The sequence below is a fragment of the Streptomyces sp. NPDC093089 genome (assembly GCF_044754405.1).
GTDB lineage: Bacteria > Actinomycetota > Actinomycetes > Streptomycetales > Streptomycetaceae > Streptomyces.
Genome location: NZ_JBIVPA010000003.1, coordinates 1 through 228,551 on the forward strand (window position 1 = coordinate 1; position 228,551 = coordinate 228,551).

Annotated in this window: 196 protein-coding genes and 7 pseudogenes (1 of these 203 running past the window's edge); 100 read left to right on the forward strand and 103 right to left on the reverse strand. The window is 72.6% G+C overall.

Annotation, left to right across the window (positions count from 1 at the left end; all coding sequences use genetic code 11):
- Positions 1-501 precede the first annotated feature (501 nt).
- The 4 genes from ACIQFX_RS06970 (at position 502) to ACIQFX_RS06985 (ending at position 5,045) form a co-directional block, all read left to right on the forward strand.
- Positions 502-1,548: a substrate-binding domain-containing protein gene (locus tag ACIQFX_RS06970; RefSeq protein WP_402459604.1), complete on the forward strand. Its 1,047-nt coding sequence runs from the start codon at positions 502-504 to the stop codon at positions 1,546-1,548.
- 311 nt (positions 1,549-1,859) lie between these two features.
- Positions 1,860-3,452, forward strand: a complete 1,593-nt coding sequence (locus ACIQFX_RS06975) for a sugar ABC transporter ATP-binding protein (RefSeq protein ID WP_402459606.1) — start codon at positions 1,860-1,862, stop codon at positions 3,450-3,452.
- On the forward strand, positions 3,449-4,486 hold the full coding sequence (locus ACIQFX_RS06980) for an ABC transporter permease (protein ID WP_402459608.1): 1,038 nt from the start codon (positions 3,449-3,451) through the stop codon (positions 4,484-4,486). Before ACIQFX_RS06975 ends, ACIQFX_RS06980 begins: the two co-directional genes overlap by 4 nt.
- 190 nt (positions 4,487-4,676) lie before the next feature.
- Complete coding sequence (locus tag ACIQFX_RS06985; RefSeq protein WP_402459610.1) at positions 4,677-5,045, forward strand: DoxX family protein; 369 nt, start codon at positions 4,677-4,679, stop codon at positions 5,043-5,045.
- Positions 5,046-5,136: 91 nt separating this feature from the next.
- Here ACIQFX_RS06985 and ACIQFX_RS06990 read toward each other — a convergent pair whose 3' ends face one another.
- The 3 genes from ACIQFX_RS06990 to ACIQFX_RS07000 form a co-directional block, all read right to left on the reverse strand.
- Positions 5,137-5,577 carry an SRPBCC domain-containing protein gene (locus ACIQFX_RS06990; RefSeq protein WP_402459611.1) on the reverse strand — a complete coding sequence of 147 codons (441 nt, stop codon included), beginning with the start codon at positions 5,575-5,577 and terminating at the stop codon, positions 5,137-5,139.
- An 88-nt stretch (positions 5,578-5,665) separates the two neighbouring features.
- A complete protein-coding gene (locus tag ACIQFX_RS06995; RefSeq protein WP_402459613.1) occupies positions 5,666-6,001 on the reverse strand; it encodes an ArsR/SmtB family transcription factor in 336 nt (111 codons plus the stop codon).
- Positions 5,998-6,462: an SRPBCC family protein gene (locus ACIQFX_RS07000; protein ID WP_402459615.1), complete on the reverse strand. Its 465-nt coding sequence runs from the start codon at positions 6,460-6,462 to the stop codon at positions 5,998-6,000. Before ACIQFX_RS07000 ends, ACIQFX_RS06995 begins: the two co-directional genes overlap by 4 nt.
- A gap of 1,119 nt (positions 6,463-7,581) precedes the next feature.
- Here ACIQFX_RS07000 and ACIQFX_RS07005 point away from each other — a divergent pair.
- Complete coding sequence (locus ACIQFX_RS07005; protein ID WP_402459617.1) at positions 7,582-8,103, forward strand: hypothetical protein; 522 nt, start codon at positions 7,582-7,584, stop codon at positions 8,101-8,103.
- Positions 8,104-8,210: 107 nt separating this feature from the next.
- On the opposite strand, the gene ACIQFX_RS07010 is transcribed toward ACIQFX_RS07005, so the two are convergent.
- The 4 genes from ACIQFX_RS07010 to ACIQFX_RS07025 all read right to left on the reverse strand — a co-directional run bounded on the left by ACIQFX_RS07010 (position 8,211) and on the right by ACIQFX_RS07025 (position 11,192).
- Positions 8,211-9,008 carry a thioesterase family protein gene (locus tag ACIQFX_RS07010; RefSeq protein WP_402459619.1) on the reverse strand — a complete coding sequence of 266 codons (798 nt, stop codon included), beginning with the start codon at positions 9,006-9,008 and terminating at the stop codon, positions 8,211-8,213.
- Between the two features lie 125 nt (positions 9,009-9,133).
- Positions 9,134-9,706 (reverse strand): antibiotic biosynthesis monooxygenase, encoded by a 573-nt coding sequence (locus ACIQFX_RS07015; RefSeq protein WP_402459621.1) that lies wholly within the window; start codon positions 9,704-9,706, stop codon positions 9,134-9,136.
- A 142-nt stretch (positions 9,707-9,848) separates the two neighbouring features.
- Positions 9,849-10,193, reverse strand: coding sequence for a GNAT family N-acetyltransferase (locus ACIQFX_RS07020; protein WP_402459623.1), 345 nt, complete (start codon positions 10,191-10,193; stop codon positions 9,849-9,851).
- A gap of 75 nt (positions 10,194-10,268) precedes the next feature.
- Positions 10,269-11,192, reverse strand: a complete 924-nt coding sequence (locus tag ACIQFX_RS07025; protein WP_402459625.1) for a pirin family protein — start codon at positions 11,190-11,192, stop codon at positions 10,269-10,271.
- An 87-nt stretch (positions 11,193-11,279) separates the two neighbouring features.
- Here ACIQFX_RS07025 and ACIQFX_RS07030 point away from each other — a divergent pair, with 87 nt between their 5' ends.
- Positions 11,280-11,777, forward strand: a complete 498-nt coding sequence (locus tag ACIQFX_RS07030) for a carboxymuconolactone decarboxylase family protein (RefSeq protein ID WP_402459627.1) — start codon at positions 11,280-11,282, stop codon at positions 11,775-11,777.
- 33 nt (positions 11,778-11,810) lie between these two features.
- Here the strand turns inward: ACIQFX_RS07030 and ACIQFX_RS07035 are convergent, their stop codons facing one another.
- Both ACIQFX_RS07035 and ACIQFX_RS07040 read right to left on the reverse strand, forming a co-directional pair.
- Positions 11,811-13,214, reverse strand: a complete 1,404-nt coding sequence (locus ACIQFX_RS07035) for a DNRLRE domain-containing protein (RefSeq protein WP_402459628.1) — start codon at positions 13,212-13,214, stop codon at positions 11,811-11,813.
- 231 nt (positions 13,215-13,445) lie between these two features.
- Positions 13,446-13,940: an Lrp/AsnC family transcriptional regulator gene (locus ACIQFX_RS07040; protein WP_402459630.1), complete on the reverse strand. Its 495-nt coding sequence runs from the start codon at positions 13,938-13,940 to the stop codon at positions 13,446-13,448.
- 159 nt (positions 13,941-14,099) lie between these two features.
- Here ACIQFX_RS07040 and ACIQFX_RS07045 point away from each other — a divergent pair, with 159 nt between their 5' ends.
- On the forward strand, positions 14,100-15,110 hold the full coding sequence (locus tag ACIQFX_RS07045; protein WP_402459631.1) for a DMT family transporter: 1,011 nt from the start codon (positions 14,100-14,102) through the stop codon (positions 15,108-15,110).
- Positions 15,103-16,332 (forward strand): aromatic amino acid transaminase, encoded by a 1,230-nt coding sequence (locus ACIQFX_RS07050; protein WP_402459632.1) that lies wholly within the window; start codon positions 15,103-15,105, stop codon positions 16,330-16,332. The genes ACIQFX_RS07045 and ACIQFX_RS07050 overlap by 8 nt, the downstream gene beginning before the upstream one ends.
- Here ACIQFX_RS07050 and ACIQFX_RS07055 read toward each other — a convergent pair.
- From ACIQFX_RS07055 to ACIQFX_RS07070, 4 genes are all read right to left on the reverse strand, one after another.
- A complete protein-coding gene (locus tag ACIQFX_RS07055; RefSeq protein ID WP_402459634.1) occupies positions 16,305-17,171 on the reverse strand; it encodes a hypothetical protein in 867 nt (288 codons plus the stop codon). The genes ACIQFX_RS07050 and ACIQFX_RS07055 overlap by 28 nt on opposite strands.
- Positions 17,168-19,009 carry a GMC oxidoreductase gene (locus ACIQFX_RS07060; RefSeq protein WP_402459636.1) on the reverse strand — a complete coding sequence of 614 codons (1,842 nt, stop codon included), beginning with the start codon at positions 19,007-19,009 and terminating at the stop codon, positions 17,168-17,170. The genes ACIQFX_RS07055 and ACIQFX_RS07060 overlap by 4 nt, the downstream gene beginning before the upstream one ends.
- Complete coding sequence (locus ACIQFX_RS07065) at positions 19,006-19,380, reverse strand: hypothetical protein (protein WP_402459638.1); 375 nt, start codon at positions 19,378-19,380, stop codon at positions 19,006-19,008. Before ACIQFX_RS07065 ends, ACIQFX_RS07060 begins: the two co-directional genes overlap by 4 nt.
- A gap of 194 nt (positions 19,381-19,574) precedes the next feature.
- The gene (locus ACIQFX_RS07070) at positions 19,575-20,255 is read right to left on the reverse strand and encodes an NAD(P)H oxidoreductase (RefSeq protein WP_402459640.1); all 681 of its coding nucleotides are present in this window, start codon (positions 20,253-20,255) and stop codon (positions 19,575-19,577) included.
- A gap of 110 nt (positions 20,256-20,365) precedes the next feature.
- Here ACIQFX_RS07070 and ACIQFX_RS07075 point away from each other — a divergent pair, with 110 nt between their 5' ends.
- From ACIQFX_RS07075 to ACIQFX_RS07085, 3 genes and pseudogenes are all read left to right on the forward strand, one after another.
- Positions 20,366-21,295: an AraC family transcriptional regulator gene (locus ACIQFX_RS07075; protein ID WP_402459641.1), complete on the forward strand. Its 930-nt coding sequence runs from the start codon at positions 20,366-20,368 to the stop codon at positions 21,293-21,295.
- Positions 21,296-21,553: 258 nt separating this feature from the next.
- Positions 21,554-22,015: a hypothetical protein gene (locus ACIQFX_RS07080; protein ID WP_402459642.1), complete on the forward strand. Its 462-nt coding sequence runs from the start codon at positions 21,554-21,556 to the stop codon at positions 22,013-22,015.
- Between the two features lie 55 nt (positions 22,016-22,070).
- A pseudogene (locus ACIQFX_RS07085) lies at positions 22,071-22,601 on the forward strand (multicopper oxidase domain-containing protein); the annotation flags it as partial.
- 40 nt (positions 22,602-22,641) lie between these two features.
- Here ACIQFX_RS07085 and ACIQFX_RS07090 read toward each other — a convergent pair.
- The 3 genes from ACIQFX_RS07090 to ACIQFX_RS07100 all read right to left on the reverse strand — a co-directional run bounded on the left by ACIQFX_RS07090 (position 22,642) and on the right by ACIQFX_RS07100 (position 25,037).
- Positions 22,642-23,550 carry a M56 family metallopeptidase gene (locus ACIQFX_RS07090; protein WP_402459644.1) on the reverse strand — a complete coding sequence of 303 codons (909 nt, stop codon included), beginning with the start codon at positions 23,548-23,550 and terminating at the stop codon, positions 22,642-22,644.
- The gene (locus ACIQFX_RS07095; protein WP_402459645.1) at positions 23,547-23,915 is read right to left on the reverse strand and encodes a BlaI/MecI/CopY family transcriptional regulator; all 369 of its coding nucleotides are present in this window, start codon (positions 23,913-23,915) and stop codon (positions 23,547-23,549) included. Before ACIQFX_RS07095 ends, ACIQFX_RS07090 begins: the two co-directional genes overlap by 4 nt.
- Positions 23,916-23,996: 81 nt before the next feature.
- The gene (locus tag ACIQFX_RS07100) at positions 23,997-25,037 is read right to left on the reverse strand and encodes an NlpC/P60 family protein (RefSeq protein ID WP_402459647.1); all 1,041 of its coding nucleotides are present in this window, start codon (positions 25,035-25,037) and stop codon (positions 23,997-23,999) included.
- A 193-nt stretch (positions 25,038-25,230) separates the two neighbouring features.
- Here ACIQFX_RS07100 and ACIQFX_RS07105 point away from each other — a divergent pair, with 193 nt between their 5' ends.
- Positions 25,231-26,229, forward strand: a complete 999-nt coding sequence (locus tag ACIQFX_RS07105) for a DUF5937 family protein (RefSeq protein ID WP_402459649.1) — start codon at positions 25,231-25,233, stop codon at positions 26,227-26,229.
- A 61-nt stretch (positions 26,230-26,290) separates the two neighbouring features.
- On the opposite strand, the gene ACIQFX_RS07110 is transcribed toward ACIQFX_RS07105, so the two are convergent.
- Both ACIQFX_RS07110 and ACIQFX_RS07115 read right to left on the reverse strand, forming a co-directional pair.
- Entirely contained in the window at positions 26,291-27,262 is a 972-nt protein-coding gene (locus ACIQFX_RS07110) for an FG-GAP repeat domain-containing protein (RefSeq protein WP_402459652.1), read from the reverse strand.
- 156 nt (positions 27,263-27,418) lie between these two features.
- On the reverse strand, positions 27,419-30,793 hold the full coding sequence (locus ACIQFX_RS07115) for a pyruvate carboxylase (RefSeq protein ID WP_402459654.1): 3,375 nt from the start codon (positions 30,791-30,793) through the stop codon (positions 27,419-27,421).
- Positions 30,794-31,160: 367 nt separating this feature from the next.
- Here ACIQFX_RS07115 and ACIQFX_RS07120 point away from each other — a divergent pair, with 367 nt between their 5' ends.
- On the forward strand, positions 31,161-32,357 hold the full coding sequence (locus ACIQFX_RS07120) for a serine hydrolase domain-containing protein (RefSeq protein ID WP_402459656.1): 1,197 nt from the start codon (positions 31,161-31,163) through the stop codon (positions 32,355-32,357).
- 195 nt (positions 32,358-32,552) lie between these two features.
- Here the strand turns inward: ACIQFX_RS07120 and ACIQFX_RS07125 are convergent, their stop codons facing one another.
- A complete protein-coding gene (locus tag ACIQFX_RS07125; protein WP_402459658.1) occupies positions 32,553-33,392 on the reverse strand; it encodes a LysR family transcriptional regulator in 840 nt (279 codons plus the stop codon).
- Positions 33,393-33,497: 105 nt separating this feature from the next.
- On the opposite strand from ACIQFX_RS07125, the gene ACIQFX_RS07130 reads away from it, so the two are divergent.
- From ACIQFX_RS07130 to ACIQFX_RS07165, 8 genes and pseudogenes are all read left to right on the forward strand, one after another.
- A complete protein-coding gene (locus tag ACIQFX_RS07130; protein ID WP_402459660.1) occupies positions 33,498-34,223 on the forward strand; it encodes an SDR family NAD(P)-dependent oxidoreductase in 726 nt (241 codons plus the stop codon).
- Between the two features lie 154 nt (positions 34,224-34,377).
- Positions 34,378-34,431, forward strand: a pseudogene (locus ACIQFX_RS07135) (hypothetical protein); the annotation flags it as partial.
- A 222-nt stretch (positions 34,432-34,653) separates the two neighbouring features.
- A complete protein-coding gene (locus ACIQFX_RS07140) occupies positions 34,654-35,844 on the forward strand; it encodes a 4-hydroxybenzoate 3-monooxygenase (protein WP_402459661.1) in 1,191 nt (396 codons plus the stop codon).
- A 260-nt stretch (positions 35,845-36,104) separates the two neighbouring features.
- The gene (locus ACIQFX_RS07145; RefSeq protein ID WP_402459662.1) at positions 36,105-37,937 is read left to right on the forward strand and encodes a methyltransferase; all 1,833 of its coding nucleotides are present in this window, start codon (positions 36,105-36,107) and stop codon (positions 37,935-37,937) included.
- A 317-nt stretch (positions 37,938-38,254) separates the two neighbouring features.
- Complete coding sequence (locus tag ACIQFX_RS07150) at positions 38,255-41,236, forward strand: ATP-binding protein (protein ID WP_402459664.1); 2,982 nt, start codon at positions 38,255-38,257, stop codon at positions 41,234-41,236.
- Positions 41,237-41,437: 201 nt separating this feature from the next.
- Positions 41,438-41,920 (forward strand): ATP-binding protein, encoded by a 483-nt coding sequence (locus ACIQFX_RS07155; RefSeq protein WP_402459665.1) that lies wholly within the window; start codon positions 41,438-41,440, stop codon positions 41,918-41,920.
- Positions 41,921-42,038: 118 nt separating this feature from the next.
- The gene (locus tag ACIQFX_RS07160; protein ID WP_402459667.1) at positions 42,039-42,716 is read left to right on the forward strand and encodes a class I SAM-dependent methyltransferase; all 678 of its coding nucleotides are present in this window, start codon (positions 42,039-42,041) and stop codon (positions 42,714-42,716) included.
- A 233-nt stretch (positions 42,717-42,949) separates the two neighbouring features.
- A complete protein-coding gene (locus ACIQFX_RS07165) occupies positions 42,950-43,891 on the forward strand; it encodes a nucleoside hydrolase (RefSeq protein WP_402459669.1) in 942 nt (313 codons plus the stop codon).
- A gap of 179 nt (positions 43,892-44,070) precedes the next feature.
- Here ACIQFX_RS07165 and ACIQFX_RS07170 read toward each other — a convergent pair whose 3' ends face one another.
- Positions 44,071-45,666, reverse strand: coding sequence for a hypothetical protein (locus tag ACIQFX_RS07170; RefSeq protein WP_402459671.1), 1,596 nt, complete (start codon positions 45,664-45,666; stop codon positions 44,071-44,073).
- A gap of 327 nt (positions 45,667-45,993) precedes the next feature.
- On the opposite strand from ACIQFX_RS07170, the gene ACIQFX_RS07175 reads away from it, so the two are divergent.
- The 3 genes from ACIQFX_RS07175 (at position 45,994) to ACIQFX_RS07185 (ending at position 53,315) form a co-directional block, all read left to right on the forward strand.
- Positions 45,994-47,172 (forward strand): aminotransferase class V-fold PLP-dependent enzyme, encoded by a 1,179-nt coding sequence (locus ACIQFX_RS07175; RefSeq protein WP_402459672.1) that lies wholly within the window; start codon positions 45,994-45,996, stop codon positions 47,170-47,172.
- A gap of 243 nt (positions 47,173-47,415) precedes the next feature.
- Positions 47,416-52,200, forward strand: a complete 4,785-nt coding sequence (locus ACIQFX_RS07180) for a DUF6531 domain-containing protein (protein WP_402459674.1) — start codon at positions 47,416-47,418, stop codon at positions 52,198-52,200.
- Between the two features lie 35 nt (positions 52,201-52,235).
- Positions 52,236-53,315: a hypothetical protein gene (locus tag ACIQFX_RS07185; protein ID WP_402459676.1), complete on the forward strand. Its 1,080-nt coding sequence runs from the start codon at positions 52,236-52,238 to the stop codon at positions 53,313-53,315.
- A 29-nt stretch (positions 53,316-53,344) separates the two neighbouring features.
- Here the strand turns inward: ACIQFX_RS07185 and ACIQFX_RS07190 are convergent, their stop codons facing one another.
- Positions 53,345-54,085 carry a GntR family transcriptional regulator gene (locus tag ACIQFX_RS07190; RefSeq protein ID WP_402459678.1) on the reverse strand — a complete coding sequence of 247 codons (741 nt, stop codon included), beginning with the start codon at positions 54,083-54,085 and terminating at the stop codon, positions 53,345-53,347.
- Positions 54,086-54,294: 209 nt separating this feature from the next.
- Between ACIQFX_RS07190 and ACIQFX_RS07195 the strand changes: the two genes are divergently transcribed.
- The 6 genes from ACIQFX_RS07195 (at position 54,295) to ACIQFX_RS07220 (ending at position 61,314) form a co-directional block, all read left to right on the forward strand.
- Positions 54,295-55,452 (forward strand): ABC transporter substrate-binding protein, encoded by a 1,158-nt coding sequence (locus tag ACIQFX_RS07195; protein WP_402459680.1) that lies wholly within the window; start codon positions 54,295-54,297, stop codon positions 55,450-55,452.
- Positions 55,453-55,481: 29 nt separating this feature from the next.
- Complete coding sequence (locus ACIQFX_RS07200) at positions 55,482-56,384, forward strand: ABC transporter permease (protein ID WP_402459682.1); 903 nt, start codon at positions 55,482-55,484, stop codon at positions 56,382-56,384.
- Entirely contained in the window at positions 56,372-57,199 is an 828-nt protein-coding gene (locus tag ACIQFX_RS07205; protein WP_402459683.1) for an ABC transporter permease, read from the forward strand. The genes ACIQFX_RS07200 and ACIQFX_RS07205 overlap by 13 nt, the downstream gene beginning before the upstream one ends.
- Positions 57,200-57,228: 29 nt before the next feature.
- Positions 57,229-58,353 (forward strand): ABC transporter ATP-binding protein, encoded by a 1,125-nt coding sequence (locus tag ACIQFX_RS07210; protein ID WP_402459685.1) that lies wholly within the window; start codon positions 57,229-57,231, stop codon positions 58,351-58,353.
- 82 nt (positions 58,354-58,435) lie between these two features.
- Positions 58,436-59,905: an HAD-IA family hydrolase gene (locus ACIQFX_RS07215; protein WP_402459687.1), complete on the forward strand. Its 1,470-nt coding sequence runs from the start codon at positions 58,436-58,438 to the stop codon at positions 59,903-59,905.
- A 269-nt stretch (positions 59,906-60,174) separates the two neighbouring features.
- Complete coding sequence (locus ACIQFX_RS07220) at positions 60,175-61,314, forward strand: PP2C family protein-serine/threonine phosphatase (protein WP_402459688.1); 1,140 nt, start codon at positions 60,175-60,177, stop codon at positions 61,312-61,314.
- Positions 61,315-61,415: 101 nt separating this feature from the next.
- Here the strand turns inward: ACIQFX_RS07220 and ACIQFX_RS07225 are convergent, their stop codons facing one another.
- Entirely contained in the window at positions 61,416-62,345 is a 930-nt protein-coding gene (locus ACIQFX_RS07225; protein ID WP_402459690.1) for a hypothetical protein, read from the reverse strand.
- Positions 62,346-62,516: 171 nt separating this feature from the next.
- Between ACIQFX_RS07225 and ACIQFX_RS07230 the strand changes: the two genes are divergently transcribed.
- Positions 62,517-62,810, forward strand: a complete 294-nt coding sequence (locus ACIQFX_RS07230; RefSeq protein ID WP_402459692.1) for a Rid family hydrolase — start codon at positions 62,517-62,519, stop codon at positions 62,808-62,810.
- A 120-nt stretch (positions 62,811-62,930) separates the two neighbouring features.
- On the forward strand, positions 62,931-63,104 hold the full coding sequence (locus ACIQFX_RS07235; RefSeq protein WP_402459694.1) for a CsbD family protein: 174 nt from the start codon (positions 62,931-62,933) through the stop codon (positions 63,102-63,104).
- A 212-nt stretch (positions 63,105-63,316) separates the two neighbouring features.
- Here ACIQFX_RS07235 and ACIQFX_RS07240 read toward each other — a convergent pair whose 3' ends face one another.
- A complete protein-coding gene (locus ACIQFX_RS07240; protein WP_402459696.1) occupies positions 63,317-64,375 on the reverse strand; it encodes an SRPBCC family protein in 1,059 nt (352 codons plus the stop codon).
- 3 nt (positions 64,376-64,378) lie between these two features.
- Positions 64,379-65,419 carry a histone protein gene (locus ACIQFX_RS07245; protein WP_402459698.1) on the reverse strand — a complete coding sequence of 347 codons (1,041 nt, stop codon included), beginning with the start codon at positions 65,417-65,419 and terminating at the stop codon, positions 64,379-64,381.
- A 159-nt stretch (positions 65,420-65,578) separates the two neighbouring features.
- On the opposite strand from ACIQFX_RS07245, the gene ACIQFX_RS07250 reads away from it, so the two are divergent.
- Genes ACIQFX_RS07250 through ACIQFX_RS07285 form a run of 8 tightly spaced genes read left to right on the forward strand, consistent with a single transcriptional unit; the run spans position 65,579 to position 69,402 of the window.
- Positions 65,579-65,962, forward strand: a complete 384-nt coding sequence (locus tag ACIQFX_RS07250; RefSeq protein WP_402459700.1) for a gas vesicle protein — start codon at positions 65,579-65,581, stop codon at positions 65,960-65,962.
- Between the two features lie 28 nt (positions 65,963-65,990).
- On the forward strand, positions 65,991-66,491 hold the full coding sequence (locus tag ACIQFX_RS07255) for a gas vesicle structural protein GvpA (protein WP_402459702.1): 501 nt from the start codon (positions 65,991-65,993) through the stop codon (positions 66,489-66,491).
- A gap of 3 nt (positions 66,492-66,494) precedes the next feature.
- Positions 66,495-67,205 (forward strand): GvpL/GvpF family gas vesicle protein, encoded by a 711-nt coding sequence (locus ACIQFX_RS07260; RefSeq protein ID WP_402459704.1) that lies wholly within the window; start codon positions 66,495-66,497, stop codon positions 67,203-67,205.
- A 47-nt stretch (positions 67,206-67,252) separates the two neighbouring features.
- Positions 67,253-67,501: a gas vesicle protein GvpG gene (locus tag ACIQFX_RS07265; protein ID WP_402459705.1), complete on the forward strand. Its 249-nt coding sequence runs from the start codon at positions 67,253-67,255 to the stop codon at positions 67,499-67,501.
- A 17-nt stretch (positions 67,502-67,518) separates the two neighbouring features.
- Positions 67,519-67,950 carry a gas vesicle protein gene (locus ACIQFX_RS07270; RefSeq protein WP_402459707.1) on the forward strand — a complete coding sequence of 144 codons (432 nt, stop codon included), beginning with the start codon at positions 67,519-67,521 and terminating at the stop codon, positions 67,948-67,950.
- Positions 67,947-68,804: a GvpL/GvpF family gas vesicle protein gene (locus tag ACIQFX_RS07275; RefSeq protein WP_402459709.1), complete on the forward strand. Its 858-nt coding sequence runs from the start codon at positions 67,947-67,949 to the stop codon at positions 68,802-68,804. The genes ACIQFX_RS07270 and ACIQFX_RS07275 overlap by 4 nt, the downstream gene beginning before the upstream one ends.
- Positions 68,801-69,007 carry a gas vesicle protein gene (locus tag ACIQFX_RS07280; protein WP_402459711.1) on the forward strand — a complete coding sequence of 69 codons (207 nt, stop codon included), beginning with the start codon at positions 68,801-68,803 and terminating at the stop codon, positions 69,005-69,007. Before ACIQFX_RS07275 ends, ACIQFX_RS07280 begins: the two co-directional genes overlap by 4 nt.
- Positions 69,004-69,402 (forward strand): gas vesicle protein K, encoded by a 399-nt coding sequence (locus ACIQFX_RS07285; protein ID WP_402459713.1) that lies wholly within the window; start codon positions 69,004-69,006, stop codon positions 69,400-69,402. The genes ACIQFX_RS07280 and ACIQFX_RS07285 overlap by 4 nt, the downstream gene beginning before the upstream one ends.
- 118 nt (positions 69,403-69,520) lie before the next feature.
- On the opposite strand, the gene ACIQFX_RS07290 is transcribed toward ACIQFX_RS07285, so the two are convergent.
- From ACIQFX_RS07290 to ACIQFX_RS07315, 6 genes are all read right to left on the reverse strand, one after another.
- Positions 69,521-69,781, reverse strand: a complete 261-nt coding sequence (locus ACIQFX_RS07290) for a GlsB/YeaQ/YmgE family stress response membrane protein (protein ID WP_402459714.1) — start codon at positions 69,779-69,781, stop codon at positions 69,521-69,523.
- Positions 69,782-69,830: 49 nt separating this feature from the next.
- On the reverse strand, positions 69,831-70,001 hold the full coding sequence (locus ACIQFX_RS07295; RefSeq protein ID WP_402459716.1) for a hypothetical protein: 171 nt from the start codon (positions 69,999-70,001) through the stop codon (positions 69,831-69,833).
- A 21-nt stretch (positions 70,002-70,022) separates the two neighbouring features.
- Positions 70,023-70,223, reverse strand: a complete 201-nt coding sequence (locus ACIQFX_RS07300) for a hypothetical protein (RefSeq protein ID WP_402459718.1) — start codon at positions 70,221-70,223, stop codon at positions 70,023-70,025.
- A 207-nt stretch (positions 70,224-70,430) separates the two neighbouring features.
- Positions 70,431-72,701, reverse strand: coding sequence for a collagenase (locus ACIQFX_RS07305; protein WP_402459720.1), 2,271 nt, complete (start codon positions 72,699-72,701; stop codon positions 70,431-70,433).
- Between the two features lie 202 nt (positions 72,702-72,903).
- On the reverse strand, positions 72,904-75,264 hold the full coding sequence (locus tag ACIQFX_RS07310) for an FtsX-like permease family protein (RefSeq protein WP_402459722.1): 2,361 nt from the start codon (positions 75,262-75,264) through the stop codon (positions 72,904-72,906).
- Positions 75,261-75,998 (reverse strand): ABC transporter ATP-binding protein, encoded by a 738-nt coding sequence (locus tag ACIQFX_RS07315; protein WP_402459723.1) that lies wholly within the window; start codon positions 75,996-75,998, stop codon positions 75,261-75,263. Before ACIQFX_RS07315 ends, ACIQFX_RS07310 begins: the two co-directional genes overlap by 4 nt.
- Before the next feature lie 202 nt (positions 75,999-76,200).
- On the opposite strand from ACIQFX_RS07315, the gene ACIQFX_RS07320 reads away from it, so the two are divergent.
- Entirely contained in the window at positions 76,201-77,484 is a 1,284-nt protein-coding gene (locus ACIQFX_RS07320; RefSeq protein ID WP_402459725.1) for a sensor histidine kinase, read from the forward strand.
- 10 nt (positions 77,485-77,494) lie between these two features.
- Positions 77,495-78,187, forward strand: coding sequence for a response regulator (locus ACIQFX_RS07325; RefSeq protein ID WP_402459727.1), 693 nt, complete (start codon positions 77,495-77,497; stop codon positions 78,185-78,187).
- Positions 78,188-78,198: 11 nt separating this feature from the next.
- Here ACIQFX_RS07325 and ACIQFX_RS07330 read toward each other — a convergent pair whose 3' ends face one another.
- The 4 genes from ACIQFX_RS07330 to ACIQFX_RS07345 are packed head-to-tail and all read right to left on the reverse strand — an operon-like array spanning position 78,199 to position 82,359.
- On the reverse strand, positions 78,199-79,275 hold the full coding sequence (locus tag ACIQFX_RS07330) for an acyl-CoA dehydrogenase family protein (protein WP_402459729.1): 1,077 nt from the start codon (positions 79,273-79,275) through the stop codon (positions 78,199-78,201).
- Positions 79,272-80,303, reverse strand: coding sequence for an acyl-CoA dehydrogenase family protein (locus ACIQFX_RS07335; protein ID WP_402460664.1), 1,032 nt, complete (start codon positions 80,301-80,303; stop codon positions 79,272-79,274). The genes ACIQFX_RS07330 and ACIQFX_RS07335 overlap by 4 nt, the downstream gene beginning before the upstream one ends.
- Positions 80,303-81,472 carry an acyl-CoA dehydrogenase family protein gene (locus ACIQFX_RS07340; protein WP_402459731.1) on the reverse strand — a complete coding sequence of 390 codons (1,170 nt, stop codon included), beginning with the start codon at positions 81,470-81,472 and terminating at the stop codon, positions 80,303-80,305. The genes ACIQFX_RS07335 and ACIQFX_RS07340 overlap by 1 nt, the downstream gene beginning before the upstream one ends.
- On the reverse strand, positions 81,472-82,359 hold the full coding sequence (locus ACIQFX_RS07345; RefSeq protein WP_402459733.1) for an enoyl-CoA hydratase: 888 nt from the start codon (positions 82,357-82,359) through the stop codon (positions 81,472-81,474). The genes ACIQFX_RS07340 and ACIQFX_RS07345 overlap by 1 nt, the downstream gene beginning before the upstream one ends.
- Before the next feature lie 45 nt (positions 82,360-82,404).
- Here ACIQFX_RS07345 and ACIQFX_RS07350 point away from each other — a divergent pair, with 45 nt between their 5' ends.
- The 5 genes from ACIQFX_RS07350 to ACIQFX_RS07370 all read left to right on the forward strand — a co-directional run bounded on the left by ACIQFX_RS07350 (position 82,405) and on the right by ACIQFX_RS07370 (position 87,683).
- The gene (locus ACIQFX_RS07350) at positions 82,405-83,571 is read left to right on the forward strand and encodes an acyl-CoA dehydrogenase family protein (protein ID WP_402459735.1); all 1,167 of its coding nucleotides are present in this window, start codon (positions 82,405-82,407) and stop codon (positions 83,569-83,571) included.
- The gene (locus ACIQFX_RS07355; RefSeq protein WP_402459736.1) at positions 83,568-84,362 is read left to right on the forward strand and encodes an SDR family oxidoreductase; all 795 of its coding nucleotides are present in this window, start codon (positions 83,568-83,570) and stop codon (positions 84,360-84,362) included. Before ACIQFX_RS07350 ends, ACIQFX_RS07355 begins: the two co-directional genes overlap by 4 nt.
- Positions 84,359-84,982, forward strand: a complete 624-nt coding sequence (locus ACIQFX_RS07360) for a TetR/AcrR family transcriptional regulator (protein ID WP_402459738.1) — start codon at positions 84,359-84,361, stop codon at positions 84,980-84,982. Before ACIQFX_RS07355 ends, ACIQFX_RS07360 begins: the two co-directional genes overlap by 4 nt.
- Positions 84,983-84,985: 3 nt before the next feature.
- On the forward strand, positions 84,986-86,143 hold the full coding sequence (locus tag ACIQFX_RS07365; protein WP_402459739.1) for an acetyl-CoA C-acetyltransferase: 1,158 nt from the start codon (positions 84,986-84,988) through the stop codon (positions 86,141-86,143).
- Between the two features lie 139 nt (positions 86,144-86,282).
- Positions 86,283-87,683 (forward strand): IS4 family transposase, encoded by a 1,401-nt coding sequence (locus ACIQFX_RS07370; protein ID WP_402459741.1) that lies wholly within the window; start codon positions 86,283-86,285, stop codon positions 87,681-87,683.
- On the opposite strand, the gene ACIQFX_RS07375 is transcribed toward ACIQFX_RS07370, so the two are convergent.
- From ACIQFX_RS07375 to ACIQFX_RS07395, 5 genes are all read right to left on the reverse strand, one after another.
- Complete coding sequence (locus tag ACIQFX_RS07375; RefSeq protein WP_402459742.1) at positions 87,680-88,105, reverse strand: hypothetical protein; 426 nt, start codon at positions 88,103-88,105, stop codon at positions 87,680-87,682. The genes ACIQFX_RS07370 and ACIQFX_RS07375 overlap by 4 nt on opposite strands.
- A gap of 445 nt (positions 88,106-88,550) precedes the next feature.
- Positions 88,551-89,615 carry an NAD(P)H-dependent flavin oxidoreductase gene (locus ACIQFX_RS07380; RefSeq protein WP_402459744.1) on the reverse strand — a complete coding sequence of 355 codons (1,065 nt, stop codon included), beginning with the start codon at positions 89,613-89,615 and terminating at the stop codon, positions 88,551-88,553.
- Positions 89,612-90,409 (reverse strand): CoA-transferase subunit beta, encoded by a 798-nt coding sequence (locus ACIQFX_RS07385; RefSeq protein ID WP_402459746.1) that lies wholly within the window; start codon positions 90,407-90,409, stop codon positions 89,612-89,614. The genes ACIQFX_RS07380 and ACIQFX_RS07385 overlap by 4 nt, the downstream gene beginning before the upstream one ends.
- Positions 90,406-91,254, reverse strand: a complete 849-nt coding sequence (locus ACIQFX_RS07390; protein ID WP_402460666.1) for a CoA transferase subunit A — start codon at positions 91,252-91,254, stop codon at positions 90,406-90,408. Before ACIQFX_RS07390 ends, ACIQFX_RS07385 begins: the two co-directional genes overlap by 4 nt.
- Positions 91,255-91,268: 14 nt before the next feature.
- Positions 91,269-92,195, reverse strand: coding sequence for an enoyl-CoA hydratase family protein (locus ACIQFX_RS07395; protein ID WP_402459748.1), 927 nt, complete (start codon positions 92,193-92,195; stop codon positions 91,269-91,271).
- A gap of 78 nt (positions 92,196-92,273) precedes the next feature.
- Here ACIQFX_RS07395 and ACIQFX_RS07400 point away from each other — a divergent pair, with 78 nt between their 5' ends.
- Positions 92,274-93,050 (forward strand): SDR family oxidoreductase, encoded by a 777-nt coding sequence (locus ACIQFX_RS07400; RefSeq protein WP_402459749.1) that lies wholly within the window; start codon positions 92,274-92,276, stop codon positions 93,048-93,050.
- A gap of 49 nt (positions 93,051-93,099) precedes the next feature.
- Positions 93,100-94,011 carry an SDR family oxidoreductase gene (locus ACIQFX_RS07405; protein WP_402460668.1) on the forward strand — a complete coding sequence of 304 codons (912 nt, stop codon included), beginning with the start codon at positions 93,100-93,102 and terminating at the stop codon, positions 94,009-94,011.
- A gap of 90 nt (positions 94,012-94,101) precedes the next feature.
- Here the strand turns inward: ACIQFX_RS07405 and ACIQFX_RS07410 are convergent, their stop codons facing one another.
- The 3 genes from ACIQFX_RS07410 to ACIQFX_RS07420 are packed head-to-tail and all read right to left on the reverse strand — an operon-like array spanning position 94,102 to position 97,761.
- Complete coding sequence (locus ACIQFX_RS07410; protein WP_402459750.1) at positions 94,102-95,154, reverse strand: ABC transporter ATP-binding protein; 1,053 nt, start codon at positions 95,152-95,154, stop codon at positions 94,102-94,104.
- Positions 95,151-96,740, reverse strand: a complete 1,590-nt coding sequence (locus tag ACIQFX_RS07415; protein WP_402459752.1) for an ABC transporter permease — start codon at positions 96,738-96,740, stop codon at positions 95,151-95,153. Before ACIQFX_RS07415 ends, ACIQFX_RS07410 begins: the two co-directional genes overlap by 4 nt.
- A 1-nt stretch (position 96,741) precedes the next feature.
- Positions 96,742-97,761 (reverse strand): iron ABC transporter substrate-binding protein, encoded by a 1,020-nt coding sequence (locus ACIQFX_RS07420; RefSeq protein WP_402459754.1) that lies wholly within the window; start codon positions 97,759-97,761, stop codon positions 96,742-96,744.
- A gap of 174 nt (positions 97,762-97,935) precedes the next feature.
- On the opposite strand from ACIQFX_RS07420, the gene ACIQFX_RS07425 reads away from it, so the two are divergent.
- From ACIQFX_RS07425 to ACIQFX_RS07435, 3 genes are read left to right on the forward strand one after another with little or no spacing between them, the layout of a single operon-like run.
- Positions 97,936-100,557 carry an AMP-binding protein gene (locus tag ACIQFX_RS07425; RefSeq protein ID WP_402459755.1) on the forward strand — a complete coding sequence of 874 codons (2,622 nt, stop codon included), beginning with the start codon at positions 97,936-97,938 and terminating at the stop codon, positions 100,555-100,557.
- The gene (locus ACIQFX_RS07430) at positions 100,554-101,117 is read left to right on the forward strand and encodes an FAD-binding protein (protein WP_402460670.1); all 564 of its coding nucleotides are present in this window, start codon (positions 100,554-100,556) and stop codon (positions 101,115-101,117) included. The genes ACIQFX_RS07425 and ACIQFX_RS07430 overlap by 4 nt, the downstream gene beginning before the upstream one ends.
- Entirely contained in the window at positions 101,114-101,902 is a 789-nt protein-coding gene (locus ACIQFX_RS07435) for a glucose 1-dehydrogenase (RefSeq protein WP_402459757.1), read from the forward strand. The genes ACIQFX_RS07430 and ACIQFX_RS07435 overlap by 4 nt, the downstream gene beginning before the upstream one ends.
- 510 nt (positions 101,903-102,412) lie before the next feature.
- On the opposite strand, the gene ACIQFX_RS07440 is transcribed toward ACIQFX_RS07435, so the two are convergent.
- The 3 genes from ACIQFX_RS07440 to ACIQFX_RS07450 form a co-directional block, all read right to left on the reverse strand.
- On the reverse strand, positions 102,413-103,213 hold the full coding sequence (locus ACIQFX_RS07440) for a VOC family protein (RefSeq protein WP_402459759.1): 801 nt from the start codon (positions 103,211-103,213) through the stop codon (positions 102,413-102,415).
- 124 nt (positions 103,214-103,337) lie between these two features.
- Positions 103,338-104,333 (reverse strand): hypothetical protein, encoded by a 996-nt coding sequence (locus ACIQFX_RS07445; protein WP_402459761.1) that lies wholly within the window; start codon positions 104,331-104,333, stop codon positions 103,338-103,340.
- 227 nt (positions 104,334-104,560) lie between these two features.
- Positions 104,561-105,148 carry a TetR family transcriptional regulator gene (locus ACIQFX_RS07450; protein WP_402459763.1) on the reverse strand — a complete coding sequence of 196 codons (588 nt, stop codon included), beginning with the start codon at positions 105,146-105,148 and terminating at the stop codon, positions 104,561-104,563.
- Between the two features lie 106 nt (positions 105,149-105,254).
- Here ACIQFX_RS07450 and ACIQFX_RS07455 point away from each other — a divergent pair, with 106 nt between their 5' ends.
- Entirely contained in the window at positions 105,255-106,100 is an 846-nt protein-coding gene (locus tag ACIQFX_RS07455; RefSeq protein WP_402459764.1) for a class I SAM-dependent methyltransferase, read from the forward strand.
- A 37-nt stretch (positions 106,101-106,137) separates the two neighbouring features.
- Here the strand turns inward: ACIQFX_RS07455 and ACIQFX_RS07460 are convergent, their stop codons facing one another.
- Both ACIQFX_RS07460 and ACIQFX_RS07465 read right to left on the reverse strand, forming a co-directional pair.
- Entirely contained in the window at positions 106,138-108,039 is a 1,902-nt protein-coding gene (locus ACIQFX_RS07460) for an FHA domain-containing protein (protein WP_402459766.1), read from the reverse strand.
- Between the two features lie 411 nt (positions 108,040-108,450).
- Positions 108,451-108,861: a hypothetical protein gene (locus ACIQFX_RS07465; protein WP_402459767.1), complete on the reverse strand. Its 411-nt coding sequence runs from the start codon at positions 108,859-108,861 to the stop codon at positions 108,451-108,453.
- Positions 108,862-108,986: 125 nt separating this feature from the next.
- Here ACIQFX_RS07465 and ACIQFX_RS07470 point away from each other — a divergent pair, with 125 nt between their 5' ends.
- Positions 108,987-109,124, forward strand: a complete 138-nt coding sequence (locus ACIQFX_RS07470) for a hypothetical protein (protein WP_402459769.1) — start codon at positions 108,987-108,989, stop codon at positions 109,122-109,124.
- Positions 109,125-109,544 carry a hypothetical protein gene (locus ACIQFX_RS07475; protein ID WP_402459771.1) on the forward strand — a complete coding sequence of 140 codons (420 nt, stop codon included), beginning with the start codon at positions 109,125-109,127 and terminating at the stop codon, positions 109,542-109,544.
- On the opposite strand, the gene ACIQFX_RS07480 is transcribed toward ACIQFX_RS07475, so the two are convergent.
- Positions 109,504-110,304, reverse strand: a complete 801-nt coding sequence (locus ACIQFX_RS07480; protein ID WP_402459772.1) for a hypothetical protein — start codon at positions 110,302-110,304, stop codon at positions 109,504-109,506. The two genes, ACIQFX_RS07475 and ACIQFX_RS07480, sit on opposite strands and share 41 nt — an antisense overlap.
- Before the next feature lie 104 nt (positions 110,305-110,408).
- On the opposite strand from ACIQFX_RS07480, the gene ACIQFX_RS07485 reads away from it, so the two are divergent.
- Positions 110,409-110,675 (forward strand): helix-turn-helix domain-containing protein, encoded by a 267-nt coding sequence (locus ACIQFX_RS07485; RefSeq protein ID WP_402459774.1) that lies wholly within the window; start codon positions 110,409-110,411, stop codon positions 110,673-110,675.
- Positions 110,676-110,731: 56 nt separating this feature from the next.
- Here the strand turns inward: ACIQFX_RS07485 and ACIQFX_RS07490 are convergent, their stop codons facing one another.
- From ACIQFX_RS07490 to ACIQFX_RS07505, 4 genes are all read right to left on the reverse strand, one after another.
- The gene (locus ACIQFX_RS07490) at positions 110,732-112,240 is read right to left on the reverse strand and encodes a DUF4246 domain-containing protein (RefSeq protein ID WP_402459775.1); all 1,509 of its coding nucleotides are present in this window, start codon (positions 112,238-112,240) and stop codon (positions 110,732-110,734) included.
- A gap of 440 nt (positions 112,241-112,680) precedes the next feature.
- Positions 112,681-113,103, reverse strand: coding sequence for an alpha/beta fold hydrolase (locus tag ACIQFX_RS07495; RefSeq protein WP_402459776.1), 423 nt, complete (start codon positions 113,101-113,103; stop codon positions 112,681-112,683).
- A 42-nt stretch (positions 113,104-113,145) separates the two neighbouring features.
- The gene (locus ACIQFX_RS07500; protein ID WP_402459777.1) at positions 113,146-113,697 is read right to left on the reverse strand and encodes an alpha/beta fold hydrolase; all 552 of its coding nucleotides are present in this window, start codon (positions 113,695-113,697) and stop codon (positions 113,146-113,148) included.
- Positions 113,694-115,196, reverse strand: coding sequence for a flavin-containing monooxygenase (locus tag ACIQFX_RS07505; RefSeq protein WP_402459779.1), 1,503 nt, complete (start codon positions 115,194-115,196; stop codon positions 113,694-113,696). Before ACIQFX_RS07505 ends, ACIQFX_RS07500 begins: the two co-directional genes overlap by 4 nt.
- A 126-nt stretch (positions 115,197-115,322) precedes the next feature.
- Between ACIQFX_RS07505 and ACIQFX_RS07510 the strand changes: the two genes are divergently transcribed.
- The 6 genes and pseudogenes from ACIQFX_RS07510 (at position 115,323) to ACIQFX_RS07535 (ending at position 122,948) form a co-directional block, all read left to right on the forward strand.
- Positions 115,323-116,540, forward strand: a complete 1,218-nt coding sequence (locus tag ACIQFX_RS07510; RefSeq protein WP_402459781.1) for a PucR family transcriptional regulator — start codon at positions 115,323-115,325, stop codon at positions 116,538-116,540.
- A 247-nt stretch (positions 116,541-116,787) separates the two neighbouring features.
- Positions 116,788-118,170: a DUF5685 family protein gene (locus ACIQFX_RS07515; RefSeq protein ID WP_402459782.1), complete on the forward strand. Its 1,383-nt coding sequence runs from the start codon at positions 116,788-116,790 to the stop codon at positions 118,168-118,170.
- Between the two features lie 146 nt (positions 118,171-118,316).
- Positions 118,317-118,469, forward strand: a complete 153-nt coding sequence (locus ACIQFX_RS07520) for a hypothetical protein (protein ID WP_402459784.1) — start codon at positions 118,317-118,319, stop codon at positions 118,467-118,469.
- Positions 118,470-118,632: 163 nt separating this feature from the next.
- Positions 118,633-119,333 (forward strand): annotated as a pseudogene (locus ACIQFX_RS07525) (MASE1 domain-containing protein).
- A gap of 447 nt (positions 119,334-119,780) precedes the next feature.
- Positions 119,781-121,445 carry an alpha/beta hydrolase gene (locus ACIQFX_RS07530; RefSeq protein ID WP_402459785.1) on the forward strand — a complete coding sequence of 555 codons (1,665 nt, stop codon included), beginning with the start codon at positions 119,781-119,783 and terminating at the stop codon, positions 121,443-121,445.
- Positions 121,446-121,736: 291 nt separating this feature from the next.
- Positions 121,737-122,948 carry a glycosyltransferase gene (locus ACIQFX_RS07535; protein WP_402460672.1) on the forward strand — a complete coding sequence of 404 codons (1,212 nt, stop codon included), beginning with the start codon at positions 121,737-121,739 and terminating at the stop codon, positions 122,946-122,948.
- A gap of 296 nt (positions 122,949-123,244) precedes the next feature.
- Here the strand turns inward: ACIQFX_RS07535 and ACIQFX_RS07540 are convergent, their stop codons facing one another.
- Positions 123,245-124,747 carry a SulP family inorganic anion transporter gene (locus ACIQFX_RS07540; protein ID WP_402459787.1) on the reverse strand — a complete coding sequence of 501 codons (1,503 nt, stop codon included), beginning with the start codon at positions 124,745-124,747 and terminating at the stop codon, positions 123,245-123,247.
- 263 nt (positions 124,748-125,010) lie between these two features.
- Here ACIQFX_RS07540 and ACIQFX_RS07545 point away from each other — a divergent pair, with 263 nt between their 5' ends.
- The 7 genes from ACIQFX_RS07545 to ACIQFX_RS07575 all read left to right on the forward strand — a co-directional run bounded on the left by ACIQFX_RS07545 (position 125,011) and on the right by ACIQFX_RS07575 (position 131,128).
- Positions 125,011-125,955: a hypothetical protein gene (locus ACIQFX_RS07545; RefSeq protein ID WP_402459789.1), complete on the forward strand. Its 945-nt coding sequence runs from the start codon at positions 125,011-125,013 to the stop codon at positions 125,953-125,955.
- Between the two features lie 249 nt (positions 125,956-126,204).
- Complete coding sequence (locus ACIQFX_RS07550) at positions 126,205-126,348, forward strand: hypothetical protein (RefSeq protein WP_402459791.1); 144 nt, start codon at positions 126,205-126,207, stop codon at positions 126,346-126,348.
- A gap of 365 nt (positions 126,349-126,713) precedes the next feature.
- A complete protein-coding gene (locus ACIQFX_RS07555) occupies positions 126,714-127,367 on the forward strand; it encodes a hypothetical protein (protein ID WP_402459793.1) in 654 nt (217 codons plus the stop codon).
- Positions 127,368-127,475: 108 nt separating this feature from the next.
- On the forward strand, positions 127,476-127,700 hold the full coding sequence (locus tag ACIQFX_RS07560; protein WP_402460674.1) for a ferredoxin: 225 nt from the start codon (positions 127,476-127,478) through the stop codon (positions 127,698-127,700).
- Positions 127,657-129,081 carry an NAD(P)/FAD-dependent oxidoreductase gene (locus tag ACIQFX_RS07565; protein WP_402459795.1) on the forward strand — a complete coding sequence of 475 codons (1,425 nt, stop codon included), beginning with the start codon at positions 127,657-127,659 and terminating at the stop codon, positions 129,079-129,081. Before ACIQFX_RS07560 ends, ACIQFX_RS07565 begins: the two co-directional genes overlap by 44 nt.
- A gap of 24 nt (positions 129,082-129,105) precedes the next feature.
- Positions 129,106-130,350: a cytochrome P450 gene (locus ACIQFX_RS07570; RefSeq protein ID WP_402459797.1), complete on the forward strand. Its 1,245-nt coding sequence runs from the start codon at positions 129,106-129,108 to the stop codon at positions 130,348-130,350.
- A gap of 205 nt (positions 130,351-130,555) precedes the next feature.
- Positions 130,556-131,128 carry a DM13 domain-containing protein gene (locus ACIQFX_RS07575; RefSeq protein ID WP_402459799.1) on the forward strand — a complete coding sequence of 191 codons (573 nt, stop codon included), beginning with the start codon at positions 130,556-130,558 and terminating at the stop codon, positions 131,126-131,128.
- 78 nt (positions 131,129-131,206) lie between these two features.
- On the opposite strand, the gene ACIQFX_RS07580 is transcribed toward ACIQFX_RS07575, so the two are convergent.
- The 5 genes from ACIQFX_RS07580 to sigK form a co-directional block, all read right to left on the reverse strand.
- The gene (locus ACIQFX_RS07580) at positions 131,207-132,058 is read right to left on the reverse strand and encodes a hypothetical protein (protein WP_402459800.1); all 852 of its coding nucleotides are present in this window, start codon (positions 132,056-132,058) and stop codon (positions 131,207-131,209) included.
- Between the two features lie 64 nt (positions 132,059-132,122).
- The gene (locus ACIQFX_RS07585) at positions 132,123-139,487 is read right to left on the reverse strand and encodes a DNRLRE domain-containing protein (RefSeq protein ID WP_402459802.1); all 7,365 of its coding nucleotides are present in this window, start codon (positions 139,485-139,487) and stop codon (positions 132,123-132,125) included.
- Between the two features lie 388 nt (positions 139,488-139,875).
- The gene (locus ACIQFX_RS07590) at positions 139,876-140,091 is read right to left on the reverse strand and encodes a DUF6243 family protein (RefSeq protein WP_402459804.1); all 216 of its coding nucleotides are present in this window, start codon (positions 140,089-140,091) and stop codon (positions 139,876-139,878) included.
- 232 nt (positions 140,092-140,323) lie between these two features.
- A complete protein-coding gene (locus ACIQFX_RS07595) occupies positions 140,324-141,073 on the reverse strand; it encodes an anti-sigma factor domain-containing protein (RefSeq protein ID WP_402459806.1) in 750 nt (249 codons plus the stop codon).
- Entirely contained in the window at positions 141,070-141,663 is a 594-nt protein-coding gene (gene sigK / locus ACIQFX_RS07600) for an ECF RNA polymerase sigma factor SigK (RefSeq protein ID WP_402459807.1), read from the reverse strand. Before sigK ends, ACIQFX_RS07595 begins: the two co-directional genes overlap by 4 nt.
- A 377-nt stretch (positions 141,664-142,040) precedes the next feature.
- Between sigK and ACIQFX_RS07605 the strand changes: the two genes are divergently transcribed.
- The gene (locus ACIQFX_RS07605; protein ID WP_402460676.1) at positions 142,041-142,676 is read left to right on the forward strand and encodes a fasciclin domain-containing protein; all 636 of its coding nucleotides are present in this window, start codon (positions 142,041-142,043) and stop codon (positions 142,674-142,676) included.
- 43 nt (positions 142,677-142,719) lie between these two features.
- On the opposite strand, the gene ACIQFX_RS07610 is transcribed toward ACIQFX_RS07605, so the two are convergent.
- On the reverse strand, positions 142,720-143,352 hold the full coding sequence (locus ACIQFX_RS07610; protein WP_402459809.1) for a LacI family DNA-binding transcriptional regulator: 633 nt from the start codon (positions 143,350-143,352) through the stop codon (positions 142,720-142,722).
- Between the two features lie 92 nt (positions 143,353-143,444).
- Positions 143,445-143,630, reverse strand: a complete 186-nt coding sequence (locus ACIQFX_RS07615) for a hypothetical protein (protein WP_402459811.1) — start codon at positions 143,628-143,630, stop codon at positions 143,445-143,447.
- On the opposite strand from ACIQFX_RS07615, the gene ACIQFX_RS07620 reads away from it, so the two are divergent.
- Positions 143,577-144,131 (forward strand): hypothetical protein, encoded by a 555-nt coding sequence (locus ACIQFX_RS07620; RefSeq protein WP_402459813.1) that lies wholly within the window; start codon positions 143,577-143,579, stop codon positions 144,129-144,131. The two genes, ACIQFX_RS07615 and ACIQFX_RS07620, sit on opposite strands and share 54 nt — an antisense overlap.
- A gap of 205 nt (positions 144,132-144,336) precedes the next feature.
- Positions 144,337-145,440, forward strand: coding sequence for a PP2C family protein-serine/threonine phosphatase (locus tag ACIQFX_RS07625; protein WP_402459815.1), 1,104 nt, complete (start codon positions 144,337-144,339; stop codon positions 145,438-145,440).
- A gap of 152 nt (positions 145,441-145,592) precedes the next feature.
- On the opposite strand, the gene ACIQFX_RS07630 is transcribed toward ACIQFX_RS07625, so the two are convergent.
- Positions 145,593-146,135, reverse strand: a complete 543-nt coding sequence (locus tag ACIQFX_RS07630; RefSeq protein ID WP_402459817.1) for a hypothetical protein — start codon at positions 146,133-146,135, stop codon at positions 145,593-145,595.
- 42 nt (positions 146,136-146,177) lie between these two features.
- Positions 146,178-154,757, reverse strand: a complete 8,580-nt coding sequence (locus tag ACIQFX_RS07635) for a DNRLRE domain-containing protein (RefSeq protein WP_402459819.1) — start codon at positions 154,755-154,757, stop codon at positions 146,178-146,180.
- A gap of 345 nt (positions 154,758-155,102) precedes the next feature.
- On the opposite strand from ACIQFX_RS07635, the gene ACIQFX_RS07640 reads away from it, so the two are divergent.
- Positions 155,103-155,558 carry a hypothetical protein gene (locus ACIQFX_RS07640; protein ID WP_402459820.1) on the forward strand — a complete coding sequence of 152 codons (456 nt, stop codon included), beginning with the start codon at positions 155,103-155,105 and terminating at the stop codon, positions 155,556-155,558.
- Between the two features lie 15 nt (positions 155,559-155,573).
- Here ACIQFX_RS07640 and ACIQFX_RS07645 read toward each other — a convergent pair whose 3' ends face one another.
- The gene (locus ACIQFX_RS07645; RefSeq protein WP_402459822.1) at positions 155,574-156,908 is read right to left on the reverse strand and encodes a GH1 family beta-glucosidase; all 1,335 of its coding nucleotides are present in this window, start codon (positions 156,906-156,908) and stop codon (positions 155,574-155,576) included.
- Positions 156,909-156,969: 61 nt separating this feature from the next.
- On the opposite strand from ACIQFX_RS07645, the gene ACIQFX_RS07650 reads away from it, so the two are divergent.
- Positions 156,970-157,593, forward strand: coding sequence for a TetR family transcriptional regulator (locus ACIQFX_RS07650; RefSeq protein ID WP_402459824.1), 624 nt, complete (start codon positions 156,970-156,972; stop codon positions 157,591-157,593).
- Positions 157,594-157,609: 16 nt separating this feature from the next.
- Here the strand turns inward: ACIQFX_RS07650 and ACIQFX_RS07655 are convergent, their stop codons facing one another.
- The 5 genes and pseudogenes from ACIQFX_RS07655 to ACIQFX_RS07675 form a co-directional block, all read right to left on the reverse strand.
- Positions 157,610-158,872, reverse strand: coding sequence for an MFS transporter (locus ACIQFX_RS07655; RefSeq protein ID WP_402459826.1), 1,263 nt, complete (start codon positions 158,870-158,872; stop codon positions 157,610-157,612).
- Positions 158,869-160,929: an alpha-galactosidase gene (locus ACIQFX_RS07660; RefSeq protein ID WP_402459828.1), complete on the reverse strand. Its 2,061-nt coding sequence runs from the start codon at positions 160,927-160,929 to the stop codon at positions 158,869-158,871. The genes ACIQFX_RS07655 and ACIQFX_RS07660 overlap by 4 nt, the downstream gene beginning before the upstream one ends.
- Positions 160,930-161,187: 258 nt before the next feature.
- Complete coding sequence (locus ACIQFX_RS07665) at positions 161,188-161,805, reverse strand: hypothetical protein (RefSeq protein WP_402460723.1); 618 nt, start codon at positions 161,803-161,805, stop codon at positions 161,188-161,190.
- A gap of 74 nt (positions 161,806-161,879) precedes the next feature.
- Complete coding sequence (locus ACIQFX_RS07670) at positions 161,880-162,857, reverse strand: hypothetical protein (RefSeq protein ID WP_402459829.1); 978 nt, start codon at positions 162,855-162,857, stop codon at positions 161,880-161,882.
- A pseudogene (locus tag ACIQFX_RS07675) lies at positions 162,856-162,918 on the reverse strand (hypothetical protein); the annotation flags it as partial. The gene ACIQFX_RS07670 and the pseudogene ACIQFX_RS07675, both read right to left, overlap by 2 nt.
- A 35-nt stretch (positions 162,919-162,953) precedes the next feature.
- Between ACIQFX_RS07675 and ACIQFX_RS07680 the strand changes: the two are divergent.
- A pseudogene (locus ACIQFX_RS07680) lies at positions 162,954-163,220 on the forward strand (DsbA family protein); the annotation flags it as partial.
- Between the two features lie 96 nt (positions 163,221-163,316).
- On the opposite strand, the gene ACIQFX_RS07685 reads toward ACIQFX_RS07680, so the two are convergent.
- Positions 163,317-164,861, reverse strand: a complete 1,545-nt coding sequence (locus tag ACIQFX_RS07685) for an MFS transporter (protein WP_402459830.1) — start codon at positions 164,859-164,861, stop codon at positions 163,317-163,319.
- Between the two features lie 186 nt (positions 164,862-165,047).
- Between ACIQFX_RS07685 and ACIQFX_RS07690 the strand changes: the two genes are divergently transcribed.
- Positions 165,048-166,112 carry a nitrous oxide reductase family maturation protein NosD gene (locus tag ACIQFX_RS07690; protein ID WP_402459832.1) on the forward strand — a complete coding sequence of 355 codons (1,065 nt, stop codon included), beginning with the start codon at positions 165,048-165,050 and terminating at the stop codon, positions 166,110-166,112.
- 53 nt (positions 166,113-166,165) lie between these two features.
- A complete protein-coding gene (locus ACIQFX_RS07695; protein ID WP_402459834.1) occupies positions 166,166-167,197 on the forward strand; it encodes a methyltransferase in 1,032 nt (343 codons plus the stop codon).
- Between the two features lie 93 nt (positions 167,198-167,290).
- On the opposite strand, the gene ACIQFX_RS07700 is transcribed toward ACIQFX_RS07695, so the two are convergent.
- From ACIQFX_RS07700 to ACIQFX_RS07730, 7 genes are all read right to left on the reverse strand, one after another.
- Positions 167,291-167,623, reverse strand: coding sequence for a TcmI family type II polyketide cyclase (locus tag ACIQFX_RS07700; RefSeq protein WP_402459836.1), 333 nt, complete (start codon positions 167,621-167,623; stop codon positions 167,291-167,293).
- Between the two features lie 69 nt (positions 167,624-167,692).
- Complete coding sequence (locus ACIQFX_RS07705) at positions 167,693-168,172, reverse strand: SRPBCC family protein (protein ID WP_402459837.1); 480 nt, start codon at positions 168,170-168,172, stop codon at positions 167,693-167,695.
- Between the two features lies 1 nt (position 168,173).
- A complete protein-coding gene (locus ACIQFX_RS07710; protein ID WP_402459839.1) occupies positions 168,174-168,434 on the reverse strand; it encodes a phosphopantetheine-binding protein in 261 nt (86 codons plus the stop codon).
- Positions 168,435-168,458: 24 nt separating this feature from the next.
- Complete coding sequence (locus ACIQFX_RS07715; protein ID WP_402459841.1) at positions 168,459-169,706, reverse strand: ketosynthase chain-length factor; 1,248 nt, start codon at positions 169,704-169,706, stop codon at positions 168,459-168,461.
- Entirely contained in the window at positions 169,703-170,971 is a 1,269-nt protein-coding gene (locus ACIQFX_RS07720) for a beta-ketoacyl-[acyl-carrier-protein] synthase family protein (RefSeq protein WP_402459843.1), read from the reverse strand. Before ACIQFX_RS07720 ends, ACIQFX_RS07715 begins: the two co-directional genes overlap by 4 nt.
- Complete coding sequence (locus ACIQFX_RS07725; RefSeq protein ID WP_402459845.1) at positions 170,968-171,438, reverse strand: cupin domain-containing protein; 471 nt, start codon at positions 171,436-171,438, stop codon at positions 170,968-170,970. Before ACIQFX_RS07725 ends, ACIQFX_RS07720 begins: the two co-directional genes overlap by 4 nt.
- A gap of 67 nt (positions 171,439-171,505) precedes the next feature.
- Complete coding sequence (locus ACIQFX_RS07730; protein ID WP_402459847.1) at positions 171,506-172,627, reverse strand: SchA/CurD-like domain-containing protein; 1,122 nt, start codon at positions 172,625-172,627, stop codon at positions 171,506-171,508.
- 233 nt (positions 172,628-172,860) lie between these two features.
- Here ACIQFX_RS07730 and ACIQFX_RS07735 point away from each other — a divergent pair, with 233 nt between their 5' ends.
- Positions 172,861-174,522 (forward strand): FAD-dependent oxidoreductase, encoded by a 1,662-nt coding sequence (locus ACIQFX_RS07735; protein ID WP_402459849.1) that lies wholly within the window; start codon positions 172,861-172,863, stop codon positions 174,520-174,522.
- A gap of 317 nt (positions 174,523-174,839) precedes the next feature.
- On the forward strand, positions 174,840-175,352 hold the full coding sequence (locus ACIQFX_RS07740) for a sortase (RefSeq protein WP_402459851.1): 513 nt from the start codon (positions 174,840-174,842) through the stop codon (positions 175,350-175,352).
- Between the two features lie 111 nt (positions 175,353-175,463).
- Here the strand turns inward: ACIQFX_RS07740 and ACIQFX_RS07745 are convergent, their stop codons facing one another.
- From ACIQFX_RS07745 to ACIQFX_RS07755, 3 genes are all read right to left on the reverse strand, one after another.
- On the reverse strand, positions 175,464-176,657 hold the full coding sequence (locus ACIQFX_RS07745; protein WP_402459853.1) for a hypothetical protein: 1,194 nt from the start codon (positions 176,655-176,657) through the stop codon (positions 175,464-175,466).
- 167 nt (positions 176,658-176,824) lie between these two features.
- Complete coding sequence (locus tag ACIQFX_RS07750; protein WP_402459855.1) at positions 176,825-178,045, reverse strand: metallophosphoesterase; 1,221 nt, start codon at positions 178,043-178,045, stop codon at positions 176,825-176,827.
- A gap of 151 nt (positions 178,046-178,196) precedes the next feature.
- A complete protein-coding gene (locus tag ACIQFX_RS07755) occupies positions 178,197-178,832 on the reverse strand; it encodes a TetR/AcrR family transcriptional regulator (protein ID WP_402459857.1) in 636 nt (211 codons plus the stop codon).
- 71 nt (positions 178,833-178,903) lie between these two features.
- Between ACIQFX_RS07755 and ACIQFX_RS07760 the strand changes: the two genes are divergently transcribed.
- On the forward strand, positions 178,904-180,508 hold the full coding sequence (locus ACIQFX_RS07760) for an FAD-binding oxidoreductase (protein WP_402459859.1): 1,605 nt from the start codon (positions 178,904-178,906) through the stop codon (positions 180,506-180,508).
- Positions 180,509-180,805: 297 nt separating this feature from the next.
- Positions 180,806-181,360, forward strand: coding sequence for a hypothetical protein (locus ACIQFX_RS07765; protein WP_402459861.1), 555 nt, complete (start codon positions 180,806-180,808; stop codon positions 181,358-181,360).
- Positions 181,361-181,493: 133 nt separating this feature from the next.
- Here ACIQFX_RS07765 and ACIQFX_RS07770 read toward each other — a convergent pair whose 3' ends face one another.
- Positions 181,494-182,507: a PI-PLC domain-containing protein gene (locus tag ACIQFX_RS07770; protein WP_402459862.1), complete on the reverse strand. Its 1,014-nt coding sequence runs from the start codon at positions 182,505-182,507 to the stop codon at positions 181,494-181,496.
- Positions 182,508-182,967: 460 nt separating this feature from the next.
- Here ACIQFX_RS07770 and ACIQFX_RS07775 point away from each other — a divergent pair, with 460 nt between their 5' ends.
- A complete protein-coding gene (locus ACIQFX_RS07775) occupies positions 182,968-183,441 on the forward strand; it encodes an SRPBCC family protein (RefSeq protein ID WP_402459864.1) in 474 nt (157 codons plus the stop codon).
- 131 nt (positions 183,442-183,572) lie between these two features.
- Here ACIQFX_RS07775 and ACIQFX_RS07780 read toward each other — a convergent pair whose 3' ends face one another.
- The 6 genes from ACIQFX_RS07780 to ACIQFX_RS07805 form a co-directional block, all read right to left on the reverse strand.
- Positions 183,573-185,411 (reverse strand): hypothetical protein, encoded by a 1,839-nt coding sequence (locus tag ACIQFX_RS07780; protein ID WP_402459866.1) that lies wholly within the window; start codon positions 185,409-185,411, stop codon positions 183,573-183,575.
- 16 nt (positions 185,412-185,427) lie between these two features.
- Positions 185,428-186,975, reverse strand: a complete 1,548-nt coding sequence (locus ACIQFX_RS07785) for a patatin-like phospholipase family protein (RefSeq protein ID WP_402459868.1) — start codon at positions 186,973-186,975, stop codon at positions 185,428-185,430.
- A complete protein-coding gene (locus ACIQFX_RS07790) occupies positions 186,972-188,660 on the reverse strand; it encodes a GMC oxidoreductase (protein ID WP_402459870.1) in 1,689 nt (562 codons plus the stop codon). The genes ACIQFX_RS07785 and ACIQFX_RS07790 overlap by 4 nt, the downstream gene beginning before the upstream one ends.
- A gap of 227 nt (positions 188,661-188,887) precedes the next feature.
- Positions 188,888-189,838, reverse strand: coding sequence for a DUF2254 family protein (locus ACIQFX_RS07795; protein WP_402460677.1), 951 nt, complete (start codon positions 189,836-189,838; stop codon positions 188,888-188,890).
- Positions 189,839-189,979, reverse strand: coding sequence for a hypothetical protein (locus ACIQFX_RS07800; protein WP_402459872.1), 141 nt, complete (start codon positions 189,977-189,979; stop codon positions 189,839-189,841).
- 75 nt (positions 189,980-190,054) lie between these two features.
- Entirely contained in the window at positions 190,055-190,669 is a 615-nt protein-coding gene (locus ACIQFX_RS07805) for a hypothetical protein (protein WP_402459873.1), read from the reverse strand.
- Between the two features lie 285 nt (positions 190,670-190,954).
- On the opposite strand from ACIQFX_RS07805, the gene ACIQFX_RS07810 reads away from it, so the two are divergent.
- The 7 genes from ACIQFX_RS07810 to ruvB all read left to right on the forward strand — a co-directional run bounded on the left by ACIQFX_RS07810 (position 190,955) and on the right by ruvB (position 197,477).
- Entirely contained in the window at positions 190,955-191,872 is a 918-nt protein-coding gene (locus tag ACIQFX_RS07810) for a RecB family exonuclease (protein ID WP_402459875.1), read from the forward strand.
- 261 nt (positions 191,873-192,133) lie between these two features.
- A complete protein-coding gene (locus ACIQFX_RS07815) occupies positions 192,134-193,132 on the forward strand; it encodes an ATP-binding protein (protein WP_402459876.1) in 999 nt (332 codons plus the stop codon).
- Positions 193,129-193,644, forward strand: a complete 516-nt coding sequence (locus ACIQFX_RS07820) for a hypothetical protein (protein WP_402459878.1) — start codon at positions 193,129-193,131, stop codon at positions 193,642-193,644. The genes ACIQFX_RS07815 and ACIQFX_RS07820 overlap by 4 nt, the downstream gene beginning before the upstream one ends.
- On the forward strand, positions 193,641-194,483 hold the full coding sequence (locus ACIQFX_RS07825; RefSeq protein WP_402459880.1) for a hypothetical protein: 843 nt from the start codon (positions 193,641-193,643) through the stop codon (positions 194,481-194,483). The genes ACIQFX_RS07820 and ACIQFX_RS07825 overlap by 4 nt, the downstream gene beginning before the upstream one ends.
- Positions 194,473-194,976, forward strand: a complete 504-nt coding sequence (locus ACIQFX_RS07830) for a single-stranded DNA-binding protein (protein ID WP_402459882.1) — start codon at positions 194,473-194,475, stop codon at positions 194,974-194,976. The genes ACIQFX_RS07825 and ACIQFX_RS07830 overlap by 11 nt, the downstream gene beginning before the upstream one ends.
- A 60-nt stretch (positions 194,977-195,036) precedes the next feature.
- Positions 195,037-196,206: a recombinase RecA gene (gene recA, locus ACIQFX_RS07835; protein ID WP_402459883.1), complete on the forward strand. Its 1,170-nt coding sequence runs from the start codon at positions 195,037-195,039 to the stop codon at positions 196,204-196,206.
- A 62-nt stretch (positions 196,207-196,268) separates the two neighbouring features.
- Positions 196,269-197,477: a Holliday junction branch migration DNA helicase RuvB gene (gene ruvB / locus ACIQFX_RS07840; protein WP_402459886.1), complete on the forward strand. Its 1,209-nt coding sequence runs from the start codon at positions 196,269-196,271 to the stop codon at positions 197,475-197,477.
- 118 nt (positions 197,478-197,595) lie between these two features.
- Here ruvB and ACIQFX_RS07845 read toward each other — a convergent pair whose 3' ends face one another.
- The 6 genes from ACIQFX_RS07845 to ACIQFX_RS07870 form a co-directional block, all read right to left on the reverse strand.
- Positions 197,596-199,008 carry an ATP-binding protein gene (locus ACIQFX_RS07845; protein ID WP_402459888.1) on the reverse strand — a complete coding sequence of 471 codons (1,413 nt, stop codon included), beginning with the start codon at positions 199,006-199,008 and terminating at the stop codon, positions 197,596-197,598.
- 206 nt (positions 199,009-199,214) lie between these two features.
- Positions 199,215-199,793: a hypothetical protein gene (locus ACIQFX_RS07850; protein ID WP_402459890.1), complete on the reverse strand. Its 579-nt coding sequence runs from the start codon at positions 199,791-199,793 to the stop codon at positions 199,215-199,217.
- 202 nt (positions 199,794-199,995) lie between these two features.
- Positions 199,996-200,778: a cytochrome c biogenesis CcdA family protein gene (locus ACIQFX_RS07855; protein WP_402459893.1), complete on the reverse strand. Its 783-nt coding sequence runs from the start codon at positions 200,776-200,778 to the stop codon at positions 199,996-199,998.
- A complete protein-coding gene (locus tag ACIQFX_RS07860) occupies positions 200,775-201,374 on the reverse strand; it encodes a TlpA family protein disulfide reductase (RefSeq protein WP_402459894.1) in 600 nt (199 codons plus the stop codon). Before ACIQFX_RS07860 ends, ACIQFX_RS07855 begins: the two co-directional genes overlap by 4 nt.
- Positions 201,374-202,168, reverse strand: coding sequence for a thioredoxin family protein (locus ACIQFX_RS07865; protein WP_402459896.1), 795 nt, complete (start codon positions 202,166-202,168; stop codon positions 201,374-201,376). The genes ACIQFX_RS07860 and ACIQFX_RS07865 overlap by 1 nt, the downstream gene beginning before the upstream one ends.
- A gap of 259 nt (positions 202,169-202,427) precedes the next feature.
- Positions 202,428-202,982, reverse strand: coding sequence for a hypothetical protein (locus tag ACIQFX_RS07870; protein WP_402459898.1), 555 nt, complete (start codon positions 202,980-202,982; stop codon positions 202,428-202,430).
- A 721-nt stretch (positions 202,983-203,703) separates the two neighbouring features.
- Between ACIQFX_RS07870 and ACIQFX_RS07875 the strand changes: the two genes are divergently transcribed.
- On the forward strand, positions 203,704-204,090 hold the full coding sequence (locus ACIQFX_RS07875) for a CAP domain-containing protein (RefSeq protein WP_402459899.1): 387 nt from the start codon (positions 203,704-203,706) through the stop codon (positions 204,088-204,090).
- A gap of 8 nt (positions 204,091-204,098) precedes the next feature.
- On the opposite strand, the gene ACIQFX_RS07880 is transcribed toward ACIQFX_RS07875, so the two are convergent.
- The 6 genes and pseudogenes from ACIQFX_RS07880 to ACIQFX_RS07905 form a co-directional block, all read right to left on the reverse strand.
- A complete protein-coding gene (locus tag ACIQFX_RS07880) occupies positions 204,099-204,806 on the reverse strand; it encodes a response regulator transcription factor (RefSeq protein ID WP_402459901.1) in 708 nt (235 codons plus the stop codon).
- A 234-nt stretch (positions 204,807-205,040) separates the two neighbouring features.
- Complete coding sequence (locus tag ACIQFX_RS07885; RefSeq protein ID WP_402459902.1) at positions 205,041-206,444, reverse strand: hypothetical protein; 1,404 nt, start codon at positions 206,442-206,444, stop codon at positions 205,041-205,043.
- 361 nt (positions 206,445-206,805) lie between these two features.
- Complete coding sequence (locus ACIQFX_RS07890) at positions 206,806-207,906, reverse strand: DUF4157 domain-containing protein (RefSeq protein WP_402460679.1); 1,101 nt, start codon at positions 207,904-207,906, stop codon at positions 206,806-206,808.
- A gap of 609 nt (positions 207,907-208,515) precedes the next feature.
- The gene (locus ACIQFX_RS07895) at positions 208,516-209,064 is read right to left on the reverse strand and encodes an SMI1/KNR4 family protein (protein WP_402459903.1); all 549 of its coding nucleotides are present in this window, start codon (positions 209,062-209,064) and stop codon (positions 208,516-208,518) included.
- Positions 209,065-209,263: 199 nt separating this feature from the next.
- A pseudogene (locus tag ACIQFX_RS07900) lies at positions 209,264-209,390 on the reverse strand (glycine/betaine ABC transporter substrate-binding protein); the annotation flags it as partial.
- A gap of 37 nt (positions 209,391-209,427) precedes the next feature.
- A pseudogene (locus ACIQFX_RS07905) lies at positions 209,428-209,818 on the reverse strand (glycine/betaine ABC transporter permease); the annotation flags it as partial.
- A 235-nt stretch (positions 209,819-210,053) separates the two neighbouring features.
- On the opposite strand from ACIQFX_RS07905, the gene ACIQFX_RS07910 reads away from it, so the two are divergent.
- On the forward strand, positions 210,054-210,308 hold the full coding sequence (locus ACIQFX_RS07910) for a hypothetical protein (protein WP_402459905.1): 255 nt from the start codon (positions 210,054-210,056) through the stop codon (positions 210,306-210,308).
- Between the two features lie 572 nt (positions 210,309-210,880).
- A complete protein-coding gene (locus ACIQFX_RS07915) occupies positions 210,881-213,277 on the forward strand; it encodes a SpoIIE family protein phosphatase (protein WP_402459907.1) in 2,397 nt (798 codons plus the stop codon).
- An 80-nt stretch (positions 213,278-213,357) separates the two neighbouring features.
- On the opposite strand, the gene ACIQFX_RS07920 is transcribed toward ACIQFX_RS07915, so the two are convergent.
- From ACIQFX_RS07920 to ACIQFX_RS07935, 4 genes are all read right to left on the reverse strand, one after another.
- Complete coding sequence (locus tag ACIQFX_RS07920; RefSeq protein ID WP_402459909.1) at positions 213,358-214,449, reverse strand: PP2C family protein-serine/threonine phosphatase; 1,092 nt, start codon at positions 214,447-214,449, stop codon at positions 213,358-213,360.
- A 521-nt stretch (positions 214,450-214,970) separates the two neighbouring features.
- The gene (locus tag ACIQFX_RS07925; RefSeq protein WP_402459911.1) at positions 214,971-215,327 is read right to left on the reverse strand and encodes a PRC-barrel domain-containing protein; all 357 of its coding nucleotides are present in this window, start codon (positions 215,325-215,327) and stop codon (positions 214,971-214,973) included.
- Positions 215,328-215,583: 256 nt separating this feature from the next.
- Positions 215,584-216,810, reverse strand: a complete 1,227-nt coding sequence (locus ACIQFX_RS07930) for a cation:proton antiporter (RefSeq protein ID WP_402459914.1) — start codon at positions 216,808-216,810, stop codon at positions 215,584-215,586.
- Positions 216,811-216,964: 154 nt separating this feature from the next.
- The gene (locus ACIQFX_RS07935; protein WP_402459916.1) at positions 216,965-218,023 is read right to left on the reverse strand and encodes a GlxA family transcriptional regulator; all 1,059 of its coding nucleotides are present in this window, start codon (positions 218,021-218,023) and stop codon (positions 216,965-216,967) included.
- 127 nt (positions 218,024-218,150) lie between these two features.
- Between ACIQFX_RS07935 and ACIQFX_RS07940 the strand changes: the two genes are divergently transcribed.
- Positions 218,151-219,074 carry an NADP-dependent oxidoreductase gene (locus ACIQFX_RS07940; protein ID WP_402459919.1) on the forward strand — a complete coding sequence of 308 codons (924 nt, stop codon included), beginning with the start codon at positions 218,151-218,153 and terminating at the stop codon, positions 219,072-219,074.
- A 294-nt stretch (positions 219,075-219,368) separates the two neighbouring features.
- Positions 219,369-220,115, forward strand: a complete 747-nt coding sequence (locus ACIQFX_RS07945) for a transposase family protein (RefSeq protein ID WP_402459921.1) — start codon at positions 219,369-219,371, stop codon at positions 220,113-220,115.
- Positions 220,116-220,982: 867 nt separating this feature from the next.
- Here the strand turns inward: ACIQFX_RS07945 and ACIQFX_RS07950 are convergent.
- Positions 220,983-221,411 carry a Fur family transcriptional regulator gene (locus ACIQFX_RS07950; protein ID WP_402459923.1) on the reverse strand — a complete coding sequence of 143 codons (429 nt, stop codon included), beginning with the start codon at positions 221,409-221,411 and terminating at the stop codon, positions 220,983-220,985.
- Positions 221,412-221,717: 306 nt separating this feature from the next.
- Between ACIQFX_RS07950 and katG the strand changes: the two genes are divergently transcribed.
- From katG to ACIQFX_RS07980, 6 genes are all read left to right on the forward strand, one after another.
- Complete coding sequence (gene katG / locus ACIQFX_RS07955) at positions 221,718-223,913, forward strand: catalase/peroxidase HPI (RefSeq protein ID WP_402459924.1); 2,196 nt, start codon at positions 221,718-221,720, stop codon at positions 223,911-223,913.
- A gap of 129 nt (positions 223,914-224,042) precedes the next feature.
- On the forward strand, positions 224,043-224,297 hold the full coding sequence (locus ACIQFX_RS07960; RefSeq protein ID WP_402459926.1) for a hypothetical protein: 255 nt from the start codon (positions 224,043-224,045) through the stop codon (positions 224,295-224,297).
- A gap of 642 nt (positions 224,298-224,939) precedes the next feature.
- Entirely contained in the window at positions 224,940-225,695 is a 756-nt protein-coding gene (locus ACIQFX_RS07965) for a (5-formylfuran-3-yl)methyl phosphate synthase (protein WP_033211724.1), read from the forward strand.
- Between the two features lie 8 nt (positions 225,696-225,703).
- Entirely contained in the window at positions 225,704-227,113 is a 1,410-nt protein-coding gene (locus ACIQFX_RS07970; protein WP_402459929.1) for an aldehyde dehydrogenase family protein, read from the forward strand.
- Positions 227,110-228,222 carry an NAD(P)-dependent alcohol dehydrogenase gene (locus ACIQFX_RS07975; protein WP_402459931.1) on the forward strand — a complete coding sequence of 371 codons (1,113 nt, stop codon included), beginning with the start codon at positions 227,110-227,112 and terminating at the stop codon, positions 228,220-228,222. The genes ACIQFX_RS07970 and ACIQFX_RS07975 overlap by 4 nt, the downstream gene beginning before the upstream one ends.
- Positions 228,219-228,551, forward strand: partial view of an SAM-dependent methyltransferase gene (locus ACIQFX_RS07980; RefSeq protein WP_402459932.1) — the start only. 627 nt of this gene lie beyond the right edge of the window; only the first 333 of its 960 coding nucleotides appear in the window; the start codon lies at positions 228,219-228,221; its stop codon lies beyond the right edge, outside the window. Before ACIQFX_RS07975 ends, ACIQFX_RS07980 begins: the two co-directional genes overlap by 4 nt.

The following is a 228,551-nucleotide window of genomic DNA, read 5'->3' on the forward strand; positions in this document are numbered from 1 at the left end:
TACGCCAACTCCATCTTCAACGACACCGTCGGCAAGGCCTACGTCACCCCCACCAAGCTCGACGCCGGCCTCAAGGCCTGGCAGGACGCCAGCGTGAAGTACGGCAACAGCCAGGGCTTCACCGTCAACAAGTAGCGACTCCGTGGCTTCGGCTGCCTCTCCTCGCGAGGGGCGGCCGAAGCCATCGTGCGTTCTTTTCTGTGTGATTTCCCCTGTAGATGTGACATGCCCACGACACTTTTCAAGTGTCTTCTGTCGTACGTCAGTTACGGCTCTGAGCAGCTCTGATTACGGACGTATCTCAACTTGTCGCGGGACTTGACGGTGTGGACGACGAGGCGGTGTCATGGTGTTGCGCGTTTGAATCTGTTTGATTTCGAGGGATTGTGATGCCCGGGCGAGGTGCCCAGCACCCCGCGGCCCGCCCCTCCTCCGCCCCGCTCGACCCGCACGACCCGCACGCCGGACGCGGCGGTCGTCGCCCGCACTAAGGAGCCCCCGATGTTCCGTTCCGCACCCCGTCGTGTGGCCGCCGCCACCGCACTCGTCGTCTCCCTCGGCCTGACCTCGGCCGCCTGTTCGTCCGGGAAGGCCGCGACCGGCGGCGACGACCAGGTCGCCAAGGTCGACGGGAAGATCTCGATCACGTACCTCCAGAAGCAGGGCGACCAGGAGTACTTCATCGGCGAGGCCGCCGGCGCGAAGGCGAAGGCCGAAGAGCTCGGCATCGACCTCAAGGTCGTGAACCTGGGCAACGACGCCAACAAGACCGTCAGCGAAGTGCAGTCGGCGATCGCCCAGAAGACGAACGGCGTCATCATCGTCGTTCCCGACCCGGCCGTCGGCCCGCAGGTCGTCCAGACCGCGAAGGACGGCAAGGTCGCCCTCCTGACCTCCGACGACCAGATCTGCACCACCGGCCCGGACCCGGCCGCCTGCGGCAAGGCCGACCTGGTGCCGCGGATCGGGTTCAGCGGAGCCCAGATGGGCGAGGAGGTCGGCAAGCGCGCCGCCGCCGAGTTCGCCAAGGCGGGCTGGACCGCCGCCGACACCCGGGTCGTCTCGGCCTGGAAGCAGGACGTGACCGTCTGCGGCGACCGCGTGGCGGCCGCCAAGAAGGCCTTCGACGCGGCCGTCCCCGGTGTGAAGACCATCGACGTCCCCACCGACAACACGCCCACCGGCGCGCAGGACAAGATCGCCGCCACGGTCACCGCCAACGCCGGTGTCAAGAACTGGGTGATCTGGGGCTGCAACGACGAGAACGTGATGGGCGGCGTCACGGCGCTCGCCAACGCCGGCGTCAAGCCCGAGAACGTCGTCGGTGTCGGCCTCGGTGCCTACCTGGCCTGCAAGGAATGGCAGTCGGACAAGGCGAGCGGCATGAAGGCCGCGCTGTTCATCAACGGCAAGGACGTCGGCGCCCTGGCCGTCCAGACCATGTACGACAAGCTCAAGAACGGCAAGGACTTCCCCGCCGAGGCCTTCGCCCCCACCACCATGGTCGACCACACCTCCTGGAAGACCGCCGGAGTCACCTGCGGCTGAGTACTCCCGGCCGGCGGCCGCCATCGGAATCGCCGCCGGCCGGTGACCCACTGCCCCGGCGCGTCGGACTCCCTTCCCCCCACCCCCGGACCCGACGCGCCGGCCCAGGCCCCTCCTCCCACGTACCCCCCGCCTTCTCCCCGGTGCGCGGGCCAGGCCCCCGAACCCTCCGCCCCCCGAGGCGCGAGGTTCCCCCCACACCCACTCCCGGCGCGCCCGACCATCCCCCCGCTGTCCGGCGCGTCGGGTCCCCACCCCCGACCGGCCCCGCACTTCGCGCTCCGCACCCTGCCTTCGAGGTGAACCGAGACATGACCCGATCCCCTCACCCGGACTCCGCTCCGGGATCCCCCGACGGCCCGCCTTCCGCGGGCTCCCGCCCCCCGTCCGTCGGGGTGTCGGGCATCATCAAGCGCTTCGGCGAGGTACGGGCGATCGGCGGCGTCACGCTCGACTTCCCGGCCGGGCAGGTCACCGCCCTCATGGGGGAGAACGGTGCGGGGAAGTCCACCCTGCTCAAGATCCTCACCGGCGACCACCAGCCCACCGAGGGGCACGTGGTCGTGGACGGGGCACCCGTCACGCTCGACTCCCCGGCCCGCGCCCGGGCCGCCGGCATCCGGATCATCCCGCAGGAACCCGAGATCGTCCCGCACATCTCCGTCGCGGAGAACGTCTACGCGGGAGCCCTGCCCCGCAAGCGCGGGCGGCTGCTCGACCGGGCCGAGCTCGACCGGCGCATCAGGGCCGACCTGGAGCGCCTCGGCTTCTCCCACGTCCTCGACCCGGACCTGCTCGGCTCCCAGCTCACGCCTGCCCAGCGGCAGTTGGTGGAGATCATGCGGGCGCTGACCGGCGGCACCACCGCCCGTCTGATCGCGTTCGACGAGCCCACCTCCTCCCTGTCCGAGCACGAGGTCGACGCGCTGTTCGCGCTGATCCGGCGGCTGCGCGACGAGGGCATCGCGATCGTCTACGTCTCGCACCGCATGCAGGAGATCTTCCAGCTCGCCGACCGCATCGCGGTGCTGCGCGACGGCACCCTCGTCGGCGTGCAGGACGCCCGCACCACCGACGAGGGCGAGCTCGTCCGGCTGATGGTGGGCCGCGACCTCTCCGCCATGTTCGTACGGCAGCGGGTCGCCACGGACCGGCTGGTCCTCGACGTCCGGAACCTCACCACCGACGACGTCACCGACATCTCCCTGCGGGTGCACGCCGGCGAGGTCGTCGGCCTGGCGGGCCTGATCGGTGCCGGACGCTCGGAGCTCGCCCTCGCCCTCGCGGGCGACCTGCCGATCCGCGCCGGTACGGCCACGCTGGACGGCGTACGGCTGCGCGGCGGGCGGCCCGGCGACGTGATCCGCGCCGGGCTCGGGCTCGCGCCCGAGGAGCGCAAGGCGCAGGCGCTGTTCCTCCAGCAGAGCATCAAGGAGAACGCCTCGCTGGTCGTCCTGGACCGGCTGCGGCGCTTCCGTTTCGTGCGGCGCGCGGCGGAGCGCCGGCTCGCCCAGGAGTTCTCCGACCGGCTCCGGGTGCGCACCCCGTCGATCGACCACGAGGTGCGCAAGCTGTCCGGCGGCAACCAGCAGAAGGTCGTGCTCGCCCGGTGGCTCGCCCGCAAGCCGAAGGTGCTGATCCTCGACGAGCCGACGCGGGGCATCGACGTCGGCGCGAAGGCGGAGATCTACCAGATCATCGCCGACCTGGCCGCCGAGGGGGTCGCCGTGCTCGTCATCTCCTCCGAACTCCCCGAACTCCTCGGCCTCGCCGACCGGGTGGTCGTCATGCAGGGCGGCCGGATCACCGGCGAACTCGACCGCAGCGAAGCCACCGAAGAAGCCATCCTCGAACTCGCCATGGCCGACGACATCGTCGGCGCCGCCCCTGGAGCCTCGTCATGACCCTCACCAGCACCCCCGCACCGACCGTCAAGGGCTCCGGCGACGACGGCCGCGCCTCGCGGCGCCCCGCGTTCCTGGCCGGCATCGGCGGCCAGAACATCAGCCTCGTCGGAGCGCTCCTCGTCGTCCTCGTCCTGTTCGGCGTCCTCAACGACAACTACCTGAGCCTGTCCAACATGCAGGTGATCGCCGAGGCGGCGACCATCACGGGCCTGCTCGCCATCGTCCAGACCGTCGTCATCATCTGCGGCGGCCTCGACATCTCCGTAGGGTCCCAGGTCGGCGTGGCGTCCGTGGTCAGCGCCATGGTGTTCACCACCACCGGCTCGGGCGCCGTCCTCGGCATGGCCGCCGCCGTAGGCGTCGGCCTCCTCGTCGGTGCGCTGAACGGCGTCGTCATCGTCTACGGGCGGGTCAACCCCACCATCGCCACGCTCGCCGGCCTCGCCGCCTACAAGGGCCTCGCCCAGCTCCTCTCCGACGGGCGCGCCCAGGGCTACGTCCTCAACGACGACCTGTTCGTCTTCCTCGGCCGCGGCAAGATCGCCGGCCTGCCCGTGATGGTCTGGATCCTCGTCGTCGTCGCCGTCACCGTGCACCTGCTCCTCAAGTACACGGACATCGGCCGCAACCTCTACGCGATCGGCGGCAACGACACGGCCGCCCGCCTCGCGGGCATCAGCATCAACAAGTACCTGATCTGCGTCTACACCCTCATCGGCGCCGTCGCCGCCGTCGCCGGCATCCTCCTCACCGCCCGCACCGGCTCCGGCCAGCCCGTCTCCGGCAGCGAGGGCCTCGAACTCAAGGCCATCACCGCCGCCGCCCTCGGCGGCGCCGCCCTCAAGGGCGGCAAGGGCGGTATCGGCGGCACCCTCCTCGCGGTGGCCCTCCTCGGCTGCCTGGAGAACGGCCTGACGGTCCAGGGCATCAACACCTTCTGGCAGAACGTCGCCCAGGGCGCCCTCCTCGTCATCGCCGTCGTCATCCAGCAGCGCCGCAGCGGCGAACGCGCCGTCGGCCTCCCACACTGACGGACCTCTCGGACGGCCGGCGACGCCCCAGCGGCACCGCCGGCCGTCCCGGCCGTCCGGGGAAACGGGGAACAGGCATCCGCGGTGGGCTCCGATACGCCATACTTACCGTTCGGTAATACCGTCGGTCCGCCCTTCGGGACATCCGACACCCGCACGCCCCCGCACGCCCCGCCCTAGGAGTGCCGCCATGGCCCGTTCCGCCCGTTCCGCACTGCTGCTGGCCGGCCTGCTCGCGTCGGCGGGCGTCGCCCACTTCGCGGCCCCGAAGCAGTTCGACGCGATCGTGCCCGAGTCCCTGCCGGGCAGCCCCCGCACCTGGACCGCCGTCAGCGGCGCGATGGAACTCGCGCTCGCCGCCGGACTCGCCGTCCCCGCGACCCGGCGCCGCAGCGCCCAGGCCGCAGCCCTCTTCTTCGCCGGGGTGTTCCCCGCCAACGTGAAGATGGCCCACGACTGGCGGAACCGCCCCGCGCCCGCCAAGGCCGTCGCGTACGCGCGGCTGCCGCTCCAGGTCCCGCTGATCCTCTGGGCGCGCTCCGTCGGCCGCGGCGCGTGACGGACCCCGGCACAGGCCCGGTCGCCCTGAGCCGCAGGCCGGTCGCCTTGACGCCGGCCTGCGGCTCGGTAGGGGAAGTGGCGGAGCGTCACTAGTGCCAGTTGCTGATCCTCACGTCGCCCGGTGCGGGCTCGCCCTTGCCGGTTTCGATGAGGTTCTTGAGGCTCATGAGGAAGGTGGCCCACTTGGTGCTGCAGTGGTACATGAACTCCACGGGCTGCTGCCAGCCGGCGTGGCGGAAGAGCACGATCGTGTAGCCGTCCTCCTGCTTGAGGTCGAAGTGGACCTGGGTGCCGATCCACTCCTCGGGGCCGTCGACGACCTCCCAGAGCACGCGTTCGTCGGGGCGGGCTTCGAGGACCTTCATGTCGAATCCGCCGGGCTCGAAGCGGAAGCGGATGACTCCGCCGACCTCGGGGTCGCCGTCCGTGTCCTCCGTCCACCAGCGCGCGAGGCCGTCGACCGTGGTCAGCGCCTCGTAGACGGCGCCGGGGGACGACTCGACTCCGATCCTGTGCAGGATGTCCGACATCTCGCTACCTCTTTCTCGGGTGGGCGCCCGCGGAGGGGCGTCGTTCCTCGCCGCCTGAGGGGAGGCGGTGGGGCGGGGTGGTGGGGGTTCAGTCCTCCTGGCCGCGCTGGATCGCCTCGGCGAGGCGCTTGATGCGCTGCAGGCGGGCGTCCCATGCGGTGCCCACGGAGGTCAGCTGGGCGACCGCGCGTGCGAGTTGGGCTTCGTCGACCTCGTAGCGGCGCTCGCGTCCGGACGGGGTGACCTGGACCAGTCCGACCCGGTGGAGCACGCCGAGGTGCTTGGCGACCGCCTGCCGCGTGATGGGGAGGTGCTCGCTCAGCGTGGTGGCCGTGCCGCCGCCGGTGAGCAGCAGGTCGAGCATCCGCCGCCGGGTCGGGTCGCCGACCGCGGTCCAGAGCTCGTCGTCGATGACGGTGTTCACGGCGTCGACACCATCCGGGCGGCGTAGGTGACGAGGCGGGGCAGGAAGTGGTCCCATCCGGAGACGTGCTCGCGGTACTGCTGTTCGAGCACGGCGGCCTCCCAGCCCTTCTCCCGGAAGCCCGTCTCGGTGAAGCGCAGCAGCGTGCCCGTGCCCGACGGGATCAGCTCGAAGACCACGAGGAGCGAGTTCGTCGCCGCCGCGGCCTCGGTCTCGTCGTACACCCACCGGAAGGAGAACCGGCGGGGCGGGTCCGCCTCGACGACGGTGAGGGGTACGGCCTTCGCGTCCGGCGAGGCCGGATCGCCGAAGGTGATGACCCCGGTGCCGCCGGACACGGGGTCGAGGTCCGCCTCGTCCGGCCACCACTCCCGCAGGTGCTCGGGCCTGCTGACCACCTCGTAGACCACCTCGGGCCTCGCGTCGATGTGGATCTCGCGTTCGATGCTGCCGTGCTCCATGCCGCTCTCCCAGCCTCTCGCAACCTTTGGTTGCATCACAACTGTAGAACCGCGGCGCGCCATGCGCAACACTTGGTTGCGCAAAGCGGGTGGTGGAACCGAAACCGCAACCGAAACCGCAACCGGACCCGGACCCGGACCCGTTTCCGGACCCGCGCTTCCGCCTCGAACCGCTCGTCGGGAAACGACCTGGCCGGAGCGCTGGCCCAGTCGCTGGTGGGCGACGCACCGGTCGAGCTCCTCGGGGCACAAGCGGACCGTGTTCCGGTCGACGACGTCGAGCGTCACGTCGTACGCCAGGTAGCGGCACGTGCCGCCCGTCCCCGGGTTCGGCTGGATGAAGGTTCCCTCGTGGTCGGACCCGTCGCTGGTTCCGTCGCCCCGGACGACGGCTTCGGGGGGAGGAGGGTGCCGAGGGTGACGGCGGCGGCGAGGACGGCTGCGGTACAGGCCGCGGCGACGGCCCATCGCCGCTTGCGGTTGCGGTGGGGTGGTGCGGGGCGTGCGGTGCGGGAGGGGCGAGGGTGGCGGGAGTGAAGCCGAAGTGGAGGGTGGGGGTGGGGTCTTCGCCGAGCGAGGGGGTGGTGGCGGTGGCGCGAGCGCGACGGGGGCGAGCGGTGTGAAGCGGGGATCCGGCGCGGCGGGCACCCGGGTGATCCGGCCGCCGGCGGTGGGGCGCCCCGGCACCTCGATGTCGAGTCCTCCGTAGCGCAGGTGCCGCGTGATGTTCATGAGGCCTCCCGGCTCGGGTCGGCCAGGTGGATCGCCGAGACCTCGTCCCTCCCTTCGCCCCTCGGTCTCCGGGCACCGCGTGTCAAACGCTCGGTGGGCGCAGGTGCCCACGGGGGCGGACGGCCCGACCGGGCCGGCGTCGGGGGTGCTCCAGGCGACCTGCGGGCTCCCCGGGCCCCTTTCCTCACGCCCCCTCCGCGCGCCCGCACGGGTCCGACGGCGGGTCGCTCTCCCGGTCGCGGAGGCGGTGCCGCCACGCAGGTGCCAATAATGGCTCGCCATGGTGCCATTAATGCGCCATGATGGCGCCATTGGTGGCGCGCCCTCGGTTCCACGGGCCGGACGGCGCGTCTTCTCGGGGTGGGCATCGCGTACAGGGGGCCGGTCATGGAGTCAGCGAGGAGTCGACGCGAGTCGGCCGCACCCGGCACCTTCGTCGCCTTCGCGCGCTTCGCCCTCTGCGGCGGCGGGGTGGGAGTCGCGGCCGGCTTCGCGGTCGGCGCCCTCGCCGCCTGGATTCCCTGGATGCTCGCCAACGCGCTCGTCGCGGTGGTCTCCACGCTCCTCTCCACCGAGCTGCACGCCCGGTTCACCTTCGGTGCGGGCGGCAGGGCGACCTTGCGCCAGCACGCGCAGTCCGCCGGATCGGCGGTGGCCGCGTACGTGGTGACGTGCGCGGCGATGCTCGTCCTCCAGATGCTGGTGACCGCACCCGGCGTCCTGCTCCAGCAGGCCGTCTACCTGTCCGCCTCCGCCCTCGCCGGAGTCGCCCGCTTCGCCGTGCTGCGACTCGTCGTCTTCGCGCGCACCCGCGCGCGGGCCTCGACCGCCGCCCCCCGTCCCCTGTACGCGCCCGCGGGGCCCGTCGGGGCCCCGACGGGCCCCGAGGAGCTGTGCCGCGCGGCCTGACCGCCCGTGGGCGACGTGTCCGGGGCGGCGGGGGCGCCCTCATGGGGCCGGGCGGCCACCGCGGTGGAGGGCCCGCCCGTGAGGGCGGCCCGAAGGGTGCCGGAAGTTCATCCCTGGGGTCGGACGGTGAGGATCTGCTCGGCCTGGCCGACGGGGCCGTGGACGTCGTGGAGGACGCTGCTGGTGAGGCCCTGGCCCGTGGGGCCGAAGGTGACGGTGGTGTCGAGGCCGGTCCACGGCCCCTCGGGCTGACGGTGCAGGTGGATCGTGAGGTCGAGGTTGGGGAACATCCAGGCCGTGGGGTCCTGTTGGACGGCGATGCCGTTCGCGGTGTCCACGAGCGCGAGGTACGAGGCGAGGGGGCTGACCGCCTCGCCGGCGACCAGGTCCAGCGGCGAGGAGATCCACGCGGTGCCGCGGCCCCTGCGGGTCGGGGGAGTGCGGCGCACGTCGATCGAGGAGACGTACCCGCCGTTCCACGCCGCGCCCATCTCCCACCGGGGGAGCGTGTCGGGGGCGGGGAGCGGGGCCGACGGGCTGTCGGCCACGGACGAGGAGTCCAGGGACGCGAGCAGCCAGGCCCGGGCGCGGACCGCCGCCCGCCCGCCGATGACGACGGTCGCCTCGAGGAGTTCGATGGTGCGGCCGGGGCGGACGGTCTCCACGGTGATCTCGCACTCGTCGAGGGCGATGCGGCCGAGGATGTCGTAACTGATCCGCCCGAGGAGCAGTCCGCCGGGCCGGGCCGCCACGTGCCGGTCGACGGCGTGCGCGACGAGCCCGGCGAGCGGGCTGAAGTGCTGCTCGTCGGTGCTCCAGGCGCCGCCCGCGTGCGCCGTGGGCTTGTAGCGGTGCTCGCCCGTCCGCTCGTAGTAGCTCTCGCGGGCGGCTGCGCCTGTGCTCACGGTGTGCGTCTCCTCGGGCGTGCCCGCACGCGTGCAGGCGAAGAAAGGTGTACTGATCACGCATCGTAGGGGTGATCGGTGTCCGCGCACCGTGACCCACCGCACACGCCGGGGGTGGTGGAGGGCTACGGGGTGAGCCAGCCGCGCAGCAGTCTGCTGACGGCGGGCATGGCGGCGTACGTCATGAGGACGTTGAGGACGCAGGCCGTGATCGCGCTGCTGACCAGGAGGGGGAGCGCGGTGAGGTGCGGGACGAGGAAGAGGCCGCCGAGGACGGAGAGGGGGTAGATCGCCAGGGTCGCGCTGATCGCCATCTTCCACCGGGGCGGCGCGGGGCGCGTCGAGCCCGGCTCGGCGAACCAGGTCTCCATGCCGGTCAGGGTGCGCCGGGCGATCTCGGTGTGGTGGTGCCCGTCGCAGTCGGCGAACCAGGCCGCGCGCTCCGGCGACTCCTGCCACGTCCGGCACGCCTCCGTGTCGCGGAAGCGGTGGACGAGGAACCAGGGGGCGTCGCCGCCGGAGGAGCGGAAGAGCCCGTACCCGAGGTGGCCCGGGAAGGCCGCCGCGGTCTCCAGGATGCCCTTCGCCCACCGTTCGAAGGCGGCTTCGTGGCCGGGCTGCACCCGACGGGCTATCAGGAGGGTCACCTCGCCGGTGTCGGCGGGGACGGTGGCGTGTTCCAGGCTGACCGCGGTCACAGGGACTCCTCGTGATCTCGCCGCGCCCGTCCGCACTTTACGCGCCGGGCGCCGCCGGAGGCCAGCGCGATCGGGTGGGTCCCTGTGGAGCCGCGGTGTCGTCGGACTCCGCGGCCGAGGGGGTGCGGCGGAGCCGGGGGCGTCAGCGTCCCAGCTGCGCGTCGAGCCAGGTCAGGACCTCGGGGGTCACCGGGTCGGTGAGGTCGGCGAACTCGTCGTGCTTCTTGAGGAACTTGGCCACGTACGGGCAGACCGGGACGATCCGCATGCCGGAGGCGCGGACGTCGGTGAGGGCCTGCTCGACGAGGACCGAGGCGAGCCCCTGGCCGGCGTAGGCGTCGTCGATCTCGGTGTGGAAGAAGACCCGCCGGTCGTCGCGGTCCCGGTACGCGGTCAGGCCGGCGCGCTTCTCGTCGACGAGGATCTCGTAGCGGTGGCGGGCGTCGACGCGGCGTACGACGGGGGCGGGGGTGGTCTGCTCGCTCATGGCGGTCCTTTCGGAAGGGCTTCGAGTGGGTGCGGGGTGAAGGACGGTGCGCGGGGGCGGTTCGGTCCGCGGCCCTCAGGGGCGGGGCGGGTTCCTGCGCGGGGTGAGGAGGGCGTTGGGCAGGGCCGGGGCGGGCAGGCGGTCGCCGGGGTGGCCCTCGACGGTGCCGAAGCGGTCGGAGGACCGCTCCCAGGCCTCGCGCGCCTCGGCGATGTCCTGGTGGTCGCGGCCGATGAAGTTCCACCACATCACGATCTCCTCCTCGAACGGCGGGCCGCCGAGCAGGACCGTCCGGGCCGGGCGGTCGGAGGCGTTGGCGAGGGTGAGGGTGGTGCGGCCGGGGGTGGCGTAGCCGAGGTCGGCGGGGCGGAGGGGGACGCCGTCGAGGCGGACGTCGCCGTCGTCGACGAGGAGGCCGTGCTCGAAGTCGGGGTCGACGTCGAGGGTGACGGTGGCTCCGGCGTCGAGCAGGACCTCGGCGCCGAGGAGCGGGGTGAAGGTGCGGACCGGGGAGGTCCGGCCGGCCAGCGTGCCCAGGAAGACCCGGAGTTCGGCCCCGTCGAGGCGGAGGGGCTCGGGGGCGTGGTGCTGGAAGTCGCGCGGGGCGTGGCGGTGCGCGTCGGGGAGGGCGACCCAGAGCTGCACGCCGTGGAGCACGGTGGTGCCGGGGGTGGAGACCTCGGTGTGGCTGATGCCGTGCCCGCCGGTCATGAGGTTGATCTCGCCGGGGCGTACGAAGGCGTGGGTGCCCAGGCTGTCGCGGTGCTCGATCTCCCCGGCGAAGAGCCAACTGACGGTCTGCAGGCCGGTGTGCGGGTGCGGGGCGACGTCCATGCCGCCGGACTCGGCGACCCGGTCGGGGCCGTAGTGGTCGGCGAAGCACCAGGCGCCGATGAGGGTGCGGGCCCGCTGCGGCAGGGTGCGGCGTACGGTCATGGCACGTGGTCCGCCCAGCGGAACGTCCCGGGAGGTGAGGATCTCGATCTCCGCGTCGCCCATGGTCAAGCCCCTCGGTGCTAAGGTAGTTTCGTTTTCAACAAGTATGGTTGATCATCGTCCGGATGGCAACCGGCGAAGGGGTGCAGGGTGAGCGAGACGGCAGAGGCCAAGGCGTCCGGGACCACCGGTCGGGTCTACCTCGACAAGCGGAGTCCCGACGCGTACCGGGCACTGGTGAGGACCGCCGACGCCGTGCGCACCACGGCGGCCGAGGCCGGCCTCGACCGTATCCTGGTCGAACTGGTCAACCTCCGGGTGTCCCAGCTCAACGGCTGCGCGTACTGCCTCGACGTGCACACCCGCGCCGCGCTGCGGGCCGGCGAGACCACCCGGCGCCTGGGCGTGCTGGCCGCCTGGCGCGACACCGAGCTCTTCACCGCCCGCGAGCGCGCGGCCCTCGCCCTCGCCGAGGCCACCACCCACCCCGCCGACGCACTCGCCCAGGAGCGGGCGTACGACGGCGCGCGCGAGGTCCTGGACGACGGCGAGATCTCGGCCGTGATCTGGGTGGCCATCGCCATCAACGCCTTCAACCGGGTGTCGATCCTGAGCAAGCACCCGGTGCGGGAGACCACGGCGTCCTGACGGCCGCCGCCCCGGCCGGCCGCGGGGACGGCGTCAGTGGCAGGTGCCCGAGCCGTGGTCGTCGTACGTCTTGCCCGCCTGCGGCACGAACTGCCAGTCGTAGCCGTCGGCGCGCAGGGTCAGCTTCAGGACGCCGAAGGTGTCGTCGTTGCGGGCCTCGCTGTTCGGCTGCACGGTGCCGAACGGGTAGAGCCCCGCGCCGCCCATGCCGGCGACGAACTGCCGCAGGCCGCGGGCGTCGTCGGCCCGGCCGTTCGGGTCCTGCGGGGCGAAGCGCTCGTACTGGTGGTTGTGGCCGGTGAGGATGACCTCGGCGCCGTGGTCGTACAGCGCCCGGACCAGGGGTCCGGTCACGGGGTCGGGACCGTGTTCCGCGCCGGAGGTCCAGCGCGGCCGGTGCCAGTACGCCACCGTGCACGGCTTGCCGCTGGCGGCGAGGTCGGCGCGCAGCCACTTCTCCTGGGGGGACCCGACGGCCGTGTCGATCTCGGAGTTCAGCGAGACCACGTGCCAGTTCCCGAGGTCGTACGAGTAGTAACCGCGGTTCGCCGGACCCGCGTTGGCCCCGAAGTAGCGGAAGTACGCGGACGCGCCGGGGGTCAGGTAGTCGTGGTTGCCCGGGGTCGGCCTGGTCCGCTCCTTGTGGCGGCCCCAGGTGGGCTCGTAGTACGCGGAGAAGTTCGCCGCGGACCCGTCGGGGTAGGCGTTGTCGCCGAGGGCGACGACCGTGCCGGAGACGTGGTCCAGCAGGTCGGCGGTCTCGGAGTCCGTGGAACTCGGAGTGGCGATGTCCCCCGCGCCGACCAGCACCGGCACCGGGTCGGGGGACGGCGGGAAGGCGTCGGGGGGCCTCGGCGGCGCGGTGCCCGTCTCGACCACCAGCCGCGGTCCGGTCGCGCCGGTCTCGCGCGAGTCGTAGTGGGCCCCGTCGGCGTTCGGCGACGTGACGCCGAAGTCGAAGGTGCCGTTCCCCTTCACGTACGAGGTCACGTCGACCTCGTACCAGGAGCCGGGGGCGACCGCGCCGAGGCTTCCGAGGACGGCGCCGGTGAGCGCCGGCCTGTCGTCGTAGGTCACCGACGTCTCGGACCAGGCGGCGCCGGGCGCGGCGTGGAACGTGCCGCCGTTGGCGCTCCCCGAACCGGCGGCGCCGTCGACGTGGAGCCGGAGCGTCGCCCGCGTCACCGTCCCGGTGGCACCGGTGACGTCGAACCGCAGCAGCGTCTGCTCGACCGGACTGCCGTCCACGTCCAGCTGCCGGGAGGTGCCGTGGTTCGTGCCGGGGGCCGCGCTGTCGACGTACGTGTCCGCGGTCGCGGTGAAGGAGGAACTCGCGGCCGAGGCGGTCGGTGCGGTGCCGGTGAGGGCCGTGGCCGCCAGGGTGGCCGTGGCGAGAGTGCCGACGAGGGCCGCCTTCGTGCCCTTGCGCATGGGCATGCCGAACCTTTCGGTCGCAGGACGAGGGCGACCACGGAAGGGTGGGCGAAGCCGGCCCCATGGGGAGGGGTGCCACCGCGGGCGACGAGTCACGGCCCGCCCCCGCTCGGTCCAGCTTACGTCGGGGGTGGCGGGCCCTCATCTTGCGGAAGCCCATCGACGGGCGCCCGCTGACGGGCGCCCACCGGGCGGTGTCGACCGGGCGGGCCGCCGCAGGCGGCCGATCCGGGTTCAGCCGCCCGTGCCGCCGGTGCGCGGGCGGGACGGGACGCCCGGCCTGGGGTAGACCCTGGACTGCTTGACGCTGCCGAAGGCGAAGCTGGACTCGATCGACGCGATGCCCGGGATGGCGTGGATGCGGGTGCGGACGAGGGCCTCGTAGGCCTCCAGGCTCTCGATGACGACCCTGAGCAGGTAGTCGCTGCTGCCGGCCATCAGATAGCAGTCCTGGATGTGGTCGATGAGGCCGACGTGCTGCTCGAACACGTTGACCGCCTCGGCCGTGTGGCGCTCCAGGCGGATCCGCACGAAGACGGTGATCGGGAGGCCGAAGGCGACCTGGTCGACGGTGGCCGTGTAGCCGCCGATCAGTCCCGAGTCCTCCAGGCGGCGCACCCGGCGCAGGCAGGGGGAGGGGGACAGCCGGATCCGGTCGGCGAGGTCCTGGTTCGACAGGCGCCCGTCCGCCTGAAGCTCGTGGATGATCTGGAAGTCCACGGCGTCCATGGGCTCTCCTTGGCTGGACTTGGCAGATTCTGCCCCCACGCTATGCCTGGAGGGCATAACTGGCAATCGCCTGCCCCGCCCGAAGCCCTAGCGTTGCTGCCCGGGGGTGAAGCCGGACGTCGGTTCCGCCCGAGAGGCTACGAGCGGGAGGAATGGCCGGTGGCCGTAACGCAATCGGCGGAGGCGAGCACGGCGGAGGCGCCGGACGGGCGCGCTCCGTCCGGCGGACAGGACGCGGAACCCCGCGCCGGACGGTTCCCGGGGATCTCGCCGCACGCCGTCGGCATGCTCGCGCTGCTGCTCACCGTGACCATCTGGGCCGCGTTCGCGCTCAGCGCCCGCGCCCTGAGCAGCTCGACGCTGCTGCCCGCGGACGCCGCGCTGCTGCGCTTCGGCGTGCCCCTCGTGGTCCTCGCCCCGGCCCTGTGGCGCCGCAGGCGCCGGCTGGCCGCCGTGCGCCCCGGCCCCGCCGCCAAGATCATCTGTGGTGCGGGGGTCCCGTTCTTCCTCGCCGCCATGTACGGCGGCTCCCTGACGTCGGCCGCCTTCGTCGGGGCGATCGTGCCCGGCATGGTCCCGCTGTTCGTCTCGGCCCTGATGGTCGCGGGCGGCAAGAGCGCCCCGCGCGGCACCCAGGCGGCCGGCCTCGCCCTCATCGTGGCCGGCGTCGTGGCCCTGGTGTGGCGCTACACCGCGTCCCTCGACGCGGACGTCCTCCTCGGTACGGGAACGCTGCTCGTGGCCAGCGGACTGTGGGCGCTCTACACCGTGGGCCTGCGCGAGGTCGACCTCGACCCCGTCGGCTCCATCGGCCTGCTCTGCCTGCCCTCCTTCGCCGTCATCGCGCTGCTGAGCCTGACCGGCGTCCTGCCCACCGGCCTCGCCCGCGCGGAAGGCGCCGACATCGCGCTCTTCCTCGTCGTCCAGGGCCTCGGCGTCGGCCTGTGCGCGGGACTGCTCTACGCCTTCGCGATCCGCCGGCTCGGCCCGGAGCGCAGCTCCGTCGTCGGCAGCCTCAGCCCCGTCGCCGTCGTCCTGCTCGCCGTTCCCCTGCTCCACGAGTCGCCGACCCTGCCCGTCGTGGTCGGCGTCCCCCTGATCACCCTCGGTGTCGCGCTCGCCAACGGACGCCGACGCTCCTCCCGAACCAAGGTGTCCGCCGATGCTTGAGCTGCTCCCCGCCCCGCCCGTGGACCCGCTGTGGGACCTGACCGCCGAGTACGCCGCCGACCCGCGCCCCGACCGCCTCAACCTCGTCCTCGGCGTCTACCGCGACCACACCGGGGTCACACCCGTCATGGCCGCGGTCAAGGAGGCCGAGATACGGCTGGCGCAGCGCTCCGGCTCCAAGGAGTACCTGGGCCTGTCGGGCAACACCGCCTTCAACGACGCCATGCTCGCCACCGTCCTCGGCACCGAGGCCCTCACCTCGCGGGCGACGGCCGTCCAGACCGTCGCGGGCACCGGCGCCCTGCGCCTCCTCGCCGACCTCGTACGGCAGACCCGCCCCGGCACCACGGTGTGGATCAGCGACCCGGCGTACGTCAACCACCGCCCCATCCTCGAAGGCGCGGGCCTCACCGTCCGCACGTACCGCTGGCTCGGCCCCGCCGGGCGGCCGGACGACGAGGACCTCCTGGACGACCTCCGCGAGGCGGGGCCCGGCGACGTCGTCCTGCTGCAGGGCTGCTGCCACAACCCCACCGGGGCCGACCCCTCCTTCGGCACGTGGGAACGGCTCGCCGGGCTCGCCGAGGCCAACGGCTGGGTCCCCTTCGTCGACCTCGCCTACCACGGCCTCGGTGACGGCCTCGAAGCCGACCTGAGCCCGACCCGGATGCTGGCCGAACGCCTCCCCGAAGTGCTGATCGCCGTCAGCTGCTCCAAGAACTTCGGCCTCTACAGCGACCGCACGGGCTGCGCCGTCGTCCTCGGCTCCTCCGCGCGGGCGCTCCGGCACGTCGAGACCGCCCTGCAGAACGCCGCCCGCACCCTCTACTCGATGCCGCCGGACCACGGCGCCGCCGTCGTCGCCACCGTCCTGGGCGACGAGCGCCTGAAGGCCGTGTGGCTCGCCGAACTCGACGCCATGCGCCACCGCGTCACGGCCAACCGGACGGACCTCGTCGCCCACCTGGCCGCCCTCGGCCACGAGGAGCCGGCGCGGGCCCTCGCACGGCAGAAGGGCATGTTCTCGATGCTGCCCCTCACCCCCGAGCAGATGCGCCGGATGCGGCACCGCTCCGGCATCTACGGCACCACGTCCGGCCGCATCAACATCGCGGGCGTCCCCGCGCACCGGATCCCGTTCCTGGCCCGGGGCATCGCCGACGCCCTGCGCACCGACCGATCGGTGGGACACCCCTACGGCCGGGGGCCCGCCGACAGGTAGTACGGGCGGTTGTGGGCGGCCACCGGCGGCGACTGGTACGTCCAGGCGCCCGCCGCCGGTGTGCCGTCCGGGAGGACGGTGCGGAGGTCGCGGCCCAGGTCGCCGTCCGGAGCGTGGACGGCGAGGCGGGTGCGCCCGGAGTGCTCGGCGGCGGAGAGGTCGTACCAGGAGTAGGGCCGGTAGACGTTCATCGGGCCGGCGAGCAGGCGTCCCTCGCGGTCGGTGCCGTAGCCGGTGACGGGGGCGGAGTTGGCCGCGACGGCGGTCAGGCCGTCCAGCCTGGCCGCGAGGTCGAGCAGCGGCGCCGACCCCCGCTCCAGGGTGTCGTCCGGGCCGACCCCGGCGGCCTTGCAGCGCACGGTCCAGGTCGCCCCCGCGGGACCGTTGAGGGACGGCAGGCCGACCTCGAACCAGCCGGGGTACTTCGGCTCGGCGTACAGCTCGCTCCCGGCCCTGATCGCGAACGGGTTGTCGCAGACGACGTGCAGGCGGGCGATGCCGAGCAGCTTCGTCTGGTCCCAGCCCTGCGCGTACTCGTCGTAGGTCAATCGCGGCAGCCGGTCCGCCTCGGCGGTCGGGAAGGCGACGACGTTGAACTCGATCTCCTGGGTGACGCCGCCGCCGAACGCGTACTGGGCGAAGTACAGCTGGTAGTTGAGCGAGACCAGCGCGCGTCCGTCGTCGAACGCGGCGGCGGTCAGGTCCGGATGGTGCTTGGCGAGCAGGGCGTGGACCGGATCCGGGTCCACCAGCCAGTCGACGCCGATCTGGTGCAGCGCCCCGTAGTGGAACGGCAGCTGGAAGGGTTCGGGCACGGGCGGCAGGGGCAGCGGGCTCACGCGGGGGCTCCCGGGGTGGTAGGGCCGGTGGTCAGGGCTCGGTCGCGGGCCGTCAGGTCCGCCTCCACGCGCTCTGCGCTGCGCAGGGCCAGCGCGGCCATGGTCAGGGTCGGGTTGGAGGTGGCCACCGACGGCATGCTGCCGCAGCCCACCGCGTACAGGCCGGGGTGGTCCCAGCAGTGCTGCCAGGAATCCACCACCGAGGTGGCGGGGGAGTCGCCCATGATGTGGGTCCCGGCCGCGTGGCCGGCCCCGCGGTAGCCGTACGTACGGCCGCGGTGCTCGAAGCGCCCCGGCCAGGCCGCCGACGGCGTGTAGTCCGTGTGGTCCTCGGCGCCGAGCAGCGCGAAGAGCTGGTCCGACACGGCACGGGCGGCGGCCATGCCCTCCTTGACGTGCTCGTCGAGGTCGTAGGTGACCAGGGGCCGGGGCAGGCCCAGCGCGTCGCGCTCGGACGGGTGGAGGGTGACCCGGTTCGCCGGGTCGGCGCCCTGCTCCATCTCGAACTGGAAGGCGAACTGCCGACGCAGCCTGTCCCCGAGCGCAGCCCTCAACTCCCCTCCGAACAGGCCGCGTTCGTTCAGGAAGTGGTCCACGTCGGTCTCGACCGGCCCCTTCGCCCAGATCCAGCCCCACGTCCCGAACTCCACGCGGAACGGCGCCCGCAGCCGACGCGCCGGGCCCGCGCGGAAGCCCTCGAAGCCGGAGACGGACCCGGGCCCCCGGTAGGACCCCCCGTGCTCGCCCTCGGGCAGCAGCCCCCAGGTCAGCAGGACCGGATGGTCCATCAGGTTCCGCCCCACCTGGCCGCTGCGCCCGGCGAGCCCGGACAGGAGCAGCAGTCGCGCGTTCTCCACCGCGTGGGCGGCGAGCACGACGACATCGGCGTGCGCCACGGACACCTCGCCGTCGTACGAGCGGTACTCCACGCCCGTGGCGCGCCCCCGCCCGTCGACCAGGACACGGCTCACCACGGACCGGTCCCGGAGCATGACGGACGTGCTCCACCGCCCCTGGGTCTTGAGCGGGGTGTACTTCGCGTACGAGGGGCAGTGTGGAATGCAACTCGCGTTTCCCACACACCGGTTGCCCGGATCGGGCAGCCCGTCCCGGCCGCGCGGAACGTAGCCCCGGCCGCCGTCGTACCGGGGATCCGGGACGCCGTTGCGGGCGTGCGGCGTGCCGACCACCTTCAGTTCGACCTCGCTCAGCGCGACGGGGTCCTTGACGCGCCGCCCGTCGAGCCGGCCCGAGAGAACGCGGTCCAGGCGCGCGGCGGGCAGCGGTCGCATGGGGAACACGTAACCGTCGGGGAAGCGCAGACCGAGGTGCGCGCGCTGCTCGTCGGCGTCCGCGGCAACCCCCAGGTGCTCCTCCGCCGCCCGGTAATGGGGCTCCAGGTCGTCGTAGCCGAGCGGCCACCGCCGCCCGTACCCGAACGACTCCGTGTCGAAGTCCTCAGGCAGCATGCGGGGCGCGAGCCCCGTCCACACGGTGCCGGTACCGCCGTTCACCCGGACGTATCCGCTGGCGTACGGCAGCGGGCCGTCCTGCCGCAGGTGCCCCGCCGCCCGGAAGCCGGGAGTCCCGTCCGCGCCGGCGAGGTCCGCCACCTCGGGCCAGGGCGCGGCCGGATGCGGCCGGTGCCCGGTGCCGGGCAGTCGACCGGCGGCCGCCAGGTACGCGGTCAGCGGGTCGGCGTCGGCCCCGTGGACACGGGGGTCCGCCGCGCCCGCCTCCAGGACCAGGACCCGCCGCCGCCCGCCCCGACCGAGCCGGTGGGCGACGAGGGACCCCGCGACACCGGCGCCGACGACGATCACGTCGTACCGCGTCACCGACCCGCCCCCTCGGCCCAACTCCCGTACCCTCCGGGAGCCGCGGCGGGCGCGGTGAGACCGGCCGCCTTCCACACCAGGCCCTCGGCATAGCCGCGCGGGGACACCAGGCGCGGCGGCGAACCCGGCCAACTCCCCGTGTACCAGAGGTACGTCACCGCGCGGGCCGACACCGCCCGCTCGCCGTCCGGCGCGCCGACCGGATCCTCCGTCCCGTTCAGCAGGCGTCGGTACGCCTCCGCGCCGAGCCGCTCCGCGGCGACCGCCCGGTACGTCTCGACGAGCCCGGTGGCCGTCAGTTCCCCGTCGTCGAAGCCTGTCAGCCGTGCCGACAAGGCGGTGAATCGCTGTGTCTCGTCTGTCTGGGGCACGCGACCATCGGTGCCCCACCACCCATCGGCCCATGCCCCGCGCCCCGTGTTCGGCTTGATCGCGACGTCGGGCGCTCCCTCACACGGATGGCGCGGGCCGACCTGACATTCGACATGCGGTCACGTGCGCGAAGAGCCGGGAGCCAGGTCCCGCACGCACTGCCGCAGTGCCGGTCCACGAGATCCGGAGGCTGTCAGACCGCGACGAGTTCGTCCGCGAGGAACTCCTCCACGAACTTCCGCGCACGACGGTCGAAATCGGTGTACTGCGCCTCCCGCTCGACGCCGGCGACCGCTTCGCCGACCAGCAGATTGCCCTCGGCGTCGATGCGCTGCGGTCGCTCCTCCGCGTCCAGGAGCAGGCCCACGGTGGAACGGGAGAAGCCGCAGTAATAGGCGATGCCGTCGCTCAGGTTGGCCTCGAGGACGGAGTGCATCGACTCCGCTACGGGGTCGTCGGAGGTGGCGCCGGCCAGGGCCAGCCACAGCATGCGCTTGCCCGCCAGACGGGGCTTGCTGCGGCCGTAGGCGAACCCGTAGTTCCATACGCGGTCGATCCACCCCTTGAGGACCGCGGGCACGCTCTGCCAGTACACCGGGAAGACGGCGACGACGACATCGGCGTCGAGGATCCGCCGCATGTGGGCGTGCGTCTCCTCCGAGTACGGCTTCTCCCGGTTGCCCCAGTCCGGCTGGTCCTCCACGTTCATCCGCGGGTCGAACCCCTCGGCGTGCAGGTCGAGCAGGTCGATGCGGTATCCGGCGGCCTCGAGCTGGGCGGCCGCGCGGCGGGCGGTGTGGGCGGTGAGGGAATCGCTGCGGTGGTGCGCGACGACCACGAGGGCTGTCCTGGTGTCACTGCTGTGCTGCGGCACGGTGTCTCCTGAAGGCTCGATCTGTGCAGTGAGTCCAGTACAACCGCGGCGCCGTGGATGATCCATGGGAGAAACTCTCCCGGGCATAGGAGATCGTCTACGATTGCGCTGTGGATCCTCTGAGTTCACTGCTGAGCGGCATCCGGGCCGAGGGCTCGGTCGTCACCAACGCCGTCCTGAAGGCGCCCTGGAGCATCACCTTCGCCGACGCCGCTCCGCTCACCATGGTCAGCGTCCTGCGCGGGGGCGGCACGCTGCTGCTGCCCGACGGCACCGAACGTGCGATCGGCGCGGGCGACACGGCCATCGTCCGGGGCCCCGCACGGTTCCGTCTCGCGGACGAGCCCGACACCGTCCACCGCCCCCACACCGCGTACGAGATCAACTGCTTCACCGCGGACGCCGCGTGCACCGGCCGGGAACTCGACGGCATCCACTGGGGCACCGGCCCGGAGGAAGCGACCGCGCTCATCATGGGCGCCTACCGTGCCTCGGGACACCGCCACGAACGACTCCTGCGCGCCCTGCCGCCCGTCCTGGTCATCTCCGAGGACGCCGAGGTCTGCGCCTGGCTGGAGAACTCCGCCGCCGACGCCGCCCGGCTCTCCGCCGGTTCGCAGGCGCTGATGGACCGGCTCCTCGACTGGGCCCTGGTCTGCACGCTGCGCACCTGGTTCGACCGGGCCGGCGCCGACGCGCCCGACTGGTACCGCGGCCTCGCCGACCCTGTCCTCGCCCCCGCCCTGCACGCCTTCCACGGACGGCCCGCCGAGAGCTGGACGGTCGCGTCACTGGCCGCTCAAGCCGGCGTCTCCCGGGCCCTGTTCGCCCGGCGCTTCACCGAGCTGATGGGCCGTCCGCCCCTCACCTACCTCACCGAGTGCCGCATGGACGACGCCGAGGCCCTCCTCGCCGACACCGACCTCAGCATCGCCCAGATCGCCAAGACCATCGGCTACGCCGACGCCTTCGGCTTCAGCGCCGCCTTCAAACGCCACAAGGGCCTCAGCCCCAGCACGTTCCGCACCACGGCGGCGTGACTCACGACCCACGGCCGCAAAGAAACGAGCCCCATGCCCCGGACGGCAGCACGACACCCAGACGTCGTTCCGGAGCTCCGGCGTCGACGAGCCGGCGCGGCAGAGCGGTAGAGCGGCCGACGGTCAAGGACGAAGACCCATTGCTGATGGTGGGCATCGGCGAAGCGGACCTCGACCAAGCGGGCTGGGGTTCGTCATCGACCCGTCGGACCGCTTCGCAACGAAGGGGAGCCATGGGCAGAGCCTGCCATCAGGCCGGTGGTCGGCAGCTGGGTTTCCGGACTGCCGACCCATCGGGCGTCCGCGGCTACGGGACCCGCTCTCGGGCCGGCATCGAAGCGCCGCGTGGAGGCGGGCCGGATCCGTGGCCTGCAACGATTCGCGCACGGCATCTACGACGCCGGCTTCATGCTGGATGCGGCCGAGATCGCGCGACTCACGGAGAAGATCACGCCCGAGTCGAGAGACACAGAGGCGGTCGAGGCGACGGTGGCCATGGTGGAGCTGGAAGGTCCCAAGGGCGTGGCCGATCAGGCAAGGCTGATCGGCGAGCGAGCGGACCGACTCTCCCACACCTTGGGGGAGGCGGGCTTGGGCGAAGCGGACGAAGAGGGTTTGTCGGCCCCGAACCCCAAGAGGTCGAGGGAGGCGTACTCCGCCTTGGAGGAGGCACTCGGAGAGTTCGTGGACTCGGCGACGACGCTCCTGAACGCGAAGTGACCCCTCCCCGAGCAGCAGTGGGTCCCACCACCAGGGAGGCCCGCTGCTGCTCGGGGAGGGCCAGGCGCCTTCCACCCCGGACGCCGTCCTCGCCGAACTCACCCGCGGCATGGGCGGCATGGACCACGGCGGTACGGACCCGGGCGAGGCCTCCGGCGCCCGGGACCACGACATGTCCGGCACGCCGACGGCGGCCGGCGAGTCCGCTCCTCCCGCACCGATCGGACCCTCCCGCATGCTGATGGGCGCGACCAGCGACCTCCTCGGCGGTGACGCGGGCGACGTCGGCTACCCGCACCACCTGGTCGACGGCCGTACGTCGGACGACCCGAGGACCTTCACGGCCAAGCCGGGCGACCGGATCGGGCTCCGGATCGTCGACGCCCCCGTCACCGCCGGAAGCGGGGCCTTTCCGCTGACCGCGCTCGCCGGCGGCGGTGCCCGCAAGGACACCTCGATCGTGCTGCCGGGGCAGCGCCTCGAAGTCGACTTCGAGGCCGACGACCCGGGCCTGTGGATGGTCCACTGCCACCACGTCCACCACGCCGAGTCCGGGATGATGACGGTCCTCGGGTACCTGAAGTAGCGCGGTAGCCCTCGCGGCGCGACGCCCGGCCTCGGACGGATCAGAGGCCGGGCGGGCAGGCGACCAGCAGGGGAAGCAGCGGGACGGCGAGGGCGACCGAGGCCATGGAACCGCGGAAGGCCGGGTGCGGGGCCCGGTGGGGGGCCAGGACGCGGCTCATGCGGAGCAGTGCCGTCGACCCGCCCACGGCGAAGGCGCCTTCGGGGGCGCGGCTCGCGGCCATCTCGTACATCGCGGTCGCGAGGACCTCGCGGGAGTGCTGCCGCAGCGCGCGGTCGTCGGCCGTCATCTCCAGGAGGACGGCCAGCTGCTCGCGGGCCAGGCGCGCCAGCGGAAGGCGGGGGAAGACGGCGGCGAAGCCGTGCGCGGCGGCGAGGAGTACGTGGTGGCGGCCGGCGACGTGCGCCCGCTCGTGGGCGAGGACGGCGCCCATCTGCTCCTCCGTCAGGAGCTCCACGGCGGCGTCGCTGACGACGATCCGCGACCGGAACCCCGGCAGGCAGTACGCCCCCGGCGTGGCGTGGGGGAGGACCGTGACGCGGAGGCGGTCGCAGCGCACCCCCACCTTGTCGAGCCGGTCGCGGTGCCGGGCGCGCGCGCGTCCCGTGCGGGCGAGCTGGAGGAGGGAGGCCGCGACGACGGCGGTGACGACGACGAGGGGCATGGCCAGGGCCAGCCGTTGCGCGGTGGAGGGGCTCGGCACCGGCGCCGAGGTGCCGAGGCCGCAGGCGTGCAGCAGGCCGAGGAGCCCCGCGTGGAGGTGCTCGGTCGGCGTCGCGAGCTGGGAGGCGGCGAGCGCCACCGCGAGCGTGAACGACACCGTCAGGGCGAGCCACACGGCCACGGCCGGCGCGGGAGCCCGGTACGGCCAGGCGCTGCGCGTCATCAGGCGCGGCACGGCGAAGCCCACGACGGCCGCGTACCCCAGCAGGGCCGGGGCCGCGTTCACTCCTCGTCCCGCCGTCCGACGTCGCGGAGGGCCTTGCGGAGGGCGGCGATCTCGTCGGCGTCGAGGTTCTCCACGAACCGGGCGAGGGCCGCCGGCCGGTCCTCGCTGGCCCCCAGGCCGTCCTCCATGAGCGCCGCCGCGTACGCCTCGCGCGACGCGACGGCCTCGTAGTGCCAGACCCGCCCCTCGCGGGTGCGCGTCAGGTGGCCCTTGTGGAAGAGGATGCTCGTGACCGTGGTCACGGTGGTGTAGGCGACGTCCCGGTCCCGGTTGATGTCGTCGACGACCTCGCGGACGGTCGCGGGGCGTTCCCATCTCCAGAAGCGGTCCATGATCTCCGCCTCGAGCTCCCCCAGCCGACGCATGCGCCGTGTCCTCTCCGCCGTTCCCGCACTCGGTTTCATAGTAGACGGGCAGGTCGGGGAGGCCGTCGACGGTGCGGGACGTCAGCCGACGCGCACACCCCACATGAAGGGCATGCCGCTGCGGGCGATGGACTCGTAGCGCACCTGCGCGCCCGGCTTGGGGGAGTGGAGGATCTGCCCGTTGCCCGCGTAGAAGCCGACGTGGCTCAGGTCGGTGCGCATGAGGACGAGGTCGCCGGGCCTGAGGGCACCGAGGGAGTCGATGCGGGTGCCGATGTTCGCCTGGGCCTGCGACGTGCGCGGTATGGACACGTCGGCCTGACGGAACGCCCACGAGGTGAGGCCCGAGCAGTCGAAGGACGCCGGTCCGCTCGCACCCCAGACGTACGGCAGGCCGACGCGGCTCTTGGCGGCGGCGAAGGCGGCGGCCGCCCGCGACGACGCGCTCGTCTCGTCGCCCAGGTCGACCCGGGAGCTCGCGCGGTTGGCGCGGTCCTCCGCCTCCGCGATCCGCGCGCGCTCCTCCGCCGTCAGGGTGTTGAGGAGCCGCTGCGCCTCGCGCAGCTTGCCCTGGATCTCGCCCTTCCGCCGGCCGAGCTCCGTCTGCACCTCGTCCAGGTCGCGCAGCTTCTCGGACGCCTCCGTGCGCTGCTGCCGGAGCGCCCGCTGCTGGGAGAGGAACTGCCGCAGGACGGCCGACTGCCGGTCGCCGGCCCGGTCGAGGGCGGACGCGCTCTCCAGGTAGGTGTCCGGGTCGCCGGAGAGGAAGAGCTGCAGGGCGGGGTCGAGACCTCCCGCGCGGTACTGGCCGGCCGCCACCGTGCCGATCCGGTCGCGGAGTTCGTTGAGCTCGCCCTGCTTGCGCGCGGCGGCGTCCTGGAGGGCCGCCACCTGCTTCTTCAGCGTCTCGGCCTTCTCGCCGGCTCCGTTGTACTTCTCCGTCGCCTGCGTCGCCTGCTCGTAGAGCCGGTCGATCTGCGCCTGCACGCCCTTCTTGTTCGGGTCGGGCAGCGGGTCCGCGGAGGCCGTCTGGGTGGAGAGGGCGACAGCCGCCGCGGCCGTCACGGTGAGAACCCCGTTACAGCGCGGACCGGTCTGCTTCGGGCGGCGGTGGGAAGCCACGGAGGAGCCCCTTCTCGTCTTGCTCGACCCGCCGTTCGGGACTGCGCCCCGCGGACACGGCGGAGCCCCCGCCGTCGCCCCGGGTGGGCGACCGGTCGTGCGAAGGCTCCGCGAATTCTAAGCTTCTTAGTTGCTAAGTCTCAACGAGGCGGCCCGGAGGTGCCCGGCGACCGCCGGCGGTACGCTCCCTGGCGTGATCGAGATCATCTTCGGGCCCGACGATCTGACGCGGATACGGTTCGCACGCTCCCCGCTGGAGGAGCTCGTGCACAGCGTCCCCGTGCTCGCCGGCACGCGCCACGCCGTGGTGCACCGGCCCTGGCTGGAGTTCGCGACCGGGCGGGTGCGCGGCCTCGACCTGCGGGTGCTGTGCGCGCTCGCACAGGGCCCTCGGATCGTCCCGGACTTCCTCGCGCCGCCCCCGGAGGCGCTCACCGGAGACTTCCGCGACGAGCTGGACGCCATCGCCGCGACACCCGCCCACGTCGTACGGACGGCACTGGACGAACTGGGCGCGGGGGACGGCCTGCCCGCCCTCCTGCGACCGCTGCGCGAGGACCCGGAGCGCGAACTGTCCAAAGTCGTGGACGCGATGGCCGCCTACTGGCTGGCGGCCGTCGAGCCGGTGTGGCCCCGGCTGAGGGCCCTCCACGACGCCGACATCGCGCACCGGGCGGGCCAGCTCACCACGGGCGGCCTCGCCAAGGTCTTCGACGACCTCCACCCCGAGGCGCGCTACGAGGTGGACCGGCTCCTCATCGACAAACCCCTCCACTCGGCTCGGCGTTCACCGGACGGCGCGGGACTCCTGCTCGTCCCGTGCGTCTTCGCGTGGCCGCGGCTCCTCGTGCTGCACAACGAGCCGTACCAGCCGACCCTCACGTACTCGCCCCGCGGGATCGGCCGGCTGTGGACGGACGAGACGTCCGGCGGGACGGCGCAGCCGCTCGCCGAGCTGATCGGGCGGAGCAGGGCCGCGCTGCTCGCGCACCTCGATCTGCCCCTGTCGACCAGCCAGTTGGCGTCCTATCTCGACCTCACCTCGGCCGCGGTCTCCCAGCACCTGTCGGTGCTGCGGCGCTGCAGCCTCGTCACCTCGCGCCGCTCGGGGCGCTGGATGCTGCACCAGCGGACACCGCTCGCGGGGGAGCTGCTGGGGGCTCCGGCGCAGCACGCGGCCCCGAAGCCGTGACCCGGCTCCGGGGCCGCTCCTGGGCGCCGCCGTATCCCTGTGGACCCCCGTACCTCAGGGATCAGGCGAAGTAGATGCCCTTCGGGTCCACGGAGGACCAGCCGTTGCCGGCGCCGACGCCCGCGGCCCAGTTCGTGTGGCCGCTGCCGGAGCCGTTGTTCGGGTAGTACCGCAGTGTGTCACCGGACTTCTGGACGAGGTCGGCCCGGTTGTCGCCGGTGATGTCGGCGAACCAGATGGCGGCCGGATCGTGCCCGGACCAGCCGGAACCGGTGAAGTACACCGTCCCGTAGGGCCAACCGCCCCCGGCGCCCGTGGTGTTGGGAGCGACCATGAACTGGTCGCCGAACCGCTCGATGCGCTCGGCGCGCTGGTCGCCGTTGAGGTCGGCGAACCAGATCGCCCGGGGGTTGTGGCCGCCGTAGCCGTAGCCGATGGTCACCGGAGCGGCCCAGCTCTTGCCGCCGCCGAGGTTGCGGAAGTACCGGAGCACGTCACCGCTCCGCTGGATGAGATCGGCCTCCCCGTCGCCGTTGATGTCCGCGAACCAGATGGCCGACGGGTCGTGGCCGGACCAGCCGCCGCCGGTCCGGAACGGAGGGACGGTCCACGGGTTGGCGCCGAACGTCGGGGTCCCGTTGTGGGTCCAGACGCGGAAGCTGTCGCCGTCGAGCAGTACGAGGTCCTTGAACCCGTCGTCGTCGAGGTTCGTGAAGTACACCTTGCTCGGGTCGACACCGCTCCAGCCGCTGCCGTGCACCTTGCCCGTGCTGCCCCAGGGCCAGACCCGGTCGTCGCCGTCGGTGTTCTGCCAGACGCGGAAGGAGTCGCCCTCCTTCTTCACCAGGTCGGCGAGCTGGTCGCCGGTGAAGGAGGAACCGGTGATGATCAGCGGCCCGGCGGTGGCCGGCGCCGTGGTCCCGGCGATCCCGAGCGCGAGCGCGGTCAGGCCGAGGGCGAGCGCCTTCAGGCCCCGGAACGTCCGGTCGGGGCTGGCGGCCGGGGTCGTCCCGGCGGTGGTCTTGCGGGTCATGGCCGTCCTCACGGTGGAAGGTGGTGTGGGTCCCGGCACCCGCAACCGGGTGCCGGGAAGAACCTTCCGCCGTGGGCGCCCGCCCCGACCACCATTTCGTCACCGCTTAAACGGAGCCGGGGCGAAGGCGCCGAACCGGGGACACGCCCTACCGCCTCACCCGATCTCGACGAGGAGGTCGCCGCCCTCCACCTGCTGGATCCTGGTGATGGCCAGGCGGGACACCCGTCCGCCGCGCGGGGCGGTGATCGAGGCCTCCATCTTCATCGCCTCGATCGTCGCCACCGTCGCGCCGGCCTCGACCTCGTCGCCCTCGGCGACGGCCAGCGTGACCACGCCCGCGAACGGCGCGGCGACATGGCCGGGGTCGGACCGGTCGGCCTTCTCGGTCACCGGGAGGTCGGCGGCCGCCGCCTCGTCCCGCACCTGGATCGGCCGGAGCTGGCCGTTCAGGGTGGACAGCACGGTGCGCATGCCGCGCTCGTCGGCCTCGCCGACGGCCTCCAGCTCGATGAGCAGCCGCACGCCGGGCCCGAAGTCGACGGCGTACTCCTTCCCCGGGCGGAGCCCGTAGAAGAAGTCCTTGCTGTCCAGCACGCTCGTGTCGCCGTAGGCCTGGCGGTGCGCCTCGAACGCCTGCGTCGGGCCGGGGAAGAGGAGGCGGTTCAGCGTGGCGCGCCGGTCCTTGACGAGGCCGGTGCGGTCCTCCGCGGTGAGGTCCCGCGGGGGCTTGGGGGCGGGGCGGCCCTCCAGGGCCTTGGTGCGGAAGGGCTCCGGCCAGCCGCCGGGCGGCGTGCCCAGCTCGCCGTGCAGGAAGCCGACGACGGAGTCCGGGATGTCGAACCGGTTCGGCGCGGCCTCGAAGTCCTCGGGCGCGACCCCGGCGCCCACCAGGTGCAGGGCGAGGTCGCCCACCACCTTCGACGACGGCGTGACCTTCACCAGCCGGCCCAGCATCCGGTCCGCGGCGGCGTACGTCGACTCGACGTCCTCGAAGCGGTCGCCGAGACCGAGCGCGACGGCCTGCGTGCGCAGGTTGGACAACTGCCCGCCCGGGATCTCGTGGTGGTACACGCGCCCGGTCGGCGAGTCCAGACCCGCCTCGAAGGGCGCGTAGATCTTCCGGACGCTCTCCCAGTACGGCTCCAGGTCGCCGACCGCCTGGAGGTCGAGGCCGGTGGGCCGCTCGGAGTGGTCGGTCGCGGCCACGATCGCCGACAGCGACGGCTGCGAGGTGGTGCCCGCCATGGAGGCGACCGCGCCGTCCACCGCGTCCGCCCCCGCCTGGATCGCCGCGAGGTACGTGGCCAGCTGACCGCCCGCCGTGTCGTGGGTGTGCAGGTGCACCGGCAGGTCGAACTCCCTGCGCAGCGCCGTGACCAGCCTGGCCGCGGCGGGGGCGCGCAGCAGGCCGGCCATGTCCTTGACCGCGAGGACGTGCGCCCCGGCGGCCACGATCTTCTCGGCGAGCCGCAGGTAGTAGTCGAGGGTGTACAGCCGCTCCGCCGGGTCGGACAGGTCGGACGTGTAGCAGAGGGCCACCTCCGCCACCGCCGTGCCGGTCTCCCGTACGGCGTCGATGGCGGGCCGCATCTGGTCGACGTCGTTGAGCGCGTCGAAGATCCGGAAGACGTCGATGCCGGTGGCGGCGGCCTCCTGCACGAACGCGTCCGTCACCTCCGTCGGATACGGGGTGTACCCCACGGTGTTGCGGCCCCGCAGCAGCATCTGCAGGCAGATGTTCGGCACGGCCTCGCGCAGCGCGGCCAGCCGCTCCCACGGGTCCTCGGCGAGGAAGCGCAGCGCCACGTCGTACGTCGCGCCGCCCCAGCACTCCAGGGACAGCAGCTGCGGCATCGTGTGCGCCACCGCCGGGGCGACGGCCAGCAGGTCCTTCGTCCGGACCCGGGTCGCGAGGAGCGACTGGTGGGCGTCGCGGAAGGTGGTGTCCGTGACCCCCAGGGTCGGCGACTCGCGCAGGCTCCGCGCGAAGCCCTCGGGGCCGAGCGCGGCCAGCCGCTGCCGCGAGCCGTCCCGCGGCTCCCCCGCGGGCAGCCGGGGCAGCTTCGTGGCCGGGGCGACCAGCTCGGGCCGCGGGCCGTGCGGCCTGTTCACGGTCACGTCGGCGAGGTACGTGAGCAGCTTCGTGCCCCGGTCGGCCGAGTGACGTGCGGTCAGCAGGTGCGGCCGCTCCTCGATGAACGCCGTCGTGACGCGGCCGGCCCGGAAGTCCGGGTCGTCGAGCACGGCCTGCAGAAACGGGATGTTCGTGGACACGCCACGGATGCGGAACTCGGCCACCGCGCGCCGCGCCCGGTCGACGGCGGTCGCGAAGTCGCGGCCCCGGCAGGTCAGCTTGACCAGCATCGAGTCGAAGTGGGCGCTGACCTCCGTACCGGCGTGGGTGGTGCCGCCGTCGAGCCGGATGCCGGAGCCCCCCGGCGAGCGGTACGCGCTGATCATGCCGGTGTCCGGGCGGAAGCCGTTGGCCGGGTCCTCGGTGGTGATCCGGCACTGCAGGGCGGCGCCGCGCAGGACGACGGACTCCTGCGTCAGACCGAGGTCCGCGAGGGTCTCCCCGGCGGCGATGCGCAGCTGCGACTGCACCAGGTCGATGTCGGTGACCTCCTCGGTCACGGTGTGCTCGACCTGGATGCGCGGGTTCATCTCGATGAAGACGTGGTTGCCGTCGGGGTCGAGGAGGAACTCCACGGTGCCCGCGTTGCGGTAGCCGATCCGGCGGGCGAACCGCACCGCGTCGTCGCAGATCCGCTGCCGCACCACCGGGTCGAGGTTCGGGGCGGGCGCGAGCTCGATCACCTTCTGGTGGCGGCGCTGCAGCGAGCAGTCGCGCTCGAACAGGTGGATGACACCGCCCTCGCCGTCGGCGAGGATCTGCACCTCGATGTGGCGCGGGTCGACGACCGCCTTCTCCAGGAAGACGGTCGCGTCGCCGAACGCGGACTCCGCCTCGCGCGCCGCCGCCTCGATGGACTCCCGCAGCGTCGCCGGGTCCTCGACCCGCCGCATGCCCCGGCCGCCGCCGCCGGCGACGGCCTTGACGAACACCGGGAAGCCGATGCCCTCGGCCGCCGCCACCAGTTCGTCCACGTCCGTGGAGGGCGCCGACGAACCGAGCACGGGCACGCCCGCCTCGCGCGCCGCCGCCACGGCCCGCGCCTTGTTCCCGGTGAGCTCCAGGGTCTGCGCGGAAGGCCCCACGAACGTGATGCCCGCCTCCTCGCACGCGCGCGCCAGCTCCGGGTTCTCCGACAGGAAGCCGTACCCCGGGTAGACGGCGTCGGCACCCGCCAGACGGGCCGCCCGGACGACCTCCTCCACGGAGAGGTAGGCCCGCACCGGATGGCCCGGCTCACCGATCTCGTACGCCTCGTCGGCCTTCAGCCGGTGCAGAGAGTTGCGGTCCTCGTGGGGGAAGACCGCCACCGTGCGCGCCCCCAGTTCGTAGCTCGCCCGGAACGCGCGAATCGCGATCTCCCCGCGGTTCGCTACCAGCACCTTGCGGAACATCCTGCTCCCTTCACCCTGCCGGTGATGAGCCCTACGGGTCGCCTCCACCCCGGGTACCTGCCGCCCTCGGAGCGGCACCCGCCCGCGTCGCGCCCGGCTCGTTTCGGCAACGCTAAGGGCTGCCCCGTGGCCTTCTGAAGGTCCCATGGCAGTGACATGGATCATCGCCGCCACGCTGTGCGCGCCGCACACGGAACGCACGGCGCGGCGGGGCACCGGACGCCCCCGGGTCCGGCGCGCGCCGGGAGCCCGGCACGCCTCCTGGGCCGGATGGAGCATCGGGGCGGGCGGCTCCCGACGGCGCGTCCGATGCTGAGGCGGACCCTCCCGACCGGGCGTCCGCCCGGCCCCCCTCGAAGGAGTTGCCTTGCCGGCACGCCCCACAGCCCGCCCCCGCTCCTGCTCGCGCGCACGTCTGCGCCTGCCCGTCGCGGGCCTGGCCGCGTCCGCCGCGCTCGCCGCCCTCGTCCAGCCCGCACAGGCGGCGGGCACCCCCAAGCCCCCGGACAAGTCCCTCCAGAAGCAGTTGGACGACCTCGTCCGCACGGCCGGAGGACCGCCCGGCGTGATCGTGACCCTGCGGCAGGGCGACCGTACGAAGGTCTACCGCGCCGGCGTCTCCGACACGAGCACCGGCCGCCCGCCCCACGCGACCGACCACATGCGGATCGCGAGCGTCGCCAAGGCGTTCAGCGGCGCGGTCGCCCTGCGCCTGGTCGACCGGCACCAGCTGGACCTCGACGACACCATCGGCGAACGCCTGCCGTCGCTGCCCACCGCCTGGCACGGGGTGAAGCTCCGCCAGCTCCTCAACCACACCAGCGGGCTGCCCGACTACTCGAGGGCCCCCGCCTTCCTCGACATCCTCCGGCAGGACCCCCGACACCACTTCGACTCCCGCCGACTGCTCGACTTCGTCGCCGACAAGGACCTGGAGTTCCCGCCGGGATCGGCGTACGCGTACTCGAACTCCGACAACATCGCCGTCGCGCTGATGGCCGAGGCCGCCACGGGACGGCCGTACGAGCGACTGCTCGACCGCCTCGTGTACCGGCCCCTCGACCTGCGGCAGACCACCCTGCCGCAGGGCTACCGCATGCCGAGGCCGTACCTCCACGGCTACGACGTCACCCCGCCCGAGCCGCCGGAGGACATCAGCGAGCTCATCGGCGCGTCGGGCGTCTGGGCCTCCGGCGGCATCGTCTCCACCCCGAAGGACCTCAACGCCTTCGTCCGCGCCTGGGCCGGCGGCCACGACTACCTCTCCGAGAAGACCCGCCGCGCCCAGCGCACCTTCATCGCCGGTGCCGCCTCCGAGCCCGCCGGCCCCGGCGCCAACGCCGCCGGCCTCGCGATCTTCCGCTACAAGACGCGGTGCGGCACCGTCTTCGGCCACACCGGCAACACCCCGGGCTACAGCCAGTTCGCGGCCGGCACGGCCGACGGCACCCGCTCCCTCACCTTCTCGATCACCACCCAGACCAGCAAGACCGTCAAACCGGACCTCCTGGCCAAGGTCCGCGCCGTCCAGGAGGACTTCGTCTGCGCCTTGCTGCGGCACTGACGGGGGCGGTCGCGGGGCGGTCGGGCCCGGGAGGTCGGTCGAGGGTGGGCACACGGGACGGCGCCCTCGGCAGCACCTCCGCCCCTTGTGCCTGGACCCGCACCGATTGCGCTTCGTGCACCGGGTGCGGCTTCGGGCGTGCAGGAGGGGGCTTTGGCACCCGCGCCGACACCAGCTACCCGCTCCCGCCGCCGGCTACAGCCGTGTCGCGGTGCGGACAAGGTCGGCGACGGCTCTGGACCTGCTGTGCGGTGGCCACGCGATGACGGTCGTGACAGCCGGCGCGTCCGGCACCGGCACCGTCGCGTGGTCGTCGCGCAGGTGGGCTCGGAGGGACTCGGGCACGACCGCGCAGGCCCGTCCGAGCGCGATCAGTTGGAACAGCTGGGTGTGGTCGCGCACCTGCGGGCCAGGTCCGTCCGGATAGCCCCCGTCCCGTCGAGGCCAGCGTGGCAGGGGCAGGTCCGTCAGGGTGGTGACCTCGGCCATCGACAGACGGGGTCGGTTGGCCAAGGGGTGCCCCGCGGGCAGGACCACGACCTGCTGTTCGGTGTGCAGGTCCTCGGTGTCGAGTCCGGCCGTCGTGTCGAAGGGCCGCTGGAGCAGAGCAACGTCGGCACGCCCGCCGCGCAGCATCCTTTCCTGCTCGCCGGGGCCGCACAGCACCACCTCGACGGCGACCGCGCCGGGCTCGGCGGCGTAGGCGTCCAGCAGCTTCGACAACAGTTCGCTGGACGCTCCGGCTTTCGTGGCCAGCACCGCACCGGGCGGTTCGGCGGCCGCGCGGCGGGTGCGGCGTTCGGCGGCCTCGACCGCGTCGAGTACGGCCCGGGCCTCCCGTAGAAGCACCGACCCGGCCTCGGTCAAGGCGACCGCGCGAGCGGTGCGGTGCAGCAGAACCACTCCGAGCCGCCGTTCGAGCTGCTGGATCGCCCGCGACAGCGGTGGTTGTGCCATGGCGAGCCGCCGTGCCGCCCGCCCGAAGTGCAACTCCTCCGCGACGGCGACGAAGTACCGCAACTCCCGTGTCTCCACCGCGTCATCGTATCCGGCGCTCACCAGGGCCGATACCTGTGCGGTATCGCCGCCGACCCAGTCGGTCTTGGACGTCGCACCCGCGTCCGCACCACGCTTGCCGACATGAGTGAACAGAAGATCGCGCTGGTGACCGGTGCGAACAAAGGAATCGGATACGAGATCGCGGCGGGCCTGGGTGCCCTCGGCTGGCGCATCGGCGTGGGCGCGCGGGATCGACGGCGCCGCGACACCGCGGTGGGGAAGCTGCGCGCAGCCGGGGCCGACGCGTTCGGCGTTCCGCTCGACGTGGCGGACGACGCAAGCGTGGCCGCCGCGGCCGAGCTGATCGCCGACCGTGCCGGAGGGCTCGACGTCCTGGTCAACAACGCCGCGATCACCGGCGGTACGCCGCAGACGCCCACCACGGTCGACCCCGCGACCGTACGAGTCGTCGTGGAAACCAACGTGATCGGGGTCATCCGCGTCACCAACGCGATGCTGCCCATGCTGCGCGGCTCGGCCTCGCCGCGGATCGTGAACATGTCCAGCAGCGTCGGCTCGTTCGCCCTGCAGACCACGCCCGGCATCGACATGGGCCCGGTTCCCGCTGCGTACTTGGCCTCCAAGACCTTCCTCAACGCCCTCACCGTCCAATACGCCGAGGAACTGAGCGACACCGACATCCTGATCAACTCCGGCTGTCCCGGCTTCACCGCCACCGACCTCAACGGCTTCCAGGGCCGCCGCACCCCCCACCAGGGCGCGGCGATCGCGATCCACCTCGCGACCCTGCCCGACGACGGACCGACCGGCGGATTCTTCGACGACGGTGGAACAGTTCCCTGGTGACAGGGTCGCCGGCCCCCTGGAGCGTGTCTGATTCGGGAGGAGGGGATCGACGAATCGCCCATCCGGATTGACACGCTGTGTCGACGTCCAGTGGAGCAGAGCACCTATCTGCTGAGCCGGTTCGTGGAGAACACCGCTCGCATTCGAGCGGACCTACCGTGGTCTTCCCGTCGTCGACGGCGACTTCGTCGTCCATCAGAAGGCCGACGGTTCGCTCAAGGGGTCGACCCACGCCCAGGTGCACAAGGTGGCGCTCGCGTCCGTCGCGCCCGGCGTCGATGCGAAGGGCATCGGCAACCAGAAGGCCGCCGCCGCGACGGCGGGGCCCGACCGCCGTGCGGGAGGCAAGGAGAATCCTTTTCTCATGGAATGTGGCATTCGGGTGATGTTTGACAGGTGGCGTACTTCCCCGTGCTTAAGATCCACTTTCGTGACAGACAGTCAACACACCCAAAAAGGCCGGGAGTCGGCCGACATCGTCATCCTCGGAGCAGGCCCCGCCGGGCTCGTGCTCGGCAACCTCTTGCTGCGGAGCGGCATCGACTGCGTCGTCCTCGAACGCACCGGACGCGACCACGTCCTGAACCGGGCCCGCGCCGGATTCCTCGCCGCCCACACCGTGCGCGTGCTGCGGCGGCACGGCCTCGACGAGGGGCTGAAGCGGCGGGGACGCGAGCACGGCGTCTGCGAGTTCCGCACCGAGGACGGGACCTTCCGGCTCGACTACCGGCAGCTCGGCAACGGCGACCCCCACACCGTCTACCCCCAGAACGAGTTGGTGGCCGACCTCCTCGCCGCGTACCTCGACGCCGGTGGCCGGATCCGCTTCGACACCGAGGCCGTGGAGGTCGGCGACGCGGACGGCGACGGGCCGTGGGTGACGGCCAGGGAACCGGACGGGCGGACCGTACGGTGGCACGCCAGGTACGTCGCCGCCTGCGACGGCCGCCACGGCGCGGGCCGCGGCTCGCTGCCGGACCGGGCCGTACGGCACCACCGCGACCACGGGGTCTCCTGGCTCGGGCTCCTCGCCGAGGCGCCGCCCAGCCTCGACGCCGTCGGGTACGCGACCCACCCCCGCGGCTTCGCCGGGCACATGGCCCGGTCCGCCGACATCACCCGCTACTACCTCCAGTGCGAGCGCGGCACCCCCGCCGAGCACCTGAGCGACGAGCAGATCTGGGACGAGCTCGACCTGCGGATGCGGAGCACCGACCACGGCCCCCTGCGGCGCGGTCCGATCCTCCAACGGGCCGTCGTCGACCTGGAGTCCGACGTGCTCGACACGCTCCGGTACGGTTCCCTCTTCCTGGCCGGCGACGCCGCCGGCCTCATCAGCCCCTCCGCCGCGAAGGGCGCCAACCTCGCCGTCCTGGAGGCCGAACTCCTCGCCGGGGCCTTCGCCGACGACATCCACGGCGGCGACCCCGAGCCGCTCGCCCGCTACTCGGACCGGTGCCTGACGCACATCTGGCGCGCGCAGGAGTTCTCGCACTGGATGATCGGCCTCCTCCACGGCGCGCCGCCGTTCCAGGAGCGCATGCGCCGGGCCCGCATGGAGTCGCTGCGGACGTCCCGTACCCACCAGGACTGGTTCGCCGAGCAGTACGTCGGCATCTGACGGCCCACGGCCCCGCTGTTCTACGGCTCCACCACCCCGCCGCCCCGCTGTTCTACGGCTCCACCGTCCCAACGCTCTACGGCTCCACCGTCCCAACGCTCTCCAACTCCACCGCCCTACCGCCCCGCCGTGCCACCCGGCGGCCCCCTCCACCTGTGGCCCCGCCGCCCCACCGCTCTCCGGGCCCCACCGCCCTCCGAGGTCACGGCCCGTCCGCCGGGGCCCGGTTCCGCCCGCCCTTCTCCCGAGGATGCCCCCTGATGACCACCCCTGCCCTGGCGACCGGCCTCGCACCCGAAGACGTCCGGCGCCTGCGCGCGACCGCCGAGTTCGTCCGGGAACAGGAGACCTCCGTCCTCCTCTCCCGGGTCCTGCCCGGCCTCGACGGTCCCGAACTGCGCGCCGTGGCGGACCGGTGCGGCTTCGCCCACGCCGCACTCCTGGTCTTCCCCGCCGACCACCCGGGACTCCGCGCCGGGCTCGCCGCCTGCGGCCTCCCCGACGACACCGGGTCCCAGCCGAGCGTCGTCGTGCGCGACCGGCTCGCCGCCCGCCACGGACGCGACGCCACCGATCTTGACGTAAGGATTCTCCGGCCCGTCGTACACGGCCCTTCCGGTGAACGCCGCGCCGTCGAGGTCTTCGCCCTCGCCACGCCGCCCGGCCCCGCCCTGTCCCCGCTCGCCGCGCACGAACGCGACCACGACCACGAGGCCCACCTGGCCTTCGACGTGGACCGGCCCGACCCTCTGGTCCTGCGCGGACTCCGCGCGAGCCTCGCCCGGCACGGCGCCGTCGCCGACGGAGGCGGGTACAACCCGCACGAGGACGGCACCGTGTTCTACTTCACCACCCCCACCGAGACGAAGACCCCTTACCGGCGCATGGAGTTGTACGCGACCGGCGACCACCGGGACCTGCTCGCCGAGCACTTGGCGGAGCGGCGCCCGGCAGAGCATTCGGCAGAGCACTCGGCAGAACGGTGTCCCGCAGCGCACTCGACGGAGCGGCGCCCCGCCGAGCACGGACCCGACGCCCTCCATGGACCCGACGCCCTCCGCGCAACCGCCGGCGGCTCGGACGCCGACGCGGCGGAAACGCTCCTGCGCCTGCTGACCGGAGCCTGGACCACCCAAGCCCTCGCCGCCTGCGCCGAGTTGCGCCTTCCCGAGGTCCTCGGCGCGCACGCGCCCCGTACCGCCGCGCGACTGGCGCACGAGGTCGGCGCACACCCCGACGCGCTGGAGACGCTGCTGCGCTACCTCGCGATGCTGGGCGTGGTCACCGAGGAGCGGGACGGCTTCCGCCTCACCTCCACCGGCCTGCTGCTGCGCGAGGACGCCACCGGCTCGATGCGCCCCCTGGCGCAGATGTACGGCGGCCCCTTCTACCAGTCGTTCGCGCACCTGGCCCACTCCGTACGCACCGGCGAACCGGGCTTCGAGCACCTCTACGGGGAGAACCACTTCGACCACTTCGCCCGCGATCCCCACCTCGCCGCGACGTTCGACCGCTCCATGGCGGCCGGCTCCCGCATGTTCGACCCCCTCCCCTCCCACCCCGTCCTCACGGCGGCGGCCGCCGCCCCCACGCCCCGCACGGTGATCGACGTCGCCGGCGGCACCGGCGAACTCCTCGGCCGGGTCCTGGCCGCGCACCCCTCCCTGCGCGGCATCCTCCTCGAACGACCGCACGTCGTGGCCGCCGCACGCGACCGCCTCACCGCCGCCGGCGTCGGCGACCGATGCGCCTACCGCGTCGGCGACTTCGCCGACGTACCGCCCGCCGGCGACGTCTACCTCCTCTCCCGCGTCCTCCACGACTGGGACGACGCCCGCTGCCGCGACATCCTGCGTCACCTGGCGCGGGCGATGCCGTCCCACGCCGACCTCCTCGTCGTCGAACGCCTGCTGCCCACCGAACCCGCCCCCTCCCTGGCCACCGCCTGGGACCTCCACATGCTCTGCAACACCGGCGGCCGCGAGCGCCGCGCCGACGCGTACGCCCGCCTCCTCGACACCGCGGGCCTCGAACTCGTCGCCCACCGCCCCCTTCCCCTCGACGCCCACGTCCTCCACGTACGCAAGCGCTGACCCCGCCCGCCGAAGGCGGCGTCCCCGTCGACCGGGACCGCATGACGAACTCGCGGGCCGCGAGTTCCCCGCCGACCACCGCCGGTTCCTCGCGGCCCACGGCCCCGGATCCCTCCACGGCCACCTCGTCGTCCGACACCCCGAACCCGAGGACGCCCCACCCCGGTCCCCCCCCCACGGCGCGGGTCGCCGTGGGCGGCGCGCCGCGCGCCCGGTCGTCCCCCGGGGCGAGCGAGCCTAGTCTGGAAGGGCCGGGGGCTACGGGGGGTGAGGTGGGTGAGCGTGTGGCGGGGGCACTCGGCGAGGGAGCGGCGGCGGTGGGTACGTTCCGTTACGTGGGGCGGCGGCGGGAGCTGGAGCTGCTCGTGGAGGCGGTGCGGCATCCGCCGGCGGTGGTGCTGATCGAGGGGGAGGCGGGGATCGGGAAGTCGCGGCTGGTGGGCGAGGCCGCGGCGGCGCTGCGGGCGGAGGGGGACAGGCCGGTGCTGGTCGGGTTCTGCCAGCCGCTGCGCGAGCCGTTTCCGTACGGACCGGTGTCCGACGCGCTGACCAAGGCGGGGCCGTGGCTGCCGGAGCGCGGGCTGCCCGAGGCCGTCGGCGCCCTGGGGCGGCTGTTGCCCGGTCTGGCGGACCGGCTGCCGGCCGCACCGCCGGGGGCGGGAGGGGAGCAGGCCGAGCGGCTCCGGCTGGTGCACGGGGTGCGGGCGCTGCTCGCGGCGCTCGGGCCGACCGTGCTGATCATCGAGGACATGCACTGGGTCGACGAGGAGACCAGGGACCTGCTCCTGCTGCTGGCCCGTGACCTGCCGGCCGAGCTCGGCCTCGTCCTGACCTACCGCGCCGAGGACCTGCCACCGGACACCTCGGTGCTCGGCGCCGTGTACCGGCACCCCGCCGACGCGGGCGGCGCGGTGATCAGGCTCGGGCCGCTCACGGCGGAGGAGGTCCGTGAGCTCGCGTCCGCCGCGCTGGGACCGGTCGCCACGCCCGCGCTGGCGTCCGCGCTGTACGAACGGAGCGAGGGCCTGCCGCTGGTCGCCGAGGAGGACCTGCTCACCCTCGCGGAGCAGGGCGGCGGCACGGCGGACCAGCGGGACGCGGTACGGCGCCTCCGCGACACCGACGTGCCCAAGGGACTGCGGGAGGCGGTCACCGAGCGGCTGGCCGGACTGTCACCGGCCGGGGCGGCGATCGTCGACGCCGCCGCCGTGCTCGCCGTCCCCTCCGGCGAGGCGCTGCTCGCCGCCGTCGCCGGCCTGGACGCCGAGACCGGCACCGACGGGCTGATCGAGGCACTGCGCAGCTCCCTGCTCGTCGAGACGGAGGACCACCGGTACGCGTTCCGGCACGTCCTGGCCCAGCAGGTCGCGTACCGACACGTCCCGGCACCACGGCGGACCCGCCTGCACCGCTCGGCCGTGACCGCGCTCCAGGAGCTGACACCGGCCCCGCTCGTCCAGATCGCCCATCACACCCTGTCGCTCGGCGACCGCGCCGCGTGGCTGCGCCGGGCCGAGGAGGCCGCCGACCAGGCCGCCGCCGTCGGCGACCAGGGCACGGCCGCCGCACTGCTCCACCGGATCCTCGACGAGCCCGGACTCGACACCGAGCGCCGCTCCCGCGCGGCCACCTCGCTCGCCCGGATCGCGTACAACGGCGTCGACTTCGTCTCCGGCGCCCGACTGCTGCGCCGCCTCCTGGAGGACCCGCACCTGCCGACGGCGGTCCGCGGGGAGATCCGCCTGGGGCTCGGCCTGCTGTTCCTGAACGAGGCCGCCAACCCGTCGTGGGTACGCGAACTCGAACTCGCGGTCGACGAACTCGCCGAGCGGCCGGTGACGGCGGGCCGCGGCATGCTCGCCCTCGCCCTCGACGAACGCGCCGGGCCCGAATGGTCCGCGCGCTGGATGGAACGGGCCCGGCAGGCGCTCGACGCCCCGGGAGGCGAGGCCCTCCAGGCCGCGTTCGAGGCCACCCGGCTCACCCTGCTCAGCTGGCAGGCGGACCGCGCCCTCTGGGACCTCCTCGACCGGCTGCCCCGCGACACCGACTCACCGACCGAGCTCTGGCAGACCGCCCGGGCCCTCCACAACGTCGCCGAGGCGGCCATCGGACTCGGCCACGACACCCGCGCCGCCGCGCTCGTCGCCGACAGCCGCCACCAGGGCCGCCGGGCCGGCGCGGTGATCGTCGAATGCTACGGACGCGTCCTCGAACTGTCCCTGGACACGCTCGCCGGCCGCTGGGACGGCCTCGAAGACCGCTTCGACGCCCTGATCGCCGCCTATCCCGACGTCGGCGTGCCCGACGCGGAGCGCCTGCTCGCCCTGGGCACGACGGCGTTCGCCCGAGGGCAGCGCGACCTCGCACGGGAGTGCTTCGACAGCGCGGCCCAGCACGGGGCACGGCAGATCGCCGTCAGCACCGAGCTCCGCGCCACCGCCGGCCGGATGTCCGTCCTGCTGGCCCAGGGCGCCGCCCGGGACGCCTGGGCCGCCGCCCAACCCGCCCTCGCCGTGCTCCGCCGCGCCCAGTCCTGGACCAAGGCGACCGGACTGCTCCCCCTCGCCGTCGAAGCGGCCCTCGCCTGCCACGACCGCCCCTCGGCCCAGCTCCTCGCCGACGAGGCGCACGAAGGGCTCGGCGGCCGGGACGCACCGGCGGCCGCGGCGGAGATCCACCTGGCCCGCGGACTCCTCGCCCTCGACGACGCCCCCGCCCGCGCCGCCGAGCACTTCGACGCCGCCCGACGAGGCTGGCTGGACATCGGCCGCCCCTACGACGCGGCACACGCCGCCGAACGCCAAGGCCACGCCCTCGCCCTCGCCCACCGGCCCGACGAGGCCGCCACCCACCTGACCTCCGCCGTCGACGCCTACACCGCACTCGGCGCCCACGCCGACGTCTCCCGCTGCCGCCACCTCACACAGGACCTCGGCCTCACCCGCCCCGGCACCCCCGGCCGCCGCGGCTACGGCGACCGCCTCTCGCCCCGCGAACGACAGGTCGCGGAACTCCTCGCCGTCGGCGCCACCAACCAGTCCATCGCGGACACCCTCGTCCTGTCGCCCCGCACCGTCGAGAACCACGTCGCCAGCGTGCTGCGCAAGCTCCGCACGACCCGCAAAGCCGTGGGCGACGCCCTTGCGGCGCCGGACCGGGACCGGGACCGGGACCGGGACCAGGACCAGGACCAGGGCCGGGACCGGAACCAAGGCCGGAACCAAGGCCGGGACCAGGTCCGGGACCGGGGCCAGGGCCCGGACCGGGACCAGGGCCGAGACGGGCGAGATGCGTAGTGGCCCCGCCCCGCCCCGCCCCGTTCTCGGCCTGCGGGCCTGCGGGCCTGCCAGCACCTCCGCCCACCCGCCTGACCTGCGTACTCCTGCCGCCGCCCCCTGCCGTGCGTACCCCTAAAGCCGCCGCCCCGGATTGTTTCCCGGGCGTCCGGCCCTGATCGTGGAGAGCGGGGGAATCCATCCGCAGTCCTGGGAGACCCGATGCCCACCATCCCGCACCCCGGCCAGGCCGTCCTCACCGACGACCGGCCCGGCAACCGCCCGTCGCACCGACCGGACCCGACGTCCGGCGTGCGGCGGACCGCGGGATGCCTGGCGGTCGCGACCGCCGCTTCGGTGCCCGCGCTGCGACGGTTCGCGCGGGGGATGGCGGCGCACTGGGGCCTGCCGGTGGGCATCGACGACGCCCTGCGCCTGGTGGTGAGCGAGCTGGTCGGCAACGCGGTGCGCCACAGCGGAGGCCGGGAGGTCGCGCTGCTGCTCTCCGTCGACCTGGCGACGCTCAGCGTCGAGGTCAGGGACAACGGCCGCTGGCTGCTCCGCCCCGGCCGTCCCCGCCACGAGGACGAGCTCGCCTGCGGCGGCCGGGGCCTGGACATCGTCGAGGCGCACGCGCGGCGCTGCACGGTCGACGCCCGGCCGGGCGGGACGCACGTCGTCGCGGAGCTCGCGCTCACCGACTGATCGGACGGCCGGATTTCTCCGATGTCCCCGGCTGGGTGGGCCCGCCCGTGGTACGTACCCCGTGTACGCATCCCGTGTGCGCATCCCCTGCGCGCACCCACGACGGAAGGGGCACGGAATGGAAGACGACGGTACGAAGGGGCGAACGGTCACGGCGGCGGAGCTGTTCGACGGCCTGGGCATCGAGTACGAGCGCGCCTTCGTCCGGCTGCCGGCGCAGCTGGCGGCGGTCGAGTGGCTCACCGCACGGCTGGGCGCCGGAGCCAGGGTCCTCGACGTGGGCAGCGGCACCGGACGCCCGGTGGCCGACCTCCTGGCGCGCGCCGGCTGCGAGGTGACCGGCATCGACGTGTCCGGCGCCATGGTCGCCCTCGCGAGCGAGCAGGTGCCCGACGCCCGCTTCGAGCAGTGCGACGTCCGTGCCTTCGACCCGCCGGACGGCAGCTTCGACGCGGTGTGCGCCTTCTTCCCGCTCATGATGATGACCCGCGCCGAGGCCGCCGCCACCCTCGAGCGCATGGCCGGCTGGCTCGCACCGGGCGGCTACCTCGTGACGGCCACCGTGCCCGCCGACATCGAGGACGTCGAGATCGTCTGGATGGACCGCACGGTCAGGGTCTCCAGCTTCTCCGTCGACGAGTACGTCCGCCTCCAACGCGAGGACTGCGGCCTCGACGTCCTCCACCACGCCCTCTCGGCCTTCGTACCGGACGACGACCGCGCCGCCCCCGAGGAGCACCTCTTCACCTACGCCCGCCGCCCGTCGCCCGCGGAGGACGGAGCACCGACGGGCTGACACGCCGCGCCGCTCCGCCGCGCCGGTCCGACCCGACCCGATCCACCGGACCGACTCGATCCGCCGGTCCAACCCGTCGCGCCGGTACGTCACCGGCGCGAGCGGAACTCCCGGTGCGTCCGCACCATGTCCCGCGCCACGAAACGGCAGTTCGCGATCCCGGCTCGCGCGTGAACGCGGCTTCCCGAGCCCGCCTCCTTCGTCCGCCGGGGCGGGTGTGGGACGGTGGGAGCATGCCGGTTCCCGTGATTCTCGACTGCGATCCCGGTCACGACGACGCGTTCAACATCCTGCTGGCGGCTGCGCACCCCGCGATCGACCTGCTGGCGATCACGACCGTCGCGGGCAACCAGACGCTGGAGAAGACCACGCTCAACGCCCGCCGGGTGTGTGCGGCGGCCGGGATCAAGGGGGTGCCGGTCGCGGCGGGCCGTGATCGGCCGCTGCGCGGGCCGGTCAGGGTGGCCGGGAACATCCACGGGGAGTCGGGGCTCGACGGGCCGGGCTTCGCGCGGGGCGAGCCGGACGTGCCGCAGGACGCGAGGGACGCCCTGACCCTCATCAGGGACACGGTGCTCGCGCAGCCGGGACGGGTGACGCTCGTGCCGACCGGGCCGCTCACGAACATCGCGGTCTTCCTGCTGGCCCACCCCGAGCTGGCCGGGCGGATCGAGCGGATCGTGCTCATGGGAGGTTCGACGGAGCGGGGGAACACCACGCCAGCGGCCGAGTTCAACATCCTGTGCGATCCGGAGGCGGCGGACATCGTCTTCCGCAGCGGTCTGCCGGTGACGATGTTCGGCCTCAACGCCACCCACCAGGTGCGGGCCACCGCCGACGTCGTCGAGAGGATCGCCGCGCTCGGCACCCCGCTGAGCGCCCTGTGCGTGGACCTGCTCACCTACTTCGCGTCCACCTACCGCGAGGTGTACGGCTTCGACGCGCCCCCGCTGCACGATCCGCTCACCGTCGCTCATCTGATCGACCCGTCGCTGGCGAGCCTGGTGAAGGCGGCGGTGACGGTGGAGCTGGACGGCACGCACACCCGGGGCGCGACCGTGGTGGACCTGCACGGAGTGACGGGGCGGCCCGCGGACGTCGAGGTCGGGATGACGGTCGACACGGACGCGTTCTGGGACCTGATCGTGGAGGCCGTACGCACGCTGGGGGCGTGATGCCCATGAGCGCGGACCCGGCCTGTGCCTGTGCCCGTGCCTGCGCCCGTGCCTGCGCTCGTGCCTGAGCCCGCGCCCGTGCCCGTGTCCGTGCCTGAGCTCGCGCCCGTGCCCGGACGGAGAGGTCTTCCGTCCGGGCGCGGGACACGGGTGGCGCGGTACGTGGATGAACCTCGCCGTTACGGCTGGCCGTCGAGCCAGCTCAGCTTGTGGCCGTAGAGCACGCGCTGGCAGTAGTCGGTGCCCACGGGGTCGGAGGCGTCGCGGGTCGAGGTGCAGTCGGACGCGGAGGCGGGGCGGTGTTCGGAGAGGGACCACAGGCGGTTCGTGCCGCGCTCGATGTAGAGGTCCTCGGCGCCGCGGGCGGTCTTGACGGCCTGGCCGTTCTGGACCAGTTGGCCGTTGCTCCACGTGTAGCGCCAGAGGTTGCCGGGTTCGTCGGTGCCCTTCGACTCGTTCACGTACAGCGTGCCGTCGGCGGCCGCGGCGCCCTGTGCGCCGCCGTTGGCCAGCGGCAGGTAGTTGGCCCAGCCCTCGGCGGTCACGTCGGCGGAGCGTCCTTCGAGGGCGGCGATCGGGAACGAGGCGATGCGGCCGGTGGACGGGTAGCCGGCCGCGGGGCGACAGTACTCGCCCATGAGGAGGCGGTCGGGGGTGGTGCTGCGGTCGAGGGAGATGTACGAGGCCTTGGGGGCGCCGGTGGAGACGCAGGCGTACGAGCCGGTGGGGTTGCTCTGCGTCGCCTTGAACTTCCAGGCGGCGACCTGCGGCATCACGTAGCGGTAGCCGAAGCTGTACCAGACGTTGTCGTGGCGGCCGACCTTGGTCTTGTCCTGGACGTTGGCGGTGGTCGCCACTCCGTCGGTGTCGGAGCCCATGGCGTCGTGCGTGGCGGGGTCGCCGTCCGGGTCGAGGTCCATGATGTAGCGCATGTCGAAGACGCGCAGGCCGTTGCGGGTGTCGGCGACGTAGAGGTAGTTGCCGTACCAGACGATGCCGCCGGCGTGGACGCCCTTCTGGATCGGGTACTCGGAGGCGTGGAGGCCGTCGAAGGAGACGTGGTCGGCGGAGTTGATGTACGTCCAACCCAGCAGGACGTGCCGGTACTTGACCTCGGGGCTGCCGGTGGCCGGGTTGGTTCGGCTCTGGACGAAGGTGATCCGGACGCCCTTCTGGTTGCAGGCGTCGTCGGCTGCGAGCTCCGCGGCGGTGCAGTCGCCGGCCGCCGGGTTCGGGTCGTTCTCCCGGCCGGGGTCCCAGCCGTCGTACGAGGCGAACAGCTGGATGTTCCCGGCGGTGCCCCACAGCTCGTTGTCCTTGGCGTCGGAGACGCCGGTGAACCCCTGCGGCACCCATTCGCGCGAGATGGAGTCGTCGCTCTGGAGGCAGTACTTGATGTCGGGATCGGGAGCGGTGCCGAACGGGTCGCGGGAACACCACGGATCCACCGTGCGATTGGCCCCGATCAGCAGGTTCTGGACGCCCGACTTCGGGAGCACCGAGTCGAGGCGGGTGACCCGCGTGGTGGTCTCGCCGTTCAGCGCACCCGGCGCCATCGTGAAGTCACCGGGCGAGGCCGCGCCGCCGGGCGACGTCCACGCGGTGGCCGCGAACGGCGCGGGGGCGGCCTCCGCCGCCAGCGGTTCCTGGACCGAGGAGTCCGTGACGTCCCGAGGGGCGTCCTCGGCCTGGGCCGGTGCCACGAGACCGGTGAACGCGAGCGACGCCGCGGCCGCCGTCGTGAGCCAGGCGCGACGTATTCGCCTTGCGCGCATGTGGGGTTGCCTCCGTTGCTCCTGTGTCGGACGAGTGCGTCGGACGAGTCGAACGGAGGCTTCCAGAGCGTCGGAACGAAACGCAACCATGATCGACAGCTCGGCAAGGGGGGCCGGGGCGATGGGATTTGATGGTGTTCACGGGTGAACGGACCCGTGTGAAAGCGTGCGTTGTCCGGATGGCGGAGCGGTCGTGAGGGCGCGTGCCCGACGGTGGCTCGGTGCAAGACCTCCCGTGGATCCGCACACGACGTACACGGCGGGGCCGGGTCGGGGCTGACCGGGGGACGGTCGCGAAGGGCACCTGGCGGAGGTACATTCCAGGGCGTGGTCAGTGACAGCGAGAAGAGCGACGAGTCGGCAGGGCAGGTGCCGGCGGGGGTGTTTCCCGGCGGTGCCGAGCTCTTCGGGCTCGACGAGCGGGTGGTCCACCTCAACCACGGTTCCTTCGGAGCCGTGCCCCTGCCGGTCGCCCGGGTGCAGCGGCGGTTCGCGGACGAGGCGACCGCCGACCCGGACGCCTTCTTCCTGGGCGTCCCGGACCGGCTCGCCGACGCCCGGGTCCGGATCGCCGCGCGCCTCGGCGCGGACCCCGAGGGAACGGCGCTCGTGGCGAACGCGACCGAGGCCGCACACCTGGCCCTCGACGCGCTCGGACTGAGCCCCGACGACGAGGTGCTGGTCACCGACCACGGTTACGGCACCGTGGTCGCGGCCGCCGCACGACGGGCCCGGCTCGTCACCGTCCCCGTCGACCCGGCGCTGCCCGACGAGGAGGCGGTGCGGGAGGCGGTGCTCGCGGCCGTGACCCCCCGTACGAAGGTCGCGGTGCTCGACCAGATCACCTCGCCCACGGCGCGGATCGTCGCGGGGCCCGGGCTCCTCGCCGCGCTCGCCGAGCGCGGGGTGACCACCGTCGTGGACGGTGCGCACGCGCCCGGCATGCTCGCCGCCCCGCTGGCCGGCCGGCCCGACATCTGGTTCGGCAACCTGCACAAGTGGGGTTTCGCGCCTCCCGGATCCGCCGTCCTCGCCGTCGCGCCGGCCCTCAGGGACCGGGTGCCCGCGCCCGTACCGTCCTGGGAGGACCACCGCGGGTTCCCCCGCGCCCTGGAGTTCCGGGCCACCGTGGACTACACCGGCGTGCTCGCCGCGCCGGAGGGCCTCGACCTGATCGCCGAGCTCGGCCCGGAGCGGGTACGGGCCCACAACAGCGCCCTCGCGGCCCACGGTGCCGAGCTGCTGGCCCGGCTGCCCGGCGTCACCCCGCTGCCGGCCGACGACCGCCTCGCCATGCGGGCCCTCCGGCTCCCCTCCCGGTTCGCCCGGACCAAACCGGAGGCGGAGGCCCTGCGCGAGGAGATCGTGCGCCGACTCGGCATCCGCGTCCTCGTCTGGCCCTGGCCGGGCGGCGGCGGCATCCGCGTCTGCGGCCAGATCTACAACCACCCCGACGAGTACGAGCGGCTCGCCCGGGACCTCGGGCCCCTCCTGGACGGCGCCTGACCCGCCGTCGGAACGGGAACCACCCCCTCTTCCCGATGACCCGTCAGGGGTGCCCCGCCCCCGTGTGAACGGGGCGCGGACGGCCCCGGGCGGGGGACCGCCATCGGACCAGGCCGGTCGTTCGGGGAGGGTGCGTGGAGGTTCCGAGGCCGAGGTGATCTCTCGTCAGAGGTGCGTGGTAGGACTGTCGGGGCCGGCCGAAGCGACCGGTGGGAAACGTCACCACGGACGGGGGAGCACAACGTGGCGGTCACGGTTCCGGACTGGGCGGACACCCTTCTCGATCTGATCGGCGTCGCCTGGCCGAACGTCGACGAGGACGCGTATCGCGACATGGCGGACGCGCTCCGGGAGTTCGCGGACGACCTGGAGGACGACGGGCAGCTCGCGAACAACCATTTCGAGCGGCTGCTGTCCTCGGGCCAGGGCGAGTCGATGGACGCGCTCGACGAGCACTGGGCGAAGGTCAAGGGCAAGCACATCAAGGACATCTCCGGGGCGGCCCGCACGATCGCGGGCGCCCTGGACACGGCGGCCGGCGTGATCGAGGGCATGAAGCTCGCGGCCCTCGTGCAGCTCGGCTACCTCGCCGCCGAGGCGGGCATCGCGATCTCGCTCATCCCGGTCACTGGCGGCCTGTCGGCGCTGATCGGCGCGGGCGCGATGCGGGCCACGCAGGAGGTGATCAAGCGGCTGATCAAGGAGTGCGTGGAGGAGGCCGTCGGCTACGTCGTGGCGGCCATGACCGAGCCGGCCGTGGCGGCCCTCGAAGGCATGGCGGCCGACCTGGTCGTGCAGCTGGGCGCGGTGGCGATCGGCCTGCAGGACGGGGTGGACCTCGATCAGACCAAGGACGCGGGCAAGGACGGCTTCGAGGACGGGGTGCAGTCCGGCAAGGAGGCCATGCACCTGGCCTCGGCGGGCGGCGGGGCGAAGGGGCCGGGCAGCGGCCTGAAGGACCTCCACATCGAGCACGCCGAGCACACCCACGCCTCCACCCAGCTCAACTCCGTCAGCGTGAACATCCACGGCAGGACGGCGGGCAAGCTCGGGAAGGCGAGGACCGCGCACGGCCGCACCCGGGGGCGCGACTCGATCGCCGACGCGATCGACCCCGTCGCCGACAAGGCCCTCGAAGCCCTCACCAAGGCCGCGAAGAGCATGGGCGACCACGTCGGCCAGACGCTCCCCAAGGTCGTCAAGCAGATCTCCGTCGACCACAAGAACACCGACGACGACCTCCGCGACCGGTTCGCCCGCCAGCGCAAGGGCGACCACGACGACGGCAAGGGGAACGGGTCGCCACGCAAGGACCGCGGAGACGACGTGCGGACGAGGCCCAACTCCGTCACGGACGCCAAGGACGACCCGCGCGCCCACGGCGTCTCCCTGGACAAGACGGTCTGCAAGAACGACCCCGTCGACGTCGCCACGGGCAAGATGCTGCTGCCGCAGACGGACCTCACCCTGCCCGGGGTCCTGCCGCTCGTCCTGCGCCGCACCCACGTCTCCAGCTACCGCTACGGCCGCTGGTTCGGCCGCAGTTGGGCCGCGACCCTGGACGAGCGGATCGAGGTCGACGCCTCGGTCGGCAGCGCGATCTGGGCCCGCGAGGACGGCGCGGTGCTGATCTTCCCCCGGCTGCCCCGCCCGGACGGCGACCGGGTCATGCCCGTGGAGGGCGACCGGCTGCCGCTGCGCCACGGCGGCGTGTCCGGCGACGAGACCTCGTACGAGGTCCACGATCCGCACAGCGGCCAGGTCCGCGTCTACACCGGCAGCCCCTACCGGAGCTCCACCGCCTACTGGCTGACCGCGATCGAGGACCGCAACGGCAACCGGATCGAGTTCTCGCGACGCTCCGACGGCGCGCCGACCGCCGTCACGCACTCGGGCGGCTACGTCCTCCGGATAGCGGCCGACGCCTCGCGCGTCACCGGCCTCGCCGTCCACGGAGCCGGCGAGCCGGCCGCGGTCGTGGGCTACGCCTACTCCCCGTCGGGCGACCTCACCCGGCTCACCGGCCCCGAGGGCCCCGACGGCCCGGCCATGACCTTCACCTACGACGGCGACAGCCGGATCACCTCCTGGACCGACCGCAACGCCACCACGTTCCGCTACGTGTACGACGCCGCCGGCCGGGTCTCCGGCACCGTCGGCCCCGACGGCATCCTCTCCTCGCGGTTCTCCTACGACGTCCACCCGGACACCGGGCACCGCGTCACGCGGTACACCGACTCCACGGGTGCCACCACGACACTGGTCCTCGACGACCGGCTCCAGGTCGTCGCCGAGACCGACCCCCTCGGCCACACCACCCACCTCACCTGGGACCCGTACGACCGCCCGCTCAGCCGCACCGACCCGCTCGGCCACACCACCGAACTCACCTGGGACGAGGCGGGGAACCTGGTCGCGGTCCGGCTGCCCGACGGGAGCACGGCGACCGCCCGCTACGACGAGCGCAACCTGCCGCTGGAGGTGATCGCCGCCGACGGCACGCCGTGGCGGCAGACCTTCGACGAGCTCGGCAACTGCACGTCCACCGAAGGCCCCGACGGCGCGGTCACCCGCTTCACCCACGACGCCACGGGCGCCGTCGCCTCCGTCCGCGACCCGCTCGGCGCCACCCTCCGCATCCGCTCCGACCGGGCCGGACTCCCGCTGGAGATCACCGGAACCGACGGCGGGGCGGCGACCGTGGAGCGCGACCACCGCGGCCGGCCCCTCGTCATCACCGATCCGGCCGGCGGACGCGAGGAGTTCTCCTGGGACCACGACGACCGGCTGCGGCACCGGACCGCCGCCGACGGGACCCGGGAGTCCTGGACCTGGGACCCGGAGGGCAACTGCCTGGCCTACACCGACGCCGCCGGCGGCGTCTGGACCACCGAGTACGGCCCCTTCGACAAGCCCCTCGCCCGCCTCGCGCCCGACGGCGCCCGCCACGAACTGCGCTACGACACCGAACTGCGCCTGCTCGGGGTGACCGACCCGCTCGGCCAGGACTGGCACTACCGCTACGACGCGGCCGGCCGGCTGGAGGCGGAGACCGACTTCGCCGGCCGGGAACTCTCCTACGGCTACGACGCCGCGAACCGCCTCACCACCCGCACCACACCCCTCGGCCGGACCGTCGGCTACACCTGGGACGCCATGGACCGCCTGGTGGCGCGGAACGCCGACGGCGCCGTCACCCACTACGCCTACGACCGCTCCGGCGCACTCGTCGAGGCCCGCACCGCCACCTCCACCCTCACCGTGGAACGCGACGCGCTCGGTCGGCCCCTCGCCGAGACCGTGGACGGGCGCACCCTCCGCCACGCCTACGACACGGCGGGCCGCCGCGTCACCCGCATCACCCCCACCGGCGCCGTCAGCCAGTCGCTGTTCGACGCGGCCGGGGACCGGGTCGCCCTCGTCACCGGCGGCCACGCGCTCAGCTTCACCCACGACCCCCTCGGCCGCGAACTCACCCGCAGCTGGGGCGCCCCGGGGACGGCCACCACCCTCACCACCGACTGGGACCGCGTCGGCCGGCCGGTCGCCCAGACGCTGTCCGCGCCCGGCTCACCGGACCCCGTGCGCGCCCGCGACTACGCCTACCGCGCCGACGGCTACCCCGTCACCCTGGGCGAGACCACCGGCGGCCGGGCCCGCCGGGACAAGCGCGTCACGCTCGACCCCGTGGGCCGGCCGCTGTCCGTCGAGGCACCCGACTGGGTCGAGCGGTACGCGTACGACGCCGCGGGCAACCAGACCTCGGCCGACTGGCCCGAGGCCGCCGGACACACCGAGGCCCGAGGCCCGCGCCGGTACGAGGGCGCCCACCTGGTCGCCGCCGGCGGCGTCCACTACGAGCACGACGCCGCCGGCCGGGTCGTCCTGCGCCGCCGCACCCGCCTGTCCCGCAAGCCCGACGTGTGGCGCTACGCCTACGACGCCGAGGACCGCCTCGTCGCGTGCACCACGCCCGACGGCACCCGGTGGACCTACGCGTACGACCCGCTGGGCCGCCGCAGCGCCAAGCACCGGATGGCCGACGACGGCACCACGGTCGTCGAGACGATCCGCTTCACCTGGGACGGACCCCTCCTCGTCGAGCAGTACGACGAGACCGCCGGCACCATCCTCACCTGGGAGTACGAGGGACACCGGCCGCTGGTCCAGTACGAGCGCAGGCCACTGGACGACGACGAGGTCGACGCGCGCTTCTTCGCCGTCGTCACCGACCTGGTCGGCACGCCCACCGAACTGGTCTCCACCGAAGGGGAGACGGCCTGGCGCAGCCGGTCGACCACCTGGGGTGCCACGGGATGGAACACGGCGGCCACCGCCTACACCCCGCTGCGCTTCCCCGGGCAGTACGCCGACCCCGAGACCGGCCTCCACTCCAGCTACTTCCGGCACTACGACCCCGACACCGCGCGCTTCACCGGCCCGGACCCGCTGGGCCTCGCCCCTGCGCCCAACCCCTCGACGTACGTGGTCAATCCGTGGGTGTGGACCGACCCCCTCGGCCTGGCGCCCAAGCGGTGCCAGATGGACGCCTACGACTGGGACGGCTCGATCCGGTACGGCCGGCTCGACCACCTGGGCAGGCCCACCGGCGTCTACGCCTGCCTGCGGCCCGAGATCATCGACGCGAAGAAGGGCACGGAGGCGGGCAAGCTCAAGCCGCCGGGCTGGCGCGGCGACGGCACCGCCTTCAACGAGGCCCGCGGCCACCTCCTCGCCGACCGGCTCGGCGGCGCGGGCAAGGGGCGCCTGGCCTGGCACAACCTCGTCACCCAGACCCAGACCCCGACCAACTCGCCCGACCAGCGCGACCAGGTGGAGCAGGTCATCTTCGACCAGGTGACGAAGAACAAGGAGGTCGTGCAGTACCACATCAAGCCGATCTACGAGGGCTCCAACCCGGTCCCGATCAGGCTGGAGTTCACGGCGTTCGGCAACAAGGGCTTCACCTTCACCCACAGCCTGGACAATCCGGCCGCGGGCGTCCGGACCGCGGTACCGGGCCTATAGCATCGCAAACCGAACCGCCCCTGGAGGATCCGCGCATGACCCGCACCACGCCCCCGCGCCCCGTCGACGTCGAAGCGGTGTTCCCCGCCCTCGCCCGGTACCGCCGGACGGCGACGCGACTGCATCCCCGGCAGGGCACGGCGAAGCCGGAGGAGAGCTCGGTGGCGGGTCCGCTCCTGTGGCCCGCCGACGAGCCGTGGCCGGTGTGCACCGCCGTGCACCCGAAGGGCACCGGACACCTGCTGTCCGACGTACGGCTCCGCCGGCGCATCCAGGACGAGGCCCGCGGGCGGGAGTTCACCGACGAGGAGCGGCGGCTCCTCGACGGGATGACCGCGGGGACGCACGTCCCCGCGCTCCGCGACGAGGACCCGCTGCCGCTCCTCGCCGTCGCCCAGCTCCGCACCGGGGACGTGCCGGACCTCACCGGCCCCGAGGGGCACGACCTCCTCCAGGTGTTCTGGTGCCCCTTCGAGGTCCACGGCCCGGAGCGGACCATCGCCGTGGAACTGCGCTGGCGCCGCTCGGCCGACGTCGGCGCGGTCCTCGCCCCGCAGCCCGAACCGCCGGTCGCGGGGCGTGAGGAGTGCGTCCCCACCTCCTGCGTCGTCCACCCGGAGCAGGTCGTCGAGCACGAGTACCTCGGCCTCCTCGACGAGGACCTCCAGGAGGAGATCGACGCGTGGGAGGAAGGCCTCCTCGACGAGGACGACGAGGACGCGTACGACTCGTCCTCGCCCGCGAGTTACGCCACGTACGAGGAGTACGAGGCCGCCATGGCCGCCGCCCGCGCCGAGGAGCCCGAGGAGGTCGACTACATGAGCGACCTCTCCCTCGCCCCGGGCTGGAAGGTCGGCGGCTTCGCGTCCTGGCACCTCACCGACCCCCGCCCGGTGGACTGCCCCGCCTGCGGCACGCCGATGCCCCCGCTGCTCACCGTCGCCACCGTGGAGTGCGACGGCGCCTCGCGGAGCTGGCTCCCCGTCGAGGACCGCGACGCGGCGGACGACCCCCGGGTGATCGACCCGGTCGGCGTCTACCTCGGCCGCGGCCTCATGCGCGTCCACACCTGCCCGGCCGACCCGGCGCACCCGCACCGGCTCAGCTTCCAGTAGGCCGCACGGCCCCCGCGACGGACGCGGGGCTATCCCGCGCTGGTGCGCACCAGCGGGTTGTGGCCGATCGCGTTGGCGACGGAGAAGCTGACCGCGTCAGGGCGGTAGCGGTCGTCGGACCACTCGACCGGGCGGCCGTCGTGGGTGGTGGTGACGCGGCGGACCCGGAGGAGGGGGCTGGTGCGGCGGACGGCGAGGAGGCCGGCGTCCCGGGCGCCGGCCGCGATGGCGTCGATGACGTGCTCGCCGTGGGCGAAGACCAGACCGGTGTCGTCGTAGAGCCGTTGGGTGACGGAGGCGCACCCGGGTTCGATGCCCTCGACGGCGGGGGAGATCCAGTCGGCGTAGACGGTGCGCTCGACGAGCACCGGATCGCCGTCCAGGCCGCGCAGGCGCAGCACGTTCAACACCGGCGTGCCCAGGGGGAGATGGAGCCGGGTGGCGTCCTCGGCGGTGGCCGGGCGGTACTCCTGGGCGACCACCCGGCCGGTGGCGGTGCGGCCGTTGGCCTGCGCCCACTGGGCGAAGCTGCGCAGCTCGGCGAAGCTCTGGCTGCGGCGCGGGGCGAGGACGACGCGGCGGGCGCCCTGGCGGGAGCCGATGAGGCCCTCCGCGGTGAGCGCGGCGACGGCCTGGCGGACGGTGCCGCGCGAGACGCCGTACCGGGCGGCGAGCTCGGTCTCGGCCGGCAGGTGGGCGCCGACCGGGTAGTCCTCACGGTGGATCGCCCGCCGGAGCTCCGCGGCGATCTGCTCGTGGCGCGCGGTCATCGTTCCCCCTGGACTGCTGCGGTTCCTTCGACTGCTGTGTGCAGTGCGTCCAGCCTAGACCAGTGTTCAAGTGGCCGAAAACAAGCGCGATTGTGCAGGGAATAGCGGTGATCCGTTCGGGTGCCGTTCATCTTCAGGTCATCAACGCCCGGCGTACTGAGGCCGACTTGTTCAGACAAGTTGTCAGCCTTCGATCCCCTGGAGAAGCCGTGCCCGTCCCCGCGACCCTCCCGAGAAGCACCGTCCTCGGCGGCTCCCTCGCCGTCGTCGCCGCGCTCGCCCTCACCGCCTGCGGAGCGGCCCCCGAGACCACCGGCACCGACGGCAAGAGCGCCGCCACCGCCACCTCCGCCGCCGACTTCGGCGGTCTGGAGGCCCTCGTCGCAGCGGCCAAGAAGGAAGGCACGCTGCACGCCATCGCGCTGCCGCGCGACTGGGCCAACTACGGCGCCCTCATCGACGGTTTCCAGAAGAAGTACGGCATCAAGGTCGAGGTCGAGAACCCCGACGCCTCCAGCCAGGACGAGCTCAACGCCGTCACTTCCCGCAAGGGCCAGGACCGCGCCCCCGACGTCCTCGACCTCGGCAGCAGCTTCGCCCTCAGCGGCGCCCAGCAGGGCCTCTTCGCCCCGTACAAGGTGACCGCCTGGAGCGACATCCCCGACGGCCAGAAGGACCCGAAGGCCCGCTGGTACAACGACTACGGCGGCTACGTCTCCATCGGCTGCGACGCCAAGCGCGTCAAGAACTGCCCCACCACCTTCAAGGACCTCCTCAAGCCCGAGTACAAGGGCCAGGTCGCCCTCAACGGCAACCCCACCAAGTCCGGCTCCGCCTTCGGCGGCGTCTACGCGGCGGCCCTCGCCAACGGCGGCTCCTTCGACGACATCCAGCCCGGCCTCGACTTCTTCGCCGCACTGAAGAAGAACGGCAACTACACCCCCGTCGAGTCCACCCCCGCCACCGTCGAGAAGGGCGAGACGCCCATCTCCATCGACTGGGACTACCTCAACGCCGGCTACGCCGAGGAGTTCAAGTCCAAGGGCCTCGACTGGAAGGTCGCCGTCCCCGCCGACGGCCGCTACGCCCAGTACTACTCGCAGGCCGTCAACAAGGACGCCCCGCACCCGGCCGCCGCGCGCCTCTGGCAGGAGTACCTGTACAGCGCCGAGGGCCAGAACCTGTGGCTCAGGGGCTTCGCCCGTCCCGTCCTGATGCCCGCCCTCGACAAGGCCGGCACCCTCGACAGGGACGCCGCCGGCAGGCTGCCCGCCGTCACCGGCGTCCCCGCCTTCCCCACCGAGGCCCAGCAGGCCACGGCCAAGACGACGCTCGCCCAGGGCTGGGGCAAGGCCGTCTCCGGATGACCACCGACACCTCGCCGAGGGACACCACCATGAGTGACACCCTCACGGCGACCGCCGCCGCCGGGCCCGAGAAGGCCCGGCGGCGGGGGCCCCGCCGCACCCCCGCCTGGCTCGCCGCCGTCCCCCTGCTCGCCTTCACCGCGATCGCCTTCGGCATCCCCGCCCTCGCCATCGTCGGCGGCGCCCTCACCGTGGACGACCCCGCCACCGGCACGAGCACGTACGGCACCGCCAACCTCACCGCCTCCGTCCACGGCGCCTACCTCACGGCCCTCGTCGGCAGCGTCAAGCTCTCCGCCACCGCAGCCGGCCTCGCCGTGCTGCTCGGACTGCCGCTCGCCCAGGCCGTCGTCACCTCCCGCTCCCGCGCCCTGCGCGAGGCCGTGCTCACCGCCTCCGGCGTCCTCGCCAACTTCGGCGGCGTGCCGCTCGCCTTCGCGTTCGTCGCCACCCTCGGCAACTCCGGAGTCCTCACCGGCCGGCTCGGCCTCGCCGACCACGGCTGGAGCCTCTACAGCTTCTGGGGCCTCGTCATCGTCTACCTCTACTTCCTGATCCCGCTGATGGTCCTCACCATCACCCCCGCCCTCGACGGACTGCGCACCCAGTGGCGCGAGGCCGCCCGCAACAACGGCGCCACCGCCCTCCAGTACTGGCGGCACGTCGCCCTCCCCGTGCTGCTGCCCAGCCTCCTCGGCGGCCTCGTGCTGCTGTTCGGCAGCGCCTTCGCCGCCTACGCCACCGCCGCCGCGATGGTCGGCAGCGCCGTCCCCCTCGTCACCCTGCAGATCTCCGACGCCCTCTCCGGCAACGTCCTCGTCGGCCAGGAGAACGTGGCCCTCGCCCTCAGCCTCGACATGATCGTCATCGCCGGGCTCGTCATGGCCGTCTATCTGCCCCTGCAACGCCGGAGCACGCGATGGCTCGCCTGAACCGATCCCCCTCCCCGTGGCGCTGGGCCGCCCTCGGCCTCGCCGGCCTGTACTTCCTGGTGCCGCTGGCCGCCTCCGTCGTCTTCACCGTCGACGTGCCCGGCCGGGGCCTCACCTTCGACGCCTACACGAAGATCCTCACCACCGACGGCTTCGTCACCAGCCTGCTGCTGTCCCTGGGACTCGCCGCCGTCACCATCGCCGTCGTCCTGCTCCTCATGGTGCCCGCCATGGTCGCCCTGCGGCTCGGCGCGCCCCGGCTGCGACCGGTCGTCGAGGCGGTGTGCTCGCTGCCGCTCGTCGTCCCGCCCATCGCCTTCGTCGCCGGCCTCGGCACCGTCCTCAGGTGGGGCCCCGAACACCTCTCGCGGACCCCGCTGTTCCAGACCTTCGTGGCCCTGCAGAACCCCGACTTCCCGGTCGTGCTCGTCCTCGCGTACGTGGTGATGGCCCTGCCCTTCGTCCACCGGGCCCTCGACGCCGGGCTCGCCGCGATCGACGTCCGCACCCTCGTCGAGGCCGCCCGCAGCTGCGGAGCCGGCCGCGTCCAGGCCCTCGTCAGCGCCGTCCTGCCCAACCTGCGCGGCGCGCTGATGAACGCGTCCTTCCTCACCCTGGCCCTGGTCCTCGGCGAGTACACCGTCGCCCAGCTGCTCGGCTTCCGGCCGTTCGCCGTCTGGATCGTCAACATCTCCGGCTCCCAGGCCCAGATGTCCGTCGCCGTGTCCGTGCTCAGCCTGCTCGTCACCTGGCTGCTGCTGCTCGCCCTCGCCGGCGCGGGCGGACGCCGCCGTACCCGTACCTCCGAGGCATGACCTCCAGTCCTGACCCCCAAGGGATGACCATGAGCGTGACCACCCCCCTCGCACCGCGTACGGACACCGGCGCCGCGACCGTCGAATTCCGGTGCCTGAGCCGCCGGTTCGGCGCCACCACCGCCCTCGACGGCCTCGACCTCACCGTCGCGCCCGGCGAACTCCTCGCCCTGCTCGGCCCGTCCGGCTGCGGCAAGACCACCGCCCTGCGCATGCTGGCCGGTTTCGAGCAGCCCGACTCCGGCGCGGTCCTCGTCGACGGCGAGGACATCACCCGCGTGCCCGCCCACCGCCGCGACGCGGGCATGGTCTTCCAGTCCTACAGCCTCTTCCCCCACCTCGACTGCCTCGACAACGTCTCCTTCGGCCTGCGCATGCGCAAGGTCGCCAAGGCCACGCGCCAGAAGCAGGCCGCGGAACTGCTCGACCTCGTCGGCCTCGGCGACAAGGGCGGCCGCTACCCCCACCAGCTGTCCGGCGGCCAGCAGCAGCGCGTCGCCCTCGCCCGCGCCCTCGCCCTGCGCCCCCGCGTCCTGCTCCTCGACGAGCCGCTGTCCGCGCTCGACGCCAAGGTACGGCTCAGCCTGCGCGAGGAGATCCGCCGCATCCAGCGCGAACTCGGCATCACCACACTCTTCGTGACGCATGATCAGGAAGAGGCGCTGTCCATGGCCGACCGGGTCGCCGTGATGCGCGCCGGTCGCCTGGAGCAGTGCGCACCGCCCGCCGAACTGTACGGGCGCCCCGCGACCGCGTTCGTCGCGGAGTTCGTCGGCACGATGAGCCGGATCCCCGGGGACCTCGACGGCAGCACCGTCGACGTACTCGGCCGGCGACTGCCGGTGGAAGGCGAGACGCCCGCGAACGGCGCCGTGGACGTGCTCGTCCGCCCCGAGGACGTACGGGTCACCGGCGGCGACGCCACCGGGGACACGGACGCGCCGGCCGACGCGGGCACCGGCCGGATCACCGCCACCGCCTTCCTCGGGGCGACCACCCGCCTCACCGTACGGATCGAGGGCGGATCCGCCGACGGCACCGAGGTGAAGGCCGACCTGCCCACCCACGAGGCCGCCGCGCTCACCGCCGGCCGGCCCGTGCGGCTCGCCCTGCGCGAACGCCCTGTGCTCGTCGCGCCCCGCAGGGCAGGCTGACACAGGGACCGCGACCCACCCGGTCCCGCGTGACCTGACAGCCGGCGCACCGCGCGCCGGCGGAACAGAGAAAGAGACCAACGTGCCCGCACTCCACGCCGTCCTGTTCGACATGGACGGCACGCTCGTCGACACCGAGGGCCTGTGGTGGCAGGCGGTGGAGCAGGTCGCGGGACGCGCCCTGACCGAGGCCGACCGCCCCGACGTCCTCGGCCGCCCCGTCGAGCACACCGCCGCCTGGCTGGCCGCCGCCCCCGGAGCCCCGGCCGCCGAGCGGCTCGCGGCCGAACTGCACCGCGAGTTCGCGGACCGGGTCGCGGCCGGCGTCGAGCCCCGGCCCGGCGCCCTCGACCTGCTCGCCGCGCTCGCCCGCGACGAGGTGCCCACCGCACTGGTCACCGCCTCGCCGCGGGCCGTCGCCGACACCGTGCTCGCCGCGCTCGCCGCCCTCGGCGCGCCGGCCTTCACCGTGTCCGTCACCGCCGACGACACCGAGCACACCAAGCCCGAACCCGACCCGTACCTGGCCGCCTGCCGCGCCCTCGGCGTCGACCCCGCGCACTGCGTGGCCGTCGAGGACACCCCCACCGGCGTCGCCTCGGCCGAAGCCGCGGGCTGCACGGTGCTCGCCGTCCCCTCCCTCGCCCCGATCGCCCCCGGCCCCCGCCGGACCGTCCGCAACGAGGGCCTCACCGGCGTCACCCCCGCACTGCTGCGCGGCCTGACCGGCGGCCGCCTCACCGTGATGAGCTGGAACCTCTGGCTCGGCGGCGCCATGGTCGACGACCACCGGGCCAAGCAGCTCGCCGCCATCCGCGCGTCCGGCGCCGACGTCGTCGGCCTCCAGGAGACCGGCGGCACCGCCACCCGCGAGCTCGCCGACGCGCTCGGCTGGCACCACCACACCGCGGGCGAGAACCTCGGCGTCCTCAGCCGCCACCCCGTCGTCGCCCGCCTCGGCGACCCCGACGTCGGCTTCTACGGCGCCGCCGGAGTGCGCCTCCGGGTCGACGACGACCTGGAGGTGGACGTGTGGACCGCGCACCTCCACTACACCCCGTACGGGCCGTACGAGGCCGCCTTCGACGGGCTCCCCGCCGACGAGCTGATCGCCCACGAGGACGTGCGCCTCGCGCAGATACGGGACACGCTCGCGCGCATCACCAAGGAGGCGGGGGACCGGCGCCCCGTCGTCCTGGTCGGCGACTTCAACGCCGCCTCCCACCTCGACCGGCTCGACGTCCCCTGGCCGGTGACGGCCGCCGCCGCCGAGGCCGGTCTCCGCGACTCCTACCGCGAGGCCCACCCCGACCCCCGCACCGACCCCGGTCACACCTGGTCGCCGATCCACCCCGTCCACCCCGAGCCCGGCGAGCACGCCGGCCGCCCCGAACCGCAGGACCGCATCGACTACGTCCTCCACAACGCCCGCGGCCTCCGCGTCCTCACCTCCCGCACGCTCGTCACCGGCACCCCGACGCCCTGGCCGGACGTCTCGGCCAACACCTGGCCGTCCGACCACGCGGCGGTGGTGACGACCTTCGCCCTCTGACGCCGGCCGCGGCCCACGGCGTCCGCCCGGGCCTCCCACCGGGAGGCCCGGGCACGGAGAGTCGCCCGAGCAGGCCTGCGCCCCGGAGACCGGACACGGAGAGATGCCCGAACCGCCCTGCGCCCCGGAGTTCGGACATGGAGCGTCATCTCGCCCCCGCCGGTTCCCGGGAAGCCCGCCGGACACGGAGCGTCGTCCCCCGCGGACCGCTCGTGGGGCAGGGCGCCGGGCAACAGGACATGCCGCGCGACCTGATGTATGCCTTTCCCATGGGTTCCCGCCGCAGCGACTTCGTCCCACGCCTCGCCCGGCGCCACGGCCGACTGCTGCTCGCCGTCCCCTTCGCGCTGATCGCGGTGGTCACCGTGGTGGACATCGTGGTTCCGCCCGAGGTGCACCTGGGACCCTTCCTCATCGCCGCGCCCGCGGTGACGGCGTCGTTCGCGGGACCGCGCATGACCGCCTTCGTGGGGGCGGTCGCGGTGCTCGCCCAGTCGATCGTGGCCGTCGCCCGGACGAGCTTCACGGATCTGAACCACACCTACCAGATCGTCGTCCTCGTCCTGATCTCGATCATCGTCACCTTCTTCTCCTACCTCCGCGAGCGCGACGAGTCCCGGGTGACCCGGCTCCGCTCCATCGCCCACGCCGCCCAGAGCGTCGTCCTCCGCCCCCTTCCCCAGCACGCGGGACCCCTGCACATCGCCTCCGTCTACCTGGCGGCCGAGGAGGAGGCGCAGATGGGCGGCGACCTCTACGCCGCCGCCCGCACGGCGACCGGCACCCGCCTCCTCATCGGCGACGCCCGAGGCAAGGGCCTCGACGCCATCAGCGAGGCCTCACTCGTCCTCGGCGCCTTCCGGTCCGCCCGGCGCGAGCAGGAACTGCCGGACCTCGTCGGGCACCTGGAGGCAGGCGTCGGCTCCATGGAGGAGGCCACCCCCGCGCCCGAGGCACCCTCCGGCCCCGACGGCCCGACCGACGACACCGACGAGGCCTTCGTCACCGCGCTCGTCCTCGACATCCCCGACGACGAGCCCGTCGTACGCCTCGTGAACTGCGGCCACCCGCCGCCCCTGATCATCCGCGACGGGCGCGTCATCCCCCTCGACGCCACCGACGCGAGCCCCCCGCTCGGCCTCTCCGACGTCCTCACCCCCCACGTGACCGTCGAGACCTTCCCCTTCGACACCGGCGACGTCCTCCTCCTCTACACGGACGGCGTCATCGAGGCCCGCGACCGCACCCGCGCCTTCTACCCCCTCACCGAACGCCTCCCCACCTGGGCCGGCGACGACCCGCCCACCCTCCTCGGCCACCTGCGAGCCGACCTCCGGACCCACGCCGGCGGCCACCTCGGCGACGACGCGGCCCTCGTCGCGGTCGAACGGCTTCCCCCGAAGCGGTAGCGCGCGCCCGCCGTCAGGCGCGCCGCCGACGGGCACGCCACCGGGGCGACGATGTTCCCTCCCGGCAGCACACCGCCGCGTGGCCCTGGACCACCGGTCGTTCACCGTGCGCGTCTGATGTCGCGGAGACGTCTCCGGACCTCCTTCACCACGCGCCGCGACAGATCCGGCACTTGACCGTCGTCGTCGGCCATCGGGGTCCGCATGACGGCGACCACGTCACCGGCCAGAGCGACGAGCACGTCCACCTCGGCCCGCTGCGCGGGCGTGTAGACGGAGTAGTCGTCCTGACCGTCGACCAGGCCGCCCACCGCGCGCAGCCTGCGCCGCGTCTCCTTACGGAGGCCGTCCAACAACTGCCGTACCCGACGGCTGTGCTTGCACCGGGCCGCGGCGCGCTCCTCGCGGACGCCGAGGTCGGCGGCGTGCTCCTCGAGAAGGGTGGCGGCGGCGCGTTGCTCGCGAAGGTTCTTGCGCCCCTTCCAGCTGATGAGGCCGCCCGCCGCGAGGAGTACGGGCGCGGCCGTGATGCCGCCGAGCACCAGGGTGCCCGCGGCGACCCCGCCCCCACCCGCCGCCAGTGAGCCGCCGCCCAGCCACGCGAGGACCGCGCTCGTCGCGGCCGCCCCGGAGAGGCCGGAGATGGCCGTACCCGTGGAAGCGGTGGCGAACGCTCCCACCGCGGCGATCGTGCCCGCCTTCAAGCCGACCGAGGCCCCGACGCCGAAGGCCAGCGCGGCGACGGCGCGCAGCGCGTCCGAGTGGATGCGGCGCACCTCCCCGTCCGCCGGTTCCGACCCGGAGGGTTCGGCGACGGCCTTCAGATCGTCCGGACCGATGTTCCTCAGGTGGGAGAACACGTCACCGAACGGCACGAGTGCCTTGTCGTACGCGCGGTGGCGGGCGCGCTCCTGCGCCGCGACCTCGACGGCCTCGTACCGGGCGAGCCGTTCCTCGCGGCGGTTCAACTCCTCCGCCCGCCGCTCGTTCCTCTTGCCCAGTCCGATCGCGTCGACCATGGCTATGCCCACCGGTGCAGCTCCCCTCCCGGCCGCTGCTCGCGCGGCCCCCCGGTCGTACCTGCGAGGAAGTATCGTCGCGCGCGGCCTCCCGCGCGGCCGTTCCGGAACGGATCGAGCCTGTCGTGTGGACGTTCCGGGTGGCGGGGGACCGGTACGCGGGGGAGCCGGGAGGCTAGGCGGGTGGCGGGGGGCGTAGCGGGTGGCGCGGTCGTCTCGCCCGATTTCGCCGAGCGGGTCGCGCAGGCGTTCCGCAACGCCGGTGTCGCGCTCGCCGCCCATGGGTTGGACCTCGGGCACGTGGTTCAGCTGCGGACGTACGTGGTGGACCACGACGTCGCCGAGCTCGCGCCGATCGGCGCCGCCATCGGGAAGGGCCGGGGGGCGAAGCCGCCCGTGAACCCGCTCGTCGGCGTCGCGAGTCCGGCCACGCCCGACATGCTGTTCGAGGTCGAGGCCCTCGCCGCCCGACCCTGACACCCGGATCCCTCGAACCCCTGGGCACCCGGCGCCTTCTTCGAGAGTGATTTCCCGGTGCGTGATTTCTCGCGCTTTATCCGGGTAGCGAGCCAGTGACTCTCCTTGGAGGTGACTGGGATGGCCACGGGCAAGAAGGCCAAGAACATGGGAAAGACGGCCAAGGGCAAGGCGAAGGAGGTCACCGGCAAAGCCGTCGGCAACGAACGCCTGGAGGCGAAGGGCCGCGCCGAGCAGGTCGCCGGTGACGCGAAGCAGGCCGCGCAGAAGGCGCGCGACGCGCTCAAGCACTGACGCGACGCTCTCAAGCACTGACCGGTGACAGTCACTGACCGGTGACAGCCGACCGAGGGGCCGACGGCGGGAGCCGTCGGCCCCTCCTCGTGCCCGTGCGGCACCACCTGAGGGGAAGGGCGCCACCTGAGGGGACGCGTGAGCGAGCGGTCGCGCGCGCACGACGGTGGCCGTGCGCGCGCACGGCCACCGGTCGGACGATCCGGCGAGGCTCAGCGTCGGCGTCCTGCGAGGCGGGGCGCCTCGTCCTCGTCCTCGTAGGCGTCGTCCTCGTCCTCGTCCACTTCCGCGCCCTCGTCGTAGGCGTCGTCTTCTTCGTAGTCCCCTTCCTCTTCTTCGGGGTAGTCCTCTTCTCGGTCCGACCGGCTTTCCTCGTCCTCCTGGTCTCCCTGGCCGTCCTCCTCGTCCACCTCTTCGGCCTCCTCTTCGCCCTCTTCCTCGTTCCCTTCCTCGTTCTCCTCCTCCGCGACGGCGTCCTCGTGCGTGAGGACGACCTCGCCGTCCTCGATCTCCCCGCGCCAGCCGTCGGGTTCATCGCTGGAGAGGGACACGAAGCGGTCGAAGTTCTTCAGGTCCAGGCGCATGCGCCTGCCCTGGGCCCGCCACAGGTTGCCGGTCTTCTCGAAGAGCCCGGACGGGTAGTACTCCACGACCAGGAGGATCCGGGTGAGGGAGGGGGCGAGCTCGTGGAAGCTCACGCATCCGCGCGTGGTCCCCTTGGCGCCCTCTGACGTCCAGAGGATCCGCTCGTCCGGTATCTGTTCCTGGACGGAGGCCTTCCAGCTGCGGGTGGACGGTCCGACCTTGACCTTCCAGTCACTGGTCGTGTCGTCGCCCTGCGAGACGCTGCGCACGCCCTTGGCGAAGCTGCTGAAGTTCTCGTACTGCGTCCAGTGGTCGTAGGCGGTGCGCAGGGGCACGCCGATGTCGATGGCCTCGATGATGTTGATGGGCTTGGAGCCGCCCTTGCGGTTCTTCTTCTTGCCGCCCAGGAGTCCGGAGCCGACCTCCTTCACCTTGTCCTTGAGGCCCTCGAACGTATGGCCGATAACGGCCTTCGCGGGGGAGTCGCCCTGGAGCAGACGGCCGCCGAGGTCCCCGAGGCTGCCGCCGTTCTCGGCGACGTCGTGGAGGCCGTCGGTCAGGTCGCCCAGCTTGTCCACGGCCTTGTCCGCGACGTGGCCGGCTTGCGTGGACAGGTAGGCGGAGGCTTCTTCCATCAGCCGGTCGAACCCGGAACGGTCGTCTCCGGCCGCTTGGTGGGTGGCCATGGTTCACCTCCGCGAGGTCGTCTTGCGGCGGGCCGTCTTGGTGGCGACGGTCTTCTTCGCGGCGGACTTGGTCGCCGGGGCGCGCCCCGAACTCTTCTTCGGCGCTGCCGTCTTCTTCGCTGCAGGCCTGGCCGCGGTCTTCTTGGCCGCGGTCTTCTTGGCGGGCGTGCTGCGCTTCGTCTTGCCCGTGGCGCCCTGTCCCGTCGTCCCGGTGCTCGACTTGCGGGCCGAAGCCTTCGTCCCCGTGGTCGACGTCTGCTTGGTCGACGCCTTCTTGGCCGTGGTCTTCTTGGCAGGGGCCTTCTTGGCCGTGGTCGCCTTCCTGGCCGGGCTCGTCGTCTTCCTGGCCGGGGTCGCCTTCTTGGCGGGAGCCGACTTCTTCGCCGAGGCCGACTTCCTGGCCGGGGCCGCCTTGCGGGTCGTGGCGCCTCGTCCGGGGGACTTGGACGGTGAGGCCGGGGTGGAACGGCGGGCGGGCCGGCGGCGGGCGGGCGGCTCTTCCTCAGCCTCTTCCTCCGGGCCTTCCTCCTCTTCGTCCTCCGCTCCTCCGCGGGGTTCTTCCTCTTCGGGTTCCTCCGGCGCGGATTCCTCTTCCTCCTCCTCTTCCTCTTCCTCGGGTTCTTCGTCCTCGCCCTCCTCGTCGGCGTAGGCTTCCTCGCCGTCCTCGTAGTCGTCCTCGTAGCCGTCTTCCGATTCGTCGTCGTAGTCCTGCTCGTCCTCCTCCTCGTGGCCGCGTTCGAGAGCGAGAGTGCGCTCGCGCAGCGAGTCGGCGAGCTCGCCCATCCGGCGGTTCGCGGCGGCCACGACGGCCTTGCGCCCGGCGTCGAGTGCTTCACCCTTGATCTGGTCGCCCAGCTCGGCCACCTGCGGCATCTCGCTCAGCTTCTTCAGACCCTGTGTCGCGAGCTCCCGCGGGTCGAGGCCGAAACGGCGGCCTGCGGCGTACGTGATCAGGGAGAAGGCCAGTCGTCCCTTTTTCGCCCGCCCCAGTACGTAGCCCCCGGCGACGGCGGCCGCCAAGGCGATCTTGGTCGTGTCGTCCATGAGCTTTCCCTTCACCGGACGGTTACTACGGGGACTGCTCCGCTCGATGCGAGATATGCGCGGATATCGAAAAAAGAAGAGGTTCGCGGTCAGGTGAGGGTGTTTGCATCGGTCTGAGCCGGGAAGGCGCACTGGTCAGTCCGCGAGGGGAGCAGGCAGATGGCCGCAGCAGAAGCGGGCCGCAGCCGACGTCCTCCGCCCGAGGAGGGCGCGGACAGCGAGACGAAGCCGACCAGGCCCGTCCGGAAGGCCGCCGCGCGCAAGGCTGCGCCGCGTCGCAGGGTGACCGGTGCGGCGGCCGCGATGCGCTCGGCGGTGGAGCAGCTCTCGACGTTGCTGGGTCGGGTTCCCGACTCGGTCTCGTCACTCCGGCCGAGCGAGGACGGTTGGGAAGCCCAGGTCGAGGTCGTCGAGCTGGAGCGGATCCCCGACACCACCAGCATCCTGGCCAGTTACAAGGTCACCCTGGACGAGGAAGGCGAGCTGATCTCGTACGAGCGGACCCGGCGGTACAGCCGGGGCATGATCGATCGACCGACCTGACGAGCCGGATCCGTGAAGGGAAGCGGCCATGACAGTGGTGCCGCAGAGTGGAAGCAGCGTCAGTAGAAACACCGGTGGAGGCACGAGCAGCCTCTATGACGTTCTGGAGTTGATCCTGGACCGTGGGATCGTGATCGACGTGTTCGTACGCGTGTCGCTCGTCGGCATCGAGATCCTGAAGATCGACGCGCGCATCGTCGTCGCCAGTGTCGACACCTATCTGCGCTTCGCCGAGGCCTGTAACCGCCTCGACCTGGAAGCGGGCCGGAAGGCCCCCGCGCAGTTGACCGACGTCGTCGGCGACGCGATCGAGAGCGGGGCCCACGGCAAGTCCGAGGGTGCCGTCGGCGGCGTCGTGGACGCGGTGAAGAAGTCGCTCACCGGCGGGTCCGACGACGAGGAGGAGCCGGAGGAGGAGCCGGAGGAGGAGCCGGAGGAGGAGCCGGAGGAGGAGCCGGAAGAGGAGCCGGAGGAGGCCCCCCGGCGCCGTCGGCCCGCGCGGCGACCCGTGCGCAGGGAGAAGGAGTAGGCGATGCCCCTCTACGTGTACTCCATCACCGACGCCACCCACCCGTGCCGCCTGGACGGGCTGACGGGTGTCGGCGCCGAAGGCGTGCCGGTGCGCGACCTGACCGCCGGGCCGCTGCGTGCGGTCGTCTCGGACGTCGACGAGGAGGTCCGGCCCAGACGCCGAGACCTCGCCGCCCACCAGGCGGTGCAGGAGCGCCTCATGGCCGACGGAACGATCCTTCCCTTGCAGTTCGGCTACACGGCCCCCGACGACCAGGCCGTCACCCAGGTGCTTCGCGAGCGTGCGGACGGCTACCTGGCGGCGCTGGAGCGGCTCAGCGGCTGCGCCGAGTACCACGTCAAGGCGTCCCAGGACGAGGACGCCCTCCTGCGGGGGATCCTCCAGGACTCGGACCGGGCCCGGCAGCTCAACGACCGCATGCGGGCGGGCGACCCCGACCCGAGGCTGCCCCTGGAACTCGGGGAGATCGTCGCCGCCGAGGTACGGGAGCGGCAGGAGGCCCTGGCCGCCCGACTGGTCGGTGCGCTGATCCCCCTCGCGGTCGCCCACAGCGTCCGCGCGCCCGCCGAGGGCGACATCCTCGGCGTCTCCCTCCTGGTCCACGACGACGACAAGGACGCGTTCCTCCAGGCGGAGGCCGCCCTCGCCGACGAGAACGAGGGCGTCCAGTTCCGCTTCGCCGGGCCGCTGCCCCCCTACAGCTTCGTGTAGCCCGGCCCGGGCCCCGCCGGGCCCGGCACTCGTTCCGAGGAGGAGCCATGGGAGCGCTGACCAAGCTCCTGACCGCGCCGCTGCTGCCCGTACGGCTGGTGACGTGGGTGGCGCAGCGCGTGGTGGACCAGGCCGCCGCCGAGTACTACGACCCCGCCCCCGTCTACGCCGCCCTCGCCGAGCTGGAGCGCAGGCTCGAGGCCGGGGAGATCGACGAGGCCGCGTTCGACCGCCAGGAGGGCGAACTCCTCGACCGTCTCGACGAGATCGCGCAATTCCGACAGAACCTGCCGTGACCCAGGAGGTCGGGCCCGTGACTGACCCGCTTGCCCACCGGATCGCCCCGATGCCGTCCCGTGCGTCGCCGGCGGCGTACCCGCCGTCCTCGTCGGCCAGTCTGGCCGACATCCTGGAACGCGTCCTGGACAAGGGGATCGTGATCGCCGGCGACATCCGCATCAACCTCCTCGACATCGAACTGCTGACCATCAAGCTGCGCATCCTGATCGCGTCGGTCGACAAGGCCAAGGAGATGGGCATCGACTGGTGGGAGCACGATCCCTCGCTCTCCTCCCGGCACAGCGCCGATCCGCTCGCGGAGGAGAACCGGCGCCTGCGCGCGGAGCTCGACGCCCTGCGCCGCGAGCGGTCGGACGCCCTGCCGTCCGACCGCTCCGACGGGGGCCCGGCGCGGCGCGGCGCGGCCCGGCCCGGCGACGCCGAGAGCGAAAGGCCCGCACCGTGAACGGAGAACCGAGCCTCACCTACGTCTACGCCGTCGCCGCCCCCACCCCTCGGCTCGGCGAGCTGCTGGGCGACCTGCGCGGGGTCGGCGCGGCTCCGGTCGCCCTCTTGCTCCCCCACGGCGCGGGGCCGGACGCCCCGGCCTTCGCCGTCAGCCGGGTGCCCGCCGACGCATGGGGTGAGGAGGTCCTCAGATCCCGCTTCGAGGACCTCGCCTGGCTCGACGAGACCGCCCGCGCCCACCACCGCGTCATCCAGGCCCTCACGGAGCACACCGTCGTCCTGCCCCTGCGGCTGGCCACCCTCTACCGGGACACCGACAGCGCCCGGGAAGCGCTCGGCGCGCAGCAGGAGGCCTTCGGGACCAGACTCGCCCTCCTCGCCCACCACGCCGAGTACGGAGTCAAGGTCTACGTGGCCCCCGACACCGGTACGGTCCCCGGCGCCGGCACGGCGGGCGGCGCCGGCACGGCTCCCGATGCCGCTACGACTCCCGGCAAGGCCTATCTGGAAGCCCGCCGTGCCCAGAGCCACGCCCGTGAGGACCGCTACCTGCAGGCCAGGGAAGTGGTGGACCGCATCGCGGCCACGGCGGCCCGGCACGCCGCCGACGTCGTCCGCCACCCGGCGCAGACCGGCCCGCTCACAAGCCGCGAGAACGGCGAGAACGTCCTCAACGACGCCTACCTGGTTCCCGAGGACCAGGCCGAGGACTTCCGCGCCGCCGTCCGCCGGGCGGGCCGCGACCTCACCGGCGTACGCGTCGAGGTCACCGGCCCCTGGGCGCCGTACTCCTTCGCCATGCCGTCGGCACCGTCCGACGACCCGCCCGAGCACCGCGGCGCGCGCTCATGACCCCCGCCGAACGCCCCGCACCGCTTCCCGGCCGGCAGGTCGCCCTCGTCGACCTCCTCGACCGGCTCCTGGCCGGCGGTGTCGTCGTCACCGGCGACCTCGTCCTCTCCATCGCCGACATCGACCTCGTACGCATCTCCCTGCGTGCCCTCATCACGTCCGTCACCGCCTCCGACACCTTCGCCCCCGAGGTCAGGCCATGAACAGCCACCGAGCCCCGCGACCGCCGCACCCCGACCCGGACGCCGTCGGCGACCGGCCGCCCCACGCCTTCCAGCTCCTCCGGGCGCCGCTCGCCGCGCCCGGGGAGACCCGGCCGGCGGCCCACCGCATCCGTACCGACCGGGAGGCCGTCGGCGAGGACCTCCTCAAGCTCGTCCTCACCGTCGTCGAACTCCTGCGGCAGCTCATCGAACGCCAGGCCCTCCGCCGCGTCGAGGCGGGCGGCCTCACCGACGCTCAGGAAGAGGAACTCGGGGCCACCCTGCTCGCCCTGCACGACCGGATGACCGAGCTGTGCGTCGAGCACGGGTACACGCTCGACGACCTCAACCTGGAGCTCGGCCCCCTGGGCCCCCTGCTTCCCCCCGCGCGCTGACGGCGCTCCGCTCGCGCCGGGTACGGACCGAGGCCGGGGACGGACCGAGTTCGGACCGAGGGCAGTCGTGCGGCCCAGGGCCCCCTGTGAGGGGAGGCCCTGGGCCACGGTGGGGGCGTCACTTGTGCCGTGCGAAGAGTCGGGCGACCGCGAGGAGGACGAGCGAACCGACGATGGCGGCGATCCAGGTGGACAGCTCGAAGAAGCCGTCCACGGAGTCGACGTCGAAGAGGACCTTGCCGAGCCATCCCCCGAGCAGGGCGCCCGCGATGCCGATGAGCGTGGTGACGATGATGCCGCCCGGGTCCTTACCGGGCATCAGCATCTTCGCGATGATGCCCGCGAGCAACCCGAGGAGAATCCAAGCGAGTATTCCCATGATTCCTTCTGTCTCGCGATGTGGACCAGCCGTCGATCAGGAGCGTCGATCAGGAGAACTTCCCCTTCGCCTCCTCCTTCAGGCGCCGGGCCTTGCCGCGCGCTTGGAGTGCCCCGCCCTTGGCCGCCAGCTTCTCGTTGCCCATCGCGTGCGCGGACTTCCTCACGGCGCTGCCGGCGACTTCTTCCATCTGCGCCTTCGTCTTCTCCCAGGTGCCCATGTCTCCTCCGTCCGGACCTGCCTACACCCTGCGCCGTACAGCCGTCGGCACCAGGGCGTGCAGGGCCCGTCGCGCCGTCATCCGCATGCCCCATGCCATCAGATGGAGCTCCCATTTCGTCAGGCGCACCACGGTTCGGCGGACGAGGGCCCGCGGAGTCCACCGGGAGAGGACCCGGCGTCCGCGCCGGCCGTGGCGGCGGCGCCCCACACGGATCTTCATGCGGTCTCCTGCCGGTCGCAGAGCGGTGACGTGCCCCCGATTCGCTCGTCGAATCGGTGACAGGACGGGTTCCCGACGGGTTTTCCCGTCTTGGCATGCGTCTGCGCCGGCAGTTCGGTTTTAAACATCGCCGTCCCCGGTCGGGTGCTGCCGGGGAGGGGCTCGGGGGGTTCGCCGGTGCCCGGACGGGCACCGGCGAACGGTTCGCTACTCGGACCGGGTGGTGAGGCTCACCCCGCTGAAGTCCTGTGCGGCGGCGAGGCTGAAGTAGACCCAGCCGGAGGGCGGGTTGTCGATGGTGAGGGTCTCGCCGTTGCCGGCGTTGGTGGACCTGGCCTGGTAGCTGCCGGTGGTGGCCCAGCTGCCGCCGCCGTAGTACAGGTCGGCGTTACCGGTGCCGCCGCTGCTGGTGATGGTCAGCTTCCTGACGCCGGCCGGCAGGTGGACGAAGTGGTAGCTGTAGTTGCCGGCGGAGGCGGCGAGGCCGTCGCGGCGGCAGTTCTGGTCGAACTGACGCGCGTCGCCGAGGCTGCAGAGGGGGGCGGGGGCGGCCGTGGCCTCGGGCAGCGGACCGCAGTCGTTCGTCGCGCAGTCGGTCGTGAGCCAGGTCGCGAAGTCCGCGTCGTACCGGGTGCCGACGGTCTGCTTCAGGAAGGTGCGGGCGCCGGTCCAGTCACCGGTGCGGTAGGCGCCGAGCACGGTCCGGACGTCCGCGGGGTGCTTCTGGAGCATGTAGCGGACCGCGAGCCAGCCCCAGCGGTAGACCCGGTTCGAGTTGACCTCCGGGTCCTCGTCCTGGCCGTAGACGGTGTCGAACAGGTCGCTGAGCCTGTACGTCCGCTTGCCGGCCTCGGCGATGGCGTCGGCGTTGCGCTCGCCGCGGTAGCCGAACGAGATGTTCTCGGCGATGCCCTCGACCCACCAGATGGTGGGCGTGGTGATGCCCGCCTCGAAGTCGCCGTACATGTTGTAGCGGCCGTCGAGGTAGTGGGTGTACTCGTGGTTGAGGTTCCAGATCTGGAAGTCCGGGCGCAGCCAGTGGGCCTCGTGGGCGATGAAGCGGGCCTGGTTGCCGGGAACGGACGGGTTGCCCTCCTCGTACATGCCGCCGTTGTCGACGTCGATGTTGTAGATGGCCCAGGCGTACAGCGCGTACTGGGTGTAGTCGTCGAAGACGACGACCTCCAGGTTCGTGTTCACGTCACCGGGGATCGCGCCCTCGTCGCCGATGATCCGGTGGAAGTAGGCGTCCTGGTCGACCAGGCTCGTGCAGGTGCTCGCCAGCTGGTCGGGGGACATGTCCTGCGCGCGGATCTTCAGCCCCGGGTTGCAGGTGTGCTGGGTGGGCAGGACCAGGGGCAGCACGCGCTCGCCGAGGTCGCAGATGGCGTAGGCGGCGCAGTTGTTCCGGTCGTACTGGCGCGTGTACCAGCCCAGGTTCATGGTGATCGGCGCGGTGGGGCCGACGTTCGGGTACCGGTTGATCAGGTCCTTGAGGAGCGGGCGGACGCGGTCCTTGAGCTCGGGGACGTCGAGGGCGTGGCCGAGGTGGCGGCCGACGTTGCTGACGACGTCCAGGCGGTTCAGCTGGGCGCCGTTGCGCGTGATGAACCCGGCCCAGGTGTCGAGGATGGCGGGGTCGGCCTTGAGGGCGGCACGCCAGCCGCGGTCGTCGTCCGCGGCCTTGAAGCCGTTCGAGACGACCCACTCGACGTGCTGCATCGCCAGGTTCATCTGGCCGGGCCACGTGCCGTCGTAGCCGCCGAGCATCCACTTGACGACACCGGCGTACCGGCCCGCCTCCCGGGTGCTGTCGATCAGCGTGACGACCTCGTTGAGGATCTCGCCGTTGGCATCCGTGACGTCCTTGCTGCGCGGCGACGCGAAGAAGGCGTCGAGCGCCCCGCGCGACGCGCCCTTCAGGGCCGTTCCGTAGCCGCCGACGGCGTCCGCGTTGTTCTCCTGCACGTAGTAGCCGGCGCGCAGGAACATCACCAACTGGCCGGTGGAGGCACTGTTGTTGCCCGCGTACCGGGCGGAGTCGTCGCGCAGCGCGTCGGCGACGGTCACCATCTGGGCCTCGCGGAAGGCCTTCCGCGCGTTCTCCCCGGTGAGGTTGAACAGCGGGTAGGTACAGCTGATCCGGGGGAGGGCCTTCAGCTGCTGCACCAGCGCCGCGCCCGTCGCGTTGACGACGCCGGACAGGTCGCCGCACGCGTCGGCCGCCGCGGCCGCCGACCACTTGCCGGTCTTGGCGGCCGGTGCGGGCGCGGGCGCCTGTGCGGACTCCTCGGTCCCGTCCTGTGACGAGAGCCGGAAGCGGGGGTTGGCGCTGATCGCGTGGGGCGACTTGGGCACGGGGATCGCCCGGGGCGCCGAGGCGGCGGCGCCCGCGTGCGCACCGGCCCCGGCGGCCGGGTCCACGGGCGCGGCCTGGCTCTGCGGTGCGAACAGACCGAGGGTCATGCAGATGGCCACGCCGAGTACGGGAAGTCTTCGCGCGCCGGTCTTCGATATCCGGAAGGGATGCATCTGTGGGGGCCTCCGGGGCCGTTGGGGCCACGTGCTGGGCGAACAGCACGGGGCAGTTGACATGTGACGTGTAAAATTTCACATGTCGCATGGTTCTGGAAGACCTCCGGCAGGATTCGTCGTGGACGGCTCGGGCCCCCCCCGAGGACTACTCGCTCCGCAAGGCGGCGACCGTGGAGGCCCGCGCGGCACGCACCGCGGGCCCGAGCGCACCGATCACGGCGATGAGCGGCCCGCCGAGCGCCAGCAGGACCAGATCGGTCGTCCCGTACACCCGGAGGACGACGTCGGGCAGGCGAAGCCCGGCCCCTTCGCCCATGGCGGGAGTGATCACGGAGTGCAGGGCCGCACCGAGCGGCACGCCGATCGCACCGCCGACGAGCCCGGTCGCGACCACCGAGGCGACGACCATCGCGACGGTCTGCCGGGGCACCATGCCCAGCGCCTTGTGGACACCGAGGTCGCGGACCCGCTCGCGGACGTCGAGGACCACGCCGTTGAGGACGCCCACGGCGGCGACGGCGACCAGCATCAACGTGAGGACCGCGGTCAGCGAGTTCAGGACGGCCACCTGGTCGCTGCCACCGCCCGCCCCACCGGCCGCGGCCGAGCCCCCCAGCGGCCGCAGCGCGGCGTTCAGCTCGGCGACGTACGCCGACACGTCCGTGCCCGGTCGCACCGCGAGGTGATGCGAGACGGCCGGCAGGTCGGGCTCCGCGGCGTCGAGGGTCGCCCGGTCGGTGAAGACCCGCCGGCCCTCGTCGCGGGTGTCGAAGACCTCCCCGACGATGCGCACGGTCACCGGAGTGCCGCGATCGTCCAGCCGGACGGTGTCCCCGACCCTCGTCCCGGTCGCCGCCAGGAACGGCGTCGGCACCACCGCCTCGCCCGGCCCCGCGATCCAGCGGCCCGCGACCATCTCGTAGCCGCCCCAGGACGCGTCGCCGGTGAACGCGACGACCTCGACCGATCCGGCCACGCCGGGGACCGTCACCCGCGTGACGGAGGTGGCGTAGGACGCGCCGGTACCGGGCCGGTCCTCGATCGCGGCCTCGATCGCGGCCGCGTTCCCGGCCGACCCGGCCCCGGTCGGCGACCCGCCATCCGGTACGGGTGGGGCGCCGGGCCCGGGGACGACCACGGTGACGTCGGCCGCGGCGTGCTCCCGCGCGGTCAGCACCTCGCCGAGCGACGCACCGAGACCGACGGCGAACGTGACGGCCGCGGTGCCGAACGCCACCGCCACGCACACGGCCGCCGCACGCGCCGGACGGGCGAACGGGAAGACGAGCCCGAGGCCCACCGGCCTCGGCAGCGGAAGACGAGCCCCGAGCCGGGCGGCCCACCGGCCGCGGCCGGGCGACGGAACCCGCCCGACGGCGAGCGCGTCGACGGTCCGCAGCCGCCCGCCCCGCCAGGAGGCGGCCCCCGCCGTGAGCGCCACGAGGCCGAGCACGCCCGCGGCCACGGCGGCGTCGACCCCGGGAGCCACGGTCGGACCGGTCGTGCCGTAGGCGTCCGCGGCCTCCGAAAGCACCGGCACGGCAAGGAAGTTGCCCGCCAGGACGCCCAGCGCCGCACCGATGCCGGCCGGGACCAGCGCCTGCCCCAGGTACGCCGCCACGACCTGCCCCGGAGTGAGGCCCACCGCCTTGAGGATCCCGATCCGCCGCGCCCCGGAGCCGACCGCGCCCGCGACGACGTGACCGACGACGAGCACCGACATGACCAGGCCGAGCACACCGAACGCCACGAGGAAGGGAACGAACAGCGCGGTCTCGCGGTCGGCCGTCCTCTTGACGGTGAGCCAGGACAGCGCACCGGCGACCGCACCCGCCGGAACCGCCGCCGTCACCGCGTCGCGCCCCGCCGACACCTCGCCGTCGGTCGCCGCGCGGTCGAGGCGGTAGAGCATCTCGTACCCCGCGGCGCCCCCGGACGTCCTGAGCCCGTCGATCCGGGAGGGAGACACCCAGGCGTCCGCGCTGCGGGTCACCGAGCGGGCCACGCCGACCACCTCGAGTTCCGGGGCCCCGGGGACCTCGGGCAGCCGGAGGCGCAGGCCCACCACGGGCATGACCCGCGCGTCGGCCGACAGCACGACCTCGCCGGGCCGGGTGGCCCAGCGCCCTTCCACCAGCGCGAGGGCGTCGACCGCGGCCTCCGGCCCGGAGCGCCCGGCGAACGTCAGCGGCGGCAGGTCCTCGACCCCGTCGACGCGGGGAGTGAGGGAGACCGTCGGGAACGGGCCCGACACCGCGGCGATCCCGGCGCCGTCGGCGGTGGCGCGCAGTCGAGCGGCCGACGTCCCGTCCACGTCGAAGAGCACGGTCAGATGGGCGCCGCGCTGCCGGGCGAAGGCCTGGTCGAAGGGCGCGCCGGAGACCGCGAGGAGGGAACCGCCGAGGACGGACGCGGTGACCGCCATCATCACGGACAGGCCGACCACCCACGTCTGCAGCCGACGGCGTCCCGTCCCGGAACGCACGATCCTGCCCAGCGCGCTCATCGGACGCCCTCGGCCGCCTCGGCGGCGACGTCTTCCCCGAGGCCGCCGCCGGCGCGGTCGGAGACGACCCGTCCGTCGCGGAGCCGGACCGTGCGGTGCGTGCAGGACCGGGCGAGGGCGAGATCGTGGGTGACGAGCACGACGGTCTGGCCGTCGGCGTTCAGGTCGGCGAGCAGGCGGCTGACGTCCTCTCCCGCGGCGGTGTCCAGGGCACCCGTCGGCTCGTCGGCGAGCAGGAGCGGCGGCCGGTTCATCAACGCCCTTGCCACGGCGACGCGTTGCCGTTCGCCACCGGACAGCCGGCCGGGGTAGGCCCGCGCGTGCCGGTCGATGCCGAGCGTCTCCAGCAGCTCCGCCGCGCGGCGACCGGCCTCGCCGCGCGCCATGCCCGCCAACTGCGCGGGCAGGAGGACGTTGTCGGTGACGGTCAGGTCGTCGAGCAGGTTGAAGAACTGGAACACCATCCCGATCGTGGTGCGCCGGTACCGGGCCGCCGCCGCCTCTCCCAGTCCGTCGACGCGTACGCCGTCCACCGTGACGGACCCGGTGTCCGGGCGGTCGAGCCCCGCGATCAGGTGGAGCAGGGTGGACTTGCCGCTCCCGGACGGTCCGAGGATCGCGACGGCCTCGCCCCTCCGCACGGTCAGCGACACCTCCCGCAGGGCCGGTGGGCCCTCGGACGACCCGTCGTATCGGCGGTTCACATCGCACAGTTCGATCAGCGGGGTGGACAAGGCGCTCTCCTCGGGTCCGTACATCCGGCCCGTCGGACGCTAGGCGCGTGCCCGCTGCGGGCGCGTCGTCATGCCGTGCCGTTTCGCGTCCGCCGCGGTGACGAGAACCCGCCGGGTCCTCCCCGAGGCGTAGACGTGAGGCGTACGCCCGATGCGACCCGAGGAGGGTGTGCCGGGGGAGGGGGTCGGCGACAATGGCGCGATGAACCGCACGTCACCGGCGGCCCGGCTGCGCGACGGGGTCGCGCAGCTGAGACGCCCGACCGGACCGCTGCCGCGGCCGACCAGGCCGGGCCTGGCGTTCGACGCGCTCCTGGCGCTGTTCCTGTCCGCCGTGCTGCTGTCGTACGCCGTGGACCAGGGGCCGGAACGGATGCGGGGCGCCCGGGACGGCATCGCGCCGCTCGTGCTCGGTTCGGAGACGGCGACCACGGCCGCCGTGATCGCCCTGACGGTCCTCGCCTCGGCGCCCCTGGTGCTGCGCCGCAGATACCCCCTGGCCGTGCTGTGGACCGTGACGGCGGCGACCGCGCTGACGCCGTACGACGCCCAGCGGATCACCTTCTACGCCGGCGTCGTCGCGGCCTACACGGCGGCCGTCTACAGCCCCTACCGGGTGGCCACGCTGTCGAGCCTCCCGGCGCTGCTCCTCGCCAACGGGTCGATCACCCACCTGGAACTGCTGACGGTCTCGTCCTCGGTCCCCACCAAGTACGTCCCCCTCATGGTCCTCGTGCCGCTCGTCCTGGCGGCGAACGGGATGCGCACCTGGAAGGTGCGCACCGCCGAGAGCCGGGCACGGGCGGCCGCCCTCGCACGCGAACAGGCCGAAGGGATCCGCCGCGCCGCCGAGCGGGAGCGGGCCCGCATCGCCCGCGAACTGCACGACGTGGTGACCCACAACGTCAGCATGATGGTGATCCAGGCCGGTGCCGCCCGCACGGTCCTGGACACCGCCCCCGACCGGACCCGCGAAGCCCTCCTCGCCATCGAGGCGAGCGGCCGGACGGCGCTGTCCGAACTGCGGCACACGATGGGGCTGCTCACCATGGACGCCGAGGACGCCGCCGCCCCGGCCACCGCGAACCTCGACCCGCAACCCGGCCTCGACCAGCTGGAATCCCTGGTCGCCCGGGTGCGGCACGCCGGCACTCCCGTCACCCTGCACGCCACCGGTACCCCGCGCGACGTGTCTTCCGGCATCAGCCTCGCCCTCTACCGGGTGGTGCAGGAGGCACTGACGAACACCGTGAAGCACGCGGGCGGCGCCAGCGCGGCCGTGACCCTCGACTACGGCCCCGACCGCCTGCGCGTGGAGGTCACCGACACCGGTGGCAGCCCGCGCGCCGCCGCCGCGACGGGAAACGGGCGCGGACTGATCGGGCTGCGCGAGCGGCTGGCGGTCTACGGCGGCACCCTGCACACCGGGCGCCGCCTCACCGGCGGCTACCGTGTCACCGCACGCGTACCCCTGGAGACGGCGTGAGGGAGACAAGGTGAACGACCCCCTGCGCGTGGTCATCGCGGACGACCAGGCGCTCGTCCGCGCCGGCTTCCGGATGATCCTGGAGGCCCACGGCATCGACGTGGTCGCGGAGGTGCCCGACGGCGCCGCGGCCGTCGACGCCGTCCGCCGCACCCGGCCCGACGTGGTCCTGATGGACATCCGCATGCCGGAGACGGACGGCCTGGAGGCCACCCGGCGCATCCTCACGGGCGCAGCCGACCAGCCGCGCGTGATCATCCTGACCACGTTCGACCTCGACGAACTCGTCTACGAGGCCCTGTCCGCGGGGGCGAGCGGCTTCCTCCTCAAGGACGTCACCCCCGAGCACCTCGTGGCCGCGGTCCACCTGGTCCGCACCGGCGACGCGCTCCTCGCACCCACCATCACCCGCCGCCTCGTCGAGCGCCACGCGCGCACCGCCCCGGCCGGCGAGCCGGCCGACCTGCACCGCGACCTGGCGGTCCTGACCTCCCGTGAACGGGAGGTCCTGCGGCTGCTCGCGCAGGGCCTGAGCAACGCCGAACTCGCCCAGCGCCTCTACCTGTCCGACACGACCGTGAAGACCCATGTCGGCCGCATCCTCGCCAAACTGGGCCTCCGCGACCGCGTCCAGGCCGTGGTGACCGCGTACGAGACGGGACTCGTCACGGCCCGTTCCCCCTCCGCCGGGGAACGGGCCTGACTCCCACGCCGTCACGTCGTCGCGGGCAGGCCCAGGTCGGCCGCCAGGCGGGCGCGGTGCCAGGCCGGCGTGCCGAAGAGGTGGGACGAGCCGTGCGCGCGCTTGAAGTAACGGTGGGCGTCGTGCTCCCAGGTGATGCCGATGCCGCCGTGCAGCTGGATCGTCTCGGCGGCCACCGCCGAGAACGCCTCCGAGCAGGCCGACTTGGCTGCGGCCGCCAGGCGGGGCAGCTCAAGGGCACCCGCGGCGGCGGCGAAGGCCGCGCCGAGCGCTGCCGAACGCGCCGACTCCACCTGGACGTACGCGTCCGCGAGGCGGTGCTTGACCGCCTGGAACGAGCCGATGGGGCGGCCGAACTGGATCCGCTCGCCCGCGTACGCGAGGGTGAGCTCCAGACAACGCGCGGCGGCGCCGACCTGTTCGGCGGCGAGCGCCGTGCAGGCCAGGTCCAGTACGTGCGCGAGCACGCGGGCGCCCTCGCCGACGCCGCCGACGAGCCGGCCCTCCGCCGCGGTGAGGACGACGCGCGCCTGCGCCCGCGTGGAGTCCATCGTCACGGTCGCCTCGCGGTGTACGCCCGCGCCGTCGCCGGGCACCTCGAAGAGCGAGACCCCCGCGTCCGAACGGGCCGCCACGAGCAGCACCCCGGCCGCCGCGCCGTCCAGCACGTGCTCCTTGGTCCCGGTGATCCGCCACGTCCCCCCGGGCCCGGGGACGGCCTCGGCCCGTGGGGCGGACGGGTCCCAGGAGCCGTGCTCGGCCCACGCGACGGCCCCCACCACGGCCCCCGAGGCCAGTGACGGCAGGAGCCGCGCGCAGGCCTCGCCGTCGCCGGACGCGAGCAGCGTCTGCACCGCGAGCACCGCGGAGCCGAGGTACGGCACGGGGCTCAGCTCGCGCCCCAGTTCCTCCATCACGACGCCGACCTCCCGGGCCCCGCACCCGGCGCCGCCGTACTCCTCGGGGACGGCGAGCCCCGCGACGCCGACCTGCGTCGTCAGCGGCCGCCAGGCCGCGTCCTCCGGGTGGCGGTGGAGCACGGCCCGCACGGCGGACCGCAGTTCCTCCTCTTCCTCGGTCGGCCTCACGCTTCGGCTCCCGTCGTCGTCGCGGCGGCGCCGGGCCGGTCGAGGGCCTCGACGACGCGGGCGCGGCAGACCGCCGGGGTGCCCCAGGCGTCGCGGAGGGGCCGCGCCTTGCGGATCCACAGGGCGAGGTCCAGCTCCTCCGTGTAGCCGACGGCGCCGTGGAGCTGGAGGGCGGTGCGGGCGGCGGCGTACGAGGCCTCGCCCGCCGTGACCTTCGCCGCGGCGACCTCGGCGGACGCGTGGTCCGCTCCCCGTGCCAGGGCCAGCGCGGCGGAGTACAGCAGGGGCTGGGCGAACTCCAGGGCGATGAGCGTGTCGGCGAGGCGGTGCTTCACGGCCTGGAAGGAGCCGACGGCGACGCCGAACTGGGTGCGCTGCCGGACGTACGCGACGGTCCGGTCGAGGAGGGCGCGGCCGAGGCCGAGGGACTGGGCCGCGGTGGCCAGGGCGGCGACGTCGGCGGCGTGCGCGGTCGCGGCGGTCACCGCCGGGCCGCGCGCGAGGACGGTTCCGCCGAGCGGGCGGGCCAGCCGGCGCGCGGGGTCGGCCGAACGCTGGACCGGGCCGGCGGCCTCCGCCAGGCGCACGGTGTCGCCCTCGACGACGAGGACCGCGTCGGCGGCGTCCGGGTCCAGGGCGTAGGGGCCGCCGAGGGCGGGCACGCACAGCGAGACGACCGCCTTGCCGCCGGCGATCTGCGGCAGCAGCGTGGCGGCCCCGGCGTCTGCGAGCCGGTCGAGCAGCGCCGCGGCGGCGACCGTCTCCACCAGCGGTCCCGGCACGGCGTGCCGACCCAGTTCGGTGAAGGCGACGGCCAGGTCGACCGGCAGGGGGCCGAGGCCGTCGTGCCGTTCCGGTACGGCGAGGGTGAAGACGCCCGCGTCCGCGAGCCGCGTCCAGAGCGCGCGGCCCGGCGCGGTGTCCCCGGCCGCCCAGGCCCGTACGGCGCCGGGGGTGTCGGCGGCCGTGAGCATGGCGTCGAGGGAGCGGGCGAACTCCCGCCGCTCGTCGTCGAGGAGGAACCGCATCACCGGCGTCCCTTCGGGAGGCCGAGCAGCCGCTCGGCGATGATGTCGCGCTGGATCTCGTTGGTGCCGGCGTAGATCGGTCCGGCGAGCGAGAAGGTGTGGCCTTCGGCCCAGCCGCCGTGCGCGGGCGCGTCCGGGGCCTCGTCGGACAGTTCGCCGTACGGTCCGAGGAGGTCGAGGGCGGTCTCGTGGAGGGCGATGTCGAGCTCGGACCAGAAGACCTTGTTGAGGCTGGACTCGGCGCCGATGCCCTCTCCGGCGGCGATCCGCGAGGCGTTGGCGTAGGTGAACAGCCGGTAGGCGCGGGCGCCGATGACGGCGTCGGCGACCCGGTCGCGCACGGCGGTGTCGGCGGGGTCGGCGTTCTCCCGCCACAGCGCGGTGAGCCGCTCGGCGGCGGCCGTGAACCGGCCGGGGCTGCGCAGGGTCAGCCCCCGCTCGTTGCCCGCGGTGCTCATGGCGACCCGCCAGCCCTGCCCCGGTGCGCCGATCACGTCCCCGTCGGGCACGAAGACGTCGTCGAGGAAGAGCTCGGCGAACGCGGGCTTGCCGTCGAGGCGTCCGACGGGGCGTACGGTGACCCCGTCGGCGTCCAGCGGGAACATCAGGTACGTCAGGCCCTGGTGCGGCCGTCCGGCGTCGGGGTCGCTGCGGAACAGGCCGAAGGCGCGGTCGGCGAAGGCCGCCCGGGACGACCAGGTCTTCTGCCCGTTCAGGAGCCAGCCGCCGTCGGTCCGTTCGGCGGTGGAGCGCAGCGAGGCGAGGTCGGAGCCGGACTCGGGCTCGGACCAGGCCTGGGCCCAGACGACCTCGCCGCTCGCCATGGGAGGCAGGACGCGGGCGCGCTGCTCGTCGGTGCCGTGCTCGAAGAGGGTGGGGGCCAGGAGGTTGATGCCGTTCTGGCCGACCCGGCCGGGTGCGCCGGCCGCGTAGTACTCCTCCTCGAAGACCAGCCACTGGACGATCGAGGCGCCCCGGCCGCCGTACTCCTCGGGCCAGGAGACCGCCGACCAGCGTTCCGCGAACAGCGTCCGCTCCCAGGCGCGGTGGGCGGCGAAGCCCTCCCGCGTCTCCAGGGAGGGCAGGGGGGTGTCGGGCACGTGGGCGGTGAGCCAGGCGCGGGCCTCGGCCCGGAAGGCGTCGTCCGCCGCGGAGAGGTCGAGGTCCATCAGGCTCCCGCCTTCCGGGGGTGGGGGCGTTCCCCGGAATGCCGCAGCATCGCGCGGAGGTCCACGCCGCCCAGCGCGTCGGCGGCGGTCTCGGCGTTGTGCGCGTGCGCGAGGTGGTGCAGTCCGAAGACCGAGTCCATCCCGGTGTGCAGGCCCTGGAGGTCCTCGGCCTGGTTGACGGCGCGCTTGGCCAGGGCGAGGCCCATGCGGGGCATCTCGGCGATCCTGGCCGCCAACTCCATGGTCCGCTCGGCGAGTTCCCCGGTGGGGACGACGCGGTTGACCATGCCGACCTCGTAGGCGCGCCGGGCGTCCATCCGGTCGCCGGTGTAGAGGAACTCCTTGGCGACGCGTGGTGGCATCACCCAGGGGTGGGCGAAGTACTCGACGCCGGGGATGCCCATGCGGACCACGGGGTCGGCGAAGAACGCGTCCTCGGCGGCGACGATGAGGTCGCACACCCACGCGAGCATCAGGCCGCCGGCGACGCAGGCGCCCTGCACGGACGCGACCATCGGCTTGGGCAGTTCGCGCCAGCGCCGGCACATGCCGAGGTAGACCTCGGACTCGCGGGCGAAGCGGCTCTCTGCGCCCCGCTTGTCGGAGTGGTCCCACCAGAGCCCGGCCCTGCGGTCGAACGGGAGGTGGGCGTCGCGCTCGGGGGTGCCGATGTCGTGGCCCGCGGAGAAGTGCTTCCCGGCGCCGGCGAGCACGACGACCTTCACCTCGTCGTCGTCGGCCGCGCGGTAGAAGGCGCGGTCGAGGGCGTACGTCATCGCGGAGTTCTGGGCGTTGCGGTGATCGGGCCGGTCCATGGTGACCACGGCCACCGGGCCTCGGCGTGTGTAGCGGACCGGTTCCGTGGACGCGGTGCGGGCAGCGGACATCCGCCCTCCTTCCCTAACAAGTGTTTGGTAGGTTAACGTACGGCCATGAGCGACGTCGAGGAGTTCCGCAGAGAGGTCCGCGGCTGGCTGCGGTCCCACCTCGCGGGCGAGTTCGCCGCCCTGCGCGGCCGCGGCGGCCCCGGACGCGAACACGAGGCGCACGCCGAACGCCTCGCCTGGGAACGGCACATGGCCACCGAAGGGTGGACCTGCGTCGGCTGGCCCGAGGAGTACGGCGGACGCGGCGCGACCCTCGAACAGCAGGTCGCCTTCCACGAGGAGTACGCCCTCGCCGACGCCCCCGCCCGCGTCGGCCACATCGGCGAACAGCTCCTCGGCCCCACCCTGATCGCCTTCGGCACCCCCGCACAGCGCGAGCGGTTCCTCCCGCCGATCGTCGCCGTCGAGGAACTGTGGTGCCAGGGCTACTCGGAGCCGGACGCCGGCTCCGACCTGGCCAACGTCAGGACCCGCGCCGAACGCGACGGCACGGACTGGACCGTCACCGGGCAGAAGGTGTGGACCTCACTCGCGCACGAGGCCGACTGGTGCTTCGTCGTCGCCCGCACCGAACCGGGATCGACCCGCCACCGCGGCCTGTCCTACCTCCTCGTCCCCCTGGACCAGGCCGGCGTGGAGATCAGGCCCATCGTCCAGCTGACCGGCACCTCCGAGTTCAACGAGGTCTTCTTCGACAGCGCCCGCACCCACGCCTCCCACATCGTCGGCGACCCCGGCGACGGCTGGCGGGTGGCCATGGCCACCCTCGGCTTCGAACGGGGCGTCTCCACCCTCGGCCAGCAGGTCGGCTTCCGCCGCGAACTGGAAGCCCTCATCGAACTCGCCCAGCGCAACGGCGCCGCCACCGACCCGCTGATCCGCGACCGCCTCGCCCGCGCCTGGATCGGCCTGGAGACCATCCGCTTCAACGCCCTCCGCATGCTCGGCGGAGCCGCCGCCGGAGCCCCGGGACCCGAGGCGTCCATCGGGAAGATCTTCTGGGCCACCTGGCACCGGGAACTGGGCGAACTCGCCATGGACGTCTGCGGCGCCGACGGCATGCTCGCCGCCGGCGAGCCCTACGACCTCACCGACTGGCAGCGGCTCTACCTCTTCTCCCGCTCCGACACCATCTACGCCGGCTCCAACGAGATCCAGCGGAACATCATCGCCGAACGCGTCCTCGGCCTGCCCAAGGAGGCCCGCCCGTGACCACCCCGCACACACCTCCGCCCTACGTCCCGGGCCACGGCCTGCTGGCCGGCCGCACCGCCGTCGTCACCGCCGCGGCCGGCGCCGGCATCGGCGGCGCCACCGCCAGACGACTCCTGGAAGAAGGCGCCCGCGTCGTCCTCTCCGACGCCCACGCCCGCCGGCTCAAGGAGTCCGAGGCCGAGCTGGCCCGGGAGTTCGGCGCCGACCGGGTCGCCGCCCTGCCCTGCGACGTCACCGACGAGGCCCAGGTCGGCGCGCTGCTCGACCTCGCCGCCGAGCGCCACGGACGCCTCGACATCGTCGTCAACAACGCGGGCCTCGGCGGCACCGCCGACCTCGTCGACATGGCCGACGAGCAGTGGGACAAGGTCCTCGACGTCACCCTGAACGGCACCTTCCGCTGCACCCGCGCCGCCCTGCGCCGCATGAAGGCCGCGGGCACCGGGGGCGTCGTCGTCAACAACGCCTCGGTGGTCGGCTGGCGCGCCCAGCGGGGACAGGCCCACTACGCCGCCGCCAAGGCCGGCGTGATGGCCCTCACCCGCTGCGCCGCCCTCGAAGCCGCCGCGTACGGCGTACGGGTCAACGCCGTCTCCCCGAGCCTCGCCATGCACCCCCACCTGGTGAAGGTCACCACCCCGGAACTCCTGGAGGAACTCACCTCCCGGGAGGCCTTCGGACGCCACGCGGAGCCGTGGGAGGTGGCCAACGTGATCGTCTTCCTGGCCAGCGGCTACTCCTCGTACCTCACGGGCGAGGTCCTCTCCGTCAGCAGCCAGCACCCGTGAGACCGGCGCCGGAACGGCGCCGCCAGATCCTGGACACGGCGGCCGAGGTCTTCGCCGCCCAGGGGTACGACGCCACCACCGTCCGCCGCGTCGCCGACGCGGCCGGCCTGCTCGCGGGCAGCCTCTACTACCACTTCGACTCCAAGGAGTCGATGCTCGACGAGATCCTCCGCGCCTTCCTGGACGAACTGTGGGCCCGCTACGACGCCGTGCTCGCCGCGGCGCTCGGCCCCCGCGAGACCCTGGAAGCCCTCGTCACCGAGTCGTTCCGGGAGATCGACCGGCACCGCGCCGCCGTCGCCATCTACCAGAAGGAGTCCGGGCACCTGCGCGAGCAGCCGCGCTTCGGCTACCTCGCCGGCGCGCAGCGGAGGTTCGAGGAAGCCTGGCTCAGGACCCTGGAACGCGGCGTGGCCGCCGGGGTCCTCCGCACCGACCTCGACGTCCGGCTCACCTACCGCTTCGTGCGCGACACCGTCTGGGTCGCCGCGTCCTGGTACCGGCCGGGCGGACGGCACAGCCCGGAGGAGATCGCCCGCCAGTACCTGTCGATGGTGCTGGAGGGCGTCGCCCTCCGTGACGGACACCGGACACACGAACGCCGTACGAACAAGGAGTGACCCATGGCCGAGGCCTACATCGTCGAAGCGGTACGCACCCCGGTCGGCCGGCGGAACGGCGGACTGTCCGCCGTCCACCCGGCCGACCTCGGCGCCCACGTCCTGAAGGAGCTGATGGAGCGCGCGGGCGCCGACCCGGCCGCCGTCGAGGACGTCGTCTTCGGCTGCCTGGACACCGTCGGCCCGCAGGCCGGCGACATAGCCCGCACCGCCTGGCTCGCCGCCGGACTGCCCGAGGAGGTGCCCGGCACGACCGTCGACCGGCAGTGCGGCTCCTCCCAGCAGGCCCTGCACTTCGCCGCCCAGGGAGTCCTCTCCGGCACCCAGGACCTCGTGGTGGCGGGCGGCGTGCAGAACATGTCGATGATCCCCATCGCCTTCGCCGGCAGGCAGGCCGCCGCCCCGCTCGGACTGACCGAGGGCCCGTACGCCGGCTCCGCGGGCTGGCGCGCCCGCTACGGCGACCAACCGGTCAACCAGTTCCACGGCGCCGAACTCATCGCCGCCAAGTGGGGCATCTCCCGCGGCGACATGGAGGAGTTCGCCCTGCGCTCGCACCGGCGGGCCGCCCGCGCCATCGACGAGGGCCGCTTCGACCGGGAGATCGTCCCGTACGGGGACGTCACCACCGACGAGGGCCCGCGCCGCGACACCACCCTGGAGAAGATGGCCGGCCTGAAGCCGCTGGTCGAGGGCGGCCGGCTGACCGCCGCGGTCTCCTCCCAGGTCTCCGACGGGGCCTCGGCGATGCTGATCGCCTCGGAGCGCGCCGTCCGGGAACACGGTCTGACGCCGCGGGCCCGGGTCCACCACCTCTCGGTGCGCGGCGAGGACCCCATCCGCATGCTGTCGGCGCCGATCCCGGCGACGGCGTACGCGCTGAAGAAGGCCGGGATGACCCTCGACGACATCGACCTCGTGGAGATCAACGAGGCCTTCGCCTCCGTCGTCCTGGCCTGGCTGAAGGAGACGGGCGCCGACCCCGAGAAGGTCAACGTCAACGGCGGTGCCATCGCCCTCGGCCATCCGCTCGGCGCGACCGGCACCAAGCTCACCACCACGCTGCTCCACGAACTGGAGCGCACCGGTGGCCGCTACGGCCTCCAGACCATGTGCGAGGGCGGCGGCCAGGCCAACGTGACGATCATCGAGCGCCTGTGACGCCGCCCCCGTCCGGGCGGCCGAAGAGCCGCCGCCGCACCGCGTGATCGGTGCGGGGGCCTCCCGGGGTCAATGCAGTTGCCTTTGAGTCGCGGAGATCGTTGCCCCGCGTGTGACGGGGTGGGGTGCGGGCCAGCGTGTGCGGATCGGGATCTTGACGAAGGTGTTCACCGCCGAGCTGGTGGACGCGGCGATAGCCAAGCACGACCGGGCCGAACGGCGCCGCCGACTTCTGTCGGCCCGGTTGGTCGTGTACTTCGTCCTGGCTCTGTGTCTCTTCGCCCGGGAGTCGTACGAGGAGGTGCTGCGGGCGCTGACCAGTGGCATCCCGGGCAGCCGGGCCGTCGCGGGGGTGAACCGGTCGTCGTTGTCCCGGGCTCGCGCCCGTCTCGGCGAGGACGTGCTGGAGACCGTGTTCCGCCAGGTGGCCGGTCCGCTGGCCACCCCGGCCACACCCGGAGCGTGGTGGCGAGGACTGCGGCTTCTCGCCCTGGACGGCACCCAGTTCGATCTCCCGGATTCGACGAGCAACGGCGACACCTTCGACGGCCCCTCCACCACCGGCGGCGTCCCCTTCGGGTTCCCTCAGGTCAGGGCCGTGGTCCTCGCGGAGATCGGAACGCACGGAGTCATGGATGCCCGCCTCGGCGGCTATCGCGATGGCGAGCGCAGCCTCGCCTACCTGCTGGCCGGCTCCACCGGCCCTGGCGACCTGGTCATCGCTGACCGCGGCTTCTGGTCCGTCGAGTTCGCTCACGTCTTCACCGTGGCGGGCGCTGATTTGCTGGTCAGGCTCCAGTCCAACCACCTCGGCACCGTCCAGGAAGAACTTCCGGACGGCTCGTACCTGTCGATGGCGCGACCGGGAAAGGAGGTCCGGCTCCGAGCCGCGCGAGAGGGCCTGAGGCTGCCTCAGCATGTGATCTACCGGGTCATCACCTTCGCCAAAGACGACAAGATCGCCTACCTCGGCACGACACTGCTGAATCCCGAGCAGTACCCGGCCGCCGAGCTGGTCGCGCTCTACCGCGAACGTTGGGAGATCGAGCTCGCCTTCGACGAGATCAAGAACCACCTCGGTCCGGGCGGGCCGATCAGGTCGCGGACGCCGGAGGGCGTCCGGCAGGAGCTGTGGGCCTACCTCGCGGTTCACCAGGCCATCCGCCAGTTCGCCCACACGGCTGCGCTCGCCCGGCCGGTCCTGGATGCCGACCGCGTGTCCTACCTGAGATGCGTGCGCATCATCCGCCGCAGCATCCCTTCCCAGTTTGCAGCGTCCACGACCAGGCTCACCCGCTCCTATGTCGAGGCCGGGCGCGAGGCACGCAGCCGTCTTCTCCCGGCGCGCCGCAGCCGGGACTGCCCACGAGCGATCAAGAAGCCCAACCGATGGCCGGTGCTGAGGACCCGTGCCAGACGCGACACCGTGCAGCCTGGCCGCTGGGCGCACAACCCGACCGCGAAGCAGAAGAGCACCCGCCGGGCCGGACGACCCGCGCAGAAGAATGTGCAAGCTCTGTCATCGCCCGCCGGTCCCTAATCGGGCTGTGCCAGCGCTTCGTCCCAGACGTTGCCGCCGTCTGCCCAGGTCCATAGCCACTGGCGCAGCGATGGCGCCGCATACCGCAGGCCGTCATGAGGGCCCTGACCCCAGTCCGGTTCCCAGCCGTCGGCATCCCAGAGCAGTACCGGGTGATCAACCGCAATCAGGGAGACGTACCACTCCATCGTGCAGCCGCCGCCCGTCAAGAAGAACCACGACGCCGACGGTCCCCACCCAGCCCGCTTGGCGTGGATGGTCGTCGCGCAATGCCAGTCCGGCAGATGCCAATGCGGAACACGGCGCGGCGTCAGCGACGCGATGCCGCCCTCCGGCCCGAACCCCCCGTCGCCAACCTCTGTGTAGATGCGGCGGAGCAATCGAGGCAGGGGATACCCGAGGCTGCGTTCAGCAAGGTCCACTTCTGTGTTCGTAAGAGGCGGAAACGGCTGATCCGGGAGACACCCACGAGAGGCGGGCACGCTCTGCGAGCCCCACGCGAGTGCGTGCAGCCTCTCCAGAAGCTCGTCGTCGTCCGCAGCAGTGCGGTGCGCAGCATCGGTCACGTGCCGGGACTGTAGTACGCGCCGCTTCTTCGTCGGCCCGCCAGGCCAGGCGAGATGCCCGTCAGTACGTCCCCGGCAATCACCGAAGGTCGGAGCCAGCCTGCTTTCAGGCCGTCTCCCGCCACACAGCCCTAAGGCAACTGCATTGGCCTCCCGGGGTCCCCGCACCGCACCGCTCGATCCCCGCCTCGATGCCGAGGGGGAGCGGGACACGGGGAGCACGGCAGGAGCACGGCAGAAGTCCGCCGGGGTGCCGTCACCCCGGCGGACTCGTGAGACGCGGTCGGTGGAGCGGGCGGGGTCAGCCGGTGGCGGGGAGGGCGTCGAGCGCGGCCCGCGCCTCGGCCATGAGGCGGTCGACGAGTTCGGCGCACGACGGCAGGTCCTCGATCACTCCCGCGACCTGCCCGGAGGCCATGACACCCAGGTCCGTCCGGCCGTCCACCATGGACGCCTTGAGCAGCATGGGCGTGTTGGCGGCCAGCAGGACCTGGCTCCACGTGAGGTCCTTGCCGTGCCTCATCGCCGACCCGTCACGGACCATCGCCGCCCAGGTCATGCCGGACTCGCGCCGGAAGGCCGACGCGTGCCGGACGGCCCGGAGCAGCGAGGACACCCGGCCCGATCGCTCCAGGGCGTCGACGAGTTCCGTGCGCAGCATCCGGTGCGGCAGGCCGTCCACCTTCGTGGTGACGGTGACGTCCCGCACCGTCGCCGCGAGGTAGCGGGCCTTCACCGCGTCGGGGACGGTGCTGTCGGAGGTGAGCAGGAAACGCGTGCCCATCCCGATCCCGGCCGCGCCGTACGCCAGCGCCGCGACCAGACCGCGCCCGTCGTGGAAGCCGCCGGCCGCGACGACCGGGATGTCCACGGCGTCCACGACCTGCGGGAGCAGCACGGTGGTGGCGACGCTGCCGGTGTGGCCGCCGCCCTCCCCGCCCTGCACCATCACCGCGTCGGCGCCCCACGCCGCGACCTTCTCGGCGTGCCGTCGGGCTCCGACCGACGGGATGACGACCACCCCGGCGTCCTTGAGCCGCGCGATCAGCTCGCGGGACGGCGCGAGCGCGAAGGAAGCGACCCGCACGCCCTCGTCGACGACGACGCGCACGCGCTCGGCCGCGTCCCCGGCGTCCGCCCGCAGGTTCACGCCGAACGGCGCGTCCGTACGGGACTTGACCTCGCGCACCGCGGAGCGGAGCTGATCGACGGTCATCGTCGCCGACGCCAGGATGCCGAGCGCGCCCGCCTCGGCGGTCGCCGAGACCAGGCGGGGGCCCGCCACCCACCCCATGCCCGTCTGGACGACGGGGTGCCGCACCCCGACGAGTTCGGTGAGGCGGGTGGCGATCGTGACGTCGCTCATGAGCGCACCTCGCGGTCGCGCAGCGCCTTCGGGTCGATCTCCTCGCGGATCAGGCGCAGTTCCTCGACGGTCGGCTCGCGGGTGTACGGCACCTCGGCGGGCACGGCCAGCGCGAAACCCGTCGCCTCCGCGACCTGTTCGACGGTGACGCCGGGGTGCAGCGAGCGCAGCCGCATCGTACGGTCCGGGGTCTCGAAGTCGAAGACCCCCAGATCGCTGATGACTTCGGGGACGCGGTGGTAGCGGGTCGCGGTCGGACCGGCCGCGGCGGCCCGGTCGTAACCGACGCCGGACACCATGTCCACCCGCTCGACGAAGACGCGCGCCGAGTGCCTGGGGACCCAGTAACTCGTCGGGTTGTTCAAGGTGTTGACCGGCGCGCCCCGCACACCGAGGAGCTGGCGCGTCGGCCGCTCCCAGTCGCCCACGCAGCTGATGTTCTGGTTGCCGTACCGGTCGATCTGGCTCGCGCCCATCATGACGTGCCTGCGCCCGGTGGTGACCAGGGCCAGGTGCTGGCGGTACGGCAGCCAGCCCTCCACGACCCGGGGCGCGCCGCCGACGGCGGGCACGTCGGCGCAGAGCAGCGCCTCGCCGTCGGTCAGCAGCAGGTCGGGGGAGAAGGTGAGCCTCGCGAGGCGGGCGCCGATCATCGGGACGGTGCCCATCGGGCTTGCCAGGACCTCGCCCGCGCCGCGCCACGCCTCGGCGCAGGCGACGACGCAGTACTCGGCCCGCGTCGCCGTCGTGGTCGTGCCGGTGCCGGTGCCGGTGCCGGTGCCGGTGCCGCTCATGCTTCCTCCTCGTGGAACGCCGCGACCGCGGCCTGGTAGGCGTCCTCGTCGCCGGACAGGAACCGGGCGGTGAAGGCCCGCCACTCCTCCGGGTCCTTGGCCGCCTTCGCGTACGCCCGCTGGAAGACCTCGTCGCGGTCGTGGTCGGGGGCGCAGGAGGTGAAATGCGCGCCGTTCGGCGTCTCGACGACCCCGTCGACGAACGCCCGCTTGAGCAGCAGCGACTGCGGTCCCGCGTCCTTCAGCAGCTCGGAGGTCTCCACGATCCGCTCGCACGAGACGTACGCGGCGTCGGCGGCCTCGCAGAACAGGTCGTCGAAGTACGGATCTGGGCCCAGGTACTGGCCGTTGCCGTGCGCGTCGGCACGGTTGAGGTGGACCAGCGCGGCGTCCAGGCGCAGCGCGGGCACCGCGACGAGCTCCTCGCGGTCTCCGTACGGAGACGCGACCGTCCGCAGCGACGGGTTGACGCTCATCACGTCCGAGGCGATCCCGGCCCGGACGGGCATGAACGGCAGCCGGTGCACGGCGGCGGTGAGCCCCCACATGACCATGGCCTCGTCCAGCTCCATCAGCTCGAAGTCGCCGCGCTGCCGGGCCGCGCAGAAGTGCGGCTCCAGGGGCACCGAGTCGAGCGTGGCGAACGCCGCGACCAGCTTGCGGATCCGCCCGGCCGCGGCCAGCAGCCCGACGTCCGGGCCGCCGTACGAGACCACGGTCAGATCGGTGACGTCCGACCGCAGCAGCGCCCGCACCAGCGCCATCGGCTTGCGCCGGGATCCCCAGCCGCCGATGCCGATCGTCATCCCGCTCCGGAGCCGGCCCACGACCTCCTCGGCGGTCATCGTCTTGTCCCTGCTCACGGCTGCTGCTCCTTGTCCGTGTCGGAGGCGAGGCCCTCGCGGGCCGCGTCGCTGCTCTTGCCGCTGCCGCTGCCGCTGCCGCTGCCGCTGCCGCTGTCCTGGCTGCTCTCGCGGCTTGTGCCGGCTGCGCTGTCCTTGGCGACCGAGCCGTCCTCGGCGACCGCGCCGTCCCCGCGGCCCGGGTCGTTCCTGCCGAACGAGTCGCGGACCCGGTCGGCGACGCCGCTCAGGTTGGCCTCGAAGGTGAAGCCCTGCTCGAAGCGGTAGCTGCGGCGGACGTCCACCGGATCGATGCCGTTGATCGCCGCCTTGGCGAGCCGGATCAGCTGCCCGTCCTTGGCCGCGATCTCCCGGGCAAGCTCCAGCGCCGCGTCGAGCAGCCGTTCGCGCGGGACGACCCGCCAGACCGAGCCGTGCCGGTGCAGTTCCTCGGCGGTGACCGTGCGCGAGGTGTAGTACAGGGCCCGCATGAGCTGCTGGGGGACCAGCCGGGCCAGGTGCGTGGCCGCGCCGAGCGCGCCGCGGTCCAGCTCGGGCAGGCCGAAGGTGGCGTCGTCGGAGGCGACGACCACGTCGGCGTTGCCGACCAGGCCGATGCCGCCGCCGAGGCAGAAGCCGTGCACGGCGGCGATCACCGGCACCTCGCAGTCGTAGACGGCGGCGAAGGCCTCGTAGCAGCCGCGGTTGGCGCCCAGGAGGGCGTCGTGGCCGGCCGTGCGCTGGATCTCCTTGATGTCGACCCCGGCGTTGAAGCCGCGGCCCTCCGCGGTGAGGACGACGCAGCGCACCTCGGGATCGGCTCCCGCGGCGCGCACCGCCGCGGCGAGGTCGTACCAGCCCCGTACGGGCAGGGCGTTGACCGGTGGGAAGTCGACGGTGACGACGGCGATGCCCTTGTCCGGGGCGGAGGTGGAGACACCCATGAGCAGATCAGCTACCTTTCCACCAAACGTTTGTTAGGTGGAAGATAGCAGCGGCTCGCGCGCTGCGGGAGGTGTCCATTGGCAGTCACCATCGATCTGTCGGGAACCGTCGCCGTCGTCACCGGCGGCACACGGGGCGTCGGCGCCGGGATCACCACGGCCCTGCTCGAAGCCGGCGCGGAGGTCGTCACCTGCGCCCGCAGGGCCCCCGGCAAACCCGTCGAGGCAGCCGGCCGCACCGCCCGCTTCCTCCCCGTCGACCTCCGCGACCCCGCCGCCGTCACCGACTTCGTCGACCGCGTCCGCGACGACCACGGAAGGCTGGACCTCCTCGTCAACAACGCCGGAGGAACCCCCTTCCGCATGCTCGCCGAAGGCGGAGCCGCACAGCAGGCCAGGGTCGTCGAACTGAACCTCGTCGCCCCGCTCACCGCCTCCCTCGCCGCGTACGAGGTGATGCGGCACCAACCCGGGGGAGGGTCCGTCATCATGATCGGCAGCGTCAGCGGCACCCGCCCCTCACCCGGCAGCGCCGCCTACGGAGCCGCCAAGGCGGGCCTGGACAACCTCGCCCGCACCATGGCGGTGGAATGGGCGCCCCGCGTACGCGTCAACACGCTCGTCCTCGGCATGGTCCGCACCGAACTGTCCCACCTCCACTACGGCGACGAGGACGGCATCGCCGCCGTCGCCCGCACCGTGCCGCTCGACCGGCTCGCCGACCCCTCCGACATCGGCGCCGCCTGCGTCTTCCTCGCCTCCCACCACGCCGCCTACATCACCGGCGCCAGCCTGCTCGTCCACGGAGGCGGCGAACGCCCCGCCTTCCTGGACGCCGCAACGGTCAACCACTGAGCCCACCCGAAAGGAACCCGCCATGACAGACACGACAGGTACGGCAGGCATGACAGGACTGTGCGCCGGGCGCGTCGTCATCGTCACCGGAGCCGGCCGCGGACTCGGTCGCGCACACGCCCTCGCCTTCGCCGCCGAAGGCGCCAAGGTCGTCGTCAACGACCTCGGCGTCGGCCTCGACGGCACCGGAAGCGGCAGCGGACCCGCCCAGCAGGTCGTCGACGAGATCACCGCCGCCGGCGGAGAAGCCGTCGCCCACGGCGCCGACATCGCCACCACCGACGGCGCCGCCTCCCTCGTCGCCAGCGCCCTCGACGCCTTCGGCCGCCTCGACACCCTCGTCAACAACGCCGGCTTCCTCCGCGACCGCATGCTCGTCAACCTCGACGAGGACGACTGGGACGCCGTCATGCGCGTCCACCTCAAAGGCCACTTCCTCCCCCTCAAGCACGCCACCGCCCACTGGCGCGCGGAAGCCAAGGCGGGACGCACTCCCGAAGCCCGCGTGATCAACACCAGCTCCGGTGCCGGCCTCCTCGGCAGCGTCGGCCAGGGCAACTACTCCGCCGCCAAAGCCGGCATCATCGGCCTCACCCTCGTCGCCGCCGCCGAAACCGCCCGCTACGGCGTCCAGATCAACGCCATCGCCCCCGCCGCCCGCACCCGCATGACCGAACGCACCTTCGCCGACACCATGGCCGCCCCCACCGGCGACGCCTTCGACGCCATGGCCCCAGAGAACGTCTCCCCCCTCGTCGTCTGGCTCGGCTCCACCGCCTCCGCCGGCGTCACCGGCCGCGTCTTCGAGACCGAAGCCGGCCGCATCACCGTCATGGACGGCTGGCGACCCGGCCCCACGGCCGACAAGGGCGCCCGCTGGACCCCCACGGAAGCCGGCGAAGCCGCCCTCGAACTCCTCGCCGCCTCCGAACCCCCCCACCCGGTCTACGGCACCCACTGACCCTTCTCCCGCGCCGCGCGCGTGGAGCGTCGTGCCCGTGAGACGGTGCACCCGCCCCCCCGCCGGACAGGACCCAGGGCGGTACGGCAGTCAGGTCAGGTCAGGGCCGGGATGCAGCGTCGCCTCGCCGGTGAGGAGGACGCCGACGCGACGGCCCGGGTCCACCTCCAGGGGGGTGGGGGTGCGGATGTCGACGGGGGTGTCGAGGCCGTCGACGGTGACGGTGACGAGGGCGTCGTGGCCGAAGAACCGGACGTCGGTGACGACGCCTTCGGCGTGGGAGCCGCCCGTGGCGGCGAGTCGGAGCTGCTCGGGCCTGAGGAGGACCAGGCCCTCGCGCCGGCCGCCGGGGGCGGCGGCCAGGGGGACGCGTCCCAGCGCGGTGGTGGCCGTGTCCCCGTCGGCGGTGCCGGGCACGAGGACGGCGTCGCCGACGAACGAGGCCAGCCAGGGGTCCACGGGCCGGTGGTAGAGCTCCTCCGGGGTGGCGCACTGGGCGACGCGGCCGGCGCGCAGGACGGCGACGACGTCGGCGACGGAGAGGGCCTCCTGCTGATCGTGCGTCACGAGCAGCCCGGTCGCCCCGCTGTCCCGGAGTACGGCGCGGACCTCCGCCCGCACCGCACCGCGCAGCCCGCTGTCGAGCGCGCTGAACGGTTCGTCGAGGAGCACGAGATGGGGCCGCGGGGCGAGGGCGCGGGCCAGGGCCACGCGCTGCTGCTGGCCGCCCGACAGCTCGTGCGGCATGCGGTCCCCGTAGCCGGGCAGTCCCACGAGGTCGAGCATCTCGCCGACGCGCGCCCGCCGGGCCTGGCGGTCGAGGTCCGTGAGGCCGAAGGCGATGTTCCTGGCCACGCTCAGGTGCGGGAACAGCGCGCCTTCCTGGGGGACGATCCCGATGCGGCGCCGCTCGGGCGGCAGGTGGACGCCGGGGCCGCCGAGGAGCCGGTCGGCGACGGTCACGGTGCCGGCGTCGGCCTTGAGGAAGCCGGCGATCACGCGCAGCAGCGTCGTCTTGCCGCAGCCGGACGGGCCGAGCACCGCGGCGAGGGCTCCGCCGGGTACGGCGAGGTCGAGCCCGTCGAGGACCGGCGCCTCCGGCCCGTACGCCTTGACCAGGCCGCTGACCTGGAGCTCGTTCATGTGCGGTGCCTTCCGAGGAGGTACGAGGGGACGGCCGCCAGCAGGATCAGCGCGGCGGCGTAGGGCGCGGCCGCGGCGAAGGAGCCCGTGCCGGTCTCGGTCCACAGCCGGGTCGCCAGGGTGTCCATGCCGGTGGGGCGCAGCAGCAGGGTGGCGGGGAGCTCCTTCATGCAGACGACGAAGGTGAGGGCCGCGCCGGCCGCGACGCCGGGGGCGGCGAGCGGCAGGGTGACCTCCCGCAGCACTCCGAGCGGCGTCCGTCCGAGGGAGCGGGCGACGTCGTCGAGGACGGGCGGCGCCTGGAGGACCGCGGCGCGGGTGGCGGCCACCGCGACGGGCAGGAACAGCACCGCGTACGCGCAGATCAGGAGCGGTGTCTCCTGGTAGAGCGGGCGGACGTAGCGGACGGCGAAGAAGACGAGCGCGAGGGCGACGGTGATGCCGGGAACGGCGTGCCCGGCGTACGCGGCCTGTTCGAGGAGGTGGGCGACGCGGCCCCGGTGCCGGGCGGCGATGACGCCGACCGGCAGGGCGAGCAGGGCGGTGAGGGCCGCGCCTCCCGCGGCCACCCCCAAGGTGGTGAGGGCGGTGCCGGTGAGCGTGGCCGGGTCCCAGGTGGCCGAGGTGCCGACGGCGAGCCAGTACCCGAGCGTGGCGAGGGGGAAGGCGACGGCCAGGGCGACGACGGCGCCGCACCAGGTGAGGGCGAGCGGCCGCAGTCGTCCGAGGGCGGCGGGCACGGCCCGCCGCGCGGTGCCGGTGCCGGCGCGGGCGTAGCCGGCACGGCCCCGGGTGCGGGTCTCGGCGGCGACGAGCAGGACGGTCATGACGACCAGGACGGCGCTGAGCGCGGCGGCGGGGGTGCGGTCGAAACTCGCGCGGTAGGAGGTGTAGATGCCGCGGGTGAAGGTGTCGTACCGCATGAGGGAGACGGCGCCGAAGTCGGAGAGCACGTACAGCGCCACGAGCAGACCGCCGCCGGCCGCCGCGGGGCGCAGCTGCGGCAGGGTGACGCGCAGGAAGGTGCGCAGCGGCCCGTGCCCGAGGGAGCGTGCCACTTCCTCGTGGCCGGGGTCGATGCCCCGGAGCGCGGCGGCGACCGGGAGGTACACGTACGGGAAGCTCGCCAGGGTCAGGGCGAGGGCCGATCCGGTGAATCCGGCGAGGGACGGGACGGCGGAGAGCCAGGCGAACGCGGTGACGTAACTCGGCACGGCCAGCGGCAGGGTGACGAGGACGGACCAGGCGCGGGCGCCGGGCAGGGCGGTGCGGACGGTGAGCCAGGCGAGCGAGACGCCGATGAGCAGGCATGCGGCGACGACGACGGCGGTCAGGCCGAGGCTGCGCAGGAGCAGTTCGCCGGTGCGCCCGTCGGCGATGACGTCCCACGCGTAGGCGGGGCCGTGTTCGAGGGCCCGGACGGCGAGGTAGCCGAGCGGAAGGACGGCGAGGAGGGCGGCCGCCGTGGCGGGCACGACGAGGATGGGGGAGGGCCGGCCGGTGGCGCGCCGCCGCCCGGCGGGTGCGGGGGCACCTGCCGGGCGGGAGACGTCGTCGGGCCGGACCGGGGCGTCCGGTGGTGTCATGTCAGACCAGTCCGACGTCCTGGAGCATGGCCAGGGTCTGCTTGAGGGAGTCGAGGCGGCCGAGGTCGATCTTCGGCGGCTGGAGGGATTCGAGCGCCGGGACGCCCTGGGCCTGCTTCACGCCGGCGGCCAGCGGGTACTCCTTGGTCTCCTCGGCGAAGTAGGTCTGCGCCTCGGTGGCCAGGAGGTAGTCGACGGCCTTCTGCGCGAACGCGGCCTGCTTCGTGTCGGCGCCCTTGAGGATGCCGACGCCGGCGACGTTGACGAGACCGCCCGGGTCGCCCGCGGGGAGGTAGTGGATGCGCGCCTTGAGCTTGTCGGCGCCCTTCTCGGCGGCCTGCTCGTACCAGTAGTAGTGGTTGATCAGGCCGAGCGGCACCTCGCCCTTGTCGACGGCCTCCAGGACCTTGAGGTTGCCCTCGTACGTCTTGGGCTCGTTGGCCTTCAGGCCCTTGAGCCAGGTACGGGTGGCGTCGTCGCCCTCCAGGACGCGCATGCCGGTGACGAAGGCCTGGAAGGAGGCGTTGGTCGGGACGATGCCGACCCTGCCCTTCCACTCGGGCTTCACCAGCTCGTGGACGCTGTTCGGCGGGGTGGCGACCTGGTCGGGGTTGTAGGCCAGGACGCGGACGCGGCCGCTGATCCCGGTCCAGTCGCCCGCGGAACCGCGGTACTCGGGGGCGACCTTGCCGAGGGTGGTCTGGGGGAGCGGGGCGAGGCGCTTCTCCGTGGAGAGCGCGCCGAGGGCGCCGGCGTCCTGCGAGAGGAAGAGTCCCGCCTCGGTCTTGTCGCCCTCTTCGAGGAGCTGGGCGGAGAGCTCGGCGCTGTCGCCGTAGCGGACCTCGACGTTGGCGCCGAGGTGCTTCTCCAGCTTCTCGATGAGCGGCTTCACGAGGTTCTCGTTGCGGCCGGAGTAGATCACGAGGTCGGCCGGTTCGTCGGTGCCGCAGGCGGCGAGCGCCGGGGCGAGCAGGACGGCCGCGGCTATCGCGGTCAGGGTGCGGGCCATGGGGCGGCGCATACGGGTGAGGGCCTTCCTGCTGTCATCTGTTCGGAGAAGCTGTGAATACGGCATTGATAAGGTAAAGCTAACCTAATGGTCAAGTCAGGGTTCGATAACGGCCGGGCCACGAATGGGCACCCGGACCCCCCTCCCCCTCTTCTCGATTAGGGAAGGCTTACCTACGATGCGCCCGTGACGCTCCTCCCCGCCCCGCCCGTCGGCGGCCACGCCCTCCCCCTCGCCCGCGACCTCGCGGTCCACGGCGACCGCACCGCCCTCGTGACCTCCGACGGCGAACTCTCGTACCGCGAACTGGCCGCACGCGTCGAGGAGACGGCCCACCGCCTCGGCACGGAGCGGCGGCTGGTCCTGCTGCCCGGCGCCCCCACCACCGCGGCCCTCGTCGTCCACCTCGCCGCACTGTCGGCCGGCCACCCGGTGCTGCTCGTGCCCGGCGACCACCCCGAAGCCGTCGCCGCGCTCACCGCCGCCTACGACCCGGACGTCGTGATCCACCCGGAGGACGACGGCCCGTGGCGGATCGAGGAGCGGCGCGCCGTCTCGGCCCACACCCTCCACCCCGACCTCGCCCTGCTGCTCAGCACGTCCGGCTCCACCGGTTCCCCCAAGCTGGTCCGGCTCTCGCACGAGAACCTCCAGGCGAACGCCGAATCGATAGCCGCGTACCTGGACATACGCCCCACCGACCGGGCCGCGACCACCCTGCCGATGCACTACTGCTACGGCCTGTCCGTGATCCACAGCCACCTGCTGCGCGGCGCCGGGCTCGTCCTCACCGGCCTCTCGGTCGCCGACGCCTGCTTCTGGGACCTGTTCCGGACCGCCGGCGGCACCGCGCTCGCGGGCGTCCCGTACACCTTCGACCTGCTCGACCGCGTCGGCTTCGCCGACATGGACCTCCCCCGGCTGCGGTACGTCACCCAGGCCGGCGGCCGGCTCGCGCCCGAACGCGTCGCGCGCTACGCCGAACTGGGACGGCGACGCGGCTGGGACCTGTTCGTCATGTACGGCCAGACCGAGGCGACCGCCCGCATGGCCTACCTGCCGCCCGCGCTGGCCGCGACCCACCCCGGCGCCATCGGCGTCCCCGTCCCCGGCGGCTCGTTCTCCCTCGCCCCCGTCGAGGAGTCACCCGACCCCGCCGTCGGCGAACTCGTCTACACGGGCCCCAACGTCATGCTCGGCTACGCCCACACCCCCGACGACCTCGCCCTCGGCCGCACGGTCGACACCCTGCGCACGGGCGACCTCGCCCGCCGCACCGACGACGGCCTGTACGAGATCGTCGGCCGCCGCAGCCGCTTCGTGAAGATCCTCGGCCTCCGCGTCGACCCCGGGCAGATCGAGGCCTCGCTGGCCCGGCACGGCCTCGACGCCCTCTGCACCGGCGACGACGAGGGCCTCGACATCGCCGCCGTCGCCGAGCCCGGGTGGGACGCGCGGCGGATCCGGAGACGCGTCGTGGACGAATGCGGCCTCCCCGCCCGCGCGGTCCACGTCCACGTCCTGCCCGAACTCCCCCGCCTCGCCTCCGGCAAGCCCGACTACCGGGCCGTCAGCGCCCTGCCCCGCCCCACCGACGGGCCCCCGGCCGAAGGCGGCACCACCACCGACGACCTCCGCGCGCTCTACGCCCTCGTCCTCGACCGCCCGGACGTGACGCCGGACAGCTCCTTCGTCTCCCTCGGCGGCGACTCCCTGTCGTACGTCGAGATGTCGCTCCGGCTCGAACAGCGCCTGGGACACCTGCCGCCGAACTGGCACACGACCCCCCTCCGCGACCTGGAGGAACGGCGGACACCCGCCCTCGAAGGCCGGCCGCGGCGGCGCGTGGAGACCAGCGTCGTGCTCCGCGCGGTCGCCATCGTGTGCGTCGTCGGCTCCCACATCAGCCTCTTCGACCTCCGCGGCGGGGCCCACCTGCTGCTCGCCGTCGCCGGATACAACTTCGCCCGCTTCCTGCTGTCCTCACCGGAACGCCGCGAGAGGATCCGCCGCACCGGCCGCGGCATCGCACGCATCGCCGTCCCCACCATGGCCTGGACCGCCTTCGCGCTCCTGGTCGACGACGACTACGACCTCTCCAACCTGTTCCTCCTGCACAACGCGCTCTGGCCCGAGGACATGAGCTCGCGCATCCACCTCTGGTTCGTCGAGGCCCTCGTCTACATCCTGCTGGCCCTCACCGCGCTGCTCGCCGTCCCCGCCGTCCACCGGCTCGAACGACGCTTCCCCTACGGGCTGCCCGTCGCCCTCGTCGGCCTCGGCCTGCTCGCCCGCTACGAACTGGTGGGCCTGCCGGCCCGCGCCCAGATCACCGACGCCGTCACCGTCTTCTGGCTGTTCGCCCTCGGCTGGGCCGCCGCCCAGTCCCGCACCACGACCCACCGGCTCCTCGTCACGCTCACCGCCCTCGCCACCGTCCCCGGCTTCTTCCCCGGAGAACCACGCCGCGAGCTCTTCGTCATGGCGGGCTTCTGCCTCCTCACATGGTTCCCGACGCTCCCCGGCAGCCACCGCCTCAACCAGCTCGCCGGCCTGCTCGCCGGCAGCTCCCTGGCCATCTATCTGACGCACTGGCAGACCTACCCCCTCGTCGACGGCGTATCGGAACCCCTGGCCCTCCTCGTCTCCCTCGCCTTCGGCATCGCGTACGCCAAGGTCGTCGACAAGCTCGTCCACCACGTCTCCGCACGGCGCGCGGCCCGACGCCACCCTGCCCGCCGCACACGGGCGGGGCACACCGGTCCGGCGCTCACCCCGGGACGCGGGAGCACCACCCCGAAGGCCTGAGGACCCGCCCGTCAGGGCCGGGCGACCAGTGTCTCGACCTCGACCTCGACCAGCATGTCGGGCGTGGCCGGACTCGCGACGCCGACGAGCGTGCTCACGGGCGGCTTCGCCCCCCATCCCATTGCGATGGCGGCGCCGATCGGCGCGAGCCCGGCGTCGCCCCGCGGCGGCTGCGGGCCACCGTGGACCGCTTCAACGGCTTCGCCCACGCCGGCCGCGACGCCGACTTCCACCGCGGCCAGAGCGTCTACGACCGCTACTACGGCGACCCTACGCCGCCCAACCCCAACCTCGCGCCGCTGGAGAAGGGCCCCTACTACGCGATCCCCGTCCACCCCGGCGACATCGGCACCAAGGGCGGCCTCGTCACCGACGCCACCGCCCGCGTGCTGCGCGAGGACGGCACCCCCATCGACGGCCTGTACGCCTCCGGCAACGTCTCGTCCGCCGTCATGGGGGAGACCTACCCCGGCCCCGGCGCGACCATCGGCCCCGCCATGACCTTCGGCTGGCTCGCGGCCGGCCACATCGCCCGTACGCGCTCCGCCGGGGCGAGGTGAGCCGCCCGCCGGCGGACCTGCGGGGCAGGACCGTGATCGTCACCGGCGGAGCACGCGGGACCGGAGCGGAGACCGCCCGGGGCGCCTTCGAGTCCGGCGCCCGGGTCGTCCTCACCGACGTACGGGAGGAGGAGGGCCGCACCACGGCGGACGGGCTCGGCGACCGCGCCCGGTTCGTCCGCCACGACGTCACCTCCGAGGCCGACTGGCGCGCGGTCGTCGACTTCACGGCCGCCGCCTTCGGCCGCGTGGACGGCCTGGTCAACAACGCCGGGATCTCCGGCGGTTCCCACCTCCTGGAGGAGCAGACGGCCGAGGACTTCCGTCGCGTCCTCGACGTCGACCTCACCGGCGTCTTCCTCGGCATGCGGGCCGTGATCCCGGCGATGCGGGGGAGCGGCGGCGGATCCGTCGTCAACGTCTCCTCCGCCGCCGGCCTCATGGGCCTGGCCAGGACCGCCGGCTACGGCGCGGCCAAGTGGGGCGTGCGCGGGCTCACCAAGCTCGCCGCGGTGGAGCTCGGCGCCCACCGGATCCGTGTGAACTCCGTCCACCCGGGCACGATCCATACCCCGATGACCGCCCACGTGGGCATCGAGCGGGGCGAGGGAGGGTACCCGGAGACACCGATGGGGCGGGTCGGCGAGCCGCGGGAGATCGCGGTCGCGGTCGCCTTCCTGCTCTCGGACGCCGCCTCGTACGTCACCGGCGCCGAACTGGCCGTCGACGGCGGCGCTTCGGCGGGCCGGATGCCCCTCCTCGCCCCGAAAGGTACCGACACGTGAACCGACCCGACCCCGAGGTGCAGGCGGTCATCGACCTGGCCACCGCCGGCTTCCCCCCCGCTGGCCACGGAGATGACGGACATCACCGAGGTGCGCGCCTTCTTCGCCTCCCGCGCCCGCCCCGCCGTCCCACCGCCCCCCGTCGCCCGCGTCGCGGACGAGGACGCCGACGGCGTGCCCGTACGCGCCCAGGCGTCGTACACTCGCAGGTTCTGCCCGTGCGTCGCGGGCACCCCCCTTCGGCCGACCCGACGTCCCCGACGTGAACAGCACGTCGGCGGTGTCGTCGGGCCGCACCCCCTCGGACCGCTCCGCCCCGGTCACCCCGTCCCCGCGCCCCTCACGACCCCACCCGCCCTCCCCGCGGCCCCGCCCCTCGGCGAGACGCGGCCGCCCGAACCACGACACCCCGGAGACTGACAGCCGGCGGCGCCCGGACGCGGGCCGTGGTTCCCGCTCAGCGGGAAGGCGTGCGTCCGGGCGTGCCCTCGGCCGCTTCGGGGGCGGCGGCTACTTCGGGGTCGGCGTCAGGACGACGAAGTCGGCGTCGGAGGGGTCGAGGCAGACGGCGAGGCGGCCCACGTCCTCGGCGTCGTCGGGGCCCATCTGGACGCTGCCGCCGTGACCGGTGACCTCGGCGATGGCGGCGTCGCAGTCGGGCACGTCGAAGACGGGGTGCCAGTAGGGGCGGCCGTCGGTGAGGGAGAGGTGTTCCGGGGGGAGTTGCATGAGTCCGCCCTGCATGCGCTCCGGGGGGAGGCCGGCGGGGGTGATGAGGGTGTACGTGCCGCCGCCGCCCGGCATCTCCATGTCGGAGTACTGCCAGCCGAAGACGCTGCCGTAGAAGTCGCGGGCGGCCGCGGCGTCGGTCGTGTAGAGCTCGGTCCAGGAGAGGGCGCCCGGGGCGTCCACGAGCTCGACGCCTTTGTTCGTGCCGGGCTGCCAGACGGCGAACTGGCCGCCGAGGGGGTCGCTGTACTGGGCCATGCGGCCCCATTCGTCGAGGTCGGTGGGCGGGACGCGGACGGTCCCGCCGCCGCGCCGCACGGCCTCGGTCGTGGCGTCCGCGTCGGTGACGCTGTAGTAGATCATCCAGGCGGAGCGGGCTCCGGGTTCGGTGAGTTTGCCCAGGCCGGCGACGATCTTGCCGTCCTTGCGGAACATGCCGCCCTCCATGTCCTCGCCGCCGCCGGTCATGGGTTCGTAGGTCCAGCCGAGGACGGTGCCGTAGAAGGCCGCGGCCGCGGGGACGTCGGGGGCGCCGAGGTCCAGCCAGCAGGGGGAGCCCGGGACGAAGTCGGTGGTGATCATGGGTGTGCCCTTTCGCAGATCCCGTACGGCCCCAGGCTGCCACCGGCGACGGCGGCCCGCCCCTCGGCCGCCGTCGCCCGGCGGCGGCGCGATCGGCTACCGCCGCCACGAGGCCCGCACCGCCTCAGGAGAGCACCCATCGGGGCGGGTGCCCCGGGTCGGTCGGGCAGATGAAGACGTGGAGGTCCCGGTCTCGGCCGAAACGGAGACCGGAGGGATGGGAGACGGACTCGCCGCCTCGGATCGACGCCATGCCGGTCAGGGGCGGATCGCGGTCCTCCCACGGCATCCAGGTGTGCGAGTCGGCGTCCGCCTCCTCGCCCGCGGCCGTCAGGAGGAGTCGCATCGGGGTCGCGCAGGACGCGCACGCGATGTCCATCGGGCCGGTCGACGCCCAGCTGGGATGGCCCCCGACCCGCCAGCCGGGCGGGATCGAGAGGGCGCCCTGGTAGAGGGGGGCGTCACGACCGCCTTCGGCTGTCTGCGCGTCGTCCCAGGCGTCGATGCGGGCGAGCAGGGCCGCGGGCAGCGTGTCGTCCTCCGCCCAGGGATAGGTGTCGACCTCCTCGGGGTGTACGACGCAGGGCCGGGGGAGTTCGTCCTCCCACCGGAGCAACGGCACTTCGGGCGCGGCGCCGAGGAACCGGCCCGCGCGCTCGGTCTGCGCGGCCGTCCGCCACTGCAGGAGGTAGCGGCGTTCCAGGTGCGGGCCGTGGGTGAGCGGGCAGCGGAAGAGCTGCACCAGGTCGGCGCCGCCGGGGCCGGCGGCGAGGCCGGGGACGTCGCGGGCGAAGAGCTGGGCGAGTCCCATGAAGGGCACCGGCTCGGACGTCCCCGGGGCGTCGGCACCGGCCCAGGGGCGGCTCCGCGGCCGTGCACCCGCGGCCCGGGCCGCGCGGACGTCCTCGGGGGCGTACCCCTCGGTCTCCGGCTGGTGTCGCTCACGGCAGAGCGGCCACGGCTCGTCCCGCGGCCACAGCATCGGGCCGCCGACGTGGCTGTCGTGCCGGCCGGGTCGCCCCGGTCGCGGGTGCAGTCGGGTGGTGCGCCGCCGGTAGGCCGCCAGTTCCGGGAACACGGCCTCCACGTCGATCGGCCGGGGCGGTGTCGTCCTGGTCATCCGCCGAACGTACGGGGTCCGCGCGCGTCACGCGAACGGGTTGACGGGGACCTCCCGCGAGGACGTGAAGCCCTGGCCAGGGCTCTTGGCGGGGCCCCTGGCCGGGGTTCCTGGTGCGGGGGCGCGTCGCGGACGAGCCGCTGGGCGTCGGACGTCACGTCGCGTACGCGCCACGGGCTGTCGGTCGTCAGGTCGAAGACGGGCACGGGCCGTCGGTCGTCAGGTCGTCAGGTCGTACGGATCAGCGCCTGGACGAGTCGCTCGATCTGCGCCAGAGAACCCGGCGTCGCCTCGGCGGAGCCGGTCATCAGGAGGTGGTGCAGGGTTCCGACGAGTGCGAGCGCGACGGAGTCCGTGTCCAGGGGGGCCGCGACCCGGCCGAGTTCCTGCTCCGCGTGCAGGTAGCGGCTGACCGACTCCTGGATCGCGGGGAAGCCGGGGGCGCCGGCCTGCCAGGCTTCCCGGACGCGCCGGGCGGCCACGGGGCGGGTCACCGCGAGGCCGACGAGTCCGGGGTCCAGGGCCAGTACCGAGGCGGAGACGTCCGCGAGGTTGCCGGTCACGGAGCCGCTGCCTGCTCTGCCGGGGAGGTCCGCCGACTGCGCGGCGGCGACGGCGAAGCGGTGGAGGACGAGTTCGGCGACGAACTCGTCCAGGCCGGCGAAGTGGGTGTGGAGGACTCCCTTGGCGCATTCGGCCTCCTCGGTGACGGCGCGGCTGGTCAGCGCGGCGGCCCCGTCGCGGGCGAGGACGCGCTCCGCGGCGGCGAAGAGCCGCTCGCGCAGGCCTTCGATGGCTACTCCGCGCGGTGACATCAACTTCCTCCTGGGGAATGGGTGTTGCGAGTATGGGCGAGCGCCCATACTGTTTGGGCCCCCGCCCATTCTAGGGCTGTCGCTCCCCGACCGGAGGTCATTCCGCATGCAGCAGACCGCCAACCCCGCCCAGGCGCGGGCATGGAACGGCTACGAGGGCACGCACTGGGCCGCCCACCACGACCGCTGGAACGCCGTCAACGCCGGGTTCGACGGGCCGCTCCTGGCAGCCGCGTCGATCCGCCCCGGGGAGCAGGTGCTCGACATCGGCTGCGGTGCGGGCGCGACCACGCGCCTGGCCGCCCGGGCCGCGGAGCACGGCCACGCCACCGGCCTCGACCTCTCCGGCCCGATGCTCGAACGGGCCCGGAGCGTCGCCGCCGAGGAGGGGATCGCGAACATCTCCTTCACGCACGGCGACGCGCAGGTCCACGACCTGCCCCGAGCCGCCTTCGACGTCGCGATGAGCCGCTTCGGCGTCATGTTCTTCTCCGACCCCGCCGCCGCGTTCGCCCGCATCGCGTCCGCCCTGCGCCCGGGTGGGCGCGTCGCCTTCCTGAGCGCGGCGGAACCCGAAGGGAACGAGTGGCTCACCGCACTCACCGCGCTGGGGGACATCCTGCCGATCGGCGGCTTCGGCGCCCCGGGCGGACCGGGCATGTTCTCCCTCGCCGACCCCGACACCGCGACCGGTCTGCTGCGCACGGCGGGTCTCCTGGACGTGCGCGCCGAACACGTCCAGGCGTACGGGACCTGGGGCCGCACCGCGGGGGAGGCCGCGGACTTCCTCCTCGACTCCGGCCCCGGCCGGCACCTCCTCGGCGCGGTCGACCCCGCCGCGCAGGCCCGAGCGCGCCGGCGCCTGACCGAGGGCCTCGGTGCTCACGAGACCGGTGGCGCGGTCCGTCTCCTGAGCACGGGATGGCTCCTGACCGCCACCGTCGCCGCCTGAGGGGCGGCCGTCGACGAGGACCCCCGCGCCTCCGCGGTCACGACGCCGCGGGGGTCCTCCTCGTGGCGGTCGCGGGAGGTGGGTCCTGCCGGTAGAAGATGTCGATGTCCACCTCTTCGCCTCCGACGATCAGGGTGTCCCACGCTCCGCTCTCCCACAGCGTGCGCAGGGTGGAGGAGCCGAGTGACTCCAGGTGGTTCCGGAGGGTGGCGTCGTCGGGCATGCCGGGGAGTCGTGACGCCAGCCGGTCGCGGATCGACCGCAGGCGTTCGACGAAAGCGTCGATGTCCGCGTTCCTGTCGAGGTCCTTGCCCTCGGACTCCTCGATGCTCTGGGCGATCTTCTCCTTGATCGGGCGGCTGACGCCGTTCTCGTCGGTGGTGATCATCGTGTTCCAGGCGCGGCTCTTGTGCCGGTACTGGAGCATGGACATGGCCGCCTCGTGGCGTGCGAAGTCGGCGTCGCGGAACGGCCTTCCGGTCCAGGCGCCGTTGAGGGAGCGGGCCAGTGAGACGGCGGAGCCCAGGCCGCTGTTGAGCCCGCGCCCCGGCCAGAAGTGGATCGCGTTGGCGGCGTCGCCGAGGAGGAATCCGTACGTCCCCGGTGAGGTCGACGTGGCCGGGTGCAGACGGGTGGTGAACCGGGGGCGCTGCACCATGTCGAGCCGGAAGGCGGTGACGGCGCTCAGGTCCTTCTCGGCGACCCCGAACAGCGTGAGTCCCTCCAGCACCCGCTTCCACAGGGCCGAGCCCCTGACCATGGCGGGCAGGAAGAGGGTGCTGTGCGTCGAGCACTGGAAGTCGCCGTGGTCGTCGCGGCCCATGACGCACGGGCGTGAGGCGATGCACTCCTCGAAGACGTGCCGGACCGGATCGATGCCGACGACCTCCGCGGCCTCGGCGTCGGTCAGCCGCATGTTGAGGAACCCCTCGCCGCGCAGGGCGTTGAGGAGGAACCGGTTCTGGGCCACGGTCAGGAGGACCGTCATCGGGTCCGTCAGGGTCGACTTGACGCGCAGGCCCAGGACGACGTCCTGAACGTGCCGGCCGTGCAGCGAGTAGATGGACTTGTCGGCGCTGCCGAACTTGTCGGCGAAGTACTCCCGCGTGCGGGAGCGCCCGCCCTCGCAGACGGCGAGGACGTGGTCCTTGGCCCCGGACTTCTGGTGCTCGGCCGGGTCGAACGCGGCGGGGACCAGCCGGATGCGGTCCGGTTTCTCGTTGGCCAGTTCGAGGAGCGTGTCCTCGATGTAGGCGATCCGGAGGTTCCTCGGACTGTGGCCCCGGACCGAGTCGGGGCCGACCGGCCACATCTCGGTGAACGCGTCGCCGCGGAACAGCCGTTCCCGCACCTCCTCGGGGAGGTTCAGGTACTGGCGGCTCTGCACCGTCACGACCTGCTGCCGGCGTACGTTGCCCTGGCTTTCGTCCTTCCAGACGACCTTCGCTCCGTCCTGGGTCCAGCGGCCGTCGTACACCGTGAGGGAGACGCGGTGCCCCATGAGGTGTTCCAGGAGCAGGGCGAAGCTCAGGCCGACGGGGCCACCGCCCGACACCGTGACCTCCAGGACGGGACCCGCCGCCAGGGTCGCCTGGGCGGAGGGGGCGAGCGGGCGCAGGACCGAGAGGTCGAGGATGGTCTCCATCGCGTCGGCCGCTTCGAAGCGGAACGTCTCGGTGCCTATCTCGATGAGGTCGCCGGGCTGCAGTTCGTGCGACGTCACACGCGTCCCGTTGACCCGTGTCCCATTGCTGCTGCCGCTGTCGTACAGAACGAATCCATGGCCTTCACGGCGTACTTCTGCGTGAAAGCGCGAGACGTTCTCCCCGACTATCACGATGCTGTTGTCGCCTTTGCGACCGAGGGTTACCGGTGTGGTGCCGATCGGGAACTGCTTTCCAGCCAGGGAGCCTTGATGGCCGACAAGCCGAGGAGGCATGGGTCACCCAATTCCACGAGTCACGGATCCGATGACGAATTGCGAAACCGGTGACCAGCCAGCGTCACCCCGCATCACACACCGCGAGTCCTCCGGCACGCAGGGCAATCCTAAGGCGGCCGCGAGGTCGGTGAAAAGGCATGCGGATCGACTGATCACCATACGGTGGTTGTTCCGTGAACATGTAACAGCAAAGGCCCGACAGGGACTTCTGATTCGTCTGGTTCACGTGATGCGCCTGGTTCACATGATGCGCAGGTGAAGCAGGTGAAGCAGGTGAAGCAGGCGGCAGGGCTGAAAGAGCGTGACCTTTCGACCCCGCCCTTCAGCCCTGCCGCATCACCGCTCTCCCGCCATCACGGCTCTCCCGCCATCACCGCTCTCCCGCCATCGGCGCGGGAGCGCCGTCGGTCAGGCGCCGTTGCCGCGCCTGAGGACGTAGAACGCGACGCCGCCGAGCAGGAGGACCGCGGCGCCGATGCCCAACGGCAGCGCGAGCCCGCCCATGAGCGGGTCGTCGTCCTCGGCGGCGACCGCCGTGTCGCCGGAACCGCCCTGCACGCCGGTCCGGCCCTGTTCGCCGTTCCCGTTCCCGCCCTGTTCGCCGTCCCCGTTCGGGGCGGACGGCGAGGGGCCCTGGGCGGACTCGTCGCCGAAGGAGAACACCGGGCCGTTTCCGGCACGGGGTGTGCCGGAGACGTCCACGGTCAGCGAGATCGGGACGACGGTGCCCTTCGCCTCTTCGTCGGGCTCGGCGACCGCGGCCTGGATGCAGTAACGTGCCGGGCACGTCGTACCCGTTGAGATCGGAGCTCTTCCCATCGTCCGGACCGGTGATCTCCCAGGGCCCGCAGGCCCGTTCGACGTGCCCCCTCCGGCCCGAGAAGAGCTCGGTCAGGTCGTGGTCCTCGTTGCACAGCGTCGACTCGCGCCGGGCGTTGCAGACGGTGACGGACCAGCCGGTGGTGGTGGAGCCGGGGAAGGCCGTCGGGATGTCCACGCCGCCCTTGACCGTCAGCTTCTGGCCCGCCTTCAACTCCACCCGCCAGAAAGGGGCCTCGCCGACGGCGATGGACTGCCGGTAGGTGCCCGGTCCGATCGGCGTGGCGCTGTTGAAGGAGAAGCCGCCCTGGGCCGCCGCCCCGGTGCGGGGCCGGGGAACCCGCGCGCCGGCCGCCCGGGTCGTCTTGTCCGCGATGCCGACGAGCAGCTCGACGGGTATCGGCTTGTCACCGGACTCGGTCACGTCGTTCTCGACCATGATGCAGCCGGTGTCGTTCGGCGCGGCCTTCTCGTTGTCCGATCCCGGCTCGCTCCGGCCTCCGGTGGAGATGATGTTCGACCACCCCATCGACTGGGAGAACTCCCGGAGCCACGCGCGGGGTTCGCCGTCGCCGGGCGGGCCCGCCGCGACGGTGATGATGGAACCGCGGTCGTACCCCTCCTCGGCGACGGCGGTGGCGCTCACCTGGAGCAGCTGGTCCGGACGCTTCTTGACCTTGTAGTAGAGGTCGCGTCCCCCGGTGAACTCGTCCAGGTACTGGCCGGGCGCGACCAGCGGGGCGTCCTGGCAGCCGGAGAGGGAGCCCTCCACCGGCTTCCGGTGGCCTGGTAGGTCCGCCACCCCTTGCGGAACAGCGTGGCCAGATGGTCGGTCAGCGAGTCGGCGTCGTCCGCGTCCGCGTCCGCGTCCGCGTCCGACCCGTCGGTCGCGTCGGCGATGCACTTCAACTGCGTCCGCGCGGACGACGGCGTCCGGAAGCCGACCACGACCACGTCCACGGCGAGGTCGATGCCCGGCGCCTTGAGCTCGCGGGCCACCTCGCACGGAGGAGGCGGCGCACAGGTGTCGTCACCGTCCGAGACGAGGACGATGCGGCGCTTGCCGCTCCCGCCGAGGTCCTCGGCCGCCTCGCGGAGCGAGACGCCGATCGGCGTGAACCCGACCGCCTTGAACCCCGCGACCCGCTTCTTCGCGTCCGCACGCGCCGCGGCGTCCATCGGCGTGACCGGCAGGACCTGCTGCGTGTCCGCGCAGCCCTTCCCCTTGTCCTGACCGGGATACGTGGCCCCGTACACGCGCAGTCCCGGCGGGGCCCGTTCCGGGGCGGTGTCGATGATCCGCGTGACCGCCTGCTTGGCGGCGGCGAGGGTGCCGATCGGGCATTCCGGCAGCCCGCGGGTCCCCGCGAGGGAAGGCGGGCACGAGGCGGTGCGGTCGCAGAGAGATCCTCGCGCCGGGCGCGGGCTCTTTCCAGGGTCCATCAGCGCAGACGATCGAAACGCCCGGATCCGCCGGCGCCGAACGCAACTCGGCGAAAGGCTCGGGGGATCCCCTCTCCGCCGGTGACCGCGACTGCCTGAAGAAGATGCTTCAGGAGCGCCGTGCCGCGCTCGACCCGGTGACCGCGGGGTTCCCGGCGCGTGGATCCGGCCCGGGCAGGAAGGCCGTCGGGCTGAGCCAGGAGCAGATGGACGAGCTGCTCGTACGGACCCACGGAACCTGCAACCGGTTCGAGAACGGCCGACTCGCCCACCCGGGCGGCGAAATGATCGCGTTCTGTACGCCGGACACCGCGGACGCTCCGGATGCGCGGAGCGCGCCGGACACTCCGGACGCGTCACGCACCTCATGAGGCCGGCGGACGCGTTCCGGAGTGGTGAGCCGGTGATCAGGTGATCCGGTGAGGGCTCAGTGCTCGCAGAGGGAGAACTCGCGCTCGTAGAGCTGCTCGTTGTGCTCGTCGACGAAGAACTTGCGCTCCCGCATGAGCTCTTCGCGGAAGCCCTCGGCCTGCTCCAGCGTCATGGTCGAGGAGGCCGACCAGGGCTGCTGCGGTGGCACGTCGGACGTCGAGACGATCGTCTCCGACGGGTCGACCAGGAAGAACGCGAGGATCTTGCGATGGCCCGGGCGGGTGGGGTCCGCGAGGCGGAACGGGGCGACACGGTGCTGCAGGACGTTCGGGAACGCCAGGCAGCGGCCCGCCGGGGTCGACGCCGACCCCAGCACCTGGTTCAGCGCGTCCTCGTCCTCCAGGCCGTAGACCTCGCGCAGACCGTCGTCGTCGTTCTGCTCGTAGTCCGGGTCGTCGAGCGCCGACCGGAAGCCCAGCCGGCTCTCGGTGATGTTCTCGCTGTCCCAGTAGTAGAGGCCGGTCGAGACGATCCGCTCGTTCAGCATCCCCTCGACGTGCCAGGAGCCACCGGCGTACTCGGGCTTGTCCGGCGTGAGGTGGATGCCGGCGACCTTGACGATGACCTGGAGGCGCCGGCCGCGCAGGTCGACCCGGGCGGACGCCTCGGGCGACTCGGGCGGGGTGAACTCCGGGGCGTCCGGGACCACCGGGCGCCGGTTCTCCCACCATTCGTCCTGTGCCCGGTCCCATGCGCGCCGGGCCTCCGCGTAGGCCTCGTCGTCACCGTAGGCGGACCGGTTCGGATACTCCGGCCCCGAGCCGTACCACCCGTACGGATCCGCCTCGATCCGCGGCGGCCGCGGATGGCGCAGGTCCGTGAGCACGTTCTCCAGGAGCGGGAGCATGCGCGCGAACAATTCCGGCAGCACGGCCGCCAGTTCGTGATGCTTCTCGGGGTGGACGTTGTTGACGTACGAACGGAAGGCGACACCGCCGTTCTCGTCGACGTCGACGTCCGTCGGCATCCACTGGAACTTCTCCGAGAACTCGTACCGCGCATACTGGTTCGCCGGGTTCCGCCAAGCCCGCTCGGGCGCGCCGCTCACCTCCTTCACCAGGCAGAACAGCGAGGGGTGGACGAGATCCAGCACCTGGCCGTCGGATCCGGGATGCCAGTCCTTCTCCGCTTCGGGTACGTCCTCCAGAACCCGGACGGCCTCGCGCAGCCGGACGGCGAGCTTTTCGTCGATCAGGGCGTCCGATTGCCACACCCCGTCGACCGCGGACACCTCGATGCCGGTTCGCCCGTCCCGCAGCGCGGCGTAATGCGCGAGTTCGGAGAGTACGTAGCGAACCTGAGCCTCGGTGAGGCCCTGGTCGACCGCTTCCCGCGTCCACCTCGCGACGATGTCGGCGTCGTGCATCTTGTCGAACCATCCCGGCTTCGCCCGAATGTGCGCGCTGCACTGCATCATCTGCAGTTCCCGCAGCGTCCGAGGTGTCGCGAACGGCAGGGAACGCGAGGTGTGAAAAGGCAGCGGGAAAGCTGTGAGGCCGGACAATTCTCTTGTTCCTCCTGGTCGGTGTGCGGTGGCGGGAAGAATACTTCAGCGGACTGACACCCCATCCGTACTGCTGTTCGCCACAGACTGGCGGCCGCCGACCGCCGACCGCCGACCGCCGGCCGCCGACTGCCGACTGGCGGTCAGCGACCGCTGGCCACCGACTGGCGGCCGGGGCCCGCAGGCCCGTGAGCCCCGGCCGGTCAGCGCTCGGCGGAGCCGAACATCCGCCGCTCGGCCGCGGCGATCAGCCGGGGGGACAGGCCGGGGAGCAGACGGGTCAGGCGGTCCGCCCGCTTGGCGTCGGAGCCGACGCGGACGCGGGGGGGCGCCGGCTTCCACGCCGTCCACGATGATGCGGGCGGCCAGTTCGAAGGCCAGTCGGCGGCCGATGCCGGAACCGGCGCCGGTGACCACGGCCACCTTGTCGCGGACGCTGCTCATGCGGGTTCTTCTGTCGGGGGTGCGGGGGCAGGGGTGGGAGTGGGAGTGGTTGCGGGACGGGCGCCGTGGGTGCGCGCGAGTGCGGTGGTGAGGTCGACCAGGCGGTCGAGGACGCCCGGGGCCAGATGGTGGCCCATGCCGGCGATCTCCACGTGCCGGGCGCCGGGGATCGCGGCGGCGGTGGCGCGGCCGCCGCTGGGGTGCACCAGGAGGTCGCGGTCTCCGTGGACGACGAGCGTGGGGGCGGTGATCCGGCGCAGCTCGGCCGTACGGTCGCCGGAGGCGCGAATGGCGTCGATCTGCCGGGCGACCGGGGCGCCGGAGGGCCTGCCGCCCGTGCGCTCCCAGAGGGCGGTCGCCCAGGCCCGCTCCGCCGCCTCGTCGGGCGGGAAGCCGCGGCCGCCGATGTGCGCCAGCATCGCCAGGTGCCAGGTGCCAGGTGCCAGGTGCCAGGTGCCGGGTCACGGACTCCTCGACGGTACGGGCCGGAGGCCCGACCAGCCGCGCGATCGTCGACCAGGCCGGCCCACCCGGCGGTCGCCGGTGGTGGAGAAGATCGAGGTGAGGGTGGCGACCCGGTCGGGACTGCGGGCGGCGAGGGTCTGCGCGATCATCCCGCCCATCGACATGCCGACCAGGTGGGCCCGGTCGATGCCGAGGGCGTCCAGCAGCCCCAGGGTGTCGGCGGCCATGTCGGCCAGGTCGTAGGCGTCGGGGCGGGGGCGGGCGAGGAGTTGGCGGGCCCGGCCCGGCGGCGGTGCGGCGATCCGACCGGACCGGCCGGCGTCGCGGTTGTCGAACCGCACCACGCGGAACCCGTGGGCGGTGAACCCGTCCACCATGCGTGCCGGCCAGGAGGTGAGGTCCAGTCCCAGCCCGGCGACCAGGAGGAGCGGTTCGCCGCCGGCCGGGCCGTGCACCCGGTAGGCGAGCCGCGGGCAGGCCGGCAGGTCGACGAACCGGTCCCCGGCCGCGTCCCCGCCGCCCGGCGCCGCCGGGGTGCCGCCGGTCACGTCGTCACCTCCGCACGGACGGCGGACCGGGAGAAGCGCAGCTCCGGGTCGGCGACGCCGCCGGACCGCAGCAGCCTGATGTCGTCGCGGTGGTCCATCGAGGTCAGCCACGGCATGCGGTCCCCCTGGCGGGGGAGCGAGTCGACGGCGCGCCGGACGTAGCCGGCCCCGAAGTCGAGGAACGGGCGGGTCGCCATCCCGGGCTCCGCCGGCTCGGGTCGGCAGGTGTCGTAGCCGTGCGCGTCCAGGTGGGCGAGGAGTCGGCAGAAGTGCTCGCACAGCAGGCCGATCTTCAGCGTCCAGGAGGAGTTGGTGTAGCCGATCGCGTAGGCGAAGTTCGGCACGCCGGACAGCATCATGCCCTTGTAGGCGAGGGTGTCGGGCAGCCGCACCCCGCGGCCGTCGACGGTGAGGCCCATCCCGCCGAACGCCTGCACGTTCAGTCCGGTGGCGGTGACGACGACGTCCGCCGCCAGCTCCTGGCCGGACTCCAGCCGGATGCCCTGCTCGGTGAAGCCGGCGATCCGGTCGGTGACCACCGAGGCCCGGCCGTCGCGGATCACCCGGAACAGGTCGCCGTCGGGAACGGCGCACAGCCGCTGGTCCCACGGGTCGTACGGCGGGTTGAAGTGTTCGTCGACGGGATAACCGGGAGGCAGCTGGCGGGTGTTGACCCACCGGATCAGACGCCGTGCCGCCTTCGGGAACCGCCGGCAGAAGCTCCAGATCAGACGCTGCTGGATGATGTTCTTGCGCCGGGTCAGCGCGTAGCCGCGCCGCGGACCGAGGTACTTCTTCAGCGTGTTGGCGATCACGTCCACGCGCGGCACCGGCATGACGTAGGTCGGCGTGCGCTGCAGCATGGTCACGTGCGCGGCGGTGGTCGCCATCGCCGGTACGACGGTGACCGCGGTCGCCCCGCTGCCGATCACCACCACGCGCTTGCCGGCGTAGTCCAGTTGCTCCGGCCAGTGCTGCGGGTGCACGACCGTGCCCTTGAAGCGGTCCAGGCCCTCGAAGCGGGGAGTGAAGCCCTCGTCGTAGCGGTAGTAGCCGCCCGCGCAGAACAGCCAGCCGCAGGTCAGCGTGGTGCGTTCGCCGGTGTCGGTGCGCTCGACCTCGACGGTCCACCGCGCTTCGTCGGTCGACCAGGACGCGCCGAGCACCTTGTGGTGGTACCGGGTGTGCGCTTCCAGGCCGTTCTCGGTCGCCGCCTGCCGCAGGTAGGCCAGGATCCGGGGCGCGTCGGCGATGGACTGCTCGTCGCGCCACGGCTTGAACTCGTAGCCGAAGGTGTGCAGGTCCGAGTCCGACCGGATGCCCGGGTAGCGGAACAGGTCCCAGGTCCCGCCGGAGGCCTCGCGCGCCTCGAGGATCGCGAAGCTCTTCGACGGCAGCTCCGTCTTCAGGTACCGGGCGGCGCCGATGCCCGAGATCCCGGCTCCGACGATGAGGACGTCGAGGCGCTCGACGGCGGACCTGGCAGGGGACGAGGACACGGGCGGCTCCCGGCGGTTGTCGGAGGGTGGGTGCGTCCATGCTGCTGCCGGCACCGCCCGGCGACAATGTGCACACTGCACCACTCCTCTCGACAGGTGTGGCGATCTGCACCGTACGATGAGTGCATGCCGTGGCCCACGCCTTCGCCCCGCGTGCGGGAACTGATCCGCCGGGGCGCCGAGATCGCACTCAACCCCTCGGACGACTGGCTCGCCGAGCTGGACGCGGCCACCCTGGCCGGCGGGGCCAGACGGCAGATCGCCGACGATCCCGTGCTCGCCGCGGGAACGCGCCGGACCAACCGCTCCAACCTGCTGTTCTGGGCGGCCTCCAACGTCCGAGCGCCCGGCGAGCCCGTCCCCGCCAACGACACCGAGGCACCCCTGGCCGTCGCCCGGGACATGATCCGGCGCGGCCTGGACGAGTCCGCCCTGGACGCCTACCGCGTCGGCGAAAGCGTCGCCGTACGCATGTGGACGCAGATCGCCTGCTCGCTCACCAGCGATCCGCAGGAGCTGTCCGAACTCCTCGACGTGTCCCTGCGCTCCATCGCCGCCTTCGTCGACGACACGGTGGGCGCGATCTCCGCCCGGATGCGCGCCGAGCGGGACGAACTCACCCGCGGCACCCACGCCGAGCGCAGGGAGACCGTCGCCCTGCTGCTCGAAGGGGCGCCGATCACCCGGGAGCGCGCCGAGAGCCTGCTGGGCCACCGGCTGCACGCGACGCACACCGCCGCGATCGTGTGGACCGTCGCCCCCGACACCGACCTGGGCCGGCTCGACCGGGTCGCCGACGCGCTCGCCGAGGCCGCCGGGCAGCTGCGCCCCCTGAGCGTCATCGCCGGCGCCGCCACCCGCTGGCTGTGGGTGCACGGCGCACCCGACGGCGACCGGGTGCGCGCCGCGCTGGACGAGCTGCCCGACGTGCGGGTCGCGATCGGCTCCACCGCGCCGGGCGTCGACGGCTTCCGCCGCAGCCACCTCGACGCCCTGACCACCCAGCAGATGCTCACGCGTCTCACCTCGCCCGCACGGCTGGCCTTCCACCACGAGGTCGAACTCGTCGCCCTGCTCACCGCCGACCCCGAACGCGCCGACCGGTTCGTCAGCCGCACCCTCGGCGAACTGGAGACCGCGCCGCCCGAGATCACCGAGACGCTGCGCGTCTTCATCGCCGAGCAGTGCAACGCCACCCGGGCCGCCGCCCGCCTCTTCACCCACCGCAACACCCTGCTCCGCCGTCTCGCCCGCGCCGACCAACTCCTCCCGCGCCCCCTCGCCGAGCACACGATCGAGGTCGGCACCGCCCTCAAGGTCCTCCAGTGGCGCGGACCCCTCTGACGCCACCGGCCCTCTCTGACGCCAGCGGACCCCTCTGACGCCACCGACCCCCCTGACACGACCGGACACCCTTGACGCCACCGGACACCCGACGTGCTCGTCTCCGGAGACGCTCCCAGCAGGGCACCCTCTAGGATGTCGGCCGCGCGTCGATGTCACGTGCGGTCGTGCCCATGTGCCGTCGCGCGCCCGCGGGCCGTCCGGCCGGACGCGCGCGGGGTAGCGGTTTCTACGGGGGAGAGCATCGGTGTTCGGAATCATCAGGCCGTGCCGCCATCGCCTGGGCGAGGGCCTGCGCAGCGAGTGGATGGCGCATCTCTGCGGGCTGTGTCTGGCACTGCGCAGCGAGTACGGGCAGTTCGCGAGGGTGGCCACCAACTACGACGGCCTGATCGTCTCCGTGCTGACCGAAGCGCAGTCGGAGCGCACCGGGGACTGGCGCCGGGGTGCCGGTCCGTGCCCGCTGCGCGGGATGCGGTCGGCGGACGTCGCCCAGGGCGAGGGCGCGCGGCTGGCGGCGACCGTGTCGCTGGTCCTCGCCGCGGCGAAGATACGTGACCACGTGGCCGACGGCGACGGCCTGGTCGGCCGCCGCCCGGTGGCGCTGGCGGCACGCAGGATCGCCCACGGCTGGGACCGTGCGGGCGCCGCGGGCGGCGACCGGCTCGGCTTCGACACCGCGGTGCTGCTCGAAGCGGTCGGGCGCCAGCCGGAGATCGAACGGTCCACCGGGCCCGGTGGTTCGCTCCTGACGGTCACCGAGCCCACGGAGACGGCGACCGCCGCCGCCTTCGCGTACACCGCGGTGCTCACGGACCGCCCGGGCAACACCGAACCGCTCACGGAGGCCGGCCGCCTGTTCGGCCGGCTGGCGCACCTCCTCGACGCGGTCGAGGACCTGGACGCGGACGCGGCGTCCGGCGCGTGGAACCCGATCACCGTGACCGGCGCGGACCGCGCCGAGGTGCGCCGCCTGTGCGACGACGCCGTCCACGGGATCCGGCTCGCCCTGTCCGACGCCGATTTCGTCGACGCCCGGCTGGTACGCGCCCTCCTCGGCGTCGAGTTGGAGCGTGCCGTCGACCGGGTCTTCGACCCCCGCCACCGCGACCACCAGCACCGCCGCCAGGCACGGGTCCCGCGCATGCTGCCCTGGCTGGGACGCCGTACGGCGACGGAGACGCCCTCGGAGACCGGCACGGGCACGGCGTGCGGCGTCGGGGCGCTCACGGGCACGGCCCCGGAGGGCGGGGCCACGGCCTCCGGCCGACCGGAGGGTCAGTGCCGGCGGTGTCACGAGTGGGGCCGGCTCTGCGGAGACTGCAGGCTCTGCTACAACTGCTGCCGCTGCGACGACGACGGCGGAGACGACGGCGAGCCCTTCCAGTTCGGCGACGGCAACCGCGACGGCGGTTCGAGCCGGGACGGCTCCGGCCGGGACGGCTCCCGCGGCGACGGCTGGTCCGGCGGCCAGGGCGGCGGCAACTCGGGCGGCGGCTCGTCCGGTGGTTCGGGCGGTGGGAACGGCTTCGGCGGTTCCGGCGGTTCCGGCGGCGGATCGGGCGACGGCTGCGGCGGTGGCGGTGGCTGCTGCAACCCGTGCAAGTGCTGTTGCGATTGCTGCGACTGAGTGATTGGGCGACTACGTGACTGGGCGACTCAGCGACTCAGCGACCGAGCGACCGAGCGACTCGATGACTGAGCGCCCGAGTGGCTGAGTGGTCGCGCTAGGGACGCGCCGGGTGGCTCGCCGTCCACGGAGGTGCGGGCCGCCCGGTGCCGTCTCAGCGGGTGTCGTCCCGTGGTCGGGCCGGGCCGGCTTCTACCGTCCTGGCCTCCGCCGTCGTCAAAGTGGCCGACCTGACGGGACACCGCGACGACGCCGCGGTCCTCGTCGTCCGCTACGACGGCCCGCAGGAGCCCGCCTGACCGGGGTGAGCGCCGCCGGGGTCGCCGGTGGCCGGACGGCCGAGGTCGCAGGGTCACTGCACCCCGACGGACGGGGAAGTCGGCATCAGGGCCGAGGGGGCTCCGGCTGCCGCTCTCGGGACGCCCGGGTCGCCGGTGGCCGGATCCGGGGGAGACTGCTGTCGTGCGCAGCGCAGAGGTGGGTCGTCACGGGGCCCTCGCTCTGCGCGCCCTCGCCGTCGCCGCCGTCTACTACGGGGCCGCGCAGATCGGCCTCCTCCAGCGGGTGGTACGCGACCAGGTCACCCCGCTGTGGCCGCCGACCGGCGTCGCGCTGGCCGCGCTGCTCATGATGGGGCTTCGCGTCTGGCCGGGCATCGCGCTGGGCGCGTTCCTCGTGGACGTGTTCCTCGGGCCGTCGCCGGTCGCGGTCCTGGCCATCACCCCGCGGGCAACACCCTGGCGCCGGTATGCGCCTGTCTGATGCTGCGCAGGGCCGGCTTCAGGAACGAGCTGGACCGCCTGCGGGACGTCCTGGCCCTGGTCTTCCTCGTCTCGCCGTTCCTCATCTGGGCGGCCCTGCGCTTCCGGCTGGCCGACGCCACACCGTGCGCGCTCGCCGTGTCGAAGCTGGCCATCCTCGCGGCCGACGGCGACAGCGGTCCGTTCGTCGGCGACGACGTCTTCGCCGCGATGGTCACCCTCCAGGCCTTCAACGGCACGACCGCCCTGACGGCCCTCCTCCTCGCGGCCGTCATCACCGAGCGCGACCGGACGCACGAGGAGATCAAACGGGTCTGCGACCGGCTGGCCGAGATGGTCGGCCGGATGGAGCCGGGACCCGAGTCGTACGAGTTCCGGCCCGAGGACCGTCCGCGGCCGTGACACCCGACGGCGCACATCCGCCGTCGGGGCGGCCGGTCGGACTGGCCTGACCGTCGGACCGTGACCGTCGGGACCGGCCGACCGGCGAGACCCACCTGACCGGCCCGGTCGGCGCGACCAGTCCGCCCGGTCGGCCCAGTCGGACCGGTCCGCCCTGTCCGGAGCCATGACGAACCCCGGTAGCGAGGGAAGCCGGCTTCGGTGCTTCGGTGCTTCGGTGCTTCGGTGCTTCGGCGCCTCCGGGCTTCCGGGCTTCCGGGCTTCCGGGCCTCCGCGCCTCCGGGCCTCCGCGCCTCCGGGCCTCCGCGCCTCCGGGCCTCCGCGCCTCAGGGTTGGGTCCTCCTTTGGGCGTAGGTGATGCCGTCCTTCGGAGGGATTCGGTCAAGTCCCTTATGAGCAAGGGTTCTTGGGACCGACCGTCCACCTCACGCGAGGACCCCCATCACCGTGCGAAGCAGACGAACAGCACCCGTCGTGGCCCTCGGCGCCGTCGCGGCGCTCCTCCCAGCTCTCACCCCCGCCGTGGCCTCGGCGGCAGAGCAGGCACCCCGGACCGCCGCCGCAGCTGCCACCGCGACCACCGACACCGCCACGCCTTCCGCCGGCGCGCTCGCGCGCTACGAGCGGCAGGAGCTGCGCTGGAGTCCCTGCGACGGGGGAGGGCCGGCGGAGTACGAGTGCGCGACGATCGAGGTGCCCCTCGACTACGCCCGTCCGAACGGTCGTACGCTCGACCTCGCCGTGTCCCGGACGAAGGCGACCAGCGCCCGCGACCGGCGCGGTGTGCTGCTCCTGAACCCCGGCGGGCCCGGCGGATCGGGGCTCGACATGCCGGTCTGGCTGGCGCCGATGCTGTCGGACGACGTGAAGAAGCGGTACGACCTGATCGGCTTCGACCCCCGGGGCGTCGGCCGGAGCGCCCCGGTGAGCTGCGGGCTGAACGACGACGAGCGGGCGTGGCAGCGCCCGTACAAGGCGGCGGCGTTCCGGAAGGACGTCCAGTGGGCGCGGACCGTCGCGGAGAAGTGCCGGGCGCGGAACGGCGCCGTCCTGCCGCACATGACCACCCGCAACACGGCACGGGACACGGACGTCATCCGTGCCGTGCTCGGCGAGAAGAAGATCTCGTACCTCGGCTATTCCTACGGAACGTATCTCGGAGCCGTCTACACGCAGATGTTCCCGAAGCGCGCCGACCGGTTCGTGCTCGACAGCGCGGTCGACCCGGAGCGGATCTGGCGCGGCATGATCCGTATGTGGGCCGAGGGGGCGGAACCGGCGTTCACGCGCTGGACGGCCTGGGCCGCCGAGCGGAACGCGACGTACGGGCTCGGCACCACACCGGCCGAGGTCGGTGCGGCGTTCTGGGCGCTGGTCGCCCAGGCGGAGCGCGAGCCGATCGTGCTCGACGGCGTCGCCCTGTCGGGAGACGACGTCCGGCTCGGGGCGCGGGCGCTGTTCTTCGACGTCGCGTACGCCTCCGAGGCGGTCGTCCGGCTGAAGGCCGCCGCCGAGGGCCTGACCCCGTCGCCGGCGCGCAGCGGCACGCCGCTCGCCCCCGTACCGCCCCGCTTCGCCCGCGCCGCCTACGAACCGTCCGGCGCGCCCGCCGTCCCGGCGGACAACATGGACGCGGCCTTCTGGTCCGTGGTGTGCGCCGACACCCGCGCGTGGCCGCGTGACCCGGAGCGCTACCGGCGCGACGCCATCCGCGACAAGGCCAGGTACCCGCTGTACGGGGACTTCGCGTCGAGCATCAAGCCGTGCGCGTTCTGGCAGCACGGGTCCGAGCCCACCACCGAGGTGAACAACTCCGTCCCCGCACTCGTCCTGCAGAACGAGTGGGACTCCCAAACGCCCCTGGCCAGTGGCCAGGGACTGCACCGGGTCATGAAGGGGTCCCGGATGGTCACCGTCCTCGGCGGCCAGGGCCACGGCGTCTACGGACTGGGATCCTGCGCCGACACGACCGCCACCGCCTACCTGGTCACGGGCCGCCTACCCGCCACCGACCTCACCTGCGAGACCCCGCCCGAGCAGGCCGGCCGCTCCACCCCGCTCCCACTGCCGACCGTCCCGCAACGCCTCCCGATCGGCCAGGACCGCTTCTGACGGCGCCCCTCTCCGACCCTCGGGGCGGGGCCCCGTGAGACGGGGCCCCGCCGCCTGAGGCCGACGGGCGGGGGGGGGCCCCCCGGGGCCCCCGGGGGCGGGCCCCCCCCCCCCCCGGGGGGGGGGGGCCCCGCCGGGGGGGGGGGCGGGGGGGCCGCCCCCCCCGGGGGGCCCCGGGGGGCCCCCCACCGCCCGAAGCCGTGTGGCGGACGTCCCACCGTGCGGATGGGGAAGGTCTTCCGGTGGTGTGGCGGCCGGGTGGGGCAGACTGGCGGCGTGCGCATCGTGATGATGACGGCGGGTTCGCGCGGCGACGTCGCGCCGTACACAGGTCTGGGCGCCGGTCTCGTACGGGCCGGGCACGAGGTGACGTTGGCGACGCACGCGGTGTTCGAGCCGCTGGTGGCGGGGTCGGGGGTGCGGTTCCGTGCGCTGCCCGTCGACCCCCGTGCCGAGCTGCACTCCGCGCGGGGCCGACGGCTGCACGACGCGAGGACCGGTGCGGGCAAGCTCGTACGGCTGGCGCGCATGGCCCGGGGCGCGGTCGACGAGATGACGGCGGCCCTGGTTGAGGTGGCGCGGGAGGGCGAGGTCCTGCTGGTCGGCGCGTCACTGGGGCCGCTCGGCCACGCCCTCGCCGAGGGCCTGTCGGTACCCGCCCTGGGGCTGCACCTCCAACCGCTGCATCCGACCGCGGAGTTCGCCGCTCCGGTCCTGGGAGCGCGGTCCCTGGGAGCGGTGGGGAACCGGCTGAGCGGACGGTTCGTCATGGCATCGGTGGAGCTGATGTTCTCCGACGCCGTACGGTCGCTGCGACGGCACGGACTCGCGACGGCGGACCGGTCCCGCGGACGTCGCCGGGCGCGGACGGTGCTGCACGGGTACAGCGGGCTCGTCGTCCCCCGCCCCCGGGACTGGGCCGCCGATCTCGAGGTGTCCGGGTACTGGTGGCCGCACGAGACCGGGAAGTTGTCCGCGGAGCTGGAGGACTTCCTCGCCGCCGGGCCCCCACCGGTCTTCGTCGGCCTGGGCAGCGCCACCGTCCCCGATCCCGAGCGGGTCAGCCGCGAGATCGTCACCGCGCTGCGCGCGGCGCAGGTGCGCGGAATCGTCCAGCGGGGCTGGGCGGGACTGGATGCCCGCGGCGACGACATCCTGACCGTCGACGAGGTGCCGCACTCCCTGCTGTTCCCCCGGACCGCCGCCGTCGTCCACCACGCGGGAGCGGGCACGACCGGCGCCGTCCTGCGGGCCGGGGTGCCCTCCGTTCCGGTGCCGGTCCAGTTCGACGCGGCGTTCTGGGCGTCCCGACTGACCGCGCTGGGCACCGCTCCCGGGGTGGTGCCGCTGCGCCGTCTCACCTCCGAGGCCCTGGCCGGTGCCCTGTGCCGGGCGACGGCGGACGACTCCCACCGCACGCGTGCCCGCGCGCTGGCCGACCGCCTGGCCGCGGAGGACGGGGTCGCGCCGGTGCTCGCCGCGCTCGGCCGGCTGTCGGGCTGACTCGCCGGCCGGGCCGGTGGGCTGAACGCCGCCCGCCGGCCCGGCGGCTACCGGGGTTCTACGACGCGCTGCGCGGCCGGCCCGGCGGCTGGGCCGACCTGATCCAGACCCGGGCCGACGGCACGGTCCCGCGCGCCCTCGCGCCGGGCCACGGCATCGAAGGCCGGGACACGGCATCGAAGCCGGCGCGCTGCCCTCGGGCGTGGTGAACGACTGCATCAACCGCGTCCGGACCAAGTACGCCACCTCCACCCTGACCGTGACGCCCTTCGCGAACCGGTGTGGTGGTCGGCGTGTCAGCCCGCCGCGGCGAGCTCGCCGCTGAGGGAGCCGTGGAGCCGGGCGCTGGGGCCGTTGAGGCCCGTGATCTCGACGGTCTTGCCGCGCTGGGCGTAGCGGTGCTCGATCGCGTCGAGCACCGCCACCGAGGAGGCGTCCCAGATGTGGGCAGCGGAGAGGTCGATGACGATCCTGTCCGGGTCCCCGGCGTAGTCGAAGCGGCCGACGAGCTCGTTGGAGGAGGCGAAGAACAGCTGGCCCGTGACGGCGTAGACGACCTGGCCGCCGTCGGGGTCGGTGACCGCGGTGACGTCCGCGAGCCGGGCGACGCGCCGGGCGAAGACGACCATCGCGGTGACGGACCCGGTGACCACACCGACGGCGAGGTTGTGGGTCGCGACGACGCACACCACGGTGACGGCCATGACGGCGGTCTCGCCCACCGGCATCCGCTTCAGCGTCCCGGGCGCGACGGAGTGCCAGTCGAAGGTCGCGAAGCAGACCATCACCATCACGGCGACCAGGGCGGCCATCGGGATGTCGGAGACGACCGGCCCGAAGACGATGCACAGCACCATCAGGAACACGCCCGCGAGGAAGGTGGACAGGCGGGTCCGCGCGCCGGAGACCTTCACGTTGATCATGGTCTGGCCGATCATGGCGCAGCCGCCCATGCCACCGAAGAAGCCGGTGACGATGTTCGCGATGCCCTGACCGACGGCCTCACGGGTCTTCGACGAGCGGGTGTCGGTGATCTCGTCGACGAGCTGCGCCGTCATCAGTGACTCCATCAGCCCGACGAGCGTCATGGCGAAGGCGTACGGGGCGACCGTGGTCAGGGTGTCGAGCGTGAAGGGCACGTCCGGCAGACCGGGCACGGGCAGCGAGGACGGCAGCGCCCCCTTGTCGCCGACGGTCGGCACGCTGATCCCCGCGGCGACGGTGATCACCGTCAGGATCACGATCGACACCAGCGGAGCCGGTACGGCCTCGGTGATCCTCGGGAACAGGACCATGAGCGTCAGCCCGGCCCCGAAGAGGGGGTACACGGCCCACGGCACGTCCGTCAGCTGCGGCACCTGGGCCATGAACACCAGGATCGCGAGGGAATTGACGAAGCCGACCATCACCGAGCGCGGGATGAACCGCATCAGCTTTCCCACGCCCAGCGCGCCCAGCACGATCTGCATCACCCCGGCCAGGACGACCGCGGCCACGAGGTACCCGAACCCGTGCTGCCGGTTGAGCGGCGCGATGACCAGGGCCACCGCCCCGGTGGCTGCGGAGATCATCGCCGGGCGGCCGCCGACGACGGCGATCGTGACGGCCATCGTGAACGACGCGAACAGGCCGATCGCCGGATCCACGCCCGCGATGATCGAGAAGGAGATGGCCTCCGGTATCAGTGCCAGCGCGACCACCAGCCCGGCGAGCACCTCGGTACGCAGTACCTTCGGCGACAGCCAGGACGGGCGGCTGAAGCGCAGCCGGGCGGGTACGGAAACGGCGGAGTCGTGCAAGGGAGACAGACCTGTCGGGCGGGCACACCGCCGGCGGACAGGCGAGCGTACGGGGGAAGGGGAACGGAACGACCCTCCACGGTACCGGCGCTCCGCCCGGGCGGATCACGGCCCCCTGGGGCACCCGGCACCCCGCCCACGGCTCCGCGCGGCGCCCGGCACCCCCATTCCGGGGGCCTCCCGGCTGCCCCGACCCGCCCCGCCCAGTCCCGGTCCCGGTCCCAGTCCCGGTCCGGGACTATGCGCAGCCGCCTAACAACAGCATGACAGCGACCGTTCCGCCCCTGTTACGCGCCGGGCCGCAGGTCGGGCAGGAGACCGCCGTCGGTGTCGGCTTCGGCCCCGCCGTGGCCACCGGCACCTTCGGCCGCCCCGTCCTCCAGGGCGCCTGGTCGTCCACCGAGTGGCGAGGCACCCAGGTGGGCGGCGACGCCGGTACGTCCGGCAGCTACTCGAACAGCATGAAGGGCGGCTTCACCGAGTCCGACGGCACCTTCACGGTGACCGGCGCCGGCGACATCGCCCCCGTGGTGGGCGGCCCGGCCATGGGACCCGCGTACTCCCTGGAGAACTTCCTCGTCGGCGGCTTCGCCGGGCTGATCGTGGTGATCGCCGTCAGCACGGTGTTCGTCACCGGCGAGTACCGGCGCGGCCTCATCCGTACGACCTTCACCGCGCACCCGGCCCGCGGCCGCGTCCTCACGGCCAAGGCCCTGACGGCGGCCGCCACGGCCTTCGCCGCCGGTCTCGCCGCCGCCGCCCTGGTCATTCCGCTCGGCGAACAAGGCGCCGGGGGCCGAGGATTCCGCGTCTTCCCCGTCGACACCTCGACCGATCTCCGCGTCACCGGCGGCACCGCCCTCCTCTTCGCCGCCACCGCAGTCCTCGCGCTCTCCCTGGGCGCCCTCCTGCGCCGCGCCGCCATCACCGTCGCCGCCGTCGTCGTCTCCATGGTCCTGCCGTACCTGCTCGCCACCTCTGCGGTCCTCCCCGCCGGCGCCTCCGAACGGCTCCTCCGGGTCACCCCGGCCGCGGGCTTCGCCATCCAGCAGACACTCCCCCCGCGGTACGCCCAGGTCCTCACCGTGTACGAGCCCTCCACCGGCCACCCCCCACTCGCCCCCTGGACCGGCCTCACCGTCCTGTGCGCCTACGCCGCACTCACCTTCGCCCTGGCGCTCACACGCCTCCGCAGGAGCGACGCATGAAGCACACCCTCCACGCCGAGTGGACGAAGCTCCGCACCGGCGCCGGCACGCTCCCTCCGCTCCTCCTCGCCCTCCTGCTCACCGTCGCGACCGGCGCCGCCACCACCGCAACCGTCACCTGCCCCGCCCCCGGCTGCGGCGAGGACCCCGTCCGCCTCTCCCTCACCGGCATCGTCGTCGGCCAGGCCGTCGTCGCCCAAGTCGTCAACGACCCCGACCTGCAACGCCACCTCCAACAGATCTCCCCCCATGTCCGCCGGCCTCGCCGTCCAATCCCCCACCGACCTCGACCACCTCCCCATCAGCCCCTGGCACGGCCTCGCCGTCCTCGCCGCCTGGACGGCCTCCGCCCTCCTCACCGGCGGCCTCCTCCTGCACCGTCGCGATGCCTAGACCGCTTCTTGGGGGCACCTAGCATGGGGCGATGCGGAGTTTCGTGCGCGGTTCGGCCACGTGGGGCGTGGAGCGCCCGATGCGGCCCAGCCGGGTGGCCCGGCCGCTGAGCAACCGCTCTCCTCTCCCGTCTCCCCACGTCTTCTCGCGTCTCCCCTGAGCTCCGGCTCGATCGCCGGCACCCGGCACCCGGCACCTGGCACCTGGCACCTGGCACCTGGCACCCGGCACCCGGACCCTCACCCGGCACCCCTGCCGGGGCCTGTATGGCGCACTGAGGTCTTCCGCTCGGGTGATTCCGGTGGCGCGCGGCCCGCGAGGGCGGGTGTCTGGACGGAGGAAGCGCAGCCGGAGAGCGGGAGAGCATGGAGCGGAAGCACGAGCGGCTCGCGACGCCCTGGGCCGCCGGGGTGGCGGGAGTGGTGTTCGCGGTCCTGACGGCGACGGCGATCGTCCTGGTACGCGTGGCCTTGCCGAGCGGCGCCGAAGGGGCGGGGGTGACCTTGGACGCGGGGGAGCGGAGCGCCGTGCGGACGGCGCTGGAGCTGGTCCCGTTCGCGGGGATCGCGTTCCTCTGGTTCATGGGCGCCCTGCGCGAGCAGGGGGGCGCGCGCGAGGACAAGTTCGTCTCCACGGTGTTCCTCGGCAGCGGCCTGGTCTTCGTGGCCACGCTGTTCGGCGCGGCGGCGGCCGCCTGGAGCGTGCTCGACGAGGGCGGACAGGACGGACAGGGCTCCGACTTCGGCCGCGACGTCGCCTACGCCCTGCTGACCACCTATGCCATGCGGATGGCAGCGGTGTTCGTCATCACCACGTCGACCATCGGCCGCCGGCTCGGCGTCCTGCCGCGCCCGCTCGTCGCCGTGGGCTACCTGGTCGGGCTGACGCTGCTGGTGGTGGGGGCGAACGTGCCCTGGTCGGAGCTGATCTTTCCGGCCTGGGTGCTGGCGATCAGCCTGAACAGCCTGTGGGGCCGGCGTGCGCGTTCCGCCGCGTCGCGGCCCGCCGCCTCGGCCTGATCAGGGCGCATCACTCGAACGGTCCGTTCCTCGTCGCTGTGTCCCCCCGCGGCAGACGAGAGTGGCGCAGGGGGCTTGACCGGGCCGTTGGAGAGGACCGATCCCGTGGTGAGCATTGCCGTCGATCTGAACCGCTGCCAGGGGTACGCGCAGTGCGCGTTCCTCGCGCCGGAGATCTTCACCATGCACGGCGACGAGGCGCTGCTGTACGACCCGGACGCCGACGAGGCGCAGCGCGACAAGCTGGCCCAGGCCGCCGCGGCCTGCCCCGTACAGGCGATCCTCGTCGATGCCGTGGACGAGCCGACCGAGGGGGTGTCCGGTGCTCGGTGACGGAGCCTTGGAGCAGCTCAAACGCGAGGGCCGCATCGTCGTCGTGGGCGCTTCCCTGGCAGGACTGCGGGCAGCCGAGACACTGCGCGCCAAGGGCTTCGCGGGGTCGTTGACCATGATCGGTGACGAGCCCTACGAACCGTACGACCGGCCCCCGCTGTCCAAGGGGCTGCTGCTGGGCAAGGCGCGTGCCGATCGGACCGCGCTGCCCCGGCTGCGATCCGTCGACGCGACCTGGCGGCTCGGTGTGCCCGCGACCGGCCTGGACATGGCCGCGAGGAGGGTGCGGCTGGCCGACGGAGACGAGGTGCCGTACGACCGGCTGCTGATCGCCACCGGTGTGCGGGCGCGGCCGTGGCCGCGCGAGGAGGAGGCGGAACTCGACGGCGTCTTCGTGCTGCGGACCCGCGACGACGGCGCCGCGCTCGCCCGGCGACTCGACGACGGACCCAAGCGGGTCCTCGTCATCGGGGGAGGGTTCGCCGGCTCGGAGGTCGCCGCCGCCTGCCGGGAACGCGGTCTCCCCGTCACCCTCACGGAACGGGGCGCCGCGCCCCTGGTCGGCGCACTCGGCGGCGTGGTCGCCGCGGTGGCCGCCGACCTCCAGCGCGAGCACGGCGTGGACCTGCGGTGCGGCGTCATGGTGACCGCGCTGGAGGGCGACGCCTCGGGGCGGGTGCGCGCCGCGCACCTGTCCGACGGCTCCACCGTGGAGACCGACGTGGTGGTCGTCTCGCTCGGTGCCCTCCGCAACACCGAATGGCTGAACGGTTCCGGGCTCGGGGCCGGCCCCCGCGGCATCGCCTGCGACGCCGGCTGCCGGGCCTTCGACATCCGCGGCATCGTCACCGACGACATCTACGCGGCGGGCGACGTCGCCCGCTGCCCCCACCCTCTGTTCGGCTACCAGTTCCTGTCGCTGGAGCACTGGGGCAACGCCGTCGCCCAGGCCGGGATCGCGGCGCACAACATGCTCAGCGAGAGCATCGACCGACTGCCGCACATGGACGTGCCGGCGTTCTGGTCCTCCCAGTTCGGCGTCAACATCAAGTCGGTCGGGGTGCCGTCGATGGCGACGGAGATCCTGATCTCGCAGGGCTCGCTGGAGAGCCGCCGGTTCATCGGCGTGTACGGGTACCAGGGACGGGTCATCGGTGCCGTCTCCTTCGACCACGGCCGGTGGCTGCCGTTCTACCAGGAGCTCATCGAGAGGACGGCGCCGTTCCCGCCGCAGTTCCCCACGGTCGACCGGCACGCGGACGGGCAACGGCCGCTGGACGCGGACTTCCCCGACCCGTCGGTCCCCAGCCACGGACCCACCGTGACCCTCAGCGGATACTCGCCGGCCGACCGCCGGATGACGTTCACCCCCGCGCACTGACCCGCACGGCCACAAGGACCTGCCATGACGCGAACCCTGCTGCACCAGATCCTGGACTACGCCAACCGGGCCGACCCGTACCCGATCTACGAAGAGCTGCGGAAGACACCGGTCCACCACGAGGCCGACGGGCCCTACGTGGTCAGCACCTACTACGAGATCCGCAGCCTTCTCCACGATCCCCGGATCAGCTCCGACGCCCGCAACCTGGCGTCCGGCAGCGCCGGCCCCCTGCCCGAAGCGGCCCCCGAGGAGAGCGCCCTGCCGCCGGGCTTCCTACGGCTCGACCCGCCGGAGCACGACCGGATGCGGCGCATGACGAACCGGCACTTCGGCCCGCCGCACTCCCCCCACCGGGTCGACGGAATGCGCCCGGAACTCCACGACATCGTCGCCGGCCTCATCGACGGCCTCGGCGACCCGGGCCGGATCGACCTGGTGGAGGAGTTCTCCTACCCGTTCCCGGTGACGGTGATCTGCCGACTGCTCGGCGTGCCGCGCGAGGACGAAGCACGCTTCCACACCTGGGCGGACACCCTGGCCGCCAGCCTGGACCCCGACCCGGACGCCGATCCCGCCGAACGCGGCAAGGGCGGCACGGACGCGCACGACGCCCGGATGCAGTTGGGCATGTACCTGGCCGGCCTGATCGAGGAGCGCCGCAAGAACCCCGGCGACGACATGCTCTCCCAGCTGGCGACGGCCAAGGGCCAGGACGGCCCCATGACCACGATGGAGCTGCTCAGCACCGCGGCCCTGCTGCTGATCGCGGGGCACGAGACCACGGTCAACCTCATCACCAACGGCATGCTGACCCTGCTGCGCAACCCCGACGTCCTCCAGCGCCTCCGGAACGAACCGCGCCTGGCCGTGCCCCTCGTCGAGGAGCTCCTGCGCTTCGAGCCGCCGGTGCAGCTGCTGCCCCAGCGCACCACCCTCGCCGACATCGAGGTCCGCGGCGTCACCATCCCCAAGGGCTCCACCCTCTGGCTGGTCCTCGCGTCCGGCAACCGCGACCCCCAGCGCTTCGAGAACCCCGACCGCTTCGACCCCGACCGACGGGACATCCAGCACCTCGGCCTCGGCAGCGGCATCCACAGCTGCTTCGGCGCACCCCTCGCCCGTCTGGAGGCCCAACTCGCCCTGTCGGAGCTGGCCCGCAGACTGGACAACCCCCGTCTCCTCGACGACCCGCCGCCCTACCGCCAGAACGCCGTACTGCGCGGACCGCGCCACCTGCGGATCACCTGCGACGGGATCCGTCCCTGAGGGGCGTCCTGTCGATCATGCCGGCCGCGCCGGTTCCGGCGCTGGTCGCCACGTCACCGTGGTCCACGAGGAGCACGTCCCGATCCACACGCACCCCGGGGAAGGGGACCTGAGGCCTTCGCTGTCCTCCTGTAGGACCTTTCGCCGGTACGGCCGGTCGCGTTGGATGGGTCGGAGAAGACGTGAGGTGTGAAGGAGGTGCGCCGTGGGGCGCGTCACGAAGAAGCAGTGGTGGGCGGGGGCGGTGCTCGGCGCCGCGGTGGTCGTGGTGGCCGGGCTGGTGTGGTTCAAGCCCTGGGCGCTGTGGGTGGACGAGACCGTCAACGAGGCGCTGCCCTCCGCGGCCACGCCGACCGGGCCGCGAACGGTGCCCACGAGCCCGTCGTCCTCCGGGGCGGCCGCGCCGTCCGCAATGCCGGCCGGCCCGACCACCGTGGCGCAGGGCTCGTTCATCAGCCACGAGCACACGACGACCGGCACGGTGAAGATCGTCCGGCTCGCCGACGGCACCCACACGCTCCGGCTCGAAGGCCTCGACACGAGCAACGGTCCCGACCTGCGCGTGTGGTTGAGCGACGCGCCGGTGAAGGAGGGGAAGGCCGGCTGGGGCGTCTTCGACGACGGGAAGTACGTCAACCTCGCCAAGCTCAAGGGGAACAAGGGCGACCAGAACTATCAGCTGCCGGCGGACCTCGACTTGTCGGCATACACGAGCGTGAGCATCTGGTGCGACCGCTTCGACGTCTCCTTCGGTGCTGCGGAGATCGTCCCCACCTGACACCGTGCGAGGGCGTGGTGGGGATGTCCCCGGCACCGTCGAGCGAGGCTGGACGAACCGCTGAACGACCGCTGCCCGTCAGCCCCTGCGGACCTCGCGCGGTGCGTGGCTGTAGTGGGCGTGGCCGCGTTCGAGGGCGACGAAGGCGAGGCGGGGGTTGTCGAGGAGGGGGGAGAGGTCGCCGTCGACCACGCGCGTCGAACCGGAGAGGATCACTTCGCGGAGTGCGGGGTGGTCGGCGACGGGGGAGAGGGAGGCGATGTCGCCGCTGTTCTCCAGTTCGAGGCGCTGGAGGAGGGGGAGACCGGAGACGAAGGCGATCGTGTCGGACTTGGCGGAGAGCAGGGACACGTCCTGCAGCGCCGCGGCACCGGTCAGCAGCTCGGGACGGGCGATCCGGCCGTCGTAGAGGCGGAGTTCGCGGAGGGCCGGGAAGAGCGGGGCGCCTTCCATGTCGGTGACGTGCTTGCGGCCGGTTTCGAGGCGGAGCTTGCGCAGGGCCGGCTTGGGTCCGAGCGCGGAGAGGGACGCGCCCTTCCACTCGGGCAGGACGAGGTCGTCGAGGGACGGCAGGAGGGGGAGGGACCGGGACACGACCGGCCACGGGGCCTCCAGTTCCCGGAGTTCCGGCAGGCCGGACAGGTCCAGTTCCCCGGTGGCGGACGCGGGAAGGCGCAGCCGTACGAGTGCGGGGCAGCGCGTCACGGGGGAGAGGTCCGGGACGCCGCCGAGGACGCGGAGGCTGCGCAGCCCGGGGACGTCGGGGAGGAAGGCGAGGTCGGCGGCGGGGCCGGTCCTGCGGCGTGCGGGTGCTCCGATGACCAGCCCGTCGCAGGTGCCGTCCTCGAACCGCTCGGCGTACGCGGGATCCCACGGTTCGTCGGTCACGAACATCTCGGACCACCCGTCGCGCCGTCGGGCGATCTTCATGCCTACTCCTCCGGGGGAAGAAAGAAAGGGGGGTGGGGACGGAACGTCCCCACCCCCCTCACCGTCAGCAGTGAGCGTACTTCCTGGACGGTCGGATCTTGTTGGTCAGCGTCGCGCCGCCGTAGCACTTGTAGCGATTGTACAAGCCCTGTTCGAGCCTGCGGAGGCTGCCCTTGCTCCGCTCGTGGTAGCGGATCGACTTCACGTTGTTGAGCTTGCCCTTCTTGTCGTGCTGGTGCATGCGCCGGTGCATGTTCTTCGACTTGCCGACGTAGTACGAGCCGTTGTTGTACTTGATGACGTAGACGCCCCGCTTGCGGGGGGCCTTCCTGGCGTGCCGGTTGAGGTTGCAACTGGCGTTGTGGACGAGCGTGTCCGCGGTGCCGTCGAAGACGACGTACGTGTGGACGTTCCCGACGTTGAGGTTGAAGACCAGCTGGTCCGCGAGCTCGCCGAGGTTGCGGACGGCCCGTACCTCGTGGGCCGTGTCGTCCGTCGACCGGAGCGCGTCGCCGGGGACGAGGTCGACGGCCTTGGTCCAGCCCTTGTCCTCGACCCACACCGGGTGGTCGGCGGTCGCCGTGAGCGGCGGGGTCGCCGGGTCGAGGTCCGTGTCGATCGCCACCATGTGCTTGGTGCCGGAGCCGGTGTACACCTCCAGGACGGGCTGGGCGGTGGTCAGACCGGTCGCCGGGTCCAGCGCCGTCACCAGGTCACCCGCCCGCACGTCTCCGATCGGCAGGTAGCTGCCGTCGGCCATCAGCACGGGTGTGTCCGGTGCGAAGGAGTTGCACCGTGAGCGCCGGAAGACCCTCTTCGCCCGTGAGGCCATGCGGCTGACGCGGCCCGCCTTGCGGAGGGCGCGCGCCGCCTTGAAGCCTCTGACCGCGAGGCGGCCGGCGGATCCGAAGGCGACGCCGACGCTCATCTCGGCGGCCTTGCGCCAGTTGCCGGTGGCGGCGTAGGAGATCGCTCCGACGGCGGAGGCGATGTTGCCGATGGGGCCGGGGATGTACGAGGCGATTTCCGCTACGCGGGCGACGCGCTTGAACATCTTCTTGAAGCTGAAGCCCCAGTTCCCGTCGAGGTCCGTGCAGTTGACGGGGTCGCCGCTGCAGTAGTCGTACGGGTTGGCGTTGCCGCCGGGCTCCGGGTCGACCTGGAGGAACCGGCCGAGCGCGGGCGCGTAGAGACGGGCGCCCATGAGGACGACGTCGTCGAGCGCCTCGGAGGACCGCTGCTTGGCGCCGAGCCAGCCGTAGCGCTGGGTGGCCTGGCCCTCGGCGGGGACGCCGAACTCGTCGAAGGCGAAGACCTTCGGCGAGGTCGTCGCGGTGTCGAGGGTGACCGCCACGTCGCCGTGGAGGTTGGCGAACTGCAGCTCCACGTCGCCGGTCGCGGAGGTGGTGGCGGTCAGGTCGCCGTCCGGGCCGGAGACGTTGCGGGTGAGGGTGCCCTGGGTGGTGTCCTCGATGGTCCAGCGGGGCTCGTCGGAGTCGTCTCCGTAGTGGTTGAGCTTGCTGGTCGCGTTGGCCCAGGTGCCGTCGGCCTGCTTGGCCTCCGTGGTGAAGGCGGTGAAGCGGTGGGCCGGGTCGAGGGACCAGGACTGGCGCTTGTCGCCGGCGGTCTGGGAGGCGACGAGGTCGTTGTCCCAGTAGGTGTTGGTGGAGCCGGTGCCGGTGGCCGTGGTGCGGCCGAAGGCGTCGTACGCGTAGCCGTCGGTCAGGAGCCGGTCGGCGCTGTCGTACGAGCCGGCCGTGACCGTGCCGTTCGCCGACGTGCAGGAACCGTCCTCGGCGGCGTCGTACACCGTCTTGGAGGTGCGGTTCATGCGGCCGGTGGTGCTGCGGCCGGCCTCGTCGAAGGCGTAGGCGCGGGTGGTGCAGCCGGCGACGGTGGTCTGGGCGGCCTTGGTCAGGCGGCCGAGCCGGTCGTAGGTGTACTCCTTGCTGTCGGTGGAGTTGGTGTCCGCGGCGACGGCGCCCTGGGTCGTCATGTCCAGGTGCTGGCCGTAGACGACCTCGCCGTCGGAGACGCGGCTGTACGTACGGCCGGTGGCCGTGCCGCTCGCGTTGAAGCCGTCCTTGCGGACGTAGCCGCCGGGGTAGGTCTGCTCGGTGAGCTGGCCGTCGGGGCCGTACTTCGCGGTGAAGGTGCCCGCGACGGAGTCGGTCACGGAGGTGACCATGCCGCGGGGTTCCTTGGCGCGGTCGTAGGTGTAGGTGGTGGTTCCGGTGTTGTCGGCGACCTTGACCGGCTTGCCGAACCTGTCGAACTCGGTCGTGGTCGTGCCGCCGTCGGCGTCCGTGTAGGACAGCAGCCGGTCGAGCGCGTCGAAGGTCCGGCTGATGGTCTTGCCGCCGGCCGTGGTCCTGACCGCGTTGCCCGTCGCCGGGTCGTACTCGGTGGTGACCTCGGGGAGGTCCTGGCCGAGGTCGCCGGTGATCTTCGTGGAGACGATCCGGTCGGCCGCGTCGTAGACGGTGGTCGACGTGCGGGTCCTGCCCGCGTTGGTCTCGGTGGTCTCCTCGACGTCGCCGAAGCGGGAGTACCGGGTGATCCGCTTGACCGGCAGGGTGTCGGGCATGCGGGCGGTGTCCGCACCGGTGACCTTGCCGCCGGGCAGCGTGACGCACGGGTCGCCGGCCCACTCCGGGCGGTTGCCGCACGCGGCGTCGTCGGGGTGGGCGCCGGCCGTGTAGAACAGGGTCTTCACGGTGCCGGTGTCGGCGCCGTTCGAGCCCGGCCTGCGGGATTCGACGGCGCGGCCCGCCGCGTCGTACTTGATGGCGGCGGTCAGGTTCGCCCCGCCGGTCACGGCGTCCGTCGTCACCGAGGTCTCGGTGCGCAGCGTCCAGCCCGACGTGCCGCCGATCGGGGTGCCGTAGCCGGTCTTGGTGACCCGGACCTCGACGTCGTCGACGTAGCCCTCGACGCGGGCGCCGTCGAGGGTGGTGGTCTCCAGGTGGTAGGCCGCGCCGTCGGGCTTGCCCTCGTCGTACCGGTGCACGGTGTGCTCGCGCGCGACGACGGAGGCACCGGCGGCGAGTGCGGGCATCGGCGGGTCGGCCTGCGCCGGCACCGCCTCGTCGAGCAGGGCGCGGAAGACCGGACCGGTCTCCTCCAGGAGGTCCTGACCGTCGCGGCTGTAGACGCTGCGGGAGTCGAGCAGCGCGGCACGGGCCGCGGACTCGTCGGGCAGCCCCAGCTCGACGACCTTCTCGTCCACGTTCTCGCCGAGGCCGAGCGCCAGGAGGCGGCCGGTGGCGTCGAGGGTGCGGACGGTGTTGCCGAAGCGGTCGAACTCGGCCGTGTCGATGTCACCCGCCCCGGTCGGCGACCAGGTGGCGGTGTTCACCTCCTGTGCCGAGGCGTTCAGGTAGCGGACGACCGCCTGCTGGTAGCCGTCGGTGCCGGGGACGGTGGCGGTGGCCGTGTTCACGGCCGGAGTGGACTCGACGTCGAAGACGGCGGTGGCGTCCGTCGGGACGTCCGCCTGACCCCACTTCGCGGTGCTCGCGCCGTCGAGGTCGTACGGACCACCGGCCGCCCGGGTCAGCGGGACCTCGTAGACCACCTTCGAGACGGTCTCGCCCTCGACCACGTCCTTGCTGCCCGGCTGGAGCGCCGGACGACGGACCTGGAGCAGACGGCCCGGGTCCTGGTCGGCCCCGGCCTTGCCGTAGTCGAACGTCCAGGGCAGCTCGCCCGCGGTGTCGATCTTCGTCAGACGGTTTCCGGCGTCGTACGCGTAGACCGTCTTGAGGACCGCCGTGTCCGCGGCCGAGCCCTTGCGCGGGTCCCACGCCTCGACGAGGCGGCCCTGGGCGTCGTAGCGGTAGGCGGCCGTGTCGACGGCGTTCACGGCGCTCGCGGCCGGGTCCCACGACCAGACCCGCACGGCCTTCACGCGGTCGGCGACGTCACCGGGCACGGTGGCCGTGGCGGTGGTGGCCGTCGCGTAGACGTATTCCAGAACCTCGCAGCCTCGCGCGGGGACGGCACCGGTGCACTGGCCGGTGTCGTCCACGCCCGGCTCGGCCTCGCCGATGACGCGTTTGACGAGGGTGCGGCCGTCGGTCGTGTCGTACGTGTACCGACTGGTCGACGCCTCGTCCGTACCGGAGACGGAGTCCACGACGTGGACGTCCGAGCCGGTCTGCTTCCTGAAGCGGGTGACCGTGCCGTCGTCGTCGGTCAGGACGTAGTCGGCGCCGGACGCGGCGAGGATCAGCCCCTCCGATCCCGGCTCGGGGCTGAACGTGCCGTCCGAGCTCTTCGCGAAGGTGATCGTGGAGTCGTCGTAGCCGGTGACGACCGCGACGTCCTTGCCCGGGAAGGTCAGCGCGTGCAGCTCGTTGTCCGTCACACCGCCCGCCGCGCCGCCGGCCCACTCCGGACCGAACGGGGCGACCAGCTCGCGCAGCGACAGGTGGTCGAAGTACACGGCCTTGCCGGAGTTCGCCGGGAAGCCGTTGTACAGCCGCAGGAACGCCGTCGTGGCGTCCTTCGGAACGGTGAAGTCGAGCGTCAGCTCGGCCCACGCGTCGGTGTACGGCACCTTCCGGGAGGTCGGCTCGACGAAGCCGCCGGGCGTGGAGAAGCCCGCGTACAGGCGCAGGCCGCGTGCGTGCTGCGGGGACAGGCCGGTCGCCGAGGGGACGTACGCCCAGGCGGAGAACCGGTAGGTCCTGCCCGGCTTCATGCCCAGCTGCAGGGCGTTCTGGTCGCCGCCGACCATGGCGAAGGAGTCGCCGCTGGTGTTCGTGGTGGGGACGACCTTCAGCGAGTCGGTCGAGCCGTCCTGGCCGAGCGCGGTGTCCCGGGTGAGCGTCGCCGTGGTCGCCGAGAAGCCCGTCAGGTCCGTCGAGACGTCCTGCTGGTTCGCGGTCAGGCGCTGGCCCTGCGGCATCCAGCCGCGGTCCGTGCCCCGGGAGGAGGCCGTACGCGTCGAGGACAGGCCGAACTCGTCGGTGTCCGTCACGTTCACCGAGTAGTCACCGGTCAGCAGGTTCACCGAGCCGGGGCCGATCTCGTCGGTGGCGGCGCCGTCGGCGTTCGGGTCGACGGTGAAGCCGCGCCACTCGCTGATGTACGCGGGGTCCGTGTCACTGTTGGTGTACAGCATCGCCCGGACCTGGACGACACCGCCGACCTGGCCGAGGGTCTCCAGGACCGACCAGTTCGCGTACGCGCCGATGTCCGCCAGCGGGGTCTTCGGGGCGGTGACCGGGGTGTTGTCCTGCTTGGTCAGGTTCGCGAGCGGCACGTCGTAGACCGAGGCGCCCGGGCCGCGCCGCCACTGGTACGTGACGCGGGTGTACTTCGGCTGGGCGTCGACGGCGATCTGGACGCGTCGCGCGCTGACCGCGCCCTCGGCGGGCCGCAGCATCGCGCCCTGGCCGACCAGGAAGTCGTACACCACGGCCGTCGACAGGTTGCCCGCCTTGTCCTTCGCCTGGACGCGCAGCGTGCGGTGGCCGTCGGCGGGCGGGGTCACCGTCACCGCTGCCGTGCCGGTCGCGGCGACGGTGACCGCCGCGGCGCCGTCCAGCGAGTAGACGTAGCCGGCCAGGTCCGCCGTGCCGGAGGCCGCGGTGAACGTGAACGTGCCCGGTACGCCGCCGCCACCGTGCCACAGGTTGTCCTGCGGGTAGTCCGTCGAGGAGACGAACGGCGCGCCGGGCTTGGTGGTGTCGACCGTGAAGGTCTGCCAGGCCGACCAGGTGCCGTTCCAGTCCTGACCGTCGTAGACCGCCGCCCGCCACTTGTACGAGCCCTGCGCCAGGGCCGTGCCCGGTGTCCAGGTCGCGGTGGCACCGGAGGCGACGTACGCCGAGGTGCCCGACTGCAGCGCCGCCGTCCCGTCGGACTTCCAGACCTCGAACGTCAGCCGGACGGTGTTGCCGTCGGCGTCGACGGCCTTGCCCGACAGCGTCGGCGTCGTGTCGTTCGTCGCCGCACCGGTCAGCGGGGACAGCGGCGTGGCCGCGCCCGGCTTGGTGTTGTACGTGACCGAGATGTAGGGCGTGTTCGAGGCCGCGTTGCCGGAGTTGAACTTCTTCCAGGCGAACTCGTCGGTCTCGTCCGTGGCCCGGATGCCGAGCGTGTTCGTCCCGTTGCCGTTCGCCGCCCAAGCGGCGGCCAGGCTGGTGATGTCCGTGCTCACCCAGCCGTCGGCACACGAGGACGAGTAGCCCTTGGTGGCCGTGGAGGTGGACCACTTCCGGTTCCAGTTCGGCTGGGAGGTCCAGCGCGTGGCGGTGGAGGCGGAGCTGGTGTCCCAGACCTCCCAGCTGCGCGCACTGCACGACCAGGAGTGGAAGTTCCACAGGTTCAGGCTCGACGACTTGATCACCTTGCCGGAGATCTTCGCCATCGGGAAGGCCAGGAACGAACGGGCCACCTGGCCCTCGCCGTTGTAGCCCAGCTTGAGCTCCGTCGCGGCCGACTGGTCGGACGTGAACCCCTGCTGCACGAAGGCGTCGAAGCTCGCCCCGATGTTCACGGCCGGGTCGACCGTGACAGGGAACCTCGTCGCCGGGTCGGCGAGGAAGGCCGCGTCCGGAGTGAGCGTGAGGTCGACCGCGCTGCCGTTCTGCGTGACCTTCAGGCCGACGTCCGCGCGGTTCTCGTGCTCGCCCGTGTTCGGGTCGACCGTCGCGTCCCACATCACCGGCGCGGGCAGGACGCCCGCCTCCTTGCCGGTCTCCTTGTCCAGGAACGTCACCGAGCGGTCCGCGTTGGCCCTGACCGTCAGGCCCTTGGCCTTGAGCGACAGCGTCACCGAACCGGTGGCGTCGACGGCGCTGCGGTCCTTCAGCTCCAGGAACTGCTCGAAACCGGTCCGGGTCGACTCGATCACCATGTCGGTGCCGGTCGTCACCCCCGCATAGCGGGCCTCGGTCCCGTGCACCGTCGGATCCGGCAGGGCACCGCGCCACGACAGGGTCATCCCGTGACCCTCACCGCTGTCGAGCGACACCAGCGGGACGGCCGGCGTCCTCTTCTCGCCCGGCTCACCGCCCGACGCCTCGACCCGCGCGACCTCCGCGGCCGACGACTCTCCCGCCAGCACCAGGTCCATCGGGTGCGCCACCGCGCGCACCCCGCCACCCGGCGCCTCGACCAGGCTCGGATCGACCGTGCGCCAGGTCGCGCCGTCGTCCTGGAACCGGACCGGACCGGTGTACGTGTCCAACGACATCGAGCCGTCCGGGTTGGCCCAGCTCGTCGTGGACTCCGTCCGCTCCCCGGTCACCTCGATCCGCCGACCCTGCAGCCGAGCCATCAGCAACGCCGACGCGGCGTCCCCCGCCTCGGCCGGCCCCTTCACGTCCTGCGGCCCCTCGACCGGTCCCCGGTCGGGTATCGCCGCAGTCGCCATCCCCTCCATCAGCCCGAAGGTCATCACCAGAGCCGTGGCCAAGGCTATGCGCCTCATCCGGCCAGGCGAAGGCAGCGGATGCCGCTCGCGCAGAGCGGACGTCCGTCGTCTCATCCCGTTCGTTCCTCCCCTTGTTGATCACCCGTTGGTGACGGGGAAGGAATGTACCGCAATCAAATACGGTAATTTATAAGGCAATTCGCCCTCTCGTCGGCGTTCTGCGCGAGGGAGGCGCTGAATCTCGCACCCCTCTGTACGCGCCGTCGACACGAGGCGACGGGGGCCGTTCTCCCGCAGAACCCGGCGATTTCCGGTCACAGCGGTCACCGGCGGTCGGGTCGGCAGCGCACCCCTACACGGCGACAGGGCCCGGACGTGTGCGGCCGTCCGGGCCCTGCCTCGTGGAGTGCCGCCCTGCGGCGGCGGTGCGTCAGCTCTGCGCGGTGTCGTCGCCCGCCTCTTCGACGTCCTCGGCCGCGCGTACCTTCTCGCGCATCTTGCGCACCAGCTCCGCCTTCTGGTCGGCCGCACCCTTGCGGTCGAGGTTGCGGTGCGGCCCGTTGTCCTGCCGCTCGGCGCGGGACAGCCTCTTGCGCTGCCCGCCGCCCTGGCCCACGGGGTTGTTGATGTTCTTGCTGTCGGTCACGGGTTCTCCCGGTGGTGATGTGCGGTGAGCTACGGATTCATCGGTGGGGGGACGGGCACGGCGTCGTCGAAGGTCGTCGACGGGAGCCCGTCACGCTCTCACTCGTAAATCGGCGTCTGGAAGAACATGACAAAGACGTTACCCGCTTCCGCGGCCCCCACGCGCCAGGATTTTCTCCGCCCGTGTCCTTGGCCGGTCGGTGCGGCCTTCCTGAGGGCAGCTGGGTGAACCGTCAGGTGGGGAGGGCCATCAGCATCAGGGGAGTGGTGGTGGGCTGGGGGGATCCTCCGGTGGGTTCGAGGGTGAGGCCGACGGCGCCCGCGTCGGCGGGGTTCCCGGTGAGTACGACGGTGCCGTCGTGGTCGATCAGTCCGGCCGGGCTCATGGTGCCGTCGTGGTCGAGCCAGAGTTGGTAGGTCTTGCCCGTGCCGGGGGCGGGCAGGTTGGCGGCGGTGAAGACGGCCTTGTTCTGCTGCTCGGAGGAGACGACGGTCGTCAGAGCCCCGTTGGCGGCCTTGCCGTGAACGGTCTGGGCATCCGGGGCCGCCAGGACGGAACCGACCGCGTCGAGCTCCTGCTGGGCCTGGCGGGCCTGCTGCTCCAGCTCCTGTACGTTCTGCGTCTGCCAGACCGCGACGCCTCCCAGTACGGCGGCTGCCACGACGGCGGCCAGGGCGAGCGGCAGGGCCCTGCGGCGCAGCACCTCGCGGAGGGCGGGTGGGGCGACGGGGGTGGGAACGCGCGGCGGGAGCTGGCGTACGCCGTCGATGGCGGCCATGACCTGTGCTTTGGCCGCCGCGGGCGGCACCTGGGACACCGCTGCCGCCAGGCGTGCCGCGGTGGCCTCGAATTCCGCTGCTTCCTGGCGGCAGGCTTCGCACGTCCGCAGGTGGTCTTCGAACGCGGCGCGCTCGCCGGGGTCGAGCGCGCCCAGGGCGTAGGGGGCGGCGAGGGTGTGGGCGTCGGTGGCGTGGTGCTTCATGTGGTCACCCCCATGCAGTCGCGGAGCCGGATGAGCCCGTCGCGCATGCGTGTCTTGATGGTGGGAAGAGGCGTGCGCAGGGTTTCGGCGACTTCACGGTAGGTCAGGCCCTGGTAGTAGGCCAGGGTCACGGCCTGGCGCTGGAGCTCGGTCAGGCCGCGCATGCAACGGCGGACCTGCTCGGACTCCAGCCGGGTCTCGACCTGCTCGGCGACCTCGTCGAACGCGGTGGTGTGCTCGCGGGCTGCCTGGGCGTGCTCGCGGTCGATGGCGGCCTGGGCGGAGCGGACCCGGTCCACGGCCCGGCGGTGGGCGATGGTCGCCGCCCACGTCCTGACGGAACCGGCATCGGGCCGGTACCGGGCGGCCTGGCGCCACAGATCGATCATGACCTCCTGGGCGACCTCCTCCGACTGCGCCCGGTCGCGCACGACCTTGAGCACGATCCCGAAGACCAGGGGCGCGAGGGCGTCGTACAGGGCGGAGAACGCCTGCTTGTCGCCGTGGGCGACCTTCCGCATGACGCCGGTGAGGTCGGCACGGCCGGTGTCGGCGGGACGGCCGGTGCCGAAGGGAATCGGTTGGTTCATCGGCGGCGCTCCGGCCGTGGTGGAAAGCCGAAGGGACGGCCGGGCACGGCCGTCGGGGGGCGGAGCGTGCATCGCATGTCAGTCCTCGACTCGTCGCTGAGGCAGTGGTGGGGCGACCCCGCGGGTCGGGTCGGCCACCACGGGGAGTGGGGCTTCTCAGCAGTACTTCGTAGCGGACGTGCGTGCGGATGGGAGGCCGCTCGGTTCACTCTTTCGAGGGGTGGGCCAATCCGTTGGGCGGGCGCTGCCGAATTCCTGGTGTGAGCAGCTTCCGCACCGTCTCCGGGACCTCGGGGACCGGCCCGCAGGTCGATTCCGACAGCCCGACTCACACGTTCTTCCACCTTTACCGGCAGTCCTTCAAGGAGCAGAAGACCATGAACAGCATGAAGATCCGCCGCACCGCGATCGCCGTCGCCGCGGCAGCCCTGCTGCCCTTCTCCCTGGCCGCGTGCTCCGACTCCGGCAGCGAGACCAAGGCCGCCTCCACCGCGGCCGCCGGGGACGAGGCGAAGACGGCCACGAGCACACCGTCGGACGACCAGCCCTTCGGTCCCGCCTGTGCCGCCGTTCCCGAGGAGGGCGCCGGTTCCTTCGACGGCATGGCCAAGGACCCCGTCGCCACCGCGGCCTCCCACAACCCGGCCCTGTCGACGCTGGTCACGGCGGTCAAGCAGGCCGGGCTCGTCGACACTCTCAACAACGCCGAGGACATCACGGTCTTCGCGCCGACCAACGACGCCTTCGCGAAGATCCCGAAGGCCGATCTCGACAAGGTCCTCGCGGACAAGGAGAAGCTCACCGAGATCCTGACCTACCACGTCGTCGGCCAGAGGCTGACGCCGAAGCAGCTGGAGAACGGCAGCTTCGAGACCCTGCAGAAGGGCATGCTGACGACCAGCGGTTCGGGCGAGTCCTACAAGGTCAACGACACCGCGAACGTGGTCTGCGGCAACGTCAAGACCGCCAACGCCAACGTCTACGTCATCGACACCGTCCTGATGCCGAAGTAGCACCCCTGCCGGCAGACCGGTTCGTCGACCGCGTACGGGCCGGTCAGGCGGGTGGCGCGGTGCTTCCCCTGACCACGAGCTGGGTGGCGAGTTCGAGGCGGAGGTTCGCGACGGGTTCGCCGTCGATGATCCGGAGCAGGGTGTTGGCCGCCATGGCCGCCATGTCGAAGAGCGGCTGGCGGACGGTGGTGAGCGGCGGGTGCGTCCAGCGGGCGACGGGCAGGTCGTCGAAGCCGACGATGCTGATGTCCTCGGGGATCCGGCGCCCTCGGGCCCGCAGTTCCTCGAAGGCGCCGAGCGCCTGGAGGTCGCTGGCGGCGAAGATCGCGGTGGGCGGCTCCTCGCCCGCCGCCGCGAGGCGGTCGAGCAGTCGGGCCGTCTCGCGGCGGCCCGAGGCGTCGTTGAACTCCCCGTGCGGGGCGAAGCCCGCCGGTACGGGGAGTTCGGCACGTTCCATGGTGGCCCGGTAGCCGTCGGCGCGGGCCCGGCGGCGGGCGGGGCGGCGCTGGTAGCCGACGACGTCCATGACCGCCTCGACCCGCTCCTTGGTGTCGGCCGACACGTCGGCGCGGTCGTTGAGGACCCTGGAGACCGTGGAGACGGAGACGCCCGCCTCCGAGGCGACCGTGTGCAGGGTGACCCTGCCGCCGTGCGCGTCCGTCCGCTGCCCGGTCATGACCTGCCTTCCGCTCCGGGGTGTCCCATGGGCTCCCTGCCTCGTGCTTTTCAGAAGGGTGACGGCAGGTGCGGTTCGCCCCCTTCGTGCCGTCATGGGCGTACGGGCCGGCCGTCGTGCCGTTCGCGGTAGTCGGGCCGGGCGAACTCGGCGGGGGCCCGGCCGCCGGTGAGGTCCTGGGCGCACATCCCGGCGAAGGCGCCGGTGAAGCCCCACGCCGTGTAGTGGCCGGTGTCGGGGTCGCCCCGGGTGGCGCCCTCGTCGGAGAGCGGGGTCACGTCCAGGGCGTCGCCGCCTGGGACGACTTCCAGAGCTTCGGCCGAGACGCGGACGGCGGCTCGGTCTGCTACGGGCTCCGCAGCGGCGACTGGGCCAACGACGCCCACCGCTCCTACGCCACGATGCTCGCCCAGCAGGGCAGGACGGTCCAGGTCGGCGTCAGCTGGAAGGACAACCCGCCGGGATTCGACGGCGGCGCCGTCTACGGACTCGAACAGCAGCGCGGCGACCAGTGGGTGAAGCGGCTCTTCTCGCTCATGGACTACCAGGGCCCGATCCCCAACCTGCCCGGCCGACACGACCTGCGGGGCGTGATCCGCTCGGTCGTCCACGTCGACCTCGACTTCCGCTACGGCTGGGACGGCATCGACGGCGGCGGCTTCGACTTCCCGCCGGACACCACGTGGTTCGTGGACGGCCGCCTCTCGCGGTACGGGGCGGCCAAGGCCTCCTTCCGCCAGGGCCTCGCCGCGAACGGCCTCACCGCGCGCTGCCGCTGACCGCAGCGGCCGCCCCGCGCTCTCGCCCGCCCGGCCGAAGCAGGCCGTCGTGCCCCGGTACCGCAAGGCCGCCCCCCGGCCGGCCACCGACGGTGGTGCCCCCTGGCGTCAGGTGGGCAGGCTGCCGATCGCACCGGCTACCGGGGGACCGGTGCGGCGGGTACCGTGGAATGCGCGGCGCACTCCGGCGTAGGAGCCTGGTGGTGTGGTGAAGCCAAGGAAGGCGGCGGCCGGCGAGTACCGGCGGAGCTGGCTGCGCGGGGCCCCGCCGCCCCGCTGGGTGCGGGTCCTGCCCGTGCTGCTGCTCGTCGGGGTCGGAGTGGCCTCCCTCACCGACTCCGTTCCGCTGGACATCGGCTTCCTGCTCGGCGCGGTGTCGCCCCTCGCCGTCCTGGCCTACGGGCCGTGGGCCACGGCGCTCCTCGGAGCCGCGACGATCGGGCTGCTGACGATTCCCCTCTTCCAGCTGGACCGGCCGGGCAACACCGACCTCTTCACCCTCGGTTTCGTCGCGACCCTGAGCGTCTTCGTCTCGTTCGTCCGCGGGCGCCGGGACGAGCAGCTCGACCTGGAACGCACCGTCGCCGAGACGGCACAGCGGGCCATCGTCCCGGACGTACGGCCGCGGGTCGGGCCCGTGCGCTGCGCGAGCCTGTACCGGGCCGCCGAGCGCGGCACCCTGGTGGGAGGCGACTTCTTCGACGTCCGGGACGGCCCCCACGGGGTGCGGGCCGTCCTCGGCGACGTACAGGGGCACGGTCTGGCGGCCGTCGCGACGGTCGCCTCCATCCTGGGGGCGTTCCGCGAGGCCGTGCTGGACGACGTGGACGCGGACTCGATCGCGGCGCGGCTGGACCGCAGGCTCGTGACCGACTCGGCCCGGACGGAGCACGCGGAACTCTTCGCCACGGCCGTCCTCCTGGACTTCGCGCCGTCCGGCCGTGAGGTCCGCGTCCTGGCCTGCGGCCATCCGCCGCCGGTCCTGCTGCGCGGCGGGGCCGTGAGCACCCTGGAACTCGACCCCGGCCCGCCCCTGGGGCTGGGCCTCGCCGATGTCATGCCCGGAACGGCCGCGACGGTGTCGCTGCTGCCCGGGGACCGGCTGCTCCTGGCGTCGGACGGCGTCCTGGAGGCCCGGGACGCCTCCGGCGCCTTCTACCCCTTCGGTGAGCGCCTGGCCGAGATGACCGGTGTCGGCCTCGACGAGCTGCCCGACGAGATCTGGGCCGACCTGAGCCGCTTCGCGCCCAAGATCCAGGACGACGTCACCCTGCTGATCCTCACCTCGGACACCGCAGGGCCGGGCTGACGGGACGGAGCCCGCGCGGCGCGCGAAGGCGCGGGCCGGCCGCCCACGCGGCCCGGTACGACGGCCACGTGGCCCGGTACGGCACCCCCCCGCTCACGCGAGACGCCCGGCCGGGAAGCCCCGGCCGGGCGTCTCGCACCCACTGCGGTGCGTCAGTCCTGCGGTTGGAACGTCACCTCGCTCACGTCCCAGAGGAACTCGCCGCCCAGCGGGTTCTCCGGCCAGGCGGCACGGAAGTTCCGGACGAGGAACTCCACCATCCCGCAGTTGTAGCGACTCCACAGCATGGCGTCGCGGTGGTAGACCAGGACGGGCCACCGGGCGGGATCGTCGTCCGACGCGTCCCAGCACAGCATGTCCGCGGTGGCGGAGACCCCCCAGGTGATCAGCACCGGGGAAGTGCCCTCCAGCTCGGGCGTCTTCTCCTCCGTCTCCCAGTCGGCCTCGGCGTTCGCCGTCTCGATCACCATGCCGTCCCGCGGGGCCCGGTCCAGCGGCACCTTGGGCTCCGGCCTGCCGATCGACAGGTACTTCTGCACCGCGCCGGCCCCGTAGACCTCCATGTAGCGCCGGAAGTCGTCCGGGAACGGCTTGCCCCACGACGCGGCGAGGGCGGCCCAGTCGACCGTCGTGTCCCCGTCCTTCGGCGGCGGCATCAGCCGGCGCAGGGCGTCCAGGTCGGTCGGCTCACTCATCGGTGCCTCGTTCCGTGTCCGTGCGGTCCGCTCCGGTTCCCGTCATGGCGTGCTCCCCGTGGGTACCGGTGAACCGTTGTCGCTCTGTGTGCCGAGATTGTCTCCCGTACTGAGGGTGTTCGGGATGAACACCTGGAAGTCGATCCCGACGGAACCGTCGGGATTCACGCCGTACGCGGAGATGTCGTAACCGGTCGGCACCGTCCTGCTGCCGTCGTAGCGGGGGGACACGGAGTACATGACGTCCTGGCCCGCCATCACGGCGTTGTAGACCTGCAGTTCGTACGACCGCATGTGGTCGTCGCCCTGCGTGGAGCCGATCTGCTTGGCGTTGGCACCGCGGGCGCACGGGGAGAGGTTCGCGAGGACTCCCTTGCCCGCCAGCTTGTTGCCGATGAGGTGGCACGCGTTGACGTTCTTCTGCGCGTCGAGGCCCTTGCCCTTGGCGTAGCCCTGCGCCCACTCGTATCCCGGCGGGTTGGAACCCACGCCGGTTCCCTTGTTGTTCTTCAGGTACTCCTTGGTCAGGCAGGCCTCGGCGGCCGTGGCCCGGTTGCCGTTGGCCGCGTCCCGGTCGCCGTACTTGATCCAGCCCTTGCCGCAACGTGACTGGTCGTCATCGTCGTCGCTGTCGGGCTCGGGCTGGGGCCGCGGAACGCGCCGCGGGTCGGGCGCGGGCTCGTCGGCGGTGTCGTCCCGCGACCGGTCGGCCTCGTCGATCCGGTCCCGGACCTCGTTGACGACGTACTCGACGGCAGCGGCGACGGCGATGACGGCGACGACCACCACGACGGCCGCGACGAAGGCCACGGCGACCGCCGGGATCGCGAGGGCGAACCAGTGGCCGTCGATCTCGACGTTGCTGATCGGGTTGCCGCCGGTGAAGGCGTAGCGATTGCCGGTGAAGGGGTCGCTGCCCAGGCCCATGTCGGCCAGGGCCCCGTTGTACATGTCCCGGCTGGTGAAGCGGTTCAGCCCCGGGTCGTAGTCACGGAATCCCATGTCGTACGTGCCGGACCCGGCGTCCCACCGCTTGGCGCTGTAGCGGTAGGAGTTGTACTCCTCCTTCGTCGGGTCGGAGGCGTCCGGCTTGTCGATGCCGGTGAACTCCGACGAGTCGTCGTTGCCGTAGGCCGTGTAGCCGTAGGTGGCCTTGGTGTCGCCACCGGCGTCGGTCAGCGTCTCGACGTCCGTGTGGCTGTTGTAGCCGTAGTAGGCGTCCTCGGTCGTCCCGTTCTCGTTGTGCTTGACCTGGGAGAGACGCTGGCCCCACGGGCTGTACTGGTAGGACTTGGTGAGCTTGCCGGCCACCTCCTCGGTCAGCACCTCCTGGGAGAGGCCGAGGTAGCGGTAGGCCGTGGTCTTGCCGTCCGCGGTCTTCGACGAGGTGCGGTCGAGCGGGTCGAAGGTGTACTTCGTCGACTTCATCGCGCCGGTGCCGTCCCGCTGCTGGGACTCGACGACGTGGTCGAAGCCGTCGTAGACGCTGCGCGAGACGATCTGCCCGCCCTGGGACGTCGACTCCTGACGACCCAGCGGGTCGTAGTTGAAGGAGGTGACGGATCCCGCGGTGGTCGACGTCTGGAGCCGGTTGCGGTCGTAGCGGAAGTCGGTGGCGGCGCCGCCGACGGTCTGCTGGACGACGTTGGCGTTGTCGTCGTGGACGTACGTCTCCGTGGCGGCGCCGTTGCCGGTCTTCACCGACTTGGCGATCCGGTCGACCGGGTCGTAGCTGTACGCGGTGGTGGACTCGAGGTACGCCGCGTGGTTGTCGGCGTTCATCTTCTTCGACGCGTCCTGCGCCTTGTTGCCGTTGGCGTCGTAGCCGTAGGTGTGCGAGGCGACGAGCGTGCCGTCGGCCTTCTTCTCCGCGCTGGTCCTGACCGCGCCGTCGAGGAAGTAGCCGAAGTCGACGGTGTTGCCGTTGTCCTTGGTCTCCCGCAGCGGCTCACCGCGGTCGGTGTAGGTGTACGAGGTGACCTTGGGGTCGGTGTCCGTGGGCGAGGTGCCCACCGAGACCGTCTTGACCTTCTCCCGCAGGTCGTAGGTGTACTTCGAGTACTGGTCGGGGTGGGTGATGCTCTCGGGCTGGTCGTTGGCGTCGTAGGTGTAGGTCGTGCTGGTCTTCTGCTGTCCGGCCAGGGTCTCGGTGATCCCGGACACCCGGTTCAGGCCGGTGTAGGAGATCGTGTACGTGTCGACCGCGGCGCCGGACGACAGGTCGTCGATCAGCGAGAGGTTGTCGTTCAGGTCGTAGGCGTAGCGGAAGTGGTGCTTCTCCGCGTCGATGTCGCCGGTGAGGTCGCGCACCAGCTTGACCCCGTCGGCCACGACCTTGCCGTCGGCGGCCTGGAACAGTTCCAGCTTCGCCGCGTTGCCCTGGGTGAAGTCGTACGTGCCGAGGCCGACCCAGGTGCCCGCCGCGGTGGACTGGTCGACCGTGCGCTCGGTGCTGCCGGCGCCGTGGGTGACCTTGTACCGGGCGGTCTTGCTGGCGCCCGCGACCTGAGGGAACTTCACGTACGCGGTGTACTTGCCGTTCTTCGGGATGTTCAGCGTCCAGGAGAACGCGTCCGTCCCGGCTCCGGCCGCGTGCACGCGGTGGTCGAAGCCCTGCTGCCCGGTGAGGTTCGCCGTGGTCCAGGTCCCGGTGGAACCGGTGTGCTGGACGTCGGAGTTGTCGACGAGCGGCACCGCGGTGCCGACCGGCACGCCGTCGTCGGTCTTCTCCTTCAGCTTGCCGTTCGGGTAGTAGCTCCAGCCCATGGTGCGGCTGACGGACCCGCCGGCGGAGCTGAGCGTCCTGGAGGTCTGCAGCCCCAGGTCGTCGTACTCGTAGCTCGTCCGGATGTCCCACGGGTCGGTGGAGCTCCTGGTCCACCCGTTGTCGAAGTAGGTGAACTCGGTGTCGTTGCGGACCGTCTGGCCCTCCGAGGGCGGCAGCGAGGCCCGGGTGACGCGGCCGGCCGCGTCGTAGAACGTCTGCGTGTAGACGTTCGGGTCGTTGTAGCGGGTGTCCGACGGGTCGTACGGCAGGTACTGCTTGACCGGCCGGTTCAGCTCGTCGTACTCGGTACGGCTGGTGAAGTCGTCGGCGTTCGCGGTCTCCGTGCCGCGCGGGGTGACGACCCGGGTGGCGTTGCCGACCTGGTCGTACTCGTAGCGGGTGGTGCGGTACGTGGTGTCGGCGCCGGAGCCCGAGTGCGGAACCCGCTGCTCGGTCTTGCGGCCCCGCTCGTCGTATCCGGAGTAGGTGGTGTTGCCGTCGGGGTCCGTGTCGGCGACGACCAGCGCGTCCTTGTCGTAGGCGCGGCGCGTCACGTTGCCCAGCGGGTCGGTGACCGAGGTGACCCGGTGCTCCAGGTCGTAGGTCATCTTCGACGAGAAGTCGTCGGGGTCGGCCGTCCGGTTCTTCTTCGGGTCGACGACCTCGACGTTGTTGCCCACCTCGTCGTAGGCGTACGTGATCTTCTCGCCGAGGGCGTTGACCACCGAGGAGAGCTGGTAGATCTCGTCGTAGTTCTGGGTGGTGGTGTAGTCGTCCGGGATCCCGGGCGTGGCCACGCCCTTCGGCTCGGTCGTGGTCTTCAGGTGGCCGGTCTTGTCATAGGTGTAGACCGTCCGGCGCAGCGGCGCGGTCGGCGTGTCCTGCGGCGAGGTGGCCTCGGTGAGCTGGTCGGCCGCGTCGTAGACCGCCGTGGAGACGGCACCGGTGGGCGCGATCGCCTTGGTGACGTTGTCGTTGGCGTCGTAGTCGGGTGCCGGAACGGTGATGAGGTCGCCCGCGGCCTGGTCCTTCGGCGCCGTCCTGACCAGCGGCCGGCCGTAGGTGTCGTACGTCTGCGTGGTGCGGTGGCCCAGCGGGTCGGTCGTCTGGGTGACCTTGCCGCGCACGTCGTACGCGAAGCCCGTGCTGCTGCCGAGGGCGTCCGTGATCTTCGCCGGGTAACCGGTCGGTGTGAACTCGCTGTTGACCGTGGAGTGGCCGTTGGCGTCGGTGGCCTTGGTGAGCAGGCCGTGGCCGTCGTACTCGTACGTGGTCGTGTAGTCGCCCGCGGTCGGCGTCGCGACGCCCTTCGGGTCGGTGACCGTCTTCAGGTTGCCGAAGGCGTCGTAGCCGAACTGCCAGGCGCGGCCCTCCGGCGACGTCTTGCGGTACAGGTCGGAGGAGTAGCCGTCCAGCCGCTTGACGTACTCGAACTTCTGGGCGTCGGCGGGGTACTTGCCGGGCGCGCAGTCGCTCTGCGGCGGGACCCCGCCCTTGTTGTGCTCCGCGGTGCGCTTCCACAGCGGGTAGCCGGTGAGCGGGTCGTAGCAGTAGGCGGTGACGGCGCCGTTGTTCTCCTCCATGTACGTGACGTTGTTGTCCGCGTCCCACGCCAGCTCGGTCTGCTGCGCCTTGGCGTTGACGGACCGCACCGGACGCCCGAAGTCGTCGGTGACGTACGTGGCGTCGTGGCCCTCGGCGTCCGTGACGACCGTGGACGTGAACCGGGTGTCGGTGGTGTCCGCGGCGTAGGCGAACCGCGTGGCGCCGCCGATGCGGTCGGTGATGGACTGGGTCCACCAGTGGTACTTCGGGTCGTCGCCCTCGCTCGGGTAGTAGTAGTCGAGAGCGGTGGCGTTGCCGCGCGGGTCGGTGATCCGGACCAGCTTGACGTTCTTGTTGCCCTGCTCGGCGTCGTACGTGAAGCCGAAGACCTTCGGCTGGGACGAGCCCGCGCCGTCGGTCAGCTGGGTGAGGAGCCCCTTGTCGGAGTACTCGAAGGCCAGCTTGCGGCCCGAGACGTCGGTGATCGACTTCAGGTGGTCGACGACCTTCGGGCTGCTGGAGTCCGCCTTGGTGTAGTAGGTGGCGGTGAGCGTCTGCCGCCCGGCGGGGTCGGTGATGTACGTGAGGAACTTGGTCGGCTTGTTGTTCGACTTGCGTTCCTCGTACGTGAACGTCTGGGTGTTGCCGTTCTTGTCGACGACGGACGTCTGGTAGCCGTCGCAGCCGAAGAGGAACCGGGTGCCGTCCGGACGCGTCATCGTCCAGGCGTCCGGGACCGGGTCCTTCGCCGGGGTGCAGTCGAGACCCGGCTTGGCCGACAGCCGGAAGTGGACGCCGGCCGGCGCCTTCCACGTGCCGTCCGGCTGCACCCGGAAGACGTGGGTGGTGCCGTCCCCGTCGGGCAGCCGCACCTCCCGCGGGTTCGGGTTCGGGTGGAAGTCCAGCGGGGCGCCGAGCCTGATCGGCCCCGCGGCCTGCACGGACCAGCCGTGACCGGCGACGGTGTCCGAGGTGTCCTGGGTGTTGTAGGCGAAGCGGACGAAGGTGTTCAGACCGCGGCCCGGGTTGCTCAGGGCGTTGTACTGCCAGACGGTGTTCCCGACGGCGGTGTTGTTCATCAGCGACGAACCCGCGCCGGTGTTCTTGCCGTTGTACGAGGAGAACTTCTCCAGGCCGAGCTGGTCCGAGGTCGGGTCCTCGACGGTGACGTTCTGCCGCAGCCCCGCCGGACCGCCCGTACCGGACAGCCAGGTGCCCGCCGCGGTGTCCCGGACGTCCCAGGTGAGGACGTACTCGGTGCGCTTGCTGCCGGAGCCCGAGTTGATCGGGGCGCGGAGCTTGCCCTGCAGGGTGACCGAGGCGCCGGGCAGCAGATCGGCGGGCAGGGCCGTCTGGAGCTGGTTGCCGCCGGTCGTGGCGTCCGTGCCGTCCGGGAGCGCCCACCGGTAGCTCAGGGCGTGGGTGCCGGCCTTCCAGACGGACGTGGTGGTGTTGGTGAGGGTGAACTCGACGGTGTGGTCGCTGTTCGGGGTGATCCGGGCCGGTGTCTGCGGCGCGTAGTACGTCGACTCGGTCGTCGAGTCGACGTACGTGACCGCGATCCTGGGCCGCAGGCGCTGCTCCGTGCCCTCGGAGGACAGGAACAGGGTCCGCTCCTGCTGAGCCGCCTCGTCGGCCATCTTGAGGACCACGCCCCGCTGGGACGACGGATTCGTCACCCAGGACTGCGCGAGCGAGGTGACCGTCCAGTTGTGCCGCGACGGGTCGTTCGTCTTGGCCCCGGTGTCGCTCGCGACCGCGCCGAAGTCACCGCCCGCGGTCGCCCAGTTCGTGGCCGCGTCGGCCTTGACCCAGGTCGCGCCGGCCTCGTCGAAGTCGCGCGTCAGCGGGCGGAGTTCGTAGACCGCGCCGGCGGTGTCCGTGGAGGTCTGGGTGCTCCACAGGCGCACGTCGGCTTCGAGGACGCGCGCGGTGGTGGGGATGCCCAGGGCCGGGAACTTCAGCACGGCGCGGGTGTCGCCGTAGGTGGCGGAGTTGTTGCCGACGCTGAGCCAGTTCTTCGGTCCGCCGTCGTCGATCGTGTCGAGGAGGGACGTGGGCCGGGCGGAGGACAGGGTGGTGTCCTGCGTCGCGTCCAGGACCTTCGTCGTCCGGCCCGCCTTCGGCAGCCGTACGAGCCGGCTGGGTGCGGCGAGGACCTGCCCGTCCTTCGTCTTGACCGCGACCATGTAGTAGTAGGCGCGGCCGAACGGGTCGGGGTCGTCGGCCTTCGTCGGCACGGCGCTCGTGTCCGTGTACGAGGTCGCCGTCGACGCGACGGGCGCGACGAGGGTGGCCGCCGACGGGGTGAAGGCCTGGGTGACGGAGCGGTGGACCTGGTACTCGGCGATGTCGTCGCCGGTCACGATGGGATCCGGGTCCTGGTACGCCGACCAGGTCAGCTCCGCGCCCGTGTCGTGGATCGTCGTCGGGGTCGCGAGGTCGACGCCCTGACGCCCGAAGGTCATGACGAGGCGCGGGTAGTTGGCGGTCTCGCCGCCGTACGCGTACTCACTGCCCTCGTAACGGGGCCCGCCCTTGGGGCCGTTGGCGGACTCGTCACCGGCCTTGATGACGAAGCCGTTGTTCGCGTAGGTGCCGTCGATCCACTGCTGGACCGTCTTCGTCACAGGGAAGGAGTGCCAGGCATTGAGCTCGCCCGGCTTCTTGGTGACCGAACCGCCCTTGGTGAACCGGACCGCGTCCGCGATCACCGAGGTGCTCGTCGACGCCGGACCGTCCCCCAGGACGATCTTGCCGAGCGTGCCCGCCTTGAACGGGTGCGAGCCCAGCGTCTTCCAGACCCCGGCCGTGCCGGCCTGCTGGTCGACCGTGTACGTCTTCGACCCGCCGTCGTACGTGACGGTGTACGGCGCGTTGGTCGCGCGATCCGACGCCGGGACGTAGTGCGCCTCGACCTGGTAGGTGCCGTTCTCGGGAAGGTTCGGCTGCCAGGTGTACGTGTCACCCGCGACCGAGTCCTTGTTGTACAGGTAGTCCTGGTTCACCGCGTACTGGGTGTACGCGGTGTTGCCCGACGCCGGCCAGGCGCCGACGGCGGCCGTCCGTCCGGCGTCGCCGTCGTCCACCACGACCGAGGTGCCCGACAGCTCGCCCGTGAGCGTGCTCGCGCTGTTCCAGGTGGCCTTGTCCTCGGTCCACGCCTGCGTGGCGCGGTGCGCCTCCAGCTGTACCTCGGTGTCGCCGGTGGTGTGGGTCTGGTCGTAGTACAGCTTCAGGTCGGCCGAATCGAGCGTGGTGCCGGCCGGGACGCCGGTCAGCGGGAACCGCAGCAGCGCGCGCGACGCGCCGGTGCTGGTGTTGCCGACCGACAGCCGCCAGTTCTCGTCGTAGTTGTCGGCCGGACCGTCCGAGGAGATCATCACGTCCTGCGCCGTGCTCGGCGTCGGCGCGATCGAGATCGTCGGGTCGATCGTGACCGGGTACCGCCGCTCCGGCGCGGCCAGCCACTTCGCGTCCGGCGTGACCGTCAGCTTCCAGCCGTCGCCCGCCCGGACGAGCTTCTGCTCGACCGCGGAGCTGTGACCGGTGCCGTACGGCGAGGAGGAGTCCTTCCTCGCGTCCGTCATGAACGCGGCCGGAACGACGAGGACCGGATCCGCGCCCTCGCCGTAGAACCGGATCGATCCGTCCTTGTCGGCCCTCGGCGTCAGCCCGCCCGCGTCCAGGGTGAACGTGAACGTCACCGGGCCGGCGGGCCGGGCGTCCAGGACGATGTTCTCCTTCACCCGCCCCGGACCCACCTGGTACGTCAGGTCCGCGCCGGCCACGGCGTCCTTGTACGTGACGGTGTCGCCCTCGGCGACGGGAGCGAGCGTGCCCGCGCCCTCCAGGCCCAGGGTCACCGCGTGACCGCTGCCCGCCTCGAAGCGCAGCAGCCTGGCCGCGTCGGCGCCGAAGGAGGTGCGGGCGACGTTGGTCGTGTTGGTGAAGGCGAAGCCCCCGGACCGGGCCGCCGTGACCGTCGGGTCGATGTCCTTCCACGACTTCCCCGACCGGTACGCCGTCGGCTCCGCCGACACCTCGGCCTGCACGCGCCCGTCGGACAACGTCCAGTACCGGGCGTTCGACGTGCGACGCTCCGTCAGTTCCTTGACGCGCTGCGGCTTTCCGGCCGCCCTGCCCTGCGGCAGCTTCTCCCGGCTCGGCAGTACCGGGGACCCGCCGGTCGTCGGCTGTTCCGGCCCCCTCTCGCTTTCGTCCTCGGTGAACCAGTCGGCTAAAGTGCCGGTTATTCCCTTGCCGTCATCGGCTGAAACCGGTGCCGCATAGGCGACTTGTGGAAGCATGGTGCCGACGACCGCCGAAACCACGAGGCAGGCTATTGCCGGCCCGTATCTCGCTTTCACGCCATTCCCCTCTTCGGTGGACCTGGGTTCGACCGAAGCGCCTCAAGGCATGGCGAATCAGACCACCTCCCCGCACGGGGAAGTGGCCTTGCGGGAGCTTCGATCGCGAGCGGGGGGATTCTTCACCACGGATCTCATGTGCCGTCAACCGTCAGCTCATTAAGGGCATTTCGCTGAGCCGGTCGCTGGTGATTGGGGCCGCCTTGCCCGACATTTCCGGTGCCTGGCGTCCATCGAATCCGGTGGTGTATAACCCAAGCCGATTCCACGACGGAAGGTGCTGCCATGCCGACGACCGAAGAACAGAATCGCCGCGTCGACCGCAGTGATCGCGTCGGCGTGGCCGTCGCCGCCGTACTGCTGCTGTTGTGCGGCGCGTTCGTCACGTACGGAATCCTCGACACCGGGGCCGATGAGGAGGCCGCGGGCAAGCGTGCCGCGGCCTCCGCCGCCGAGGCGACCTACGACGTGACCTACGAGGTGCTCGGCGAGGGTGCGGCCGACATCTCCTACCGGGGGGCGGGCGGCGGCGAGGCGCAGGTCGTCACGCGTGTCGGCCTGCCCTGGCGGAAGACCGTGAGCGTTCCGGTCGGCGCCTCGCCGATCGTCAACGTCACCCTCGGGGAGAAGGGCGGTACGGCCAGTTGCACCCTGGCCGTACGCGGCGAGCACGTCCAGCGCGCCACCGCCACCGGCGCCTTCGGCCGGACCACGTGCGGCGGCGATTCCTCGGAGGGCTGAGCGGGAACGGGCGGCTCAGCCGCGCTGGGCGCGGATGAGGTCGCGGTACCACGCGAAGGACGCCTTCGGGGTGCGGACCTGGGTGTCGTGGTCGACGTGGACGAGACCGAAGCGCTGGTGGAAGCCCTCGGCCCATTCGAAGTTGTCGATCAGCGTCCAGGCGAAGTAGCCGCGCACGTCCACGCCCTGGGCCACGGAGGCGTCGACGGCCCGCAGGTGGGTGTCCAGGTAGTCGATGCGGTCGAGGTCGAGGACGGTGCCGTCGGCGTCGACGACGTCCTCGACCGAGCAGCCGTTCTCGGTGATGTAGACGGGCGGGAGCGCCGGGTAGCGCTCCTTGAGGGCGACGAGCAGTTCCCGTAGGCCGTCGGGGACGACGGGCCAGCCGAAGGCGGTGCGGCGGTAGCCCTCGATGGGGGCTTCCTCGAAGGGCAGTCCCTCGGACGTGGGTGCCTGGATCCGGGTCGGGTTGTAGTAGTTGATGCCGAGCGCGTCCAAGGGGGCCGAGATCAGTTCGAGATCACCGTCCCGGACGGAGCCGCCCAGGGTGGCGTCCGCGCCGAAGGCGGACAGGTCGGGGTAGCTGCCCGTGAGGATCGGGTCGTTGAACAGCCGGTTGTGCAGGGCGTCGTAGGCCTGTGCGGCGGCGCGGTCGGCGGCGGTGTCCGAGGCGGGCCAGACCGGGGTGCAGTTGTTGGCGATCATCGTCCGGAGGCCGCGCGCCCGCAGCTCCCCCGAGGCCAGTCCGTGGCCGAGCAGTTGGTGGTGGGCGACGGGGAGGCAGTCCAGGAAGAGGGCGCGGCCCGGCGCGTGGGTGCCGAGACCGTAGCCCCAGACCATGTGGATGAACGGCTCGTTGAGCGTGATCCACTTCTGGACGCGGTCGCCCAGCCGGTCGGCCGCGAGGGCGGCGTACTCGGCGAAGCGGTACGCGGTGTCGCGGTTCAGCCAGCCGCCGGCGTCCTCGAGGCCCTGCGGGAGGTCCCAGTGGTAGAGGGTCGGGACGGGTTCGATGCCGCGGGCGAGCAGGCCGTCGACCAGCCGGTCGTAGAAGTCCAGGCCCTGCGGGTTGGCCTTGCCCGTGCCGGTCGGCTGGATGCGGGGCCAGGCGAGGGAGAAGCGGTAGCCGGTGAGGCCCGCTTCGGCCATCAGGGCGATGTCCTCCTCGTACCGGTGGTAGTGGTCGCAGGCCACGTCACCGGTGTGCCCGTCGCGGATCGTGCCCGGGCGGGCGGCGAAGGTGTCCCACACCGACGGCCCGCGGCCGTCCTCTGCGGTGGCGCCCTCGATCTGGTACGACGCCGTCGAGGCGCCCCAGACGAAGTCGGCGGGGAGGTGGTTCAGTGTCACGTCGGGCCTCCTGGAACATGAGCAGTGCTCACGTTAACTTCTCGGGTGGAATGATGGAAGGGTGAATCAAGACCGCAACGCCGGGACGCTGCGCAGGATGCCGGTCCAGAAGCGCAGCGCCGAACGCTTCGAACGGCTGCTGGACGCCTGCGCCCGACTCCTGGACGAGGTCGGCTACGCCGCGCTGACCACCAAGGAAGTGGCCCGCAGGGCCGACGTGCCCATCGGCACCCTCTACCAGTTCTTCTCCGACCGGGAGGGGCTGATCGGCGCGCTCGCCGTCCGCAACCTGGAGACGTTCATGGCGCGGGTCGCGGGCCGCATCGAGCGCGAACGGCCGGAAGGCGTCCCGGGCATCGTGGAGGTGACCGTGGACGAGTTCGTCACCATGCGCCGGACCATCGCCGGGTTCGGCGTGGTCGACTTCGGCGCGGTGGGACAGGACCACGTCCTGGAGCCGACCCGGGACAACAACACCGCGGTCGCCGGCAGGCTGCGCACGCTCACCGCCTCTCTGGCCGGGGGGCAGGACGACGCCGAACACGACCTCGCCGTGCGGGTGGCGCTCGAATGCGCGGACAGCATCCTGAAACTGGCGTTCGCCACCGATCCGCAGGGCGACGCCCGGCTGATCGCCGAGTGCAAGCGCGTCCTCGTCAGCTATCTGAACGACCGGCTCGCATGACGCCCGCGGGCCCGGCTCAGCGGACGCCCCTGACCTTCCAGACCATCGCCGCGCCCAGTGCGGCCATGGCCGCGGAGCAGAGGAACAGCGAGCGGTAGCCGCCCAGACTGCCCAGCGTGACCGAGGCGATGGGGGGAACCAGGACGAACGGCAGGGACGTCATCAGGTTGGCCAGGGCCATGTCCTTGCCGCGGTCCGCCGAGGCGGGGAGCACCTCGGTGATCAAGGCGGTGTCGACGGCCAGGTACACGCCGTAGCCCAGACCCAGGACGACGGCCGCGACCAGCGTCACGGTCCACGTGGGCGACACGGCGAGGAGGGCCGCGGCGGCGGCCATCGTGAGGCCGCCGAGGAAGACCGGCATGCGCCGCCTGCCCAGCCTGTCGGACAGCCAGCCGCCGAGCACCACCGTCGAGACCGTGGCCAGGCAGTTGACTCCGATCACGATGAGCAGGCCGTCCTCGGTCGACCGGTCGGGGAACAACTGCTCGTAGTGCAGGACGTCGTCCAGGAAGTACGGCAGGTAGAGCGTGCCGAGGCCGTACCCGAGGCCCATGGCGAACCGGGAGCCCATCGCCCAGATGAAGTCGGGGTGCTCGCGCGGGCTGATCCGGTAGCCGTCCAGGAAGGCGCGCAGGGAGAACGGCTCGCGGTCCCCGACGGGAAGCGGCGGATCCTTGACGGCGGTCGCGAACAGCACGATCAGCAGCGGCAGCGCGGCCAGCAGCAGGTACTGCGCGGAGAAGCCCGCGACCAGGCCGATCAGCAGTCCGCCCGCGATCAGGCCGCCGGCCTGCGGGGCCATGGCCCAGCCGAGGACCATGCCCCGCTGGGCGACGGGAACCTGGTCGGGCACCACCGGGGAGAGCCCGGCGCCGATGATCATGCAGGCGGCGGACAGCGCGAACGAGCCGATCGCGACGCCGGCGACCGTCGTCTGGACGCCGAGGAAGACCAGCGCCGCCATGTAGACCAGGGAGCCGACGACCATCCACGGCCGGCGCCGGCCGAACCGGCTGGTGGTGCGGTCGCTGAGGGCGCCGGCCAGCGGCGCGAGGACGATGCCCGAGATCGCGCCCATCGCGCTGACCCAGGCGTAACTGCCGACCTTTCCCGCCGGATCGATCTGCGCGACCTGCTCGGGCATCAGGAGCGTGGTCGGCACCAGGAGCGGGACGAACAGGCCGACATTGGCCAGGACGTACAGGGTGACCCAGTCGCGGCCGACCGCGCGGACGGGCTCGGTGAGGGAGTCGGACCGCGCGGGGGCGAGGCTCATCGGGGCACTCTCCTGAGGTGGACGAGTTCGCTCGTCCAGTCGAAGGGCAGCAACGGCGGCAGGCCGTGGCCGAGCAGCACGGCGCCGGCGTGGACGGCACCGGTGGCCTCGTCCCGGTAGCGGGCATCGGGGTCGAGGCCCCTCAGCCGGGTGCGGGCGACCGACCGACCGGACGCGGACGGCTGGAACTGGAAGACGACGACCTCGTCCTCGGTGAGGTACTGCACGGCGTCGTGCTCCAGCCGGTACTGGACGCCGCCGTGCACCACGGGCCGGATCCGCTTGTACTGCCCGACCAGCATCCGGGCCCAGGCGAGATCCTCCGCGCTCCATTTCCCGAGGTCGCCGCCGATGCCCATCGCCCCGGCCATCGAGACGTGGAAGCGGTACCGGAGCGGCGTCGGGCGGGCGGTGAAGCCGTGCGGACTGTCGGTGACCCAGGCGCCCATCGTCCGGGCGGGCAGCAGCTGGCCGTGGCCGTGCTGGATGGCGACCCGGTCGACGGCGTCGGTGTTGTCCGACGTCCAGACCTGGTCGGCGCGGGCCAGCACGCCGAGGTCGGCCCGGCCCCCGCCGCCCGCGCAGGACTCCAGGTACAGGCCGGGGCGGGCGGCGCGCAGCCGGTCCATCACCTCGTAGACCCCGTGCGTGTGCTCGATCCAGACCCGGTCGGGGTCGGCCGCCCCGGGCTGCCCGGCCTCGCTGAAGGGCCGGTTCATGTCCCACTTGAGGAAGGCCACGTCCAGCTCGGTGACGGTCCTGACCAGCCATTCCACCGCCCATTCCCGGACGTCGCGGCGGGCGAAGTCCAGCACGTGCTGGTTGCGGCGCTGCGTCCGGGCGCGGCCGTCCTGGCAGAGGATCCAATCGGGGTGCGCACGGAAGAGGTCGCTGTCGGGGTTGACCGCCTCGGGCTCCACCCACAGGCCGAATCCCATCCCCAGTGCGCGCACGTGGTCCGCGAGCGGGCCCAGGCCGTTCGGGAAGCGGCCGGGGTGTGGCCACCAGTCGCCGAGCCCCGCCCGGTCGTCGTTGCGGGCGCCGAACCAGGCGTCGTCCACGACGAAGACCTCGACGCCGACGCCCGCGGCCAGTTCGGCCAGCTCGCGCTGCTGCTTCTCGTCGATGTCGAACTCGGTCGCCTCCCACGAGTTGAAGACCAGGGGGCGTTCGGCGGGCCGGGCGGGGAGCACCTGGCGTTCGACGTAGGCGTGCCAGCGGCGGCTGGTGCCGCCGAAGCCGTCGGGGGCGTACAGGCCGGTGAAGACGGGAGTCTCCAGTCGCTCACCGGCGCCCAGCTTCCAGACCAGCCCCTCGTGCCCGAACCCGCCGGTCCAGGAGGCGCGGCCGTACGGGGCGCGGCGCAGAGTGATCCGGCGGCTGCCGCTCCAGGCCAGGGCCGCGCTCCAGACCTCGCCGTGCTCCTCGTCGGCGTCCCGCGCGTCGAGCATCAGCCAGGGTCCGGCGTGCTGTCCCGTGATGCCGAGGCGGCTGGTGAACACGGTCTCCCCGACGGGCACCCGGTCGCGCCGGAGCTGGAACTCCCGGCCCCATTCGCCCACCACGTGGCTGACCCGGTAGTCGTCGCGGGCGGGCAGCGTCCAGGCGGCGGAGTCGAACCGGAGGACGTCGACCGGTTCGCCCGCGGTGAGGACGGCCCACCGCTCGATCTGGTCGTGGCCGTCCCGGACCCGGTAGTTGAGGTCGAGGTCGAGCGAGCGGACCCGGTCGGTGAAGGAGAGCGTGAGCAGGTCCCCCTCGACCGTGTGCGAGACGAACCGCCACTCGAAGCCGCGGACGCCGTCGCCGAACCGGACGGTCAGGGACGGCGGTCCGAACCGCAGACCGCCCTCCACCCCGTACTCCTCGCCCCCCGGATCGTCGCCGTTGGGGTCCTCGGCGGGGAGGTCGGCCGCCACCGAGACGGCCTGCTCCAGGCTCAGCGGCCGGCCCCAGTGCACGTGCCGGGGGACGTCACCGGCATCCAACCGGAAGGCGTACGAGGTGCCGGGAGTGGTCAGAAGCCAGAGGCGGGCTTCGGGGTGATGGGTGATCACACAGCTCCTCAAATATGAGTCGTGCTCATGTTCTGCTCGTACGGTAGGCAGTCGAGCCCACGCTGCCAAGCCCCTGGCGGGGCGGAAACCGACCGAGGCCCAGCGGAACAGGAGCCGACCCCGCTCGGCGAGTGGCCGGCCGCCGGATCCAGACGAGCAGTTCCGCCCCCGCGGTGCGGACGCGCGCGAGGCCCGCCGGGTACGCGAGGGACTCGGCCCTGCCCCGGGCGTCGGCGAGGAGCGAGGCGGCCCGTCTCCTCAGACCGGGGAGACCGAGCGCGAGCGCGGGCACCGTGGTCGTCTCCACGACGAGGAGGTGCCGCCCCGTCCGCTCCGCGTGCCCCGCCTCCCGCTCCAGAAGCGAGACGGCATCCGAGAGGCGGCCGGTCCGGACCAGGGCCCAGCCCCGCAGGCAGGCGGCACGGGAGCGGCCGCGCCGGTCCCGAGCAGCGAGAGCGCCTCCTCCGGCCGGCCGGTGCGCAGCGCGAGTTCCGCGGTCGCGAGCCGCACCTCGTCGAGGGCCTGCTGCTCGCCGGACTGCCCCGCGCAGCTCGCCGCTCGGGAGAGGAGCGCCCGCGCCATCGGCGGATTCCAGGTCATCCGGGTCCGGGCCAGAGCGGTGAGGGCGTACGGCAGGGTCCGCGGCGCCCGCGAGCGCGCGGTCTGCTCCGCCGCCACGGCCAGCCTCTCCGCCTCGCCGTCCCGGCCGAGGAGCAGGTGCAGCTCCGCCAGGTTGGTGCGCTCGAAGGAACTCGCCTCGGGGCTGCCGACCCGGTCGGCGAGGGCGGCGGCGCGCTCCCCGTACGCGACCGCGTCGGTCAGCCGTCCCGTCCGGCGCGCGTTCTCGCGCAGGATGGACAGCGCCAGCGCCTCCACCGAGGCATCTCCCGCCGCGACGGCATGCGGCAGGGCCTCCTCGGCGGCGGCCTGCGCCTCGCGCAGGCGGTCCGTCAGCCCGAGCGAGACGGCCTGCTGGGCCAGCGCGCGGGCGAGGGCCCCGCGCCCGCACGGCCGGGCAGGTCCGCGGCGGCCGACTCCACGGCCTCGGCGTGCCGCCCCTCGACGAAATCGATGATGGAGGAGGCCAGCCGGTGCGCGGCCACCGCGCCCGGGAGGGTCGCCGGGCCGGGACTCCGGGCGTCGAGCGCCCGGCGGGCCTTGTCCTGCCTGCCCGTCCGGATCAGGGCCTCGGCGAGCCGGGCCGTGACCGCTACGGCGGTGTCCGCGTCCCCGGCCCGGTCCGCCGAGGCGAGGGCCGTGCGCAGGACGCCCACGGCATCCCCGTAGCGCGACATCCGATGGATCAGGACGCCGTGGTCCGTGCCCACTCCGGCCGCCAGGACCGGATCGGCCGCGACCAGGGGCGTCGGCCGGCGGTAGTACCCGCCCGCCTCCTCGTTGGCGTACAGCGCCGCCGCGCGCTCCGCCGCCCGCCGCAGGTGGTCCGCCGCCCGGCGGTCCTCGGCGCGCAGCAGGTGCCACGCCAGCGCGTCCACGTCGTCGGGCCGGTGCCGGAGCAGGGTCTCGCTCCAGGCGGCGTGCAGGCTGAGGGCACGCAGCCGGGAGAGGAGCTCGTAGCAGGTGAGCCGGAGCAGCGGGTGCCGGAAGGCGAGCCCCGTGACGCTCCGGCCGCCGACCCCGGCGAGGCGCGCGGCGGCCTGGGCCGCGAGCCGGGACTTGCCGATCCCGGCCTCCCCGCTGAGCAGGACCACCGGGGCGTGCGTGGTGGCGACGACCGTGCGCAGCAGCTCCTCGCGCCCGTGCAGCGTGCCGCGCGTGGCGGTCCGTACGGCGGAGGGCGGGGGCGCTCCGGTGGCGGTGCCCTCCCGGCGGGGGCGGGGGGACCGGTGAGGACCGGACCGCGAGGCGGCGCAGACGCTCCGTCTCCGGCCCCGGGGCGATGCCGAGTTCCTCGGCCAGGGCGTCACGGCACCGCTCGTACTGGCGCACCACCTGGGCGTGGAGCCTCTGTTCGAGGCAGGCGGTCATGAGCAGTCGGTGGGCGTGCTCGTCGGCGGGGCAAGTTCGAAGCCATGTACGGCGAGCTGTTCGCCACCCAGAAGGAGTGGGGCGAAGCACAGGCCTCCCGGGCCCCGCTCTTCCGCACCTACGCGCAGAGCCTGGGGCTGGACATGACGCGGTACGACGCCGCCCTGACCGACCCGGCGACGCAGGCACGCATCAGAGCGGACCAGAAGGACGGACTCGGACTCGGAGTCCAGGGGACCCCGACGTTCTTCGTCGACGGCGTGAAGATCCGGACCCCGCAGTCCTACCGCGACTTCAAGGCCCTCATCGACGAGCGGCTCACCCGAGGACGCGGCCCGAGGACGCGGCCCGAGGACGTCGGCCGGGGGCGCGACGCCTCACGTCATAGGCGACCGGCGTTACAGGGCGGCGTCCGCTCGCGTCTCCTGTCCGCCCGGGATCGCGCCCGGTCCCGGGCGCTGCCCGGTGTCGGCCGTGGGGACGCGTACGGTCGCGACGACGATCAGCGAGGCCGCCGCCCCCAGCGCCGCCGCCACGACCAGCACCGCGTTGAGGCCGGACATGAACGCCTCGCGGACCAGGTGCGTCATCGCGGCGCGTTCGTCCTCCGGCCAGCCGGCGACGAACGACCGGGCGTGTCCGCCGCTCAGGACGACGGCCGCCGCGTGCGGGTCGGGGATGCCGCCGTCGGCCTTCAGCACGGCCTCGATCCGCGACTGGAAGATGACGCCGAACACGGCGATCCCCAAGGCGAAACCCAGCTGGCGGAAGGTGTTGACCGCACCGCCCACCATGCCTCCGCGCTCCGGCGGCACCGTGGCCAGGGCAGCCGCCGACAGACTGGGTGTCACGAGCCCGACGCCCAGACCGGCGACGACGAGCCCGGCCACGATGCTGCTGCCCGAGGATCCCGCGTCGAGGGTGGCCTGCATCCCGGAGCCCAGGGCGATGAGTGCCAGCCCTCCTCCGATGGTCGCCCGTGGCGGCCAGGGGCCGAAGCGGCCCGCGAGTACGGACGCGAGGAACGCGGAGGCGCACATGGGCAGGATGTACAGACCGGCTTCGACGGGCTCGTACCCGAGGACGGACTGCATCCACAGGGACTCGTACAACAGGTAGGCGAACGCGGCGCCCTGCAGGAACAGGGCGGCGGTCATGATGCCGGTGAACGACGGTCCGCGGAACAGCGACAGGTCGAGGATCGGGTGCTCGACCCTCGTCTCGACCACGACGAACAGGGCGAGGGCGGCAGCCGCCGTGCCGAACAGACCGAGGGTGAGAGGGGTCGTCCAACCGTCGGAGTGGGCGCGGATCAGCCCGAAGGTGAGGGCCCCGCTCGCCACCGTGAAGGCGACGGTGCCGAGGACGTCCGCACGCTGCCGCCCCTGCCCCTTGGCCTCCCGGACGGACAGGAGCGTCATCGCGACGGCGGCCAGGCAGACCGGCAGGTTGACGAAGAAGATCCACCGCCAGTCCAGGTACTGGGTGAGGAGTCCGCCGACCACGGGCCCGGCCGCGGCGGCGACCGAGTTGGTGGCGCCCCACACGGCGAAGGCCACCCCCCGGTCCCGACCGCGGTAGTGCATGCCGAGCAGGGCGATCGTCGTACCGAACATCCCGGCGGCGCCGATCCCCTGCACCGCGCGGGCGCCGATCAGCACACCCGCGGTCGGGGCGACCGCGCACGCCACCGACGCCGCGGTGAAGACGATCAGCCCGACCAGGTACACCCTCCTGCGGCCGATCCGGTCGGCGCGGGAACCGACGCCGAGCAGCAGCGCCGCCAGCGCCAGCGCGTACGCGTCGACCACCCACTCCAGCTCGGAGAGCGTGGTGCCGAGGTCGGACGCCATGGCGGGCAGCGCCACCGTCACGATCGTGACGTCCAGCAGGAGCATGAACGTGCCCAGACAGATCGCGGCCAAGGGCCACCACTTGCGCATCCGAACCCCTTCGCCGCCCGCCGCACCGAAGACGTGCCCCCGGCGGGCCCCATGATCCACGGAGGAGCGGGGACCGCCGTGAGGACCCGCGCGCCACGCCCAAGCGTGGACCGCAGGGAGGTATGCCTAGGTCCGCCTGGGGGATCACCGGTGGCAGGCCGGAACACGCGCTCTTAGCTTCGGCACATGACCAAACGACAGATCGCCCTGCTGGCCTGCACCGTGGCCCTCACGGCCTCGGGTCTGGGCGCCGCCGCGCCCGGCACCGGGAGTCGTACGGCACACCTGGTGAAGCCCGGCGATTCCATCCAGAAGGCCGTCGACACCGCGAAGCCGGGGGACACCATCGTCCTGTCACCGGGCACCTACCGCGAGAGCGTCCGCATCACCACCTCGGGCCTGACGCTGCTCGGCTCGGGCTCCGCCGCCACCGTCCTCGTGCCCGGCGGCGCCACCGCCGACGACGCGTGCGCCAAGGCCGGTCACGGCATCTGCGTGACCGGGACGGAGGGCCGCCCCGTCCAGGGCGTCACCGTGCGCTCGCTCACGCTCCGGGGCTTCACCGGCAACGGCCTGTGGGCGTCCCGCACCGACCGGCTCACGGTCCGCAAGGTGCTCGCCGAGAAGAACGGGAAGTGGGGCATCGCCCAGGAGAGATCCACGCGTGGCGTCTTCGGCCACAACACCGCCCGGAACAACGCCGACGCCGGACTGTTCCTGGCCAACACCACCGACACGGAGGCCGGCGCCACGGACGCCGAGGGGACGGTGGTCACGCACAACAGCCTGTCGGGCAACCGGATCGGCCTCACGGTGCGGCGCCTGCGGAACGTGACCGTCGACCACAACGAGGCGACCGGGAACTGCGCCGCCGTGTTCGTGGTGGGCGACGAGTCCACGCCGCGCGCGGGGGCGATGACCCTGCGCCGGAACTACATCCACGCCAACAACAAGTACTGCCCGAAGACCCCCCGACTGCCCTTCCTGCAAGGCACGGGCATCGTCCTCACCGGCGCCGAGACGACGGTGGTGGAGAAGAACCGGGTCGTCGACAACGTGGGCACCTCGCCGCTCTCGGGCGGCATCGTGCTGTTCAAGAGCTTCGTGGGCGCTCCGAACGAGCAGAACGCCATCCGCGACAACGTGGCGGTGCGCAACAGCCCCGCCGATCTGGCCGACCGGGACACCGGCAAGGGCAACACCTTCACCCGCAACACCTGCACGCTCTCGGAACCCGCCGGAATGTGCTGACCCACCGGGATCCCGACACCACCGACGGCACGACAGCAAGGACGAGCGAACAGATGACAACGGTTGACCCGGCTCCCCCCGCCCCGCCGATGCGGCTGAGGGAACTCGTCTTCGGGGCGGCGTGCGCCGCCGCCGTACGCGCGGCCGCCCGCCTGGGCGTGCCCGACGCCCTGGGCGACACGCCCATGACCGCGGAGGACCTCGCGGCCGCCGTGAAGACCCAGCCGCGGACACTGCGCAGGCTGCTGCGCGCGCTGTCCTGCCAAGGGGTCTTCACCGAGCGGCCCGACGGCACCTTCGCCCACACGGAGATGTCCCGCCTGCTGCGCGAGGACGACCCGCACAGCCTGCGCTACATCGCGCTGTGGTGCACCGAACCGTGGACGTGGGACGTCTGGCCGAAGCTCGACGAGGCCGTGCGCTCCGGACGGAACGTCTTCGAGGACGTGTACGAACGGGAGTTCTTCGCGTACCTCAACGAGGACGCGCCCGAGTCCGCCCACGTCTTCAACCGGGCCATGACCACGTCGAGCAGGCAGTCGGCACAGGACGTCGCGGACCTCCTCGACCTCGGGGGCGTGTCCTGCGTCGCGGACATCGGCGGCGGACAGGGACACGTCCTGGCGAGTCTGCTGGAGAAGCACCCGTCCCTGAACGGCGCGCTGCTCGACCTGCCGGGCGTGGTGGAGAACGCCGACCCGCGCCTGCGGGACGGCGGCGCGCTGAGCCCCCGGGTCCGCGTGGTCGCCGGCGACTGCCGCGAGGACATCCCGATCCAGGCGGACGTGTACATCATCAAGAACATCCTGGAGTGGGACGACGACAGCACCCGCAGGGCGCTCGCCAACGTCCGCAGGGCGGCGCGCCCCGGCGCCCGGGTCGTCGTGATCGAGAACCTCGTCGACGACACGCCCTCGATGAGGTTCACGACCGCCATGGACCTGCTGCTGCTCCTCAACGTCGGCGGTGCGAAGCACACCCGGCAGAGCATGGTCGACCGGCTGACCGACGCGGGGCTCGTCATCGGCGAGATCCGCCCGGTCAACGCCTACCTCCACGCGTTCGAGTGCACCGTGCCCGCCTGACGGGAACGGGGAGACGAACCCGAGGCCGCCCGCTCCGCGTCGTTCGCGGGGCGGGCGGCCTCGGGTTTCCCTGCCGTGCGTACCTCGGGGGGATCAGGAACCTGCGTCGCGCTCCCAGGTGTAGAAGCACTGCGCCATGGCGTCCTTGGGGCTCCGCCACGTCTGCGGGTCGTACGCGCTGACGTATGCCGACAGCTTCTCGCTGGCGTCGCGGAACTCGGGGTGTCCGGTCAGCTTCGCGATGGCCGGCCCCGGGTCCTGCTCCGACTCGATGAGGTGCAGGTACACGTCGCCGAACTGGAACAGGCGACGCCGCGTGACGCCGACCAGGTGGGGGAGTTCCCCACGGTCGGAGGCGGCGAACACGTCGGCGATCGCCGGGGCCGAGCCGGGCGCCATGCGGGCGACGATCAGGGCGTGGTGCATCGAGCGTCCTTCCAGGGTGCGGGGTGTGCGGGGTGTGCGGGGTGTGCGGGTGTCCGCGGCCGGGATCGGTCAGCCGGGCAGGACCGGGGCGCTCCGGAGGTCGCGGGCGACCTGCTCGATGCGGTCCCGGATGAGGGCCATCTGCGTGCGGGAGTTGCGGTTGATGTTGTCGGTCATCCACGCGTCGTCGACCGGAGCGTCGGGCTTCATCGCGAAGTCCTGCACCCAGCGCATGTGGACGCCGGCCGGGGTCTCCTCGTACTCCCACCGGATGTTCATGTGCTCGAACGGTCCCGTCTCGACGCGGCGGGCGCGGACGGTCCGCCCGGCGCGGTCGACGGTGCGCTCCGACACCCAGCTCCAGACCTTCCCGGACTCGTCCGGGTGCATGGTCAGGCGGAAGGTCGTGGAGTCGCCCTCGCGGGAGAGCACTTCCAGGGAGGCGTACTCGCTGAAGAGGTCGGGCCACTTCTCGATGTCGTTGGTGATGTCCCAGACGAGGTCGAGCGGGGCGTCGACGGTGACGCTGTTGTCGGTGTGGCCGGCCACGTCAGACTCCCGTCTTCAGGGTGCTGTTGACCAGGTCGAGGAACTCGGCGGGCGTCTTGGAGCGCTCGGTGTCGGTGGGCAGCGCCACGCTGTACCGGTTCTCCAGCTCGCCGACGATGCCGAGCAGGCCGAGCGAGTCGAGGCCGAGGCTGGTGAACGGGACCTCCGGCGTCCTCTCCAGCTCCTGGGCGTCGACGGTGACCCCGGCCGCCTGCTTCATCAGCACGGCGAGATCGTCGAAGGTCAGTGCGGTGGTGATCATCTCTGTTCTCCTTCCCGCCCGGTCCTACCGGGCGGAGTCGTCGCCGCGGCGCACGACGAGCGCCGCGTTGGATCCCATGAGCCCCCGGCTGAGGACGAGGGCCGTGCGCAGCTCGGCGGGCCGAGCGCGGGACACCACCAGATCGAGGTCGTGGCAGATGTCGAACACGTGGGGAGTGGGGGGCACCACGCCGTCTTCCATCGCGAAGACCGCGGCGGCCGTGTCCAGGACGGGTGCTCCGCAGTAGGCGCGGCCGATGCCCGTCTTGGGCGCCGTGACGGGTACGCGGGTGCCGTGCGCCCCGAGGGCGTCGGCGATCGCCAGCGCCTCGGCGCGGTCCGCCTCCGGCACGCCCAGGGCGTCGGCGAAGACGACGTCGATCTCCTCCGGGGCGCACCCGGCCTCGTCGAGGGCGACACGGATGGCGCGGGCGAGTCCCTCCCGGGACTCCTCCCAGCGGGAGGCGCCGGTGAACGTGGCGCCGTGACCGGCCACGAAGGCCCGGACGTCCGCTCCCCGGGCGCGGGCGCGGGACTCGTCCTCCACGACCAGCATCGCGCCGCCCTCCGCCGGGACGAAGCCGCAGGCGGCGGCCGTGAAGGGCCGGTACGCGCGGTCCGGGTCCTCGACGGTGCTGAGCTCGGGGTATCCGAGCTGGCACACCATCGAGTACGGGGCGAGGGGCGCCTCCGCGGCGCCGACGAGCAGCGCCCCGGTGCCGCGTCGCACGGCCCGAGCGGCGTGGGCGACGGCGTCCAGGCCGCCCGCCTCGTCGCTCGCGACCACGCCGCACGGCCCCTTGAGGCCGCTCCTGATGGAGATCTGGCCGGTGCTCGCGGCGTAGAACCAGGCGATGGACTGGTACGGGCCGACGAACTTGGATCCCTGGCCCCAGAGCTTCTGGAGCTCTCGCTGACCGAACTCTCCGCCTCCGGACCCGGCCGCGGTGACCACGCCGAACGAGAAGGGCTCCGCGGGGTCGTCCCGGGCGAGGCCGGCGTCGTCGAGGGCGAGTTGGGCCGCGGCCATCGTGTAGTGGCTGAAGCGGTCGGTCTGGACGAGGAAGCGGTCCTCGATCAAGGTGGAGGCGTCGAAGCCGCGGACCTCGCCCGCGACCTTGAGGGGCAGGTCCTCGCACCCCTCACGGGTGATCCGGTCCAGGACGCCGACCCCTTCCCGGACGGACTTCCAGTACGCGTCGGCACGCTGTCCGTTGGGGGCGATCACGCCGATCCCGGTGACGACCGCGCGCCGTGGGCGTTCAGTGCTCATCGTGTCCTCCCACCCGATCGCGTCAGGAGCACCGCGGACTGGAAGCCGCCGAATCCGCTGCCCACGGAAAGCACGTTCCTGAGTTTCCGGGGGCGGGCGGTGCGCGGCACGTAGTCCAGGTCGCACTCGGGGTCGGGGGTCTCGTAGTTCGCCGTCGGGGGTACCACCTGGTGCTTCATCGCGAGCACGCATGCGGCCACCTCGATCGCGCCGATCGCGCCCAGCGAGTGCCCCACCATGGACTTGATGGAGCTCATGGGCGTGTCGTAGGCGTGCGCGCCCAGTGACCGCTTCACGGCGGCGGTCTCGTGCCGGTCGTTCTGCCGGGTGCCCGAGCCGTGCGCGTTGACGTAGTCGATCAGCGTGGGGTCGAGCCGGGCCTGGTCGAGCGTGGAGTCGATCGCCCGGGACATCTCCAGCCCCTCGCCGGTCAGACCGGTCATGTGGTACGCGTTGCCGAAGGTGGCGTAGCCGCCGATCTCGCAGTAGATGTGCGCACCGCGCGCCCTGGCGTGCTCGTACTCCTCCAGGACGAGGACGGCCGCACCTTCTCCCATGACGAAACCGTTGCGGTTGTTGTCGAAGGGGCGGGAGGCGTGCTCCGGGTCGTCGTTGTCGGGCGACGTGGCCTTGATGGCGTCGAAGCAGGCCATGGTGATGGGGGAGATGGGGGAGTCCGAAGCGCCCGCGATGCAGACGTCGGCCCGGCCCTCCGCGACGGTGTGGAAGGCGTAGCCCACGGCGTCGAGGCCGGAGGTGCAGCCGGTGGAGACCGTCTGCACCGGGCCGCGGGCGCCGAACTGCTCGGCCACGACGGAGGAGAGCGTGCTCGGCGAGAACGCCATGTGCAGCTTGGGGCCGGCCGCGCGGTGGTCCACGTCCCACCGCTGCCCGCCCCCGCTGACCAGGACGTAGTCGTGTTCGAGTCGGGTGGTGCCGCCGACGGCGCTGCCCAGGGAGACGGCGACGCGCCAGGGGTCTTCGGCGTCGGTGTCGAGTCCGGAGTCGCGGACGGCTTCCCCGGCGGCGACCACGGCGAACTGGATGTACCGGTCGGCGTGGCTGCTCACGTCCGGATCCAGCCCGTGGTCCGCCGGGTCGAAGTCGCACTCCGCGGCTATGCGGGAGCGCAGCCCGACCGGGTCGAACAGGGTGATGCCGCGGGTCGCGGTACGGCCGGCGGCGAGCAGGTCCCAGAACGCCTTCGCCCCGGTGCCGCCTGGAGCGACCACACCGATGCCGGTGACGGCCACTCGCCGGGTCACTCGATGGCCCCGCTTCGCTCGGACACCCGTCCCGGGTCGTGCACGGTCAGGTGCGGGCCCGCCGCGGCGAGCTCGGCCTCGTCGGTGACCTCCGTGTCGACGTGGCCGAGGCTCGGTCGGGGGGCGAGCGGGCCCAGGTGGAAGACCATGCGGGCCTCCACGTCGCCGACGTTGCGGAAGCGGTGCCGTACGTCGATCGGGATCAGGAGGCCCTGGTCGGGCTGGAGCGCGTACGTGTCGCCATCCAGGTCCACTTCCAGCGCGCCCGAGACCACGTACACGAACTCCTCCGAGTACGGGTGGTAGTGCTCGCCGATGCGCTCGCCGGGCTGGACGATGGCCAGGCCCATGAAGCCGCTGGTGGAACCCACGGTGGCCGGCGTGAGCATGGCCCGCAGGTCGCCTCCCCGCCTGCGGTTGGGTTCCGTATCGCTCAGGTTCACGATGTGTGGACGCTGCTTGAGCATGGTTGCTACCTCCAGATGTGACAGTGACGTGCTGGGCAGCGGCCGCGGTGCGAGCCGCGGCCGGCCGTCAGGAGTGCGCCGAACGGTCCGTGACAGGCAGCATGTCCGCGTGCGACAGAAGCCGGTTGATGTTGCGCTCCGTCTCCAGGGAGCCCTCGACGCCGATGGCGGGGCCGTCGAGGAGGCGTTCCAACTCCGCTGCCTTCCCGGGGCCCTTGAGCCCGAGGGAGGCGACGGGGTCGAGGTCGAGCTCGCCCGTGACGTCGACGAGGCGCACCACGATGTTGTCGCGCTGGAACACGGTGCTGCTGTGCACCGGGCTGTCCGGATCGTCCGCGGCGGCCCGGTCCTGGTGGGAGAGCAGCTGGGCGAGCGCCATCCCCTGGCCTTCCTTGGCCGGGTAGTACAGCGCGTGCCGGCGCAGGCCGGCCGGCGCGGGCCGGTCGGACACCACGTGGTGGACGGCCGGCAGCGCGGCCCGGGTGAAGAACACACGTGCCGACTCGGGGTCGGTCAGGTCCCGGTCCTGCTCGAGGTACGGGTTGATGGCCTCCTCGACCGCTCGCACCTGGGGCTGGCGGGCGACGTGTCGCAGCGCCACGAGGAGGTCGCCCTCCACCTCCACGGCACGCACGACGCGGTTGCCGTGCATGAAGAGGGAGGTGCGGCGCAGCCGCGTGGTCTCGTCGACCTGGGCCTCGGGTGACTCGTACCCGGCCAGGATCTCCGCCACCTTCGACTCGGAACCCGGCTTGACGGTGAAGGTGAGGGCATGGCGTGCCACGCCTTCGCCCACGCGGGGCTCCACCCGCACGTCGGCCGGTGCCGCGGTGCGCGAGACCGGCTGATCGGCGTTGGTCTCCCGGAGGATGCTGTACCGCATCGATCGGGTGTCCCGGACGCAGCTGTGCATCGGCTTGACGGTCTCGACGTGCTCCTCGCTGTTCACCCAGGCGAGGAACGGCGGGGCGCTCTCCCACTCGCTGGTGATGAGCCACTGCGAGGGGTTCTCGATGGACTGGCAGAGCTGGTCACTGATGTGGCCGGGTACGGAGGCGACCTGCTGGCACATGAGTTCGTACGCGTCCAGGAACTGCTGCTGCGCTCCTTCGTACAGGTCGAGCAGGAGGATCACCCGCAGCCTGGAGCCGTCGAACACGGACTGCGAGATGCGTCCCGAGGGGGCCATCCGGCACACCTCTTCTCTTCTCGGAGGGGGAGGGGAGACGGCTTGCCCGGCCGATACGCCGGGGCAAGCATGTGTCGATCCTTGACAGGAGCGCCCGCAGCGCGCGAGCCGCATGAAGCGGTCGAGTGAACCGCGTGTCATCCGGGTGCCCCGGACACGCGAACCCGTCCCCGCAGGGCATGAATCTGCATCCCATCCTCAACTCGCGTCGCAGGCGACGCCGGAGACGAGCAATGAACCGATTCGACGCGACCGGGGAAGCAACCGGTCACCGCACGCCCGTACTCATCGTCGGCGGCTCGCTGGTGGGCCTGTCCACCTCGCTGTTCCTGGGGCGTCTCGGAGTGCCGCACACACTGGTCGAGCGCCATGCCGGCACGTCGATCCACCCGCGTGGCCGCGGCAACAACGTCCGCACGATGGAGCTGTTCCGCAGCGCCGGCATGACGCGGCACATCCAGGAGGCCGCGTCGGTCCTGGCGCCCAACAACGGGATCCTGCAGACGCCGAGTCTTGTGGGCGATGTCGGCGAGTGGCTGTTCAAGGACATCGACCCGGGCGGCGGGATCGCCCGCTTCAGCCCCGCCGGGTGGTGCCTGTGCAGCCAGAACGACCTCGAACCGGTGCTGCTGAAGCAGGCCGGGGAGCTCGGCGGAGACCTCCGGTTCGCGACCGAGCTGATGTCCTTCGAGCAGGACTCCGAAGGAGTGACCGCACAGGTCAAGAGTCGCGGCACCGGTGAACACACCACCATCCGCGCGGACTACCTCGTCGCGGCGGACGGCCCGCGCAGCCCGGTGCGCGAGCAACTCGGCATCGGGCAGACCGGTCCGGGCGACCTCTTCCACAACGTGAGCATCACCTTCGTCTCCCGCGGCCTCGCGGACGTCGTCGGCGACCGGCGCTTCATCGTCTGCTACCTGACGAACCCGGAGGCCGACGGGGCCCTGCTGCCGGTCGACAACCGGGAGCGCTGGGTGTTCCACGCCCCCTGGCACCCCGAACACGGCGAGACACTGGAGGAGTTCACCGACGAGCGGTGCACGGAGCACATCCGGCGGGCCGTGGGAGTGCCGGACCTCGACGTGGAGATCACGGGCAGGGCTCCCTGGCACGCGGCGCAGAGGATCGCCGAACGGTACGCGGACGGACGGGTGTTCCTCATCGGCGACTCCGCCCACGAGATGCCGCCCACCGGGGCGTTCGGCTCCAACACCGGTATCCAGGACGCGCACAACCTCGCCTGGAAGCTCGCGGCCGTACTGGGCGGCTGGGCCGGCCCCGGTCTGCTCGCCTCCTACGGCGCGGAGCGCCGACCGGTCGCGGAGACGACGAGCGCCCGGGCCGCGGCGCGGTCGGTCGAACACAGCCACCCCGGGTACGCCCCCGGCCCCGGATCCGGCGGCCCCCAGGGGAAGAAGAGCGGCATCCTCAACGAGGTGCTCGGCTACCGCTATCCGCAGGGCGCCGTCCTGGGCACCGACCCGGCGATGCCGGTCGTGCCCGAAGGACTGCGCCTGACGGGCGAACCCGGAAGCCGGGCACCCCACATGTGGCTGAACCGCGCCGGTACCCGGGTCTCCACCCTCGATCTGTACGAGCGGTCCCTGGTCCTGCTGAGTTCCGAGGACGGCGCCGGCGACTGGCACGCGGCGGCGACACGCGTCGCGCAGCAGCTGTCGGTGCCGCTCGACTCGTACCGGATCGGCGCCGGGCCCGACGCGGAACTCACCCCCGCGAGCGAGACGGACTGGACGGAGGTCCACGGCGTCACACCGGACGGCGCGGTGCTGGTCCGCCCCGACGGGTTCGTCGCGTGGCGGTCCGAAGGGGCGTCGGCGGATCCCGGAGCGGCGATGCGGCAAGCCCTCACGGCGATCCTGGGCCGGGACTGACCGCTTCCCCTTGGCCGGCACGACAGGGCTGGAAGCCTCCGCCGCGAACAGGACCAGACGGCACCGACGCCGCTGGTGATCCTCGCGTCTAGCCCGTTCGCGCGCAGGACACCGACCGATTCCGAGCACCGTACGAGCTGCTCTGACCTGCGGAAATGATCACCGGCAGGAGGGATCAAGCCCCCGACCGGGGGACAGCGCGCGCGAATCTCGCGTTGCGGTGCTCACCGGTCGGGGATCTTCTCGTGCACGGAGCACAGCACACGCGCCGCGCTGCCCAGCCGGCCGGGAAAGCTCCGCCGAAGGAGAGAAGAAGCATGCGTCTCGCACGTACGGGTCCCCAGCTCGCCCTGGTCCTGGGAGCCCTCGTCCTGTCCGCGTCCCCCGCCGTCGCGGCGCCCGGCGGTGACGTCCGGGTCAATCCGTGGAAGGCGGCCCCCGGGACCACCGTCACCGTCAGCACGACCGCCTGCGGCAAGGAGACCTACGGCAAGGGCGAGTCGGTCGCGGGCGGGAAGTTCCACCTCCTGCCCGGCGACCGGGAGGGCGTCCTGGTGGGCAGGTTCACGCTTCCGTCGGACGCCGCCTCCGGCACGGACACGGTGACCCTCAAGTGCCCGCCCCGCATCAAGCAGACCGTCACCTATCAGATCTACGGCCAGCCGGTCGGCGCGGTGGAAGCGGGCTTCGGCTGGGCCGCCGGCGCAGGCGCGGACGAGGGCGGCAGCGGCACCCCGTACGCCCTCGGCGCGCTGCTCCTCGGCGGTGCCGCTGCCGGCGTCCTGATCAGGACGCGCCGCCGCGCCACCGCCGCCCGGAACGGCGCCTGAGCCCACGCGGCCGGCTCCGGGCCGCTCGGGCGGCACGGAGCCGGCCCCCCTCGTGACCGACGGCCCGCGGCGACGCGGGGTCGACGCACGAACGAGGGCCCCATCTCGATCTCACCGGTCGTGCGGACGCTGCTGGACCTCCGTGTCCGGCGCTTGGGGGTTCTGGCCCCGGAAGCGGGTGAACGTCTTCGTGAGGGCCTTCCACGGCGAGGGGTCGTCCTTGGCCGTCGCGGGCGATGCCGTCCGCGGGGCGCCGTCGCCGCCCGTCGCCTCGGCGAGGGCCTCGAGCGCCGACTCGGCGGCCTCCCGGTACAGGTCGCAGGACGCCGTCATGGCTTCGAGCGCCGTGGCGTACCTGGTGACCATGGCCCGTGCGTGGACCAGTTCCTCGGCGTCGGTGAGCAGGTGCCAGCCTTGGCGCAGCCGTGTCAGGGCCTGCTCGGCGTCGGCCGGCATCGGCTGGGGCAGTGAGGCGAACTCCTCGATCTTGCCGAGGAGTTCGACGGGCTCCGTGCCGTCCAGGAAGACATTGCGCACGGTGAAGCGCTCCGCGTCGTAACCGACTGCCTGCGGTGTCGGTGGCAGGACGACCGCGCCGCCGCGCGGCATCCCCACACCCAGCTCTCGCTTCATCACGAAGTCGGCGATCAGCGCCTGGTCCGGCGTGGCCCGGTGCTCGACCACCCGGTGCCGCAGGCTCGGTGGCAGGAACGCCGTGATCGGCCGGCGTCCCAAGGCGTCCGGTGTCATCGCCTCGTGCACCACGACATGGACGAACCAGCTCTGCCGCGTGCAGGCCCGCAGCAGGCGGCGCACCTCGTCGTCGTCCTTCGGTAGGTAGTTCGCCGACCGCAGGCGCACGTCCGGCACCGTCTCGTGGTCCCACGCGACCCGGTCGCTGTCGGGCCAGAACACGGTGGCCGGCGAGGGCCAGCCCGCTTCCCACGCCCGCTCGGCCTCGGCGGCGAGGACCCAGGTGACGCCCTCGCTCTTCGTGCGGCGGGACCCGGGCTCGTACGTGGTCAGTTGGGCGCGCACCGTGACGTCGTCGGCCACGCTCCAGCGGGCCTCGAACAGGCGGCGGGCGGACGGGCCGGGGTCGGCGGCCTCGTCCCGTGGGTACAGGTCGGTGGACCGCGCCGCCTCGACGGGGTCGAGGTCCAGGAAGTCGTCGATCACCCCGGCCGCCTTGAGGGCGATCAGGTTGCGCCGGACGTCCAGCTCGGGCTCCGGCCCGAGATGACGCCCACGCCCGAGCCAGGCGGTGTCGGGGACGGTGGTCGATGAAGTGCTGTTCTTGTCCATGGAACCGTTCGGTGGGCGATCGGGGCCCGACCAGTATGGTCCGCGATCCGAGGAAGGGAAGGGGCACCCCGCCACGGGGTCGGTGCACCGGCCGTCCTGGCCTGCCGGTGCACCGACCGGCCCCATGCGCCGCGCGCCGAACGACGAGTGGCCGCCGGGCTTCGCGCTTACGGCGAGGTGGACCGCTCCGGGGAGCGGAGTACGAGCAAGGTGATCTCGCTGGGGGCGAAGACACGGAAGGGCGGGCCCCAGAAGCCGGTGCCGCGGCTGGTGTAGAGGAGGGTGCGAGCGCCGTGGCGGCTGAGGCCGGCGACGGCGGGCTGGTCGAGGCGGACCAAGTGGTGGAAGGGCCAGATCTGGCCGCCGTGGGTGTGGCCGGAGAGCTGGAGGTCGATTCCGTGGGCCGCCGCCCGGTCGACGAACTTGGGCTGGTGAGCGAGCAGGAGGACGGGCAGGTCGGGGTCGGCGCCCTGGAGGGCTCCGGCGAGGTGGGCGCGGTGGCCCGCCAGTCCGGAGGACTCGGCGGTGACGTCGTCGACACCTGCGACCACGAGGGTGTCACCGCCGCGTTCGAGCAGCAGGTGCCGGTTGCGCAGCGGCTCCCAGCCGAGCTCGTCCATCAGGTCGACCCAGCCCTGGGCCTCGCTGTAGTACTCGTGGTTGCCGGTGACGTAGACCAGGGCCCGCGTCGCCCGCACGGTGCCCAGGGGAGCGGCCTGGGCGCGACGGCGTTCGGCCGTGCCGTCCGCGATGTCACCGGTGTGGCACACCAGATCGGCTTCCAGGCTGTTGACCGTCTCGCAGACCCGTGCCGACCAGCGGGCGCGGTCGAGCGGACCGTAGTGGGTGTCGGTGATCAGAACGACTCGGGTGCCGTCCAGCCCGGCCCCCAGACGCGGGAGCGGCACGTCGAGTCGGCGCACGCGCGGCACGCGTCGGGCCTCGGCGTACCCCCATGCGAGCAGTACGGCGGCCACGCAGAGGACGGCCCAGGTGACGATGCGCGCCCGGCCCTGTCCGTCACCGACACCGGCCACGGTCAGGACGAGCCGCAAGAAGACGCCGAGCAGAACGGACCAGGTGAACAGGACCCAGATGCCGCCCAGCAGCGTGTCACCGACGATTGCCGCCCGGTCCTGCTGGCGACGACCGTGGCCGCGTGCCATCGCGAGCGGCATTCCGGTCAGGCCGAGGACGAAGAGCGCGGTGCCGGCCGGCGTGACGGGGAGCGGCCAGTGCTGACCGGTGTACAGGAGGATCCAGCACGGCACGGCCCACAGCAGGACGGGGGCGATCAAGGGGAGGTAGCGCATCACGCGCTGCAATCGGCTCCGCGACGCCCCTGGTGCTTCCTCGGCGTCGGATCGGGTGTTGCTGATCTCTGTCACGCTTCCCCTCCTGAGAACCTGTCCGGCGGACCGTGCGAGTGCCGGAGCCGGGTGGCGGCGGCGCCTGCCGGAGTCTCCCGGAGAACTCATTGTCCGTGGTGGCGGACCGGGCGACCCGCTGCGCGGCGGAAACGGTGGCCACCGGTCCGGCTCACGTGTCGTCGCCGGCGGCGAGGATGGTGTGGGCGGCCTCGGTGAGCCGGATGCAGCGCCGGGTCATGGCTTCGGGCGACTGGTCGGGGTGTTCGATCCACCAGCGGACCAGAGCGGTGCACAGGCCGCGCCAGGCGTATGTGAGGGCGTCGGCGTCCAGTGGGTCGGTGGTTCCGGCCGTACGCAGGAGTTCGGCGGTGCCGGTCGCGGCGAGGCCGTCGATGGCGTCGCGGTAGTGCGCGGCGCGCCGGGCGGCGTCGCTGCCGGGCGGCAGTGTGGGGTCGTAGAGGACGAACCAGGCCTCGCGCTGCCCGTCGAGTGCGGTGAAGAGGGCGCTCAGGACGCGCAGGGGGGTGGGCGGCGCGTCGGTGTCGTGTCCGGCCATGGCGGTGCGGATGGCGTCCAGCAGCCGGTCGCCGATCGGGTCGAGGCAGGCGAGGTAGAGGTCCTGCTTGCTGCCGAAGTACTGGTGCAGCAGCGGCTTGGTGACGCCGACCCGTACGGCGATGGCGGCCACGGTGGTCGCCTCGTAGCCGTGGCGGCCGAACTCCTCGGTGGCCGCGGCCAGGATCTGTTGCTCGCGATCGGCTCTCGGCACGCCCTTGGTGCCGGCCTTGGAGGAGGGCGTTGTCATGGAAGGAGATCTTACCTTAAGGTAATTTACCGCTGGGTAAGTTCCATTGGACTCCGACCGGGAGCACTCTCATGTCCGCGATCCCCTCTGTGCCCCGCTCCGCCCGCACCCGTTCCTGGTGGGGCTGGGGCTATGCCGACGCCCACCCCGACGACGCCGAATGCGCTGCGACGGGGGCCCTGCTTCCGGGCACCCTGGCCCGCCCGCTGCCGATACCCCGTATCGCCGACCTGACCATCGCCCGACCCGCCGTGACGCCCCCGGCCTCCCTGGCGCACCTGGTCACCGGCGACCCGGGGGTGCGCGCCGCCCACGCCATGGGCAAGGCCTACCGCGACGTCATCCGGGCCCTTCGCGCCCGTCCCGGCCGGATCCCCGACCTCGTCGCCCACCCCACCGGCGACCGGGAGGTGGCCGACCTGCTGGACTGGGCCGGCGGGCACGACGTGGCCGTCATTCCCTTCGGCGGCGGCTCCTCGGTGGTCGGCGGCGTGGAGTACCGCGGCGATGCCCACCGCGCCGTGCTGTCGCTCGACCTGACCGCGATGGACCGCGTTCTGGAGATCGACACCGCAGGCCGCTCGGCTCGCATCCAGGCAGGAGCCCTCGGCCCCGTGCTGGAAGAACAGCTGCGGCCCCACGGCCTGACCCTGCGCCACTTCCCGCAGAGCTTCGAGTTCTCCTCCCTCGGCGGCTGGCTGGCCACCCGGGCCGGCGGCCACTACGCCACCGGCCGCACCCACATCGACGACTTCGTGCAGTCCCTGCGGGTGGTCACACCCGCCGGAGCCGGTACGTCCTGGCGCCTGCCCGCCTCCGGCGCCGGTCCGTCGCCCGACCGGCTCTTCCTCGGATCCGAGGGCGCGCTCGGCGTCATCACCGAGGCATGGATGCGCTTGCAGGAACGCCCCCGCCACAAAGCCTCCGCGTCCGTGGCCTTCACCGACTTCCACCGCGCGCTGGACGCCGTGCGCGCCATCGCCCAGTCCGACCTCGCCCCGGCCAACTGCCGCCTGCTCGACGCCGGCGAAGCCCTCCTCTCCGGCGCCTCCCACGACGGCTCCTCCGTCCTGGTCCTGGGCTTCGAATCCGCCACCGGACCCGTCGGCGACCGCCTCGCGAGCGCGGTGGACCTGGCCCGCGCCCACAGCGGCCGAGCCGAGACGCCCCCGGCGGGCCGCGACGCCTCGGCCGGCTCGGCCGTGAGCGCCTGGCGTTCGGCGTTCCTGCGCATGCCCTACCTGCGTGACGGCCTGGCCCGCATGGGCGCCGTCGTCGAGACCTTCGAGACCGCCGCCACCTGGGACAGGATCCCCGCCCTGATCGACGCCGTCCGTACCGAGGTGGGCGCCGCCGCCCTGAAGACCACAGGACACCCGGCCACCGTCAACTGCCGCCTGACCCACGTCTACCCCGACGGGGCCGCCCCCTACTTCACCGTGGCCGTCGCCGGCCGCCCCGGCGACGAGGTCGAGGTCTGGGACGACATCAAGGCCGTCGCCGGCGAGGTCCTGCACCGCCACCGTGCCACGATCACGCACCACCACGCCGTCGGCCGCGACCACCGCGCCGGCTACGACCTCCAGCGCCCGGAGCCCTTCGCGCTGGCACTGCGCGCGGCCAAGGACGCCCTGGACCCCCACCGGATCCTGAACCCCGGCGTCCTGCTCGACTGACCACACCGGGTGGTGGGACGGCGGTGGGGCCGTGCTGCCCCGTGTGCTTCGCCTTCGTGGGGCGGGGGCCACGAAGGCGGGTGCGGGGTCCCCGACTCGGCGGCCGGCCCTGCCCCCGACGCCGCGGTTCGCCGTCGTGCGTCCGCCCCGGACGTCGGAGTGGCCCGGAGGAGGGCGGGCGGCGTGGTTCCCGCATCTTCCGGCGCCACTTCCTATGGTCGGCGCAGGTACGGCAGCGGGCCGGCCGCTCAGACCCGATGGGGAGTCATGGTACGTACGGCGGTCGGGCCCGGAACGGTGACGTTCGCGCCCTCGAAGGGGCGTGCCACGCGCCGGTGGATCCGTCGGCTCGCTGCCGCGGCAAGCCTCGCGGCGCTGTGCGCGCTGCCCGTGACGGCGGCGGGCGCGACCCCGCCGCAGGACGGCCGGACCTCCGCGCACGCGCCCCTGTCCGTGTCCGACTACGGCGGCAACCGGGTCGTCGCCCTGCCCACGCGGGGCGGCGATCAGACATCCGTGCCCTTCGAGGGGCTCGTACGGCCGACGGGCATGGTCTGGGACGCGTCGGGCCGCCTCTACGTGTCGGACACCGGCAACAACCGCGTGGTCAAGATCGCGGAGGGCGGCGGCCAGACCACCGTCCCCACCACCGGTCTCAGCGATCCGCTCGGCCTCGCGCTCGACGGCTGCGGCGGCCTGTACATCGCCGACGGCTTCAACGACCGGGTGGTCCGCGTCCAGGAGACGGGTGGTGGTCAGACCACCCTCCCGGCCACCGGCCTGAGCACGCCGACGGGCCTCGCCTTCCCGCCGAAGGGCCTCGCCTTCCCGACGACGGGCACCCGCCCCTGAAACACCACGATCCGGCGCCTCCGGGCCGCGCGCGGGAGCGGGCCCGGCGCGGCAGCGCGGAGGAAGGGGCAGGTCCGTCCCGGTGCCGCAGGCGGTGCACGTGTCGTCGAGGGTGAGGACCTGCGACAGGGTTTCAGTCCCGGGCGTTCAGCTCCGCGACGATCGAAGCCGGTGCGTGGCCGCTGCTGTCGGACACCCGGTGGAAGTCGACCGAGACGAAGTTCGGGTCGCGGCCACCGGCCGCCGGGCGGCACTGCCGGTCGATGCGGTCGCGCAGCTTGGTCCCGTTGTCGAGGGCGGCGTTGATGACCGTGGGCACGTTCCGGTGGTGGCTCATGGTGAAGAGCCGCCGGAAACCGGGCTCCTGACGGTCCAACGGCACGTCGGACCACCGGCTGACGCAGGAGAGGTCGTTGCCGAGGTCTCCGAGGCTCCAGAAGTTGCTGACGGTCCAGGCCTTGTCGTACATGACACCGAGGTACTCGCGGTCGGGTGCGTCGCTGAAGATCAGCAGACGCTTCCCGGAGCCGACGAGGTCGGTCATCCTCGGCCACCCCAGCTGGCGCACGTTCCACGCGTCGGGCCGGAAGAGCAGCTGGTCGAGGCCGCGTACCCGGCCGAGCGAGTTGCCGAGCTGCTGGGCGCCGACGTAGTCCTCCAGGAAGACGGTCACGACTTCCTGGGGGTTCGCCGCGAGGAAGTCCACCACGGTCTGCATGCTGCTCTGGAAGGACTGCCGGGGCAGCGCGTACGTGGCTCCGGCGAAGGTCTTGCACTCGCCGTGGCAGAGGTGGACGTCGCTCGGATAGCAGTCGCTGCCGAAGCTGATGACGCAGAGCCACGTGCTGTGCTCGTACCAATGGGTGTCCAGGCTGAGGCCGCGTACCCCGTTGTCGAGCTGATGGCGCAGGGACTCGGACTGCGACACGGAACTCCATCGGGAGTCCTCGTAGTTGGTGAACGCGTTGTGGGTGCCGAGGAAGGAGACCTCGTCGAGCCTCCGGTCGCCCCAGCGTGCCCGGGCCTGGGCCACGGCCGCGCCGTTCGCGTCCGACGTCGCCGAGAGGGCGCGGGCGGGGGCGTCGGGCTGCGCGGCACTGGCCACGGCGGGTACTCCGACGAGGCTCACCAGGAGGAGCAGGACCACGGCGAGTGGTCCGGCCCTCAGGGGGGAGGCGGTCCCTACCGGGCGCATTCGTAACCGCGGGTCCGCATCGAGGCGGGTCTCCCGAATTGGCATGTTCATGCTCGACATGTACTCGCTCCCACCGGCGCGGCGCAAGACTCCGTCAGTGACCGAGCTCGTGGTGCAGTCCGTGGGACACCAGCGAGACCGCGATGACCGACACCGTGTTCACCGAGTTCGCGATGACGGAGGCGGGATGGACGGAATGCGCCGGCGGATGGCAAAGGCCCAGCCCGCCCGCTTCGACTCCCGCTGCGGATGCTCGCGGCGCGCGATGCGGATAGTGTCGACGGGCACGCCGTGACCGAGGAGGTGTTCCGCGCGCGACGCGGCGACGACAGCGCCGGTTCGCCGTGAAGCGGCCCCGGGCTACGACTCGCTGTGCTTCCGCATCCTCACCTGGTCAAGGAGCGTGGTCGATGTGGCCCGCAACCGCCGTCTGATCCTCAGCTCGCCGTCCGAGGTCTGGAACCTGCTGTCCGACGGCCATCGCTACGGGGAATGGGTGACGGGCACCCAGCAGGTCCTCGCGGCGGACACGCACTGGCCCCAGGTGGGCGCACGCCTGCGCGTCCGGGTCGGCGTGGGTCCCCTCACCCTCGACGACACGTGCGTCGTCCGCATCTGCGATCCGGGGCACCGCCTGGAGCTGGAGGCAAGGGCCCATCCGTTCGGCGCGGCACGCATCGCCATGAACCTGATCCCCTGGGGCGACAACACGCTGTTCATCCTGGACTGGCATCCGCTCCGCGGTCCTGGTACCCGGATGCACGGACTGCCCGTCGACTACATCGTCGCGGTCCGCAACGGCATGATGCTGACCAAGTTGTCACGGATCGCGGTGCGCGAGCACGACGAAGTCGTCAGCCGCCTCACTCAGGACGCACGCGGCTGAGAGACGCCGGCCCGACGACGCGGTGAGCCTCCCGCCGGGCGCGGCCCGATGGATCCCGGCCTGGCAGAGCGGGCCCGTCAGAGCAAGCCCGTCAGGACACCACCCGAGACCGGTCCGGTGCCTCCCCGCGGTCACCCCTTGCCGTGCTGCACGATCACCACGGGATCCTCGATGAGCCGCACGGTCGGAGCCGGCTCGGGCACCGGACGCTTCCACACGCCGTCCGCGTCCGCGACCTCGTCCAACTCCCAGTTCCGGCAGGTCCCGTCGAGTGCCAGCGGGTAGAGGGTGAGCGTGCCGTCCCGAGCGAGGTGCATCCGGAGGAAGCCCTTGTGGTCGTCGAGGGACTGCCCGGACATCTGCCAGTCGGCGACCAGGCCCCGGTTCGTCCACAGCACCCACAGGGCGAACAGCTGGGAGCCGAGGGAAGCGCCCGTCACGGCGGCGACGACCAGCAGGATCGCCAGGAACGCGAAGCCGTTCCAGGAGGACGGGACCGACCGGGCGATGGCGACGGTGACGGACAGGGCCGCGGCGGCGACCGCCGCCTGGAACAGCACGGCCACGACCGGACCGGACGGCGCCCTGGGGCGCCGTTCGCGCAGCAGCCCTCTCCACCAGCCGATCACGAAGGGCAGGACGAAGAGGGCGGCACTCGTGCAGAGCAGGCCGAGCAGGTCGTCGGCACCGGCGCTCCGCAGGGCCCCGACGGGATTGTGCCGGCCTTCGGCCAGCGCGAACGCGCCGCTCATGATCAGGACGAGCACCATCTGCACCGCTCCGGCCAGCACGGCGAATCCGGGGTTCCGCCGCGGGAGCCAGTACCGCGACCAGGGCTTGGCGATCGCGCGGGCGAGCGAGCGGGACTCCGCCGCGTCCGGATACGTGTGCTGGGCGAGGGCGAACGCCGTCGGCGGCCGGTCCTTCTTCTGCATGCGCGAGGTGGCCGGCGGCAGGGGCAGGGCCTTCGGGAGCCTGTGGGTGGACGAGAGGAACGCCCCGCCCAGGCCGCACGTCACCATCTGGCGCCGCCGGGGGTCCGGGGGCAGGTCGTCGTCGGTTCCGGCCCGGTCGTCGGGCAGCCGCTCCGCGTAGCGGGCGTAGTGGTGCTTGTCGCCGGTGAGCCACAGCCGGATCGAGGCGCCCGTCTCCTCCTGCTTCCGGGTGGTCCGGTCGAAGCGGGACCGTACGATGTTGCGGTCGAACCAGTGCAGGGAGTTGAAGGCGTCGGGTCTCTCGTCACTCCTCACCCAGGTGGGTTCGGCCGAGCAGACGATGACGCTGTCACCCGGACACAGCCGCGGCGAGAGGTGGGTCTCGAAGTAGCGGCGCTGCGGCTCGTCGAAGTAGGTGCCGAGCTGGCTGTCCAGCCCGACGAGCCACCAGTGCTGCGGCAGTTCCACGGCGAAGTAGCTCCGGGTCTGTCGGGTCTGCCAGCCGCCGATCACGCTTTCCTGGGCGAACATCCGCAGGAACGCGGTGAGTCCGTCGTACCAGTCGTGGTTGCCCGGCAGCGCGACCAGGAGCGGCTCGTCCGGCGCCGACGGGAGCGCCGCGCGGTAGGGCCCTTTCATCCGGTCCTCGTAGGCGGTCGCCGACGCCACCGGGTACACCTGGTCCCCGCCGAGGACGAGCAGCGAGCCACGGGGGAGCGGGCCGGGCCCGTCGACGGCGAGTCGGTCCGCCCCCAGGGCGGACGCCACCGATGCCGTCGCCTCGAATCCGTCGCCGAGGTCCGCGACGAAGTCGATCCAGATCTCCTCGGCGTCCGGATTCGCCAACGGCGCCCGCAGGAGACCGGCCTCCAGCGCGCCCTGGATCTCGCGCTTGTCCGAGTAGTCGGCGAAGACGGCGGCCAGGCAGACCTTGACCGCCGTACGCGCCAGCTCCTTCGGCGCGAGCCAGCGCACCGGCTCCTGAGGGGTGAACCGGAGCGCCTCCGCCTGTCTGCGCAGCTCATGGAAGTCCACGTCGGCTCCTCCTCGGTCACAGCGGGGACCAGGGCAGGACGTTCTGCGCGTACACGTCCCACAGCTTGCCGAGGAAGAACTGCCCGAACCGTCCCAGGGTCGTCACCCTGCCGGGCAGCGTCGGGGCTTCGACCCGGAAGGTGGTGAGTTGCTTCAGGAAGTCGGCGGGGCGGATGTGAACGGTTCCCGCGGCCACCGACTCGGCTCCGGACTCCTCGTCGGCGTCGACGTGACCGCGGAGGACGCGCGTGTAGAGGACGGAGGTGTCCTTCCAGATCCCACGACGGGAGTCCTCGCTGACGTCCTTGTACCCGCTGAGGGTGAGCCGGTGACCGGCCCGGTCGCTGAAGAACAGGCGGTAGCGCATCCGCAGGTGCTGCGGGTCGGAGTGCTCCACGAACAGCTGGAAGGTTCCGCGCTCGACCGGAAGGCGCCCGCCCAGCTCTTGGCAGCGGACCTCTCCGCGCAGCTCGGCCTCGTGCTCCGGGCCGGCGAGGAAGCGGTCCATTCCCCTGATGTCGACGGTCAGGTGCAGGGCGATGTCAGCGGCGGCTCCGCCCGCCGACGAGGCCGCCTTCCGGGCGTCGCCCTCCCCGAAGACGACACGGCCGACCATGCGTTCGGTGAAGCGCATGCGGGTCGGGTCGTCGGGAAGGTCCGGAGGTCCACCCGGCTTCCAGGGGATCCCCTGGTCCGTGCACCAGCGGCGTGCATGCTCGACTCCGAGTTCCACGGCCTGGGCGAAACGGTCCCGGCTGAAGTTGACGAGGTAGTTCAAGGGGACCTCGCCGCTCAGCAGCCGCACCTCGATCGGGCGCCCGAACTCTCCCTCCTCCCCGTCGCGGATGGCGGCGTTGCTGGCCTCGATCCGGCGCAGCCAGTGCTGCAGCCGCCCGTTGGCCGTCGTCTCGATGATGTGGAAGTAGTTGGCCACGAAGCCGTTGCGCCAGCGGTGTCGTCGGCTGACCGTCCAGATGATCCACAGTTCGTCGCAGCCCCGCCGGATCGCCTCCTCGACGTTCGCGTCGGTCAGATAGACCGGGTCGATGTACGTCTGCCCGTCGATCACGACCGGGGGGAACCACATGGGCAGCGCCACCCCGGCACAGAACCGGTCCTCGTCCATGCGGTCGGCGGTCACCGGCTCCAGTTCGTTGGCACTGAAGTTGTAGAGGTTGAAGGTGGCTTCACGGTCGGTGGCCCGGATCCGCTCCCAGTCCAGCCCCCAGTCCGGGAAGACGCGACGCCGGTAGCCGTCCAGGGTGAAGAGGGAACGGGCGTAGGGCCCCTTCGGCAGCTCGCGCCAGTTCGGGGTGACGCCCTTCAGCGGAGAGAGCGTGCGCCAGTTGTCCGCGATCTCGCGCCCGGACATCCCTTGGCAGTACATCGCGAGGTTGAACACACCCCCACTGGCGCCGTCGGCGTGGTCGAACGTCAACTCTGCTTCGTCGAGGAGGACCTGGAGGACGCCGGCCTGGTAGGCCACCTTCAGCCCGCCGCCGGCGAGGAGCAGGGATCTGCGCGGGGATCCGCTGGGGGGCGTGGTGCCCTGTCCGGTCGTCATGAGGGGCCCTCGGGATTCTGCCGGTGGTCCTCGACGATGCGGGCGGCCGACCGGTCGGCCAGCGCCGCGATGGTGAGCGAGGGGTTCGGGCCGACGGGGCCGGGCAGCACCGAGCCGTCGGCGATCGACAGTCCCGGGTAGCCGTACACGCGGCCGAAGGAATCCACCACGCCTTCCCGTGCGGTGTGCCCCATCGGAGCGCCGCCCACGGGATGCACGGTGATGAGGCGGTTGAGCAGCCACAGGGGATTCGCTGCGTAGCATCCGCCGAGACTGCGGGACGCGCGCTCCATGGTCTCGTTCATCTGGTCGAAGTACTGATCGGACGCGGCCAGTTTCCAGTCGAGGTCCAGATGCCCGTCCCGGAGGAACATCCGGCCGTTGGGGACGTCCCTTCCCATGCCGAGCAGCGGTAGGGACGTCGCGGTGAACAGCCCCTTGCCCATGGCGTCACCGAGCTGTCGTCCCACACGGCTGCGTGCGGTTCCGGTCAGCTGCGACCACCCTCGGCGCAGCAGGAACCTCGCGACCCGGTTGGACATCGTGAGGACGTTGTGCTCGACGAGCCAGTTGAGGAACTCCGGGTACCCGGCGTCCTCGATGTAGAACCCCCGGTCCCTCTCACCGCTTCCCTTGCGGTCCACCCGCATCGCACTCGTGATGACCGGTCCGAAACTCGGCTCCATCAGGTGCGGCACCGTTTCCCCGGGCCGGTCCTGACGTCTCTCCCGTGCTTTGAGCACCAGCCCGAGGAAGTCCCCGTTCCCGGAGAAATGCGTACCCAGCGTCGGGCTGAGCGCGGGGAAGGCGCTGCGGTTCCGCAACAGCAGATAGGTCGTGCCGAGGGTGCCGGCGGAGAGGACCAGCCGCCTGGCCCTGACGGTCCGCAGCACGGGAGGAGCTGACGGATCCTCGTCCCCGGCTGCGCGGTGCTCGATGTACGAGACCTGGAAGCCCTCTCGGACCGGTTCGAACGAGCGGACCTCGCAGAGGGTTCGGATGTCAGCCCCGAGCCGGTGCGCGGCGCTGAGGTAGGTGAAGTCCAGACTGTTCTTGCTGCCGGAGTTGCAGCCCAGGTCGCATTCGCCGACGAGCCTGCACGCATAGCGCGGGCTGTGGTGCAGATTGTCCTCACCGCCGTCGAGGGGGGCGCCGGGCACCGGGGGATCTCCGAAGGAGACGGCCAGCAGCGGAAGTTCCCACGGAAGACCCAGCCGCTCGGCCGCCCGGCGCATGGCGAGGGTCTTGGGCGTGCTCCGGTAGGGCTCCACGTCGAAGGGGTACTTCCGCGCGCCCAGCATGGTCTCGACGGATTGGTAGTGCGGATCGAGGGCCTCACGGGTGACGGGCCAGTTCTCGTAGCCGCCGTCGAACGGCTCGTTCACGAACCAGCTCTCCGGCTTGCGGATCAGCACGTTCGCGTAGATCAACGACCCCCCGCCCAGCCCGCTGGACACGAGCGCGTCCATCTTCGAGAAGCTCCACATGTCGTACATCCCGTACAACCGGGAATCCGGGTCCCAGAAGTTCTTGGCCGCCTCGTGAGGGCTGCGGGGGAAGGACCCCGGCGGGAACGGCTTCCCCCTTTCGAGGACGCATACGCTCAGGTCGGCGTCGGCCAAGCGATACGCCGTCACGGACCCGCCGAAACCCGAACCGACGACGACGGCATCGAAAACGTCCACGCTCGCCACCTCTGGAGATCGGAGCCGGAACAGCTGCCTCGACTTCCCCCTCGGCTGCGGCTGCCGCACGCGCGACCTCTCTCCATGGTTCACCCGCGTGTGGTGAAGCGCATGTCGAAGCGTCGGTCGTCACCGGTCAGGGTGTTCGTGCGCCGACGGGGTGAGGACGGCGCCGTCGGAGCCGACCGGAGCCGGGTCGCCGGACACCGCACGGAGGGTACCCGTCGTCAGGAGGGGGACTGCCCACCGACGCCCTGGAGGTCGGCCTGTTGGGCGATGGCCCGACGGCCCGGATCGGTGAAGGCCCGCTCGACCGAGTTCCGCAGAAGGGCCAACTGCTTCTGGATCGGAGGGTGCTGCTGCGGCGGCAGGGTGTCGAGCAGGCCATCGAGCATGGCCCGGAGCCTCCGGCAGACCTGCAGGGAGGAGCTTCCGTACTCCATGATCTCGCAGACGGCGAGCTGAAGGTAGGCGTCCCGGTCCCGCCCCGGCAGCACGAGCCGGGCGTTCCCGTGGGCATCGGCCAGCACGTAACGACCGGGGAGAGGCGTCCGGCCCACCACGTGCAGGAACGCCTCGATGTAATTGATCACCTGTACCGCGGTCGTCGGGTCGTTCACCGCCGGGGACAACGCCCGGATGGCGATGTCGACGAGGACCCGCAGGGCGAAGGCCGGGACCGCACCGGCCCGGACGGTGCGGACGTGTGTCACCGGGCCGTTGGAGGGCACGGCCTCGGCCCCGTGGGCAGCGGCGCCCCGGACCTCGGCCGCCCCGGCGTCGAGGACGGCCTCTCCCATCCGTTCGACCAGCTCCGCGATGGCCACCGGCCGGAGGTTGTGGGTGAACCGGTTGAGGTAGACGGGCAGAAGCACCAGGCTGACGGCCACCGCCGTGCCGGCCAGGGAGACCCCCGTGTCCGGAACCGAGTCGGACTCGATCTCCCGCAGCAGGGAGAAGGCGAACGAGAACGTCCCCGTGAAGGTCGCCAGAACCGCCTTCTGCAACCGGTCCCGGTACCAGAGGCGCATGTACCGGGGAGAGAGGGTGCCCGTGGCCTGCTGCACCACCAGCACGCCGATGGTGACGACGAACCCGAGCAGCGCCGCCATCGCGCCCACGATGGCGGTGAGCACACCGCTCGCGGTCGCGGCGGAGTGGTGCCAGTCGCCGGGCAGTCAGTCCGTGTCGTCGAAGGCCAGGGAGAGCTCGGCGAGAAGGATGCCGAGGACGATACCGAGCATCGGCACGATCCACAGGCTCGCCTTGACGTACTGCCGCAACCGGAACCTGTCCGCCCAGGACGTCATGACACCCACGCAACGCCCCTCGTCTCGGTCAGCGTCCCCTCCCGGATAACGACCGGCCGGAGCCCTCGTGACCGTGACCGCGGGTCAGGCGAGGACGTTGACGGCGCGGGCGACCACCAGGCCGAGAATCAACAGGGAGAGGAGGGACTGGACACCCATGATGATCTTGGCCCACGGCGCCAGGGGCATCACGTCGGTGGGGCTGAACGCGGTGGCGTTGGTGAGGGCGAGGTAGAGGTAGTCGACGAACTGGGGCCGCCAGTCCGCACGCGCCAGTTCGGGGTTGAGCTGCTGCGGGAAGGCGAGCGCGGGCGTTGCGGGCATGTGGTGGGCCCGCGCCGCCGCCCCGCCGCAGTCGAGCTCGAAGTAGAGCAGGGAGAAGGTCAGGACCGTGCAGGCCCACACCGTGCCGCCGCTCTGCAGCAGGCTGGTGGCGGAGGCGGTCTCCTTGCCGCCGTGGAGGATGTCGTCGACCAGCTGGACGGTGGACCAGACGGCGCTGAGCGCGAGAACGCCCACCAGGGCGATCGACATGCCGCGCAGTACCGTCGAGCGACGGTCGATCCGGCCCGGGTCGCCGGCGATGAGCGCGAGCAGAAGCAGTCCCTCGACGGCCGGGAGCAACCAGCGAGGCGCCAGACGGAGGTCGTCGGGAAGCAGGACGGTCAGCAGCATGGCCGCGACGACAGCCGCGGCCATGGGCCAGCGGCGCTCACCGACAGGCCCGTGCGGACTCGAACTCACGGTTGGCTCGGGGATGCGTCCGGTCACGGTGGCGGGCCCTTACGGTCGGGTGCGGAGTGGTTGTCGCCGTCCTGCCCTCGGAAGATATAGCGGTCCGGCGGACCGGCAGCGGATCTCGAGAGCGGGCACGCCCCCCGCGCGCATCGACTGCCGCCCGGAAGGAGAACGAGCCGCGGCCACCGCCCCGCCCGCGGGGCGGTGCCGGAGCGCTGCGCCGGCCTCCGGCGTAAGGTCGGGAGTGTGCAGCCGATCGACACCTCCGGCGCACCGGCCTCGCCCGCAGCACCCCGGCCCGCCGCGCCGCCGTCGTCGCTGTCGCCGTCGCGGGCGGGCGACTTCATGCAGTGCCCGCTGCTCTACCGGTTCCGGGTGATCGACCGGCTGCCGGAGAAGCCGAACGAGGCCGTGGCTCGGGGCATCCTGGTGCACGCGGTGCTGGAGCGGCTCTTCGACGTCCCGGCGGCGGAGCGCACGGCCGTCCGGGCCCGGGCCATGGTGGCGGGCGAGTGGGAGCGGCTGCTGGCGGCGCGGCCGGGGTTCGCGGAGTTGTTCGCGGGGGACGGCGGGGCGCCCGCATCGGAGCGGGTCGCGGAGTGGCTGGCCACGGCGGAGCAGCTGGTCGGGCGGTGGTTCACCCTGGAGGACCCGGCCCGGCTGGAGCCCGCGGAGCGGGAGTGGTTCGTCAAGACCACGCTGGACTCCGGGCTGAGGCTGCGCGGGATCATCGACCGGGTGGACGTGGCGCCGACCGGCGAGGTGCGGATCGTCGACTACAAGACCGGCCGGGCGCCCCCGCCCGAGTACGCGGCGGACGCGCTGTTCCAGCTGAAGTTCTACGCCCTGGTGCTGTGGCGGCTGCGCGGCACCGTGCCGCGCAGCCTGCGGCTGGTCTACCTGGGCAGCGGGGACGTGCTCACTTACGACCCGACGGAGGCTGATCTGCGGGCCGTGGAGCGCAAGGTGCTGGCGCTGTGGGACGCGATCGGGCGGGCGACGCGGACGGGCGACTGGCTCCCGAGCCCGAGCCGGCTGTGCGACTGGTGTCCCCATCGGGCGCTGTGCCCGGCTTGGGGCGGCACCCCGCCGCCTTATCCCCTGGCCGTCGCCGGGGACCCGGCCGCGGGGAAGGGCGAGCGCCCGGCCGCCGGCGCCGACTGAGACCGGAGACGTCCGGCAGCCGCGCGCATGCGGGAGGGCATTATACGCCTCCAGTCCGACATTTCCTTCTTTTCTGCATTTTTATTGCGAAAACGGGTGGATTGTCACCTGCCGGACGCCTAGTGTGGGTGCAGACAGTAATTCGAATACACATTCGATCCGAGCGACGGTCACGCGGGGGTACGTCCTGCCGGACGAGGACCGCGTCCCCTGCCGGCCGGGCCCACCCGGAACCGCTGTCCCAGACGCCAGGAGAACGGCGTGAACCTCACCCTCACCTTCACCACCGCCACCAAGGAACAGGCCAAGGCCCGCATCGCGCTCGCCGGCCCCACCGGGTCGGGCAAGACCTACACCGCCCTGGTCACCGCCGCCGGGCTCGGCGAGCGGGTCGCCCTGATCGACACCGAGCACGGCAGCGCCGCCAAGTACGCCGACGAGTTCGCCTTCGACACCCTCCCGCTCACGACGTTCCAGCCCACCACCCTCGTCGACGCGCTCGCGGTGGCCGCCCACGAGGGGTACGACGTCATGATCGTCGATTCCCTGAGTCACTTCTGGTCCGGCACCGGCGGGATGCTGGAGCAGGTCGACAACGCGGCCAAGCGCCTCGGGGCGGGCGGAAGCTTCGCCGGCTGGAAGGAGGCCCGCCCCCAGGAGCGGGCGATGATCGACGCCCTGCTCGCCTACCCCGGCCACCTCGTCGTCACCATGCGCACCAAGACCGAGTACGTCGTGGAGGCCGACGAGCGAGGCCGCAAGGTGCCGCGCAAGATCGGGCTCAAGCCCGAGCAGCGGGAAGGCATCGAGTACGAATTCGACATCGTCGGCGACCTCGACCACGAGAACACCCTGGTGGTCTCCAAGTCCCGGGCGAAGCCGCTGTCCGGGACGGTGCTCCACAGGCCGGGCCCGGAGTTCGCCGAGGCCGTCCTCGACTGGCTGGAGGCCGGCAAGCCCGCCCCCTCCGTCTCCGACTACGTCACGGCGGCCACCGCGCCGGGCGCCAGCCACGAGGAACTCCGCACCCTGTACGAGGAGGCCCGCCGGCACAACCTGCTCGGCGCCGCAGTCCTGGACGACACCGGTGAGACCCGCACGCTCGGCCAGCTGATAGTGCGTCACGGCACCGTGGCGGCCAGGAACAGGGTTGCCGAGGACGTCGAGTCCGGGGCCGGGACCAGGCGGGAGAACGGGACCAGGCGGGAGAACGGGACCAGGCGGGAGAACGGGACCGAGCGGAAGGACAAGTCCGCATGAGCCTCAAGGAGCACGCCACCCGGGTCGCCGTGCTCCGGGTGCTGCGCGACGCCGTCGACGCCGAGTACCGGACCGAGCGCCACGAGGTCCTCGAGGGGCTGCGCGCGGCCCGCGCCGAGCTGAACCTGAAGTCGGTCCGGGTGGCCCTGCCGGACGACACACCGGTCGCCACCCTCACCCTCGTCGACCCCCAACCGGCGGTCGTGGTCGCCGACGAAGAGGCCTTCACCGCCTGGGTGGCCGACAACCACCCCGGCGAGGTGGAGCTGCTGGTCCGGGTGCGCCCCGGCTGGCAGCGGCAGTTCCTCGCCCGGCTGACCTGCCTCGATCCGGTCGCCGACCCGTACACCGGCGAGGCGATCCCGGGGCTGGGGGTGCTGTCGGCCTCCGAACCGCGCTCGTTCAGCCTGCGCCCCCTGCCCGGCGGGCGGGAACGGATCGCCCGCGCCTTGCACACCGGCACGTTCGACCTGCGCCGTCTGCTCCCCCTCAAGGGGGGCGAGGAGCCATGACCGCTGTCGTCGCCCACCCCGACCGGGACACGCTCGGCACGGTGTGGTTCCTGGTCTCCCAAACCGGTCACCTCGATTGCGGCCGCTGGACGTTCGAGGACGACAAGCGGCTGCGGTGCGCCTGCGGGGCCGTCCTGTACGTGTACCAGCAGCCGACGGATGCGGCGGGAAGCGCACCGGCGGCAGCCGGGACGTTCCCCCGCGGAAGGGAAGAGCGCATGCTGCCGGCCGAGACGGCCCAGCTCGTCGCCCTGGTCGCGGCGATGTGTCCGTCGATGCACCTGGAAGACACCACGACGGACGCCTGGCACCTGCTGCTCGCCGACCTGGACGTCGCCGACGTACGGGCGGCCGTGACCCGCCTGGGCAGGCAGCGGTCCCGTATCGCCGCCGCCGACATCCGCGCCGAGGTGCGCGCGATCCGGGAGGAGCGGCTCGCCCGCAACCCGCTGCCACTCCCGGACAGCGACCCCGACGACCCGCGCCGCTATCGTGCGGAACTCCTCGAACTGGTGACCGCGATCGCCTCGGGACGGCGAGTTCAGCGCGTACCCGCCGCTCCGGGCAGTCCGCCCTCCCACCTCACCGGCTCGAAGCGCGACCCGCGCGTCCGCTCCCTCCGCGTGCCCTGCCCCTGGTGCGGGGCCGCCGCAGGCAGGCCCTGCACCGTCCCCCGGCTCGGAACCCCGCTGAGGAGGGCCCCTGCCCACCAGGCACGGCTCCTTGCAGCCGGGCTCGCCGAGCCCGGGCCGAGGCAGGAGGGGGAAGCGAGGCGAACCCGAACAGGCACGGGTGAGGAATCACCCGTCGCACGAGAGGAAAGCCGCCATGGCCGGTGAAACCGTCATCACCGTCGTCGGCAACCTGACCGACGACCCCGAGCTGCGCCTCACCCCGTCCGGCGACACGGTCGCGCACTTCACCGTCGCGTCCACGCCCCGCACCTTCGACCGGCAGAGCAACGAATGGCGGGACGCCGAGACGCTGTTCCTGCGCTGCTCGGTCTGGCGGCAGGAGGCGGAGCACGCCGCCGAGTCCCTGACCCGCGGCACCCGCGTCATCGTCCAAGGGCGGCTGCGCCAGCGGACGTACGAGACCCGGGAGGGCGAGAGGCGGACCGTCGTCGAGCTGGAGGCCGACGAGATCGGCCCGTCGCTGCGGTTCGCCGCCGTGACGATCACCAAACCCCCGCACACCGGCGTCCCCGCCGGTTCCCGCGGCGGCCCCCGTCCTCCCGCCGAGGAACTGTTCACCCGGCCCGACGGCGGCGAGCGGCCGGTCCCCGCCGAGGGCGGACGACATGCCCCCCGCGAGGAGACGGAGCCCTTCTGACGGGCCGGCGCACCCGTGCGCCGGCCGCACCACCCACCACACCCCTTCGAGGTGGACCCCATGAAGGAACAGGACCGCGAGGAAGCACTCGAGCTCGCCCTCGCCCAGATCGAAAAACGGTTCGGCGCGGGCTCGGTGATGCGCCTGGGCGATGAGCCGGAGGCCCCCGTCGAGGTCATCCCCACCGGCTCGATCGCCCTGGATCTCGCCCTCGGCGTCGGCGGCCTGCCGGGCGGCCGCGTGGTGGAGATCTACGGCCCGGAGTCCTCCGGCAAGACGACCCTGGCCCTGCACGCCATGGCCAACGCGCAGAAGGCAGGCGGGACCGCGGCGTTCATCGACGCCGAGTACGGCCTCGACCTCGAATACGCCAAGCGGCTCGGCGTCGACACCGACGCCCTGCTGGTCTGCCAGCCGGACAACGGCGAGCAGGCCCTGCAGATCGCCGACACCCTCATCCACTCCGGCGCCCTGGGCCTCATCGTCGTCGACTCCGTCGCCGCGCTGGTGCCGCGCGCGGAGATCGAGGGCGAGATGGGCGACCCGCACGTCGGCCTGCAGGCCCGGCTGATGAGCCAGGCGCTCCGGAAGATCGCCGGCGCGCTGAGCCACTCCGGAACAACGTTGATCTTCATCAACCAGCTGCGCGAGAAGATCGGTGTGGTCTTCGGCTCGCCGGAGACCACACCCGGCGGCCGGGCGCTGAAGTTCTACGCCTCGGTCCGCCTGGACATCCGCCGGATCGAGACCCTCAAGGAGGGCACCGAGCCGGTGGGCAACCGCACCCGCGTCAAGGTGGCCAAGAACAAGGTCGCCCCGCCGTTCAGGCAGGCCGAGTTCGACATCCTCTACGGCCGGGGCATCAGCCGCGAGGGCGAGCTGATCGACCTGGGCGTGGAGCAAGGCCTCGTCCGCAAGTCCGGCGCCTGGTACACGTACGAGGGCGACCGGCTCGGCCAGGGCAAGGAGAACGCCCGCACCTTCCTCAGGGAGCACCCCGACCTCACCGACGAGATCGAGAAGAAGACCAGGGAGGAACTGGGCATCGGGACGAAGCCGGAGGCCCCGGCGGCGGAGCCCTGGGCGGATACGGCTAACCGAGTGGCCGCAGCCGGCACCGTGCCGTTCGACTCGGCCGCGGCCGGTCGGCGCTCCACCGGGCCTACCTCATCGGCCCCGAGCGGTCCGGTCCCCCGAGTCCTCCTCGACGGCACCCCGGCCGGGCCGTGAAGACCGGCCCGCCGCCCCCTCACCCCGGCGCGAGGCGAACGCCGGTGAACCGGGGCGGCACCATGCTCCCCAGCGCCGCCACACCCCGGGACGAGACGCCGACCCCGGGCAGGACCGCCACCGGCCGGCCCACTGCGGCCGAGCCGGTCCACCAGCCGGTCGCAGCCCCCGCCGACGGCGAGGACCGGGCCACCGAGGCGGCGTTGCGCCCCAAGGACCTGGACGGGTTCATCGGCCAAGTACGGGTCCGCGAGCAGCTCGACCTCGTCCTCAGGGCCGCGCGGCAGCGGAGCGCCACCGCCGACCACGTGCTGCTCTCCGGTGCCCCGGGGCTCGGCAAGACCACCCTGGCGATGATCATCGCCGCGGAGATGGGGGCCCCGCTGCGCATCACCTCCGGCCCCGCCATCCAGCACCCCGGGGACCTGGCGGCGGTCCTGGCCTCGCTCACCGGGGGCGAGGTCCTCTTCCTCGACGAGATCCACCGCATGTCCCGGCCCGCCGAGGAGATGCTCTACCTGGCGATGGAGGACTTCCGCGTCGACATCGTCGTCGGCACCGGCCTCGACGCGACCGCCATGTCCCTCGAGCTGCCGCCGTTCACCCTCGTCGGCGCCACCGTCCGGGCCGGCCTGCTGCTCCCGCCGCTGCGCGACCGCTTCGGCTTCACCGCCCACATGGAGTTCTACGACCCGGCCGAACTGGAGCGCGTCATCCAGCGCTCCGCCCGGCTGCTGGAGGTGGAGGTCGAGCCCGCGGGCGCCACCGAGATCGCCGGCCGCTCCCGCGGCACGCCCCGCATCGCCAATCGGCTGCTGCGCCGGGTGCGGGACTACGCCGAGGTCACCGCGGACGGAGCGGTCACCCGCCGGATCGCGTCCGCGGCCCTGGGGGTCTACGAGGTCGACAGCCGTGGCCTGGACCGCTTGGACCGGGCCGTGCTGCACGCCCTGCTGAAACTGTTCGGCGGCGGACCGGTCGGTCTGTCCACCCTCGCGGTCGCCGTGGGGGAGGAGCGGGAGACGGTGGAGGAGGTCGCCGAGCCGTTCCTGGTTCGGGAGGGGCTGCTGGCCCGGACGCCCCGGGGGCGGGTCGCGACGCCCGCCGCCTGGGCCCACCTCGGGCTCGTACCGCCGCCCGGGCCGTCCTGGACCGCGTCTCCGGGACACCGGAACGGCGATTCCGGACAGGACGACCCAACCGGAGGCCGCACCGGACGGACCACCTCCCCGGCCGCCCCCGAGCACCGGCACCGGCCCCCGCCACGGTGAGACCCATGGCTGCCCGTAGGACAACCCGGAGGCCCGGCCGTCCTGCCGCTGCGCCGAGTGCGGCCGGCAGGCGCCCGGACGGTAGCCGCCGACCTCGGACGCCGGACTTCCCGGGCTGTCAGTCGCCCGCGGCACCCGGCGCCGTCCGGGCCGCGGCCGCCCTCCGACCCCTGCGGCGCGAGCGCGGACGACCCGGCGCCGTGCCCGTCGACAGCTGGAACGTGACCGCCACGCGGGCACCGCCCAGGGGGCCGCGCGTGATGCGGACGGCGCCCCGGGCGGCGAGGGCCGCGCGACGGGCGATGTCGAGCCCGAGGCCGGTGGAGCCCGTACTCCCGCCGCGGGCGAGGGCCCCGTCCGGGTCGGCGATGCCGGGGCCGGCGTCGTGAACGGTCAGTTCCACGGTGTGGGCGGTGCGGCACACGGAGACTTCCAGGGCGGTGCCCCGGGAGGTGTACCGGAAGACGTTGCCCACGAGCGCGTCCACGACGGCCGTGATGTCCGCTTCGGGGAGGCAGACGGGGGTCGTCTCGTCCGTGATCTGCAGTGTGCAGGGACGGTCCTGCTGATCCGCGAGCACGGCCCAGAAGGCCGCGCGCCGACGGACGACGTCGGCGACCTCGCAGTGGTCCCCGCCCTCCCGCGGCCCGTCGGGCGGCTCCTCGCCCCGCAGGGCCCGGCCCATCGGGCCGACGGCGAGCGGCGTGCGAGCCTCGGCGATGATCGCGTTGAGTTCCCGCTCCAGTTCGGCGACGGCCGTCTGGATGCGTCCGGTGTCGGCGCTCGGCGCGATCCGCTCGACCGCCAGGTACAGGGCGGTCAGGGGGGTGCGGAGCCGGTGGGACAGGTCCGCGACCAGTTCCCGTTCGACGGCGAGCAGGTCCGTCATGCGGTCGGCCATGGTGTTGAAGGCCGTGCCCGCCTCCTTCAGTTCCGGTGGCCCCTTCGGCTGGACACGGGTGTCGAGGTTGCCCGTGCCGAGCCGGCGTGACGCCTCGGCCAGCCGCTTCGCCGCCGTGACGACGGCGGAGCCGAGGCGGTCGGCGACCAGGACGGAGCCGCCGAGCAGGACGACCGCCAGACCGGCCATGACGCTCCACGACAGGACGACGCCGCGGGTCAGGTCGTCGTCGGGGACGAAGTTCTCCACCACCGCGACCCGGTCCTGGGGCAGGATCACCGGCTGCAGGTAGATCCAGCCGCCGGGCACGTCCCGGGAGATGGACTCGCGTTCCTCCTCGGCCCGGCCCAGCAGATCCGGCGGAGCGTGCCCCGTGCCGCCGACCGTGCTGTGGTCCGGCAGATGGATGACCATGTGCTCGGCCGCGCGCAGCCCCGCCCCCGCCTCGCGCAGTTCGGCCGCGTCCGTGGTGAGGGCCAGGATCGGCGCCATCGCCGCCGCGCTCTGCTCGGCCGCCGTGATGCTCTGCTCGCGGGCGAGCGACATCACGAGCAGCCCCAGCGGGATCAGGAACGACAGCGCCACCATGGAGGTGACGGCCAGGGCCACTCCCGCCAGGGAGCGCCTCACCGCGGGGCCCCTGGCTCGGCGCGGCGTCTTCGGGGCCCTCGGTTCACGGGTGCAGCGCTCCAACGGGTAGCCGTGCGCCCAGCGCCACGGTCGGGGGATACGGCTCCGGGGTCCGAGCCGACGGGCCGCCGGAGGGGCTCCCGGTACGACGTCCTCCGGGAGCGGCGCATGCCGTCACCGGCCCCGTCATCCGGGACGACGGGCCGTCAGGAGGCGGCGAACGACAGGCCGTGCTCGCCGGTGCTCAGGGACACCGCCCGGTCGGCCACCGGGATCGTACACCCCTCGGTCGAACTGCAGCTCGCATAGCCGATCAGCACTTTCGCCTCGCCTGGAGCGGTCGCCCGGATCGGCAGCGTGACCGTGACGGGGCCGTCGGGATAGACGGGCACGGCGGCGCGCACACCCGGCACCGTGATGCTCTTGACCGGCTTGTCCACCGTCATCTCACCGGCGGCGGCGACCGAACCGACGGGACGGACCCCGGTCGGCCGCCCCACCCCTTCCATGCCTTCGGCGGGGAGCGCGGTGCTGTAGAGGTGGAAGCCGGCCTCGTCGGGCGTGAACGTGGCGACCAGGGTCCCCGCGTCGGACTTCCAGTCGGCCACGCTCAGCCGGACGGTGACGCCGTTCTCGTTGAACTCCGTCACGGCGGCGGCGTGCGACGGCGCGGACTCCTGGCCGCAGCCGGTCAGCGGGACGGCGGCCAGCAGTGCGGCCGCGGCCCAGGCGCGGCGCGTGCGTGCGGCGCGGGGGAGGCGGGGGGCCGGGTGGGGAGAGGTCATGGGGTGTCTCATGTCGTCTTTCCGGATCTTTCTCGTGTTTCGGGGAGGTGGGCCGCACGCCGGGGGCGCGACCGGCCCTCTTGGGTACGGGGGAGTGGAGCCGTCCGGTGCGCAGGGGGAGTCGGGCTCCGCCGGGCGCGTGGCGCCGGTTGGGGAGTCGAGCCCTTCCGGGCGCGTGGCGCCGGTACTCGGGTACCGGCGCTCACAGGGCCGCGGTCGTTCCCTGCAGCCGTACCTGCAACGCGTACACCAGGTCGGTCCACAGGCCGGTGACCAGCAGGACGCCGACGAGGACCAGGAGTGCGCCGCCGGCCCGCATGACGGTCCCGTGGTGGTTCCTGACCCAGCGGAAGGCGCGCAGGGCCCGCTGGAAGGCGAGTGCGGTGAGCAGGAAGGGCGCGCCCAGCCCCGCGCAGTAGCAGACCATGAGGAGGGCGCCGCGCCCGGCGCTGGCCTCGTTCCAGGCCAGGGCCTGCACGGCGGCCAGGGTCGGCCCGATGCAGGGGGTCCAGCCCACGCCGAAGACGACGCCCAGCAGGGGCGCGCCGGCCAGGCCGAAGGAGGGCCGGCGGCTGCTGCGCAGCTCGCGCTGGGTGAAGCCGGGCAGCCAGCCCCCGAACGCGAGGCCCATGACGATGGTGAACAGGCCCAGGACCAGGGTGATGCCGTCCTGGTAGGCGAGCAGGTTGCGCCCGACGAAGCCGAACAGGGCGCCCCCGGACACCAGGACGCCGCTGAAACCCAGGACGAACAGCGCCGCTCCGGCGACCATCCGCCCGCGCCGCCCGCCGTCCGCCTCGGCGAGGTCGGACACCGACAGGCTGGTGACGTAGCTCAGGTAGCCCGGCACGAGCGGCAGGACGCACGGGGAGAGGAAGGACACCAGGCCCGCGGCCACGGCCACCGGCACGGCGAGGAGCAGGGTGCCCGACACCGCGCCGGCGGCCGGCCCGGCGGCGAGCGCCGCCCACGTGGGGCCGGTCACGCGTCCTCCCCGGCGACCCGGTCCACGAGGGGCTCCAGCCGCGCGCGGGTGACCGGACCGGAGACGGCGACGGCGATCCGGCCCCGCCGGTCGATGACCAGTGTGGACGGGATGGCCTGCGGGTTGAGCAGCGCGGGCGGGAAGGCCAGCAGCAGCTTTCCGTCGGGATCGTGGATGCTCGGGTACCGCAGACCGTAGGTCCTCTCGAACTCCCGGGCCGGCCCGGTGGAACGGTCGCGGACGTTGACGCCCAGGACCTCCACGCCGCGCGGCGCCGCCGCACCGCGCAGCGCCTCCAGGTCGGCGGCCTCGGCGCGGCAGGGGGCGCACCAGGAGCCCCACACGTTCAGGACGACGACCTTGCCGCGGTACGAGCGCAGCGCCAGGTCCTTGCCCGCGAGGTCCCGGCCCGAGGTGTCGGGCGCTGCGGTGCGTTCGGCGACCGGCAGGACCGTCGCGGTCCCGGCGGTGCCGGCTCCCGGCGCGCCGCCGTCCGACCCGGCCGCGGCACTTCCGCCGCACCCGGTGGCCGCGAGGGCGAGGAGAAGCAGGGCGACCGCCGCCGACGCGCCGCGTCTGTGGCCGCGGGCCGTCATCAGGCCCACTTCCGCAGGAACGCGCCGAGGCCCGTCTCGGTCAGCTCGGGGTTGCCGGTCGAGTGCGTCTCGGTCACGACCTTGCCGTTGCCGTCGAGGACGACCAGGACGGGCATCTTGTACGCGCCCCCGCCGGTGCAGTAGTCGCGCAGGAGGTCGAAGGCCGAGGAGTCCTGACTGCCGATGTCGACCTTGACCACGTGGTACGAGGCGTCCAGGAGCGCCCCCACGCCGCTCGTGGCGAGCACCCGGTCGGCGGCCTTGCAGTTGCCGCACCAGTTGGCGCCGAAGTCGATCAGCACCTTCTTGCCGTCGGCCTTGGCGGCGGCGACCGCGGCCTTGACGGCCCCACGGGCGTCCGCACCGGTCGGGTAGCCGCTGGTGAAGCCCGAGGAGCCGGCGACGGGAGCGCTCTTCTTCACGGCGGGCTCGGCCGGGGCGGGAGCGGCCGTCGTCCTGGCGGGGCGAGGGGCGGCCTCGGTCGTCGCCGCGGGGCGCTCGGCCACGGGCGAGGAGGCGGAAGGGCTCGGCCGGGTCGGCGGGACCGACGTCGCCGCGGCGGTGGGGGAGGCGGACGCCGTCGCCGCCTCCATGGGCGCCGGGGCGCCGGTTCCCTGGTCGGCGGGCGCGTCCGGGGCCGCCGCCACGGACACGTTCTGCGCCGCGTCGTCCTTCGAGCCGCCCACTCCGCAGGCCGTGGCGACGGCGGCGGAGGCGACCGTGAGGGAGACGGCCGAGAAGCGGACGAGGCCCTGGATGCCGGCGGTGCGTTGTTTGCGCCGGTGTGCGGCCATGACGGATCAACCCCTTGTGTCGGTGAACTCTCCGGGGCCTGGAGGCGGCCGATGCCGGAGCGGGTGCAGGAAGCGGCCCGGCGTCCTGTCCGCCGGGGCCGGAGCGATCGTCCTGACCGACCGTGAGCCTAGGTGCCGAGAACACGTCCCGGACCGTCCTGATGCCACCCATCAGGCACGCTTAAGGAACTGCTCAGGTTCGTGACCGCAAGCCCTTCACCAGGGGTTCTCCGGCCGTCCGCGGCGCCTGCCGGAGAACTCACAACCGGGTCTCGCGCACGCTGGCCCGCGCCGTCGGCACGACGGTCGCCGTGATCTGCGAACGGTGGTCGTCGCTGGTGAAGACGACCACCAGCGTGCCGGGATCGCTCTGGCTGGTGCTCGTACGGAACCCCGGATCGGGGACGGCCGAGACGAAGCACACGCTGTCGCGGCCGTACTGGACGGTGACCTTGCCCCCCTCGGAGGGAACCGTGTGCAGCCCGGGGCCGCCGCTGCACTTCGAGGCCGACGGCCGGGGCGTGGACGTGACGGGAGCCCGCGTGGCCGAGGGCGACGGCGAGGGCGTACGGGTGGTCGGCGGCGGGGACGAGGGGGACGCGGGCGTGGTGGGCGCCTTCGGCGCGGTCGCGACGGACGAGGCCGGCACCCCGACGAGGACGGACGGGGAGGGGTACACCGCCTGGACCGACCGCGCGGCGGGCGGGGTCGGTCGGGTCAGGCCGATGACGAAGTGCACCGTGAGCATCACCGCGGTGACGCTGGCCGCGGTGCACGACAGCCATATGAGGAGATAGCGCAGGAGGCGTGGCACCGCATCAGTGTGGCCGACGCCCACCGCACCACCCACCCCGCCCTCGCCCACGGAGAGGCGCACGCGTCCCGTACGGGCCGACGCGACCGGCGGCCCGACCTGGCGACCGCCCCGAGCCGCTCCCGAACCTGAGCTGTTGCTTAGGTCCTTCTGAGCGCATCCCTCAGACGGCGTTCTCGCGGCTTCGGCACGCCTACGCTCCCGTCTCGGCGCCGGCGGACCCTCTCCGCCGCACGGAACCCGCCCGAGCCGACGCGGACCCGGGCCGGCCCCGCCACCGCACCCGTACACCCCCTGGAGGAAACCGAGATGAGTCACCGAGCCGCCCACGGACGTCGTGGACACCGCGCCCCGCGTCGCCCGCGCGTCACGGCCGCCGTGGCGGGCCTCAGTACCCTGGCCGTCGCCGCCGTCTGCCTGGCGGGCGCCGAGCTCGCCGGCTCCGCGCAGGACAAGGCCGAATCCGTCGCCCAGGGCGGCGGCCCGTCCGACCCGACGCCGACCACCACGCCGCCGCCCGCCCCGACATCCCCGTCCGCCACCCCGCGCACGCCGACGACCGCCTCCACCCCGCCGACGACGCCCTCGGCCACCCCGCCGCCCTCGGTCACCGCCCAGGCGGCGAGACCCTCCGCGTCGTCGAGCGCGCACAAGCCCAGGCCCGCGCCCCCCGGCCACCAAGAAGCCGCCGGCCACCGCCCCCGACAGCGGGACGCGCCCCGTGGGCAGCAGCGAAGCCCAGGAGGTCGTACGCCTCGTGAACGTCGAGCGCGCAGCGGCGGGCTGCAAGGCCCTGACGGTCGACGCGGACCTCACCGAGGCGGCTCAGGACTACACCGACGACATGGCCGCCACCGGCAACTTCTCCCACACGGGAACCGACGGCTCCCAGCCGCAGGATCGCATCGAGGCGGCCGGATACACCTGGTCACGATCCGGCGAGAACATAGCCAAGGGACAGGCCGACGCGGCCGCCGTCATGGACGCCTGGATGCACAGCCCCGGCCACCGCGCCAACATCCTCAACTGCGACTTCACCGAGATCGGCGTCGGCGTCAGTACCGACGGAGGCCCTTGGTGGACCCAGGACTTCGGCACCCCCTCCTGAGCCCCTCCTCAGTGCGGCGCCACCAGCTTGATGCCCACCCCGCGCACGGTGCGCAGATAGCGCGGTGCCGAGGCCCGCTCACCGAGCTTGCGGCGCAGCGCGGACACGTGCACGTCGATGGTCTGGTCCTCGATGTAGGCCTCCTGCCAGACCTCCGCGAGCAGCCGGTGCCGGGACACCACCGTGCCGGCGTGCCGGGCGAGAAAGGCCAGCAGGTCGAACTCCCGGCGCGTGAGAACCAGTTCACGCCCCGCCAGATAGGCCGAACGCGCCGGCGGATCCACGGTCAGCTCACCGACCGTCACCAGGCTCGACGGATCGGCGGGCGGGGCCTGTCCGGCGACTGCGGCGGGCACCGCGGTGCGCCGCAGCACCGCCGAGAGCCGGGCAAGGAGCTGTGCACCGGAGAACGGCTTGACGAGGTAGTCGTCGGCGCCCGCGTTCAGGAGCTTGACGATCTCGCGCTCGTCGTCGCGGGCGGTCGCGACCACCACGGGCACGTTCGATATCCCGCGGATCATGCGCAGCGCGTCGCCGCCGTCGAGATCGGGCAGGCCGAGGTCCAGCACCACCGCGTCCAGCGAGCCCTGCGCGACCTCGCGCAGCGCGCCGAACCCGTCGCCCGTGCTGCGCACCGCATGGCCGTGCTCCGCGAGGATCTCCATCAACGAGGCACGGATGCTGGGGTCGTCTTCGACCACGAGTACGCAGGGCATGGCGGACACCCTACAACCGGCCGTCCGCCATCCGGACAGCCCTCACCAGGCCCGATTCCGGGCGCGGGGCCTCCCGGACCACGGGTGATCCCGTGGACCGCTGCCCCGCGCGCCCCCGTACCGGAGAAGGCGTCCGGATCCCGCAGGCATGACCCCTCCTGAGCGGGCAACCGCAGGAAGGCGCCCGAAGAGAGGGAGTCGTGCCGTACGCCGGTCTCCTCCCCCCCCGTCTCCTCAGGAACGGGGCACGCAGGGGGCGCAGCAGGCCGGTGCGGGCTCGACGCAGACGACGACGGAATCGGTGTTGTCGGACGGGTCGGGGTCCTTCTCGACGGCCGTGACGGTGGCCGTGTTGGTCAGACGGGCGGCCCTGGTGGCCTTCGCCCGCAGGACGAGGGTGGCGCGGGCCCCGACGGCCAGTTCGCCGACGGACCACTGTCCGGTCTCCGGAACGTGGGCACCGGCGCTCGCGTCGGCGGACAGGAAGACGAGCCCGTTCGGGAGCCGGTCGGCGACGGTCACACCGGTCGCCGGGCTGGGACCGGCGTTGTGGACGGTCAGCCGGTAGGTCACGGTCTGCCCGACGGTCACGGTGGTTGCGTCGGCCGCCTTGACCACGTCCAGGTCGGCCGCCGGCCTGACCTCGGTCACGGCCTCGTCGGACGTGGACGTCAGCGGCTCGGGGGTGGCGCCGAGCCGGTTCTCGTACGCGGCGACGGCGGTGTTGACCACCCGCGTGCCCGCCGTCTCCAGGCCGAGGACCACCCGGTACTCGACGGTGGTCCCCTCCGGCAGCGCGGCCGTGTCGGCCAGACTGCCGCCCTGGGACGCGGAGGCTCCGATCCCGAGCCGGAAGACGACCGTGTCGCTCTCGGCGTCGTACGCGGCCTGGTCGTCACCCGCCCGATCCGTCTTCACGCCGGAGTTCGGCCCGTCGACGACCCGGAGGGAACCGGGCACGTACGTCGTCCCCGGCGGCAGCACGTCCGTCAGCGTCAGCCGCTCGGCGGCCCCACCCCCCTCGTTCCTGGCCGTGATGCGGTACGTCACGACATCACCGACGTCCAACGGCCCTTCCGGCACCGCGGTCTTGGTGAGCACCACGAGCGGAGCCGTACCGAAGAACACGCCGTCCAGGAAGTTGCCGATCCCCCGGTTGCCGCCGGCGGCCGACACCGATCGGAACGCGAAACGCGTGGTGCCCTGCCCGGCCGGCACCGTGTACGTGCCCGTGTAGTACCCCCACGCCGTGTTCCCGTCCGTGAAGGAGCGCTGCTCGACCAGGCTCCCCGGCGCCCCGATGTCCAGCGCCATCGTGTCCTGCCCCTGCCGGCCCCGGTGGTAGAGCCGCCAGTACAGCTTCGTGCCCGGCGTGGTCGGCAGGTCCTGGTAGAGCGTGGACACCTGATTGGCGTTCAGCTCGGCGAACTGCTCGCCCTCCGCGGACGGCACGCCGTTGAATCCCGAATGCCACAGCTCGACCATGTGGTCCGTGGCTGTGGTCAGCCAGCCCGGAACATGCCGCGGCGCCTGCGTCTGCGACGCGTCCGGCAGAAACGCCATGTCGGTCACGGCCGGCTGTTCGAAACTCCCGTTCACGAGAGCGACCCGCAGTGGGACGGAAGGAGGTGTGCTCATGGTGCCGTCTCCGATCGTTCGACGGTGCGCGAGAGACCCCGCAGCCCCCGGACACGGGGCGAGGGGGTCGGAACACCCCGTAGCTCAGCGGCCCCCTCCGCCCCGGGTACAGCCGTGGCGGAGGTGTCCCGGCCAGCACCGAACTGAGGGTTTACCCGCCCCCTCGCGCGCCTGACGGCCTCGCCGCCCCTTGTTCGGCCCCACCGGTGACCCCGTCGGACACCTCAGGCCCACCGCCCTCGCGCGTACCTCCCGCACTGACCGGATGACATGGCTCTCTGGCGTTCGCACGCCACCCGGAAGGTTGAATCACGGGTCGCCAGGTTGACGAACTTGTGTGGCCGGCCGCGTCATCCGCCGTTCAGCTGATATTGATGTGGTAGTTGAACTTCGGACTCCGGTCACCGCTTCCGCCTTCGGCGAGATCCTTCTTGAGGGTGATGCTCGTGGTTCGACTGTCCCCGAGATATCCCCCCTTCTTCTGCGCCCACCACAGGCGTAGTTGTGCTCCCACCCGGAGGTTGACGCTGGACTCGCTATAACTGTTGCCGACACCACCTGCGCTGGTGCCCCAGGTGCCCTGTTGATTGCACCCGACGGGCCACCGTCCGTTCGTTTTCCTGACGTTCTTCCAGGCGTTCAACTGGCTCTGGATGCTGCCGATTTCTCTCATGAGGTCTGCCTGATCGTTCTCGCTGAGGCCCCGCTTGTACTCGGCCAGTGGGTCCGGAGGCGGTGGTGCGGAATCACCCCGTACCCGGCGTTCGAACTCCGCCTTGTCGCCGTGGGCGGGAAGGTAATGGGCATTGACCGCATTGGCGATGGCGGTGTCGTCCCGCTTGAAGATCTTGCGCCGCGGGTTGCCCGCCCCCAGAAAGGCAGTCACGGCAGCCGCGACTGCCTGGTCCACAGACACTCCGGCCGGCGCCTGCATCATGCGCTGAACTGCGGGCGAGGGGGTGCCTCCGTGCTGCTGGGCCGTGTCGCCCGTCGGCACCGCACGCTGGACCGCGCCGGACATCACCCGGGTCGCGTTGGCCTCGGCCTCGCGTTCGAAGCGGTCGGAGGGGTCGGAGACCTTGAGGCCGGCGCCGTTGTCGGTGCCGGCGACGGGGCCCCGGCGCTGCTGGATGACGTGGGTCAGCTCGTGGGCGAGGGTGTGCTTGTCGGCGCCGCCGTCGCCGATGACGACGTGGCTTCCTGAGGTGTAGGCGCGAGCGCCGACTTCGGCGGCGGAGGCCCGGGCGGCGGCGTCGTCGTGGATGCGGACGTCGGAGAAGTCGCTGCCGAGGCGGGCTTCCATGTCGGTGCGGGTGGCGTCGTCGAGCGGCCGACCGCCTCCGCGCAGCACGTCGTGCACGGCGGAGCGCTGCACCGAGGGCTGGTCGGTTTGCTGGTGGCCGCAGCCGGCGCCGTGCTGGTGCTGGTCCTGTGCCCAGGGGTGGCCCGCCGCGCGGAGCATCTGGACCACGGCGGCGTTGCCCGCGGTGGCCTGGAGGGCGAGGAGTGACTGCGTCCCGTCCAGGCGGCCCGCGTCCGGCGCCTTCGCGGGGATGCGGGCAGGTGCCCGACTGACACCGGACCTGTCCTGCGGGGGAGTAGGTTCAAGCGGGCGCATCGGGACCTTCCAGGTCGGACAAGGGTATCTCTCCACGAATACATGCCGCCTCCCCGGCCGCGCCAGGTACGCGAGGGCAGAGAGCAGTGACTGTTCGGGTGGTCGGACGGGTCCGCGGAGCGCTGACAGCAGCCCACATCCGCAGGCGCGTGGCGCCCCGACTCGCCAAGGCCCTCAGCGTGCCAACTCCCGCCGTACGCAACCCGGGCTCGGCGTGGACCGAGCTGCCCCGGCCCGTGCGCGCCGGCATCGAACCGGTCGGACACGTCCGCCTCGGCTACGCCCGCGCCTCGACCGCCCGGCAGGCCCTCGACGTCGGGGGCGTGCCCTTGACCAGTGGGATATCAGGGCCTGACTGTCGTGCAGGTTCGCCGCCAACTCGTCCGGCGCCAGCCGTTCAACGATCCCCATCACGGCCGCGAGGGGCTCGCGCGCCCTCGCGTCGACGGCCCGTCAGCCGCCCAGGATCTGGTCGTTCGGATCGAAGGTGTGGTCGTCGACCGGCAAGCTGTCGAGGATGCCGGAGTGGATCTCGCCGGTGAGCACGGACAGGATGAACCGGGCGCTGGGCGCGGGGTGGTACTCCCACTCCGGTCCACGGCCCGCGTTCGCCAGGACGGTCCAGTCCTCGGGGCGCACGTCCTCGCCGGTGAGCCAGTAGAGGTAGGCGCCGGTCCCCTCGATGTACGCGAAGGGGAGCAGCCCGGCCCCGTCGCCCTCCAGCTGCTCGGGACGCGGCTCCGGGCCGATCTCCCACAGCCGGGCCAGCACCTCGGCGCGCTCCGCCTTCATGGCCAGGAGGTCGTAGTCGGGGTCGGCGCAGTCGGGCTCCAGGATCCGGATCGTCTCGTCGAAGACGCCCCCGCCGTAGGTGTCGACGAGGTCTTTGAAGTCCTCCGGCAGGGCGCTGCCCAGGCGGGCCTCGACCTCGGGCCAGGCCCGCGGCTGACGCTCCGCCGGTGACGGGACGATGCGGGTGAGCTGTTCCACGTCAGGGTGCATCAGCGGTGTCTCCGGGAGAGGCCACAGGGCTTGGGGACGTTCAGGATAGTGAGGTGACCGGTCGGGGACGCGCCTTCATGACCGGGCTGTTGGCGTTGCGGTGCATGGCCACGAAGTCGCGGGTGTCCTTGTTGGAGCCTCCGATCTGGGCACCGAGCAGGTGGGTCTTGTTCCAGCCCTTGTACTCCTGGTGGCCGACGACGTCGGCCTGCGCGCCCACCCACGACTGCACGGACAGCGTCACCGTGCGGGGGTCCTCGGCGGCGGCGTACGGGGAGGCCTGGCGGGTCATGTCCGCCGCGCCGCAGCCGGTGAGTTGTCAGCACGGCGGTCGCGAGAGCGGCGAGACGTGTGCGAGCCGTCTCAGGCCCCCTTTCCGGTGAGCTCACGGCGTTCCGTCGGCCGGGTCACCCGGTCCAGTGCCAGACCGAGGCAGACGATCGCCGCACCGGCGACCAGACCGGTCGCCGGGTCGCCCCGGGCGAGACCGAAGACCGCGTCGTAGCCGAGCGCGCCGCCGCCCACGAGGCCGCCGATGACGATCACGGCGAGGACGAGCACGACCCCCTGGTTCACGGCGAGCAGCAGCGCGGGCCGGGCAAAGCGCAGGGGGCCAGACCCCGAGCACGCCGATCACGTCCATCGCGAGGACGGCGGTCGCCGCGGTGCGCCAGGTACCGATGAGCAGGGCGAGCGCGCCGACGCACAGGAGGACCGTCCACCAGGGCAACCACTGAAGCCCTCGCCCCTTCGGTGGATGCTGCCGCGCCTGCCCGAGGGAAGCGGCAGGGGCGGCGGTCGGGTCGGGGGCAGACTCCTGGAACGGCTCCGACCCTCACTGTCAGACCCATCCCGTAGAACGGGGCTCATCGCAGTCGAGTCGTGAACCAGGACTCCTTTCCGTGCCGACGGGTAAACGACGGCAAGACCGAAGTCCGGGGACGACCTGACGGCGCCGTCCTCCGCCGAACTCAGGAGATCGCCCCGCCATGAGCACGACCCTCACGCCGCGCCGCGCGCCGTCCTTCGGAGACCGGATCGCCGACGCGGTCCTGGACGCCGCATACGAGACGCAGCGGCTGTACGGGCACGGCGCGTTCGGTGTTCCCTGCCCCACGTGCGGAGTGCCGGCCGGGACGCTGTGCCTGGCCCGCCGCAGCGTGCACGCCGAGCGGCGCGGGGCGTACCGGCAGGCCCTGGAGGGTCGCACGCTCGTCCCGCTGCTCGTCGCGGCCGGCCGCTGACATCGTGCGGCACGGTGGTGGTACGGCCCTGACCAGTGGGCACCACGGACGTCGACCACGACGGCTACCCGGACCGGACGGACCACCCGAAGCCCGCCGCGCGCGGCATCGAGGCGTGTGGGCTCGGCAAGGACGACCACCGGGCCACGTCCAAGACCGCCCGCGTGCCACGTGCAACGCAGGATTCGCACGTGCCCCGTACCCGGGAGCGCCGTGCGGGAGTCGGCAGCGAGCCGAAACCCCCTGAGGACGGGCCGGCGAAGTCCCCGGCGCGTGGGTACGGATGGGGACTCTTTCCGCCTGGCGCTCGTCGCGGTGTGCCCGCCCTACGGGGATCAGCCGCCCCCGCTGCTCCGCTGCCGGGTGGCAGGCGCAAGGGGTTTTCTCGGTCCGGTCGATCCGCTCCGGTTCGGGCCCCGATTTCACGGCGTACGGCTTCTCGGTGTCGGGACTTCGACGGGACCCCTCGGTGGAGAGCCCCGCAAGCCGCGCATCCGCCCGCGCCGTGCGGCGGCGGCCTGGACCGGATCGAGCGCGCTGCGGTCGCGACCGCAGGGAAGGATGATGGGGGCATGGAAGGGCTACCGTTCACTCCTCCCGCCGGGGTGGACGAAGGCGGGCGCCTCGGCCCGCCCCCGGCCGGCTTCGCCCTGCTCGCCGCGGATGGAGTGCTCGTCGGGTGGAGCCGTGAGGCCGAGGCCCTACTGGGGTATCCGGCTTCGGAGGTACTGGGACGCCGGGCGGTGGACCTGATCGCACCCTCGCACGCCGATCGCGACGGATCGGAGGAGCCGGGGTCGGATCAGCGGCTGCGGCTCGGTGGGACACGCAGTGCCGTCGTGGACGTGCGCCACCGCAGCGGAGACACCGTACGTGTGGCAGTGGCTCTGCATCCTCTCACCCCTGCCTCCGACGGGGTCTCTTCCGGCCAGGCCCCCTCCGCCGTCCTCATGGCGGCTGAGCTGGAGGGGCTTCGCTGGTGGGAGACCCGACAGGCGATGCTGCAGGGGCTCGTAACCCAGTCGCCGGTGACACTGACCATCTACGGTCCCGGCGCGCGCCTCTTGTGGGCCAACGCCTCCAGTGTCCGGGAACTCGGTGGCGACCTCACGGCGCTGCTCGGCCGCTCCATGGCCGAACTCTTTCCCGGTGATGTCCTCACCACCCAGCACCTGGCGCCGCCGGAGGAATTCGTCCGACAGATCCTCGAGACCGGTGAGCCGGTCATCGACGTGCATTTCCGAGGGCGCTCCCCGGCCGACCCGCGGCGTGAGCACGTGTGGTCCTCGTCCTATTTCCGACTGCTGGACGGCCGGGGAGAACCGGTGGGCGTGTGCGAACAGTCCATTGACGTCACCGACCACTACCGTGCGCAGGAGCGCCTCGCGCTCCTCGCTGAGGCCGGCGCGAGGATCGGGTCGACGCTCGACCCGTCCGGGACGGCAGCGGAGCTCGCCGAGGTCGCCGTGCCGCAGTACGCCGACGCCGTGCTCGTCGACGTGGCGGCAGAAGTGCTCGAGGGAGAGGAACCGAAGCCCGTCACGGCATGGGACCTCGTACGCGTGGCGGATTCCGACGCGGGACCTTCCCAGGTGGGTGCGGGGGTCGTGTACGCCGCCGGATCATCGCAGGCCGAGAGCCTGGCCAGGGGCCGGTCGACCACGGACGCCGTGGTCGCGCCGACACGGCTGTACGTCCCGCTGATCGTGCGGGGGACGCCATTGGGCCTCGTCACCTTCGTGCGGGGCGAGGGCTCGGAACCCTTCGACGACGGTGATCGGGCAATGGCCGAGGAACTGGCGTCGCGGACCGCCGTGTGCATCGACAACGCCCGGCGGTACCGCCGGGAGCACACCGCCGCGTTCGTGCTCCAGCGCAGCCTGCTGCCCCGATCGCTGCCCGAGCTGAGCGCGGTCGAGGCGGCGAGCCGCTACCTGCCGGCCGACAGCCACCTCGGTGCCGGCGGCGACTGGTTCGACGTCATTCCGCTTTCAGGGGCACGCGTCGGACTCGTCGTGGGGGACGTCGTCGGCCACGGACTGGGGGCCGCTGCCACCATGGGGCGATTGCGCGCGATGGTGCGCACCCTGGCCGAGCTGGACCTCGCGCCCGACGAACTCCTGGCCCGGCTGAACGATCAAGTCGGCAAGGACGCGTCGGAACAGAACGGGAAAAGCGCGGACGGCAGTGGCGCCGTCGGAGCGACGTGCGTCTACGGGATCTACGATCCGGCTTCCCGGACGAGCACCTGGGCGGCGGCGGGACACCCGCCGCCGGCTGTGGTGCAGCCGCACGGCCCCGTCAACTTCCTTCGTCTGCCGCCGGGGCCTCCTCTGGGCGTGGGACGGCTTCCGTACGAGGGCGCGGAAGTGGAGCTCGCCGAGGGAAGCCTGGTCGTCCTGTTCACCGACGGCCTCGTGGAGGCCCGGGGGAAGGGCACCGATGTGGGGTTGGACCGGTTGGCGGCCGTACTCGGCGAGCAGCGAGGATCGTCGTCCGATCGATTGTGCGCCCAGATCGTCGCGGAGCTGGCATCGGGCCAGGTGCAGGACGACGCGACGCTCCTCGTCGTGCGCACCCGTGCGCTGGGGGCACGCCAGGTGGCGACCTGGGAGCTGCCCGCGGACCCCGCCCTCGTCGCACGCGCACGTGCGGCGGCCGCGGAACAGCTCGGGCGGTGGGGACTGGACGATCTGGTCTTCACCACGGAACTGGTGGTCAGCGAACTGGTCACCAACGCGATCCGCCATGCCTCCGGCCCGATCGGCCTGCGGTTGATCCGGGACCGTTCTCTCATCTGCGAGGTCTCCGACTCGCAGCACACCTCACCGCATGCCCGTTACGCCGGCAGCGACGAGGAGGGCGGACGCGGACTGTTCATGGTCGCCCAGCTCACCGACCACTGGGGGACGCGCTACATGCCGGCAGGGAAAACGATCTGGGCGGAACAGGCCTTGCCCGTGGCTTGACGGCCTCCCGCGTCCGCCCGGACCCGGGGCGGTGCCGCCCTGAGCGGCGTGGGAACTCACGGCCTCTCCGTGCGTACGGCTCATGAAGTGTGCAGGCGTACGGCCAAGGCGGCGATGTCATCGTCGAGGCTGCCTCTGCTGTGACGGAGGAGGTCGTGGTGCAGGGCCGTGAGCAGATCACGGGGAGGTGTGAGGAGCTGTCGACGCATCCACTCCGTCAACGGGAAGAACTCACCGTCCCGGGCGCGGGTTTCGGCGATCCCGTCCGTGTAGAGGAGGAGAAGCTCGCCGGGAGCGAAGTCGAAGGCGTCCGCACGGTACTGGTCACCGATCAACTCCGCCAGGCTGAGCAGGGGCGATGGGGCGGACGGCTCGAGGACGCGCACGTTTTTCAGGCTGTGGACCAACGGTGGGGGATGTCCGCAGTTGACGATGGTGATGCGGTTGCTCTGATGCGGGATCTCGACGAGCAGCGCGGTGGCGAAGCGTTCCATCGGTGCTTCGGGCGGATGGGCGGCGTTGTGCCGGGCGCAGCTGGCGTCCAGCCTGCGGGCGACGTCGGTCATGGAGGCCTCGCCGTGTGCCGCCTCCCGGAAGGCGTTGACGATCGCTGCGGCCGCCCCCACTGCCGGCAGGCCTTTGCCTCGCACGTCGCCTATGAGCAGCCGTACCCCGTACGGCGTATCGATCACCTCGTAGAAATCCCCGCCGATGCGGGCTTCCGCGGCGGCCGCGAGGTACAGCGATTCGATCTCGACGTTCCGGAAACGGTGCGGTAGGGGCCGCAGCACCACCTGCTGGGCCGCGTCGGCGACGAGCCGTACCTGAAAGAGAGTGCGCTCCCGCTGAAGCCGGACATGGCTTCCGTATGCGGCGGCCACGGTGACCGCGACGATCCCCCCACATGTCCACCACGTCCCCAGATCGGGGAAGACGAAGCTGAGGCCGATCATCAGAAGGAGGCAGACGGTCCCGAGCAGGACGGTCGGAAGGACCGGCCACATGGCGGCGGCCAGAGCCGGCGCAGCGGGCAGGAGGCGGCTGAAGGCCATCTCCGGCGGGGTGGCGTAGGCCAAGCAGGCGATCACGACGGTCAGAATCACCGGCGACAGCCGCACGAGCCTGCCGTAGCCGTGGCTTCGACGGAGCCGCGGCTGTCCGGACTCGATCATGAATCCCAGAGTATCCGCGCGGGGCCCGCTCAGCGACGTGACGAGCGGGCCCCGCGCGTGACAGAGCACGCCTGCCGCCTCGCGAGGGCGCGACCGCGTCATTCGTCAGTGACTCGTAGGGCCCGGGAAACGTCACGGAGGGTGAAAACCGAAGGGCAACGGTATCCCTTCTGCCGCGCCGGGCCCGTGGACGGACGGAGGGCTTGGTGCTCAGCCCGGCCCTCTCGGGCCTCGAACCGGGGAGCGGTCGCGTGCCCGAAGGGAGCAGTCGGGTCGCACGGGTGTCGTCAGGGCGAGGGCACCGGCACAGCCGCGGCGCCCGATCACGGGGGGGCTATCGCACGGGGCGACGCCCAGTACGCCGAAATCGGAAGGCCCCCAAGGCCAGCGCGGCGACAAATACCAGCACGCCGATCACCAGGAGATGGAAAAGCCCGTCAGCAACCGCACCTACGATGCCAAGGACGATCGCAGCCATAATGAGCAACAGTACCCAGACCATCACGGCTTCTTCCCACTGATCAGCGCCTGGCCAGACGCCGCTCGCCGCCGGCGCCGGGTCGGTACTCCAGTTCGTAGTGCGCGAAGACATCCGGTTCTCGCTCGGCCGGCAGCACGCCGTCCGTGTCGATGGCCGGTGCGTCTTTCACCAAGGACTTGTCGAAGGGGACCTTCAGGTAGCCGGGACCGACCGTGGCTTCGGCGAGGGGAACGAACACCAGCCGGTGCCGCGTAGGAAGGCCGACGGTCACCGTCGCGAACGACGGTTCGTCGGTTGCGGTGTCCACGTAGACCGACTCGAGCGTGCCGATCTTCTTCCCGTCCGCGTCGACGACGTCGTGCTCGCGCCACTCCCGGATATCGGCGATCTGGACCATCGATCAGCCTCCCTTCGCTGCCCGGACTCCATCATGTGGCCGAATGCGACATTTCGCCTCACCGTCCGGGTGTCGAGCACCCGTACGAGGACCGTGAGGAAGCCGGCGTCACCGTCGTGGAGCTCCCGGAGCTCCCGGAGCTCGCCGGTCGGCCCAAGCGCCGACCGGCGCCTGCTCTGAAGCACCGACCTGAACCCGTGGCGTACGGCGCTCACAGCGCCGGACCGGAGGATGGGCACCGGCACGCCGCACACCCTCATCCCCGGACCCGGGGTTCCGGCGAAGGGCGCCGCCCTCGGGCGTAGCGGCGGCCGATGGGCTCGGCGCTCAGGCCGTGCAGCACGATGCTGACCATGACGGTGATCACCATCACCCGCAAGATGAAGTCACCGCCACCGGAGTCACGCAGTTCGACGGCGGCGAGGAGCCCGAAGACCACCGAGGCCACTCCTCTGGGCCCCATCCACCCCAGGAACAGCCGGTCGGACAAGGACAGATCCGTACCGATGAGGGCGACCGTCACGGGCACCAGGCGTACCAGGGTGCAGGCGAGGAGGGCGTAGAGGACGACGGACAGGTGGAAGCCGTCCCAGAACTCGTCGCTGACCAACTGGCCGAAGAGGAACCACAGGGCGAGGGTCGACAGGGTGACCAGGTCGTCCGTCATCCGCACGGTGCCCTCGGGGAGATGCCGCATCGCCGGGGCGACGCAGACGCCGGCGACGAACGAGGCGACGAAGCCGTTGCCGCCCAGGAAGACCGACAGGGAGTACGCGGCGAGGGGCACGCTCAGCACCGCGAGTCTCGCCGCGGTGGGCAGGGTCCAGCCCTTCGCCCAGGACCGGCGGAGCAGCCATCCGGCCAGGTAGCCGACGAGCGATCCGGATCCGACGGCCCAGCCCGCCGCTCCGACCGCGTCGAGGAGCGCCTCGGCGTAGTCGGAGCCCACCGTGTGGTACTCGGCTGCGGCGGCGACGCAGATGAGGAACGCCGGCGAGACGATCCCATCACTGAGGCCGCCCTCGACGTTGAGCACCTCCCGGAGACGCGCCGGGATGCGTTCGTCCCGCACGAGGGCCGCGGCGGGCGCCAGATCGAGGGGGACGACGACCGTCGCCAGGGTCGCGAGCACCCATCCGGGCCGGTCGGGGAAGAAGGCGAGCGCGGACAGGAAGGCGGCGCCCAGGGTCAGCGGCAACGCGGCGCCCAGGAGACGGGCGACGACGCTCCTCTCCCGCCGGATGCCTCCCGCCGGAACCTCGGTCGCGTCGACGAAGAGCAGCAGGGCGAGGACGACCTCCACGGCGCGTTCGAAGCCGGCCAGGTCGCCGAAGTCGAACACGAGCGGCGGGTCCGAGCCGCTGGTGAGGGCGATGCCCGCCACCATCATGGCGATCGGTGCGGTGATGCTCCACAGCGCGAGCCTGCGCGACAGGACGCACCAGGTGAACAGAATGCCCGCGATGACGGTGACGGCAAGCAAGACATCCGCGCTTTCGGGGAGGCTCGGTCCCGGCGGGTTCGTCCCGGCGTTGCAGCGTAAGGCGCAGGCCGCGCCGTCCCGTGACAGCACGCCGACGGCGTCCCTCCTGGGGCACTGTCCGCCGAGGAACCGGCGGTGCCCGCCAGGGACCCCGTCACACGGACGGTTCCGTCTCCTGTCCGCGTGACGGGAGGGTGCCGGTGCCGAACGCGCGGCGGTAGGCGGCGGGCGAGACACCGAAGGCCGTACGCATGTGCGCGCGCAGGGAGTTGCCGGAGCCGAGGCCCGCGCGGTGGGCGACGAGGTCGATCGGAAGGTCGGTCGTCTCGAGGAGTTGCCTGGCCAGCTCCAGACGTTGTGCCGTGAGCCACTGCACCGGGGTCACCCCGACCTCGTCGCGGAACCGCCGGGTGAAGGACCGCAGGCTCATCCTGGCGTGCTCGGCGAGCCGGGCCAGGGTGATGGGCTCGGCGAGGTGTTCCAGGGCCCAGGCGCGGGTGGCGGTGGTGCTGGCCAGGGTGGGCTCCGGCACGGGCCGGTCGATGAACTGGGCCTGCCCGCCGTCCCGCCAGGGAGGCACCACACACATGCGGGCCGCGCGGTTGGCGACCGAGGCACCGTGGTCGCGGCGGATCATGTACAGGCACAGGTCGACCCCCGCGGCCACGCCCGCGGAGGTCAGCACGTCGCCGTCGTCGACGAAGAGCACGTCCTCGTCCACCTTGACCTGGGGATAGGTCCGGCGGAACTCCGGGGCCAGGTTCCAGTGCGTGGTGGCCGGCCGGCCGTCGAGGAGCCCGGCGGCGGCGAGCACGTACGACCCGGTGCAGATGGACACGAGTCGGGTGCCGGGCCGGATGCCGTCGATGGCCGCGGCGACCTCGGGCGGCAGCGGGCCGCCACGGCCGAGCTCGGGCATGGCGTGGGTGGGCGGGAGGACCACGGTGTCGGCGGCGGCGAGCGCCTCGGGACCGGCCGAGGGCTGCACGGTGAACCCGGCGTCGCTGAGGACCGGGGCACCGTCGGCCGTACAGACCGTGACCTCGTACAGGGGGCGGCCGTCGGCGTCCTCGGCGCTGCCGAAGACCCGGGAGGGGATGCCGAGCTCGAACGGGGGCACCCCGGGCAGCGCGAGGACGGCGATCCGGTGGGGTGGTGCCGGTGTCACTTCGCGAGCGGCGGCCCCCGTCGCCGGTTCCGATGTCTCCCTCATGGCCAGATCCTGTCACATGCTGGCCAAACGGCCAACACTGCGCGGGACCGCGATACCGGATCGTGGACGCATCGCCGCCGGAACGGTCCGGGGGCGTACCGATCGAGACGGAAACGAGGCGGACAGCATGCGTGCGGTGGTCGTGGAGCAGTGGGGCGGACCCGAGAACCTGGTCGAGCGTGAGATGGAGCGCCCCGAGCCCGGTCTGGGCGAAGTCCTGGTGCGGGTCCACGCGGCCGGAGTGAACCCCGTGGACTGGAAGACCAGGGCCGGCGGGGCCCTCATCGAGTGGGGCCCCGTTCCGGCCGTCGGGTGGGACGTCTCCGGCACGGTGGAGGCCGCCGGCCCCGGCGTGGGGATCTTCCGCCCCGGCGACGAGGTCTTCGGCATGCCGCTCTTCCCCCGGCAGGCGGGCGGATACGCCGAGTACGTGGTGGCCCCGGCACGGCACCTCGCCCCCAAGCCCGCCTCCCTGACCCATGTGGAGGCCGCGGCGCTCCCGCTGGCGGCGCTCACCGCCTGGCAGTCCCTCGTCGACGCGGCGGACGTCCGCCCCGGTGAGCGGGTGCTGGTGCACGCGGCGGCCGGCGGAGTCGGGCACCTTGCCGTGCAGATCGCCAAGGCCCGCGGAGCCTACGTCATCGGCACGGCGAGCGCGGGCAAGCACGACCTGGTGCGCGAGCTGGGCGCGGACGAGGTGATCGACTACCGCGAGACGCGCTTCGAGGACGTCGTCTCCGACATGGACGTCGTCCTGGACGGTATCGGCGGAGAGACGGCGGAACGCTCCCTGAAGGTGCTCCGAGACGGGGGCAGGCTGATCACCCTGCCGGGCCCGGACGACGTCCCCGCCGCGCGGGACGGTGTACGGGCGGCCTGGGTCCTGGTGGAGCCCGACCACCTCGGCCTGCGCGAGATCGCGGCCCTGGTGGAGCAGGGGCGGCTGCGGCCGGTGGTCGACCTCGTCGTGCCGCTCGCCGAGGCGTCGAAGGCCCACGCGATCGGCGAACAGGGCCGCACCACGGGCAAGATCGTTCTATCGGTCGTCTGAACCACGGGACGCGGCTGGTCGCTCCGAACCGGCCAAGGCGCCACGCCCGGGCACGGGGCCGCCGTGCGGAACGACCGACGGCGCCCGGGGAGGAACCCGGTCCGTGCCCGGTCCGGGAGCGAGGACCGAACGACCGGATCGACCACTTGGTGCGATGGGGCCGAGTCGGGTGGTGATGCGTCCGGCATTGCTTGGATCGGCGATTTCCGTACGGGTGGGCAGACTTGAGAAGCTGACGAGCTCGTGCACGGTAGGCGGTGAGACGTCGAACCATGGGTGGTCGATCATGGTCGGGTGGTGGTGACCATGACTTGTGCAGCGATCGTCAGCAGCCGTCGGATCACGGGCCTGTCGGCCGACGTGATCGCTGAACTCGTCCCGAGAATGGGTCCGTTACGGCATGAGCTTCACCAGGAGAAGTTGGTCTCCCGGCCGCGGAAGCGGGCCGTGGGAGCCGGCGCGAAGCACCGGCTGGTGTTCGTCGACCGGCTCCTGGCCACGCTCGTCCCTCTCCGTCACGGAGTCACCCATGACGTGCCGGCCTGCTGGTTCGGCGTGGACCGTTCCACCATCACCCGGGCCATCGGCGAGGTGCGGCCCCTGCTCGCCGAGCAGGGGTGCACGATCAGCCCCGGCGTCCGGCTGCGGACACCGGCCGAAGTGATCGACCACCTCGGTGCCAGTGGGCAGACCGGCATCATCGACGGCACTGAGATCCGGGCCCGCCGTCCGGTCGCCGGGCGCAAGGACCGGGACGAATCCATCTCCGGGAAGAACAAGCAGAACGCCGTCAAGACCATGGTCCTCACCGACCGGAACGGAAGGGTGCTGTTCAGCAGTCCGGCCGCGCCAGGCAGCTGCGCGGACCTCACCCATGCCCGCCAGTCAGGGCTGGTCAAGCTCCTGGCGGACGGTCCAGGCCGTCGCCGGCCTGGTCTCCCACCAGCAGACCGCAGACCTGACGCCTGCACGACAGATGTGAACACCAAGCCTCGCTGGGAACCCCGACGTCTCACTGCCTACCATGCACGAGCTCGTTAGGTCGACCATCTGCATCCAGGCATCCAGGCATCCAGGCATCCAGGCATCCAGGCATCGTGGCCGAGGGGCGTACCCGCTCCGCTTTGCGACCCCCCGTGGCACATCTGTGTCCCAGGCGGCCTCGTACGCGTGGGCTCGCCCGCCACGCCACTCCACCCAGCGCGGATCATCGAGGAGCGCCTCCGCCTCCTCCAGTGCGGCCCGGCGGCCGGTCAGCGATCTTCTGCCGCAACCGGGCGCGCCCGACCACCGGGCACGACTCCAGCGGGCTGCGGTGCGCAAGCGCCCGGCGCTGCTGCGGATTCGCAGCGGTCCGCAGCCACCCCGCCGGCACGGCGACCTCTGCTCGGTGGCCTTCTCCCATGGCACACCGGGCAGCCACAGCAGCCGGAACCCTCGCAGCAGCCCGTACTCGCGACTTGCACGGTCAGGTCGCTGCAGTCGTTCAGCGCCAGGTCTCGCAGGTGGGCGGTGACCGGTTCGACCTCGTCGTCATGGGCGTTCACGACGACGTACGGCGGGTGAACTCCCCGAGCAGGGAACACAGCCCCCACCCGGGGAAGCTCGGCCCGGCCCTCCATCAGCTCATGCCGCAGTTCCCCGTGTTCTCCTCGTCGGTCAGCTCGTCCAGCACGCTGGCCAACGAGGGAGGTCGGTGCGGATGACTGAGCACCGGCGCCGGGTCATCCCAGGTCGGCCGCCCTTGTCGAGGATGTGAAGAGGCATCGAAGCGAATCGATGATCCGGGTCCAGGGCGTCGTCTCTCGTGCTCCCGGAAGTGACGCGAAGGACGGGTGTTCCGGCGGGCTTGGCTACGGCCCGTGGCACGGAGTCATGCGGGCTTGGCTACGGCCCCGTGGCACGGAGTCACGCCGGCGGCGGATCCGCCGTACAGGAGGGGCACAGCCCGCGGTAGACGATCTCGACGTCGGACACCGCGAAGCCGAAACGCTCCTGCGCGGGCAGGCCGGCCATCGGGTCGCCGACCGGGCGGACGTCGCGGATGAGTCCGCAGCCGGAGCACACGAGGTGCTGGTGGGGGCGGTGCGCGTTCGGGTCGTAGCGCTTGGCCCGCCCGTGCGCGGAGAGTTCCGCGACCTCGCCGAGGGCGACCAGCTCGCCCAGGGTGTTGTAGACGCTGGCCCGGGAGATCTCGGGCAGTCGCCGGGCCGCGCGGGCGTGGACCTCGTCGGCGGTGAGGTGCACGTGCTCGCCGTCGAGGACCTCCGCGACGACACGCCGCTGGGAGGTCATGCGCCAACCGCGCCCCCGCAGCCGCTGCAGCAGGTCACTCATCTACGTTCACCAGTTCGGTTTCGGCGGGACAAAGGATTCGGCGGGACCGGTCACGGGGCCGAAAAGGGAGCTACAGGGTACCCGGCGGTGATACGCGCCGGGCATTTCCTCACCGGCGGGAGCGATATCGATGATCCTACGATCTTTTCCTTCTCGCCCTTTCCTGCCCGGTCCGAGCGGGAAAGTTTCTTGGGTGGGGAAGCCCTGCGTGTTCTCTCCACCGGGCGGTCCGCGGTGCGCGACCATACGGACGCCGTCAAGAGCGAGCAGCCATATGGAAGCACCGAGACAGGAAGAAGGACGGACGTGTCCGGCAGTGAAAGCGAGAACCCCGCAATTCCCTCCCCCACCCCCGCGCCCGCTCGTCCCAGGGCGAACCGGGACTGGTGGCCGAACCAGTTGGACCTCCAGGTTCTCCACCGGAACTCGCCCCAGGCCGATCCGATGGGCGAGGACTTCGACTACGCGGAAGCGTTCGCGACCCTGGACGTCGACGCGCTGAAGCGCGACGTCTTCGAGGTGATGACGACGTCGCAGGACTGGTGGCCCGCCGACTACGGCCACTACGGGCCGCTCTTCATCCGGATGAGCTGGCATGCGGCGGGAACGTACCGCATCGCCGACGGCCGCGGCGGCGGCGGTTCCGGCGCGCAGCGTTTCGCCCCTCTCAACAGCTGGCCGGACAACGCGAGTCTGGACAAGGCGCGGCGGCTGCTCTGGCCGGTGAAGCAGAAGTACGGGGAAAAGATCTCCTGGGCCGACCTTCTGGTTTTCGCCGGCAACTGCGCCATGGAGTCCATGGGGTTCAAGACGTTCGGATTCGGTTTCGGCCGGGAGGACATCTGGGAACCGGAGGAGGTCTTCTGGGGTCCCGAGGACACCTGGCTCGGAGACGAGCGCTACAGCGGTGACCGAGAACTCGCCGGCCCCTTCGGGGCGGTGCAGATGGGTCTGATCTACGTCAATCCCGAAGGCCCCAACGGAAATCCGGATCCCCTCGCCGCCGCCCGGGACATTCGCGAGACGTTCGGGCGCATGGCGATGAACGACGAGGAGACGGTCGCGCTCATCGTCGGCGGCCACACCTTCGGAAAGTGCCACGGTGCGGTGGACCCCGAGTACGTCGGTCCGGAACCGGAGGCCGGCCCGCTGGAGCAGCAGGGCCTCGGCTGGCACAACTCGTTCGGCAGCGGCAAGGGCGTCGACACGATCACCAGCGGGCTCGAGGGCGCGTGGACGAGCGAGCCGACGAAGTGGGACAACGGGTACCTGGACAACCTGTTCGCCTACGACTGGGAGCTGACGACGAGCCCGGCCGGAGCGCAGCAGTGGACCCCCAAGGACCCCGCGGCGCAGGGCACGGTGCCGGACGCGCACGATCCCGGCAGGCGGCACGCCCCGATGATGCTGACGACGGACCTCGCGTTGAAGCTGGATCCCGTCTACGCCCCGATCTCGAAGAGCTTCCACGAGAACCCGGACAAGCTCGCCGACGCGTTCGCCAGGGCCTGGTACAAGCTGCTGCACCGGGACATGGGCCCGGTCTCGCGCTATCTCGGCCCGTGGATTCCCGAACCGCAGCTGTGGCAGGACCCGGTGCCGCCGGTCGACCACGAGCTGGTGACGGCCGGGGACGTCGCCGCCCTCAAGGACCGGATCCTCTCCTCCGGGCTGACCGTTTCCCAACTGGCCGCCACGGCCTGGGCGTCGGCGGCCAGCTTCCGCGGCACCGACAAGCGGGGCGGTGCGAACGGCGCCCGGCTCCGGCTCGCGCCGCAGAAGGACTGGGAGGTCAACGCCCTGCCCGAGGTGGCCGAGACCGTGCGGACCCTCGAAGGGATCCAGCAGGACTTCAACGGTTCCCAGAGCGGCGGCACCAAGATCTCGCTCGCCGACCTGATCGTCCTGGGCGGCTGCGCGGCGGTCGAGCAGGCCGCGAAGAACGCCGGGCACGACATCACGGTCCCGTTCGCGCCGGGACGCACGGACGCCACGCAGGAACAGACGGATGTGGAGTCGTTCGCCGTGCTGGAGCCGCGGGCCGACGGGTTCCGCAACTACCTGTCGGCGGGTGAGAAGCTGTCGCCGGAAACGCTGCTGCTGGACCGTGCCGGCATGCTGAACCTGACGGCGCCCGAGATGACGGTGCTGGTCGGCGGTATGCGCGCCCTCAACACCGGCTTCAAGCGGTCCGCGCACGGTGTGTTCACCGACCGGCCGGAGACCCTGACCAACGACTTCTTCGTCAACCTGCTCGACATGGGTACGCAGTGGAAGGCGTCGGCCACGGACGAGAACGTGTTCGAGGGGCGCGTCTCCGGCGCGGAGGGCGGCGAACCGAAGTGGACCGCCACCGCCGCGGACCTGGTCTTCGGTGCGAACTCCCAACTGCGGGCCATCTCGGAGGTCTACGCGGCCAAGGACGCGCGGGAGAAGTTCGTCCGTGACTTCGTCGCGGCCTGGGACAAGGTCATGAACCTCGACCGGTTCGACCTCGCCTGACGCGACGTCCCCCGCCGACCACGACCGGATGTCCACGGTGCACCGGACGGCCGGCTGTTCCGGAACCGGGCCGGCAACTACGTGGACCCAGCGGCCGATGGCACGACATGGGCGCGGGCGCGGAAGCGCGTGCTGACACGAAGGGAGCTCACCTCTGGGCTGGCCAAGAGGCCCTACCCTCTCCGGCACGCCGGCATCTCGTTCCGGCTGTACTCCGGTGTGGACCCGGCCGAGTGTGCTCGCCGCGCGGGTCAGAGCATCGGGGTCCTCTTCCGGCACTACGCCAAGTTCCTGGACGGCGTGCGGGAGCAGGCCAACCGCCTCATCGAGCAGTCGATGGAGGAGCGGGACCGCGTCAGCCGGGGCCGGGCGCCTGCGCGGTGAGGCCGGAGTCTGGTTTGTGACTGGTCCGGAAGTGCTGGTCCGGAGTGGGATACCGGTGGGATGAAATGGGATTTTCGGCGTAAACGCGACCCCTTCCTGCATGGGGCGAGCGAGAGGCGCCTGGCCGGCAGAAGTCCAGGTCAGGCGCCTCTTCTTGTGCGCCTAGAAGAACCGAGCTTCTTCGGCGAGTACGACACCAGCATGTTCTTCGTCTGCTGCTGCTGGTGGTGCAGCAGTCGCGTCCATGCTCATCAGCGAGAATGGTGCAGCTGGCGGTTCGGATGAAGGGGCTGGTCCGGGAATGGTCCGGATCTTGGCGCGATCGCCGGTCTCTTCGGATTCCCGCGGGACGGGAGCGTGCCACCTGCGGGATCATTCGTGCCTGGTGACCGGGCAGGAGGCAGACGGAGGCACCGGAGTGCACAAGTACGCATCGGGGGGCGGTTGGCAGGGTTCGGCGGACGCCGGTGCACGCCCGGTGCACAACGCGTGATGCGCGTGCCGTTCACGAGCCTCCGGGGAGCCCCGTGCGCCCTACCGGTGCCCACGGGGCGACGGAAAGGATGAGCGCACCGCACATGAACCAGGTGATCCGCACCCCTGTCCTCGGTCAGGTGGACATGCGGGCGGAAGGAGTTCACGGTGTTGCTTCTCATCTCCCCGGACGGTGTCGAGGAAGCCCTCGACTGTGCGAAGGCCGCGGAACACCTCGACATCGTCGATGTCAAGAAGCCCGACGAGGGCTCGCTGGGCGCCAACTTCCCCTGGGTCATCCGGGAGATCCGCGACGCGGTGCCGGCGGACAAGCCGGTGTCCGCGACCGTGGGGGACGTGCCGTACAAGCCTGGCACGGTGGCGCAAGCCGCGCTCGGCGCGGTCGTCTCCGGCGCCACGTACATCAAGGTCGGCCTGTACGGATGCACGACTCCCGAGCAGGGCGTCGAGGTCATGAGGGCGGTCGTCCGCGCGGTGAAGGACCACCGCCCCGAAGCGCTCGTCGTCGCCTCGGGCTACGCCGACGCCCACCGCATCGGCTGCGTCAACCCGCTCGCCCTGCCCGACATCGCCGCCCGCGCCGGTGCCGACGCGGCCATGCTGGACACCGCGATCAAGGACGGCACGCGGCTCTTCGACCACGTCCCGCCCGACGCCTGCGCCGAGTTCGTCCGGCGCGCCCACGCCTCCGGTCTGCTCGCCGCCCTCGCGGGCAGCGTCAAGCAGGCCGATCTCGGTCCGCTGACCCGCATCGGCACGGACATCGTGGGCGTGCGGGGAGCTGTCTGCGCGGGCGGTGACCGCAATGCCGGGAGGATCCAGCCGCACCTGGTCGCCGCCTTCCGGGCGGAGATGGACCGGCAGGCCCGGGAGCACGCTGTCGGCACCTCGGCCGTGAACTGACCACCGGGATGCCGACACCAGAAGCCGGCCGCGTACCTGGGCGTCGTGCCGCACGCCTCGCCGTCCTCGACCCGGCCACCGGGAAGGCCTTCGACGCGGCCCCCGACCAGCGGCCGGACGAGCTGGACGACGTGGTCGCCCGGGCCCAGCGGGCCTGGCACGTCTGGCGCACCGACCCCGCAGTCCGCACTACCGCCCTGCGCGCCGCTGCCGACGCCGTGGAAACAGCCGGCGACGACCTCGCCCGACTCCTCACACGGGAACAGGGCAAGCCCCTGGCCGAGTCGTGCGCCGAAATCGTCCGTACGGCGGCCCGGCTGCGCTACTTCGCAGACCTGGCCCCCAGGACCCGCCGGATCGACGACGGTCGACCCGTGCGCAGCGAGGTCCGCTGGCGGCCCGTCGGGCCCGTCGCCGCGATCGTGCCGTGGAACTTCCCGCTCCAGCTCGCGGCGGCGAAGTTCGCGCCCGCGCTCGCGGCCGGCAACACCGTGGTCCTCAAACCGTCCCCGCACACCCCGCTCGCCACCCGGCTGCTCTGCTCCGTCCTCGCCTCCGTCCTGCCCGAGGACGTCCTGAGTGTCGTCACCGGTCGCGAACCCCTCGGTGCCCGCCTCGCCGCCCACCCCGGCATCCGTCACGTCACCTTCACCGGCTCGGTGCCCACCGGTCGGGCCGTCGCCGAGGCCGCGTCGGCCTCGCTCGCCCGGGTCACCCTGGAACTGGGCGGCAACGACGCCGCCGTCCTCCTGGACGACGTCGACGTGGAGCGGATCGCGGACCGGCTGTTCTGGGCCGCGTTCCGCAACTGCGGGCAGGTCTGCATGGCGGTCAAACGCGTCTACGCCCCCGCCCGGCTCCACACCGAGGTCGTCGAAGCCCTCGCCCAGCGCGCGAAGGCCGTCGCGGTCGGATCCGGACTCGACCCGGACACCCGGATCGGTCCGGTCAACAACGCACCACAGCTGGCCAGGGTCGAGCAGGTCACGCGACAGGCCCTGGCAGCCGGCGCCCGGGCCGCGGCCGGCGGCCACCGACTCGACGGAGCGGGCTACTTCTTCGCTCCCACGATCCTCACCGACGTCCCACCCGACAGCCCGGTGGTGACCGAGGAACAGTTCGGACCGGTCCTGCCGGTCCTGCCGTACCGGGACCTCCACGAGGCTGTCGACGCGGCCAACGGCACCGGCTTCGGACTGGGTGGATCCGTATGGGGCACCGATCTCGACCGGGCCGAGGCAGTGGCCGACCGGCTCGAATGCGGCACGGCCTGGATCAACCACCACGCCGAACTCTCCCTCGCCCAGCCCTTCGCGGGCGTCAAGAGCAGCGGCGTCGGTGTCGCGGGCGGACCGTGGGGCCTCTACGGCAACCTCAGGCCGTTCGTCGTGCACCGCCCGCGGGAGGAGGAAACGTGACGAGGAGGTTCCAGGCGGCCGTACTGCGCTCGTACGAGGACCCGTTCACGGTAGAGGAAGTGGCCCTTCGCACGGAGCCCGGCCCCAGCGAGATCCTGGTCGAGATCGCGGGAGCCGGGATGTGCCGTACCGACCTCGCGGTACGGCGATCGGCCGGCCGCAGCCCGCTGCCCGCGGTCCTCGGCCACGAGGGATCCGGGGTCGTGGTGGCGACGGGCGGCGGCCCCGGCATCGCACTCGGCGTCGGCGACCACGTCGTGCTGAGCTTCGACTCCTGCGGACACTGCCGGAACTGCCGCGCCGCCGCCCCCGCCTACTGTGACTCCTTCGCCTCCCTCAACCTCTTCGGCGGGCGCGAGGAGGAACCACCGCGCCTCACCGACGCGGCCGGAAAAGCGTTGGCTCCCCGCTGGTTCGGCCAGTCCTCCTTCGCCGCGTACGCGCTCGTCCCGGCCCGCAACGCCGTCCGGGTCGACCCCGCCCTGCCGCTCGAACTGCTCGGGCCCCTCGGCTGCGGCTTCCTCACCGGTGCAGGAGCCGTACTGAACACCTTCGCCGCAGGACCCGGCGACACCCTCGCGGTCCTCGGCGCGGGAGCGGTGGGCCTCGCCGCCGTGATGGCGGCCACTGCCGCCGGCGTGCGGACCGTGGCCGTCGACCGGCATCCCGAGCGGCTGGACCTGGCCGAACGGTTCGGCGCGACCCCGCTGCCCGCCGGATCGCACGGACTGCCCGAGCGGATCCGCCGACTGACCGACGGCGGAGCCCAGTACGCCCTGGACACCACGGCCTCGGCCCCGCTCATCAACGACGCGCTCCACGCACTGCGCCCCACCGGCACCCTCGGCCTCGTGGCACGCCTCCACACCCCGCTACCGCTCGAACCCGGCACGCTCGACCGAGGCCGGTGCATCCGCCACATCTGCGAAGGCGACGCGGTACCGGGACTGCTGATACCCCGGCTGACCGGCCTGTGGCAAGCCGGCCGCTTCCCCTTCGACCAGCTGGTCCGCACCTACCCGCTGGCCGACATCAACGAGGCCGAACGCGACTGCGACGCCGGCCGCGTGGTCAAACCCGTCCTGCTGCCGGAAAGAAGAGACCGATGAGCGAAACCTTCCCCACCAGGGAGTCCTCCCATTCCACCACCGGGGGAGACACGGCCGCCGCGTCGACCCGGCAGGCCGACGCGGAAGGCGTGGACGGAGGTGTGGGGCTGACCGCCCTCCTGGTCGCCGCGGCCCGGGCGATCGAGACCCACCGCCACGACAGCCTGGCCCAGGACGTCTACGCCGAACACTTCGTACGGGCGGCCCCTGCGTGCGCGGACTGGCCGGTACGCATCGGGCAGGTCCCGGAGGGGGACGACAACCCGCTGTGGGGCAGGTTCGCCCGCTACTTCGGGCTGCGGACCCGGGTCCTCGACGACTTCGTCCTC

What these genes read in the sequence shown, in the direction of transcription:
- ACIQFX_RS06970 (WP_402459604.1), top strand. Translation starts at nt 502, where the DNA reads ATGTTCCGTTCCGCACCCCGTCGTGTGGCCGCCGCCACCGCACTCGTC.
- ACIQFX_RS06975 (WP_402459606.1), top strand. Translation starts at nt 1,860, where the DNA reads ATGACCCGATCCCCTCACCCGGACTCCGCTCCGGGATCCCCCGACGGC.
- ACIQFX_RS06980 (WP_402459608.1), top strand. Translation starts at nt 3,449, where the DNA reads ATGACCCTCACCAGCACCCCCGCACCGACCGTCAAGGGCTCCGGCGAC.
- ACIQFX_RS06985 (WP_402459610.1), top strand. Translation starts at nt 4,677, where the DNA reads ATGGCCCGTTCCGCCCGTTCCGCACTGCTGCTGGCCGGCCTGCTCGCG.
- ACIQFX_RS06990 (WP_402459611.1), bottom strand. Translation starts at nt 5,577, where the DNA reads ATGTCGGACATCCTGCACAGGATCGGAGTCGAGTCGTCCCCCGGCGCC.
- ACIQFX_RS07000 (WP_402459615.1), bottom strand. Translation starts at nt 6,462, where the DNA reads ATGGAGCACGGCAGCATCGAACGCGAGATCCACATCGACGCGAGGCCC.
- ACIQFX_RS07005 (WP_402459617.1), top strand. Translation starts at nt 7,582, where the DNA reads ATGGAGTCAGCGAGGAGTCGACGCGAGTCGGCCGCACCCGGCACCTTC.
- ACIQFX_RS07020 (WP_402459623.1), bottom strand. Translation starts at nt 10,193, where the DNA reads ATGAGCGAGCAGACCACCCCCGCCCCCGTCGTACGCCGCGTCGACGCC.
- ACIQFX_RS07025 (WP_402459625.1), bottom strand. Translation starts at nt 11,192, where the DNA reads ATGGGCGACGCGGAGATCGAGATCCTCACCTCCCGGGACGTTCCGCTG.
- ACIQFX_RS07035 (WP_402459628.1), bottom strand. Translation starts at nt 13,214, where the DNA reads ATGCCCATGCGCAAGGGCACGAAGGCGGCCCTCGTCGGCACTCTCGCC.
- ACIQFX_RS07040 (WP_402459630.1), bottom strand. Translation starts at nt 13,940, where the DNA reads ATGGACGCCGTGGACTTCCAGATCATCCACGAGCTTCAGGCGGACGGG.
- ACIQFX_RS07050 (WP_402459632.1), top strand. Translation starts at nt 15,103, where the DNA reads ATGCTTGAGCTGCTCCCCGCCCCGCCCGTGGACCCGCTGTGGGACCTG.
- ACIQFX_RS07095 (WP_402459645.1), bottom strand. Translation starts at nt 23,915, where the DNA reads ATGCGTCGGCTGGGGGAGCTCGAGGCGGAGATCATGGACCGCTTCTGG.
- ACIQFX_RS07110 (WP_402459652.1), bottom strand. Translation starts at nt 27,262, where the DNA reads ATGACCCGCAAGACCACCGCCGGGACGACCCCGGCCGCCAGCCCCGAC.
- ACIQFX_RS07115 (WP_402459654.1), bottom strand. Translation starts at nt 30,793, where the DNA reads ATGTTCCGCAAGGTGCTGGTAGCGAACCGCGGGGAGATCGCGATTCGC.
- ACIQFX_RS07130 (WP_402459660.1), top strand. Translation starts at nt 33,498, where the DNA reads ATGAGTGAACAGAAGATCGCGCTGGTGACCGGTGCGAACAAAGGAATC.
- ACIQFX_RS07145 (WP_402459662.1), top strand. Translation starts at nt 36,105, where the DNA reads ATGACCACCCCTGCCCTGGCGACCGGCCTCGCACCCGAAGACGTCCGG.
- ACIQFX_RS07155 (WP_402459665.1), top strand. Translation starts at nt 41,438, where the DNA reads ATGCCCACCATCCCGCACCCCGGCCAGGCCGTCCTCACCGACGACCGG.
- ACIQFX_RS07160 (WP_402459667.1), top strand. Translation starts at nt 42,039, where the DNA reads ATGGAAGACGACGGTACGAAGGGGCGAACGGTCACGGCGGCGGAGCTG.
- ACIQFX_RS07165 (WP_402459669.1), top strand. Translation starts at nt 42,950, where the DNA reads ATGCCGGTTCCCGTGATTCTCGACTGCGATCCCGGTCACGACGACGCG.
- ACIQFX_RS07170 (WP_402459671.1), bottom strand. Translation starts at nt 45,666, where the DNA reads ATGCGCGCAAGGCGAATACGTCGCGCCTGGCTCACGACGGCGGCCGCG.
- ACIQFX_RS07185 (WP_402459676.1), top strand. Translation starts at nt 52,236, where the DNA reads ATGACCCGCACCACGCCCCCGCGCCCCGTCGACGTCGAAGCGGTGTTC.
- ACIQFX_RS07190 (WP_402459678.1), bottom strand. Translation starts at nt 54,085, where the DNA reads ATGACCGCGCGCCACGAGCAGATCGCCGCGGAGCTCCGGCGGGCGATC.
- ACIQFX_RS07200 (WP_402459682.1), top strand. Translation starts at nt 55,482, where the DNA reads ATGAGTGACACCCTCACGGCGACCGCCGCCGCCGGGCCCGAGAAGGCC.
- ACIQFX_RS07205 (WP_402459683.1), top strand. Translation starts at nt 56,372, where the DNA reads ATGGCTCGCCTGAACCGATCCCCCTCCCCGTGGCGCTGGGCCGCCCTC.
- ACIQFX_RS07210 (WP_402459685.1), top strand. Translation starts at nt 57,229, where the DNA reads ATGAGCGTGACCACCCCCCTCGCACCGCGTACGGACACCGGCGCCGCG.
- ACIQFX_RS07220 (WP_402459688.1), top strand. Translation starts at nt 60,175, where the DNA reads ATGGGTTCCCGCCGCAGCGACTTCGTCCCACGCCTCGCCCGGCGCCAC.
- ACIQFX_RS07235 (WP_402459694.1), top strand. Translation starts at nt 62,931, where the DNA reads ATGGCCACGGGCAAGAAGGCCAAGAACATGGGAAAGACGGCCAAGGGC.
- ACIQFX_RS07240 (WP_402459696.1), bottom strand. Translation starts at nt 64,375, where the DNA reads ATGGCCACCCACCAAGCGGCCGGAGACGACCGTTCCGGGTTCGACCGG.
- ACIQFX_RS07245 (WP_402459698.1), bottom strand. Translation starts at nt 65,419, where the DNA reads ATGGACGACACGACCAAGATCGCCTTGGCGGCCGCCGTCGCCGGGGGC.
- ACIQFX_RS07250 (WP_402459700.1), top strand. Translation starts at nt 65,579, where the DNA reads ATGGCCGCAGCAGAAGCGGGCCGCAGCCGACGTCCTCCGCCCGAGGAG.
- ACIQFX_RS07255 (WP_402459702.1), top strand. Translation starts at nt 65,991, where the DNA reads ATGACAGTGGTGCCGCAGAGTGGAAGCAGCGTCAGTAGAAACACCGGT.
- ACIQFX_RS07260 (WP_402459704.1), top strand. Translation starts at nt 66,495, where the DNA reads ATGCCCCTCTACGTGTACTCCATCACCGACGCCACCCACCCGTGCCGC.
- ACIQFX_RS07265 (WP_402459705.1), top strand. Translation starts at nt 67,253, where the DNA reads ATGGGAGCGCTGACCAAGCTCCTGACCGCGCCGCTGCTGCCCGTACGG.
- ACIQFX_RS07280 (WP_402459711.1), top strand. Translation starts at nt 68,801, where the DNA reads ATGACCCCCGCCGAACGCCCCGCACCGCTTCCCGGCCGGCAGGTCGCC.
- ACIQFX_RS07285 (WP_402459713.1), top strand. Translation starts at nt 69,004, where the DNA reads ATGAACAGCCACCGAGCCCCGCGACCGCCGCACCCCGACCCGGACGCC.
- ACIQFX_RS07290 (WP_402459714.1), bottom strand. Translation starts at nt 69,781, where the DNA reads ATGGGAATACTCGCTTGGATTCTCCTCGGGTTGCTCGCGGGCATCATC.
- ACIQFX_RS07295 (WP_402459716.1), bottom strand. Translation starts at nt 70,001, where the DNA reads ATGGGCACCTGGGAGAAGACGAAGGCGCAGATGGAAGAAGTCGCCGGC.
- ACIQFX_RS07300 (WP_402459718.1), bottom strand. Translation starts at nt 70,223, where the DNA reads ATGAAGATCCGTGTGGGGCGCCGCCGCCACGGCCGGCGCGGACGCCGG.
- ACIQFX_RS07310 (WP_402459722.1), bottom strand. Translation starts at nt 75,264, where the DNA reads ATGAGCGCGCTGGGCAGGATCGTGCGTTCCGGGACGGGACGCCGTCGG.
- ACIQFX_RS07320 (WP_402459725.1), top strand. Translation starts at nt 76,201, where the DNA reads ATGAACCGCACGTCACCGGCGGCCCGGCTGCGCGACGGGGTCGCGCAG.
- ACIQFX_RS07335 (WP_402460664.1), bottom strand. Translation starts at nt 80,303, where the DNA reads ATGCGGTTCCTCCTCGACGACGAGCGGCGGGAGTTCGCCCGCTCCCTC.
- ACIQFX_RS07340 (WP_402459731.1), bottom strand. Translation starts at nt 81,472, where the DNA reads ATGGACCTCGACCTCTCCGCGGCGGACGACGCCTTCCGGGCCGAGGCC.
- ACIQFX_RS07345 (WP_402459733.1), bottom strand. Translation starts at nt 82,359, where the DNA reads ATGTCCGCTGCCCGCACCGCGTCCACGGAACCGGTCCGCTACACACGC.
- ACIQFX_RS07350 (WP_402459735.1), top strand. Translation starts at nt 82,405, where the DNA reads ATGAGCGACGTCGAGGAGTTCCGCAGAGAGGTCCGCGGCTGGCTGCGG.
- ACIQFX_RS07365 (WP_402459739.1), top strand. Translation starts at nt 84,986, where the DNA reads ATGGCCGAGGCCTACATCGTCGAAGCGGTACGCACCCCGGTCGGCCGG.
- ACIQFX_RS07380 (WP_402459744.1), bottom strand. Translation starts at nt 89,615, where the DNA reads ATGAGCGACGTCACGATCGCCACCCGCCTCACCGAACTCGTCGGGGTG.
- ACIQFX_RS07385 (WP_402459746.1), bottom strand. Translation starts at nt 90,409, where the DNA reads ATGAGCGGCACCGGCACCGGCACCGGCACCGGCACCGGCACGACCACG.
- ACIQFX_RS07390 (WP_402460666.1), bottom strand. Translation starts at nt 91,254, where the DNA reads ATGACCGCCGAGGAGGTCGTGGGCCGGCTCCGGAGCGGGATGACGATC.
- ACIQFX_RS07395 (WP_402459748.1), bottom strand. Translation starts at nt 92,195, where the DNA reads ATGGGTGTCTCCACCTCCGCCCCGGACAAGGGCATCGCCGTCGTCACC.
- ACIQFX_RS07405 (WP_402460668.1), top strand. Translation starts at nt 93,100, where the DNA reads ATGACAGGACTGTGCGCCGGGCGCGTCGTCATCGTCACCGGAGCCGGC.
- ACIQFX_RS07410 (WP_402459750.1), bottom strand. Translation starts at nt 95,154, where the DNA reads ATGAACGAGCTCCAGGTCAGCGGCCTGGTCAAGGCGTACGGGCCGGAG.
- ACIQFX_RS07415 (WP_402459752.1), bottom strand. Translation starts at nt 96,740, where the DNA reads ATGACACCACCGGACGCCCCGGTCCGGCCCGACGACGTCTCCCGCCCG.
- ACIQFX_RS07420 (WP_402459754.1), bottom strand. Translation starts at nt 97,761, where the DNA reads ATGCGCCGCCCCATGGCCCGCACCCTGACCGCGATAGCCGCGGCCGTC.
- ACIQFX_RS07440 (WP_402459759.1), bottom strand. Translation starts at nt 103,213, where the DNA reads ATGATCACCACCGACTTCGTCCCGGGCTCCCCCTGCTGGCTGGACCTC.
- ACIQFX_RS07445 (WP_402459761.1), bottom strand. Translation starts at nt 104,333, where the DNA reads ATGACCAGGACGACACCGCCCCGGCCGATCGACGTGGAGGCCGTGTTC.
- ACIQFX_RS07450 (WP_402459763.1), bottom strand. Translation starts at nt 105,148, where the DNA reads ATGTCACCGCGCGGAGTAGCCATCGAAGGCCTGCGCGAGCGGCTCTTC.
- ACIQFX_RS07455 (WP_402459764.1), top strand. Translation starts at nt 105,255, where the DNA reads ATGCAGCAGACCGCCAACCCCGCCCAGGCGCGGGCATGGAACGGCTAC.
- ACIQFX_RS07460 (WP_402459766.1), bottom strand. Translation starts at nt 108,039, where the DNA reads ATGCCTCCTCGGCTTGTCGGCCATCAAGGCTCCCTGGCTGGAAAGCAG.
- ACIQFX_RS07465 (WP_402459767.1), bottom strand. Translation starts at nt 108,861, where the DNA reads ATGGGAAGAGCTCCGATCTCAACGGGTACGACGTGCCCGGCACGTTAC.
- ACIQFX_RS07480 (WP_402459772.1), bottom strand. Translation starts at nt 110,304, where the DNA reads ATGGACCCTGGAAAGAGCCCGCGCCCGGCGCGAGGATCTCTCTGCGAC.
- ACIQFX_RS07485 (WP_402459774.1), top strand. Translation starts at nt 110,409, where the DNA reads ATGCTTCAGGAGCGCCGTGCCGCGCTCGACCCGGTGACCGCGGGGTTC.
- ACIQFX_RS07495 (WP_402459776.1), bottom strand. Translation starts at nt 113,103, where the DNA reads ATGCTGGCGCACATCGGCGGCCGCGGCTTCCCGCCCGACGAGGCGGCG.
- ACIQFX_RS07510 (WP_402459781.1), top strand. Translation starts at nt 115,323, where the DNA reads ATGCCGTGGCCCACGCCTTCGCCCCGCGTGCGGGAACTGATCCGCCGG.
- ACIQFX_RS07535 (WP_402460672.1), top strand. Translation starts at nt 121,737, where the DNA reads ATGACGGCGGGTTCGCGCGGCGACGTCGCGCCGTACACAGGTCTGGGC.
- ACIQFX_RS07545 (WP_402459789.1), top strand. Translation starts at nt 125,011, where the DNA reads ATGACAGCGACCGTTCCGCCCCTGTTACGCGCCGGGCCGCAGGTCGGG.
- ACIQFX_RS07550 (WP_402459791.1), top strand. Translation starts at nt 126,205, where the DNA reads ATGTCCGCCGGCCTCGCCGTCCAATCCCCCACCGACCTCGACCACCTC.
- ACIQFX_RS07555 (WP_402459793.1), top strand. Translation starts at nt 126,714, where the DNA reads ATGGAGCGGAAGCACGAGCGGCTCGCGACGCCCTGGGCCGCCGGGGTG.
- ACIQFX_RS07565 (WP_402459795.1), top strand. Translation starts at nt 127,657, where the DNA reads ATGCCGTGGACGAGCCGACCGAGGGGGTGTCCGGTGCTCGGTGACGGA.
- ACIQFX_RS07570 (WP_402459797.1), top strand. Translation starts at nt 129,106, where the DNA reads ATGACGCGAACCCTGCTGCACCAGATCCTGGACTACGCCAACCGGGCC.
- ACIQFX_RS07580 (WP_402459800.1), bottom strand. Translation starts at nt 132,058, where the DNA reads ATGAAGATCGCCCGACGGCGCGACGGGTGGTCCGAGATGTTCGTGACC.
- ACIQFX_RS07595 (WP_402459806.1), bottom strand. Translation starts at nt 141,073, where the DNA reads ATGAAGCACCACGCCACCGACGCCCACACCCTCGCCGCCCCCTACGCC.
- sigK (WP_402459807.1), bottom strand. Translation starts at nt 141,663, where the DNA reads ATGAACCAACCGATTCCCTTCGGCACCGGCCGTCCCGCCGACACCGGC.
- ACIQFX_RS07605 (WP_402460676.1), top strand. Translation starts at nt 142,041, where the DNA reads ATGAACAGCATGAAGATCCGCCGCACCGCGATCGCCGTCGCCGCGGCA.
- ACIQFX_RS07610 (WP_402459809.1), bottom strand. Translation starts at nt 143,352, where the DNA reads ATGACCGGGCAGCGGACGGACGCGCACGGCGGCAGGGTCACCCTGCAC.
- ACIQFX_RS07630 (WP_402459817.1), bottom strand. Translation starts at nt 146,135, where the DNA reads ATGAGTGAGCCGACCGACCTGGACGCCCTGCGCCGGCTGATGCCGCCG.
- ACIQFX_RS07635 (WP_402459819.1), bottom strand. Translation starts at nt 154,757, where the DNA reads ATGCTTCCACAAGTCGCCTATGCGGCACCGGTTTCAGCCGATGACGGC.
- ACIQFX_RS07640 (WP_402459820.1), top strand. Translation starts at nt 155,103, where the DNA reads ATGCCGACGACCGAAGAACAGAATCGCCGCGTCGACCGCAGTGATCGC.
- ACIQFX_RS07655 (WP_402459826.1), bottom strand. Translation starts at nt 158,872, where the DNA reads ATGAGCCTCGCCCCCGCGCGGTCCGACTCCCTCACCGAGCCCGTCCGC.
- ACIQFX_RS07685 (WP_402459830.1), bottom strand. Translation starts at nt 164,861, where the DNA reads ATGCGCAAGTGGTGGCCCTTGGCCGCGATCTGTCTGGGCACGTTCATG.
- ACIQFX_RS07690 (WP_402459832.1), top strand. Translation starts at nt 165,048, where the DNA reads ATGACCAAACGACAGATCGCCCTGCTGGCCTGCACCGTGGCCCTCACG.
- ACIQFX_RS07695 (WP_402459834.1), top strand. Translation starts at nt 166,166, where the DNA reads ATGACAACGGTTGACCCGGCTCCCCCCGCCCCGCCGATGCGGCTGAGG.
- ACIQFX_RS07700 (WP_402459836.1), bottom strand. Translation starts at nt 167,623, where the DNA reads ATGCACCACGCCCTGATCGTCGCCCGCATGGCGCCCGGCTCGGCCCCG.
- ACIQFX_RS07710 (WP_402459839.1), bottom strand. Translation starts at nt 168,434, where the DNA reads ATGATCACCACCGCACTGACCTTCGACGATCTCGCCGTGCTGATGAAG.
- ACIQFX_RS07715 (WP_402459841.1), bottom strand. Translation starts at nt 169,706, where the DNA reads ATGAGCACTGAACGCCCACGGCGCGCGGTCGTCACCGGGATCGGCGTG.
- ACIQFX_RS07725 (WP_402459845.1), bottom strand. Translation starts at nt 171,438, where the DNA reads ATGCTCAAGCAGCGTCCACACATCGTGAACCTGAGCGATACGGAACCC.
- ACIQFX_RS07730 (WP_402459847.1), bottom strand. Translation starts at nt 172,627, where the DNA reads ATGGCCCCCTCGGGACGCATCTCGCAGTCCGTGTTCGACGGCTCCAGG.
- ACIQFX_RS07735 (WP_402459849.1), top strand. Translation starts at nt 172,861, where the DNA reads ATGAACCGATTCGACGCGACCGGGGAAGCAACCGGTCACCGCACGCCC.
- ACIQFX_RS07740 (WP_402459851.1), top strand. Translation starts at nt 174,840, where the DNA reads ATGCGTCTCGCACGTACGGGTCCCCAGCTCGCCCTGGTCCTGGGAGCC.
- ACIQFX_RS07745 (WP_402459853.1), bottom strand. Translation starts at nt 176,657, where the DNA reads ATGGACAAGAACAGCACTTCATCGACCACCGTCCCCGACACCGCCTGG.
- ACIQFX_RS07755 (WP_402459857.1), bottom strand. Translation starts at nt 178,832, where the DNA reads ATGACAACGCCCTCCTCCAAGGCCGGCACCAAGGGCGTGCCGAGAGCC.
- ACIQFX_RS07760 (WP_402459859.1), top strand. Translation starts at nt 178,904, where the DNA reads ATGTCCGCGATCCCCTCTGTGCCCCGCTCCGCCCGCACCCGTTCCTGG.
- ACIQFX_RS07785 (WP_402459868.1), bottom strand. Translation starts at nt 186,975, where the DNA reads ATGACGACCGGACAGGGCACCACGCCCCCCAGCGGATCCCCGCGCAGA.
- ACIQFX_RS07805 (WP_402459873.1), bottom strand. Translation starts at nt 190,669, where the DNA reads ATGGCCGCGGCTGTCGTCGCGGCCATGCTGCTGACCGTCCTGCTTCCC.
- ACIQFX_RS07820 (WP_402459878.1), top strand. Translation starts at nt 193,129, where the DNA reads ATGAGCCTCAAGGAGCACGCCACCCGGGTCGCCGTGCTCCGGGTGCTG.
- ACIQFX_RS07825 (WP_402459880.1), top strand. Translation starts at nt 193,641, where the DNA reads ATGACCGCTGTCGTCGCCCACCCCGACCGGGACACGCTCGGCACGGTG.
- ACIQFX_RS07830 (WP_402459882.1), top strand. Translation starts at nt 194,473, where the DNA reads ATGGCCGGTGAAACCGTCATCACCGTCGTCGGCAACCTGACCGACGAC.
- recA (WP_402459883.1), top strand. Translation starts at nt 195,037, where the DNA reads ATGAAGGAACAGGACCGCGAGGAAGCACTCGAGCTCGCCCTCGCCCAG.
- ruvB (WP_402459886.1), top strand. Translation starts at nt 196,269, where the DNA reads ATGCTCCCCAGCGCCGCCACACCCCGGGACGAGACGCCGACCCCGGGC.
- ACIQFX_RS07850 (WP_402459890.1), bottom strand. Translation starts at nt 199,793, where the DNA reads ATGACCTCTCCCCACCCGGCCCCCCGCCTCCCCCGCGCCGCACGCACG.
- ACIQFX_RS07860 (WP_402459894.1), bottom strand. Translation starts at nt 201,374, where the DNA reads ATGACGGCCCGCGGCCACAGACGCGGCGCGTCGGCGGCGGTCGCCCTG.
- ACIQFX_RS07865 (WP_402459896.1), bottom strand. Translation starts at nt 202,168, where the DNA reads ATGGCCGCACACCGGCGCAAACAACGCACCGCCGGCATCCAGGGCCTC.
- ACIQFX_RS07880 (WP_402459901.1), bottom strand. Translation starts at nt 204,806, where the DNA reads ATGCCCTGCGTACTCGTGGTCGAAGACGACCCCAGCATCCGTGCCTCG.
- ACIQFX_RS07885 (WP_402459902.1), bottom strand. Translation starts at nt 206,444, where the DNA reads ATGAGCACACCTCCTTCCGTCCCACTGCGGGTCGCTCTCGTGAACGGG.
- ACIQFX_RS07890 (WP_402460679.1), bottom strand. Translation starts at nt 207,906, where the DNA reads ATGCTCCGCGCGGCGGGCCACCCCTGGGCACAGGACCAGCACCAGCAC.
- ACIQFX_RS07895 (WP_402459903.1), bottom strand. Translation starts at nt 209,064, where the DNA reads ATGCACCCTGACGTGGAACAGCTCACCCGCATCGTCCCGTCACCGGCG.
- ACIQFX_RS07910 (WP_402459905.1), top strand. Translation starts at nt 210,054, where the DNA reads ATGAGCACGACCCTCACGCCGCGCCGCGCGCCGTCCTTCGGAGACCGG.
- ACIQFX_RS07915 (WP_402459907.1), top strand. Translation starts at nt 210,881, where the DNA reads ATGGAAGGGCTACCGTTCACTCCTCCCGCCGGGGTGGACGAAGGCGGG.
- ACIQFX_RS07920 (WP_402459909.1), bottom strand. Translation starts at nt 214,449, where the DNA reads ATGATCGAGTCCGGACAGCCGCGGCTCCGTCGAAGCCACGGCTACGGC.
- ACIQFX_RS07925 (WP_402459911.1), bottom strand. Translation starts at nt 215,327, where the DNA reads ATGGTCCAGATCGCCGATATCCGGGAGTGGCGCGAGCACGACGTCGTC.
- ACIQFX_RS07935 (WP_402459916.1), bottom strand. Translation starts at nt 218,023, where the DNA reads ATGAGGGAGACATCGGAACCGGCGACGGGGGCCGCCGCTCGCGAAGTG.
- ACIQFX_RS07940 (WP_402459919.1), top strand. Translation starts at nt 218,151, where the DNA reads ATGCGTGCGGTGGTCGTGGAGCAGTGGGGCGGACCCGAGAACCTGGTC.
- ACIQFX_RS07950 (WP_402459923.1), bottom strand. Translation starts at nt 221,411, where the DNA reads ATGAGTGACCTGCTGCAGCGGCTGCGGGGGCGCGGTTGGCGCATGACC.
- ACIQFX_RS07970 (WP_402459929.1), top strand. Translation starts at nt 225,704, where the DNA reads ATGCCGACACCAGAAGCCGGCCGCGTACCTGGGCGTCGTGCCGCACGC.